230 protein-coding genes, 2 pseudogenes and 1 riboswitch (2 of these 233 only partly in view) are annotated in these 224,567 nt (G+C 61.3%); of the genes and pseudogenes, 137 read left to right on the top strand and 95 right to left on the bottom strand.

Annotated features, from left to right (window positions below):
* Positions 1 to 274 carry the beginning of an XRE family transcriptional regulator gene (locus JNB71_RS03625; RefSeq protein ID WP_220370456.1) on the bottom strand. 413 nt of this gene lie to the left of the window's left edge, so 274 of the gene's 687 nt are visible here — the first part of the coding sequence; its start codon is at positions 272 to 274; the stop codon falls past the left edge of the window.
* Between the two features lie 144 nt (positions 275 to 418).
* Between JNB71_RS03625 and JNB71_RS03620 the strand changes: the two genes are divergently transcribed.
* From JNB71_RS03620 to JNB71_RS03565, 13 genes are all read left to right on the top strand, one after another.
* A complete protein-coding gene (locus JNB71_RS03620; RefSeq protein ID WP_223215739.1) occupies positions 419 to 655 on the top strand; it encodes a hypothetical protein in 237 nt (78 codons plus the stop codon).
* Between the two features lie 264 nt (positions 656 to 919).
* Positions 920 to 1,429, top strand: a complete 510-nt coding sequence (locus tag JNB71_RS03615) for a phage regulatory CII family protein (protein ID WP_220370454.1) — start codon at positions 920 to 922, stop codon at positions 1,427 to 1,429.
* Positions 1,429 to 1,662 (top strand): hypothetical protein, encoded by a 234-nt coding sequence (locus tag JNB71_RS03610; protein WP_220370453.1) that lies wholly within the window; start codon positions 1,429 to 1,431, stop codon positions 1,660 to 1,662. The genes JNB71_RS03615 and JNB71_RS03610 overlap by 1 nt, the downstream gene beginning before the upstream one ends.
* Positions 1,662 to 2,711, top strand: coding sequence for an SAM-dependent methyltransferase (locus tag JNB71_RS24365; protein ID WP_223215738.1), 1,050 nt, complete (start codon positions 1,662 to 1,664; stop codon positions 2,709 to 2,711). The genes JNB71_RS03610 and JNB71_RS24365 overlap by 1 nt, the downstream gene beginning before the upstream one ends.
* On the top strand, positions 2,708 to 3,055 hold the full coding sequence (locus JNB71_RS24360; protein WP_223215737.1) for a hypothetical protein: 348 nt from the start codon (positions 2,708 to 2,710) through the stop codon (positions 3,053 to 3,055). The genes JNB71_RS24365 and JNB71_RS24360 overlap by 4 nt, the downstream gene beginning before the upstream one ends.
* The gene (locus JNB71_RS03600) at positions 3,052 to 3,834 is read left to right on the top strand and encodes a DUF7221 family queuine tRNA-ribosyltransferase-like protein (RefSeq protein WP_220370452.1); all 783 of its coding nucleotides are present in this window, start codon (positions 3,052 to 3,054) and stop codon (positions 3,832 to 3,834) included. The genes JNB71_RS24360 and JNB71_RS03600 overlap by 4 nt, the downstream gene beginning before the upstream one ends.
* A complete protein-coding gene (locus JNB71_RS03595; RefSeq protein ID WP_220370451.1) occupies positions 3,831 to 4,415 on the top strand; it encodes a hypothetical protein in 585 nt (194 codons plus the stop codon). The genes JNB71_RS03600 and JNB71_RS03595 overlap by 4 nt, the downstream gene beginning before the upstream one ends.
* On the top strand, positions 4,412 to 5,032 hold the full coding sequence (locus JNB71_RS03590; protein WP_220370450.1) for a hypothetical protein: 621 nt from the start codon (positions 4,412 to 4,414) through the stop codon (positions 5,030 to 5,032). Before JNB71_RS03595 ends, JNB71_RS03590 begins: the two co-directional genes overlap by 4 nt.
* Entirely contained in the window at positions 5,029 to 5,328 is a 300-nt protein-coding gene (locus JNB71_RS03585) for a hypothetical protein (RefSeq protein WP_220370449.1), read from the top strand. The genes JNB71_RS03590 and JNB71_RS03585 overlap by 4 nt, the downstream gene beginning before the upstream one ends.
* 3 nt (positions 5,329 to 5,331) lie before the next feature.
* A complete protein-coding gene (locus JNB71_RS03580; protein ID WP_220370448.1) occupies positions 5,332 to 5,976 on the top strand; it encodes a hypothetical protein in 645 nt (214 codons plus the stop codon).
* A complete protein-coding gene (locus JNB71_RS03575) occupies positions 5,973 to 7,214 on the top strand; it encodes a helix-turn-helix domain-containing protein (RefSeq protein WP_220370447.1) in 1,242 nt (413 codons plus the stop codon). The genes JNB71_RS03580 and JNB71_RS03575 overlap by 4 nt, the downstream gene beginning before the upstream one ends.
* Complete coding sequence (nusG, locus tag JNB71_RS03570) at positions 7,198 to 7,866, top strand: transcription termination/antitermination protein NusG (protein ID WP_220370446.1); 669 nt, start codon at positions 7,198 to 7,200, stop codon at positions 7,864 to 7,866. Before JNB71_RS03575 ends, nusG begins: the two co-directional genes overlap by 17 nt.
* 286 nt (positions 7,867 to 8,152) lie before the next feature.
* Entirely contained in the window at positions 8,153 to 8,461 is a 309-nt protein-coding gene (locus JNB71_RS03565) for an HNH endonuclease (RefSeq protein WP_223215735.1), read from the top strand.
* Between the two features lie 15 nt (positions 8,462 to 8,476).
* Here JNB71_RS03565 and JNB71_RS03560 read toward each other — a convergent pair whose 3' ends face one another.
* Positions 8,477 to 8,689, bottom strand: a complete 213-nt coding sequence (locus tag JNB71_RS03560) for a hypothetical protein (RefSeq protein WP_220370444.1) — start codon at positions 8,687 to 8,689, stop codon at positions 8,477 to 8,479.
* Positions 8,690 to 8,814: 125 nt separating this feature from the next.
* On the opposite strand from JNB71_RS03560, the gene JNB71_RS03555 reads away from it, so the two are divergent.
* From JNB71_RS03555 to JNB71_RS03425, 27 genes are all read left to right on the top strand, one after another.
* Positions 8,815 to 9,306 (top strand): helix-turn-helix domain-containing protein, encoded by a 492-nt coding sequence (locus JNB71_RS03555; RefSeq protein ID WP_220370443.1) that lies wholly within the window; start codon positions 8,815 to 8,817, stop codon positions 9,304 to 9,306.
* Entirely contained in the window at positions 9,306 to 11,015 is a 1,710-nt protein-coding gene (locus JNB71_RS03550; RefSeq protein ID WP_220370442.1) for a terminase large subunit, read from the top strand. Before JNB71_RS03555 ends, JNB71_RS03550 begins: the two co-directional genes overlap by 1 nt.
* Positions 11,012 to 12,256 carry a phage portal protein gene (locus JNB71_RS03545; protein ID WP_220370441.1) on the top strand — a complete coding sequence of 415 codons (1,245 nt, stop codon included), beginning with the start codon at positions 11,012 to 11,014 and terminating at the stop codon, positions 12,254 to 12,256. The genes JNB71_RS03550 and JNB71_RS03545 overlap by 4 nt, the downstream gene beginning before the upstream one ends.
* The gene (locus JNB71_RS03540) at positions 12,253 to 12,972 is read left to right on the top strand and encodes an HK97 family phage prohead protease (RefSeq protein WP_220370440.1); all 720 of its coding nucleotides are present in this window, start codon (positions 12,253 to 12,255) and stop codon (positions 12,970 to 12,972) included. The genes JNB71_RS03545 and JNB71_RS03540 overlap by 4 nt, the downstream gene beginning before the upstream one ends.
* Positions 12,973 to 13,007: 35 nt before the next feature.
* Positions 13,008 to 14,330: a phage major capsid protein gene (locus tag JNB71_RS03535; protein ID WP_220370439.1), complete on the top strand. Its 1,323-nt coding sequence runs from the start codon at positions 13,008 to 13,010 to the stop codon at positions 14,328 to 14,330.
* Positions 14,331 to 14,395: 65 nt separating this feature from the next.
* Entirely contained in the window at positions 14,396 to 14,620 is a 225-nt protein-coding gene (locus JNB71_RS03530) for a hypothetical protein (RefSeq protein WP_220370438.1), read from the top strand.
* A gap of 30 nt (positions 14,621 to 14,650) precedes the next feature.
* Positions 14,651 to 15,025 (top strand): hypothetical protein, encoded by a 375-nt coding sequence (locus JNB71_RS03525; RefSeq protein WP_220370437.1) that lies wholly within the window; start codon positions 14,651 to 14,653, stop codon positions 15,023 to 15,025.
* A gap of 11 nt (positions 15,026 to 15,036) precedes the next feature.
* Entirely contained in the window at positions 15,037 to 15,639 is a 603-nt protein-coding gene (locus JNB71_RS03520) for a hypothetical protein (RefSeq protein ID WP_220370436.1), read from the top strand.
* Positions 15,636 to 15,962: a hypothetical protein gene (locus tag JNB71_RS03515; protein WP_220370435.1), complete on the top strand. Its 327-nt coding sequence runs from the start codon at positions 15,636 to 15,638 to the stop codon at positions 15,960 to 15,962. Before JNB71_RS03520 ends, JNB71_RS03515 begins: the two co-directional genes overlap by 4 nt.
* The gene (locus JNB71_RS03510) at positions 15,962 to 16,576 is read left to right on the top strand and encodes a hypothetical protein (RefSeq protein ID WP_220370434.1); all 615 of its coding nucleotides are present in this window, start codon (positions 15,962 to 15,964) and stop codon (positions 16,574 to 16,576) included. The genes JNB71_RS03515 and JNB71_RS03510 overlap by 1 nt, the downstream gene beginning before the upstream one ends.
* Complete coding sequence (locus JNB71_RS03505; protein ID WP_220370433.1) at positions 16,576 to 17,031, top strand: hypothetical protein; 456 nt, start codon at positions 16,576 to 16,578, stop codon at positions 17,029 to 17,031. The genes JNB71_RS03510 and JNB71_RS03505 overlap by 1 nt, the downstream gene beginning before the upstream one ends.
* Before the next feature lie 58 nt (positions 17,032 to 17,089).
* Positions 17,090 to 18,319, top strand: a complete 1,230-nt coding sequence (locus JNB71_RS03500; RefSeq protein WP_220370432.1) for a phage tail tube protein — start codon at positions 17,090 to 17,092, stop codon at positions 18,317 to 18,319.
* A 20-nt stretch (positions 18,320 to 18,339) separates the two neighbouring features.
* Entirely contained in the window at positions 18,340 to 18,609 is a 270-nt protein-coding gene (locus JNB71_RS03495) for a hypothetical protein (RefSeq protein WP_220370431.1), read from the top strand.
* 93 nt (positions 18,610 to 18,702) lie between these two features.
* Entirely contained in the window at positions 18,703 to 19,164 is a 462-nt protein-coding gene (locus tag JNB71_RS03490; RefSeq protein ID WP_220370430.1) for a hypothetical protein, read from the top strand.
* 80 nt (positions 19,165 to 19,244) lie between these two features.
* A complete protein-coding gene (locus JNB71_RS03485) occupies positions 19,245 to 19,532 on the top strand; it encodes a phage tail assembly chaperone (RefSeq protein ID WP_220370429.1) in 288 nt (95 codons plus the stop codon).
* A gap of 51 nt (positions 19,533 to 19,583) precedes the next feature.
* Entirely contained in the window at positions 19,584 to 22,799 is a 3,216-nt protein-coding gene (locus tag JNB71_RS03480; RefSeq protein ID WP_220370428.1) for a phage tail tip lysozyme, read from the top strand.
* Entirely contained in the window at positions 22,796 to 23,449 is a 654-nt protein-coding gene (locus JNB71_RS03475; protein ID WP_220370427.1) for a hypothetical protein, read from the top strand. The genes JNB71_RS03480 and JNB71_RS03475 overlap by 4 nt, the downstream gene beginning before the upstream one ends.
* On the top strand, positions 23,446 to 24,084 hold the full coding sequence (locus JNB71_RS03470) for a hypothetical protein (protein ID WP_220370426.1): 639 nt from the start codon (positions 23,446 to 23,448) through the stop codon (positions 24,082 to 24,084). Before JNB71_RS03475 ends, JNB71_RS03470 begins: the two co-directional genes overlap by 4 nt.
* Positions 24,066 to 24,509, top strand: a complete 444-nt coding sequence (locus JNB71_RS03465; RefSeq protein ID WP_223215734.1) for a DUF6950 family protein — start codon at positions 24,066 to 24,068, stop codon at positions 24,507 to 24,509. Before JNB71_RS03470 ends, JNB71_RS03465 begins: the two co-directional genes overlap by 19 nt.
* A gap of 3 nt (positions 24,510 to 24,512) precedes the next feature.
* Positions 24,513 to 27,731, top strand: a complete 3,219-nt coding sequence (locus tag JNB71_RS03460; protein ID WP_220370425.1) for a phage tail protein — start codon at positions 24,513 to 24,515, stop codon at positions 27,729 to 27,731.
* Complete coding sequence (locus tag JNB71_RS03455; RefSeq protein WP_220370424.1) at positions 27,732 to 27,962, top strand: hypothetical protein; 231 nt, start codon at positions 27,732 to 27,734, stop codon at positions 27,960 to 27,962.
* Complete coding sequence (locus tag JNB71_RS03450; protein ID WP_220370423.1) at positions 27,952 to 29,073, top strand: pyocin knob domain-containing protein; 1,122 nt, start codon at positions 27,952 to 27,954, stop codon at positions 29,071 to 29,073. The genes JNB71_RS03455 and JNB71_RS03450 overlap by 11 nt, the downstream gene beginning before the upstream one ends.
* Positions 29,073 to 29,399 carry a hypothetical protein gene (locus JNB71_RS03445; protein ID WP_220370422.1) on the top strand — a complete coding sequence of 109 codons (327 nt, stop codon included), beginning with the start codon at positions 29,073 to 29,075 and terminating at the stop codon, positions 29,397 to 29,399. The genes JNB71_RS03450 and JNB71_RS03445 overlap by 1 nt, the downstream gene beginning before the upstream one ends.
* Positions 29,389 to 29,715: a hypothetical protein gene (locus JNB71_RS03440; RefSeq protein WP_220370421.1), complete on the top strand. Its 327-nt coding sequence runs from the start codon at positions 29,389 to 29,391 to the stop codon at positions 29,713 to 29,715. Before JNB71_RS03445 ends, JNB71_RS03440 begins: the two co-directional genes overlap by 11 nt.
* 117 nt (positions 29,716 to 29,832) lie before the next feature.
* Positions 29,833 to 30,525 (top strand): TIGR02594 family protein, encoded by a 693-nt coding sequence (locus JNB71_RS03435; protein WP_223215733.1) that lies wholly within the window; start codon positions 29,833 to 29,835, stop codon positions 30,523 to 30,525.
* Between the two features lie 13 nt (positions 30,526 to 30,538).
* Entirely contained in the window at positions 30,539 to 30,784 is a 246-nt protein-coding gene (locus JNB71_RS03430) for a hypothetical protein (RefSeq protein ID WP_220370420.1), read from the top strand.
* Between the two features lie 26 nt (positions 30,785 to 30,810).
* Positions 30,811 to 31,143, top strand: a complete 333-nt coding sequence (locus JNB71_RS03425) for a phage holin family protein (RefSeq protein ID WP_220370419.1) — start codon at positions 30,811 to 30,813, stop codon at positions 31,141 to 31,143.
* Positions 31,144 to 31,194: 51 nt separating this feature from the next.
* Here JNB71_RS03425 and JNB71_RS03420 read toward each other — a convergent pair whose 3' ends face one another.
* Positions 31,195 to 31,527, bottom strand: a complete 333-nt coding sequence (locus JNB71_RS03420; RefSeq protein ID WP_220370418.1) for a hypothetical protein — start codon at positions 31,525 to 31,527, stop codon at positions 31,195 to 31,197.
* A gap of 133 nt (positions 31,528 to 31,660) precedes the next feature.
* On the opposite strand from JNB71_RS03420, the gene JNB71_RS03415 reads away from it, so the two are divergent.
* The 5 genes from JNB71_RS03415 (at position 31,661) to JNB71_RS03395 (ending at position 34,070) form a co-directional block, all read left to right on the top strand.
* Positions 31,661 to 31,999, top strand: coding sequence for a hypothetical protein (locus JNB71_RS03415; RefSeq protein WP_220370417.1), 339 nt, complete (start codon positions 31,661 to 31,663; stop codon positions 31,997 to 31,999).
* A gap of 60 nt (positions 32,000 to 32,059) precedes the next feature.
* Complete coding sequence (locus JNB71_RS03410; protein WP_220370416.1) at positions 32,060 to 32,878, top strand: TIGR04255 family protein; 819 nt, start codon at positions 32,060 to 32,062, stop codon at positions 32,876 to 32,878.
* Positions 32,875 to 33,375, top strand: coding sequence for a hypothetical protein (locus tag JNB71_RS03405; protein ID WP_220370415.1), 501 nt, complete (start codon positions 32,875 to 32,877; stop codon positions 33,373 to 33,375). Before JNB71_RS03410 ends, JNB71_RS03405 begins: the two co-directional genes overlap by 4 nt.
* Positions 33,344 to 33,781 (top strand): hypothetical protein, encoded by a 438-nt coding sequence (locus JNB71_RS03400; protein WP_220370414.1) that lies wholly within the window; start codon positions 33,344 to 33,346, stop codon positions 33,779 to 33,781. The genes JNB71_RS03405 and JNB71_RS03400 overlap by 32 nt, the downstream gene beginning before the upstream one ends.
* A gap of 139 nt (positions 33,782 to 33,920) precedes the next feature.
* Positions 33,921 to 34,070, top strand: coding sequence for a hypothetical protein (locus JNB71_RS03395; protein WP_220370413.1), 150 nt, complete (start codon positions 33,921 to 33,923; stop codon positions 34,068 to 34,070).
* 67 nt (positions 34,071 to 34,137) lie between these two features.
* Here JNB71_RS03395 and JNB71_RS03390 read toward each other — a convergent pair whose 3' ends face one another.
* The 13 genes from JNB71_RS03390 to JNB71_RS03330 all read right to left on the bottom strand — a co-directional run bounded on the left by JNB71_RS03390 (position 34,138) and on the right by JNB71_RS03330 (position 46,063).
* On the bottom strand, positions 34,138 to 34,338 hold the full coding sequence (locus JNB71_RS03390; RefSeq protein WP_220370412.1) for a hypothetical protein: 201 nt from the start codon (positions 34,336 to 34,338) through the stop codon (positions 34,138 to 34,140).
* Between the two features lie 127 nt (positions 34,339 to 34,465).
* Complete coding sequence (gene ligD, locus JNB71_RS03385) at positions 34,466 to 35,392, bottom strand: non-homologous end-joining DNA ligase (RefSeq protein ID WP_346657233.1); 927 nt, start codon at positions 35,390 to 35,392, stop codon at positions 34,466 to 34,468.
* 127 nt (positions 35,393 to 35,519) lie between these two features.
* Positions 35,520 to 35,795, bottom strand: coding sequence for a hypothetical protein (locus JNB71_RS03380; RefSeq protein WP_220370410.1), 276 nt, complete (start codon positions 35,793 to 35,795; stop codon positions 35,520 to 35,522).
* Between the two features lie 338 nt (positions 35,796 to 36,133).
* Positions 36,134 to 36,976: a hypothetical protein gene (locus JNB71_RS03375; protein WP_220370409.1), complete on the bottom strand. Its 843-nt coding sequence runs from the start codon at positions 36,974 to 36,976 to the stop codon at positions 36,134 to 36,136.
* 104 nt (positions 36,977 to 37,080) lie between these two features.
* Positions 37,081 to 37,575: a hypothetical protein gene (locus JNB71_RS03370; protein ID WP_220370408.1), complete on the bottom strand. Its 495-nt coding sequence runs from the start codon at positions 37,573 to 37,575 to the stop codon at positions 37,081 to 37,083.
* A 338-nt stretch (positions 37,576 to 37,913) separates the two neighbouring features.
* Entirely contained in the window at positions 37,914 to 38,621 is a 708-nt protein-coding gene (locus JNB71_RS03365; RefSeq protein ID WP_220370407.1) for a hypothetical protein, read from the bottom strand.
* Positions 38,622 to 40,258: 1,637 nt separating this feature from the next.
* Positions 40,259 to 41,614, bottom strand: a complete 1,356-nt coding sequence (locus JNB71_RS03360; RefSeq protein WP_220370406.1) for an adenylate/guanylate cyclase domain-containing protein — start codon at positions 41,612 to 41,614, stop codon at positions 40,259 to 40,261.
* Between the two features lie 127 nt (positions 41,615 to 41,741).
* Positions 41,742 to 42,026 (bottom strand): copper-binding protein, encoded by a 285-nt coding sequence (locus JNB71_RS03355; RefSeq protein WP_220370405.1) that lies wholly within the window; start codon positions 42,024 to 42,026, stop codon positions 41,742 to 41,744.
* Positions 42,027 to 42,049: 23 nt separating this feature from the next.
* Positions 42,050 to 42,529 carry a cupredoxin domain-containing protein gene (locus tag JNB71_RS03350; protein ID WP_220370404.1) on the bottom strand — a complete coding sequence of 160 codons (480 nt, stop codon included), beginning with the start codon at positions 42,527 to 42,529 and terminating at the stop codon, positions 42,050 to 42,052.
* A gap of 40 nt (positions 42,530 to 42,569) precedes the next feature.
* Complete coding sequence (locus JNB71_RS03345; protein ID WP_220370403.1) at positions 42,570 to 43,919, bottom strand: multicopper oxidase family protein; 1,350 nt, start codon at positions 43,917 to 43,919, stop codon at positions 42,570 to 42,572.
* A 14-nt stretch (positions 43,920 to 43,933) separates the two neighbouring features.
* Positions 43,934 to 45,397, bottom strand: coding sequence for a TolC family protein (locus JNB71_RS03340; RefSeq protein ID WP_220370402.1), 1,464 nt, complete (start codon positions 45,395 to 45,397; stop codon positions 43,934 to 43,936).
* A complete protein-coding gene (locus JNB71_RS03335; RefSeq protein WP_220370401.1) occupies positions 45,394 to 45,621 on the bottom strand; it encodes a hypothetical protein in 228 nt (75 codons plus the stop codon). The genes JNB71_RS03340 and JNB71_RS03335 overlap by 4 nt, the downstream gene beginning before the upstream one ends.
* 91 nt (positions 45,622 to 45,712) lie before the next feature.
* The gene (locus JNB71_RS03330) at positions 45,713 to 46,063 is read right to left on the bottom strand and encodes a hypothetical protein (protein ID WP_431028010.1); all 351 of its coding nucleotides are present in this window, start codon (positions 46,061 to 46,063) and stop codon (positions 45,713 to 45,715) included.
* Between the two features lie 622 nt (positions 46,064 to 46,685).
* Here JNB71_RS03330 and copM point away from each other — a divergent pair.
* Both copM and JNB71_RS03320 read left to right on the top strand, forming a co-directional pair.
* Positions 46,686 to 47,108, top strand: a complete 423-nt coding sequence (gene copM, locus JNB71_RS03325) for a CopM family metallochaperone (protein WP_220370399.1) — start codon at positions 46,686 to 46,688, stop codon at positions 47,106 to 47,108.
* 30 nt (positions 47,109 to 47,138) lie between these two features.
* Positions 47,139 to 47,474, top strand: a complete 336-nt coding sequence (locus JNB71_RS03320; RefSeq protein ID WP_220370398.1) for a four-helix bundle copper-binding protein — start codon at positions 47,139 to 47,141, stop codon at positions 47,472 to 47,474.
* A gap of 56 nt (positions 47,475 to 47,530) precedes the next feature.
* Here the strand turns inward: JNB71_RS03320 and JNB71_RS03315 are convergent, their stop codons facing one another.
* Genes JNB71_RS03315 through JNB71_RS03305 form a run of 3 tightly spaced genes read right to left on the bottom strand, consistent with a single transcriptional unit; the run spans position 47,531 to position 50,444 of the window.
* Positions 47,531 to 48,022: an SRPBCC family protein gene (locus JNB71_RS03315; protein WP_220370397.1), complete on the bottom strand. Its 492-nt coding sequence runs from the start codon at positions 48,020 to 48,022 to the stop codon at positions 47,531 to 47,533.
* Positions 48,019 to 48,228, bottom strand: a complete 210-nt coding sequence (locus JNB71_RS03310) for a DUF2933 domain-containing protein (RefSeq protein ID WP_220370396.1) — start codon at positions 48,226 to 48,228, stop codon at positions 48,019 to 48,021. The genes JNB71_RS03315 and JNB71_RS03310 overlap by 4 nt, the downstream gene beginning before the upstream one ends.
* The gene (locus JNB71_RS03305) at positions 48,225 to 50,444 is read right to left on the bottom strand and encodes a copper-transporting P-type ATPase (protein WP_220370395.1); all 2,220 of its coding nucleotides are present in this window, start codon (positions 50,442 to 50,444) and stop codon (positions 48,225 to 48,227) included. The genes JNB71_RS03310 and JNB71_RS03305 overlap by 4 nt, the downstream gene beginning before the upstream one ends.
* Before the next feature lie 83 nt (positions 50,445 to 50,527).
* Here JNB71_RS03305 and JNB71_RS03300 point away from each other — a divergent pair, with 83 nt between their 5' ends.
* Both JNB71_RS03300 and JNB71_RS03295 read left to right on the top strand, forming a co-directional pair.
* Positions 50,528 to 50,809, top strand: a complete 282-nt coding sequence (locus tag JNB71_RS03300) for a hypothetical protein (RefSeq protein ID WP_220370394.1) — start codon at positions 50,528 to 50,530, stop codon at positions 50,807 to 50,809.
* Positions 50,810 to 51,134: 325 nt separating this feature from the next.
* Complete coding sequence (locus tag JNB71_RS03295; RefSeq protein ID WP_220370393.1) at positions 51,135 to 51,707, top strand: c-type cytochrome; 573 nt, start codon at positions 51,135 to 51,137, stop codon at positions 51,705 to 51,707.
* A 224-nt stretch (positions 51,708 to 51,931) separates the two neighbouring features.
* Here the strand turns inward: JNB71_RS03295 and JNB71_RS03290 are convergent, their stop codons facing one another.
* From JNB71_RS03290 to JNB71_RS03265, 6 genes are all read right to left on the bottom strand, one after another.
* Positions 51,932 to 52,210: a hypothetical protein gene (locus JNB71_RS03290; protein ID WP_220371184.1), complete on the bottom strand. Its 279-nt coding sequence runs from the start codon at positions 52,208 to 52,210 to the stop codon at positions 51,932 to 51,934.
* Positions 52,211 to 52,488: 278 nt separating this feature from the next.
* Positions 52,489 to 53,034 carry a GNAT family N-acetyltransferase gene (locus JNB71_RS03285; RefSeq protein ID WP_220370392.1) on the bottom strand — a complete coding sequence of 182 codons (546 nt, stop codon included), beginning with the start codon at positions 53,032 to 53,034 and terminating at the stop codon, positions 52,489 to 52,491.
* Between the two features lie 223 nt (positions 53,035 to 53,257).
* Positions 53,258 to 54,241: a zinc-dependent alcohol dehydrogenase family protein gene (locus JNB71_RS03280; RefSeq protein ID WP_220371135.1), complete on the bottom strand. Its 984-nt coding sequence runs from the start codon at positions 54,239 to 54,241 to the stop codon at positions 53,258 to 53,260.
* A gap of 123 nt (positions 54,242 to 54,364) precedes the next feature.
* Positions 54,365 to 54,703, bottom strand: a complete 339-nt coding sequence (locus JNB71_RS03275) for a TraR/DksA family transcriptional regulator (protein ID WP_220370391.1) — start codon at positions 54,701 to 54,703, stop codon at positions 54,365 to 54,367.
* Complete coding sequence (locus JNB71_RS24780) at positions 54,651 to 54,815, bottom strand: DUF2931 family protein (RefSeq protein ID WP_220370390.1); 165 nt, start codon at positions 54,813 to 54,815, stop codon at positions 54,651 to 54,653. The genes JNB71_RS03275 and JNB71_RS24780 overlap by 53 nt, the downstream gene beginning before the upstream one ends.
* Before the next feature lie 114 nt (positions 54,816 to 54,929).
* Positions 54,930 to 56,516, bottom strand: a complete 1,587-nt coding sequence (locus tag JNB71_RS03265) for an MBL fold metallo-hydrolase (RefSeq protein WP_220370389.1) — start codon at positions 56,514 to 56,516, stop codon at positions 54,930 to 54,932.
* A gap of 206 nt (positions 56,517 to 56,722) precedes the next feature.
* On the opposite strand from JNB71_RS03265, the gene JNB71_RS03260 reads away from it, so the two are divergent.
* The gene (locus tag JNB71_RS03260; protein ID WP_220370388.1) at positions 56,723 to 57,265 is read left to right on the top strand and encodes a hypothetical protein; all 543 of its coding nucleotides are present in this window, start codon (positions 56,723 to 56,725) and stop codon (positions 57,263 to 57,265) included.
* A gap of 317 nt (positions 57,266 to 57,582) precedes the next feature.
* Positions 57,583 to 58,050, top strand: a complete 468-nt coding sequence (locus tag JNB71_RS03255; protein ID WP_220370387.1) for a hypothetical protein — start codon at positions 57,583 to 57,585, stop codon at positions 58,048 to 58,050.
* Between the two features lie 16 nt (positions 58,051 to 58,066).
* Here the strand turns inward: JNB71_RS03255 and JNB71_RS03250 are convergent, their stop codons facing one another.
* Positions 58,067 to 58,801, bottom strand: a complete 735-nt coding sequence (locus JNB71_RS03250; RefSeq protein WP_220370386.1) for a response regulator — start codon at positions 58,799 to 58,801, stop codon at positions 58,067 to 58,069.
* 131 nt (positions 58,802 to 58,932) lie between these two features.
* Here JNB71_RS03250 and JNB71_RS03245 point away from each other — a divergent pair, with 131 nt between their 5' ends.
* The 3 genes from JNB71_RS03245 (at position 58,933) to JNB71_RS03235 (ending at position 62,674) form a co-directional block, all read left to right on the top strand.
* Positions 58,933 to 59,679, top strand: coding sequence for a helix-turn-helix domain-containing protein (locus JNB71_RS03245; protein ID WP_223215732.1), 747 nt, complete (start codon positions 58,933 to 58,935; stop codon positions 59,677 to 59,679).
* 33 nt (positions 59,680 to 59,712) lie between these two features.
* The gene (locus tag JNB71_RS03240; RefSeq protein WP_220370385.1) at positions 59,713 to 61,635 is read left to right on the top strand and encodes a hybrid sensor histidine kinase/response regulator; all 1,923 of its coding nucleotides are present in this window, start codon (positions 59,713 to 59,715) and stop codon (positions 61,633 to 61,635) included.
* 202 nt (positions 61,636 to 61,837) lie between these two features.
* A complete protein-coding gene (locus JNB71_RS03235) occupies positions 61,838 to 62,674 on the top strand; it encodes a universal stress protein (protein ID WP_220370384.1) in 837 nt (278 codons plus the stop codon).
* Positions 62,675 to 62,758: 84 nt separating this feature from the next.
* Here the strand turns inward: JNB71_RS03235 and JNB71_RS03230 are convergent, their stop codons facing one another.
* The 3 genes from JNB71_RS03230 to JNB71_RS03220 all read right to left on the bottom strand — a co-directional run bounded on the left by JNB71_RS03230 (position 62,759) and on the right by JNB71_RS03220 (position 65,905).
* The gene (locus JNB71_RS03230) at positions 62,759 to 63,214 is read right to left on the bottom strand and encodes a pyridoxamine 5'-phosphate oxidase family protein (protein WP_220370383.1); all 456 of its coding nucleotides are present in this window, start codon (positions 63,212 to 63,214) and stop codon (positions 62,759 to 62,761) included.
* A 136-nt stretch (positions 63,215 to 63,350) separates the two neighbouring features.
* Complete coding sequence (locus JNB71_RS03225; RefSeq protein WP_223215779.1) at positions 63,351 to 65,096, bottom strand: heavy metal translocating P-type ATPase; 1,746 nt, start codon at positions 65,094 to 65,096, stop codon at positions 63,351 to 63,353.
* Between the two features lie 278 nt (positions 65,097 to 65,374).
* Positions 65,375 to 65,905 (bottom strand): Hsp20/alpha crystallin family protein, encoded by a 531-nt coding sequence (locus tag JNB71_RS03220; RefSeq protein ID WP_220371132.1) that lies wholly within the window; start codon positions 65,903 to 65,905, stop codon positions 65,375 to 65,377.
* A gap of 346 nt (positions 65,906 to 66,251) precedes the next feature.
* Between JNB71_RS03220 and JNB71_RS03215 the strand changes: the two genes are divergently transcribed.
* The 5 genes from JNB71_RS03215 to JNB71_RS03195 all read left to right on the top strand — a co-directional run bounded on the left by JNB71_RS03215 (position 66,252) and on the right by JNB71_RS03195 (position 71,882).
* Positions 66,252 to 68,939, top strand: a complete 2,688-nt coding sequence (locus JNB71_RS03215) for a cation-translocating P-type ATPase (protein ID WP_220370382.1) — start codon at positions 66,252 to 66,254, stop codon at positions 68,937 to 68,939.
* 200 nt (positions 68,940 to 69,139) lie between these two features.
* On the top strand, positions 69,140 to 69,961 hold the full coding sequence (locus JNB71_RS03210) for a universal stress protein (RefSeq protein ID WP_220370381.1): 822 nt from the start codon (positions 69,140 to 69,142) through the stop codon (positions 69,959 to 69,961).
* A gap of 191 nt (positions 69,962 to 70,152) precedes the next feature.
* The gene (locus JNB71_RS03205; protein ID WP_220370380.1) at positions 70,153 to 70,575 is read left to right on the top strand and encodes an EF-hand domain-containing protein; all 423 of its coding nucleotides are present in this window, start codon (positions 70,153 to 70,155) and stop codon (positions 70,573 to 70,575) included.
* A gap of 441 nt (positions 70,576 to 71,016) precedes the next feature.
* Positions 71,017 to 71,622 carry a DUF1236 domain-containing protein gene (locus JNB71_RS03200; RefSeq protein WP_220370379.1) on the top strand — a complete coding sequence of 202 codons (606 nt, stop codon included), beginning with the start codon at positions 71,017 to 71,019 and terminating at the stop codon, positions 71,620 to 71,622.
* Between the two features lie 95 nt (positions 71,623 to 71,717).
* Positions 71,718 to 71,882, top strand: a complete 165-nt coding sequence (locus JNB71_RS03195) for a hypothetical protein (RefSeq protein WP_220370378.1) — start codon at positions 71,718 to 71,720, stop codon at positions 71,880 to 71,882.
* 16 nt (positions 71,883 to 71,898) lie between these two features.
* Here JNB71_RS03195 and JNB71_RS03190 read toward each other — a convergent pair whose 3' ends face one another.
* The 7 genes from JNB71_RS03190 to JNB71_RS03160 form a co-directional block, all read right to left on the bottom strand.
* On the bottom strand, positions 71,899 to 72,129 hold the full coding sequence (locus tag JNB71_RS03190) for a hypothetical protein (protein ID WP_220370377.1): 231 nt from the start codon (positions 72,127 to 72,129) through the stop codon (positions 71,899 to 71,901).
* 159 nt (positions 72,130 to 72,288) lie between these two features.
* On the bottom strand, positions 72,289 to 74,337 hold the full coding sequence (locus JNB71_RS03185; RefSeq protein WP_220370376.1) for an acyltransferase family protein: 2,049 nt from the start codon (positions 74,335 to 74,337) through the stop codon (positions 72,289 to 72,291).
* A 194-nt stretch (positions 74,338 to 74,531) separates the two neighbouring features.
* Positions 74,532 to 75,566, bottom strand: coding sequence for a sulfate/molybdate ABC transporter ATP-binding protein (locus JNB71_RS03180; protein WP_220370375.1), 1,035 nt, complete (start codon positions 75,564 to 75,566; stop codon positions 74,532 to 74,534).
* Between the two features lie 14 nt (positions 75,567 to 75,580).
* On the bottom strand, positions 75,581 to 76,471 hold the full coding sequence (gene cysW / locus JNB71_RS03175; protein WP_220370374.1) for a sulfate ABC transporter permease subunit CysW: 891 nt from the start codon (positions 76,469 to 76,471) through the stop codon (positions 75,581 to 75,583).
* Complete coding sequence (gene cysT, locus JNB71_RS03170; protein ID WP_220370373.1) at positions 76,461 to 77,318, bottom strand: sulfate ABC transporter permease subunit CysT; 858 nt, start codon at positions 77,316 to 77,318, stop codon at positions 76,461 to 76,463. The genes cysW and cysT overlap by 11 nt, the downstream gene beginning before the upstream one ends.
* A gap of 6 nt (positions 77,319 to 77,324) precedes the next feature.
* Complete coding sequence (locus tag JNB71_RS03165) at positions 77,325 to 78,350, bottom strand: sulfate ABC transporter substrate-binding protein (RefSeq protein ID WP_220370372.1); 1,026 nt, start codon at positions 78,348 to 78,350, stop codon at positions 77,325 to 77,327.
* A 235-nt stretch (positions 78,351 to 78,585) separates the two neighbouring features.
* On the bottom strand, positions 78,586 to 78,870 hold the full coding sequence (locus JNB71_RS03160; protein WP_112858981.1) for a lipoprotein: 285 nt from the start codon (positions 78,868 to 78,870) through the stop codon (positions 78,586 to 78,588).
* A gap of 263 nt (positions 78,871 to 79,133) precedes the next feature.
* Between JNB71_RS03160 and JNB71_RS03155 the strand changes: the two genes are divergently transcribed.
* From JNB71_RS03155 to JNB71_RS03130, 6 genes are all read left to right on the top strand, one after another.
* A complete protein-coding gene (locus tag JNB71_RS03155) occupies positions 79,134 to 79,694 on the top strand; it encodes a DUF924 family protein (protein WP_220370371.1) in 561 nt (186 codons plus the stop codon).
* Positions 79,695 to 79,841: 147 nt separating this feature from the next.
* A complete protein-coding gene (locus JNB71_RS03150; protein WP_220370370.1) occupies positions 79,842 to 82,382 on the top strand; it encodes a mechanosensitive ion channel family protein in 2,541 nt (846 codons plus the stop codon).
* Positions 82,383 to 82,554: 172 nt separating this feature from the next.
* The gene (locus JNB71_RS03145) at positions 82,555 to 85,116 is read left to right on the top strand and encodes a GcvT family protein (RefSeq protein WP_220370369.1); all 2,562 of its coding nucleotides are present in this window, start codon (positions 82,555 to 82,557) and stop codon (positions 85,114 to 85,116) included.
* Positions 85,117 to 85,393: 277 nt separating this feature from the next.
* Entirely contained in the window at positions 85,394 to 85,657 is a 264-nt protein-coding gene (locus JNB71_RS03140) for a hypothetical protein (RefSeq protein ID WP_220370368.1), read from the top strand.
* 218 nt (positions 85,658 to 85,875) lie between these two features.
* A complete protein-coding gene (locus JNB71_RS03135; protein ID WP_220370367.1) occupies positions 85,876 to 86,709 on the top strand; it encodes a response regulator in 834 nt (277 codons plus the stop codon).
* A gap of 257 nt (positions 86,710 to 86,966) precedes the next feature.
* Positions 86,967 to 88,259, top strand: coding sequence for a GGDEF domain-containing response regulator (locus JNB71_RS03130; RefSeq protein ID WP_220370366.1), 1,293 nt, complete (start codon positions 86,967 to 86,969; stop codon positions 88,257 to 88,259).
* Between the two features lie 53 nt (positions 88,260 to 88,312).
* Here the strand turns inward: JNB71_RS03130 and JNB71_RS03125 are convergent, their stop codons facing one another.
* On the bottom strand, positions 88,313 to 89,317 hold the full coding sequence (locus JNB71_RS03125; RefSeq protein WP_026203100.1) for a GlxA family transcriptional regulator: 1,005 nt from the start codon (positions 89,315 to 89,317) through the stop codon (positions 88,313 to 88,315).
* Between the two features lie 444 nt (positions 89,318 to 89,761).
* The gene (locus tag JNB71_RS03120) at positions 89,762 to 89,965 is read right to left on the bottom strand and encodes a hypothetical protein (RefSeq protein WP_220371131.1); all 204 of its coding nucleotides are present in this window, start codon (positions 89,963 to 89,965) and stop codon (positions 89,762 to 89,764) included.
* A gap of 382 nt (positions 89,966 to 90,347) precedes the next feature.
* On the opposite strand from JNB71_RS03120, the gene JNB71_RS03115 reads away from it, so the two are divergent.
* Both JNB71_RS03115 and JNB71_RS03110 read left to right on the top strand, forming a co-directional pair.
* Positions 90,348 to 90,545 (top strand): hypothetical protein, encoded by a 198-nt coding sequence (locus tag JNB71_RS03115; RefSeq protein ID WP_220370365.1) that lies wholly within the window; start codon positions 90,348 to 90,350, stop codon positions 90,543 to 90,545.
* Between the two features lie 217 nt (positions 90,546 to 90,762).
* Complete coding sequence (locus JNB71_RS03110) at positions 90,763 to 90,927, top strand: hypothetical protein (protein WP_220370364.1); 165 nt, start codon at positions 90,763 to 90,765, stop codon at positions 90,925 to 90,927.
* A gap of 87 nt (positions 90,928 to 91,014) precedes the next feature.
* On the opposite strand, the gene JNB71_RS03105 is transcribed toward JNB71_RS03110, so the two are convergent.
* The 6 genes from JNB71_RS03105 to JNB71_RS03080 all read right to left on the bottom strand — a co-directional run bounded on the left by JNB71_RS03105 (position 91,015) and on the right by JNB71_RS03080 (position 97,861).
* Complete coding sequence (locus JNB71_RS03105) at positions 91,015 to 92,520, bottom strand: tripartite tricarboxylate transporter permease (RefSeq protein ID WP_220370363.1); 1,506 nt, start codon at positions 92,518 to 92,520, stop codon at positions 91,015 to 91,017.
* A gap of 9 nt (positions 92,521 to 92,529) precedes the next feature.
* A complete protein-coding gene (locus JNB71_RS03100) occupies positions 92,530 to 92,991 on the bottom strand; it encodes a tripartite tricarboxylate transporter TctB family protein (RefSeq protein ID WP_220370362.1) in 462 nt (153 codons plus the stop codon).
* 146 nt (positions 92,992 to 93,137) lie between these two features.
* Complete coding sequence (locus JNB71_RS03095) at positions 93,138 to 94,121, bottom strand: tripartite tricarboxylate transporter substrate-binding protein (protein ID WP_220370361.1); 984 nt, start codon at positions 94,119 to 94,121, stop codon at positions 93,138 to 93,140.
* Between the two features lie 203 nt (positions 94,122 to 94,324).
* On the bottom strand, positions 94,325 to 95,680 hold the full coding sequence (locus JNB71_RS03090; protein ID WP_220370360.1) for a sigma-54-dependent transcriptional regulator: 1,356 nt from the start codon (positions 95,678 to 95,680) through the stop codon (positions 94,325 to 94,327).
* Entirely contained in the window at positions 95,677 to 97,503 is a 1,827-nt protein-coding gene (locus tag JNB71_RS03085; RefSeq protein ID WP_262927089.1) for a sensor histidine kinase, read from the bottom strand. The genes JNB71_RS03090 and JNB71_RS03085 overlap by 4 nt, the downstream gene beginning before the upstream one ends.
* A 112-nt stretch (positions 97,504 to 97,615) precedes the next feature.
* Positions 97,616 to 97,861, bottom strand: a complete 246-nt coding sequence (locus JNB71_RS03080) for a hypothetical protein (protein ID WP_220370359.1) — start codon at positions 97,859 to 97,861, stop codon at positions 97,616 to 97,618.
* A gap of 123 nt (positions 97,862 to 97,984) precedes the next feature.
* On the opposite strand from JNB71_RS03080, the gene JNB71_RS03075 reads away from it, so the two are divergent.
* Positions 97,985 to 98,869 carry a LysR substrate-binding domain-containing protein gene (locus tag JNB71_RS03075; protein WP_220370358.1) on the top strand — a complete coding sequence of 295 codons (885 nt, stop codon included), beginning with the start codon at positions 97,985 to 97,987 and terminating at the stop codon, positions 98,867 to 98,869.
* Between the two features lie 19 nt (positions 98,870 to 98,888).
* On the opposite strand, the gene JNB71_RS03070 is transcribed toward JNB71_RS03075, so the two are convergent.
* The 10 genes from JNB71_RS03070 to JNB71_RS03025 all read right to left on the bottom strand — a co-directional run bounded on the left by JNB71_RS03070 (position 98,889) and on the right by JNB71_RS03025 (position 107,734).
* Positions 98,889 to 99,968 (bottom strand): DNA topoisomerase IB, encoded by a 1,080-nt coding sequence (locus JNB71_RS03070; protein WP_220370357.1) that lies wholly within the window; start codon positions 99,966 to 99,968, stop codon positions 98,889 to 98,891.
* A 47-nt stretch (positions 99,969 to 100,015) separates the two neighbouring features.
* Positions 100,016 to 102,019: an ASKHA domain-containing protein gene (locus tag JNB71_RS03065; RefSeq protein ID WP_223215777.1), complete on the bottom strand. Its 2,004-nt coding sequence runs from the start codon at positions 102,017 to 102,019 to the stop codon at positions 100,016 to 100,018.
* A 55-nt stretch (positions 102,020 to 102,074) separates the two neighbouring features.
* The gene (locus tag JNB71_RS03060) at positions 102,075 to 102,401 is read right to left on the bottom strand and encodes a hypothetical protein (RefSeq protein WP_220370355.1); all 327 of its coding nucleotides are present in this window, start codon (positions 102,399 to 102,401) and stop codon (positions 102,075 to 102,077) included.
* 21 nt (positions 102,402 to 102,422) lie between these two features.
* Positions 102,423 to 103,388, bottom strand: coding sequence for a methyltetrahydrofolate cobalamin methyltransferase (locus JNB71_RS03055; RefSeq protein WP_220370354.1), 966 nt, complete (start codon positions 103,386 to 103,388; stop codon positions 102,423 to 102,425).
* A 100-nt stretch (positions 103,389 to 103,488) separates the two neighbouring features.
* Entirely contained in the window at positions 103,489 to 104,583 is a 1,095-nt protein-coding gene (locus JNB71_RS03050) for a methylenetetrahydrofolate reductase (protein WP_220370353.1), read from the bottom strand.
* Positions 104,584 to 104,586: 3 nt separating this feature from the next.
* The gene (locus JNB71_RS03045) at positions 104,587 to 105,168 is read right to left on the bottom strand and encodes a methylenetetrahydrofolate reductase C-terminal domain-containing protein (RefSeq protein WP_220370352.1); all 582 of its coding nucleotides are present in this window, start codon (positions 105,166 to 105,168) and stop codon (positions 104,587 to 104,589) included.
* Entirely contained in the window at positions 105,161 to 105,463 is a 303-nt protein-coding gene (locus tag JNB71_RS03040; RefSeq protein ID WP_220370351.1) for a virulence factor, read from the bottom strand. Before JNB71_RS03040 ends, JNB71_RS03045 begins: the two co-directional genes overlap by 8 nt.
* 112 nt (positions 105,464 to 105,575) lie before the next feature.
* Positions 105,576 to 106,352, bottom strand: a complete 777-nt coding sequence (locus JNB71_RS03035) for a formyl transferase (protein ID WP_220370350.1) — start codon at positions 106,350 to 106,352, stop codon at positions 105,576 to 105,578.
* An 11-nt stretch (positions 106,353 to 106,363) separates the two neighbouring features.
* Complete coding sequence (locus tag JNB71_RS03030) at positions 106,364 to 107,005, bottom strand: exopolysaccharide biosynthesis protein (RefSeq protein ID WP_220370349.1); 642 nt, start codon at positions 107,003 to 107,005, stop codon at positions 106,364 to 106,366.
* Between the two features lie 129 nt (positions 107,006 to 107,134).
* On the bottom strand, positions 107,135 to 107,734 hold the full coding sequence (locus tag JNB71_RS03025) for a DUF1638 domain-containing protein (protein WP_223215731.1): 600 nt from the start codon (positions 107,732 to 107,734) through the stop codon (positions 107,135 to 107,137).
* A 55-nt stretch (positions 107,735 to 107,789) separates the two neighbouring features.
* Between JNB71_RS03025 and JNB71_RS03020 the strand changes: the two genes are divergently transcribed.
* Positions 107,790 to 107,948 (top strand): entericidin, encoded by a 159-nt coding sequence (locus tag JNB71_RS03020; protein ID WP_220370347.1) that lies wholly within the window; start codon positions 107,790 to 107,792, stop codon positions 107,946 to 107,948.
* Between the two features lie 78 nt (positions 107,949 to 108,026).
* Here JNB71_RS03020 and JNB71_RS03015 read toward each other — a convergent pair whose 3' ends face one another.
* Positions 108,027 to 108,725 carry a corrinoid protein gene (locus JNB71_RS03015; RefSeq protein ID WP_220370346.1) on the bottom strand — a complete coding sequence of 233 codons (699 nt, stop codon included), beginning with the start codon at positions 108,723 to 108,725 and terminating at the stop codon, positions 108,027 to 108,029.
* A gap of 389 nt (positions 108,726 to 109,114) precedes the next feature.
* Here JNB71_RS03015 and JNB71_RS03010 point away from each other — a divergent pair, with 389 nt between their 5' ends.
* The 5 genes from JNB71_RS03010 (at position 109,115) to JNB71_RS02990 (ending at position 114,969) form a co-directional block, all read left to right on the top strand.
* Positions 109,115 to 110,689: a trimethylamine methyltransferase family protein gene (locus JNB71_RS03010; RefSeq protein ID WP_220370345.1), complete on the top strand. Its 1,575-nt coding sequence runs from the start codon at positions 109,115 to 109,117 to the stop codon at positions 110,687 to 110,689.
* Positions 110,690 to 110,796: 107 nt separating this feature from the next.
* On the top strand, positions 110,797 to 111,501 hold the full coding sequence (locus JNB71_RS03005; protein ID WP_220370344.1) for a ferredoxin: 705 nt from the start codon (positions 110,797 to 110,799) through the stop codon (positions 111,499 to 111,501).
* A gap of 96 nt (positions 111,502 to 111,597) precedes the next feature.
* Positions 111,598 to 112,323 (top strand): phosphodiester glycosidase family protein, encoded by a 726-nt coding sequence (locus JNB71_RS03000; RefSeq protein ID WP_223215730.1) that lies wholly within the window; start codon positions 111,598 to 111,600, stop codon positions 112,321 to 112,323.
* 73 nt (positions 112,324 to 112,396) lie between these two features.
* Positions 112,397 to 112,918: an RNA polymerase sigma factor gene (locus JNB71_RS02995; protein WP_220370342.1), complete on the top strand. Its 522-nt coding sequence runs from the start codon at positions 112,397 to 112,399 to the stop codon at positions 112,916 to 112,918.
* The gene (locus JNB71_RS02990) at positions 112,915 to 114,969 is read left to right on the top strand and encodes a vWA domain-containing protein (protein ID WP_220370341.1); all 2,055 of its coding nucleotides are present in this window, start codon (positions 112,915 to 112,917) and stop codon (positions 114,967 to 114,969) included. The genes JNB71_RS02995 and JNB71_RS02990 overlap by 4 nt, the downstream gene beginning before the upstream one ends.
* 13 nt (positions 114,970 to 114,982) lie before the next feature.
* Here JNB71_RS02990 and JNB71_RS02985 read toward each other — a convergent pair whose 3' ends face one another.
* The 7 genes from JNB71_RS02985 to JNB71_RS02955 form a co-directional block, all read right to left on the bottom strand.
* Positions 114,983 to 115,327 carry a hypothetical protein gene (locus tag JNB71_RS02985; RefSeq protein WP_220370340.1) on the bottom strand — a complete coding sequence of 115 codons (345 nt, stop codon included), beginning with the start codon at positions 115,325 to 115,327 and terminating at the stop codon, positions 114,983 to 114,985.
* 162 nt (positions 115,328 to 115,489) lie between these two features.
* On the bottom strand, positions 115,490 to 116,509 hold the full coding sequence (gene bmt, locus JNB71_RS02980; protein ID WP_220370339.1) for a betaine--homocysteine S-methyltransferase: 1,020 nt from the start codon (positions 116,507 to 116,509) through the stop codon (positions 115,490 to 115,492).
* A 74-nt stretch (positions 116,510 to 116,583) separates the two neighbouring features.
* Positions 116,584 to 117,834 (bottom strand): O-antigen ligase family protein, encoded by a 1,251-nt coding sequence (locus JNB71_RS24705; protein ID WP_220370338.1) that lies wholly within the window; start codon positions 117,832 to 117,834, stop codon positions 116,584 to 116,586.
* 259 nt (positions 117,835 to 118,093) lie between these two features.
* Complete coding sequence (locus JNB71_RS02970; RefSeq protein ID WP_220370337.1) at positions 118,094 to 119,146, bottom strand: quaternary amine ABC transporter ATP-binding protein; 1,053 nt, start codon at positions 119,144 to 119,146, stop codon at positions 118,094 to 118,096.
* Positions 119,139 to 120,047 (bottom strand): ABC transporter permease, encoded by a 909-nt coding sequence (locus JNB71_RS02965; protein ID WP_220370336.1) that lies wholly within the window; start codon positions 120,045 to 120,047, stop codon positions 119,139 to 119,141. Before JNB71_RS02965 ends, JNB71_RS02970 begins: the two co-directional genes overlap by 8 nt.
* Positions 120,048 to 120,360: 313 nt before the next feature.
* On the bottom strand, positions 120,361 to 121,359 hold the full coding sequence (locus JNB71_RS02960) for an ABC transporter substrate-binding protein (RefSeq protein ID WP_220370335.1): 999 nt from the start codon (positions 121,357 to 121,359) through the stop codon (positions 120,361 to 120,363).
* 742 nt (positions 121,360 to 122,101) lie between these two features.
* Complete coding sequence (locus tag JNB71_RS02955) at positions 122,102 to 122,452, bottom strand: hypothetical protein (RefSeq protein WP_220371183.1); 351 nt, start codon at positions 122,450 to 122,452, stop codon at positions 122,102 to 122,104.
* A gap of 39 nt (positions 122,453 to 122,491) precedes the next feature.
* Between JNB71_RS02955 and JNB71_RS02950 the strand changes: the two genes are divergently transcribed.
* From JNB71_RS02950 to cobO, 6 genes are all read left to right on the top strand, one after another.
* Positions 122,492 to 123,946, top strand: a complete 1,455-nt coding sequence (locus tag JNB71_RS02950; protein WP_220370334.1) for a cobyric acid synthase — start codon at positions 122,492 to 122,494, stop codon at positions 123,944 to 123,946.
* Between the two features lie 47 nt (positions 123,947 to 123,993).
* A riboswitch (cobalamin riboswitch) is annotated at positions 123,994 to 124,392 on the top strand.
* A 158-nt stretch (positions 124,393 to 124,550) separates the two neighbouring features.
* Complete coding sequence (gene cobU, locus JNB71_RS02945; protein ID WP_220370333.1) at positions 124,551 to 125,075, top strand: bifunctional adenosylcobinamide kinase/adenosylcobinamide-phosphate guanylyltransferase; 525 nt, start codon at positions 124,551 to 124,553, stop codon at positions 125,073 to 125,075.
* A 3-nt stretch (positions 125,076 to 125,078) separates the two neighbouring features.
* Positions 125,079 to 126,143, top strand: coding sequence for a cobalamin biosynthesis protein CobW (gene cobW / locus JNB71_RS02940; RefSeq protein ID WP_220370332.1), 1,065 nt, complete (start codon positions 125,079 to 125,081; stop codon positions 126,141 to 126,143).
* Positions 126,144 to 126,334: 191 nt separating this feature from the next.
* Positions 126,335 to 130,498: a cobaltochelatase subunit CobN gene (gene cobN, locus JNB71_RS02935; RefSeq protein ID WP_220370331.1), complete on the top strand. Its 4,164-nt coding sequence runs from the start codon at positions 126,335 to 126,337 to the stop codon at positions 130,496 to 130,498.
* Positions 130,498 to 130,884 (top strand): GFA family protein, encoded by a 387-nt coding sequence (locus tag JNB71_RS02930; protein ID WP_223215774.1) that lies wholly within the window; start codon positions 130,498 to 130,500, stop codon positions 130,882 to 130,884. Before cobN ends, JNB71_RS02930 begins: the two co-directional genes overlap by 1 nt.
* 1 nt (position 130,885) lies before the next feature.
* Positions 130,886 to 131,524, top strand: a complete 639-nt coding sequence (gene cobO / locus JNB71_RS02925) for a cob(I)yrinic acid a,c-diamide adenosyltransferase (RefSeq protein ID WP_220370329.1) — start codon at positions 130,886 to 130,888, stop codon at positions 131,522 to 131,524.
* 12 nt (positions 131,525 to 131,536) lie between these two features.
* On the opposite strand, the gene JNB71_RS02920 is transcribed toward cobO, so the two are convergent.
* Positions 131,537 to 132,322 (bottom strand): TSUP family transporter, encoded by a 786-nt coding sequence (locus JNB71_RS02920; RefSeq protein WP_220370328.1) that lies wholly within the window; start codon positions 132,320 to 132,322, stop codon positions 131,537 to 131,539.
* A gap of 332 nt (positions 132,323 to 132,654) precedes the next feature.
* Between JNB71_RS02920 and JNB71_RS02915 the strand changes: the two are divergent.
* From JNB71_RS02915 to JNB71_RS02860, 12 genes and pseudogenes are all read left to right on the top strand, one after another.
* Positions 132,655 to 133,059, top strand: a pseudogene (locus tag JNB71_RS02915) (cobalamin biosynthesis protein); the annotation flags it as partial.
* Between the two features lie 113 nt (positions 133,060 to 133,172).
* Positions 133,173 to 134,015 carry a uroporphyrinogen-III C-methyltransferase gene (gene cobA, locus JNB71_RS02910; protein ID WP_220370326.1) on the top strand — a complete coding sequence of 281 codons (843 nt, stop codon included), beginning with the start codon at positions 133,173 to 133,175 and terminating at the stop codon, positions 134,013 to 134,015.
* Entirely contained in the window at positions 134,012 to 135,316 is a 1,305-nt protein-coding gene (locus JNB71_RS02905; RefSeq protein ID WP_220370325.1) for a cobyrinate a,c-diamide synthase, read from the top strand. The genes cobA and JNB71_RS02905 overlap by 4 nt, the downstream gene beginning before the upstream one ends.
* Positions 135,313 to 136,317 carry a threonine-phosphate decarboxylase CobD gene (gene cobD, locus JNB71_RS02900; RefSeq protein WP_220370324.1) on the top strand — a complete coding sequence of 335 codons (1,005 nt, stop codon included), beginning with the start codon at positions 135,313 to 135,315 and terminating at the stop codon, positions 136,315 to 136,317. The genes JNB71_RS02905 and cobD overlap by 4 nt, the downstream gene beginning before the upstream one ends.
* A gap of 12 nt (positions 136,318 to 136,329) precedes the next feature.
* Positions 136,330 to 137,313, top strand: coding sequence for an adenosylcobinamide-phosphate synthase CbiB (gene cbiB / locus JNB71_RS02895; RefSeq protein ID WP_220370323.1), 984 nt, complete (start codon positions 136,330 to 136,332; stop codon positions 137,311 to 137,313).
* 179 nt (positions 137,314 to 137,492) lie between these two features.
* Entirely contained in the window at positions 137,493 to 137,771 is a 279-nt protein-coding gene (locus JNB71_RS02890) for an acyl carrier protein (protein WP_003502893.1), read from the top strand.
* Positions 137,772 to 138,008: 237 nt separating this feature from the next.
* Entirely contained in the window at positions 138,009 to 138,494 is a 486-nt protein-coding gene (locus JNB71_RS02885) for a 3-hydroxyacyl-ACP dehydratase FabZ family protein (protein WP_220370322.1), read from the top strand.
* Between the two features lie 2 nt (positions 138,495 to 138,496).
* Positions 138,497 to 139,702 (top strand): beta-ketoacyl-ACP synthase, encoded by a 1,206-nt coding sequence (locus JNB71_RS02880; protein WP_220371129.1) that lies wholly within the window; start codon positions 138,497 to 138,499, stop codon positions 139,700 to 139,702.
* 13 nt (positions 139,703 to 139,715) lie between these two features.
* Positions 139,716 to 141,002, top strand: coding sequence for a beta-ketoacyl-ACP synthase (locus tag JNB71_RS02875; RefSeq protein WP_220370321.1), 1,287 nt, complete (start codon positions 139,716 to 139,718; stop codon positions 141,000 to 141,002).
* Between the two features lie 54 nt (positions 141,003 to 141,056).
* Entirely contained in the window at positions 141,057 to 142,085 is a 1,029-nt protein-coding gene (locus JNB71_RS02870; RefSeq protein WP_220370320.1) for a zinc-binding dehydrogenase, read from the top strand.
* Positions 142,086 to 142,096: 11 nt separating this feature from the next.
* Entirely contained in the window at positions 142,097 to 143,029 is a 933-nt protein-coding gene (locus tag JNB71_RS02865) for a lipid A biosynthesis lauroyl acyltransferase (protein WP_220371128.1), read from the top strand.
* 281 nt (positions 143,030 to 143,310) lie between these two features.
* Positions 143,311 to 144,021: a PAS domain-containing protein gene (locus JNB71_RS02860; RefSeq protein ID WP_220370319.1), complete on the top strand. Its 711-nt coding sequence runs from the start codon at positions 143,311 to 143,313 to the stop codon at positions 144,019 to 144,021.
* Between the two features lie 48 nt (positions 144,022 to 144,069).
* On the opposite strand, the gene JNB71_RS02855 is transcribed toward JNB71_RS02860, so the two are convergent.
* Both JNB71_RS02855 and JNB71_RS02850 read right to left on the bottom strand, forming a co-directional pair.
* Entirely contained in the window at positions 144,070 to 144,420 is a 351-nt protein-coding gene (locus tag JNB71_RS02855) for a VOC family protein (RefSeq protein WP_220370318.1), read from the bottom strand.
* The gene (locus JNB71_RS02850) at positions 144,401 to 144,832 is read right to left on the bottom strand and encodes an SRPBCC family protein (RefSeq protein ID WP_220370317.1); all 432 of its coding nucleotides are present in this window, start codon (positions 144,830 to 144,832) and stop codon (positions 144,401 to 144,403) included. Before JNB71_RS02850 ends, JNB71_RS02855 begins: the two co-directional genes overlap by 20 nt.
* 306 nt (positions 144,833 to 145,138) lie before the next feature.
* On the opposite strand from JNB71_RS02850, the gene gndA reads away from it, so the two are divergent.
* Entirely contained in the window at positions 145,139 to 146,569 is a 1,431-nt protein-coding gene (gene gndA / locus JNB71_RS02845; protein ID WP_220370316.1) for an NADP-dependent phosphogluconate dehydrogenase, read from the top strand.
* A gap of 79 nt (positions 146,570 to 146,648) precedes the next feature.
* Here the strand turns inward: gndA and JNB71_RS02840 are convergent, their stop codons facing one another.
* Positions 146,649 to 147,677, bottom strand: coding sequence for a LacI family transcriptional regulator (locus JNB71_RS02840; protein ID WP_220370315.1), 1,029 nt, complete (start codon positions 147,675 to 147,677; stop codon positions 146,649 to 146,651).
* A gap of 479 nt (positions 147,678 to 148,156) precedes the next feature.
* Here JNB71_RS02840 and JNB71_RS02835 point away from each other — a divergent pair, with 479 nt between their 5' ends.
* From JNB71_RS02835 to JNB71_RS02805, 7 genes are all read left to right on the top strand, one after another.
* Positions 148,157 to 149,392, top strand: coding sequence for an ABC transporter substrate-binding protein (locus tag JNB71_RS02835; protein WP_220370314.1), 1,236 nt, complete (start codon positions 148,157 to 148,159; stop codon positions 149,390 to 149,392).
* 180 nt (positions 149,393 to 149,572) lie between these two features.
* Positions 149,573 to 150,475 carry a carbohydrate ABC transporter permease gene (locus tag JNB71_RS02830; RefSeq protein WP_220370313.1) on the top strand — a complete coding sequence of 301 codons (903 nt, stop codon included), beginning with the start codon at positions 149,573 to 149,575 and terminating at the stop codon, positions 150,473 to 150,475.
* 79 nt (positions 150,476 to 150,554) lie between these two features.
* Entirely contained in the window at positions 150,555 to 151,403 is an 849-nt protein-coding gene (locus tag JNB71_RS02825; protein WP_223215729.1) for a carbohydrate ABC transporter permease, read from the top strand.
* 4 nt (positions 151,404 to 151,407) lie between these two features.
* Positions 151,408 to 152,499 (top strand): ABC transporter ATP-binding protein, encoded by a 1,092-nt coding sequence (locus tag JNB71_RS02820; RefSeq protein ID WP_220370311.1) that lies wholly within the window; start codon positions 151,408 to 151,410, stop codon positions 152,497 to 152,499.
* A 91-nt stretch (positions 152,500 to 152,590) separates the two neighbouring features.
* Positions 152,591 to 155,065: a beta-mannosidase gene (locus JNB71_RS02815; protein ID WP_220370310.1), complete on the top strand. Its 2,475-nt coding sequence runs from the start codon at positions 152,591 to 152,593 to the stop codon at positions 155,063 to 155,065.
* A 121-nt stretch (positions 155,066 to 155,186) separates the two neighbouring features.
* On the top strand, positions 155,187 to 155,948 hold the full coding sequence (locus tag JNB71_RS02810) for a sugar phosphate isomerase/epimerase family protein (protein WP_220370309.1): 762 nt from the start codon (positions 155,187 to 155,189) through the stop codon (positions 155,946 to 155,948).
* A gap of 15 nt (positions 155,949 to 155,963) precedes the next feature.
* Positions 155,964 to 157,097 (top strand): Gfo/Idh/MocA family protein, encoded by a 1,134-nt coding sequence (locus JNB71_RS02805; RefSeq protein WP_220370308.1) that lies wholly within the window; start codon positions 155,964 to 155,966, stop codon positions 157,095 to 157,097.
* 51 nt (positions 157,098 to 157,148) lie between these two features.
* Here JNB71_RS02805 and JNB71_RS24700 read toward each other — a convergent pair whose 3' ends face one another.
* On the bottom strand, positions 157,149 to 158,954 hold the full coding sequence (locus tag JNB71_RS24700) for a calcium-binding protein (RefSeq protein ID WP_220370307.1): 1,806 nt from the start codon (positions 158,952 to 158,954) through the stop codon (positions 157,149 to 157,151).
* A gap of 208 nt (positions 158,955 to 159,162) precedes the next feature.
* Here JNB71_RS24700 and mgrA point away from each other — a divergent pair, with 208 nt between their 5' ends.
* Positions 159,163 to 160,194 (top strand): L-glyceraldehyde 3-phosphate reductase, encoded by a 1,032-nt coding sequence (mgrA, locus tag JNB71_RS02795; RefSeq protein ID WP_220370306.1) that lies wholly within the window; start codon positions 159,163 to 159,165, stop codon positions 160,192 to 160,194.
* A 404-nt stretch (positions 160,195 to 160,598) separates the two neighbouring features.
* Entirely contained in the window at positions 160,599 to 161,705 is a 1,107-nt protein-coding gene (locus JNB71_RS02790; RefSeq protein ID WP_220370305.1) for a TRAP transporter substrate-binding protein, read from the top strand.
* A 108-nt stretch (positions 161,706 to 161,813) separates the two neighbouring features.
* Here the strand turns inward: JNB71_RS02790 and JNB71_RS02785 are convergent, their stop codons facing one another.
* Both JNB71_RS02785 and JNB71_RS02780 read right to left on the bottom strand, forming a co-directional pair.
* On the bottom strand, positions 161,814 to 163,613 hold the full coding sequence (locus tag JNB71_RS02785) for a TRAP transporter large permease (protein ID WP_220370304.1): 1,800 nt from the start codon (positions 163,611 to 163,613) through the stop codon (positions 161,814 to 161,816).
* Entirely contained in the window at positions 163,610 to 164,185 is a 576-nt protein-coding gene (locus JNB71_RS02780; RefSeq protein WP_220370303.1) for a TRAP transporter small permease subunit, read from the bottom strand. Before JNB71_RS02780 ends, JNB71_RS02785 begins: the two co-directional genes overlap by 4 nt.
* A gap of 355 nt (positions 164,186 to 164,540) precedes the next feature.
* Here JNB71_RS02780 and JNB71_RS02775 point away from each other — a divergent pair, with 355 nt between their 5' ends.
* Entirely contained in the window at positions 164,541 to 166,166 is a 1,626-nt protein-coding gene (locus JNB71_RS02775; RefSeq protein WP_220371127.1) for a glycoside hydrolase family 43 protein, read from the top strand.
* Between the two features lie 227 nt (positions 166,167 to 166,393).
* Here the strand turns inward: JNB71_RS02775 and znuA are convergent, their stop codons facing one another.
* Positions 166,394 to 167,368, bottom strand: coding sequence for a zinc ABC transporter substrate-binding protein ZnuA (gene znuA, locus JNB71_RS02770; protein WP_220370302.1), 975 nt, complete (start codon positions 167,366 to 167,368; stop codon positions 166,394 to 166,396).
* A gap of 106 nt (positions 167,369 to 167,474) precedes the next feature.
* Here znuA and JNB71_RS02765 point away from each other — a divergent pair, with 106 nt between their 5' ends.
* The 4 genes from JNB71_RS02765 to JNB71_RS02750 all read left to right on the top strand — a co-directional run bounded on the left by JNB71_RS02765 (position 167,475) and on the right by JNB71_RS02750 (position 172,080).
* Positions 167,475 to 168,407, top strand: coding sequence for an ATP-binding cassette domain-containing protein (locus tag JNB71_RS02765; protein WP_220370301.1), 933 nt, complete (start codon positions 167,475 to 167,477; stop codon positions 168,405 to 168,407).
* A complete protein-coding gene (znuB, locus tag JNB71_RS02760) occupies positions 168,400 to 169,233 on the top strand; it encodes a zinc ABC transporter permease subunit ZnuB (protein ID WP_112852238.1) in 834 nt (277 codons plus the stop codon). The genes JNB71_RS02765 and znuB overlap by 8 nt, the downstream gene beginning before the upstream one ends.
* The gene (locus JNB71_RS02755) at positions 169,230 to 169,631 is read left to right on the top strand and encodes a Fur family transcriptional regulator (protein WP_220371126.1); all 402 of its coding nucleotides are present in this window, start codon (positions 169,230 to 169,232) and stop codon (positions 169,629 to 169,631) included. The genes znuB and JNB71_RS02755 overlap by 4 nt, the downstream gene beginning before the upstream one ends.
* 88 nt (positions 169,632 to 169,719) lie before the next feature.
* The gene (locus tag JNB71_RS02750) at positions 169,720 to 172,080 is read left to right on the top strand and encodes a heavy metal translocating P-type ATPase (protein ID WP_222857183.1); all 2,361 of its coding nucleotides are present in this window, start codon (positions 169,720 to 169,722) and stop codon (positions 172,078 to 172,080) included.
* A 6-nt stretch (positions 172,081 to 172,086) separates the two neighbouring features.
* Here the strand turns inward: JNB71_RS02750 and JNB71_RS02745 are convergent, their stop codons facing one another.
* The 3 genes from JNB71_RS02745 to JNB71_RS02735 form a co-directional block, all read right to left on the bottom strand.
* Positions 172,087 to 172,617, bottom strand: a complete 531-nt coding sequence (locus tag JNB71_RS02745) for a gamma carbonic anhydrase family protein (protein ID WP_220370299.1) — start codon at positions 172,615 to 172,617, stop codon at positions 172,087 to 172,089.
* A gap of 19 nt (positions 172,618 to 172,636) precedes the next feature.
* A complete protein-coding gene (locus tag JNB71_RS02740) occupies positions 172,637 to 173,320 on the bottom strand; it encodes a fumarylacetoacetate hydrolase family protein (RefSeq protein WP_220370298.1) in 684 nt (227 codons plus the stop codon).
* A gap of 68 nt (positions 173,321 to 173,388) precedes the next feature.
* Positions 173,389 to 173,592 carry a hypothetical protein gene (locus JNB71_RS02735; RefSeq protein ID WP_220370297.1) on the bottom strand — a complete coding sequence of 68 codons (204 nt, stop codon included), beginning with the start codon at positions 173,590 to 173,592 and terminating at the stop codon, positions 173,389 to 173,391.
* A gap of 290 nt (positions 173,593 to 173,882) precedes the next feature.
* On the opposite strand from JNB71_RS02735, the gene JNB71_RS02730 reads away from it, so the two are divergent.
* From JNB71_RS02730 to dusA, 3 genes are all read left to right on the top strand, one after another.
* Positions 173,883 to 174,131, top strand: coding sequence for a hypothetical protein (locus tag JNB71_RS02730; RefSeq protein ID WP_220370296.1), 249 nt, complete (start codon positions 173,883 to 173,885; stop codon positions 174,129 to 174,131).
* Between the two features lie 251 nt (positions 174,132 to 174,382).
* Positions 174,383 to 174,625, top strand: coding sequence for a DUF982 domain-containing protein (locus JNB71_RS02725; protein ID WP_220370295.1), 243 nt, complete (start codon positions 174,383 to 174,385; stop codon positions 174,623 to 174,625).
* Between the two features lie 399 nt (positions 174,626 to 175,024).
* A complete protein-coding gene (dusA, locus tag JNB71_RS02720; protein ID WP_220370294.1) occupies positions 175,025 to 176,122 on the top strand; it encodes a tRNA dihydrouridine(20/20a) synthase DusA in 1,098 nt (365 codons plus the stop codon).
* Positions 176,123 to 176,298: 176 nt separating this feature from the next.
* Here the strand turns inward: dusA and JNB71_RS02715 are convergent, their stop codons facing one another.
* A complete protein-coding gene (locus JNB71_RS02715; protein WP_018324555.1) occupies positions 176,299 to 176,511 on the bottom strand; it encodes a cold-shock protein in 213 nt (70 codons plus the stop codon).
* 484 nt (positions 176,512 to 176,995) lie between these two features.
* Here JNB71_RS02715 and JNB71_RS02710 point away from each other — a divergent pair, with 484 nt between their 5' ends.
* Positions 176,996 to 177,580 carry a J domain-containing protein gene (locus tag JNB71_RS02710; RefSeq protein ID WP_220370293.1) on the top strand — a complete coding sequence of 195 codons (585 nt, stop codon included), beginning with the start codon at positions 176,996 to 176,998 and terminating at the stop codon, positions 177,578 to 177,580.
* Positions 177,581 to 177,594: 14 nt separating this feature from the next.
* Here JNB71_RS02710 and JNB71_RS02705 read toward each other — a convergent pair whose 3' ends face one another.
* From JNB71_RS02705 to uvrB, 4 genes are all read right to left on the bottom strand, one after another.
* On the bottom strand, positions 177,595 to 178,017 hold the full coding sequence (locus JNB71_RS02705; protein WP_220370292.1) for a hypothetical protein: 423 nt from the start codon (positions 178,015 to 178,017) through the stop codon (positions 177,595 to 177,597).
* 802 nt (positions 178,018 to 178,819) lie between these two features.
* Positions 178,820 to 179,410: a hypothetical protein gene (locus tag JNB71_RS02700; protein ID WP_220370291.1), complete on the bottom strand. Its 591-nt coding sequence runs from the start codon at positions 179,408 to 179,410 to the stop codon at positions 178,820 to 178,822.
* A 113-nt stretch (positions 179,411 to 179,523) separates the two neighbouring features.
* Positions 179,524 to 181,107, bottom strand: a complete 1,584-nt coding sequence (locus tag JNB71_RS02695; protein WP_220370290.1) for an RNA-directed DNA polymerase — start codon at positions 181,105 to 181,107, stop codon at positions 179,524 to 179,526.
* Between the two features lie 84 nt (positions 181,108 to 181,191).
* Positions 181,192 to 184,398 (bottom strand): excinuclease ABC subunit UvrB, encoded by a 3,207-nt coding sequence (uvrB, locus tag JNB71_RS02690; RefSeq protein WP_220370289.1) that lies wholly within the window; start codon positions 184,396 to 184,398, stop codon positions 181,192 to 181,194.
* Between the two features lie 211 nt (positions 184,399 to 184,609).
* Here uvrB and JNB71_RS02685 point away from each other — a divergent pair, with 211 nt between their 5' ends.
* From JNB71_RS02685 to JNB71_RS02675, 3 genes are all read left to right on the top strand, one after another.
* Positions 184,610 to 184,963, top strand: coding sequence for a DMT family protein (locus JNB71_RS02685; RefSeq protein ID WP_220370288.1), 354 nt, complete (start codon positions 184,610 to 184,612; stop codon positions 184,961 to 184,963).
* Between the two features lie 83 nt (positions 184,964 to 185,046).
* The gene (locus tag JNB71_RS02680; RefSeq protein WP_220370287.1) at positions 185,047 to 186,528 is read left to right on the top strand and encodes a DUF1800 domain-containing protein; all 1,482 of its coding nucleotides are present in this window, start codon (positions 185,047 to 185,049) and stop codon (positions 186,526 to 186,528) included.
* Positions 186,529 to 186,535: 7 nt separating this feature from the next.
* On the top strand, positions 186,536 to 187,711 hold the full coding sequence (locus JNB71_RS02675; protein WP_220370286.1) for a DUF1501 domain-containing protein: 1,176 nt from the start codon (positions 186,536 to 186,538) through the stop codon (positions 187,709 to 187,711).
* Positions 187,712 to 187,858: 147 nt separating this feature from the next.
* Here the strand turns inward: JNB71_RS02675 and JNB71_RS02670 are convergent, their stop codons facing one another.
* Positions 187,859 to 188,746 carry a LysR family transcriptional regulator gene (locus JNB71_RS02670; protein WP_220370285.1) on the bottom strand — a complete coding sequence of 296 codons (888 nt, stop codon included), beginning with the start codon at positions 188,744 to 188,746 and terminating at the stop codon, positions 187,859 to 187,861.
* Positions 188,747 to 188,899: 153 nt separating this feature from the next.
* On the opposite strand from JNB71_RS02670, the gene JNB71_RS02665 reads away from it, so the two are divergent.
* A complete protein-coding gene (locus tag JNB71_RS02665) occupies positions 188,900 to 189,796 on the top strand; it encodes a DMT family transporter (RefSeq protein ID WP_220370284.1) in 897 nt (298 codons plus the stop codon).
* Positions 189,797 to 189,928: 132 nt separating this feature from the next.
* On the opposite strand, the gene JNB71_RS02660 is transcribed toward JNB71_RS02665, so the two are convergent.
* From JNB71_RS02660 to JNB71_RS02645, 4 genes are all read right to left on the bottom strand, one after another.
* The gene (locus tag JNB71_RS02660) at positions 189,929 to 190,804 is read right to left on the bottom strand and encodes an ATP-binding cassette domain-containing protein (protein ID WP_220370283.1); all 876 of its coding nucleotides are present in this window, start codon (positions 190,802 to 190,804) and stop codon (positions 189,929 to 189,931) included.
* A gap of 32 nt (positions 190,805 to 190,836) precedes the next feature.
* Complete coding sequence (locus JNB71_RS02655) at positions 190,837 to 191,616, bottom strand: ABC transporter permease subunit (RefSeq protein ID WP_220370282.1); 780 nt, start codon at positions 191,614 to 191,616, stop codon at positions 190,837 to 190,839.
* A 74-nt stretch (positions 191,617 to 191,690) separates the two neighbouring features.
* The gene (locus JNB71_RS02650) at positions 191,691 to 192,644 is read right to left on the bottom strand and encodes a sulfonate ABC transporter substrate-binding protein (RefSeq protein WP_220370281.1); all 954 of its coding nucleotides are present in this window, start codon (positions 192,642 to 192,644) and stop codon (positions 191,691 to 191,693) included.
* 200 nt (positions 192,645 to 192,844) lie between these two features.
* Positions 192,845 to 193,225 carry an acyl-CoA thioesterase gene (locus JNB71_RS02645; RefSeq protein WP_220370280.1) on the bottom strand — a complete coding sequence of 127 codons (381 nt, stop codon included), beginning with the start codon at positions 193,223 to 193,225 and terminating at the stop codon, positions 192,845 to 192,847.
* Positions 193,226 to 193,439: 214 nt separating this feature from the next.
* Between JNB71_RS02645 and JNB71_RS02640 the strand changes: the two genes are divergently transcribed.
* On the top strand, positions 193,440 to 195,254 hold the full coding sequence (locus JNB71_RS02640) for a methyl-accepting chemotaxis protein (protein ID WP_220370279.1): 1,815 nt from the start codon (positions 193,440 to 193,442) through the stop codon (positions 195,252 to 195,254).
* Between the two features lie 140 nt (positions 195,255 to 195,394).
* On the opposite strand, the gene JNB71_RS02635 is transcribed toward JNB71_RS02640, so the two are convergent.
* Positions 195,395 to 196,522: an alpha/beta hydrolase gene (locus JNB71_RS02635; RefSeq protein WP_223215727.1), complete on the bottom strand. Its 1,128-nt coding sequence runs from the start codon at positions 196,520 to 196,522 to the stop codon at positions 195,395 to 195,397.
* Between the two features lie 208 nt (positions 196,523 to 196,730).
* Here JNB71_RS02635 and JNB71_RS02630 point away from each other — a divergent pair, with 208 nt between their 5' ends.
* From JNB71_RS02630 to JNB71_RS02585, 10 genes and pseudogenes are all read left to right on the top strand, one after another.
* A complete protein-coding gene (locus JNB71_RS02630; RefSeq protein WP_431027960.1) occupies positions 196,731 to 197,309 on the top strand; it encodes a Kazal-type serine protease inhibitor domain-containing protein in 579 nt (192 codons plus the stop codon).
* Positions 197,310 to 197,389: 80 nt separating this feature from the next.
* The gene (locus JNB71_RS02625; RefSeq protein WP_220370278.1) at positions 197,390 to 198,199 is read left to right on the top strand and encodes an endonuclease/exonuclease/phosphatase family protein; all 810 of its coding nucleotides are present in this window, start codon (positions 197,390 to 197,392) and stop codon (positions 198,197 to 198,199) included.
* A gap of 98 nt (positions 198,200 to 198,297) precedes the next feature.
* Entirely contained in the window at positions 198,298 to 198,741 is a 444-nt protein-coding gene (locus JNB71_RS02620) for a DUF488 family protein (protein WP_220370277.1), read from the top strand.
* Positions 198,742 to 199,004: 263 nt separating this feature from the next.
* Positions 199,005 to 200,300: an extensin family protein gene (locus JNB71_RS02615; RefSeq protein ID WP_220370276.1), complete on the top strand. Its 1,296-nt coding sequence runs from the start codon at positions 199,005 to 199,007 to the stop codon at positions 200,298 to 200,300.
* Between the two features lie 193 nt (positions 200,301 to 200,493).
* Positions 200,494 to 201,372 (top strand): annotated as a pseudogene (locus JNB71_RS02610) (MBL fold metallo-hydrolase); the annotation flags it as partial.
* A 4-nt stretch (positions 201,373 to 201,376) separates the two neighbouring features.
* On the top strand, positions 201,377 to 201,712 hold the full coding sequence (locus JNB71_RS02605) for an ArsR/SmtB family transcription factor (RefSeq protein ID WP_220370274.1): 336 nt from the start codon (positions 201,377 to 201,379) through the stop codon (positions 201,710 to 201,712).
* Positions 201,709 to 202,116, top strand: a complete 408-nt coding sequence (locus JNB71_RS02600; RefSeq protein ID WP_220370273.1) for a YeeE/YedE family protein — start codon at positions 201,709 to 201,711, stop codon at positions 202,114 to 202,116. The genes JNB71_RS02605 and JNB71_RS02600 overlap by 4 nt, the downstream gene beginning before the upstream one ends.
* Positions 202,113 to 202,547, top strand: a complete 435-nt coding sequence (locus JNB71_RS02595) for a YeeE/YedE family protein (RefSeq protein ID WP_220370272.1) — start codon at positions 202,113 to 202,115, stop codon at positions 202,545 to 202,547. Before JNB71_RS02600 ends, JNB71_RS02595 begins: the two co-directional genes overlap by 4 nt.
* Before the next feature lie 200 nt (positions 202,548 to 202,747).
* Complete coding sequence (locus JNB71_RS02590) at positions 202,748 to 203,674, top strand: ABC transporter ATP-binding protein (RefSeq protein WP_220370271.1); 927 nt, start codon at positions 202,748 to 202,750, stop codon at positions 203,672 to 203,674.
* Entirely contained in the window at positions 203,671 to 204,432 is a 762-nt protein-coding gene (locus JNB71_RS02585) for an ABC transporter permease (protein ID WP_220370270.1), read from the top strand. Before JNB71_RS02590 ends, JNB71_RS02585 begins: the two co-directional genes overlap by 4 nt.
* Positions 204,433 to 204,522: 90 nt before the next feature.
* On the opposite strand, the gene JNB71_RS02580 is transcribed toward JNB71_RS02585, so the two are convergent.
* Genes JNB71_RS02580 through JNB71_RS02570 form a run of 3 tightly spaced genes read right to left on the bottom strand, consistent with a single transcriptional unit; the run spans position 204,523 to position 206,279 of the window.
* Positions 204,523 to 205,224, bottom strand: coding sequence for a retropepsin-like aspartic protease family protein (locus JNB71_RS02580; RefSeq protein WP_220370269.1), 702 nt, complete (start codon positions 205,222 to 205,224; stop codon positions 204,523 to 204,525).
* Positions 205,221 to 205,445 (bottom strand): DUF1289 domain-containing protein, encoded by a 225-nt coding sequence (locus JNB71_RS02575; protein WP_220370268.1) that lies wholly within the window; start codon positions 205,443 to 205,445, stop codon positions 205,221 to 205,223. Before JNB71_RS02575 ends, JNB71_RS02580 begins: the two co-directional genes overlap by 4 nt.
* Before the next feature lie 45 nt (positions 205,446 to 205,490).
* A complete protein-coding gene (locus tag JNB71_RS02570) occupies positions 205,491 to 206,279 on the bottom strand; it encodes an adenosylcobinamide-GDP ribazoletransferase (protein WP_220370267.1) in 789 nt (262 codons plus the stop codon).
* A 267-nt stretch (positions 206,280 to 206,546) separates the two neighbouring features.
* Here JNB71_RS02570 and cobT point away from each other — a divergent pair, with 267 nt between their 5' ends.
* From cobT to JNB71_RS02545, 5 genes are all read left to right on the top strand, one after another.
* Positions 206,547 to 207,563 (top strand): nicotinate-nucleotide--dimethylbenzimidazole phosphoribosyltransferase, encoded by a 1,017-nt coding sequence (gene cobT / locus JNB71_RS02565; protein ID WP_220370266.1) that lies wholly within the window; start codon positions 206,547 to 206,549, stop codon positions 207,561 to 207,563.
* A gap of 269 nt (positions 207,564 to 207,832) precedes the next feature.
* A complete protein-coding gene (locus tag JNB71_RS02560; RefSeq protein ID WP_220370265.1) occupies positions 207,833 to 208,243 on the top strand; it encodes a diacylglycerol kinase in 411 nt (136 codons plus the stop codon).
* A gap of 256 nt (positions 208,244 to 208,499) precedes the next feature.
* Positions 208,500 to 209,510: an iron ABC transporter substrate-binding protein gene (locus JNB71_RS02555; RefSeq protein WP_220370264.1), complete on the top strand. Its 1,011-nt coding sequence runs from the start codon at positions 208,500 to 208,502 to the stop codon at positions 209,508 to 209,510.
* 256 nt (positions 209,511 to 209,766) lie between these two features.
* Positions 209,767 to 211,320, top strand: coding sequence for an ABC transporter permease (locus JNB71_RS02550; protein WP_220371123.1), 1,554 nt, complete (start codon positions 209,767 to 209,769; stop codon positions 211,318 to 211,320).
* Positions 211,317 to 212,375: an ABC transporter ATP-binding protein gene (locus JNB71_RS02545; protein WP_220370263.1), complete on the top strand. Its 1,059-nt coding sequence runs from the start codon at positions 211,317 to 211,319 to the stop codon at positions 212,373 to 212,375. Before JNB71_RS02550 ends, JNB71_RS02545 begins: the two co-directional genes overlap by 4 nt.
* Positions 212,376 to 212,454: 79 nt before the next feature.
* Here JNB71_RS02545 and JNB71_RS02540 read toward each other — a convergent pair whose 3' ends face one another.
* Positions 212,455 to 213,990, bottom strand: coding sequence for a sensor histidine kinase (locus JNB71_RS02540; protein ID WP_220370262.1), 1,536 nt, complete (start codon positions 213,988 to 213,990; stop codon positions 212,455 to 212,457).
* Positions 213,991 to 214,117: 127 nt separating this feature from the next.
* Between JNB71_RS02540 and JNB71_RS02535 the strand changes: the two genes are divergently transcribed.
* The 3 genes from JNB71_RS02535 to JNB71_RS02525 all read left to right on the top strand — a co-directional run bounded on the left by JNB71_RS02535 (position 214,118) and on the right by JNB71_RS02525 (position 215,961).
* Positions 214,118 to 214,693: a thermonuclease family protein gene (locus tag JNB71_RS02535; RefSeq protein ID WP_220370261.1), complete on the top strand. Its 576-nt coding sequence runs from the start codon at positions 214,118 to 214,120 to the stop codon at positions 214,691 to 214,693.
* A 76-nt stretch (positions 214,694 to 214,769) separates the two neighbouring features.
* Positions 214,770 to 215,408 (top strand): uracil-DNA glycosylase family protein, encoded by a 639-nt coding sequence (locus JNB71_RS02530; protein WP_220370260.1) that lies wholly within the window; start codon positions 214,770 to 214,772, stop codon positions 215,406 to 215,408.
* A 64-nt stretch (positions 215,409 to 215,472) separates the two neighbouring features.
* Complete coding sequence (locus tag JNB71_RS02525; RefSeq protein ID WP_220370259.1) at positions 215,473 to 215,961, top strand: Lrp/AsnC family transcriptional regulator; 489 nt, start codon at positions 215,473 to 215,475, stop codon at positions 215,959 to 215,961.
* Between the two features lie 10 nt (positions 215,962 to 215,971).
* Here JNB71_RS02525 and JNB71_RS02520 read toward each other — a convergent pair whose 3' ends face one another.
* The 3 genes from JNB71_RS02520 to JNB71_RS02510 form a co-directional block, all read right to left on the bottom strand.
* Positions 215,972 to 216,664, bottom strand: coding sequence for a DNA alkylation repair protein (locus JNB71_RS02520; RefSeq protein ID WP_220370258.1), 693 nt, complete (start codon positions 216,662 to 216,664; stop codon positions 215,972 to 215,974).
* Positions 216,661 to 217,530 (bottom strand): NAD(P)-dependent oxidoreductase, encoded by an 870-nt coding sequence (locus tag JNB71_RS02515; protein ID WP_220370257.1) that lies wholly within the window; start codon positions 217,528 to 217,530, stop codon positions 216,661 to 216,663. The genes JNB71_RS02520 and JNB71_RS02515 overlap by 4 nt, the downstream gene beginning before the upstream one ends.
* Positions 217,531 to 217,632: 102 nt before the next feature.
* A complete protein-coding gene (locus JNB71_RS02510; RefSeq protein WP_220370256.1) occupies positions 217,633 to 218,910 on the bottom strand; it encodes an MgtC/SapB family protein in 1,278 nt (425 codons plus the stop codon).
* A 241-nt stretch (positions 218,911 to 219,151) separates the two neighbouring features.
* Here JNB71_RS02510 and JNB71_RS02505 point away from each other — a divergent pair, with 241 nt between their 5' ends.
* Positions 219,152 to 220,120 carry an aliphatic sulfonate ABC transporter substrate-binding protein gene (locus JNB71_RS02505; protein ID WP_220370255.1) on the top strand — a complete coding sequence of 323 codons (969 nt, stop codon included), beginning with the start codon at positions 219,152 to 219,154 and terminating at the stop codon, positions 220,118 to 220,120.
* A gap of 108 nt (positions 220,121 to 220,228) precedes the next feature.
* Here the strand turns inward: JNB71_RS02505 and JNB71_RS02500 are convergent, their stop codons facing one another.
* Positions 220,229 to 221,044, bottom strand: a complete 816-nt coding sequence (locus JNB71_RS02500) for a class I SAM-dependent DNA methyltransferase (protein WP_220370254.1) — start codon at positions 221,042 to 221,044, stop codon at positions 220,229 to 220,231.
* Between the two features lie 142 nt (positions 221,045 to 221,186).
* Here JNB71_RS02500 and JNB71_RS02495 point away from each other — a divergent pair, with 142 nt between their 5' ends.
* Both JNB71_RS02495 and JNB71_RS02490 read left to right on the top strand, forming a co-directional pair.
* A complete protein-coding gene (locus JNB71_RS02495) occupies positions 221,187 to 221,912 on the top strand; it encodes a DUF2270 domain-containing protein (protein WP_220370253.1) in 726 nt (241 codons plus the stop codon).
* Between the two features lie 102 nt (positions 221,913 to 222,014).
* Positions 222,015 to 222,719: an SDR family oxidoreductase gene (locus JNB71_RS02490; protein WP_220370252.1), complete on the top strand. Its 705-nt coding sequence runs from the start codon at positions 222,015 to 222,017 to the stop codon at positions 222,717 to 222,719.
* Between the two features lie 128 nt (positions 222,720 to 222,847).
* Here JNB71_RS02490 and JNB71_RS02485 read toward each other — a convergent pair whose 3' ends face one another.
* The 3 genes from JNB71_RS02485 to JNB71_RS02475 all read right to left on the bottom strand — a co-directional run.
* Complete coding sequence (locus JNB71_RS02485; RefSeq protein ID WP_018324606.1) at positions 222,848 to 223,114, bottom strand: usg protein; 267 nt, start codon at positions 223,112 to 223,114, stop codon at positions 222,848 to 222,850.
* A 154-nt stretch (positions 223,115 to 223,268) separates the two neighbouring features.
* Positions 223,269 to 224,099 (bottom strand): ABC transporter permease, encoded by an 831-nt coding sequence (locus tag JNB71_RS02480; RefSeq protein WP_220370251.1) that lies wholly within the window; start codon positions 224,097 to 224,099, stop codon positions 223,269 to 223,271.
* A protein-coding gene (locus JNB71_RS02475; protein WP_220370250.1) for an ABC transporter permease crosses the window boundary here: on the bottom strand, positions 224,096 to 224,567 show its 3' portion. Its footprint extends 332 nt past the window's final position; the window shows 472 of its 804 coding nt (coding positions 333–804); its start codon lies off the right edge, out of view — the gene reads right to left on this strand; the stop codon is at positions 224,096 to 224,098. The genes JNB71_RS02480 and JNB71_RS02475 overlap by 4 nt, the downstream gene beginning before the upstream one ends.

Genomic DNA, 224,567 nt, shown 5'->3' with positions numbered 1-224,567 from the left:
AGCCCGGTGCGGCTGCCCTCCGCGTTCCCGTCGATACCGTCGAGCGCAGCTCGCGGGGCGGCTCAAGCGTCGTTCCCGGTTGCGCGAGAATTTCATCGGCGGTGACGCCGAGCGCGGCAGAAAGCGCTTGAAGCCGCTGGGCGTTCAGTTTGGTGATGCCCTTTTCCAGCTTGTTGATGGTTGATGCATCCGTGTTGATGAGATCGCCAAGCGCCTGCATCGTCAATCCGCGGCTTTCGCGAATTCTGGACAGGCTATTCGGGTTGTTTTTCATCGTCTTTCTCATCGTGCGGGCAATCTGGCGATATTCGCCATAAAATACCATGGTTAAATAAGCCACGCCATGGCTTGACGGTTTATGGCCAAATGAGCCATAAATGCAGCCATGGATCTCAAATCGTGGCGAACGGAACGCAAATTGTCTCAGAGCGCGTGCGCTGGCCTGTTGTCGCTGGCAGGCGGGGCGCGCTCATTCCAGCGGATCGAAACCGGCGAGAACGGCTGCGACGCCGACCTGACGGCGCGCGTGCTCGACATGACCGATGGGGCGGTAACGCTGCAGGCCATGCACGAAACGCGGCTTCGCTGGCTGAAGGCGAACCGGCCGGAGAAGTTTGACGCTCCGGTTCACCGTTACCCGGAGGCCGCCGAATGACGCTGCCTCTTTCCATCCCTGCCGGCTCCTCCTCCCAGCGGCGGGCCAGCCATGCCGGGGCACTCCCTGGCTCAGGCATGGCGATCCGGCATCCCGATGCGCTGCGTTCGACGCGGATGTATCGGGATGCCGCTTTTTCTTTTGTCGTTCCATTGGGTCAAGGCCCTCCGTGATCTGAGGTCGTCCTATCCGTAGCGGCCCGGCCGCGCGGTTTCAGTGAATCCTTATCCCTTTTTCTTTCCTTGCAATTCGCGGGGTGTTTTCGTGCGCCTTATTTCCGAACAATCCATTCTTGCCCTGAAGGGCGTGACGGATGCCTGCTACCGGCTCGGCGGCGGGGTGACGTCCTTTGCGCTTCTCACCCGCGTCGGAGTCTCGACACTGGTCAAATATGCGACGCTCGGGGAGCGACGCAACGATGGCAGCCACGAACACGGCCAGACCATCATTCCGATCGACATCGCCATCGAGGCGGACATGCGCGCCGGCTCGCCGATCATCATCGGCCAGGCGGCGGCCGAGCTTGGCTATGAGCTGACGCCGAAAAGCGAGGCGCTGAAGGCGCGGACGATCACGGCTCATGACGCGCATTCGGTGCTCGCCGAGGCCATGGATGTTTCGCGGGCGATCCTCGAAGCCGGCGCCGATGGCCAATACGACGCGCTGGAAAAGCGGACGATCTGCGCGGAGGCGCGCGAGGCGATCCGGGCGCTGCAGAATGTCATCAACGGTTTCGAGGCTGGGCGCGTCGCTATCGTCGGGGAGGGCGCGTGATGCGGGGAAGCCTTGCGATTACTACCCCTCTCAAACCGATCGAGCGGCGTTTCCTGCGCCAGCTTGGCGAACGCGACGGCGAATTTCTTCTCGCGCGCGGCCTTGCCGAAAAGCTGGCGGGCGCGGCGCTTGTGCAGGCGGCCTATGCCAAGCGCCATCCCGTCTTTCCGCATCACTTCGCGATCAATCCGGCAGGGGAATATTACCTCGACCGCCTGGCGAGGGCGCACTGATGGTTGATATTCTTACCCTGCTTTCTCCCGAGCAGAAGGCCGTGCTGCAGGCGGCCGTCGTCGACGGCGAATTCCGCACTGACGCCACCGGCGGCAAGATTCGCATCAAGAAACTGCATGAACACGGGCTGGTGCGGCGGCATGAGACTGATCCCGGCCTGTGCTTTCCGACCGATGCCGGCCGCGCGGCGGCTGCGGCGCTGGGGTTGATCGAGGGGCCGCGGGCGGTCTCGACGGCCGCGCAGCCGCCGGTTCCCGCCGTTTCGGTGGTGCGCGGTGCGGGCATGCCGGAGATCGTCTCAATGCTGGAGACGGCGGCGCGGCTGTTCGACGAGGGCGACATCCAGCGAGCGCGGGTGATCGCGGACGGGGCCTATGACCTTTCCCAGGCCGAGGCTCGGTTTGCGGCGAAATATGCGGCGACGCGCGCGCTCGTGCCGAAATTCCGGCAGCTGCAGGGCGACGCGCTCCTGATGGAAACCCGCTGCAAGATCAGCCTCGCCAAGGCCTATGACGCGGCGCAACAGGCGGGCGAAGCGGCCAAGATGGGGCGGCCGAAAAAGGTCGCAGGTGACGACCTTTTCAAGCTCGCCGAAGCGGGCCTCACCAAACAGGAAATCCACGACGCGCGAAAACTGGCGGCGGCGGAAGAGAAGACGCCGGGCATCGCCGAGCGCGCAATTGCAGCGCGTGTTGCGGCTGGCCTTGCACCCACCCGTGCAAACCTGAAGCATGCGATCGGCGCGAAGACGGCGACGAAGGAAGAGCGCGGCAACAATCTCTACGAGACGGCGCCGGAAGGGACATGGGCGATCCTTGCGCTCGAACAGTTTTCGGCGACCGTGAGCGAGCCTTTTTGCGGGCGCGGCGCGATTGCGCGCGTTTTGGAGGCGGTGGGCTACGATGTGGTGCTGTCCGACCTCGTCGATTACAGCACGGCAACGAAGGACGGCGAGTGCCAAGCGGTGATCGATTTTCGCGAGACGCGGCCGGAACCGGAGGGCCGTCTTACGACATCGTTTCGAACCCGCCCTATGGCGACGAGATGAACTCCTGCATTGCGCATGCGCTGCGCGTCATTCGGCCACGCAAGATGGCGCTGCTGCTCAACCTCAATGTGCTGGCCGGCTTCGAGGACCCTGACCGGACCTTCTACATGGAGGAATGCCCGCCGGCGCGGATTTACGTGATGAAGCGCCGGCTGCCGATGATGCACCGCGACGGTTGGGAGGGGAACAAGGCTTCCTCCCAGATGAACACGATGTGGTGCGTCTGGGAGTGGCAGGAAGACGGCACCTATGGCAGCCAGACGGTGGTTCACCGGATGGATTGGGCCGCCGATGAATTCGCTCGTTTTCGCGCCGCGCACGAGGCGGAAAGCGAGGCGGCGTGATCGGCCACGTCAAGTTCTATGTTGGCCTGCACCAGCCGGCCGATGCCAAGCATGTCGATCTGGCGTGCATCAGCATCAAGCGCCTGTGGCGGCGGAAAAAGCCAGTGAATTGCGGCGACGTCTTGGTGGATAGCGGTGCTTTTACCGAACTGTTCCTCCATGGAAAATATCGTCACGGTGTCGAAGAATATGCCGCCGAACTTCATCGGTTACACACGTCCGGCGTGGTCAAAATCGCTGCGGCGGTCGCACAAGATTACATGTGCGAACCTTTCATTCTGTCGAAGACCGGTCTTACGATCGCCGACCACCAGCGTCTGACGATTGAACGCTACGACGCGCTTGTCGCGGAATTGAAGCGCTTGTTTGGCGGGCCGATTCCTTTCCACGTCATGCCCGTTCTTCAGGGGTTTGCGCCGCAGGATTACGCCAATCACGTTCGGATGTATGGCGATCGGCTCAAGGCCGGCATGTGGGTCGGCGTCGGTTCGGTCTGTAAGCGTGAGGGCGACCCGCGTGCGATCATCGCTGTTTTACAGGCGATTTCGGCGGTACGCCCCGATCTTCTGCTTCACGGCTTTGGCGTTAAGAAAACATCTCTGCTTCATCCCGGCGTTCGGGAGTTGCTGGCCACAGCCGACAGTATGGCGTGGAGTTACGCAGCTCGCAAGCAAGGCCGAGATGGAAACGACCCTCAGGAAGCCGTGAGATTCGCTGCCACGGTGAATGCAGCAACGAACCTTTCGCGTCAGCCATGGCAGATGGAGATGTTCGCATGAGCCCCTCTGGTCACGGCAAAGCTCTCCCCTTCAGGGATGACATAGAACGCGAAAAACAGCGCGAGGCTGAGAAGGCGCGACTCACCCAGTTTCGCGGCATCGCGGCGCAGCTCGTCGGCGACAAGTGGACGCTGGAAGCCTCGGACGGCCGCACGCGGATCGTCACGCGCCGTTCGACCGGCGAACGGGAACTGCTTTGCACTGTGCATGCCGACGTGTTGCCGCATGAATACGAGCTGATCACCGGCGCCTTCGATCTCCTCGTGTTGTTCCTCGCTCTGCAGGACCGCGCGGCGGCGAAGGTCCGCGACCTGGTGGCTGCGCTCGACGACAGGGGCAAGGCCGAGCGGCGTAAGGATTTCGCGGCGCAGGCGGCTATGCTCTGCCAGAGCGGCAGCTTCCAGCGGTTCCTGGGCACCAAGGGCGGGCCGGTGGCGGACAAGCAGGCCGCCGATACCCGGCTGAAGGGGTTGCTCTCGATCACCTCGAAAAAGCAGCTGAACGACGACGAGGCGGCGCGCAAGCGGTTCCTGTCGCTGCGGGGCGATTATGATTTCTGGATGAAAGGCGGCGGACAATGAGCCTCGGTCGCCTCTTCGACGAAGTCACGATCCCCTACGGCGACAGCCAGACGAGGGCGATGAAGATCACCTGCGGATGCGGCGCTGTCGCCTATTTCCCGCACGAGCGCGGCCAGAGCCGCAAACCGCCCATCGCGGCGGCCCAGCATTTCCAGAACAAAGGTTGGCAGGTTGGCAGCGTCCCGAAAAAGGATGTCTGCCCACAGTGCCTTCGCAAACCGAAACGGAAGGAAGGCACGACCATGGCGACGCTTAAGCCCGTGGCAGCGGAACCGCCGCGCGAAATGACGCGAGAGGACCGCCGTATCATCAACGACAAACTAGATTCGGTCTATTCGAAAGACGCCTACAAGGCCCCCTGGACCGATAGCGCCGTTGCCAAGGATCTCGGCGTGCCGCGCGACTGGGTGGCGCAGGTGCGCGACCAGTTCTTCGGCCCGGCCGGCTCGAACCCGCTGTTTGACGACTATCTGGCGCAGCGCGACAGCCTGCAGCTGGAATTCGCGACGATCACTGCCGAACAGAAAAGCCTTGCGGATCGCTTCGTTTCCTTTTGCGGCAAGATCGACGAGCTGGAACGGATCGGCAAGCGGATCGAACGGGAGATCGGGCGATGAATGCGCTGCGACCAGAGATCGCGCGCATTGCGGATGCGGCGAACGACGCCGAGCGGGCCGCGGCGCTGCTGGAGTGCTCGCTCTCGACGCTGATGACCTGCGAATCGACCATCCGCAACCGGTTGATGCATGCGGGTTTTGCCGAAGGACTGACCTATCTCGACGCGGAACTCTTGCAACTGCGCAGTACGCGCAGGGCGAGCGATGCCGGCTTACAGAGCATGGCAGTCATCGTCGCGCGCGGGCGGATGTACCGCATCGTGCTCGGCCTTCCTGCGGACGGGCAGGAGGAGTAGCCGATGCGCGTTCTCATCGGTTGCGAAACCTCCGGCCGCGTGCGTCGCGCCTTCTCGGATCTGGGGCATGACGCCTGGTCGTGTGACCTGTTGCCTGCCGACGATGGCAGTAACCGGCATATCGTCTGTGACGTGCGCGAGCTGCTCGGTGAGGGCTGGGATCTGCTCGCTGTCATGCATCCTCCCTGCACCCGCCTTTGCAATTCCGGCGTTCGGTGGCTGACGAAGCCGCCGGCGGGAAAAACCCGCGCACAGATGTGGGCTGATCTCGACGAGGGCGCCGCGCTGTTTTCCGATTGCTGGAATGCGCCGATCGAGCGTGTTGCGGTGGAAAATCCCGTCATGCACCGGCATGCCAAAGAGCGAATTCGGAACTACCAGAAGCCGGCGCAGACCGTGCAGCCGTGGTGGTTCGGCGACGAGGCATTCAAGGCGACGTCGTTGTATCTGCGCGGATTGCCGTTACTCGTCGCCACGGACCGTCTGACGCCTCCCGCTATCGGCACGGATGAGCACAAGCGCTGGTCGGCCGTTCATCGGGCGCCGCCTTCAGCCGACCGATGGAAAATCCGCTCGGAGACCTATCCGGGGATTGCTGCGGCCATGGCGGCGCAATGGGGCGGGCATGCAATGGAGGTGGCGGCGTGAGCAACGCAAGATTCTCCATTATTCCCGCATGGATCGTCACCGACACCCGCCTAAAGGGCGGCGACCTGAGGGTGCTTTGCCTGCTCGGCAGCTTTACCAACAAGGAAGGTTGGTGCCGGCGCAGCCAGGTGAAAATGGCCGAGGAACTGGGCTGCGGTCGCTCGACCGTGCAGGCCTCGCTCAACCGACTCTATCAGGTCGGCGTCGTGGAGAAACGCGAGGTCGACAGCATCGATGGGCGGGATTCGGCGCATTATTACCGCGTCATCCTCGACCGGAAAGTGTCGGATGCAATGCTTGCGGCATTCGGAGACGAGGCCGAGGAATTTCATCCTAATTCAACGGGTTCGGACGAGACCCCCCCTGCCACTATAGTGGCACCCCCTGCCACGTCAGGGATGGCACCCCCTGCCATCCCTGGAGTGGCACCTATTAACGATACATCTCTAACGACCCCTTCTAACGAGGAGAGAGAGCCCGCGGGAGAGGATCTGAAAAAGATTGAGGCGGCAGGCTGGAAGTTGCTCAAGGACTGGCCGGGCTTTGACGGCATGCCGAAGAAGCCGGCGTTGGGGTTCTGGATGCGGCTCTCAGTCGAGGAAAGGCAGATGGCGACGGATCGCTTTCCCGCCTGGCTGGCGCTGTTGAAGGCGCAGAAGAAAAGCCATGTGCCGGCGCCATCGACCTATTTCGCCGAACGGCTGTGGCAGAACGTACCGTCCATGCAGGAGGCGACCAAGCCAAAGAACGTCATGGCCGGACCTTATGGCAAGCTGTGGCAGGCCACGCGCCTTTCTGACCTCCTTGCCGGTGCCACGGGACCGATCAGCGCTCTGACCGCAACAGAGCGAATGATGATCGCTGACGGCAAGCTTTCGATGGACGGCGTGATTGCCGAGAAGCGCCGCAAGATGGGCTGGCCTACTGTGAACACGATGCACGAGCGGGCGCGCAACGCGCAGGGCTGGCTCTGCCCGCTGGCGCTGGAAGATGCGGCGCATGGTTTCCACCAGGTGCATCGCGACGGGGAACTCTTCAAAGCATGGAAGCGCGAGCACGAGCGTCGCAACTGGCCTTTCCTCGACGAGGGACGGCTGCCCGAATGGATATACTTCCCGGCGATCGACGAGGATCATCAGCAAGATCTCGACACAGCGGTGCGCGACGCACTCGACCGCTTCTCCCAGATAACAGGCACCTTCCAGCAGCGAGGCAAAGGCCATGACGATGCAGCGTAAGATCATTTTGAGTGACCGGGTCGACCTGATGCGCGCCCTTCCGGCGCTGGAAAAGGCGGCAAATCTGCGGCAGATGAAGGCCTCGATGTTGTCGATGGCGGGAGCGAATCAGAAGGGCACGCCGTTCTGGTTCGTCGTCCAGACGGCAGAACGGCGGGAAAAGTCTGTGGAAGAACGCTTGGCCAAAGAAAATATTCGCTGCTTTTTGCCGTTGATCGACGGCGGAAAGGCGGTGCGCCGGCACAGGGTTGTGAAGCTTCTCGACCGGCCGGCTCTGCCCGGTTACCTGCTGGTAAACCTCGTTCCCTCTGCTGCAGCCTTCTGCGGTCTGAGGCGGGTGGATGGTGTGACGGGCATAGTCGGCGGCCTTGAGAATCCGCATCGTGTTGCGGATGAAGATCTGAACAGATTCAAGATCAAGCTTGGAACATGGGATGCAAAGGCGGTGCATGCCGAGGCGTTCCATGTGGGGGATTGGGTTCGCTTCGACGAGGGGCCGTTCATCGGCTTTTCGGGCCGGATCGGGAAGATTCACACGGCCTACGCGGTGCGTGGAATGCCGAAGATCGCCATCGCCGGAACGGTTGAGTTGACCATCGGCGAGCAGCGCCACGTGATCAAAGCCCCTCTTGCGTTGCTCGTGAAATTGTGAGTTTCTGTCTGCGGATGATCTGCTGATCCAGTGCAAGCGTTTGACTCGCCCCGACGTACACGGGGCCAGGAGTGAGGGAAACCTCCGCGTAGGTATGCCGGGCAGACCCTGCCTTGAACGCCTCGAATGAGAGGCATCGATTCAAGGCCAGTGCGCAAGCTATGAGCTATATCCCCTCTGTTGTTGAATTGGGCGGCCTTCGGGTCGCCTTTTGTTTGTCTAGAGTATGGGTAGGCTCGCAACACTTAAGCCCAGGCTTTCCACTCTCGCACCACGATTGGGACGCATGCCAGGCGACGAGGCGGCGCGTCTTCGCGAACGTGACCAGACGGTCAATTGGCGCGCCTGGTACAAGACGGAACGATGGCGGAAGCTGAGACTGCAGGTGCTGGTGCGTGACGCGTATACATGCAAGCAGACCGGTGTCCTATGCGTCGGCAAGTATCCGGCGCCGAACAGTCCGGTGGTTGACCACAAGATCCAGCATCACGGTGATGAGCAGCTTTTCTGGGACGAGAACAACCTGCAGACCGTGAGCAAGGCCTACCACGACAGCGAGAAGCAGAAGCAAGAGCGAGCGCAGGCCGGTTGGTGAGTTACCCACCGCCAGTCATAGAGCACCCATTCCCAGGCCGGTGCAAAGGTATCCAATCGCAAAGGGCGCGCCGAAAGCATACGTCTGAAGGCACAGCCCGACCACGTCGATACCGTTGCCGTGGCCCAGTGCGCTGGGGTTCCCATAAACTATGATGAGCAACGTAAGAAAGCCGATTGAGAAGCCGGTTGCCATTCGAACTGCGACTTTGAAAATCAAGGTATCCATCGCGGAACCTCCTCCGCGACAGCAACTCAAAACACGAATCATTGTTCCCGCGGGGGGCGGGTCGAAAGTCTGCAGGCCTGCCCCCTTCCGGACCCGCGCCCCTCTCACGCAGAGATTTTTTTCTGATGGAACAGGTTTTAGACCTCTTCGGACAGCCTATTCCGGATTGGAAGGGCAAGCGTGGACGGCCGCCATATGAGCCGACCGAGAAGGACCGGAACAAAATCAAGTTGTTGCTGGCGCTTGGTTGGTCGATCGGGCGGATGGCCAATGCTCTCGGCATCTCTCCGGCGACCGTGAAGAGGTATTTTAGAGCCGAGTTGAAGGATCGCGACGCGATGCGCGATAAGCTCGATGCCCGCCGTTTCGAGATTGCCATGGAGCAGGCGAACGCCGGCAACGTCGCGGCGCTCAAGGAACTCGGCAAGATGATCGAGCGGTCCGACGTGATGCTGGTCGATCACCGGCTTCGGGACGCGCAGGAGAAAGCCGAGGAGAAGAGCGCGGAAAAGCTCGGCAAGAAGGAGGCGGCCCGCGCTGCAGCGAAGACGGCCGGCGAGGGTAGCGGCTGGGGCAGCGATCTTCTGCCGGGTATCCAGAAAGGCGGGCACTGCTAATGGACACGGCGTGGGTTCCGGCTTCGACCTGGTCGACAGCGGTACCGGACTGGAAGGATCGCATTCGCGAAAAGCGGCCGCTGATCCCTGATCTGCCGCTGTTCGACGCCGTCGCCGAGAAGGCGCTGCGGATCTTCAAGCGCCTGCGGGTGCCGGACATCATCGGCAATCCGACCTATGGCGAGGTCTGCGACGAATGGGTGTTCGGTTTCGTCCGCGTCATCTTCGGCAGTTACGATCCGGAGACGAAGCGCCGGGCGCTGCGGGAATTCTTCCTGCTGGTGCCGAAGAAAAACGGCAAGTCGTCGATCGCGGCCGCGATCATCGTGACGGCGGCTATCCTGAACGAGAGGCCAGAAGCGGAATTGCTGCTGATCGCGCCGACGAAGCAGATCGCCGACATTTCGTTCAAGCAGGCTGCGGGTATCATCCGGTTGGACGAGGAGCTGACGAAGCTCTTCCAGCCGCAAGACCACCTGAAGAAAATTACGAACCTGCGGACGCTCGCAGTCATCATCGTCAAGGCTGCGGCTGCCGACGTCATCACCGGTTCAAAGGCGACCTATATCCTCATCGACGAGACGCATGTCTTCTCGACGGTATCGAAGGCCGCTGACATCTTCGTCGAAATCCGCGGATCGCTTGCGGCGCGGCCGGATGGGTTCCTGTTGCAGATCACGACGCAATCGAAATCGCCGCCATCGGGCGTGTTCAAGGCGGAGTTGCAGAAGGCGCGGGATGTTCGCGACGGGAACTTCGTGTTTCCCATGCTGGCGGTTCTCTACGAGCTGCCACCGGAAGACGCAGTCGATGGCGGCTGGATGCGGCGGGAAACATGGGGGCTCGTTAATCCGAACCTCAACCGCTCGGTGAATGAGGATTATCTCGCCGGTGAGATCGCTACGGCCCAGCGCGAAGGTCCGGAAAAGCTGGCGCTCATCGCCTCGCAGCACTTCAACGTCGAGATCGGTCTCGGCTTGCACGCTGATCGTTGGGCCGGGGCTACCTACTGGGAGGCGGCAGTTCAGCCTGGTCTAACGCTCGATCGGATTATGGCGGAATGCGATGTGTGCGTAGCCGGCATCGATGGCGGAGGCCTCGACGACCTGATGGCGCTTTCAGTGATCGGCCGGCATGCCAAGACCCGGAACTGGTTGCAGTGGGGCCGCGCATGGGCCTACCCGGATGTTTTCGAGCGGCGCAAAGAAATCGCGCCACGACTGCGCGACTTTCAGAAGCAGGGTGACCTGATTGTTTGCGAAGAGGCTGATCAGGACGTCGTCGAGATCACAGATATCTGTGAGCGCCTTTTTTTGTCGCGGCTGTTGCCAGAGAAGGCGGGTATTGGTCTCGATGCTTTCGGGATTGCTAGCTTGCTCGACGCTCTTGCCGAGCGGGGGATGGCAGGTGATCTGACGATGGCCGTAGGGCAGGGGTGGAAGCTTCAGTCTGCCGTCACAACGCTGCCTCGAAAGCTAAAGGACAAAACCTTGCGACACTGTGGTCAGCCATTGATGGCGTGGGCGGTTGGCAACGCAAAGACAGAGCTGAAGGGCTCTAACTACATCGTCACCAAGCAGGCGGCCGGTGCGTCGAAAATCGATCCGCTAATGGCATTGTTCAACGCAGCAATGCTGATGTTCCTCAATCCGGAGGCAGTGGGCGACGGCATGGATGGTTTCTTCAAAAGCCTGGCAGGTGCGGCGTGAAGATAATTCGGAAAATGGCCGATGCGGCGGTCCGTATGTTGTCGTTGCGCGATCCGAAAGGTTGGCATCAGGACGGCGAGCGCGGAGATGCTGGCGAGATTGTCAGCGCCGAAAGCGTTCTCAGCCTATCTGCGGTGTGGGCTTGCGTGAACCTCTTGTCCGGCACCATCGCAAGCTTGCCGGTCGTGGTCTATCGCTTGAACGCCGCCGGTGAACGGGAGATTGCCAAGAAGCACCCACTTTACCGCGTTCTGCATGACAGTCCCAACTACGATCAGACGGCGGTCGATTTCTGGGAGTTCATCAGTGCTTCGATCGAGCTTCGCGGCAATGCCTATGCCCGGATTGAGCGCAGCGTCGGCAAGGTCGTCGGTCTTCATCCGATCATTCCCGAGCTGGTTTCGGTCAGGCGGCTGACAAACGGCTCGATTGAGTATCGGTGGACGCAGGAGGGGAAGTCCTACCGGGAAACCGACCAGTCGATCCTTCATATCCGCGGATTCGGAGGTAACCCGCTCGGCGGACTGTCGACGCTGCACTTTGGCCGCCACGCGTTCAGCCTGGCGCGCGCCGTCGACCGTTCGGCGGCGAGCACATTCAAGAACGGGCTGCGCCCATCCGGCGTGCTGACATTTGAAAAGTGGCTGACCGATGAGCAGCGCGACATCGCTGAGAAGAAGCTGACCGAGAAATACTTCGGCGCCATGAACTCCGGCCGGCCACTCATCCTCGAAGGCGGCACCAAGTGGGAACAACTGACGATTTCGCCGGAAGACGCGCAAATGCTGGAGTCTCGCGGCTTTTCCGTCGAAGAAATCTGCCGGTTCTTCGGTGTGCCGCCTTTCATGGTCGGCCACACGGAGAAAACGACGAGCTGGGGCACCGGTATCGAGCAGCAAACCCTCGGTTTCCAGAAATTCACGCTGCGCCGACGCCTGAAAAGGATTGAGCAGGCTCTCGAAAAGCAGCTGCTGACCCCTGCAGATCGCGCCAACGGAGTGTCGATCGAATTCAATCTCGACGGTTTGCTGCGCGGTGACAGCGTTGGGAGGGCACGGTTCTATCAGCAGATGACCTCGATCGGCGCCATGACCATCAATGAGGTTCGCGCGCTCGAAAATCTGCCACCGCTCGAGGGTGGCGACGTGCCGCGCATGCAAATGCAGAACGTGCCGATCACCGAAATCGACGAAGAGGCCGTCCGTCGATTGATCGCCGAAGGAAAGGGAGCATCCGCATGACTGTGACTGCAGCACGTCCGCTTATCAAGTCGGCGGGCGCCGATCAGCTTGCCAAAACCGGCCCTTGCGTCGAGATCAAGGCAGATTCCCTGAAGGAAACCGGCGAATTCGAGGGCTACGGTTCGACCTTCGGCGGCAAGCCCGACAGTTACGGCGATGTCATCGCCGAGGGCGCATTTGCCGAGTCTCTGGCCGCTCACAAGGCCGCCGGCACCATGCCAAAGCTCTTTTGGCAGCATGACGCGAGCAAACCGATCGGCAAATGGTTGGATGCAAAGGAAGACGGCAGGGGTCTTTTCCTCCTAGGCAAGCTGAATATGGATGTTCAGCAGGCCCGCGAAGCGTACTCGCACCTCAAAAACGGCGATATTGACGGTCTCTCGATCGGCTATCGCATCAAGGAATATTCGGTCGACACGGATACCGGCGTTTGGACGCTGGAAAAGCTCGACCTGAAGGAAGTTTCGATTGTGTCGATCGGCGCGAATGAAGACGCGACGATTTCGAGCGTGAAGGCAGCCAAGCAGCTGCATCAGCTTACCGAGAAACTGAAAGCCGGGGACCGGCTGACAGAGCGCGAGTTTGAGATGTGGCTCAAGGGATTGGGATTCTCAAACTCACAGGCGGAGCGTGCCGCGCGCCTCCACTTGAAAGGGCAGAGGGAATCTGCCGATGCGGACGAAGCGCTTGCCTTTCTGCAAGCAATGCGCGGCTGAGCCTCGCAATCCTCAACCAAATTCAGGAGATTCCCATGTCGGGACGTAGACTCGCCGTTTTCGCGGCTATGTCGAGCATCACCATGCTCGGTGCAATGACCCCGTTGGAACGCGCCGCCGGCCGCTATCTTCGCGCTCCGGATCACGGCACGGAAACGAAAACGGCGTCTGAACTTGCGGCCGAAATCAAGGCCGACCACCAGAAGGCGATCGACGGCGTCAAGGCCGTCGCCGAAGAAGCTCTCGGCAAGGCCAAGGCGGGCGAAACGCTTTCCGCCTCCTTGAAGGAGAAGGCCGACGAGGCTCTCGTCAAGATGAACGAGCTGACCGAGCATGTCGCGCAGATGGAACAGAAGCTTGCCCGGTCGGGTGGTCCTGGCGAGGAAGGCCAGAAGTCCCTCGGCGAGCAGTTCGTCGAGAGCGACGGGTTCAAGGAATGGAAGGAATCCGGGTTCTCGAAGAACGCGCGTGGCGCCGATCTGAAGGTCAAGGCCACGCTCACCTCTGCAACCACTGATGCGGCAGGCTCGGTCGGCGATGCTATCGCGCCGACGCGTTTGCCCGGCATTCAGGAGCTGCCGCAGCGCCGCCTGACGGTTCGTGGTCTTCTGACGCCGGGGCAGATGGGCGGAAACACCCTCGAATACGTCAAGGAAACCGGTTTCACGAACAACGCCGGCATGGTCGCTGAAGGCGCCGAAAAGCCTTCATCGGACATGAAGCTTGAACTTGTCACGACGTCCGCAAAGGTCATTGCGCACTGGATGAAGGCGTCGAAGCAGGTGCTCGACGACATCCCGCAGCTCCGCTCGATGATTGACCAGCGTCTCGACTATGGTCTGGCACTGAAGGAAGAGCAGCAGCTGTTGAACGGCGACGGCACGGGGCAGAATCTCCTTGGTATCATCCCGCAGGCGTCTGCCTTCGCTGCACCGATCGCGATCGCCGATATCAACATGATCGACGTCCTGCGTCTTGCGATGCTGCAGGCGGCATTGGCGGAATATCCGGCGACCGGTCATGTACTCAACCCGATTGACTGGGCCTACATCGAGATGATGAAGGACGAAATCGGCCGTTACATTATCGGCAATCCGCAGGGCTCGATCGCTCCGACGCTCTGGCGCCTTCCCGTCGTCGAAACGCAGGCGATTTCCCCGCGCAAGTTCCTGACCGGCGCCTATCGCCAGGGCGCACAGGTATTCGATCGCTGGGAATCGCGCATTGAGGTCGGCTACGTCGACAAGGACTTCATCCAGAACCTTGTCACCGTCCTCGGCGAGGAGCGTCTCGCCCTGGCCGTCTATCGTCCGGAAGCGTTCATCTACGGCGATTTCGACACCGCTCTCGCTGCCTAAGTCCGCTCGGCTCAGTAAGGCGGGCGGTGCGATGCCGCCCGCTCTCTGAACCGAAGGAGACGATGATGGCTGAAAATCTCAGATGGAAAGTCCTGCGTCGCCACGACGGCGACCGCATGTACGAGGAAGGCGAGATCCGTACCGGCACAAAAGCCGAGCTCGGCCACCTTTCTCCGCGCACTCTCGAATTGATCCCTGCCGAACTCGCGGCCAAGGCCGAGCGCGCTGTCCTCAATAAGGCTGAACGCCCCACGGCGAACAAGGCCGCAACCGGCCCAAAGGCCAAATAACGGCCATTTGGCCATCCAAAGGAGACCGAAATGAAACGCTTCAAGGTGACGGTAACGACGGCAGCGGACGGAACGGCGACGGCCTACACGCCGCGCTTTTCCGGCAAAATCTGCCAGATCGAATATGTGAAGGATGCCGCCAACGCATTCGCGGCTGGTGTCGATTTCACGCTGACCGGCGAAGCCACCGGCATCAATCTCTGGACCGAGAGCAATGTCGATGCTTCGGCGGTTCGAGCGCCGCGTCAGGCCACCCATTCGCAGGCCGGCGCGGCAGTTCTCTATGCTGCCGGCGGGACCGGCGTCATGGACAAGATAGCCGCTGCGAATGACCGCGTTAAGATCGCCATTGCTCAAGGGGGTAACGGCAAGGTTGGCGTGTTCCACGTCCTGGTCGAAGGCTAGGGAACGCAACCATGACGACGCGCGTCATCGTAGTGCCTGAAGCGATTGCAACGCCGGCCGACGTGCCCGGCGTGCATTCAAGTAATGACGCGGTCGTAATACGCGCCATCGCGGCGGCCCAAGGGATCATCGACGGACCGAACGGGAACCTTGGCCGCGCGATCGGCAAGCAAACTCTTGAGCTGTGGTTGGCTGGCTTTCCCTGCAGCCGCCGGGCGGCGATCTATGGGCCGCTGAATGGCGACCTTTCGGTCAAATACCTCGATGCCGACGAGACGGAACAGACCATCAGCTCGGATAACTACCGAGTGGTCGGCAACGAGGTTTTATTCCGCACTGGCTTTGCGTTTCCGGAAGTCGCGACTGCACCCGATGCGGTGCGGATTCGATATGGCGCCGGGTATAATACGGCGGATGTTCCGCCGCAGGCGAAACAGGCCGTCATTATGATGGCTCTGCACGCCATCACCGTGGGCAGCGAGAAAGCCTTCTATCGATCTGAAGAGGTCGAAGGGGTTGGAAAAACCGAATATACGCTGCTCGACCAAGCCGGTTCCAACATCAACAAGATTGTCGATGACCTGCTGCGGGGCTTGAGGGTGGTGCGGATATGACACCGGAACAGGCCATTGCCTCGCTCGATCGCCATATCGCCAAGCATGGCCAGGCTGTCAAGATCCGCAAGACGAACTCTGCGGTGGATGAGGTTGAGACCCGCGCCTTCGTGCGTGGGATGAAGCCAGACGAGATCGCCGGCGCCATAACGCAGTCTGATCGCAAGGTGGTTCTTTCGCCGACCGGGATCGAAATCGCTGCTCTGCCGAAGGCGAGCGGCTATCTCGTCATCGACAATGCGCCTGCCGCAATCATCGGAAAGCCGGAGTTCGTGAAGATGAACGACGTGATCGTTCGCATCAATGTTTCGGTGAAGGGCTGATGGCTACAGTTGGCGAGACGATCCGCATCATCAGGCAGGAAACGCTTGAAGCGACGAAAGAGCTGCTGGTGCGAACGGCAAAAGCGGAGCATGCCGCCATCATGCGGAGCCAGCCAGCGCCGCAAGGCTTCACCCGTATCGTCGACGGCAGGGTTGGCGCAGCCGAGGAAAGCGTCCGCGCCGACGGTGTCATTGTTTACCAGTACCGTCGCCTCGACGAGATCGTGCAGTTTGCAATGGAAACGCTTTTCGACCTGTCGCCGGTTCTCTCCGGCGAGTATCGGCGCAGCCATATCATCCTGATCGACGGTATCGCGCAGCCGGACCTGAAGAGCTGGGCGCCGGGTTCGGAAATCTCGATCTCAAATCCGCTTCCGTACAGCCGGAAGATCGAGGTTGGAAGAATGACGATGCGGGTTCCGGGAACCTCGAAGGTCTATCAACAAGCGCAACGGATCGTCGCCGGTCGCTTCGGAAACGTCGTGGCGGTGCGCTTCACCTATCGATCTTTCCTTGGCGGCGGCGAAGGCAAAATCCGGGCGGCAACCGCCAAGGCTCGCGAACAGGAGCGGGCAAGCCTCCGCTTCCCGGCTCTTCTTATCAGGGAACGCTGATGGCTGACTATGCAGGCGCCGAAGAGGCCATCCGCCAGAGGCTTGCCGCCAATTGGCAGGCAACCCGCATTACTGATCAGAACGCGCAGCCGGATGATCCATGGCCGCCGGTCGACGGTGATGGGGTGTTGCAGCCGTGGGTCAATCTCGAAATCGAGTGCAGCGGAAGCAAGATCGTTGGTCAAGGCCGGCCTGGCAATCATGTCTATCGCTATGACGGGCTGATCATCGTGCACGTCTTCACGCCGGTAAACACCGGCGCATCGCAGGGCAAGCAGCTCGCGGTGGCGATCGGGGAAATCTTCCGGCGCCAGAAGTTTTATGACGACGTTTCGCCGGGCTGCTGCGTCCGGACAGAAGATCCCTATCCGGCGGAGGGTAATGCCAAGTCGGATGATGGAAACTGGTTCGGCACGACGATGATGTGCCCTTTTGTCTACTGGCATCGCGGCTGATCGCGACAATCACCTTCATCAACCCGCCTCGATGCGGATAGGCTAAGGGAGCGTCACCATGACGTATTCAGAGAATTGGAATGGCTATGTCGCCCTCAAGGCGCAGTCTGGGAAAGGCGTACAGGCGTCCGGCGCTGGCGGCTTGCTGCTGCCGACCTCGGGCGGCGCCGGCGGCTTGCTGACAAAGCAGGCGGTCAAGTCGAACATCGTCCGCACCGATGGGCAGCAGCTGCGCGGCCGTCACGGGAGCCGCCGCACCGCCGGCACCTATACCAGCGAACTGGGTATCGGACGCGCCGATCCGGTTTGGGAGGCGCTGATGCGAGGCGCCTGGTCGGCGGCTGACCTCACTGCTACGCAGGCCGACGTGACCAGTGTCACGACGTCGACGAGCGCCATCATTGGCACTTCCGGCAGCTGGATCACCAAAGGCTTTCGTGTTGGGGATGTTGTCCGCGCCACCGGCCTCCCGGACGCTGCAAACAATGGTGTCAATCTGCGCATCGTCGGCCTGACAGCGACGGTGATGACGGTCGCCGAGACGCTGGTTGCCAACGCCGCGGCCGATACTGCTTTCAGCATCGTCCGGGTGGGTCGTGTCCTCATCAACGGTGCGGCGGGTGCGTTGCCGAGAACATACTTCACGATCGAGGAATATGAGTTCGATCTCGATTCCTCCGAAGTGTTTACCGATTGCCGCTGGTCGCGCGGCATGATCCGCATGAATGCGGACGGTCAGCTCGACACGGAATTCGGCTGGACTGGAACCGGCGCTGTTGAGGCGTTGACGGGCGGCTCGTCGCCCTTGCTGACCTCGCCGACCGAACCGGTTTCCCTGTCGCTCGCTGCAAGTGAATCGGTGATCCGTTTCGGCTCCAGCGATGTGGCGGATCTGACATCGTTCGATTTCACCCTTGACCTGCAGCCGGCCGCTCCCTCGGTCGTCAACAAGACGGGCATCGCGCCCGATGTGTTCCTCGGCACTATGCAGGTGTCGATGAACATGACGCTGCTGCGCAAGGATCTGCAGGCGCTTGCCGACTTCAATGCTGAGACGCAGCTGTCCGTGCATCTGCTCGCGCAGGAGAACGAAGCTTCGCCGACTGATTTCTTCTCGCTGTTCGTGCCCAATTTCACGCTCGGCGGTGTCGCCAAATCGGCTCTGGCACAGACCGGCGGCGCGCGCACCGTGACGCTGAGCATCCCGGCCGACCTGGTCGGCAAGGATACCCGCGGCGGCGCTTTCGATCCGACCACCGTGAAAATGCAGGTCAGCAACGCTGCCTGATACCCTCGAAAGGACCTGCCATGGCAAATGCTGAACAGGCTGTACGGGACGCCGCAGAGCGTCTTCATGCAGCCATCCAAGATGCGAAAGCCTCCGGCCTGGCGGTCGTCTGGCCGCATCGCCCCGGCGATCTCCTGTCGATCTCGATCAGCGAGACCGGCAAATTCGGTCAGCCGCTCGATCTTTCCGACAAGGAGCGGGCCGTGATACCGGCGCTCGATCCCAGCGCATCAAACGATCCCTCCGGCTTCATCTCCAGTGAGGGCAGACCCCCGCGCCCGAGGAGATAAAACCCATCAGTCCCGACAGGCTGACCAGCGTTGCGCGCAATGGGCGGCGGGTTGTCGGACCCGCCGCTTACCCTTCCGACAAAGGACAGAACGATGACGACCGAAACATTCAAATCAGACACCGTTGCTGTCGATCTCAGCGGCTTCCTGCCGGTGGACGAAAGCACACTGGAAATTTTGGCGCCCGATGGCCGCAAAACCGGTTGGAACATCCGGCTTGCCGGCCCGTCGCACCCGAAGACGATCGCGCTCAATGACGCTGCGGCCCGGAAGGAATTGTTCCGGCAGAAGCAGATCGAGCAGGCGCAGGTGAACGGCAAGAAATACAAATCCGAGGAAAAGACCCCGGACGACGCCCGCCGCGAAACCGTGCAGAGCATCGTTGGCCGCATCATCGGCTGGAACCCGATCAACATCGGTACCGGCCCGATCGAATTTTCCGAAAAAGCGGCGGAAGATCTGCTGATCAAGCCGGAGATGGGCTGGGCCTATGTGCAGATCGCCGAAGCCTTCGGTGATGAGAAGCGTTTTACGCCGCGCTCCGGGACGAAATAGTCACGTTCGCGGAGCGTTCATTCGCCCTCTCGATGGTGGGCGAGGATGGCTCGACGCACCGGGAGCTCATCGAAGGTCTATTGAAGCGTGCGCGGAAGCCGGAAAAGATCGCCCGATATGAGGCCGAATTGGCTCTGCCGCCTTTCCCCTACGCGCTTCAGTATCTTTGGGACGCTTTCAATAGGATACGCCGCCGAAAGGGCAGCGATTTCGCGGGGCCTGCGCCGATCAGCTGGCCTGATATCGATGCGTTCTGCCGTCACAGCCGCCTTTACCTCCATCCCTGGGAGATCGCGATCATCGAGCAGCTCGACGATCTCTATCTCAAGGTAACGGACAAGGCGGACGCCCAGGGCTTCGAAGCCTAGCGGCGTCCAGCTTCCCTTCATCCTCCATCTCCCAAAGCGCAGGTAGTTCCCGTGGCGAATGAACAGAGAGTCGTCGAGCTGGTGATTGATGCCTCTGGTGTCGAGGCCGGCGCGCGCCGCGCCGAGGCGGCCTATGAGCACCTCGGCGATCGGGCCGCGGCTGCCACGGCCAAGGCGCAGGCGGCTTTTGACCGCCAGGTGCAGATCTTCGAGCGCAAGGTGCCTCAGTCGATCGATGCCGTCGCCTCCGCCTACGACCGGGTTCGCGCCAGTGTCGATCCAGTGATTGCCGTCCAGATCAAGGCGGAGCGCCAGATGACGCAGTCGCTGCAGGCGGTCAATCGGGCAGTGCTGCTCGGCGTTACGACACAAGAGCAGGCGAATGCCGATATCGCCCGTCTTCGCGCCCAGCAGGTCGTACAGATCAATGAGGTGCGCGAGGCTCAGGAGCGGCTGAACCAGTCCCATAAGCAGGGGCTGGTGGCCGCCAACCAGAATGTGCGCCACGACAGCGGCTTTCAGACCGCCAATGTCGCTGCGCAGTTTCAGGACATCGCCGTCACGGCGGCGATGGGGATGTCGCCGCTGCAGATCGCCCTTCAGCAGGGCACGCAGCTTTCGGCGGTGCTTGGCCCGATGGGGGCCGCCGGCGCCGTGAAGGGGCTTGGCGCCGCGTTTCTGTCGCTCGTTAATCCCGTGTCGCTGGTGACGATCGGCCTCGTCGCTGGCACGGCGGCGCTTATCCAGTATTTTGCAACGGCAGAGGGCGGCGGAGAGAAGGCCAGCAAGCTGTTCGAGGAGCAGAATGACCTGATCCGGCAAGCGGCGAAGCTGTGGGGCGACGCGACCCCGTCGCTGAAGTCCTACGTCGACGAGCTGGACCGCGCAAAGAACCTGCAGGACGGCGCCGCCGCTGTCGATGTTCTCGCCGGTCGCCAGTTGGACGGGCTGGCGGATGGGATCGAGGGGATTAATCGTGCCTTTATCGACGCCCGCCGGGAGTTTCAGAGTTTTGCGGCCGACCCTGCTTTCATCCGTGATTTCTCCGGTGCGTTCGGCGATCTCAGGCAAAAGCTCGCCGACGGTACCGCTACGCTTGCCGATTTGAACAACGCACAGCAACAGTTGGCGATCGGCGTCGAGCAGTACGGAACACCGAAGGTCCTGCAGTTTCGCGATGCGTTCGACGTGGTTACGGCGTCGATTTATCGCGGCATCGAGGCGGCCCGAAAGGTCCGGGAAGAATGGATCACGGCAATTGCCGGTGGCGCGGACGTTCAGACCATCCTATCAGGCGCGACCTTCACCGAAGGCGGCAAGACCTATCAGTCGGACGCGTTCCGGCCGATCAACGCGCCGACGCCGACGCGCCGGCCGACCAATGAATTGAGCGGCGATCCGGGGCCGACCACCATTCTCAATTCCGATGGTCACCTGACCACGGTACCGACGCCCGGCGAAAAACCGATCCAGTTGGGCGACGAGCCGAGCAGGGCTGCAACGCAGACGGCGAATGCCTACCGCGACCTGGTGAAGTCGGCAAACGATCGCATCGAACAGATGAAGCTCGAAGGGCAGGTTTCCGGTTTGACCGGGATTGCCGCGCAGACGCTTCGCCTCGAGCTCGATCTTCTGCAAAAGGCGCAGGAGAAGGGCCGCATCGCGACGCCGGAGCAGCGCGCGGAAATCAAGGCGCTTGCCGATGCCTACCGGAACGCGGCGCAGGAAGCGGCCAAACTGAAACTTGCCAGCGAGCTGCAGTTCGAACGCGACCAAATGTATCGGTCGACAATCGATCAGCAGATTGCACTGTCGCAGCGCGTGGCCGGCCTCGAAGTCGACCTGAAGAGCGGTTATGCGGACGCGGTTCGGGAGCTAGACCGGGTCCGCGAGCTGCGCAAGGATGTTGGCGGCTTCTTCTCCGATTTCCGCGACGGCCTTCTTCAGGGTGACAGCATCGGGCAGGCATTCGGCAACGCCCTTCTGAATGCGCTCAACAAGGTCACGACCCGGCTCACGGATTCGCTGATCAACGATCTGGTCAATGCCATCACTGGCGCAGGCAATGGAACGGGCGGTGGTCTGCTCTCGATCCTGACCGGCGCCGCCGCCAACGACAATGTTGCTGCCACCGTGGGAGCGGCTCCGGTTATCGGGGTTGCGCGCTCGGCGCTTCCGGCCGTTGGTTCGGCCGTCGCCGGCACTGGCGAGCAGCTCGCATGGAATTTCTGGAAGTTCAAGGGGCTTGCTGATCATCAGGTTGCCGGCGTGCTTGGCAATATCAGTGCCGAGAGTGCGTTCAATCCGGCCGCGATCGGCGACGGCGGCAAGGCGCGCGGTCTGTTCCAGTGGAACGATCGCAGCCCGCAAATGCTGGCGGCGGTTGGTGCGAACTGGAAGACCAATCCGCTCGCGCAGCATGAATTCGCTTATCGCGAGCTGATGGGACCGGAAAGCCGCGCATGGAGCGCCCTGACCGGCGCGAAGGATGTGCGTGGCGCCACGGCTGCTTTTGCCGGCTTCGAGCGTCCGCAGGGCTTCTCGTGGGGAAACCCGGAAGCGGCGCATAATTTCTCCGGCCGGCTGGAGGCTGCGGAAGCGTCGTTGACGAAATTTGCCGGCGCGTCGTCGTCTGCCTCAGGAAGTCTGAACGGCATGGTGAGCGCGACCGGCGAGGCGTCAAGCGGGCTCGGCGCACTCGGAAAGGGGTTCGGCAGCTTTGGTCAGCAGCTCTCCGGCCTGCAGGGCGGCGGCGCCGGCAGCCTGGTTGGCGGCTTCAACTGGAGTTCGCTATTCAGCCCTTCATTCACGCCCAATACGACGCTCCTCGGCTTCCTGACGAACGGTTTCGACGCTGGCGGCTGGACCGGTCCCGGCGCCCGCAACAAGCCGGCAGGTATTGTGCATGCCGGCGAAATCGTCTGGAGCCAGGACGATATCCGGCGCCACGGCGGCGTGGCTGCCGTCGAGGCGAATCGGCTCGGCTATCCCGGCTATGCGGATGGCGGGATCGTTGGGCGGAGATCGCCGAGTATTCCACCGGCGCGGGTTGCCGCAAACGACACAGGATCGCGTGGTTCAGGTGGATCGCGTGACGTGATGGATGTCCGGATATCCTTTGACGAGGACGGCAACCCACATGCCCGCCTTCGACAGATCGCGAGGGAGGAGTCCGAAAGAACCACCGCTGAAGGCATACGCGAAAACAATCGAAAGCTGCCGGATATGGTCCAGCAGATCAATAAAAACCCGAGGAAGCGAGCATGACGGTCTCCTATCCCTACCCGCTAGCCGTGCTGTCCGACCGACTGAATGTGCAAACGATCGTTTGGAGCATTCAGCGCAATGACGAGCTTTCCGGATTGGGAAGCGGTCAGATCATCCAGGCGGAATTGGCGCCGCCCCTCTGGACCGGGGAAGTTGTGCTCGACCTGGCTTATCATGACGAGGCAAAGCAGATTGCCGCCATCATCCGCAAGCTGCATGGGGCGCAGGAAGCGTTTTTCTTGTGCGATCCGTTGTCGGTGTATCCGCAGAGTGATCCGAGTGGTGTGCTGCTCGGTAGCTCGGTTGTGCAGGTCGATTCGATCCCATCGCATCGCGCGTCGATCGCCCTCAAGGGACTTCCTGCCGGCTATCATCTTTTGCCAGGAGACAAAATGCAGATCGCCTACGGCGCCGATCCAACGCGCTACGCGTTCCTCGAAATCTCTGAGAGCGCGACAGCGGGGGGCGACGGAAGCACCGGTTTCATCGGGGTTTTTCCGCATGTCCCTGTCGGCATCGGTATCAACGACGTCGTCACGCTGGCAAAGCCAGCCTGTCGCTGCGTCATCGTGCCGGGCTCGCACAATCCGGGAACCGGCAACGGCATGTTTACCGAAGGTGCCGGCTTCAAGGTGATCCAGAAAAAATGAGGGATGTCGATTCTGCTTTCCTCACCGCGCTGCAGAATGCCCGCGAGCGCGGGATCGTGCCGCGAAAGCTGATCAGCATCACCGGCCGTGATTTTGAGACGGGCGATCCCGCGCTGGTGAGCTTCTGGAGCGGCCATGAAGACGTGACGATGACCGTCGTGTCGGGAATCAGCGGGGCAACGTCGAGCCGGCTGTTTGTCGGCAGTGTCAATCTGACGGTGTCGCCGATCCCGCGCGTCGCCGATCTCACCATTCAGACCGTGACGGTTTCCGTCAGTCAGATCGCCGAACCGATACAGGCGCTTGTGCGCGGTCTGGATGTTCGCCTGGCGAAAGTCGAGATCTGGGAGGCTCTACTTGACCCAACGTCTCGCCAGCTCGTCTCGACGCCGCCGCTTGTGTTCCTCGGCGAGGTGGATGGGTCGCCCATCACGACGCCGGAAGTTGGCGGCGAGGGCAGTGTGGAAATCAGTGTCGTGTCCGATGCGATCTCGATGCTGACCCGCAAGAACCCGCAGAAGTCGTCTTACGAGGCGCAGAAGCTGAGGAGCCCGAACCCGGCAGATCCGGATCAGTTCGGCAAATATGCCGCGTCCATCCGGTCGTGGAGCATACCATGGGGGGTAAAGGATTGATCGAGCTGAAGCGAGTTCCTCTTTGGGTCGGGCCCTTCAACGATGTCCTCGACGACATGCGTCGGAAGCCGTTTGCCTGGGGCGACAATGATTGCGGCCCGGCCTTTGCGGGCCGGATCGTCCATGTTTTGACCGGCGTCGATTTCAGTGCGCCCTACCAAGGCAGGTATCATGATGCGGTGTCTGCCTATCGATTGATGCGCGATGAGGGCTTCGACGATCTGGCGGACCTGGTTGCGACGAAGGTGCCCGAATATGCGCATCCATCGGAGGCGCATGTCGGGGACATCATGACCCTGCCCGTCGACACGCCGTTTCGCCATGCGCTCGGCGTGTTGAATGGCGAACGGATCTTCGCCCTCACGGAAAATGGAATAGGCAGCGTCGACCGACGTATCGCCGACAGGGCCTTCAAGGTCGGATAATCGATGAAGCTGTTTGTCTTATTTCTAAACGTCGCATGGTGGGTGCTGGCGTCGGCGGAGCCTGCGCATGCCGGACCCGTCATCGCGGCGATCGGCGCCATCATCGCCAAGGGCGGCATTCTCGGCTTCCTGGTGAAGACCGCGCTGAGCGCTGCCCTCAGCTTCGCGTCGTCGCTGATCCAGAAGGCACTGCAGAAAAAGCAGAAGCAGGCGCCGCAAGGGGTGAAGCTCGATGTCGAGCTGGGCGACGATCTGCCGGTCTCGACCGTCATCGGGCGTTACGCGACGGCCGGCAAGCGCAAGTATATCGGCACCTTTGGCGAGTTGGAAAACACGCCAAATGCGTTCCTCGCCGATGTCATCGAAGTCGGCAATATTCCGTGCGGCGATATCACGACCCTCGGCCTGTGGATCGGTGACCAGAAGTGCACGATCCTGCTCGACAAGGTCAATGCTGTTCGCGGCTATCCGATCAAGGAATTCCTGAAGGACCCGGATAACGAAAACTCTGATCCCTTCGCCTGGATCAAGTTCAAGGACGGCACACAGACTGTTGCCGATCCGTATCTCGTCGCGATGTTTGGCGATGATGAGGATCGGCCGTGGACCGAAGACATGATCGGCCGGGGCTGCCCCTACGCCATCATGACCTACCGGTTTAACCAGAAGTATTTCGGCAATGGGGTGCCGGCCTGCATCTTCGAGCCCGGCCCGCCGAAGCTCTACGATATCCGCAAGGACTCGACGAATGGCGGTTCTGGCTCGCACCGCTGGAACAATCCGTCGACCTGGGAGCCGTCCTACAATCTCGCCGTGATGATCTACAACGTCATCCGGGGGATGTACTACGGCGACGAATGGTTTTTCGGTGGCCAGAACCTGCATGCGTCTCGCTTGCCGGCATCCTCATGGATCGCGGCGGCGCAGGAAGCTGCGCGCCTGATCGAGGTGACGGGCCAGCCTTCCGAGCCGCAGTTTCGCGGCGGCTATGAAATCACCGGCGATATGGAGCCGCTCGATGTCATCGACGACTTGCGGGCCGGCTGCAACGGCCGGCTGGCTGAGGTGGGCGGTTCGTTCAAGCTGCAGCTCGGCGCCTTCGGTGCTGCCACCTTCTTCTTTACCGATGCCGACATCATCGTCACCAAAGGCCAGAGCTTCCAGCCGTTTCCCGGTCTGGACGAAACGTTCAATGCGATCGAGGCAACGTTTCCGGACCCGGCGGAAAAGTGGGCGAGCAAGGACGCTCCGAGGCTCGGCGCAAAGACGCTCATCGATCCCGCTACCGGCAAGACGCTGTTTGAAATAGACGGCAACAGAGAACTGCCGGTCAGCGGCCTGCAGTTTACGGCGGTTCCCTATAAGCGCCAGGTGCAGCGCCTTATGAGGGCGATGATCAAGGAAGAGCGCCGCTTCCGCACGCATCAATTCTACCTGCCGCCGGATGCGTGGGTTCTTGAGCCGAACGATGTCGTCGCCTGGTCGTCGGAGCGGAACGGCTACACCAACAAGAAATTCCTCGTCCTCGCCATCGAAGGCGAGATGACGATGAATCAGCTCGTCACGATTAGAGAGATTGATCCGACCGATTATGACTGGTCGAGCGATTTCGAGCTGCCGACCTCGGAAGGCTGGGTCGGGCGGATCTATGCGCCCATCCAGCCAATGCAAGGGTGGAGCGTTTCTGCGACGACCATCAACGACAGCACCGGGCTAGCCCGGCGTCCGGCCATCCGCGTGAGCTGCGCAGCCAATCTGGACAATGTCAGGAACGTTCTCGTCTTCGTTCGCAACAAGGCGACGGGCGATGTCGTTTTCAGTTCGGAGGCGACACCATACGACGCGCCTTATGCCTGGACGTTATCAGGCAATTGGTGTCTGCCCGCGACAGAGTATGAGGTGGCAGGAAAGCTTGTCCCGCTCAGATGGCGCGAAACCGCATTGTCGGCCTGGCTGTCGGTGACGACGCCCGACGTTCGTTTTTCCGTCGCCGACCTGCATCTCCTCGAAGTCACCGAGGCGGTCAAGGCCGACATTGTCCAGCTCAGCGAATGGATTTGGCAGGACAACAACATCCGGCAGCTGATTGACGACAGCAAGGCGCTGGCCCGCAGCATTGCCGAGCAGGATCTCGCCAACTTCGCCGACAAGCAGCAGCTGCGCCGCGAGATCGCCACGACCACAGGCGAATTTGCGAGTTACATCGAGCAGATCACCGTCGCCTCCAGCACCACGGCGGCGCTCGCATCGCAAGTCACACAGCTTACGGCAGGCCTGGCCGGCAAGGCCGATGTCTCGACGCTCAATTCCACCGTTGCCCAGGTCAGCGCGCAGGGCGACCTCATCACGGCCCACGGCGCGTCGATCAACGCGATCAATGCCAGCCTCAACGACAAGGCAACAGTCTCGGCGCTCAATGCGCTGTCTGGCACGGTGACATCGCAGGGCAACACGATCACGGCGCAGGGGACGTCGATCAGTTCGCTGTCGGCGCAGGTCGGCGAAGCGACGGCCGATGCGCGGTTGCGGTTCGAAGTCGTCAACACCGGCATCAGCGGCTACTCGAAAGTCGGCCTGCAGGCGCGGTTCGGGACGGCCGAAGATTATCGGACCGCCGGTTTTTACGCCTACGTTCCCTCCGATCCGGGCCAGCTTCCGCGCGTCGTCGTCAATGCCGGCCGGTTTGCCGTTGCCGCCGGTGACGACGAGCTGGGCTCGCAAATCTTTGCGGTCGATGGCAGCGGCGTCTACATCGACACCGCCTACATCCGCAATATCTCCACCAGCAAGATCACCTTCGAAGACGGTTCGGTCCAGACCTCGGCACTTGCCCAGGGCGCCGCCACCAAGCTGTTTGACGTCGCCAGCATCGACAACGTGACGATGACGACCGTCTTCCAGGGCGTCGCCGATACGAACGTCTCGAAAACCGTCAATGACGGCATCGTCATCAATGCCGACATCATTGCCCGCGCCACCACGCTGGTCGGCGGCAAAGCCTCGTTGCTGATCGAACTGCGCGAAGACAACGTGATGATCAAGGAATCGACACTCGAATTCAACGCGCTCGGCGCTTCGCAGACGGCGACCTTCTATCACATGCGGACCGCTGGCGCCGGGGTCTTCAACTACAAAATCGTCGTCAAGAAATCCGCGGCCGGAGAAGACTTCTTCATCGGCCGGCGCACCATCGCCCCCGTCGTCTATAAGAAAGCCAACTGAATGACCGACAGCCCCATGGCGGCAGAAACGCCCTTTCCCATCAGCCTCAGCGCCCGGCTCAATGAGCTGGCGAACCTTGCCGACTATCTGCGTGAACGAAACCTCGCCCTGGCGCAGCATCTGATCAACCGCAACGAGACGATCGCCGCGCTGCTGGCGGAAAATCAAACCCTGCGCGACCGGATTGGCACCATGCCGGCAGCATCGGAGGAGCTAGCCAATGGCGAATGACGATCTGATCCGCTCCGGCACGGCCTCTGTTACCAATGGCCAGGTGTCGGTGACCGGGCAATCGGTCAGCTGGGCCAATGTGCGCGAAGGCGATTTCTTCGGCGCCCATGTTGGGCTGGCTATCCCGATCGCCGCTATTGCCGGCTCAGCGATTACGCTCGCCTATCCCTGGCCGGGACCGACCCAAAATACGGCCACCTATGCGATCCAGCCGAAGGGTGACGTGACGCGGTTCCAGGATCGTGTCCGTGTGCTGCTCGAAACGCTGACCGATGGCGACCTCGCCGCGATCGCCGGTTTGATCAGCGCGGCCGACAAGCTTCCCTATTTCAGCGGGCCGGGCGCGGCGGCACTTGCCGACTTCAAGGCCAAGGGGCGCGACATTGTGGCCGCGGACACCATGACGGCTTTGCTCGCCAAGCTTGGCCCGGTGCATGGCGGCGTCGCGCCGTTGCCGAGTAACGCCGGCGTAGGACTGATTGACGGCGATTTCAACACCATCACCTATCCCGGCATCTACACGATTGGTGGCAGCTGGTTGAATGGCCCGACGTCTGCGGCAGCGACGACGTACACGGGTATTCTGGTTGTCATGCGCCGCGTTGACGCCGATGGCTATACCCAGATCATGCACAGCACAGCATCCGGCTCGGCGTGGAAGCGCTACACATCGACGGTCAACGCGGCGAGCTGGCCGAACGCATGGCAGCGCATCGAGCATCCCGTGCAGGGCCCGGTTTCTCAGTCGGGCGGTATTGCCACGGGCGCACTGATCGAAAAGGGCAACAACGGCAACGGCGAGTACGTCAAATTCGCCGATGGCACGCTGATTTGCACGATCGGGCAAGACCTGGCGTCCCAGGCGATCACGACAGCGCGCGGTTCTCTGTTCGGCAGCAATTCGTTTCTCTGGACGTTCCCGGCCGCGTTCGCAATTTTCACGCCGAAAATTACCTACGATTTCGAACGCAATGACGCCGGCTATGTCGGCGGAGGAAGCTCGCTTTCCAAGACTCTGACGAGCGTGAACTACGTTGCGTGGAACTCGTCTTCAAATCCGGCCGGAAACGCCAAGCTGATGAATATGGCGGCAGTCGGGAGGTGGTTCTGATGCGCATTAATCTTTCCCCGCAACGGCGTGATGAGAGCCTGACGGTTTCGGTGGCCGGCGACGTCCTGACGGTCAATGGCGTCGCCTTCGACTTATCGCCATTGCCGGACGGAGCAACGCTTCCCTACGGCTCGATCGATAGCGAATGGTTCGCCGGCCCTGTCCATCGTCAAGGTGGTCAACTGGAAGTGACGCTGCTCTTTCCGCACCGCTCGAACCCGTCGCAGAACGTCTCGTTCCCCGAGCCCATTGTGACGACCAGCGACGGGCCGGTGTCGCTGCCTGTCGATCTCAACAATCAGGAGGCTCCGGCCGATGACAATTGATTTTTCCAAGGTCGTCACGGCCGAGCAGCGCGCGGCCGAAGCCTTGGCGGCAGCGATGGCCGAATATTCCGGCGCTATCCAGGCGCACCTGGAAGCCAAGGCGCACGAGCGCAACTACGACAGCATCCAGTCGGCCGTCAGCTATCGCGATGATCCCAATCCGCAATTCGCAGCCGAGGCCGAGGCGCTGTTTGCCTGGCGATCGGCCGTCTGGACCTACGCCACGGCGGAACTGGGCAGGGTGACGGCCGGCGAGCGAACACAGCCGACCGTCGCGGAATTGATCGCCGAGCTGCCGGCATTCGCTTGGCCATAGCCGGTACAAATTGGGCTCGGCTGCGGCGGGTACGCGGAGCTGGGCATCAGCCGTCCTCGCCGGACGGCGCCACGTAGCAATCGTCCTGATCTTACTTCCACATCAAAGGACATCGTTATGAAAACCATTCTGGACATCCAGAAGCGGCTGCTTGCGCTTGGCTATTCGGTCGGTCCGGCGGGCGCCGACGGCATCATGGGGCCATCAACCGAAAAGGCGATCATCGCTTTCAAGGTCGCCAAGGGGCTGCAGGCGCGGCCCTATGTTGGTCCGGTCACACTCGAAAAGCTGTTTGGCTATGCGGTCGCTGGGCAGAAGCCGCTCGGAACCGGCGAGCCGCGCTGGTTGACGTTTGCGCGGCGATATTCTGGCCTTCGCGAGATCAAGGGCAAAAACCATGCGCCGGAAATCCTCGCTATGTGGAAGGTTCTCGGCCTACCGTTCGCGGACGACGAAACACCCTGGTGCGCCGGCTTCGTTGGTTTCGTTCTCGAATCCGTCGGCATCGCCTCGACGCGGTCCGGCATGGCCCGTTCCTATGAGCGATGGGGTGTGAAGCTCGAAAAGCCAGCCGTCGGCGCGCTCGTCACCTTCAAACGCAACGGCGGCGGCCATGTCGGCTTCGTCACCGGTCGGGATGTGGCCGGCAACATCATGGTGCTCGGTGGCAACCAAGCCGACGCCGTCAACATCAAGCCCTTCGCCGTCTCGCGCGTCACTGGCTACTGGTGGCCGAAAGGCGAGCCGTTGCCCGAAGGAGCACTTCCGACCGTCCAGAGCGACGGGAAACTTTCCACCAACGAAGCTTGAAAGGAGCATCGTCGTGAACAGCAATCTCTTTCACAACATTCTCAATGTCGTCATCGCCCTCCTGGGCTTTGTGACGGCGATCCTGCTCGCCACCGGCTGCACGACGCTTCCCGGTGGCGCAATTGAATGCTCGAAGTCGTTTGTCGACCCGACCTATACCACGATCGCGATTGCCGTACTGGGCGCGATGAAGACCGCGGTCAACATCTTGCGCGACGGATTTATAGGCTTGTTCAAGCCGCAGCCGCCGATTCGCTGACAGACAATGACGGGGAGACGCGGCATATGCCCGAAAAGTATCAATCGCTCGTCGAGATGCTCATCGCGCAGCTCGGCGGCGGGCTGACGACGATCATAGCCGCCGTGATGGGGAGGTTGATGTGGCACACCACCGAAGTTCGCCGGTCCCACCGGAAGAAGTTCTTCGGTAAGGAACTTGCCTGGGAGTGCCCGCTGGCGCTCGGCATGGCAATAATCGGGGAAGGGGTGGCAATCTGGATCGACGCGGGGCCGCTGCTCCGGCCGACTATCGTCGGTAGCCTCGCCTATCTTGGGCCGCGCGGGTCTGAAGTTTTGTTTCTGCGTTGGTTTGGCGCTAAGATCGAGAAGGACAACTGATCAAAAAAAGAGGAGGCGGCGAGGCATTCGCCGCCCTTTCTTTATTGGCCGCTATTTGCAGCCCTTGCTCATGATAGCCGAATTGATGGCGTTGACCTTGCCCTTGGAAACAGCGACCTGACCCTCCTTGTCGCCGCCAAACGTGCTCGACGTTGGAACACCAATGAGGAAGACGCCAACCGCATCTCCCGTGGCTGCCTGGTTTTGTTGCTTGGAGAGGGCCGCCAGATTGTTCTGCTCTTTCAGCAATTCTTGCACCAAGGCCGGACAGCCGAGATTCGTGTAAGCGGCCATCGGAATATCAACAGGAACGATAGCGTCCGGACGCTTTGCACAGCCAACAACTGCCAGCGCGAAGGCCAGCGCAACAATACGAATTTTCATGAAGTATCCCCTGAAGTACCTGCAGACGCCCCCGCGTCCTAAGCGCGTAAGCTGACAGAATGCACGTATCAGTCAAGCCCTGTCACGCCTTGAAGGTACAAAGGGCTGATCAGCCCTCCAATAGGAGGACGTGATGGCAACTGAAATTGTTCCTACAGCCAACACGGCGGCTAATTCCGCTGACCTGGTCGTCGAGGCTAGTATTCGCCATCGCGCACTGCTGGCATCGGACAACACGACGGGCGCCTTCGATGCATGGGATGGTGACGCAGTCGGGGCGGTGCCAGATGCTGCGGCCTACGATATGGTGCTGTCGATCGATCCCCTTACGGTCCCGGCCGGTGCGGCCAAAGTCAGGTTGGGGGTTGCTTTTGCCAGTTCAGCGTTCACCGCCGAGGATCTGGAAATCGCGTCGTGTCCATCACCCCTTCATCATTTCAATTATGATGGTCGTGTGACCCTATCACAATGACCACGTTGCAATCTCGGCGAAAGTGCCATATCGATCGAGCGATACAATAATGGACGTAAAATGGCGACTTCGACGCGACCTAAAGACCTTCCAGATTATAAGAACCCACCTTTGAACGAAGTGGTTCTGGGTGTTCAGTTCCCCCCTGCGGAAGGCTACCAGCACATTTTTGCGGGTGATGTCTGGAAGCTTTATAAGAACGCGTACCCTATTGTTACGGAAAATCCCCCGCTTCAGCCCACCTTTGAAACATTTGGGCCGCCCGGCACCCAGCAGCTGTCATTTAGTGTCGGAAACGGTACTCAGCACAGCCGATATTGGTTTTTGACGTCGGACCAGCATGAACTGATCCAATTCCAGAACGATAGACTACTGCACAATTGGAGGAAGATTGGGCCAAACGGCGAGTACCCGCGCTTTGACACGCTCCTAGCTAAGTTCCAGACCGAGTTGATGCAACTGTCGGATTATTTCCGCACGTTATCACCATCGGGTAAAAGCCTCGTATGCAACCAAGTTGAAGTGACTTACACTAACCATGTTGCGGCTGGGACAGGGTCAAAATTTGATCCTTCGGGCTCTTTGCGAATATTTGATTTCGGAGGGCAACCTCCGGCGGATATGAATGCAGTGTATCGAAGAATACTCACGAAACCAGATGGATCACCTTACGCAAGATTGATTTGCGAGGTTATATCTGCAATCGACTATAAAGGTGACCGCATTGCGATTCTTCAATTTACGGTTCGCGGTAGCCCTAGCGTCGGGACCCCCGGAAATGTGATGGAGTTCATGCGTGCGGCCAGGGTTACAATTGTAAACGAATTTACCCATATAACATCGGAAGCCGCACACAATACTTGGGAGAGAATTTTGTGATAGCCGCCGCATCGGTATCGACAGCACCCGACGAAAAATTCCCACCAACCAGTACCACTACAGACCTTGGTGGCGCTACGATTGAGCGTATTCCTGCGAAGCGCGTTCTGAATGTATCGAGCCTACCCTGGCATGATCGCTTCGTGAGCCGCGTTGAAAAACTGATTCGCTTGCCGAGAGGCTGGAACGGCTATGGTGCGGGACCCGTGTCATTTCATTGTGCGAACTTCGCGATGTCACTGATCTCATCAGCATGTCCGCATGATGTCCACGAGCCACAAGTCGTTCCTGGAATCAACGGCGACCTCCAGATTGAGTGGCATTCTCTCGAATATGATATCGAGATTCATATCCGAGCTCCCTTCGACGTCGTTGCCACCCGATATGGTCCTAATGACCTTTGCGAAGAGATGGCTTTGTCTAATGAATTCACCGTTGTTGCCGAATGGCTGAACGAGCTGGAGAATGCAGTTGCCGCTCGCGCCACCGCCGCTTGATGAAAATGGGAATGTCAAAATTCACGATCACGACGAAATCCTGGGGTCCCACGGGGTCCTTAGACGGATTTCGCCTTACCACCTAGTGGATGACGAGAAGGCTCCGCAGGGTCGGCGGGTCTCTTCCGCCGCCTTCCAAGCCTCCAGTGGTGAAAATGGTGGGATGTCTGTCGACCTAGAAAACTCGATTATTGAAAGCGGTCATAATCCTCAGGTTTACGTGCTTCAGCCGCCATTCATCGGGGCGGTCAGATTCACCGCGGCGTTCTTGAGGGGGGTCGGTTTTTCCGTAGGCTACGATCCGCTGCCCGCCAACCCACACCACGGTGAGGTTTGGGGCGCGTTCACGGGATCACAAAAAAAGCAGCTGGTTGCCAATGCCGTTATCTACGTTGAGCCTCGCTAGCTAAACGGTCACGCGCCGGCACTTAGCGCCGCAGAATGTGATCATTTGATCGGTTACACCCTCTCGTCTGCTCTTGCGACTGTTTGAAGTTGAGTTATCGTCTCTTGATTTCAACTATTGATATTGGGGCGGGGAGACAATGGACGATTTGGTGAGGGTGGTTGAGATGCTCAAGATAGCGCTCAAAACGGCCGAAGATCTAAAAGCTGCGGATATCTTGATCTATCTTATTGGTATGGCGGTCATCGAAGGCGAGTACCAGGTCGCGAAGAAGCGGAGCCGTAGTTGAACTAACCCCATCACCCCCAGATCATCTGCTGCCCACCACTACCCAGCCCGCTGCCCTAACCGGACGCTCAGTCAACCAGATTGCGCACGAGACAGGACAGTTCGCGTTCCTCGGTCATGCCGCCAATAAATGCATACATGATCACGCGCGCCAGTTCTTCACCCTCGATGCTGTCAGGTTTGATCTGCCGGCGAGTACATTCGTTGCAAAGCACGCGTCTCATCATAGCGATGGAGGCGTCACTGATCACTTCGCGGCATAGGGACATGGCTATCCCTCCACTTGGGCGAAAGCGCAATTATCTCTCAAACGTCGGGTTGCCCGTTAGACCGCCGGCGGCAGGTTATTGTGCGCTTTCGCCGTCAGGAGGGAAAGGGAATTCGTGGGGTAACGCACTACCCCTCGATCCGATAGATCGTCGCGACGTCATTGATTTCGTGTATGCCCTTGAACGACGGATGGCGCAGCTTGCCGTCTTCCGTCCATGCGCGATATTCAATCTCGGCGGCGAGGATCGGCCGGGTGAAGACGGCATTCTTGCGGGCTAGCTTGACCGCCGGCGTCGTCGTCGGGATCTGCTCCAGCAGCTCGCGCAGCCTGGCTGACGATTGCTGTGTGAAGCCCGTTCCGACGCCGCCGACATAGACGAGGCTGCTGCCCTGGCGGGCGGCCAGTAGCAGCCGGCCGATCGCGCCTGGCACCGTCGACGGCTCGAAACCGACGATCGCGAAATGGTCGCGGCGGACGCATTTGATCTTCAACCATTCCGGCCGTTTGCCGGAGCGATAGGGCTTTGCCCGATGCTTGGCGATGATGCCTTCAAGGCCGAGCTCGCAGGCGACGCGAAAGAACGCCTCGCCATCCGCCTCCACCTCCTCGGATAGACGGATGGCGCCCGTGCGGCCTTCCAGCAGCGGCTCGAGCAGCCGCCTGCGTTCGCGCTGCGGCAGCCGACGCAGATCGCGGCCGTCGAGATAGAGGATATCGAAGGCGTAGAGCATGATTTCGCCGGGTTCATGCGATGCCGGCCGGTGGCCGAGCGCGCGCTGCAGCAAGCCGAAATCGGAGCGGCCCTGCCCATCGAGCACGACGGCTTCGCCATCGAGGATGGCCGTCTTCAGGGGCAGGCGGGGCGCCTCGGCGACGATCGAGGGGAAGCGGCCCGTCCAGTCATGGCCACCACGCGTCAGGATCTTCACGCCGCCATTCTCGATGTGGACGGCGAGGCGGTATCCATCCCATTTCACCTCCAACGCCCAATCGCTGCCCTTCGGCGGCTTTGCAACGAGCGTCGCTAGGCAGGGGTCTATGCGCGCCGGCATCGGATGATCTGGTTGTGGCTGCTTCGGACGCATGGCGCTACGGCTGCGGCGGGGCAGGGGGCCGGCAGCCGGTGGAACTCCGATCGGCGCTGACTTCGGAGGCTTTGTCATGCCGCCATTGTACGGCTTATGGCGCCGGCTGGCTATTTCCTTGGGCAGCCAGCGCCTCGGCAATGACGCGCTCGCGATAGCCGCCCACGGCCACCTCCCGCCGAATGACGCGACCGCGCTGTCTCAGCAGGAGGATTTCACCGGGATTGAAATGAAAGAGCAGTTCGTCGAAGGCGCGATTGGCGGCGCAGATGTTGTTCGCGCCGGCCAGCTTTTCCTTGCGCTTGCCATCGGCGTCGACCGCATCGATCGCGAAGGTGAATGCGTCATCGTACAGGTTTGTGCGGCTCATGGTCGTTGCCTTTCAGGTTAGTGAAAAGGCGGCCGCATCACCTTGTTGGTTCGGAATATGTTGCCGAGACGGCGATCGTCAAGATCGCCAAAAGCCGTCTGGACACTTCTTCGAAAAGGATAAGGAAAGCAGCGGAAGGAAAAGTGTCCAGAAAATAGCCAGTCCGTTGAAAAGACCAACTTTCCCCATACCGGCATGGGACAGGCTCTCCGCCGCGATTTCGGCGATCTGGGATTGATCCGAGATCCTCATACTGATGGCATTGAAACTGATGGCATTGAAAGGCATCCGCCCCAGCGGACTTTATTGAGCGCGCAAGGACATTTGGATTCGCGCCCTCAGCGGTCTAGGAGCGGTGCCTGGAACGTAACGACGGCCGTCTTAATCTTAAATTTCCTTTCGAAATCCTTTGCCGCGTTGGTGACCTGAGGCATTTCCTTCGAGGCGGACCCCGGGATCACCAACACCAGAATAAGCACGAGGTCCAACGACGGAGGATATGTGAGCGACCTTGCTCTCTCTAACATCGTATCGAAGATATGGTACGCCTCCCAACCGCGCATATCTGACTCGGCGGTCCTAACATCGAAGATCACAAACTTGTTTCCGTCTTGAACCGCCCCGTCGATTATGCCCCGATCGCTAGCAATTCCGCGCGATATAGGCTGCGAATATTGTTTTTGCAGCCTATCAAACACTTGATCTTCAATTTCGCTGGCGATTCTGACTCTGGCCCAAGTTTTGAAACGGGAAAAAGCGCTCTCCGCGGAATGTTCCCTCGGACTTTCAGAGGCCGTTGGCTCAAGAATACCTTCGGATTGTCTTTCCTCCTCGATAGCAGGAGGTTCGCCATTCCACCCTTCAGTAGGGTCAATCGCGATGTGTGGGGCCTCCTCTTCAAGCTTCTTCACTTGGTCGTATATTGACGCCTTCGGCAGCAAGGCAACGAAGTGATCTTCATTCTTGAAATCAGATGGGGCGTAAAGAACTCTATAATTCATGAGCAGGATGCAGAAAAATGCGCCTACGAGGAGCATGGGGAACGCCATCACGAACCACATAAAGTAAAACTGATTTTCAGCAGCGATTAACGGCAAAACCACAGTACCGCTGATCTCGGACAGTCCCGCAAAAATAGCGATAATCGTGAGTGGATTCTTGATGTGTCCCGGACTTTGCACGATGTCTTATCCCCGCTTAAGTTGCTGCTCTAGCATCTTCGCGCTTGCCAGTCGATGGATCTTTAAGACATGCCCTCGGGGCAGGGCGGGAGGCTCCAATGCCCCTAGTACGAATTGTACTCTCGGTTGGAACGGTACTCGGTGCGGCCAAATGTGTAGAGGTGATCGTGATTCACCTGACACCGCTTATAATCACCTTCGCCCTGGATGAAGACAATCAGCCTATCTTTCTTGAGACATGCCGGGCAGACGAAGTGCATGGGGTCCCCGTTCGCCATGTCTTCGCGTAGCTTATAGACCATGTCCCCTTGAGACGTGGTAACGAGCTGATAGCGCGCCTTCTCCTGTTCGAACTCGTCTTGAGCCTTCAATTCCTGGCTAAGCTGTTTCAGGGAGCCGCTCAGATCGAGATTCATCACGTTAGCGGCTGTCAGCTCCACCGCGAGCTTATTCACAAGGCTCATGGCCTCGCTAGCGTCCGGTGCTTTGTCGGAAGAGAAGAGCTTCTTAATCGCTTCGGCCGTGCTGGCGGCCTTACCCGTCGTACTGATTGCCGTGCCCGCAAGAGCCAGTGCATTTTCGAGAATACTCAGATCCATGCGAGCAAGTCCTTTAGGGTCAACAATATTGAGCTGAATGTATTGCTCTGCCAGCAATCTCAGCAAGCGCCTGCCGGGCGCATCCCCAGACATCTTCGTAAATGGTAACGGGCTGGTGATGTTCGCCCCGGCTCTACAGCGGCTTCAAGTTTTACATTGTCCGTCTAAGTGATTGAAACATCTATGGCCCATTTCAGCCTGTTTTACAGCCAACCATATGAAATCGCCTATTTAAGCCTAGCTTCCCAAGCTGACGGGCATCCTAGCCGCGCCGTTCGGACGCACTCGTGGTTTTAGTTGCGAAAAGCTCGTCGCGTTGCAGTAGGTCAATATCTGCACTAGCCATTTACTGTTGGTGTGGCATGCCCAAAAATAGCCCGGCTAACAACCATCAAAAAGACCTCGAGGCTAGGCACCAAGAATACAAAGGCACCGGCTGTCAAAAGTAGGAACGCAAGGCCAGCTAATATCGGTTGCGATCTATCGAGAATGAGAAAGTGGGCCTTGAGGGGTGCACGTGCGTGACTCTGTCGGGTCCCGGCCAGCATCAATGTGCTTCTTCGATGATCGTCGTCTTGAATCATTTCAAGACCCTTCTTGATATGCCTCACGTCAACGGCCCCGAGAAAGGGTGGCGACGCTTCCTGATCGACAGAAGTGAATAGCGGCGCAAGGCGGGCATGTACCAATTCGAGTTCGTGAATATTCAGGGCCTTAAACACTCCCTCCATATAATCGGTTGCACTCTCGAAGGTTCTCACTTGCCTTGGGCAAAACAAATAAAGTAGCAGCAAACCAGCGAGCACCAAAACGCTACCGAAATAGAGAAGTTCAATGCGCTCTATTGGGTCTAGCCAAAGCCCGGTTCCAAGTCCGTCGAACCTCATCAGTTGCTGCCGAAAGGAATCGCTCCACAGCACAGCATAGCCCAAGATTGGAATGAGGCTGACAACCTGGGGCAGCTTTGATCGCGAGAGCGCTGTGCTAAACGACCAACGTGGCGGCCAGTACGCATTGAAGTTACCTTGTTTGTAGAACTGCTGCATATTCCGCCAATAGCGCCCCAATAACATTGCCCCTAGATCATGCAACGCCTTTTCGTCGCCGAACAGTCTGTTTTATCTGCGCCGGTGTATCGATATGAATCTCCCGTACCAGCTACCTGAAACCGTTATTGGGGACTTCACATATTTTCCGGGAATTCTGAGTACGCCGATGGCTGCTGGCTTTTAGCGTTTTTCCACAGAGGCAGAAAACGGTGGATTTCATTTTACAGTTTGCGTTTGACGACGCTGGAAACGTTCGGTTTTATCGGGCGGCATTTTACAGGCGACCTCGCCGTACAGGACTGATTTTGCCTAACATGCGATGGGACTCTTAATCAGCGGGTCCACGGTTCGAGCCCGTGATCACCCACCAGTCATCCCCTTGGTTTAACAAGGGGATTGCTGAAAAGACAGGCTGTTTTTCCGATTGGTTTCGTGAATCCAAAGGCCCTGAATCGCCTGCAGCAGAGCGTAGATTCCCGAGAAAATCCCGACGAGAATTTGACGGCCATGGTACCGATATGTTGACATGCGTTCCCGTATAAGGGCGCATTTCAAAATGCGCGTCGCCAGCTTTAGAGCGGCCGAGTTGCAGGGCGGATTTAGTCTGAGCCCATAGTAGGCTTTGGCGGTTGCGCTTTGGGATGCTTCGGTTCCGCTCGTCAAAGAAGGAGAGACGTTTACCATTCCTTCGAGACAGCCCAGGGCGGGCTGCAGGGCATCGAGCCGTCTAATTGAAGGATATCGAACCGAATCTTCCGCACTAGAACCAATGCGAGCGCTCCTTGTCCCGACCAGCAATAAAACAGCGCGTACAACGTTCCCAAATGCTTCCTCTCGCCAAAAGCCGGTTGCTGTTCGTGTGCCGGACGTAGACGGATTTCACTCGGACGGTCGCAACGGGGACTAGCATATCGAAAAAAAGCAGCTCGGCATCTTCGAACGGCTGCTTTCCGACGACCCGCTCGGGTTGGGAGCGGACGCTATGACTGGTATCTCGTCCGACGCTCGGTGCCTGGACGAAAAGCTAATTATCACAATCGGGTGCGGTGCAAATCATTCCAGCAAATGAACTCGATAGGGGTATGAGCGGGATCGCCAGCCTGCCTTCCCCGTGGTGCAGGCCGGACGAGACCGTGAGAAACATGCCGGGCGTTGAGGAGCTTGCACCCATCGAGCGCTACTTGAGAGGTTCAGTCGCTTTTGCCGGAGAGCTGATGCGAACACCGCGTCCCGAAAACCTGCCTCGCTGATCTGGGCCACCCCTTCAATAAGAGCCCTGCAACAGCGCGCTTAGGAAAGCCGCTACGTACGTGATATGGTATTGGCTTCGCTGAACCATGGGAGGTGGGAATGCGTGCTTTTGTGCTCACGCTCGCCGTCGGAGTGCTTTCCGCCTTAAGCGCGGTGGCGGCAGAGCCTGTGATATTCCACACTGCGCATTTCGACGACGACACTGTTGTCAATCTTGGTCTCGTCAGCAATCGCGCGACAGAGCGAGCTGGATACGATTACGACGTCCTGATATCGCTTTCACAAGGTGACGCTACGAACGGTTCGGCCTACACTGACCCTGGAAAGCATCGAGCACTGGTGAAATGCAGCGATCCCGCCAAAGTGTCCGTCCGAGGCATCGACTATCCGGTGCGCACATTGGGCCCGAGAGGGGATGACTGGAAGGACGATCTCTGGAGGGCGGTCTGCATGACCCCTGTCTCGTAGCCCGAATTGTTCTCGGCGGGATTGAGACCTGCTTCACGGCGCAAATACCAAACATCTATCGGGAGCCTACGTCCCGGCAGCGGCACTGAACTTTGCGGTATCCAGAGGGCGGAGGGAACTGGATTATGCAGTCGAGCCATCAGTGCAGACGATACAACAAGTGGTGCGTCGAGTGATTTGGCCAAGGTCTCCAGTCGCTGCGCGACGTTTACAGCGTCTCCGATCACCGTGAACTCGCTGTGGCATCCGCTGTCCAGAACCCCGCCAACGACCGTGCCGTAGTGCAAGCCGATGCCCGCGTTGAGGGCAGGGCAGCCGTTAAGCATGCTGTGATTCTTCCAATCGTTCAGTGCATCGACAAGGTCGAGAGCGCATGCCAGGGCCCGATCTGCGTCGTCCTCTGTCGGGGCAGGTTGGCCGAAGACCGCCATTACTCCGTCCCCAATGAATTTGTCGACTGTCCCGCCGTGTTGGAAGATGGTCCCGGAAACAAGGTGGCGGTATTCCGCCAAAACCAATGCCAGTTCCCGCGCAGGCGCTGTCTCGGCAAAACTCGTAAAATCTCGCAGGTCGACGAACATGATTGCGGCGCTGCGACGTTCAAGATCAAGGTTTGAGCTGCCCTCCTGGAGGTCCGCGACAACAAGCGGCGAGAAAAAGCGCGAAAGGTTGAGACGACGCTTGTCGGCTCTTAGGGCTTCCTTCCGTGTCCGGTCATGATCCCTCGCGAGCAAATAGATGGCGAAGGCTGTAAAGCCGAAGCTTACCGTGAGGCCCAGGTCCTGGTTGAAGAATGCCGCAAGCAGCGACATTGCGTCGGCGGTATGATGTCTGGCGGCCGTGATCGCCAGCATGGCTATCCAGGAAACCAGGACGATGCCGGAGAAGACAATTACCAGCCGACGATCTTGTTTCAGTCCGACATGGTTGAGTAGAATGAACGCCACCACCAAACTGGTCGTCGTCAGGTTGTGGTTTTCGGTAACCGGTCCGCCAAGAATGTGCGCGTATAGAATCAGGGCGACCAGCAGCGCGTCGAGAACGACAAAGACTGTCTTAAGCCAGGAGAGGTTAGGCAGGAAGCGCGCGGTCGCCACCGACGCGACACTGATGATAAAGTAGCTGATGACGACGACAACGTGCATCCTTTCCGCTCCCTCGTTGCCGCCAAGTAGGAGGTTGGCAAGTAGGATGGCGAAAGCGACAAATCGCAAAAGGATTGAACGCATTTCCCGCGCTGCGTCCCACTGGGCGCTGAGTGAAGATGTCATTGCTCGTCGCTTGAAAGCGCGGGTTTTCGAGACCTTGTGGGTCGACCGAGTCCGCTTTCTCTCGGTAAAGCAGAGGTGTCGCACGCGGCCGCTTAAACAGCCGCGTGCATTATCCGGCGATATCGTACTATTTGATTTCCGTGACGGTCAGCTTGCCCTCGACGCGCTCGGCGACGAACTCGATGCTCGCGCCTTCTTTGAGTTTCTCAAGCAAGGCGTCGTCCTTGACGCGGAAAACCATCGTCATCGCGGGCATATCAAGCTCCTTCAGTTCCTCATGAATGAGAGTGACCTTCTTTGCCTTGGCATCGACTTTCTTGACGGTGCCTTTGGTGAATTCCGCCGCGAAAGCGCCGGAGGCGAGGGCGATTGCGACGATGGCGGTGGCTGCGAGTGTGAAAACTGATCTCATTGTCTTGTCTCCTTTGGGTCGGATCACTTCTTGGCAACGGTCACGTCGCCATGCATTCCAGCGTCGTAGTGCCCGGGAACGAGGCAGGCGATCTTGAACGTGCCGTCGTTGGTGAACTTCCAGATGATCTCGCCGGACTTTCCAGCGGCCAGACGGATCGCGTTCGGGTCGTCGTGTTCCATCTCCGGAAACTTCTCCATCACGGCCTTGTGCTCCATGATCTTGTCTTCCTGGTCGAGGACGAACTCGTGGTCCAGCTCGCCCGCGTTCCTGATGGAGAAGACGATGGTTTGGCCTTTGCGGACCTTGAAGGTGTTCGGCGTGAAGATCATCTTGCCGTCGTCCGTCTCCTTCATGGAAACGCGGATGGTCTGGGTGGCCTGCGCCTTCTTGCCAGGCTCACCGACAGCCATGGCTTCACCGTGACCACCAGCATGTGAGCCGGAGGCAAGGGCCGGAGACGCGAGCGCCGCGAGGAACAATGCCATAATTGCAGTCTTCATGATTCAGTCCTTTGGTTGTTTGATGGGATAGATTTCACGATCAACCGTGCTTCATGGGTTTCGGCGTGATCTTTGTCTTTGCGTCTTTCGCCTTGGTCGTGTCGGGAAGCTCACCCGTCCACTCCCAGGCCTGCGTACCGGGTGGATTTTCGTACCAGCCGGGATCGGTGTAATCGTCGGCTGCGATCCCCTCGCGGACCTTGACGACGGAGAACATGCCGCCCATCTCGATGGGGCCGTGCGGTCCCCACCCGGTCATCATCGGAACGGTGTTCTCCGGAATTTCCATTTCCATTTCGCCCATGTCGGCCATGCCAGCGGTTCCCATCGGCATGTATTCCGGGCGGAGCTTCCTGATCTTCTCGGTGACTTGCTTCTTGTCGACGCCGATGAAGGTCGGGACGTCGTGCCCCATGGCGTTCATCGTATGGTGCGACTTGTGGCAATGGATCGCCCAGTCGCCGACGTATTTGGCATCGAACTCGTAGGCCCGCATCGCGCCGACCGGGATGTCGATGCTGACTTCCGGCCAGCGGGCTTCCGGCCTTACCCAGCCCCCGTCCGTACAGGTGACCTCGAAGTCGTAGCCGTGCATGTGGATCGGATGGTTGGTCATGGTGAGATTGCCGACTCGCACCCGCACCCGGTCGTCCTTCGACACTACAAGCGGACTGATGCCTGGGAAGATGCGGCTGTTCCAGGCCCAGAGATTGAAGTCCGTCATTTCCATGATGCGCGGAACGTAGGTGCCCGGGTCGATGTCATAGGCGCTGAGCAGGAACACGAAGTCGCGGTCCACCGGCATGAACTTTTCGTCCTTCGGGTGGATGATGAACATCCCCATCATGCCCATGGCCATCTGGACCATCTCGTCGGAATGCGGGTGGTACATGAAGGTGCCCGATTTCACGAGGTCGAACTCGTAGACGAAGGTCTTGCCGACGGGTATGTGCGGTTGCGACAGCCCGCCGACGCCGTCCATGCCAGACGGCAGGATCATGCCGTGCCAGTGGATGGTCGTATGTTCCGGCAGCTTGTTCGTCACGAAGATGCGAACACGGTCGCCTTCGACCGCCTCGATGGTCGGACCCGGGGACTGGCCGTTGTAGCCCCAGAGGTGCGCGGTCATGCCCTCTGCCATCTCGCGCTCGACGGGTTCGGCGACGAGGTGGAACTCCTTGACGCCGTTGTTCATCCGGTGAGGTAGCGTCCAGCCGTTCAGGGTCACGACCGGGGTGTAATTCGGTCCCGATGAGGGGCGGACGGGCGTCTGCGTTTCGGCGGTCTCCATTACTGCAGCCTCAGGCAGTCCCATGTTGGAGGTCTTCGCCCAGGCGGCGGTCGACACCAGTGCGGCACTCGCGCCGAGTATCTGTCTTCTGTTGAACATGTCTGTGTCCTTTCCTAGTGACCGCCGCCGCCGCTTTCGGCAGCCGCTGCGACTTCCGTTTCGCCACCGGCTGCTCTCGCGCCGCCGCCATAAATGGCAGGTGCGAGATTGGCTTCGGCCAACCAGAAATCGCGTTTTGCGTTGACCGCCAGGAGTATCGAGTTGACCTTCTCCCGGCTGTCGGCGAGCAGTTCGAACGTATTGGTGATCATGCCATTGTAGGTGAGGAGGGATTCCTCCTCGATCTTTGTGCGCAGAGGTACGACGCTGTTGCGGTAGTGGCGAGCGATGTCGTAGTTCGAGCGGTAGGCCTGGTAGGCGGACCGCGCCTCGGAACGAACGTTCACCGCCTTTTCCGCAAGCAGGTTGGCAGCCCGCATATAGGCCAGCTCCGATTTGCGCATCCGGGCCTTGCCGCTGTCGAAGATCGGGATGACGAACTCCAGCGCGACGTTGCCGGTCGTCTCGACGTTCTTCTCGCCGTCCTCCAATTCACGTTCAGTCTCGAACCCCGTCAGGATTTCGAGATCGGTCACGTATCGCGTCGCTTCCGTTAGGTTGTACGACTTGGCCGTGGCTTCGAGATCGAGCTTGGCCATCTGCAGGTCAACGCGACGTTGCAGGGCTTCCGCCTCGATCAGGTCTCGTTTGATCAGACCCTTCGGGAGCTGTGCCAGGCGATTGGGAATCTGATAGTCGGTGTCCGATCCCCAAAGTCCCATCAGGCGCGTCAGTTCTTCTTTCGCGAGACGGGCCGCAAGCCGCGCCTTTGCGGTCTGGCCCGCCAATTCGGCATAGAACACGTGCTCGCGGGCCTGGCCGCCCTTGGTCAGCGCACCTGTTTCGCCGAGCTTTTGTGCAAGGTCCGAGGCCGCGTCTGCCGCCGCCTGCGCCTGGTTGAGCTGGGCGACCGTTTCCCAGGAGGCAACGGCGTTGATCCAAGCCCGCCGGGTATCGGCGGCGAGCTGTAAGGTCTGCAGGGCCGCATTGAGCTGGGCTTTGCGGAATTCGGTATCGGCAATGCCCACGTTCCGTTTGTGCGTGGCGAGGGCCAGGAGGTTGGTGGCGATCACGCCTTCGACGGTCTTGAATGCTTCAAGCCCTGGCGTGCCAATTCCGATCAACCCCACTTCGACTGTCGGGTTCACGAACATGGTCGATTGCCATGCTTCCGCAGCCGAGTCGCCAAGATCGGCATAGGCTGCCTGGAGGCCCTTGTTGTTGAGGAGGGCGACCTGCACCGCTGTCTCGACGTCGACGGTTTTCTTCGGCAGCAAGGTCTTGATCCGGACCGAGACGGCCTGGGCATCGTGGCGGTTTTGAATCCAGACGGTGTCCTTTCCGGCCGCTTCGGCGGTTTTGTTGGATACGGACGAGAAACCGGAGTTCGGAGCGGAGTATTCGGCCGCCGAGACGCATCCACCGAGAATGAGCGGGAGCGCGACAGTCGCCGCAAGTTTCAGCCTGATCACCGTCATGACGCGTCTCCTTCAGGAGCCCGCGCGTCGTTCTGGTTACGCCACGGTTTGGGATCGACCGGGACGCGGTGCGTATAGCCCGAAACGGGGCTTTGGTAGTGGACCGGGCGAACGTCGACCGGGAGGTCGGCAAGGTCGCCCGAAGCAATGACTTCAGGAGGCAACGTGGCAGCGCAACCGCTTGCGAAGAGCGGCAAGGCAACCACCAGAAAAACAGGTTTCATGGTGTAATCCGAATAGGAGATGGCAGCGGCGTACGCGGGCAATAACACCCGCCTACGCACGTTAAGACCCGCAAGGACGGGCGTGTCCTATTCAGATATTCGGGGGGCGATGCAGCGGCACGAGTTCGCCGACGACACGATTGTCGTCGATGAATTCGCGGATGGAAGCCGTCACCACGGGGCCGCCGCTCACTTCGGGGGTGGCGATAATCGCAAAACTGACGCAGAAGTCGTTGCAGCACTCCTGCTTGGCAATTTTCTGCGTGTCATCCGAAGAGGCGCTTTCGTCACCATGGACGTGGTCGCCGTTTGTCATCTCATGGTGGTCGTCAGATTGGACGGTTGTCGATGTCGCCATCGACCCATGCATCGCTGCCGAAGCGGTGGGCAAGGAGTATCCAGCCAGTGATGCGATGATCACCAGCCGAAGCAGAACCAGCATTCTTGCCAATGTGATTCGATACATACCCATGCCCGAGGACTACCATCAGCCCGGAAGTTGTCAATTACGAGCTTCATCTAGCCGATGATTCGCGACGATTATATGGCGTTGCACAAAGACCCCTGCCACCATCTCGTACTCGCGGCGGCTGCGCTCGGGACAACCACAGCCCTGGGGTTCTAAGTTTTCAGCACCAGCGGAGACCGGAACATTCTTCTGAAAGGCGCGTTTGAAGGCGAAAGGAATTGCGCCTCCGATGCCAGTGCTGAGAACATTTTACCGCTTGGTCCGAATTGCGGCTCTGTGCCTCATGGTGGTGAACCTCCACGGCACGGCGGTGGCTGGCCAATTCAGCGCCAATCACAATTGTCTGTCGATCACCGAGCTGGGCCATCGCTATCCAATCTCCGTCCATCATGTCGGTTGCTGCGCCAATTTGCACTGTTGCCTGATTCTCACAGAGCCGCCGTGTGCGGATGCGCATGCAGTCGCTCCTCGACCTGTTAGGCCAATGCTGAACGAACCTACTCCGTTCCTGCTCGTGCGTGCATTCCATCATCCGCCCAAGCCACAGTTCTTCTGAATTCGAACACGCGCATTCTCACTCAAACAGGAGAGTAAAATGAAAACCGTTCTCAAAAGCGCGGTCGCGGCCGTAGCCGTACCGGCGATCCTTCTATCCGTATCGGTCAACGCTTCCGCGCAAACGGCGATGCCAGAGGCCTGTAAATCGGAGATGTCCGCCAGCGGCGATATGAAGATGCCGGAAATGCAGATGGGGCAAATGGCCGAGCACCAGAAGGCGATGATGGAGGGCATGCAGCAGATGCATCCCGCCATGATGCAAGGGATGATGGCCAAAGACCCTGACGTCTCCTTCGTCTGCGGAATGATCGCCCATCACATGGGCGCGATCAGCATGTCGGAGGTCGAGCTGAAATATGGTGACGACCAACAGGCCAAGGCCATGGCTGAGAAGATCATCGACGCGCAGAAGAAGGAGATCGAGGAGATGACCGCCTGGGTGAACGAACACGCCAAGTAACCTCTCAATTCCTGCGAAAGGACCAAGATCATGCATCATCATCAATCACCGGAGATGAAGACCTGCATCGACAACTGCCTGGCCTGCTATCGGGAATGCCTGTCGACTGCGATGAACCACTGCCTGGAGATGGGTGGCAAGCACACCGAGCCACAGCATTTCAGGCTCATGATGGCCTGCGCGGAAATCTGCCGAACCTCGGCTCATTTCATGCTCATCGGTTCGGAGCACCACAAGCACGTCTGCCGCGAGTGCGCCGAAATCTGCAGTCAGTGCGCCGACGACTGCGAGCGTATCGGTGACATGCAGAGCTGCGTCGATGCCTGCCGCCGCTGCGCGGAGAGCTGCCAGAAAATGGCGGCTTAGAACCAGCCAGGGAGGGTTTCGGTGAACGGCGTCCTCCCTGGCCTTTCTGCCTGTTATTAGGACTCGTGAAACGCGCTGATCACGTCTTTTATCATCCGGTTGATGCACCAACGTGCATAGATCGGCCCGAACATCGCGCCGACGATCCTTCCTGCCGCCGAACTCGGATAATCGTAGTCGATGAACACAAGCAGACGGGAGGACTTGCCCGAGGGAGCAATCTCGAAGCCCATTCGGTAAGCTCCGATGACAAGAAGGTTCGGCCGTCCCCGTGTCTCCCATACTTTCCGATGTGGAGGTTGCCGCTCGACAACGACTTCTTCCACCGACAGACCTCCGCCGAGGATTGTTCCCACCATCCTGATGACCGAGCCCACGGCACGGCCTTGTGCCTCGTCGAACCCGTAGGTCATCCGCCCCCCGAGCATCATCGCCGACGGCTTCTGCATGTGCGCCCCGAGGCGGGCCGGGTCGTCCAGGTAATCGAACAGCGCCTCGGCGGACGCCGCAACCTCGATCTCCGTTTGCGCCGAACGGGTGTAGGTCACCGTAGATCATCCTTTCCCGCCCGATGTTCGTGTTGATCGTGGCGATGACCACCGTGCCCGTGGAAAAGGTGCATCACGGGACACGCCAAAAGCAGCAGGTAGGGGGCCAGACCCAGGGCGTGCGCCCAGTGTTCCCGCAGCACAAAGAACGCCACGATCACACCGAGGGATGCCACGAGCAACGTCCATTTGCGTTCCCACTTCATATCCGCACACCTCTCAACCTGAGTGCATTCCCGATCACGCTGACGGAGGACAGCGCCATGGCCGCTGCGGCAATGATCGGGGACAGCAGAAGCCCGAAAGCCGGGTAGAGAACGCCAGCAGCAACCGGTACGCCAGCAGCGTTGTAGATGAAGGCGAAGAACAGGTTCTGCCGGATGTTCTTCATCGTGGCATGGCTCAGCTGCCGTGCCCGGACGATGCCCTGAAGATCGCCCTGGAGCAGAGTGACCCCGGCACTTTCGATGGCCACGTCCGTTCCCGTTCCCATGGCAATGCCGACATCGGCGGCAGCAAGGGCTGGCGCGTCGTTCACGCCGTCTCCGGCCATTGCAACGATCCGACCTTCCTTGCGCAGGCGTGCGACGATCTCGCTCTTGTGGTCCGGCAGGATTTCCGCCTCGACTTCCGTGATCCCCAGCTTCCGTGCGACAGCATTGGCGGTAGTCTTGTTGTCTCCGGTGAGCATGACGACCCGGACACTTTCCTTCAGCAACGCTTGGACAGCGGCGGGTGTCGTTGCCTTGATGGGATCGGAGATGGCGAAAAGACCGGCGACGCGGCCGTCGAGGGCGGTAAAGATCACGGTCGCCCCCTCACCACGAAGAGCTTCCGCCTTGTCGGCGAGGGACGAAACGTCCACGTTCTCGTCCGCCATTATGCGGTGGCTTCCGATGATTACCTTGCGGCCCTCGACCGCCCCTGTAACCCCCTTGCCGACGGGGCTGTCGAAGTCTTCCGCAGTGCCGAGTGCCACACCGCGTTCATTGGCGGCATCGACGATTGCGGCCGCGAGCGGATGTTCGCTCGCCCGTTCCAAGGTCGCGGCAACCCACAATAAGTCGGATTCGGTCACCCCCTCCGTCGTCGCAATCGATGTGACCTTGGGCTTGCCTTCAGTGAGCGTGCCCGTCTTGTCGACCACCAGCGTGTCGATTTTCTCGAAGCGTTCCAACGCTTCGGCGTTCTTGATCAACACGCCAAGCTGTGCGCCCCGTCCTACACCAACCATGATCGACATCGGAGTGGCGAGACCAAGGGCGCACGGGCAGGCGATGATGAGCACCGCGACTGCGGCAACAAGCCCATGGGCGAAACGTGGCTCCGGTCCAAACGCCATCCATGTAGCGAATGCGATGACAGCTATTATGATGACGACGGGGACAAACCAGCCCGAGACTTCGTCCGCCAGTCGCTGGATAGGGGCCCGTGAGCGCTGGGCGTCCGCGACCATGCGCACGATCTGCGACAGCATGGTATCGCGTCCCACTTTTCCGGCCTGCATGACGAAACCGCCGGTCTGGTTCATCGTGCCGCCTATCAGGTTGGCACCGACCTCCTTGGTGACGGGCATCGACTCTCCTGTGATCATCGATTCATCGACCGAGCTGCGACCTTCGACGAGCGTGCCATCGACCGGCACCTTCTCGCCAGGCCGAACGCGGAGCCGGTCACCGACGGCGACGGCTTCGAGCGCGATGTCCTCGTCAGTTCCATCGCTGCGGATGCGGCGGGCCGTCTTCGGTGCAAGGTCCAACAATGCGCGAATTGCGCCTCCCGTTTGTTCGCGGGCTTGCAATTCCAGGACCTGTCCGAGCAGAACAAGCACCGTGATGACGGCGGCGGCCTCGAAATAGACGGCCACCGATCCGCCGGACCGGAATGTGGCCGGGAAAAGGCCGGGTGCCAATGTCGCCACGACGCTGTAGACCCACGCAACGCCCGTGCCCATCGCTATCAAGGTGAACATGTTGAGGTGACGCGTGACGATTGACCGCCACGCCCGTTCGAAGAACGGAGCGCCTGCCCACAAGACCCCAGGCGTTGCGAAGACAAGCTGCAGCCAGTTCGATGTTTGCGCGTCGAGCAACATATGGAGGTTGGTAAGGTGACCACCCATTTCCAGGGCAAGCACTGGCACCGTCAGAGCCAGGCCGATCCAGAACCTGCGTCTCATGTCGAGCAACTCGGGGCTCGGTCCGGTTTCGGCTGTAATAACTTCCGGTTCGAGCGCCATCCCGCAGATCGGGCAGTTCCCCGGTCCAATCTGCCTCACCTGCGGGTGCATTGGGCAGGTATATATTACGCCGTCGGGCTGATCGGTGACCGCGCTTTTATCGGCTGCCCGCGCGGCCTGAACATTGTGCCCGTGATGATGATGGTGATGGTCATGACCTTTATGGTCCTTTTGATCGTCCATTGGATTACCTCCGGGATAATTCGTCTCTTGTCCGGGGCGTTTCCCTTGGCTAGCGCAAGAGTTCAAAGGAGACGCGTACGGCGATGTCGGCAATCACCGAAAAGGTCGCCCTGCGGGTAGCGCAGGCAACCGAGCATCATTCCGCCGTTGAGCGGAAGTGTTCAAAGAATGGATCGGGGAGGGCCGAGAGCAGGTCGAGAGCTGAGGCCGGTGATCGACCGCTGAGGATCAAGGTATCGCTGAGCGTCGGAATCCAGGTGAAAAACAACAGCGTTCGAAGCCGGGAGAATGACGTTGCACAGGCTACATACGCTTTTACAGCAAGCCTTGTGCTCGACAGGGTGGAGATCACCCGGTCGAGCTAAGTCGCTTTTGGACGTGTCAGTTTGCACAACTTGAGCGAAGTCGTTATCGCATATAACGGGAGCAGCCTCGGCCATCGGGCCGACTAGGAACATAATTGCGACCAAAACGGCCAGCAACTCTCTTCCGCATCTTCGAATGGTCTGGCTTAAGGCGATCATGTTTTCGCTCGATCCTTATTCCTATAATCAAGCATAGTGCCGTGTGGTTGCAAGAGTTGCGTTGACCTTAATCAAACGTACGGCCTTTCCGGGCAGCAAAGTCGAAGCTCCGGCTGCTGCGGTGGCTAACACTGGGAGGACTAGCCCCGGGAGAATGGAGTGAAGCATGCAGGTGAATGAGAGCGCGATGAAACTAGCGGTTCTTGTGTTTCCGATAGCGGTTTTCGCCACGGTGATCTCAGTAGCAACCGCACAAACTGCCGCGCCCGGCAACGTTATCCAACGACAAGACGGCATGAAGGCGATGGCAAGCGCCGCCAAGTCCATCAACGCCATGTTCAAGGACGTGTCGCCCTACGACGCAAGAGCGTTCAAAGCGGCCGCCGAGACCATTCGGGCTCACTCGGGAGCTACCCTGTCAGCGCTGTTCGACGGTTCCGGCACCACGGCTGGCTCACAAGCCAGCCCAAGCATTGAAACCGACCGTCAACAGTTCGACAAGCTGGCAAAAGACCTTGGCACCTACGCATCCGCGTTGTCTGTCGCAGCTGACCGAAATCCCGACAGGCTTGGACCCGGAACGCGGATGCAAACGGGAGATGCTTTGGGAGGCGGACCGCTCGCAAGAAAGGTCGATGCAACGAGAGATGCAGCGTCAATGCCCGCAGAACACGCTTTCCACATGATGCTTCAAACTTGCACGTCGTGCCACGCGAAGTTCCGGATCGAGGCCAAGTAGCGAGAACTCGGACGCGTCCGCCTGATGCCGTGCCAGGACCGTCCAAGGGATGACGGGCTATTTTATAGCCACAGCGGCTTGGCCTTTAGCAGAAGCGCCTCTGACCACCTCCGACCAATTACATGGCACCACATCTTCTGTTAACGTTTCCCGCAGTCAGTCACACTCGCTCCTTGACCCGCTAGTCTGCTGCCAAATGCGGTGACGCATCCTGTGGCGGATTTTCAATCGAAGTCAAAAAAGTCCCACCGGCGATCGCGATGGATAAGCGTGAGTGAGCGGTCCGGCTCTATCCTGTAAGTCTCAATGGCTGGAACGCCGTACTCGTCGATGACCTGGTGAGTGAACGTGCTGCCAATTGGCGCTTTCGTCAATTTCGTGCGCGGTTGATGGCCACCATAGGTGATGCTTCCGGGTATGGGTCGAACCGGCCCGGCGTCGTATGCTGCTACACAAGCCGTCAGGGTGAACAAGATGGCGCAGGCTGAAATTGACTTTTTCATATTACTTGCCCTCCGGTTCATCCGTTCTGGCGACCTTTCTCCAAAATCCTCGAAAGACACCCGTGCGAAGGAATGCGATTTTCTCGAGGAGTGACCGGTGCCGATTACGAGCGAGCGTAAGGCCACGATCACAACCTTAACCAAGTTCTGGGATGAATGTTCCGAGAGCCTGCCGACAGCGGAAGGTCGGGCTTTCCGTTTCCCGTCGATCAGCCATTCTTTTGCGGCACGACGCCGTCGAACACAGGCCTCCGGCGCGCAGCGCACCTTGCGCGCCGTCACCCTCTGACCATGTCGGCAACATCAGCGGTGTCGAGCTCTCGCCGCAGCAGAACAAGCGTCGGATCGTCGTCGTAGTCGAGGGCCTTGAAACCCATATCGCGCTCCAACTCGATCGCTGAATGGTTTTCGCGGCTTTCGATGGACTCGATGCTCGTAATTTTGTGCCGTTGCGCATAGCGACAAATATGCGCGAGCACCTCCCAGCTTATTCCTTGATGTTTGAAGTCATCACGGATTGTAAGTGCGACCTCGCCTCGTTGATCGTCTTCGTCAGTCGCCAGCATTGCCACTGCAAGCAGCGTTTCATTGGGAGAGAGGGCGAGAAAATTGACGATATGAGGATCGTCAATGCGCGTCATTTCGGCGAGCCTTTCATGGGAGACTGCCTTCATGCCGGAAAGAAATCGAAATCGGAGATCCTCCGGCGTCACGTGCTTGAAGAATTCCGCAACCATTGCACCGTCCTGTGGCGTAGCGTGCCGGACATGGAAACGAAATCCCGTGCGTGTGGTCAGGTCGTCGTCGGTGTCATTAACGTTCATTTCGCATCTCCTTTGGCCGGTCCGAGCCGGACGGCCGGGCCATCGGCTAGCGAGATTAGCGCCGCGCTTTGTATCGACCTTGATTTAGCTCAAGGAACGAACAGATCCGTAACGTGGAAACCAATATAAGCTGCGAGATAGACGCCACAGCCCGACTGACCGCAGCCGCACTCGGCTCGAACGCCGACGAGTTGTTCGGCGCGCCCCGCGTGACTGCGTCCCGTCACGGAACAAGGACTGCTGCGCCACTCACCTTGCCCGCCCGCAAATCGGCAAGCGCGAGGTTGGCGTCCTCAAGGCGATAAACGGCCGTGTGGGTGCTCACGCCCGCTTCGTTCGCGATCGGGATAAATTCCCGGGCATCCTGACGCGTCAGGTTCGCCACGGAAACGAGTTCACGCTCACCCCAGAGCACGGCGTAAGGCATGGCGGGGATGTCGCTCATGTGGATGCCTCCGCAGACCACGCGCCCGCCTTTGCGCACCGCCTTGAGCGCCGCCGGCACGAGGCTGCCGACCGGCGCGAAGATGATCGCGGCGTCGAGCGGTTCCGGCGCCGGCTCATCCGAACCGCCGGCCCAGGTAACGCCCAGGTCGAGGGCGAAGCGCCTGGCCGTCGCATCGTCGGGGCGCGTAAATGCATAAACCTTCCGCCCCTGCCAGATGCAGAGCTGGGCGATGATGTGTGCGGCGGCTCCGAAGCCGTAAATGCCGATCAATCGGCCGTCACCGGCCCGCTTCAGCGAGCGCCAGCCGATCAGGCCGGCGCACAGCAGGGGCGCCAGGGACACGGGATCGGCTGTGGGGTCGAGATCGAACGCATAGCCTGCGTCCGCAACGGCATGGGTGGCGAAGCCGCCATCACGGGTGTAGCCGGTGAACAAGGGGGCATCACAGAGATTTTCTGCATTGGATCGGCAGTAGGGGCATGTCCCGCAGGTATGGCCGAGCCAGGGCACCCCGACGCGGCGGCCGATTTTTGCTGTATCGACATTGTCGCCCACCGCTTCGACGATGCCGACGATCTCGTGACCTGGGATGAGCGGCAGCTTAGGCTGCGGCAGATCGCCATCGATGACGTGAAGGTCCGTGCGACAGATGGCGCAGGCTTCGATCCTGATGCGGATTTCACCCGCACGCGGCAATGGAAGCGGCCGCTCGACAGCGATCAGCGCCCTGCCAATTGCTTCAATGACCATCGCTCGCATTGGCTTGGGCCTTTCGCTGACGTCGGTGGAGCCTGCCTGGAAGGCGCGAATTGTCTTCCATCCCATATTGACGTCCTTTTACGCCGTTCTTTTGCTCCAAGCGAGACTTCCGGATTCGGTCCGTCAGGTTCGGCTGCTGTCGGCTGCGCCACGTGCGCATTCGACGCAATACGGCGTAAAGGGCAGAGCTTCGAGCCTCTGTTCACCAATTTCGGCCCCGCAAAGGACGCATCGGCCGTAGGTTCCACTGTCGATGCGATCAAGCGCAGATGAAATCGCCTTCAATTCTTCGCGACCGCTGCGTTCCATGCCCATGAGAACCTCGTCGTTCTCCGTTTCGATTGCCCGGTCGGCGCTGTCGGCATCCAGTTGTTTGCCAAGGTCCCGTTCGATCGCTGCGAGCCGCCGCTCAATGCCGCGACGGCGATCTTCGAGATCTCGTTTTATCTCTGCAGTTTTCATTTTTGTTCTCACTCAATTGCGGTCGACTTGAAGCGGGCAACGCCGCCTGCATTCGGTAGCTTACGACCTCTCCATAACTGCTCCAGCATATGCGATTACGGGCTTTGCTCATTGACCAGAATCAAGAAGTGGGAATCGGGGTGCGGCCGGGCTTATGGTCACGGCAAAAATTCCACGGCGCCTGCGCCCGACGACCTATCTCATCCTCGCATCGTTGCGGGGGAAATTACTCTGCGAGCGCCCGCCGAAGCTTGCGGATAATTACGCGTTTCGCCTTGTCGTCGGCAGTCTTTGCCAGTTTATCCTGCAGATCAAGGACAAGCGATTGAACGTCGTTGTGCCAGTCCATGCTGCCGACCCGAACAGGGTCGATCCGTGGCGGCTGCGCCGCATCAGTTATATCGACCGGCCCCTCCGGTGTCAGCCGGAACGTTGCGTCCAAATGCGGGGACGTGATCCGTTGCTCCGGCAGGAAAGCCAATAGGCGCTGCCGCAGACCTGAAATTCCGGCGTCTTCTCCATGGACGAGAAAGACACCGGCCCTAACGGGTTGACGCGCGCGGACCCACTCCGCCAGTTCCGGCCCATCGGCATGTCCGCTGTAGATATCGAGCCTGCGAATGCGCGCGCGGACTTTTATGTCGTCTCCCTGGATGCGTACCATTGAGGCGCCATCCTCGAGAATACGCCCCAGTGTGCCCGCTGCCTGATATCCGACAAGCAGGACTGTGGCTTCGTCCCGCCAAAGCCAGTTCTTCAGCCGATGGCGGATGCGCCCTGCCTCGCACATGCCGCTTGCGGCGATTACGATGTGAAATCCCTTGATGAAATCGACGCCCTTGGATTGTTCGACCGTCTCGGTGAACCGCACGTTTCTGGCCTGCATGGCCCTGGCCAGCAATGCCCCGTTTTCCATGTCCCGCGCATGCTTGCGAAAGATCGCGCTGGCTCGCGTCGCCAGCGGCGAATCGATAATAATCGGGCATGTCGCAATCTCGCCAGCTTGCATCAAATACACCAGATCGGCGAGCAACTCCTGCGTGCGTTCGACGGCGAAGGACGGGACGAGAAGCGCCCCGTCGGGATGGGTTGCCGCCACGACCTCCGCGCGCAACACCTCGCGGCGAGTCTGGTCGGTGGCTTCGATGCGGTCCGTGTCGCCATATGTGCTCTCGCAAACGACATAGTCCCAGCCCGCGGGCGCTTCCGGGTCGAATTGCAGAAGTTTGTGGCTGGGCCCGATGTCGCCGGAAAAGAGCATCCTGACCGGGGGGGAACCGGCGATTTCCATTTCCACCGAAGCGGAGCCGAGCAGGTGGCCGGCGTTCCAGAACCTGAAACGGATGCCCTCCGCCGCGGTCTGCCATGTTTCAAGCTCCACCGCGCGCAGCAGCGTCACTGCAACGGCCGCGTCCTCGGCGGTATAGATCGGCGCAACGGTCAGGCGGCCCCGGCGCTGGTTGCGTCGGTTCAGGTGCTCGACTTCGCTTTCCTGGATATGGGCGGAGTCCGGCAGCATCACGGAGCAGAGATCGATCGTGCCGGGCGTCGCAAAGATCGGCCCATCGAATCCGGTTTTGACAAGCTTCGGCAGCAACCCGGAATGGTCGATATGCGCGTGGGTCAAGATGACCGCATCGATCATCCGAGGATCAAAGGGAAAGACCCGATAGTTGAGTTCCTTTTCCGTCTTGGACCCCTGGAACAGACCGCAATCGACAAGGATGCGCGTTTCGCGAAATTCGATAAGATAGCAGGATCCGGTGACCGTGCCGGCGGCGCCATGGAAACGGATAGTTGGCTGGTCAGGCATGGGTTCTCGGATCCTTTGGCGGGACGTCCAGTCGTTGGCCAGCATAGCCGTCAAAGGCGGGACGCAACTTGATGTGCGTCAAACTCGAGCCGTGCCCGTTGACGAATGGGGCGAGGCGGAGGGGAGTACAGTCATAGTCACTATGGGCCGAATAGATCGCCCCGCCACTCTGATCCCACCGAGGGCAAATAACGGCAGTGAGCTTCATGCGAGCAGATGGCAGCCATTATACAATCCTCATCCGGGTCGACCGGATGGCTCGTCTTTTCAACTCGCTCGACCCCACACCGTTCAGGGAACGCGACCTCGACGACGATGCCGAGCGATTTATCGTCGAGTGGGCACAGGAAGCACCTGCTAACGTACCGATTGAAATTGTTATCCAATTGCCGAAGGAAGAAGCGAATACTGAATCCGAGCAGACTGTGACGCATGCCGTGCAACACAACTTCGAGGGTCGTGCTGCCCAGGCAAACCGGGAACTGAGAGAGCTGCTGCGGGAGGGACGGCGGGCCTTGATCATCGGTATCCCGATTTTGGCTTTCAGCCTCATCGCAAGCCAGATGGTCAACAATCTGTCAGGGGCGGCGGCATTTTCCCGCGTGATCAGCGAAAGCCTGCTGATATTTGGCTGGGTTGCAAACTGGCGCGCTCTGGAAATCTTTCTTTATGGCTGGTGGCCTATTGCGCGCCGTCGCGCGCTTTATCGGCGACTGGCCTCATCATCCGTGACGGTTTTGTGGAACTGAAACATCATAAAACGCCAGGCGAGAGAAGCGGCACGCGCCGGCTCTATGCCCATGTCTTAACGGTGCGCTCGCGCGTTGCAGCGTCAATCTCCTGAAATCTGCTGGACGCGAAAGGATCCAGTGATTTGACCGGGATCAATGCTTGCCGCCCATGAAGTGCCGAAAGTGGCATCGGCAAGCGGATGAATAAGTTGCCCTTGGAGGCAGGGAAGAGGGTGCAGTGAACGACAATGAGGCAGCGCGCTGCTTCAGTCCGAAACGGGGCGAGCGATGACCGGCGCAACGGGAAAGAGCGCTTGAAGACAAGGAGCTACCTGATGCCTGCCGCCTACACCATCGCTCAGATCTCCGCTGAACAGATCGACGTAACCTATCCGCTCGTGCGAAATGTGGAACAGGCGCTGCAACAGGCCGAGTGGCGCGAAATCTGCGAGGCCATAATTCGGCGACGTGTCAATCTGGCCGGCGCCAACCAGATAATCATCGCGACAAATAGGGCAGGATATATCCGAGGCATCTGTATGTTCCGCGTCAGAAGCCATCCGCGATACGGTCAATTGCTCGACGTGCCGATATTCGTCGCGATCAGCGCCGGCGACGTCGCGGGCGTCTCCGAGGCGCTGCTCGATCACCTCAGGACATTGGCGCACAATCATAAATGCCGAATGATGCGGGTCTGGGGGCTGGGTGCTGACAACTTGAGCAGAACCCTGCGGAAAGGTGAGTTCGATCGCTGCGATCACGGCCTGCTGGTGTCGGTTGACGTTGATACCGGCGATCTCTGACGGTCCCGTCGACGGTTCATTCCTGCGTCGGCTTCGCACTGAAGACATAGCCCACATTGCGAACAGATTGGATCAGCGTCGGGTTCTTTGGGTCGCGCTCGATCTTCTTGCGCAGGCGCGCCACCTGGGCATCGATAGTGCGGTCGTAAGCCTCCATGTTGCGACTTCGCGTCAAGTCCATCAGCAATTCGCGGGTGAGCACACGCCCGGCATGCTTTACAAGCACGCAAAGCATGTCGAATTCGCCCGTTGTCAAGGCTACGTCGCTGCCGTCGGACGCAAGCAATCGGCGGCGGCCAACATTAAGCCGCCAGCCGTCGAAGCAGAAATTTCCCGTTGTCTCGTCATCGCCTTTTGCGACCGGGGCCTGGTGGCGACGCAGCACACTGCGCACGCGCGCCAGAACTTCCCGCAGGTGAAAGGGCTTGGCGATATAGTCGTCGGCGCCGACTTCCAACCCCACGATCCTGTCGATCACGTCATCTCGCCCCGTCAACATGATGATCGGGATATTCGATCGGGAGCGGATATCTCGTGCCAAACTCAAACCATCTTCACCACCGGGAAGAACGAGATCGAGAAGGATGATGTCCATCGCGGCCTTTGCCAGACAATCTCGCATCGTGGGGCCGTCCGCCGCCGCGCTGACGCGAAATCCCTCACCCTCGAAGTAGCGGATAAGCATCTGGCGAATTCTGGCATCGTCATCAACGACCAGTATGTGCTCTCTCCGTGTTGCAGTGTCTGACATAGCGCCCCCGGACAGCGGCCACGCTGTTACAAGCTGTTACACACTTGCACAAAACCTTACATCCTCATCGTCACGCCGTCACCGTGCCAACTCAACTTGTCGGAACCACATCGATCGGACAGGAGGGCACGATGCTTGCGCGACCACAATCCTTGCATGCTGTTATGTCGAATGCAATTTTGCGTGCCGTTGATACCGGGACCCCGAGTTTGCGCGATATTTTCTCCAAGCAGGCGATGGATCGTTTCGAGGCTGGATCGACATTGTTCTGGGAGGGGGACCCCGCCGCCAATGTCTTTGAGGTCGTCGCCGGCGTGTTTCGTATCGTCAGGGTGTTAAACGATGGCCGGCGGGTGATTACGGGATTCATCTATGCAGGCGAGCTGCTGGGCGCGTCTCTTCGCGACCGGTACCTCTACAGCGCCGAGGCCGTCACGCAGGTCACGGTGCGGCGTTTCGGGCGCAACCGCTTCCAGGAGGAAATATCGCGTCAACCGGAGCTTCGCGAGCAGCTATTTTCGCGCCTGAGCGATGAACTGGCGGCGGCGCAGGACCAGATGGTGCTCTTGTCGCGCAAGAACGCTGAAGAGAGAGTCTGTAATTTTCTGCTCTCGACGGCGCGCCGCGTCACGCAGACCTGCCCAGCCATGCCGATCGTGGAACTGCCGATGACCCGCCTCGATATCGCTGACTATCTGGGACTAACGATTGAAACGGTTTCGCGGACAATGACAAAGCTTACAAATCGTGGTGTGATCGTAGCCGCCGGCCGCCATTCCGTCGTTATCGTGAAACCAGTGACACTCGCGTCGCTTGCCGGTGAGAGCTATGCTGATCCCTACGCAGCCCCGACAGAACGTTGTCTAGGGGCTGCTTGAACTTCGCTAACGGCCGGCCGAGGTGGAAACCGCATGGACGACATGACAGACGGCGGAATCGCGTCAGAATTGCGTTTGGATGACGTCATCCGATTCCTCGACGACGCCAATATCATCATACATAGTTTTGACGGCCGGATTCGTTACTGGAGCAGGGGCTGCGAGAGGCTCTACGGGTTTGCTCGCCCCGAGGCTATTGGCCAGATTGTCCATCATCTGCTTGCTACCGAGTTTCCGGAACCGATCGAACAGGTGCGTGCGCAACTCACCGAGAGGGGGACTTGGGAAGGCGAACTGGTCCACCACCACAAGGACGGTCGTGCCATTTCAACTGTCAGCCGATGGGTTCAATCGCAGGGCAGGGAAGCAACCGTCCCATTGATCGTTCAAACCGACAACGACATTTCCGAGCTGAAGCAAAGCCAAGCCGGTCTCGCCGAACGGGAAGCGCATTTGCGGTCGATTCTCGACACTGTGCCGGATGCCATGGTCGTCATCGACGACACCGGGGTGATAGGATCGTTCAGCGCTGCGGCGGGGCGACTCTTCGGTTATACCGCGAACGAGGTGGTTGGAAAAAACGTTCGCATGCTGATGCCGCAACCGGATCGGGACGCCCATGACGGTTACCTGTCACACTACATTCGCACCGGCGAGCGACGCATTATCGGCTACGGCCGTGTCGTTACGGGTATACGCAAGGACGGAACGACTTTTCCGATGGAGCTTTCGGTTGGTGAAGCGACAGCTAACGGAAAGCGCATCTTCACCGGGTTCATCCGTGACCTGACGAGTAGGCAGCGGGTTGAAGAGGAACTGAGGCAGTCTCAGAAGATGGAGGCGGTGGGACAGCTAACCGGCGGTATCGCTCACGACTTCAACAATCTCCTGACCGTCATCAGCGGCAATCTGGAAATGATGGAGCCGCTGCTCAACGACGAGACACTCCGGGGATTGCTGCGGGAGGCACAGGCGGCGACGGATGACGGCGCCAAATTGACGAGCCAGCTTTTGGCTTTCGGCAGGCGGCAGCCGCTCAATCCGAAACCGGTCGACGTGGCCCAGCACGTTTCCACTTTCTCCGAGCTGCTGCGCCGGACACTGGGGGAGACGATCGAGTTGCGAAGCGTCATAAACGGGACACCGGGTCAGGCAATGGTAGATGCGTCCCAGCTTCAAAACGCGCTTCTCAATCTGGCGCTCAATGCACGGGATGCGATGTCGCGCGGAGGTCGGCTGACCGTCGAGATATCGCGCACATCTCTCGATCGCGACTACGCGCAAATGTATCCCGAAGTCAGGACCGGAACTTACGTTCTGATCTCGGTGACAGATACGGGCTGCGGGATGTCGAGTGAAGTGAGGCGTCACGCCTTTGAACCCTTCTTCACCACCAAAAGTGTTGGTTCTGGCACCGGCCTTGGACTGAGCATGGTCTACGGGTTTGTGAGACAATCGGGAGGCCATGTTCAACTCTACAGTGAGCCCGGCCAGGGTACCAGCGTTCGTCTATTCCTTCCTGCCTTTGTCGAAGGGGATAATGCCGCCATAGCCGAGGGAGCGGCATCTTCGGCCGACCACGAAATCCCAAAGGGGCGTGAGACAATTCTCGTCGTGGAAGATGACGCGCGGGTTCGTCGGGTGGCGATCATGCGGCTGAGCAATGCGGGTTACACGATCCTGGAAGCCGCAAATGGAAGCGACGCCCTGGAGATGCTTTCCGCTCACCCCGAAATAGAGCTGTTGTTCACCGACATCGTCATGCCCGGTGGCATGACCGGTGACGAGCTGGCCAAGCATGCGCGTGCGTTAAGACCCGATATCAAGGTGCTCTTCACCTCGGGCTATGCCGAACCGAGCATCGCCGGAAGGGAACTCACGGAACGGGGGAGCTGGCTGAAGAAGCCCTATTCCGCACGCGAGCTTGCAACGCGGCTTCGCGAACTCCTCGATTGATATTGCGAATCGAGGTCTTTGTCGGTTTCTATGAAGTCATCGAGCGCCGCAAGCGGGATCTCCATCCGTTCCTGACGAGTCTGGATCCGAAGCGCTCGTCACGGCAAAACGCGCGGCCATCCTTGACGGAGATCAATGTGGACGCTGCGGGAAGGTCTAAGCTCAGAGTTCACAGTTCGACGATCTTCGAAGGGAACATTCAATGAGCTACAAGACCATTCTCAGCGTGACCGGGATCAATCAGTCCGACAGTGATCTGCGCGTAGCGGCCGAGCTATGTGCTTCCGCCGGCGCGCATCTTTCCGCCTTGGTTGTCGCTTTGTCGGCATCGCCGCCGATCGGCGAATATGCTGCCGCCGTGTCGATCGACTGGCTCGAAGAGCGCAACCGCGAAATTGCGAAACTTGACGAACGGGCGGAAGAGGCCAAGGCATTGCTTGCCCAGACCGGCATCTCGTTCGATGTCGACACGATGTACACGGAGATGGCATGGTCCGACGAGGAAATCGGCGAGCGTGCCTCCTATGCCGACATCTCGCTCCTTGGACCCGGCCTCAAACTGGACCCGGAACTGCGGGCCCGTGCCATAGACGGTTGCCTTTTCAAGTCCGCGCGACCCGTTCTTCTCGTTCCAAAGCGCGGCAAGCCAACCCTTTCTCCAAGGACAGTCATACTTGCCTGGGATTCCCGTCTGGAAGCCGCCAGGGCAGCGCGCGAAGCAATCGACGTCATGAAGGACGCTGACTCGGTTCATGTGACCATGGTTGACCCTCGGGCAGCGTCCGCGAGAAACGGAGAGGAACCCGGCGCCGATGTTGCCGCCTATCTTGCGCGGCATGGGATCGAGGTCACGGTCGACCGGTTGCCGAGCGGCGGGCGTCCCGTTGACGAAGTCCTCAATCAGCATGCGCTTGATGTTTCGGCCGATCTGATCGTGATGGGGGGGTATGGTCATTCTCGCCTGAGGCAGCGCATCTTCGGCGGCGTCACGAAGTCGATCATCGAGGAACCGAGCGTCTGCGTCTTGATGACCCACTGATCCGGTCCTGCCCCGTGCCGATCCGGTTGCGCGACCGGGTCGGCATCCTTGTCTGTATTGGCTGCAAGACATCCCGCTCTGCGGCTAGTTGTCCCCGCTCACCGCCATTCTTCCGGTCACCTCGACGATATCAATCCCGTAAAACAGGTGAGGCGAAGCGCTTGCCATCGGTTGCGGCATCGGCTTCAATGCTCCTGGTTCCCACCAATCTACATGCCGTTCGAGAATTGACCAGGCATGCAGCCGCTGGTGATGCCATTGATCGGTGTCCGGAAATTCCTGATATTTCCCGTAAACGACGACGCTTCTCCAGCCGAAACCACCCTGGAACTCGTCGACCTCGACGCAGACGTGAGGATTTTCGCGCATCCAGTCGACTTTCTGTCCCGGCATGGAAAAGCTGTAAAGGCAATTGCCGTCAAGGGCGTAGTAAACCGGGATGATATAAGGCCGGTCATCTTTGGAGCAGGCCAACCGTCCCAGGCGGTTAGCGGAAATCAGGCCGATGCACTCCGAGCGCGTCATCTCCTTGACCATCATGGCATTGGGCTCCTTTTCGGCACCAGGTTTCGCAACGGCAATAGTGACACCAAAAACGTCACTTCATTTTGATCCGGCGCAAAGACCTTCGGCATCGGTCGCCTGAAAATAGCAGAACACCGACGGCGCGGCCAACTTACCGCAGCGCCCGCATTGCATTGAGGATGACGGCGAGGTCGATGATCTCCTGCAGGAGTGCACCCTGGACCGGCGGCAGATAGCCGAAAGCCGCCAGAGACATTGCGGCTAAAGACAGGCCGAGACCGGCAATTACACTTTGCCGCGCGATTGCAAGCGTCCGGTGCGAAATCGCGAGCGCCTGTGCGAGAGGTGTAAGCCTGTCGACGAGCAGGACCACACCGGCGGCCTCCGAGGATGCCGCCGCGCCGCGCGCGCCCATCGCCACGCCGACATCCGCAGATGCCAGGGCTGGCGCGTCATTCACGCCATCACCGACCATCATCACAGGACCGGATCGACGCGCGGCGAAAACGGCCCCCACTTTCTGCTCCGGCGTAAGGTCTGCGAGGACCTGATCGATTTCCAGCCCGTCGCTGATCACAGACGCGACGTCGAGACGGTCCCCCGTGGCAAGAATGATTTTTGTGATTCCTGCTTCCCGGAAGCGGGCCACGGCAGTGGAGGCGTCCGTTCTGACTTGATCGGCCATGATGATTGTGCCGGCAACGATGCCATCAATTGCTACCGCCACGACCATTTGGCCCGGCTTTCCATCCGAGCGGAACGATCTCGGATCGCCTTTTCTGCTGTTGGCGGCAACATAACCGCTTCCTCCAATGACGACCTTTCTTCCATCGACGAGGCCCTCCAACCCTGCCCCAGCTTCTTCTCGGACATTGGCGGGCGAGGAGAGCGGCAGTCCGCGCTTGGCGGCAGCGGCGACGAGCGCTGCCGCCATCACGTGGTTCGAAGCCTGGTCCAGCGACGCTGCGAGCCGAAGAAGCTCGACCTTCGAGATCCAGGCAGCCGCATGGATTTCCACGATTTCCGCTGCGCCGAAAGTCAGGGTGCCGGTCTTGTCGAACACAGCCACACGCACGCGGCTGAGCGTCTCAAGCACATCACCGCCCTTTATCAGTACCCCGATTTTCGCGGAGCGGGAGAGGCCGGAAACGAGCGCAATCGGTACGGCCAGGATCAAGGGGCAGGGGGTGGCGACAACAAGGACCGCCAGTGCGCGGCGAGGCTCGCCGGACAGAAGCCATGCTGCAACGGACAACCCGATCGTCACAAAAAGAAACACGACGGCATAGCGATCGGCCAGGCGCGCCATGGGCGCTTTGCTTTTCTGTGCGGCCTCCACCAGTCGCACGATGCCTGCATAGGTGCTCTCGGCTGCCGGACGAAGGACGTGCATGTCAAAGGCGTGACCGAGCGAGGTACTGCCGCTCAGGACCTCATCCCGCGGCCCGCGCGCGACGGGGAGGGACTCACCGGTCAGGGCAGACTGATCCAAGAGGGCGGACCCCGATACGATCGAACCATCGACAGGGATAACCTCACCCTGCCGAACCAGAAGTCGGTCACCAGGAACGAGCGAGGAGATGGGCACTTCCTCGAGCCGGTCACCGCTGTAACGGATCGCCCGTTTCGGGACCCTTCCGAGCAATGCCGTCATTTCTTTCGCCGCACGGCCGGACGCGAACGCTTCGAGCATCTGTCCGCCGGCATACATAAGTGCAACGACGTTTGCGGCCAGCGTTTCCCCGAACGCCAAGGCCACGGTCATGGAGAGAGCGGCAATCAGGTCGAGGCCGAAGTCGCCGCGAAAAAGGGAGTTGCCGGCAGTAACAAGGAGTGCGGCCAATATGGGAACCGTCGCGCATCCCCAAAGAAGTCGTGATGACGAGGGCATGTTCATGACGTGAAGTGCGAATCCGCCAACAAGCCCGATCAGCGCGACCGCGACCAACAGCGGTTGCCTATGATCTGATAGCCAGCGCACGAGGGCGTGACGGCGGAAATGGAGTTGCATCGGTGCCTCTCGTGACCTGTCGAGCCTTCCGCAAACGCTAGTTTTCAGGACCGGTTGGCAGATGTTACCGTTCTTGGTCGGTCAGCGGCAAACGCTTCTCAACAGTTCGTGAGGCAGGCGCGCCGTTTCTTCACCGACGCGCCAATTGATGGTCAGAACGGGAATCAGGCCGATTTGACGGGGATTTTCTTTTCCTTCTTCTGGGCATCGGCTGATTTCGGCAGCTTGATTGTAAGCAGCCCTTTCGCAAAGGACGCCTCTATCTTGTTGGCGTCGACTACATCGGGGATGGGAAAGCTGCGCTGGAACGAGCCGTAGCTGCGTTCGGAGAGGTAGTAGTCCTTTTCCTTCTCTTCCTTCTCTTCCGTCTTTTCGCCTTTGAGCGTCAGCATGCCGTTCGAGACGCTGACTTCGATATTGCTTTCATCCATTCCTGGCAGTTCGGCGGTAATCTCGTATTCCTGGTTTCGTTCGACCACGTCGACAGCCGGAGCGATCTCCCAGCGGGTGTCGCCCGCGGTCGCGCCGCCTCTGCGTCCACGACTGAAGGGGGAGCGCCACGAGAGGGGATGGAAGTCATCGAACAAGCGATCGATGTCCTGGCGCAGGTTATCCAACAGGCTCCAGGATTGGCCGGTCGCCACCGGTGTCGTGCCCTCGGTCTTGACTTGCAATTTCGTGGGCGACGTCTTCATGATTGATCTCCTTTTCAGGCTTTGTGTTTCGTGGTGGTTCGCAGCGGCGCCCATCGATCTCGAACACCTCGCGACGACAGCCTTGCCGGACCCACCGAACCACCCGCGGCAGCATCGATGAGAGCCCTTTCGGCTTTGAAGTTCATTGATTGGGATCAAAACACCGCCAATTTCCCTTCGGCAGCGATCGCGGCGGCGTATTGCAGACCACGGATGGCATTTTCTCGGCGTGTTCGAATCGATTGACGCACGTCAAAGGATACTCGCGCACGCCGGCTATATAGTTCGACCGGGAACTCTCTTCCTTGCCTGCCGCGAAGGGGGACATTTATCGGACGGAGCAACAATGCATTCCGACGTTTCGACTGTTGAAAATGCCGCCCCGACCGGTGCTTCCATTGACAGCGGGCTGAGCGGCCGAGAAGCAAAAGCGAGGCTGGCGCGATTTGGCCGGAACGTCCTGCCGGAACCGCGATCTCCTTCTTTCCTGGCGACATTTCTGCGTCAGTTTCGCAGCCCGCTGATCTATGTCCTTCTTGCGGCGGCTCTTGTTTCGCTGGCCCTGGGTGACGTGAAGGACGCTCTCTTCATTGGCGCCGTCTTGCTGATCAACGGGATTATCGGTGGCTTCCAGGAGCATTCGGCCGGACAAGCCGCCGCGGCCCTTCGGAAGCTTGAGCAGCCGCATGCGACGGTTATGCGTGACGGCCAGCCCCAGGAGATCGATGCGCAACTGCTCGTGCCGGGTGACGTCGTCTCTCTTGATGCGGGCGGGCGGGTACCTGCTGATATCAGCCTCAGCGCCGTGAACGATCTGCTTTGCGACGAATCGCTGCTGACCGGCGAGTCCGCTCCGGTCCGCAAGAAGGCTTCGGCCGGCCCGGAGTTGGAGGACGGAAGCGACTGCGCCGCCTTTGCGGGCGCGCTCATCACGCGCGGCCGGGGAAGAGGCGTCGTGATCGCGACAGGCGCGGCGACGCAGATCGGCAGAATCGCCGCCGCACTCGACAAGCCGGACGTCTCGCGTCCGCCGCTGATGATCCGGCTCGAGAGATTCTCGCATATGATTGCCTGGATGGTCGGGCTCGCCGTGGCACTGCTCATCATCGTGGGGCTCGCACGCGGGATGGCCTTGCAGGATCTGTTCATGATGTCGGTCGGCTTGGCCGTCAGCGCAATCCCGGAAGGCCTGCCCGTTGCGATCTCCGTGGCACTGGCCATCAGCATGCGCCGCATGGCGAAAGCGAATGTCATCGTGCGGCAAATGCCGGCCGTCGAATCGCTTGGGTCGTGTACCATGATCGCAACCGACAAGACCGGCACGCTGACCCGCAACGAGTTGACGGTGACGGATATTCTCCTGCCGGACGGAACGGAGCTGTCATGCGAGGCGGGAGCGGATCTCGATGCCTGCCGCATTCATGGCTCGGGAACAACGCCCGATCAGGCGCGTGATATGGCGCTTGCCCTCCTCAAGGCTGCGGCCCTGCCGAATGAAGGCAGGCTGACGAAAGAAAGCGACGGCTGGAAGGGCGTTGGTGACACCGTCGATGTCGCTCTGCTTGCCGCCGCGCGCAAGGCAGGGATCGTGCAGCATGCGATTGAAGAAGACTATCCCCTGCTTGTTCGGATCCCCTATGAGCCGGATCTAAAATACGCAGCGTCCTTTCATCGTCGGGGAAAGAGCGTCCGAATCTTCGTCAAAGGGGCAGCCGAGACACTGATCGGCATGGCCGATCGTATGGATATTGGCGGTCGCGCCGTGCCAGTCGACCGCGCAATCCTGATCCGGCAGAAGGAGGAGATGGCCGCGCGGGGCCTACGCGTCCTCGCCTTCGCAGAGGGTGAGATCGAAGACGAAATCGACGAAGGCTACGGTCATCATCACCTTGTCGATCTGGTGTTCCTCGGTTTGGTCGGCATGCAGGATCCGCTGCGGCCGGAAGTGCCTGAAGCCATGAGGGACTGCCATGCCGCCGGAATAGAGGTTGCGATGGTGACGGGCGACGATCCCCGCACCGCGGCCGCGATTGCCTCACAGGCAGGATTGGTCTTCGGTCCGGATCAGGTGGTGGCCGGCGCGGACGTCCGAAACGCCGAAGAGAGCGGCTCGGAGATCCTTGATGAACTCACGCGGCGCGCGAGGATCTATGCACGCGTATCGCCGGCCCAAAAACTGTCGATCGTGCTGTCGTTGGCGCGCAATGGGCACTTTGTCGCCGTCACCGGTGACGGCGTCAACGACGCGCCGGCCCTGAGGCAGGCTCATGTCGGGGTAGCGATGGGACGCAGGGGCACCGAGGTCGCCAAGGAGAGCGCCGACATCGTTATCACCGACGACAATTTCGCATCGATCGTCAGCGGCGTTCGCGAAGGGCGGGTAGCCTACGCCAATATCCGCAAGGTGATTTTCATGCTGATGTCGACCGGTGCTGCCGAGGTGGTGCTGTTTCTGCTCGCGATCCCGCTCGGCCTGCCTATGCCTTTGCTGCCTGTGCAACTGCTCTGGCTCAACCTCGTGACCAACGGCATCCAGGATGTGGCGTTGGCCGGTGAAAGAGCCGAGGGCGACGAGCTTTCCCGTCCGCCGCGTCGGCCAAGCGAGCCGATCTTCGACCGACTGATGATCCAGCGCATCTGGCAATCCGCGCTCGTGATGGGATTTGGCGGTTTCGCAACATTCTACTGGTTGCTACAGCAGGGTTACAGCGAGGCGCAGGCGCGCAATATGCTGCTTCTGCTTCTGGTTCTGTTTGAAAATTTCCAGACCTTCAACAGTCGCTCGGAGCGCAGGTCCGTCTTTGCGCTCGGTGTCTTTGCCAATCCATTTTTGGTCGTGAGCGTTGCAGCGGCGCAGGCGCTGCATATTTCTGCCATGTATATTCCCTGGCTGCGAGATACCTTGCAACTGGCGCCGATATCGCCCCGGGAATGGGTAGCGTTGCCTCTGGTCGCTTCGTCGGTGCTGGTCGTGATGGAAATCGATAAATGGCGCTGGCGCCGCAGTGGGGCGCAAACCGGATCATCGGCATGACGACAGAGGGGGGCAGGTGGACGGCGCTTGATCCGTTCCACCTCGCCGGCGTACGGCTGCGCGCCGACCCTCTCGTCAACATCGAGACCGACCAGCATCTGCGTCGCTTCACTTGACCGGCATCAATGACGGAAGGCTTCGCGTGAATTATTCTTCAATAAAGTGCATCTTCGATGCGCTCGGTTTGGGAGGACGGGTTCATGAAAGCGCAATTTCATCTGCCGCTGATCACCTATCCGGATACCTGCTCCGACTGGATCATTGAAAACGCACTTGAATTGTCGCGCCACCAGGGGGCCACGCTGAGTGCCAGTGTCCTGCAGGTGAGAATACCCAGGATATCCCACCCGTTTCCCACAATTGTTGATGTTGAGAAAATGGTCCATGATGCAGACCAACTTAGCCGCCGACGCGCTAAGGCTTTGACGGAAAAGCTCCGAACGCTAGCGAACACTGCTCAGCAGGACGTGACAGTGGCGCCATTTGAGGCAAAGCAACCCCTGGTCGGCGAACGGGTCGCCCAATTGTCACGGGCGTATGATTTTTCGATACTGGAATTGGTTCCGACAGCCAGGTCGTTGATTGAGAGCGTTCTTTTCGACGGTGGTCGCCCGGCGGTCATCTTCCCCGCCGCAAGCTGCCCTGGACGTATCGAGACAATCGCGATCGCGTGGGATGGCAGCGCGACGGCTGCAAGAGCAGTGACCGGGGCGCGATATTTCCTGGAAAAGTGTTCAAGCGTCGTACTCGTGTCCGTCACGGACGACAAATTGATCGACGAAGACATCCGCGACCGTTTGGCAGAAACGCTCAGCAAGAGCGGTCTGAGGGTCGAAGTCATCACCCTCCACGTAAATGGCGACAGTGCCGCTGCCGCCATTCAATCGGTCGCAACGGAAAAACATGCCGACTTGTTGGTGGCCGGTGCCTTTGGGCACTCAAGGCTGCGTGAATTCATTCTCGGCGGCGTCACGCGTTCATTCCTGACAGATCTCTCAATGCCCATTCTCATGTCACACTAGGCTGTCGGGAAGGAGCGTCGTGCCGTTTGCCAGATGCCTCGCGGGGCGATGCCGTGGATCGCTTGATCTGGCGCAATGCGCAGTTTCGCAGCTAGCGTATCATTGAAGCAAGTGGCAGCGGAGGAGAACACGACCGAGCCAAAGCCAGGACCATCGATGACGTAGACAATCACCTTGAGAAGGAGAACGAAATGACATCGGCCAAGTTGACGCGCGGAGTTATCGTGTTCGCGCTGATTGCCATCGGTTCGACATCCGTTGTCGGTGCGCAGACAGACGACGCAGATCCACATCATCCTGAGGCAAACTCCGGCCAGGCTACGCAAACGCCTGATGCCAGCGGTGACGCGGGACAGGACCAGGGAACACAGTCTGGTCAGTTCGGCATGATGGGCCGCAACATGATGCATCCCGGTATGATGGGCGGAATGCCCATGCGCGCGATGCGCGGGCACATGATGAAGATCATGTTCGCAATCGCGGATGCCGATGGGGACGGGGCTCTCTCGTTCGAGGAAGTGTCCACCATTCATAAGCGAATCTTCGACAGGGTGGATGCCGACAAGAACGCCAAGGTCACACAGGAGGAAATGCAGACGTTTATGCGCGAGTGAGCGTTACCCGTCCCATCGCCAGAAATTTTCGATGCGCCCGCAGTACGCTGTCAATCTCAAGGCGCCGATGCATCTGACCTGCCCGGGCGGGTGCAGACAGACCTTTACCCAACCGCCATGGCTGGCAATCAAGCCCGGGAGTTCTACGACGGCTGCCGTCCCATACAGCCGGCAAACATCGCTTCAATCATCGCGCACGCCATAGAGCTGCCGGTGTTCGTCGACGTTCGCGGATTGAGGTTTTTCCCACCGATCAGGCGGCGGTGGGACGATGGTCAAGTTCGAGGAACAGTAGGCGAGCACCTGTCGAACCGAAGAATCTCGACGCTGCGGCGGGGTTCGAAAAAAGGCGGCCAGCCAGGCTCCGAATGAACCGCTTTAGGGAACCTTGCGGGCTGGTCAGGCGTTTGGGACTCACCGTTCAATTTAGGATCAAGAACAATGCGGTGGATTTCAAACTCCTTGCTTGCCGGTGCCTTGCTGCTCGCAGGCGCAGGGCTCGCGAAAGCTGCCATGCTGGCGACGACGGCAACCGACCTTACGGTCTATTCCGGCCCCGGTACGGAATATCCGTCCGTTGGGATCGCGACGCGCGGCAGCTCGGCAGTGCTTGACGGCTGCCTCGACGGCGAGAATTGGTGCCGCATCGATGTCAACGGCATGCGTGGCTGGGTTTTCGCCCAGGAACTGACTGTGGACTACAATGGTGCGCCGGTCGTCGTTCGGGAACACCGCGTTGATCTGGGTGTGCCGGTCGTCACCTACGAGCAGACGGGCAGCATTGCCGGACCTGCCGATCCTGCGCCGGGCGATGAAATGATCGGCAGGGTTGGCACCATCGTGCCGCCGCCGGAAGTGATTACCTATATCGAGCGCACGCCGGTGGATCCGGCTGCCTATGACGGAGACATCGTAGTCGGCGCCACCTTGCCGAGTGACGTGGTGATCTCCGCGGTTCCGAACTACCGGTACAGCTATGTCCGGATCAATGACCGGCCGATACTGGTCGATCCGCAGAGCCGCCGGATCGTCTATATCTATGAATAGGCGCCGGTTCTAGAAAAGTCCGGCCCGCGCCCGGGAAACGCGGTCCGGCAGGGCATCAAAGCCCGGTCGTCGAGGGTTCGTCTGGAGGAACGGACATGTCCTCTCGCGCACTCATGATCGCCGTGATCGGCTTTATCGTCGGCTCGATTCTCAGTGTGCTGGTCGTGCGACATTATGCGCCGGACGAAATCACCAAAAAGACGACGCCCCCGGATCCTCTTGTCGTCGCGCCGGAAGATGCCGCCGAGCAGACCCGGTAGCGGAACTCCCATTCATTCAAGCCCTTATGGCAATGTCGCGACGCAGGGCGTTTTCGCAGGCGGTCGTCAAAGCCGCAAGGTCCCGTTCGCCGCTCTGGTAGAGCCGGACCAGGATATTGGCGCAAATCTCCATCTCAGTGTCCGAGCGTGCTCTCTGATGGGTCTCACAAAACCGGTCGAAAACGAGCCGCAGCGTGTCGATATCCTTGGCACAGAGAACGTTCATATGCGCGCTGGTGTTCGTCATGGCGCTTCCTCCTGAGGGTGGGGGTGCATGCCCCGATTGCGTGACGGTCGGCTGCAGTTTAGCGCCTTTTCAAGACGTCGCCATTCACTAAGACATGTTCGGTGAACGCGGCGAAGTTTTCCCGCCGCCTAGTGCGCACGCACAGGCAGGTATCGCGGTCTACTGCTTGACGAGCGTCGGCCCCACCTCTCGCTCCCCGATCTTTTGCACAGCTTCCAACAGAGCCGGAACGACCAGTGCGGCGCCGGCATCCGACAGGTGATCATCATCGAAGTAGAAAACCTTGTCGGCGTCGACGCTGTTGATGCAGCGTTCCTCAACGAATGTGCCGCAAAGGAAATCGGCCGGTTTCACGCGAAAGAGATTGGGATGGGAAATGCCGTCGAAGGCGGCGATGACCGCGTGGTTTCGCTGCAGATAGCGTTCAAAGCTGGTGCTGAGTTGCAGGTCCGTGCGGCCGGTCATCGCGCTTTTCGCCACGAGTTCCGGCACGTTCCAGCCGGCCTCGGGTATCGGATAGACGAGCACCACATTGTGGCCGCCATCGAGATGGCTCCGGATATCCTCCACGTATTGTTTCAATACCCGGGCCTTGCGCGACGGATCGTCCTGGCTCGTCTGCTCGCCCAACCGGTCGAAGAGGTCGACATAGGTCGGTTTCAGTAGCTCGACGCCGCCCTCGCCATTGTCGAATGGCGTCCCGTCGACATAAAGGCTCCAGCGGCTCGCCATGACAATCGTCGTCGTATCGCTCTTTCGAATATAGTCCTCTATGCCGGTGAAAAAGGAATTGCAGCGCAACCGGTATTTTGGACTGGAAACGTAGAATCCGGAAAACCCGACGCACGCCGAATGGGTCATCACATAGAGGTCGAGGTTCTTGGCTTCGAAGGCGCGGAGCGCTTCTCCGGCGAGCGCGGCAGCATGAGAATCGCCGATCAGGATTGTCTTGCTGGCGGCCGAATTCTTGGTCAGGCAGTCTCGAACCGGGTGGGGCAGGGACGCCTCGCCCTTGTCGAACAGGCATGTGTCCATGATAGGGTCATGGCGTTCCTGGGCAAGGGCGATCTGTGCCTCACGGGGCAAGCGGAACTGCAGGCCGCCATTGGAAAGGCCGTAAAAGCCCAGTCCGATGAACAGGCAGGCCGTGACGGCGGCGGCGGCCAGAATATGGACCGGTTTCGGCAAGAGAACTGTCTTGGCGCCCTTGCGGAACGGCGTCTCGACGAAACGCCAGGAAAGATAGGCGAGGGGAAAGCAGCCAAGTGCAAGCAGGCCCATCATCAGCGCCGAAGGCTCGGTCAGGCTGCGGATGCGCGCGAAGGCGAACACCGGCTGATGCCAGAGGTAGAGGCTGTAGCTGATCAGGCCGATGCCGACCATGGGGCGCATCGAGAGCAGGCGCGCCGCTATCGTCTCCTCCGACCCGAACAGGATGACCAGGGCGGCGCCAAGAACGGGGACGAGCGCATAAAGGGACGGAAAGGGGGTCGTCTGATCGTAGGCGAAGACCGAGAAGAGGATGATCGCCAGTCCCGTCACGGCGAGAATGTTGCTTTTGTATTGCCGACCGCCACTCAGCGCGAACGCGCAGAGCGATCCCGCCAGCAGTTCCCAGGCGCGCGTGTGCGGCAGGTAGAAATTCGCGGTCGCAAAATTCTGCGAACCGTATTGGGCAAGCAGCAGGCTGGCGACGGCGATCACGGAAATGGCACCGATCAGCGCCCGGCGGCCGAACCGCCAGATCAGTATCACCAACAATGGGAACAGCATGTAGTACTGCTCTTCCACCGCCAGGCTCCAGGTGTGCAGCAGCGGCTGCTCTTCCGAAGCCGCGGCGAAATAGCCGCCGCTCTCGCCCCAGAAAAAGAAATTCGAAGCGAACAGGCAAACGGAGATGATGCTTGTGGCGAAGCTCGTCATCTGGTCAGGCAGCATCCAGGCCCAGGCAAACGGCAGGCAGCACGACAGGACGAAGAAGAGCACGGGAAGGATGCGGCGCGCCCGACGCTCGTAGAATTTCAGCAGCGAGAAACTGTCTCTTTCTCGTTCCGCGATGATAATGGAGGTTATCAGATAGCCGCTGATGACAAAGAAGATATCGACACCGACAAAGCCGCCGCTGAACTGCTGGAAGCCGGCGTGGAACAACACCACCGGAATGACCGCAATCGATCTCAGCCCGTCGATTTCGCGTCTATAGTTCATCCCGCGCCCCACAGAGATCAACATGATAGCCGAGAGGATGCGACGGCTCGGCCCCACGGATCAAGCTATTCTTGTGAGGGCACGCGTCAAAGTAACAGCTATTTGTCGTGGGCGAGGAAATGCGGTGATCTGCGGCTGCGGCAAACGTCACGGTCACCGGGGCTTTCCCCGGTGTGTCACGGCTTACACTTTCGTCAGTCGCGAAACAGCTTCCACCGGGTCGGCCTGAAGGCGAGGCGGGACCGGTCGGAAGTTGCCTTTTCCGGAGGCAGTTCGATTTCGACCGTTGTATTGGCGCCGCCAACGTCGAGCTCGACGTGGCGCGTTCCGGCAACGCGCCGGGTCTGAACGACGATGCCGGCGATGCAGCCGCCGCCGTCGAGCAGTTCAACGTCGTGCGGGCGGAAATAGAGTTGCGCGGGGCCGTCCGCTTCTCCAGGTGCGCTGACGCCGATCGAGCGGTCTTCGAGCCAGAGCTGGCCGTTTTCGACACGAACCGGAAGAATGTTCGACTGGCCGATGAAGCCGAAGACGAAGGGTGAGTTCGGCGTGTCGTAGATTTCGTCAGGCGTTCCGATCTGCTCGATCTTGCCCTTGCTCATGACGACGACGCGGTCGGCGAGTTCCAGCGCCTCGTCCTGGTCGTGCGTCACGAAGACCGTGGTGTGGCCGGTGCGATCATGGATTTCGCGTAGCCAGCGGCGCAGTTCCTTGCGCACCTGCGCGTCGAGCGCGCCGAAGGGTTCGTCGAGAAGCAGGACATTCGGCTCCACCGCCATGGCACGGGCAAGCGCCACGCGCTGGCGCTGACCGCCGGAAAGCTGCGCCGGGTAGCGCTTTTCCAGGCCGCTCAGTTGCACGAGATCGAGCAGTTCCAGAGCCCGCTTGCGGATATCGGCCTTGGAAGGACGGCGGTTTGCCGGCCGGATCGTCAGGCCGAAAGAAACATTGTCGAGCACCGTCATGTGTCGGAACAGCGCATAATGCTGGAACACGAAGCCGATATTGCGCTCCTGCACGGTCTTGCGCGAAGCGTCCTCGTTGCCGAAATAGACGGTCCCCTCGGTTGGGCTCTCAAGGCCTGCGATCAGTCGCAACAACGTCGTCTTGCCGGAGCCGGAGGGGCCGAGCAACGCGATCAGTTCGCCCGAGCGGATATCGAGCGACACGTCGTTGAGTGCAGGAAAGCGGCTGAATTCCTTGCGTATGTTTTGAACGCGAACTTCCATGTAGACTTGACCTTTCAGTGCCGGCGGCTGGCAGCGATCTGGGCACTGTATTTCATTTCGAGCAGCGACTTCAGAACGAGGGTGACGAGGGCTAGCAGGGCGAGGAGCGTTGCGACCGCAAAGGCGGCAACGAAATTATACTCATTGTAGAGGATTTCCACCTGAAGCGGCATGGTGTTCGTCAGGCCACGGATGTGGCCGGAAACGACGGAAACTGCGCCGAACTCGCCCATAGCGCGGGCGTTGCACAGCAGCACACCGTAAAGCAGGCCCCATTTGATGTTGGGCAGCGTGACATGCCAGAAGGTCTGCCAGCCACTTGCCCCCAGGGACAATGCCGCTTCCTCATCGCTCGTCCCCTGTTCCTGCATCAGCGGGATCAGCTCGCGGGCGACGAAGGGGAAGGTGACGAAGACCGTCGCAAGCACGATGCCCGGCACGGCAAACAGGATCTGGATGCCATGGCTTTGCAGCCAGGGACCGAGCAGGCTGTGCGAGCCGAACAAAAGAACGAACACGAGACCCGAAATAACGGGGGAGACCGAGAAGGGCAGGTCGATCAGCGTGGTTAGAAACGCCTTGCCCTTGAACTCGAACTTTGCGATCGCCCATGCGGCGGCGATGCCGAAAACCAGATTGAGCGGCACGGCGATGCCGGCGACAAGCAGTGTCAGCTTGATCGCAGCAAAGGTCTCGGGATCCGACAGAACGGTCAGGAACTCGCCGGGACCGTTGCGCAAGGCTTCGGTGAATACCGCCGCCAGTGGCAGAACGAGGAAGAGCCCGACGAAGGTGAGCGCCGTAGCGATCAGCCCGTAGCGTGCCAGCCGATGCTCGGATGTGGCGATGCGGACGAGTTCGGTGTTGGTGGTGCCGGTCGGTGAAGCTGTGCCATCATGCGCCATAGCCGTACCTCCGTCTGCTCCAGGCCTGAATCATGTTGATGATCAACAGCATTGCGAAGGAAATGACAAGCATGACGGCGGCAATTGCGGTTGCGGCCGGATAGGCGAATTCCTCCAGGCGAATCACGATCAGCAACGGGGCAATTTCGGAAACGTAGGGAAGATTGCCGGCAATGAAGATGACCGAGCCGTATTCCCCGACGCCGCGGGCGAAGGCCAGCGCAAAACCGGTAAGGACCGCAGGGGCGAGTCCCGGCAGCAGGACGCGCCTGATCGTCTGGAGCCGGTTTGCACCGAGCGTCGCTGCGGCTTCCTCCACTTCCTTGTCTATTTCTTCCATGATCGGCTGCACGGTCCTGACGACGAAGGGCAGGCCGACGAAGACGAGCGCGAAAACGATGCCGAGCGGCGTGAAGGCGATCTTGATCCCGAGTGGCGTCAAAAGACTGCCGATCCAGCCGTTCGGCGCGTAAAGCGTCGTCAGAGCAATGCCGGCAACGGCGGTCGGCAGAGCAAACGGCAGGTCGACCATGGCGTCGATCACGCGTTTACCCGGAAAGCGGTAGCGCACCAGGACCCAGGCGAGGACGACGCCGAAGAACACATTGATCAGCGCGGCTAGAAAGGCCGTGCCGAAGCTGATGCGAAGGGCGTTGACAGTGCGTTGGTCGGTGGCCAGTTCCCAGAAGGTTGCCCAGCCCAAGGCGCTGGAGCGCCACACCAGGCCGGAAAGAGGAATGAGAATGATGAGAGTGAGCCATGACAAAGTAACGCCGAGCGCCAATCCGAATCCCGGAATGACGCTCGGCTGCCTGATTTGCCACAGCGAAGCTGTGCGTGCGGTCATACAGTCTTATTGTCCTGGCTTGTAAATCTGGTCAAAGAGCCCACCGTCCCCAAAATATTTTGGCTGAGCTTCCTTCCATCCGCCGAATTCGTCAATAGTGACGAGCTTCACATCCGCAAAACGTTTGATGTCCTCGGGGTCAGCGGCCTCCGGTTTGAAGGGACGATAGTAGTGTTTTGCGACAAGCTTCTGGCCGACATCCGAATAGAGATACTGCAGATAGGCTTCCGCCACCTTGCGGGTCCCCTTGGCATCGACATTGCCGTCTACCAGCGCGACCGGCGGCTCAGCCTTGATCGAGATGGACGGCGTGACGATGTCGAAATTGTCCGGGCCGAGTTCCTCGAGCGAGAGGTACGCTTCGTTTTCCCAGGCGAGCAGAACGTCGCCGAGGCCACGTTGCACGAAGGTGGTCGTCGCGCCGCGCGCGCCGGTGTCGAGCACTGGCACGTGCTTGAAGAGCTGGGTTACGTATTCCTGCGCCTTGGCGTCATCGCCGCCATTGGCGGCGCGTGCCCATGCCCAGGCCGCAAGGAAGTTCCAGCGTGCGCCACCCGAGGTCTTCGGGTTCGGCGTGATCACCTGGACATCGTCCTTCACCAGGTCGCCCCAGTCCTTGATGCCCTTCGGATTGCCCTTGCGCACCAGGAACACGATGGTCGAGGTATAAGGAGAACTGTTGTTCTCGAGTTTCGTCTTCCAGTCCGCCGGAATCTTCCCGGTTCCCTTGGCAATTGCGTCGATGTCGGCCTCGAGCGCCAATGTCACCACGTCCGCTTCCAGCCCATCGATGACGGCACGTGCCTGTTTGCCGGAGCCGCCGTGTGACGCCTGGATCGTCACCGTCTCGCCCGTGTCCGCTTTCCACTTTTCAGCGAAGGCTGCGTTGAAATCCTTGTAGAGTTCGCGCGTCGGGTCGTAGGAGACATTGAGAAGCGTCGTATCGGCAAATGCGAAACCCAATCCTCCGATCTGAATGCTGCTGGCGAGAAGCGCCATTGTGAAAAATTTCGTGAGTTGTTTCGCTCGCATGTCTACCTCCGTGTTAGCAGGCATACTCTATTCATTAGGTGGGATATTATAACGCAGAACTTTTCCTTTCCCGGATCACCGGGAGAAAGTCCTGCCTTCGCATGGGCCAATGCCGAAATCATTTGCCTCAGGGTCGCACCGGGCTCCTGATCCATTGCTAATGGACTTTACCACGCAGCAGTGCCGCACGGAACGTCCATTCTGCCGCGACCCGTGTCCGTGTGGCCGGACGGCCTTACACTCGGCCGCCGGCATCCAGCGTGAAATCGGTGGTTCTGCGCCGCGCAATGAGTGCGAGCGAACGATCGGGTTGGATACGATAGGTCTCGATCCAGCGATTGCCGTATTGATCGAGGAACGAGTGATTGAACGTACTGCCGATCGGCGACTTGGTCAGCTTGGTCCGGGGCTGCCCGCCATAGGTGATGCTGCCTCGTATCGGTTCGAGTTCGCTGGATTGCGTTTCGGCACAGGACGTCACAAGCAGTGCGGCAACAGCCGCAGCAATCATCTTTTTCATTGCTGAACTCCCCAGGCGAATGATCCCCGCCTTTTCGCGAAAATAGTGTATATGCCGATTTTTTCCAGACCCTCGGCGAGGTATGGCGCGACCCAGGATTTTCTTGAGGCAAGATGCATTGCAAGGCGGGTCGATCGGGATTTCGATGCTATGGAAACACGCAGACGCGTTCCTATGTCTCGCCTTAGCTTGATCGTCGGTTTGACGGCCAGGAATGGTGCTGTGCGGTTTTGAGCATAGAGAACGTGGAATAGGAGAAGGAGATGGCGGCAGCCACCGGCATATGCACACCAGATGAGGTCCTGTCATTCTGGTTCGACGAGTTGCGCCCGGAACATTGGTTTGATCCCCCTCCGGGGCTGGACCAGCAATGCGATCGGCGGTTTCGCACGACCCATCTGGCGCTTTCGCGGGGCGTGGACGCCGAATGGCGGGAGACGCCGATGAACCGGCTTGCTGCCGTGATCGTTCTCGACCAGCTTCCACGCAACATGTACCGGGGCTCGCCGCTGGCGTTTGCGACAGACGGTCTGGCACTGAGGGAAGCAAGCCTTGCCATCGATGCCGGCGCCGATCGCGAGATGTCGGTCGATCAGCGCTCCTTCCTGTATCTGCCCTTCGAACATTCGGAAAACCTCGTCGATCAGGCGCGTTCCGTGAAGCTGTTCACTGAGCTTGGCGATGCCGACTACCTCAATTTTGCCATTCGACACTGCGAGATCATCCGGAAATTTGGTCGATTTCCGCATCGCAATGCGATTTTGGGCCGCGTTTCCACGGCAGCGGAGATCGACTTCCTGTCTCAACCGGATTCCAAATTCTGATGCCGGCACAGGATATGGCCGCTGCGATGGAGAAATCGGATTTTGCATCTGGTGCCGCGGCGGCCTATGCAGGGCGCCGAACCGTCTAAGCCGCGCTTCGATTCTGTTTTGCAGCGGTGCCGCCGGAAAGGGATTATGTGATTGCCGATGACGTCGAAACTCTTTGCCGTTTTCTTGTCTTTGTGGATGGTTGCAGCCCCTGTGCCGGTGATGGCACAGCAGCCGGCCGCAAATGCCAATCCGCAGCAGCAGTTGCAGCAGCAGGAGGCTGCGGCAACCCCGCAGGCTCAGGCGGCCGCGCAACTCGAGACGGCGCGCAAGAACCTTGAGCGGCTTGCCGAGGTCATCACGAAGGCAAAGGATGACGACAACCGTCTCGCCGAACTCAAGGTCGAGATCGATGCTGCCGCCAAGCAGATTATCGCGACCTCGGTTGCTATCCGGCCGCGGCTCGATGAAATCAAAGCGCGGTTGGCAGAACTCGGCGACCCGCCGGCAGAGGGGGCACCACCCGAGGCCGATGTCGTGGCGCAGGAGCGCAAACGCCTTCTTGCCGAACGGGGAGCGATCAACGCGCTGACGGGAACTGCCGAGGATCTGTCGGTCCAGGCGACCAAGCTGTCAAACGGCATCACCGCGACACGGCGTGTCCTGTTCAGCAATACGCTGCTGAAGCATACCGATATCAACCGGACAATGGTGATGGACGCGATCGCCGCCATCAGCCTTGAACGCCAGACATTCATGCGCACCGTTGGCAGTTGGTTGACCTTCGCCTGGAACTTCAAGCGTTTGCAATTGCTGTCGGCGCTGTTCCTGTCGCTTTGCGCCGCGCTCGTCCTGCTCGCCGGCACGCGCCGGCTGTTTTCTCCGTTCATCCACCGCGGCGTCCTGAACGAGGAACCGGGTTACATCACCCGCCTGTCAGTGGCGTTCTGGTCGACGATGATACCGACCATGGCGGCGGCAGCTTTTGCCACGACCAGCTACTTTTTCCTGCAGGTCTTCAATGTCTTGCGGCCTGACATTGCACCGATCGTTTCGGTCACCTTGGCCGTTTGCGTGGCCGTGCTGTTCGTCTCGACCTTGGCGAACGCCGTTCTTGCGCCCGGCCAGAGCGCTTGGCGCCTTGTGCGCGTTTCCGATCGCGGAGCGCGCCTGCTGGCATGGTCGATCTTTGCCATGACGGTGGTCAATGGGCTGGATTATCTGGCCAGCACCATCAGCGAAGTGATGGGGTCGCCGATCGTCCTCACCGTCGTCAAAAGCCTGATCGCCTCGATCATCATCGGCCTGATCCTGATGGCGATGTCGTTGATCAAGCCTCTCGTTGCGGCCGGCCAAACGCTGGATAGTCAGGGCAAGCCCTGGCCGCGTCCCGTCTGGCTGTTGTTTGTCTTGACGGGCGCCGCGCTGATCATGGCCGCGCTGTCGGGCTACGTCGGCCTTGCCCGGTTCGTCGCCACCCAGATCGTCATGACCGGTGCAATCCTGGTGACGATGTATCTCGGCATCCTGACCGGCAAGGCCGTCGCCAAACAGAATGCGCTCGCCGACACCGTCGTCGGTCGCTATCTCGAAAGGCGTTTCGGGATGGAGCAGATCGGCCTCGATCAGGCGGGTCTCGTTGCCGGGCTTGGCATCTACGCGCTGGTCGTCCTGCTGTTCATTCCGCTGATCCTTCTGCAATGGGGCTTCCAGATTGCCGATATCCAGGCCTGGGCTTATCGCCTCTTTACCGAGATCAGGATCGGCAGCATCACCATTTCCATTACCGGCATCCTCGCAGGGATCTTGCTGTTTGCTGCCGGTTTTGTGGTCACCCGCTGGTTCCAGCGCTGGCTCGACAGCAATGTCATGGCCCGCAGCCGCATCGATCCCGGCGTCCGCAACTCGGTGAAGACCGGGGTCGGTTACCTCGGCCTGGCGCTGGCAGGCCTGATCGGCATCTCGGCGGCGGGGCTCGATCTTTCGAACCTGGCGCTGGTTGCCGGTGCCCTTTCGCTCGGCGTCGGCTTCGGCCTGCAGAACATCGTCTCGAATTTCGTCTCCGGGCTCATTCTGCTCGTCGAGCGGCCGTTCAAGGTCGGCGACTGGGTGGTGACGGGCACGACGGAGGGCTTCGTCCGGCGCATCTCGGTTCGTGCGACGGAAATCGAGACGTTCCAGCGCCAGACGATCATGGTGCCGAATTCGCTGTTCATCAACGCCTCCGTCGGCAACTGGACGCATCGCAACAAGCTCGGCCGATCGGATATTCCGGTGACGGTCGGCTATGATGCGGCGCCGCGGCAGGTCATGGATACGCTGCTGCAGATTGCTAATGCTCACCCGCTGGTGTTGAAGAACCCCGAGCCGCAGGCCGTTTTCAGCGCCTTCGGCGAAGCGACGATGACGTTCGAATTGCGGATCTATCTTGCCGACATCGTCAACGGCAACGGCGTGCGCAACGATCTCAGGCTGGCGATCTACGAGCGTTTCCGGGAAGAAGGGCTTGGCGCGCCGTTTCCAAAGGAGACCCTGGAACCCGAAGTGTCGCTCCCTCAGCCCGAACCGGAGATCGTGGCAGCCAGGAAAACGCCTGACGAAGCCGTCGAACAGCCGGTTGTGGACGAGCCGGTCAGGCGCAGCGGCACCCAGCGGCGGCCCCGCAGGGTCAGCGTCGAAGCGGTGGGCGACAAGGATTGACGGTGCGGGGATCAACAACGACGAGGCGCTATCCGGCTTATCGTTGATCGTTCGCATCTGTGGACCGCCCGGCGCTGGTCGTGCAGCATGATGATTATGTCGTAGACAGGCTCTACTCCGGCGGGGCCAAGCCCTAAAGTCCGCTTCCAGTATTCAATCAGGGTCATACGCAATGGCAGAATTTCCTCAAAAGGCGAAGGTCGTAATCATCGGGCTCGGCGGTATCGTCGGCGCGTCGATCGCTCATCATCTGATCGAGCGGGGATGGGATGACATCGTCGGCATCGACAAGTCCGGCATCCCGACCGACATCGGCTCGACGGCGCATGCGTCCGACTTCTGCTACACGACCAGCCACGACTATCTCTCGGTGTGGACGACGCAATATTCGATCGATTTCTACGAGAAGATGGGCCACTACGCCCGCATCGGCGGCCTGGAAGTGGCGCGCACAGGCGACGACACCTGGATGGAAGAGATCAAGCGCAAGCTGTCTTCCGCCAAGGCCTTCGGCACCCGCGCCCACTATGTTTCGCCTTCCGAGATCAAGGCAATGTTCCCGCTGATCGAGGAGGATCAGGTCATGGGCGGCATGTTCGATCCCGATGCCGGTCTCGTCATTCCGCGCTCGCAGACGGTCGCCGGCAAGCTGGTCGATGCTGCCGAGAAATCGGGCAAGCTGCAGATGTTCGGCAATACGCCGGCAAAGTCGCTGATCGTCGAGAATGGCCGCATCAAGGGCGTCGTCACCCATCGCGGCACGATCATGGCCGATCACGTCATCGTCTGCGCCGGTCTTTGGGGCCGCCTGATCGCCGAGATGGTCGGCGAAGACCTGCCGGTCATGCCGGTCGATCATCCGCTGACCTTCTTCGGTCCGTATAACGAATTCGAAGGCACCGGCAAGGAAATCGGTTTCCCGCTGCTGCGCGACCAGGGCAACTCCGCCTATATGCGCGACACCGGCGACCCGAAGACCACGGAGGGCGGCCAGATCGAATGGGGTTACTACGAGAAGGACAACCCGCGCATGTGCCATCCGCGCGAGTTGCTCGAAAAGCACGAGGCGCGCCTGTCGCCCTCTCAGCGCGACCTCGACATGGAGCAGATCATCGAGCCGCTCGAGCGCGCCATGGAACTGACGCCGATCCTCGGCGAGCTCGGGTACAATGAAGGCCACTCCTTCAACGGCCTGCTGCAGGTGTCTGCCGCCGGCGGCCCGTCCTGCGGCGAGAGCCAGAAGGTGCGCGGTCTCTGGTACTGCGTCGCGATCTGGGTCAAGGACGGTCCGGGCTACGGCAAACTGATTGCCGACTGGATGACGGACGGCCGTACCGAGATCGACCACAACAGCATCGACTATGCGCGCTTCTATCCGCACCAACTGACGGAAGAGTTCATCGCCAACCGCTGCTACGAGGCTGCCCAGAAGATCTATTTCCCGGCAGTTCATACCCGCGAGCCCTATGCCACCAGCCGTAATGTCAAGCGCTCGCCCTTCTACGAGCGCGAGAAGGAACTCGGCGGCTACTTCATGGAACTGGGCGGCTGGGAGCGTGCGCATGGTTATGCCGCCAACGAGCACCTGCTCGAGAAGTACGGCGACCGCGTGCCGGCTCGCGAGAACGAGTGGGACAACCGCCACTTCTGGCGCGTCTCCAATGCCGAGCACCTGGCGATGAGCGAGGATTGCGGCATCGTCAATCTCTCGCATTTTCACATGGTGGACATCGAGGGACCCGACCATGTCGAGCTGCTGGAATGGCTGTGCGCTGCCAAGATCGGCGGTGACGGCAATATCGGCAAGGGCATCTACACTCACTTCCTCGATGACGAGGGGATGGTCCGCGCCGACTTCACGGTCTTCCGTATGGCTGACCGCTGCCGCCTCGTTAACGGCGCTGATGCCGGCCCGCGCGACTTCCACTACATGAAGCGCGTTGCCGAAGACCGTGGCCTCGACGTCACGATCACCGACGTCTCGGAAAAATTCATCACCATCGGCATCTGGGGCCCGAATGCCCGCGAGACGCTGAAGAAGGTGGTCGCCGATCCGGCCGGTCTCGATCTCGAAAACTTCGCCTTCGCCGCGATCAAGCAGATCGAAATCGCCGGAAAGCCGGTCACCGCCTTCCGCATCTCCTATGTCGGCGAGCAGGGCTGGGAACTGCACATGAAATACGAGGATGGCCTCGCTGTCTGGGATGCGCTGCGCGCCACCGGCGTCATGGCATTCGGCGTCGAGACCTATGCGAACTCGCGCCGCATGGAAAAGAGCCTGCGACTGCAGAACGCCGACCTGCTCACCCAATACAACCTCATTGAAGCGGACCTTGCCCGCCCGAAGGTGAAGGAAGCCGATTTCCGCGGCAAGGCCAAGCATCTGGAATACAAGGCCCGTGACCATCAGCCGGCCATGCTCTGCACGCTGGTGATGACCGAGAACACCGATGCCAAGGGCGTGAAACGCTACCCGGTCGGCTCGCTGCCGGTCATGGATCCGGATAGCGGCGAAGTTTTGATCGATAGCCTCGGCCGCCGTTCCTACACGACGTCGATCGCCTATGGCCCGACGATCGGCAGGAACATCGCGCTCGCCTATCTGCCCTGGGAATATTGCCAGGTCGGCCGCAAGCTCAACGTCGAATATTTCGCCGAGACCTACCCGGTCGAGGTCGCCGGCGTCGGATACAAGCCGCTCTACGATCCGGAAAACCTCAAGCCGCGGACCTGATCCCAACAGCGTTCCAATCTGCTAACGACAGAGCGCGCCTGCCCGGAAACCGGGCGGCGCGCTTTTTTTGCTGGGCCGAACCGCGAGACGATGCCCAAGCGCTCGTTGCTCCTCCCTTTGTCATTCAGACCCTATTCAGCCGACCTGCAATATTTATCATGCAATTCTTCCGGCGTGCGTTACGCTGACGTCGGGCAGAAGGGTGTCTCGCCTCGTCCGGGCATGTCGCCTGGAAGCGCGAGCTGCCAAGAGGGCGGCGCCATGGCGCTGAGGGGCAATGAAGGCATTCGTAAGTGCATTTGTTTTGACTGTCATCGCGGCCTTTCCGGCCTGGTCCGCCACTGTGACGAACAAGGATGGCGAGCCTGCCGTGCTTGTTGTCGTGGAAGGCGAAAGCCGCATGGAAGTGGCAATCAGTGCCGGCAGCACGGAATCGATCTGCCCCAGCGGCTGTTTCATCACGACGCCGAGCGGCGACCGCCTCGGCCTGCAGGGCGACGAAACCATCGAGATCGTCAACGGGTCGGCCGTCGTGAAGTAATAGCGGGGAGCGCCGCGAACAGTATCGCGGGTCAAGCTGCCTTCGGCAATGGCGATGCTGAAAATTGGGATATGCGGGAGGTTCTCGAACAGCGCCGCCGTCTGAGCTGGCTTTCCCTTGCTTCAAGTTGATCCCATATTTCAGCAGGCAATTAACGACTGCGAAAACCTTTCTGCGTAGCTTGGGCCCCGGGGACAATCTTTTCAGATAGGCGATCTATGTCATTTTTCGGCGTGTCCGGAATGTACTATTCCGGCGAATCCTTGCAGCAGCACCGTATTGTTCTTGCAGAGGACTCCAATCTCTTCTCCGCCATGGTCTCCAAGCGGCTCAAGGAGCTTCTCGACATCGACGTGATCGTCTGCCGCGACTACGAGGATCTGCAGTTTTCGGTCGAGAACGCATCCTTCCCTGCGGCGCTTGCCATCTCCAACATCAACCTTCCCGGTGCCGAGAACGGCGAGGCGCTGTCCTACCTCATCGACATGAGCGTGCCGACGATCGTCTTCACCGGCACCTTCCAGGAAAGCACGCGCGAAACAATCCTCTCCAAAGACATCGTCGATTACGTCATCAAGGACAGTGTTTTCGCGGTCGACATGCTGGCCGAATCCGTATGCCGGTTCCTGACGAACCACCGGCACCACGTATTGATCGTCGATGACAGCCCGACGGCGCGCGCGCTGCTGACGACGCAGCTGAAGCGCTACAACTTCCGTACCAGTTCAGCCGAAAGCGGCGCCGCAGCGCTGGAGCTTTTGAAAAAGCATCCGGATATCGGCTTGATGATCACCGATTACAACATGCCCGATATCGACGGCTTCGAGTTGACGCGCCGCATTCGCGCAGCCCACGGGCCGCATCAACTGCGGATCATTGGCGTTTCCTCCTCGGACAACCGGTTGCTGTCGGCACGGTTCCTGAAGGCTGGCGGCAACGATTTCATGTTGCGCCCGTTCGTCAACGAAGAGTTCTACTGCCGCGTGAACCAGAATCTCGACACCTTGACGAAAATCCAGACCTTGGGTGCAAAAAACGTTCGCAAAGCCTGAGAGCTCGCTTCTGAGGACACCACCTTCGGGGCGCTGCTGGAGATTTTTGTCGTTGGACCTAAGGGGTTAACGATATTGCAATCAAAAGTGGATTTGCTGGCGTGACGCGATGAGGGGTGGGGTGTCGGTCCGCGTGTAGATTCTGTTATCGGGAAAATGACATTCGAGAGCCAGCGTTCAGCGAAAGCGGCGCCTGCGGCTCATAAGAGGCTGGCAGGAACGTGAGCTTTCGCAAGATGTCGAGGCGGGGAAACAGCGTGCAGAAGCATTCGGGTAGCCGCATGCTCCTGATCGAGGATTCCCGCATGTTCTCGACCGTGCTCAAATACGGATTGGAAACCGTCCACGGGGTTTCCGTCACCCATTGCTCATCGCTTGCCGCCCTGCACGCTGCCTTGGAAAATGGCGCGGACGAATTTTCTCTTGCGGTTCTCGATCTCAATCTTCCCGATGCGCCGAATTGCGAGGCGCTGGACTATGTGATTTCCAGAAACATCGCCGCGATCGTATTTACCGGCTCGTTCAATGACGGAACGCGCGATACCGTCCTTTCGCGAAAAGTCGTGGATTGCGTCATCAAGAATCAACCCGATTCCATCACTCATCTCATTTCGGTCGTCGACCGGGCGCTGACCAATGCGCGCACCCATGTGCTGTTGGCCGATTCCGGGGAGTCCTCGCGCGCCGAGCTTCTGGCGCTTCTGAAGAAGCAGCAGTTCAACGTGACCGAGGCAGGCAGCGGTGCGGAGGCCCTGCGCCTGCTCGATACCGGCAACGGCATCGACATGGTGCTCAGCGATATCGCGCTTTGCGACATGACGGCTTACGGCTTGCTCAAGGAAATTCGCCAGAGGCATGGCGAGGATGCACTCAGCGTCGTCGCCGTCGCTTCCGGCGGCGACCGCACCCATGCCGCCAGGTTCCTGCAGAGCGGTGGCACGGAGTTCATCCAGAAGCCGATGCTCGTCGAGGAATTCAACAGCCGCCTGTTTCAGGTCGCCAACATCCAGAAGCGCATCCAGGCCCTGCACTCCATCGCCGCCCGCGACTACCTGACCGATATCTACAATCGGCGCTATTTCTTCCAGTACGGTTCAAGGATGGTCGATCAATGCTTGCGGCGGGGCGGGACCACGTCGATCGCGATTATCGACATCGACCATTTCAAGCGGTTGAACGACACCTACGGCCATGAGGTCGGCGATCTCGTCCTCACGGCGGTCGCAAAACGCCTTCGCGCGCTGATTGGAGAGGAGCACCTGCTTGCCCGCCTTGGCGGCGAGGAGTTCGGGATCCTTTTCAACGAGCTCGGGATCTGCGCCGCCCATGAATTCTGTGAAACGGTGCGCCGCGATATCGCAGCGGCGAAGGTAGTGGCGGACGATGAGGAACTGTCGATCACGATATCGATGGGGCTCGCCACGATCGAGGGGCCGGAAACCTTCGACAACTACCTTCACGCCGCCGACCAATTCCTCTACATGGCGAAATATGGCGGCCGCAACCGGATCGTTTCCGATCTGACCCTTCTCAAGGCCATGGTGTCCTGACCGGCGGCCGGGTTCAGCCGCCACGCCGGATCTGAAAATCGAGCCAGGTGTTTCTAGCGCGCGGCCTGCAGGGTGAGTTTGCGGTCGGCACGCTCCTGCTGGGGCGAGCGGTTGTAGAGTTCGCGATAACACTTCGAAAAATGCGAGGCCGAGACGAAGCCGCAGGCGACGGCCACTTCGACCACGGGCATGGCCGACTGGACCAGCAGATGCCGGGCACGGTCGAGCCGGATTTCCAGGTAGTAGCGGGCGGGGGAACGCCCCATTTCCTGCCGGAACAGTCGCTCGATCTGGCGCCGCGACAGGCCGGCGCTGTCGGCGATTTCGAGAAGCGACAGCGGCTCAGAGAGATTGCCCTCCATCAGTTCGATAATCGACAGGACTTTGGCGTTCTGGACGCCGAGGCGGGCGCGCAGCGGCAGCCGCTGGCGGTCGTGCGGGCCGCGCACACGGTCGGTCAGCGCCTGTTCGCAGACGCGGTTGACGAGATTCTCGCCGAAATCCTGGTCGATCAGGTTCAGCATCATGTCGAGCGAGGCGGTGCCGCCGGCGCAGGTGTAGATGTTGCTGTCGATTTCGTAGAGGTCGGCATAGACATCGACCTGCGGGAAGCTTTCGGCAAAGCCGGGCAGGTTTTCCCAGTGGATCGCACAGCGCTTGCCCGTCAGCAGGCCCGCCGACGCCAGCACATGCGCGCCGGTACAGAGGCTGCCGACCGAGACGCCGCGATTATAGACTTCGCGCAGCCAGGCATTGACGGACTTGTTGTTGAAGTCCTCGACATAGATGCCCGAACAGACGAGCACCATCGATGGCCGGTTCTCTCCGCCGAGGAACTTGCGCTCATCGGCAAGCGAGGTGTTCACCTCAAGCCCGATACCGCTGGACGACAGGACCTGGGTCCCATCGGTGGAGGCGAGGCGCCAGGTGTAGGCCTCGTAGCCGAGCATGCGGTTGGCGATACGGAGTGTCTCGATTGCCGCGGAAAACGGCAGCATGGAAAAGTTCGGTACCAGGAAGAAGACGAGAGAACGTTTTTTGGTCAATGGCTTGTTCATTGAGAGGGTCCCATGCGTCGCGGATGTCGCATTTGTCTCGTGGAAAAGCGTCAGCTGGCTTTTCTAAAAGCGACATTGGCATGGACGCGAGCGACTGCAAAGAAATAAATATCTGCGACATGCATCAAGCTGGCGTAAAAATCGTCCGAAGGCCCAAAAAATACTCACTATTTCCACTCAGAACGACAAAAATGTCGCATTTTGTCTTTTCTCCGGCAGGTTGTAGAGGCTACGGCCACCGCGTACTGGGATGGTGATTTGCCATTTGCGACACGCCCGGCTCGTCAATTGGTGTCGGAAACAGGCCATGGCTCGGGGGCCGGCGGTAGGAACGGAAAACAGAAAAGGGCATTTCGCCATCATGGTCGAAATGCCCTTTTCACGCGTCATTCACATTCGTTCGACACGGAGGATCGTCACCTGCCGCTGCGGGCATCTGATCCGTCATTTTTCCTGCGTATCCTTGCGGGCCATGTCCACGGACGGAAAGCCGATGTCCTTCAGAGTGTCATAGGAAAGGCTTTCGAGCACCCGTTCTGCGCGGTGACGCTGCCATGATGCGATGGCGCGTGCGCGCAAGCCAGCGAGGGATGATGCAAGCGACGAATGCCTTGGATCGGAGGCATGTTCTAGACTGAAGAATGCCATGTTTTGGTTTCCTTTTGATTGGGAGGCTTCAAAAGGTCGCGACCATGGGAGAGTAATGCCGCAAGGCCATTCATCATTCAAGCGAATATAATTGATCCCATGCATCAAATATCATGATGCTTTCAGAGGCACGAAACACCCTTGTTACGGCGTCAAACATGGTGCGGGGCCTTGCGATGCTGAATCCAGCAGAAAGACTTTTTCGACCCAACATCGAGTGAATCCGAGGATCGAAATCCAGCGCCCTGGCGCCTGTCAAAAACGGGTACGTACCTCACCCGAAACGCCACATTTACGCCTACTACTTTCGACTAAAGTCCGGGCTGGAGGCTGCGAGGAGGCAGCTTCCTACAAAAAAATACCAATTTCTGGGAGGAAAATGATGCAGAAATCCGGTATCGCAATACCGCCAAAAGGCCTTGACTTGCTCCAGACGGTTCTTGACGCTTGGTGCACACAGCATCGCATTCCGCGCAAGGAGGCGACTGCCGAAGCGAAGATATTGATCAACGAGTACAAGCGCGGCACTCGTTCGCAGATCAAACTCATCGACGCGCTTTTGGACGGCACCAAGCACTAGCGGGCTCAACGGCCGCTTTTAGTCGAGACCCGGCCTAGAGCCGGGTTTTTCATGCATGAATAGCCGATGCATCTTGCTGCCCCGCGAGAGAGGCTCGCTTGAGATGAGATTGTCGCGCCGTTCGAGCGGTGTTGCCGGCGAATGCGATGCTGTCGAGGCGAGGGCGCCGTTGCATGAGATGTGCTATGGATTTCGAGGATGTGAGACAGGGACCGACATGAGCGACGACAACATCATCAAATTTCAGCGGCCGAAGCCCAAGAGGGAACTGCGGGCCATCACGCGCGCAACGCGCAAGGTTCTCACTTGGCTGGCGATCATCGTCGCTGTGGGGCTGGTATGGGCATACTTCCAGTTTATTTCGCCCCCGAGCCTGACCTGAGCAGGGTTCCAACAGTGTCAGCCGGCTCCGCTGTTCGCATGACCGGTATACACGGACACCGGTCATGCCTTGCAGGCGATAGGTGGATCAATCCTCCTCTTGGAAAACCGCCTCGCGCTTGGCCTTGACGGCCGGCAGGAAGACGACGACGAGGACGGCGAACGCGATCAAGAGCAGGAAGGCGCTGATCGGCCGCGTGACGAACGTCGTCGGATCGCCGCGCGACAGGATCATCGCGCGCCGCAGGTTCTCCTCCAGCAGCGGCCCGAGCACGAAGCCGAGCAGCAGCGGCGCGGGCTCGCAGCGCAGCTTGACCAGCAGGTAGCCTGCGATGCCGAAGAAAGCCACGGCATAGAGGTCGTAGACATTTGAATTGACGCTGTAGACCCCGATCGAGCAGAAGGCCATGATGATCGGGAAGAGCACGTAGTAGGGGATGGTGAGCAGCTTCACCCAGAGCCCGATCAGCGGCAGGTTGAGCACGACCAGCATCAGGTTGCCGATCCACATTGAGGCGATAATGCCCCAGAACAGCGCCGGCTGTTCGAGAGCCACGTTCGGGCCGGGAACGATGCCTTGAATGATCATTGCCCCGACCATCAGCGCCATGACCGGGTTGGCCGGGATGCCGAGTGTCAGCAGCGGAATGAACGACGTCTGCGCACCGGCATTGTTGGCTGATTCCGGACCGGCAACGCCTGCGACGGCACCTTGGCCGAATTCTTGCGGCGTATCCGAAAGCCGCTTCTCGACGGTGTAGGAGGCAAAGGCCGCCAGGATGGCGCCGCCGCCCGGCAGGATCCCGAGGGCCGAGCCGATGACGGTTCCACGGACGACCGGTGCGAACATCTTCCTGAAATCGTCGCGCGTCGGCAACAGGCCACTGACCTTGGCCATCAGCACGGTGCGGGTCTTTTCACCTTCCAGATTGCGCAGGATTTCGGCGACGCCGAAGACACCGACTGCAACCGCGACGAAGTTCAGCCCATCGGCGTATTCGCGGATGCCGAGGGTGAAGCGCGGCGTCCCGGTGTAGATATCCGTGCCGACGAGACCGAGGAGCAGCCCGAGCGCGACCATGGCCAGAGCCTTGACGATGGAGCCGTGGGCAAGCGCGATCGAGGAGACGAGGCCGACGATCATCAGCGAGAAATATTCGGCAGCGCCGAACTGAAGGGCGATGCCGGTCAGCGGAATGGCGAAGATCGCCACCAGGAAGGTGGAAACGGTGCCGGCGAAGAACGAGCCGAGGGCGGCGATCGACAATGCAGCGCCGGCCCGGCCTTTGCGGGCCATCTGATAGCCGTCGATGGCGGTCACGGCGGAGGAGGATTCGCCCGGCATGTTGATCAGGATTGCCGTGGTCGAGCCGCCATATTGCGCGCCGTAGTAAATGCCGGCGAGCATGATCAGCGAGGAGACGGGCTCCAGCTGGAAGGTGATCGGCAGAAGCATGGCGATCGTCGCCGTGGCGCCGATGCCGGGCAGAACGCCGATCAGCGTACCGAGCAGCACGCCGATCAGGCAGAAGAGGAGGTTTTCGGGCGAGCCTGCGGTGTAGAAGCCGAGTGCGAGATTGCTGAAAAGGTCCATGATGATGTCCTAGAATCTGACCCAGGGGCCGAAACGCTCGAAAGGCAGCCCAAGCGCGTAACTGAAGACGGCGACCGAAAAGGCGGTCAGCGCGATTGACAGCGCAATCGCGGTCAGCGGCTTCATCCGGTGCGAGGCGAAGCAGGCGATCAGGGCGGTGAAAAACAGCGACGGCACGAAGCCGAGCCCGCGCACCGTCAATCCGAAGAAGATCGGTGCCGGCAGGATGAACAGCATCCCGCGCCAGGCGACAGGTCCAAGCTGCTCGCCGTGCACGCGCGCCGCCTGGATCAGGACGACGAAGCCGAGCAGGGTCAGGATGATGGCAAGCAGTAGCGGAAAATAGCCTGGCCCCATCCTGAACGCCGTGCCGAGCTCGAGGTTAAGGCACTGGTAGATGAAGAAGCCGCCGAGGCCGATAAAGATTGCTCCGCAGAGCGCGTTGGTGGTGTCGAGAGATAAGGATTTCATGATGCCTCCTTGAAACGGGCCCGGTCATCCGCGTCCATCATCTCTTCAAAGGATAGCCAGGGAAAGAGAGATAAACGAATGCCTCCCTCCCAAGAGAGGAGGAAGGCGAAAGACGCGTCAGGCCCTTGCCATGACGGTGGGTCCGATCAGTCGGCGTATTGGCCGGCCGCTTCAATGACCGGCTTCCAGCGGGCGATCTCGGCTTCCAGCTTGGCCTTCAGCGCAGCCGGCGTAGCGTCGGCTTCGGCAGAGGGCACCGTGCCGAGCTCGGCGAAGCGGGCACCGACGTTCGGGTCCTTCAACGCCACCTGTAGCGCCTTCGACAGGCGGTCGACCGCTTCCGCCGGCGTGCCCTTCGGCGCGTAGACGCCGTGCCAGATGCCGACCTGGAAGTCTGGCAGGCCGGCTTCGGCGGCGGTCGGAACGTCGGGCAAGACAGGAATGCGCGCTGGCGAGGTCACGGCATAGGCCTTGATCGTGCCGCCGAGAATCTGCTTGGTGGTGTTGGTGGTCTGGTCGCACATTATATCGACCTGGCCGCCGAGAAGATCGGTCATCGCAGGGCCGGTGCCCTTGTAGGGAACCGTGACAAGCGGAGTCTGAATGGCGCTCATGAACATCATGCCGCAGAGATGCGAGGCTGCACCGATGCCGGCATTGGCGACGGTCACCGTGTCCTTGTTGGCCTTGACGTAGTCGATCAGGCCCTTGAGGTCCGTCGGCTCGAAATCCTTGCGCGCGACGATGGTCATCGGCACCTCTGTGACGAGGCCGACATATTCGAAGGCGTTCAGCGTGTCATAGGCGAGCTTGCGGTAGAGCGTGGCGCTGGTCGCCATGCCGATATGGTGCAGGAGTATCGTGTAGCCGTCCGGATCGGCCTGCGCGACGCGTCCGGCGCCAAGCGTTCCGCCGGCGCCGCCGACGTTTTCGACGATGATCTGCTGGCCGAGATCCTTCGACATTGATTCAGCGACGAGACGGGCGACGGTGTCGGTTGGGCCACCAGCCGAGAAGGGCACGACCATGGTGATCGTCCGCTCGGGATAGGTCTGCGCGTTTGCAGAAACCGAAATGAGCGAAACGGCGGCAAGCGCGGTCATACCAAACAAAGTTTTAAGGATTTTCATCGAAGTCCCTCCCTGATGAATTCTGGCCAGCCGGCGCAGCTCCTCCCGCACCGATTCTGGATGGCCCATTTGGGACCCGCGCGGCTATGGGAGCAACCGTCGCGCGGAGGCTTTCGCGTCTTTTCGCAGAGGGTGCAGTGCACCATGGGTGAGATTGGAAACAATTGCCGTCTGCAATGGGTGGATTTCCACCCATTTCATAATCATGCAGCGTAATCGCCGTCTGTCACCGGCAATTTTTTGTCGAGGCCGTATCGTTGCATCTTCTCGTAAAGCGTCTTTCGCGAGATGCCGAGTTGCTCGTAAACGGGCCGCAGACTGCCGCCATGGGCAGCGAGCGCGCTGGCGATAATGCCCCGCTCGTAAGCTGCCACCTTGTCTGCCAAACGCTGTCGTTCCGCCGGGGCTGAGGTCTCCTCGGGTTTCGGATCGAGGCCAAGCACGAGCCGGTCTGCAGCGTTGCGCAATTCGCGAACATTGCCTGGCCAGGTGCGCTCGGCGATCTCGGTCATCAGTTCCGGCGGCACTTCAATGTCGTTGCGCATGTAACGGGCGGCGGCCTCCCGGACGAGCTGGAGAAAGAGGAGGGGGATGTCGGCCTTGCGCTGCGCCAGCGACGGGACGTGCAGCGTCGCTACGTTCAGCCGGTACAGCAAGTCGGCCCGAAAGCGGCCGACGGCGACTTCCGCCTCGAGATCAACCTTGCTGGTGGCGATGAAACGGACATCGAGCGGCACAGGCTCGTTCGACCCGAGCCGGGTGATCACCCGTTCCTGCAATACGCGCAGAAACTTTGCCTGCAGGTCAAAGGGCATTGAGCCGATCTCATCAAGCAGGATGGTGCCGCCGCGGCCGTGCTCGAACTTGCCGTAGCGGGGGCGGAGCGCACCGGGAAAGGCGCCAGCCTCATGGCCGAAGAGTTCGCTTTCGATCAGGTTTTCCGGAAGTGCTGCGCAGTTGATGGCGATCAGCGGGCGGTCGGCACGAGCACTGATATCGTGCAAGGCGCGCGCGACCACTTCCTTGCCCACGCCCGTTTCGCCGATGATCAGCGTATCGGCGTCAGTCGCGCCAATGGCACGCAGCCGGTAGCGCAGATCGACCATGGCCTGGGTCCGGCCGGGGAGCCGCGCCTCGATATCGTCCCTCTTGCCGGCCACAGCCCGCAGGCGCCTGTTTTCCAGCACGAGGCTGCGCCGGTCCATGGCACGGCGGGCGACGGCTGCGAGATGCTGCGCGGTGAACGGCTTTTCGAGGAAATCGTAGACGCCTTCGCGCATCGCCTTGACGGCGAGCTGGACGTCGCCGTGGCCGGTAACCAGGATCACCGGGATTTCCGCATCCACCTCGCGGATACGCTGGAGCAGGGTCATGCCGTCCATCCCGGGCATGCGGATATCGCTGACCACGACCCCGGAGAAGCTGTAGCCGATCAGTTCCAGCACAAGTTCGGCGCTGGAAAACGTATCGACTTCAAGCCCGAAAAGACCGAGTGCCTGCGCGGTGGAATGGCGCATTTCCTCCTCGTCGTCGACCAGCAGGACGCGTGGTTCACTCATTCGGCAGCCTCCTGCGCCGCCGTGGCGGCTTCCAGTTCGATGCGAAACACGGCGCCGCCCTCGGCATGGTTGGTGACAGACAGGCTGCCGCCGAAATCCTTGACGATGTTGTAGGAAATGGAGAGGCCAAGGCCAAGTCCCTTGCCGACGCCCTTGGTGGTGAAGAACGGATCAAAGATGCGCTCGGCGATCGCCGCGGGCACGCCGGGGCCGTGGTCCCTGATCGTCAGGATCACCTTGCCGTCCAGGTGCTCGGCGGAAACGTGAATGTGCCGGTTGGCGAGGCCTTCGACTGCGTCTGCCGCATTCGTGATGATGTTGACGAGAACCTGCTGCAGCCGAACGGAGCCGGCCTTGACCATCGGCGTGTCCGACAGATCGATCTCAAGATCGGCGTCGGCTGCTTTCAGGCGGGCAGCGACGATTTCCAGCGTGTCGGCCATCGCCGCATCGAGTGCGACGGGCCGTAGTTTCTCGTTCGGCTTGCGGGCAAAATTGCGCAGGTGCCGGCTGATCGATGCCATGCGATCGATCAGGCCGGAAATGCGCCGGACATTGTCGCGGGCTTCGCCGACGCGCTCGAGGTCGATCAGCATTGCGGCGCTGTCGGCGTAGGTCTTGGCAGCGGCCAGCGGCTGGTTGAGTTCATGACTCAGCGCAGCCGACATCTGGCCAAGTCCGGCGAGCTTGCCCGCCTGGATGAGATCGGCTTGCGTCTTGCGCAATTCCTGCTCGGTCAGCCGCCGCTCGGCAATTTCCTCCTCGATGCGCTGGTTGACGAGGGCGAGATCTGCCGTTCGCTCCTCGACGCGGCGCTCCAGTTCGTTGCGGGCTTCAAGCTGCATGCGCATGCGTTCCTCCAACCGTGCGCGCCGCTGCAGGAAAATGGCGAGCGCCAGGCCGGCGAGGCAGAGGAAGAGGACGACGGCGATGATGGTGGTGCGCGCCTGGGCGCGAACGGACGCCGTTTCCATCAGCACGTTCACCGTCCAGTCGGCCTCCGGCATATATTGCGACAACACCAGATATTCCCGTCCGGCGGCCGTGCTTATCGTCATCAACTGGTGTTCTTCCAGCCTGTCGCGCTTGACCTCAAGGGGTTTCAGAACGGCCTCGGCATAGCGCCGCGACGCCTGCGTCCTTTGCAGGCGTTCGGCATTCAGAGGCAGGATACTGGAATAGAGCCATTCCGGGCTGCCGGTCATGAAGATGATGCCTTCAGGGTCGGAGACGAAGATCTTGTATTCGCCGCCGCGCCAGGAGGTCTCGATCGAATCGATATCGACCTTGAAGACGATGACGCCGGTGATGTTGTTCTCGACGATGATGGGCGAGGCGAAATAATAGCCGCGCTTCAGCGAGGTGGTGCCGAGCGCATAGAACCGCGACTGATTTCCCTTGGCCGCTTCCTGGAAATAAGGCCGATAGCTGAAATTCTGGCCGACGAAGCTTGTCGGCTCTTCGTAGTTGCTGGCTGCGATGGTGCTTCCATCCATCGTCATCACGTAGATATCGGAGGATTCCAGCAGAGTGTTGATCTCTTTCAGGTAAAGATTCGCAGCCTCACGCAGAGAGTTGTCGTTCGGATGCGCAACCAGGTCCTTGATGCCGTCATGATCGGCGATCAGCGCCGGCAGCGGCTCATAGCGGCTGAGATGTCCGCTCAGTGCCGAAACCGCCAGACGCAAGGCCGAGCTTGCCTGAAGCGATGCTTCATTCATGTAGCTGCGCGTCGCCAGTGCTCCGCCTTGGAAAATCACGACGTAGAGGAGGGCGGGAACCAGGCAAATCGCCAGGACAAGGCGGTATTTAACGGATTGCAAGGCTCCTCCCTCATTCCTCCCGGCGGCCTTTGCGCAGCCGAGAGGAAGAGTTTAGAGGGCAACGTTGCCGTTTCCAAGAGCCGTCGTGAGAGAGGTACTCTCCACCGCTTGATCAGGACCGTTCGCGCTCGATCACGGCCGTGTCGGTCAGGCCGAGATCCCGCCGCAGGTTGGCTGGCAAAGTGGCGATCTCGCGCTCTGTTGCCCTGCGCGCTTGTGCAATCTTGCGAGCGTGGTGTCCCTCGCTGACCTGGTGAACGAGGGGCGCAAACATTTGGCGCATTGCGAATGTAAAGCCGGCTGGGCGCAGGCTGACGGCATTCTTGCGGCTCGTCGTGGTGTCGTGTTGCAGGGACATGGGAAGCTCCTTTCATCACGTCTTCGATGTTTGCAACTTGACTATCGCTCCCACATGAGGTTCAATCAAACGAAATGAAGTAATGGTATCATTCAGAAAATCTGATCCGAAAGGTTTCGACCCATGAACATGATGCTGCGGCATGTCCTTCCGCTTCTCGAACTGGACATTCTGAAAACCTTCGTCGCCATCGCCGAGACCGGAAACTTCACCACGGCGGCCGAGACCGTCTACCGCACACCGTCGGCCGTTTCCATGCAGATCAAGAAACTCGAGGAAATGCTTGGCTGCGTTCTGTTCTTGCGTGATGCGCGGTCCGTGTCGCTGACGCCGAAGGGTGAGGTGCTGCTCGGCTTTGCGCGGCGCATGCTGGCGCTCAACAACGAGGCCGTCTCGCGCTTCCTGCTGCCGGACATGAACGGCGTCGTGCGCGTCGGCGCGCCCGAGGACATCGGCGAGCGCATCCTGCCCGAAGTGCTGAAGCGCTTTTCCGAATCCTATCCGAATGTCACCGTCGACGTGACCATCGGCAACAGCAGCACCTTGCGCAAGCGTGTCGACGAACACCGGATGGATATCGCCATTTTCAACAGCATGGCCGGAGAAAATACCGGCGGCGGCGAAATCCTCCTGTCGGAAAAGCTGGTCTGGGCCGGGACGAAATGCGGCACGGCGCATACGCGCGATCCGTTGCCGATCTCCATGTGGGAAGATGGCTGCGTCTGGCGTGCCGATGCGGTGGAGCAACTGACCAAAGCGGGGCGCAAATTTCGCATCGCTTTTCTCAGCGCCCATACGACCGGTCAGCGTGCCGCCATCCAGGCGGATCTCGCGATCGCGCCGCTGCCGCGCTACCTGGTTCAGGGCGACCTGGTGGCGCTCGGCGATGCCGAGGGCCTGCCGGAACTCGGCCACTACAATATCGGCCTGCAGGTGATCGACAATGCCTCGGCCCCGATCCTGGCTGTCGCGGAAGACGTCCGCACCGCCTTCGTCGGCCTGCAATAGGCCGGATGAGGGCGGGCTTTCAGGTGCCGCCCTTCTTCAGCCAGCGCTGCACCCGGATCTCGTCGTCGTCCATCCAGCGCGTCAGCGTTTCGCTTCGGCTGGGCCGCATTTTCCGGAGCGCGGCGAGTTCGCCGCTCTCGAAATCCTCGAAGACCTGCGGATGAATATAGGATGACCGGCAGACCGCGCGGGTATTGACCAGGCGTGCCGCGATGGCATCGACGACATCGTTCACCTGCTGTTTTCGCTGCCGCTGGCTGGGAGCCGGATCGATGGCCGCCAATGCCGTCGCTGCCATACGCGTCGCGCCCCAGGTGCGGAACTGGCGGGAGGAGAAATCTGCGCCGCAGGCGTCGCGGATATAGGCGTTGACGTCCTGCGAGCGGATCGGACGGCGGCAACCATCTTCGTCGAGGTACTGGAAGAGTTGTTGGCCAGGGAGTTCCTGCAGCGTCCGGATCGCCTTGGTGATCCGCCGGTCGCGGTAGCTGAGGCGCCATTCCTTGCCGGACTTGCCCGTGAAATTGAAATGAACGCTGGAGCCCTCGATCTTCACGTGACGGCTGCGTAGCGTCGTCAACCCGTAGGAGCCGTTTTCCTCTGCATAACTGGTGTTGCCGACGCGGATATAAAGATTGTCCAGGAGCCAGACGACCGTCGCCAAAGCCTTGTCCAAGCCCGGTTTTCTCAGGCGCAGGTCGGTATCGACCTTTTCGCGGATATTCGGCAGCGTAGCGGCGAAATCCGGCAGCAGGGCGAATTTGACCTTGTCGCGCTCGGCCGACCAGTCGGGATGATAACGATACTGCTTGCGACCCTTGGCGTCTCGCCCGGTTGCCTGCACGTGCGAGTTCGGATCGGGGGAGATCAGCACATCGGAATAGGCGGGCGGGATCGCAAGGGCTGCGATCCGGTCAAGTTCGGCCCGGTCGGTAATGCGCCGGCCGGCGGCATCGTAATAGAGGAAAGCGCGCTTGCCCGGCTTGCGGGTTATGCCGCCTTCGAGATCGGCCCGATAGACGAGTTCCTTCCCTCGCGAGCTTGCCGCATCGGCTTGCTGCGCGCTTCGTTTTCCGGTGTGAAAGGGCGTCTGGTCCACAGTGACGCAACAACGTCACCGCGGTCATTTGGTTCCCCCCGGCGGCGTTACTCGCGGCTGCGGCGCCGGCGTCTGCCGCCACCTTCACCACCGCCATCGTCGGTCAGCACCTTGCGCTCCGGCAATGTGACCACCTCAGCCAGTTTCGGGAAGGCATCCACCTTGTTGGGCAGTGCCATCGCGTAGACGAAATGCTCCTGAAATTTCGATTCGAGCGCCGTCTCTATCTTTTCGATTTTGCTGACAGTTTGCTCGATCTCGCGGCGATGGCCGCGGTTGAGAAGGGCCATCAGCGCGCCGGTCCCGGCGGCGTTGCCTACGGCCTTCACTTCGGCGAGCTCGCAGTCGGGAATGAGCCCGAGAACCATCGCGTATTTCGGATCGATGAAGGAGCCGAAGGCGCCGGCGAAGCGGATCGTATCGACATGGTTGATCTCGAGCTTTTCCATCAAAAGCTTGATGCCGGCATAAAGCGCTGCCTTGGCGAGCTGGATGGCACGCACGTCGTTCTGCGTCACCGTGATGCGCTGCTCGCCGTCATGAAGCAGATAGGAGAAGGTACGGCCGTTCCGGATGATGCGCGGGCTTTTTTCCGCCATCGTGCCATCGATCACGCCGTCTTCCGAGATAATGCCGGAGAGATACATCTCCGCGACGACCTCGATGATCGCCGATCCGCAGATGCCGGTGACGCCGACCGCGGCGGCGGCTTCCGCGAAGCCATCCTCATCCGACCATTTGTCGACGCCGATGACACGGAATTTCGGCTCCAGCGTTTGCGGGTCGATGCGCACGCGTTCGATCGCGCCCGGTGCCGCCCGCTGGCCCGACGAAATCTCGGCACCCTCGAAGGCTGGGCCGGTGGGCGAGGAGGCGGCGACGACACGGTTCCTGTTGCCAAGCACGATTTCGGCGTTGGTGCCGACGTCGACCAGCAGCATCATCCGGTCCTGCCGATACGGACCTTCGGCAAGCGTCGCGCCGGCGGCGTCGGCGCCGACATGGCCGGCGATGCAGGGCAGCATATAGAGGCGCGCGCCGCGGTTGACGTCGATGTCGATCTCGTGCGCCCAGTATTGCAGCGCGCCCGAGACGGCGAGTGCAAACGGCGCCTGGCCAAGTTCCGTCGGATCGATGCCGAGGAAGAGATGGTGCATGATCGGGTTGCCGACGAAGACCATGTCGAGAATGTCGTGGCGGTCGACCTCGCCCTCGTCGCAGACCTTGCCGATCAGCGAATTGACGGCGCCGCGCACCGCCTTGGTCATCGCCTCGCGCCCATCCGGGTTCATCATCACATAGGAGACCCGGCTCATCAGGTCCTCGCCGAAGCGTATCTGCGGGTTGGACGTGCCCGACGAGGCGACGATCCGGCCGGAGAGCAGCGAGACCAGATGCATGGCGATCGTCGTCGAGCCGATGTCGCAGGCGATGCCATAGGCCTCGTTCTTCAAGCCGGGCCAAAGGCCAACAATGAAGGGGCGAGACGAATCCATGTCGCGGTGGATCGCAGCGGTGACACCCCAATTGCCCTTGCGGAGAATCCCTTGAATCTGCGGAATGAGATGCGGCGCGATCAGCAGATCCTTCCAGCCCCAGTCCTTTTCCAGCATGACCTTCAGGCGGTCGAGATCGCCGAGCGGCTTGTGCATGTCGGGCTCGTCGACCTCGACATAGCAGAGCTGGACGGCGGCATTGCGCTCGATCACGCGGTCGGTCGCGGCCTTGCGCACGACTTGCGCATTGATGACGGTGTCTTGGGGCACGTCGATGACGAGATCGCCGAGAATCTGCGAGGAGCAGGAAAGGCGGCGGCCATCCGGCAGGCCGCGAATGCTCTCGTAGCGCTCTTCCTTCGGTCCCTTGACGGAGATGTTTTCGAGCGAGGAGACGATCTTGTGCTTGGCGAAATTGCCTTCCTGCACCGACACCTGACAACGGCCGCAGGTGGCGCGGCCGCCGCAGACGCTTTCGACATAGACGCCGAGCGAGCGTGCAGCATCGAGGATCGGCGTGCCGACGGGAAACCGCCCGCGCTTGCCGGAGGGCATGAACAGGACAAGGGGATCGGTTCTGTTTTCCTGTGCCGACACGATCAGGTCATTCCTATCTGGTGAGACGCCGTACATTGGCCCGGACCCTCTTGCCGTATGGTATGAGCGCGGCCACCGCCACGCGATCGGATGCACCCGGCATGCCCGCGAAAGTGCCGGTGGCGAATGCGGCAGCCGTGGCAATGCTTTCCTTGACGAGCGCGACATTCACGTCCGAGACGCTTTCAAATGCGGCAGCGACCTTTTCCGTCACCATTCGGCCCATTTCGTTCGAGCCGCCGAGAACGCCGGCCCAGGCGAAATCCTGCATGCGGCTCGACATGACCAGCGGTGCCTGGAACCAGAGGACGGCGAATTCATCGATAAGGTCGGCATTCACGGGCTGTCTCTTTCCGGGCGGTCATTCCGCCCTTGCGTTTGCGCCGGCACGGCCGGCGCGTCCGCCGCGGCGGCCACCGCCGGCGCCTGCCGGGGATGCTGCTGCGGCAACAGCGCCGCCTTCGGCCGGCTTGTGATCACGATAGGTCATGATCCAGTTGCCGCAGTTGGGATCGGTGCCGTTCAGCACGTTGGCTGCACGCACCGCTTCCATTTCCTGCGGGCGGCAGGGGTTCATGATCGCCGACGTCATGCCCGCACCGATAACCATGGGGATGAAGCCGGCATTGATGCCGTGGCGATGCGGCAGGCCGAACGAGATGTTCGACAGGCCGCAGGTGGTGTTGACCTTCAGTTCGTTGCGCAGCCGGTGCAGCAGCGCGAAGACCTGACGGCCGGCATCGCCCAGGGCGCCGATCGGCATCACGAGCGGATCGACAACGATGTCATGCGGCTTGATACCATGATCCATCGCCCGCTCGACAATTTTTTTCGCAACGGCGAAACGAACGTCGGGATCCATGGAAATACCGGTCTCGTCGTTGGAGATGGCAACGACCGGAACATCGTACTTCTTGACGAGCGGCAGGATGGCCTCGAGCTTTTCTTCTTCACCGGTGACGGAGTTGACCAGCGGCCGGCCCTTGGCGACCCGCAGGCCGGCTTCGATTGCGGCGGTGACCGAGCTGTCGATGGACAGCGGCACGTCGACGAGGCCCTGGACGATTTCCAGCGTCTGGACGAGCAAGCCCGGTTCGGTCTCGTTCGGATTGACGGAGGTGACGCCGGCATTGACGTCGAGCATCGTGGCGCCTGCTGCCACCTGTTCCAGCGCATCCTTGATGACCGTCTCGAAATTGCCTTCGATCATCTCGGCGGCGAGCTTCTTGCGGCCGGTGGGGTTGATGCGTTCACCGATGACGCAGAAGGGCTGGTCGAAGCCGATGATGATTTCGCGAGTGGCGGAGGCAACGATGGTGCGGGTCATACTGATCCTCTGGGTCGGTGGGGCGCGTTCTTGTGTACTGCGCCGGAATGGTTTGCGATAGGCGCGGATGTGGCGACGCCCTGGTTGTTCACTGGCATTGTCAATGCGGATGGTGAGCTGCGATCTCGGCCATCTCTTCCTGATTTTCCGGCTTGCCTTCCTTGAGATGCTCCAGCCGCTCGGCCACCATGCTGTCGCCCGGATTTTCTTCGCGCTTCCAGGGCGTGCGGCCCTTCAGCACGCCCGACTCGTGGACGATCTCGGCAACATATTCCTCCTGCCGGTAGGCCATCACGTGGACACCGGAGACGCCCTTGATGTCCTTCACCTCGTTGATGATGTCGATGCAGAGCTGCTTGCCTTCCTTCTTCTGGTCCTGCGCGCCTTCCAGCCGCTTGATCACGGCGTCGGGGATGTGGATGCCCGGCACGTTGTTGCGGATCCAGTTGGCGGTTCTGGCCGATGCCATGGGACCGACCCCGACGAGGATGAAGCATTTTTCGTCGAGCCCGAGATCGCGGACCTTCTTCATGTATTCCTTAAACATCGGAACATCGAAGCAATACTGGCTCTGGACGAATTGCGCGCCGGCCTCGATCTTCTTGGCAAGACGGTGGGGGCGGAAGTCGTAGGGCGGTGCAAACGGGTTGATCGCCGCGCCGAGGAAGACCTGCGGCGGCGACGTCAGCTTGCGGCCCGACAGGAATTTCGAATTGTCGCGCATGATGCGCACGGTTTCGAGCAGCGACATGCAGTCGAGGTCGAAAACCGGTTTCGCGCCAGGCTGGTCGCCGGCCTGCACGCCGTCGCCGGTCAGGCACATGATATTGGTGACGCCCATGGCGGCGGCCCCGAGCACGTCGCCCTGGATGGCGATGCGGTTCTTGTCGCGGCAGGCGATCTGCATGATCGGCGCATAGCCCATGCGGGTCAGCAGCGCGCAGATCCCCACCGACGACATATGGCAATTGGCGCCGGATGCATCGACCGCATTGATGCCGTCGACCCAGCCTTCGAAGATCGCGGCGCGTTCGTAGACGTCTTCCGGATTGGCGCTGTCGGGCGGGTTCAGTTCGGCCGTGACGGCAAATTCGCCGCGGCGCAACACGCGCTCCAGCCGGCCGCGCGAGGAGTGGCCGGGCAGGGGGTCGAGCGGCAGATGGCGGCCGAGCGGATTTTCATCGATATGGGCCATGCGTCATGCGTCCTTGCGTGCTGCCGCGGCTGCTTCGCGGGCTTCGGCGGCCTGCGCGGTGACGCGCAGCCAGGAGGAGGTTTCCCTGAGCGACTGATTGACGGGCTTCTGCACGTTCATGATCGCATCGCCCCTCACCATGTTGCGCGAGCCTTCCCAGGCCTTGACCCAGACGCAGGGCATGTCCGGCTCCACTTCGCAGTTGCCATTGGCGCGCACGCCGCCGCAGGGGCCGTTGCGCAGTTGCTTCGGGCAGTTCATCGGACATGACATGCCGGTCGACGACAACACGCATTGGCCGCACATGCGACAGTCGAACAGCAGGCCCTTGACGTTGCGCTCGACGAAGGTGATCGGCGTTTCCACCCGGTTATAGCCGAGCGCCTTCCACAGAGGATGAAGCAGCAGGAACATGTCGGCGAAGCGGCTGTAGAACCATTCGAGGAAACGCGAATGTCGCACCGCCCAAAGGCGGATCGTGTAGCTGCGGCGCGCGCGGCGATTGGGCGAGACGCCGGAGGGTGTATAGGCGCCGGTCGCGGCCTTCTTGGCGGGAGCGGCATTGCCGGGTTTTGGATCAGCCATTGTCTTTACCACCGGATTTGACGAGGGCGACGAGACGCTCCCTGTCGTAGGCTGCTTCGAGCTCTGAGGCCGCCTTCTCGGCTTCCGCCTCCAGGTCGTCGGATACCGGGACCGGATCGGCCTTGCGCCATTCGGCGAGATAATCGCCGCTGTCGGCGGCGCCGGTGCGCATGGCGCACATGTCGATCGCCTCGGTAAAACGCAGGCTGAGTTCGCGCTTGGCGCTCTTGCGGCCCTGCTTGATGATGACCTGCGCGGGAATGTCACGCCAGTAAACGATAATGCGGTCTGCCATATGCCCGAATTCTCCTCTTGGCCGACAATGCGCATCTATGCGCCTCATGGCTCACCTTGGCACGACGCGCGTCATGCTCAAAAGCGACCCATTGTCCATGCTGAGGGTATAACTACCAGATGCCGCGCGTGAAGCCGTTCCACAGCCATGTCCAGATCGGCGGGTGGTACCATTGGCGGGAAGTCCCGTTTGCGGGCAAGGGCTTGAGGGTACCGGAAAGGACGTCTTCGACGGCGCGAATCACGATGTCGGTCGAGGCTGCGGTCTGCAGCAGCGGGTAGGTGTGCAACGTGTCGCTTTTCGACGGCGTCATGCGCGACTGATAGAGAATGTCGCCGGTATCGACACCCGCATCGACGAGATGCACGGTCGCGCCGAAATTCGCCTCGTCGTTCTCGACACGCGCCCAGTAGCCGCCCATCAGGCCGCGATATTGCGGGTTGATGCCGGCATGAAAATTGATAACCGGGCAGGGCATGGCAGCCAGCGTCGAAGCCGAGAGCATGCGGCAGCTGACCAGGAACACGACAGCGGGCCCGATTCGGCGGATGTGCCCGATCGCGGACGTGCTGTTGATCGACTCGATTTCAATGACCGGGACTGCTGTGTCGACCGCATCACTAACGCCATAATCGCGCAGGATGTCTTGGGCACGCTGCTCGGTGAACCGTTTTCCGAACTTCGACACCGCCATCGTCGCGAACTGGCCGGCAGCGATTATCCAGCCGAGTTTGCGGGCGCGGCGCTTCAGGAAGAGCGCCTTTGATTCCTGCTGTTCGATGAGAACCGTGATCTTGGCAAAACGGGCATTGAGCGCATTGATCAGCACCTGCGGATTTCGCCCACCCGCCGTCACGATCACAATGGTTTGGTCTCGTACCGCTTCCATCGCTGCAATCTTCAGACGACGAACGTCAGGACCGCCGCCGCAGCGGCAATGATGGTGCCGGCCAGGATCAGTGACACGACGCCGATCAGCGCGCCGGCCACAAGCCCGAGGCCATCCCGCTCCATATGGGCAAAGCCGATGACGGCGAGAGCGAAGGCGGGAAGCCAGTTGCCGAAGGGAATAGGCAGGAAGATCACGATCGCGAGGATCAGGGCCAAGAGGCCGATCACCCGTTCGGCCAGTCGTCCACCGAGAAACCAGCCGCGCGGCTTGATCAGCGTCTCGGCGCGCTGCAGCCAGGGCGAGATGCGGTTGACGAAGACGAAGAAAGTGGCGTTTTCGAAGGCGTAGTCACCCATGCGCTTCGGCAGCCAGATACGGGCGTGCCGCGATGCGAGCATCTGCCAGGCGACGAAGATCAGCGGCAGGCCGAGAATGAAGGTGGAGCCAGGCGGCAGCGGGATGAGGTTGGGAAGGGCAAAGACGACGAGAAATGCACCGAACGATCGATCTTCCATGGCAACGGCGAGATCGCGCAGCGTGATCTTCGGTCCGGCGGTGAGCGACAGGTTACGCAGAAGCTGGGAAAGCTGTTGCGGGTGGCTGCGCGCGTCAGTCCGTGGCAGTGCCGCCGTTGCGAAAGTGTCCGTCATCCCCGTCCCCGTTTGTTGTGTTTGTCCAGGGAGTGTCGCGGGCAGCCGTTACGATGCACTTAAATCAAATGTGATCAGCGCGGCAAAATTCGACGCAGGGCTAACAGATGGTTTCCGGACTGGGAAATGTCAGGCGTGAAGCAGAGCCGGAGTCAGGTCGCCAAAACCGGTAAAGCGGTATTCATAAGCGAGACCGAGCGCTTCTGCCGCAGCTCTCGCTTTTTGCTGCAGCTTCTCATCCTCGACCTGCGACAGGTAGACGAGCTTCTTGTAGTGGCCGAAATAGACGTCGCGCAGCTCCGGATGGCGGTCCAGTCCCAAGGGCTCGATCACGAACGCTTCGAACTGGCGGGCGAGGAAATCCGTCAGAAAAAACGACGTGAAATCGTCCTCCCAGCGGGAAGCGAAGGCGGCATTGCCGGCAAAGAAGGAATAACAGTGCGGCCCGGCAATGCGCTCGACCTTTTCCTCTTCGCAGAGCCTGTCCAAGAGGCCGCCGGTGCCGCAATCGGCATAGGCGATGAAGATGCGGCTGAACCCTTCGGCGCGCGCCTTGTGGATCGCCGCTTTGATGCCGGGGGTGATCTTTTCCGGGGTGTTGTGCCAGATCGCGGGCAAGCATATGAGGTCGACGTGGTCGAGCCCGTTTGCTTCGCACACGGCGAGGATTTCGCGGGCAATCGCACCACAACCGATGACGTGAACTTTTTCCGCTTTCGCGCGTTGCATAGCAGGAAATGATTCTGCCATCTTGCCCACCTGTTCAGTTCAAGGAACCCAAGCCATGACAGCCAAGACACTCGCCACCATCGGCATCGTGCTTTTTTCGATCACCACGCTCGCCTCATGCGGCAACACGATCCGCGGCATGGGCGCGGATACGGCCAACGCGGTGGATGCAACCCAGGATGCCGGCCGTAAGGTCAATCGCGCTGCCAACTAACGTTAGCCCGATATATAGGAAAACCGGCCGCTCTTTTCATCAGCGCGGCCGGTTTCACATGGTCAAATCGGGTTTTGATCAGGCGCCGGACAGCTGATTGTGCTTGCGCTTCATGAAGTCCTTCGCGGTTTCGACGGCAACGGCGGCATCGCGGCAATAGGCGTCGGCGCCAACGGCCTTGCCGAATTCCTCGTTGAGCGGCGCGCCGCCGACGAGAACGACGTAGTCGTCGCGCACGCCCTTTTCCTTCATCGTGTCGATCACGACCTTCATATAAGGCATGGTTGTCGTCAACAGCGCCGACATCCCGAGAATGTCCGGCTTTTCGCGCTCGATGGCGTCGAGATAGTTTTCGACGGGGTTGTTGATGCCGAGGTCGACCACGTCGAAGCCCGCACCTTCCATCATCATGCCTACGAGGTTCTTGCCGATATCGTGGATGTCACCCTTGACGGTGCCGATGACCACCTTGCCCTGCTTCGGCGCGCCGGTGGCGGCAAGCAGCGGGCGCAGGATGGCCATGCCGGCCTTCATCGCGTTGGCGGACAAGAGAACTTCGGGAACGAACAGGATGCCGTCGCGGAAATCGATGCCGACAATGCGCATGCCTTCGACCAGTGCCTGGGTGAGGATGTCGTAAGGCTCCCAACCGCGCTTCAGAAGGATGTTGGTGCCATCCTCGATCTCTTCCTTCAACCCGTCATAGAGGTCGTCATGCATCTGCTGCACGAGTTCGTCGTCGGAGAGATCCTCGAGAATGATTTCGTCGTCTGCCATGATAGGTTTCCTCGGTTCCTGGCGCTGCCCGGCTCAACCTCCCGGACGGACGCACTATACTTAGCTTTGTCGGTTCCAAAAGCTCTTTTCGAATGCGACGTCGCAAGCGACGAAAAACGACGGCGCCTGGGTGATGCAGCAGCGCAGCTCTCTGTACTCAACAAAAACAAGGTTTTATATGACAGCCCGGCGACGATTCTGCCAGATATTGCACCTTCGGTTCATCAGGATGGGTGAAAATGCGGCGCGCTCTGTCTTCGGGCAGGGCGCTCTGTTAAGACCGTGTCCGAGTTGCGCCACTTGTTGGCGCACAGAGAACCGTTCCGATGCCGAGGCTTGGTAGCATAGGCTCGACAAGTGCGCAGGATACGCGCGGGAGAGGATGGCACATGAGCGAAGTAACGGAACACACGGAAGAAAGTGGTGGCGGACGCCGCTCGCGCGGCGAAGGACGGGGTGCGGCCGCAAGGCGCGCCTCGCGCACCGGCGGCGGCGCTGGTCCGTCGCTTCCCTATATCACCCGCAAGATCCGTGAATACGAGGTTCTCGATGAAGAAGGCCTGCAGCTGATCGAGCGCAACGCCGACACGGTTCTCGAAGAAATCGGCATCGAATTCCGCGAGGACGCCGAAGCATTGGCGCTGTGGAAGGAAGCAGGGGCCGACGTCAAGGGCGAGCGGGTGCATTTCCCGAAGGGCCTGTGCCGCGAGCTTCTGAAGTCCGCGCCGCCGGTGTTCACCTGGCATGCCCGCAATCCTCAACGCAGCGTGCAGATCGGCGGTAAGGCGACCGTCTTTGCGCCGGTCTACGGACCTCCCTTCGTGCGCGATCTCGAAGGTGTGCGGCGCTATGCGACGATCGAAGACTTCCGCAATTTCGTGAAGCTCGCCTATATGGCGCCGTCCATGCATTCCTCGGGTGGGACGGTCTGCGAACCGGTCGATATTCCGGTCAACAAGCGCCATCTCGACATGGTCTACAGCCATATCAAATATTCCGACAAGCCGTTCATGGGCTCCGTGACCGCGCCCGAGCGCGCCGAGGACACGATCGCCATGGCCAAGATGGTGTTTGGTGACGACTTCGTCGAAAACAACTGCGTCACGCTCAACCTGATCAATGCCAATTCGCCGATGGTGTTCGACGAGACCATGGTCGGCGCGTTGAAGGTCTACGCGCGTCACAACCAGGCGACCGTGATCTCCCCGTTCATTCTTTCGGGCGCCATGAGCCCGGTGACGGTGGCCGGGACGCTGACGCAGATCCTCGCCGAGGTGCTGGCGGGCGCTTCCTTCACCCAGTTGATCCGCAAGGGTGCGCCGGTGCTGTTCGGCACCTTCGCAGCCTCGATTTCGATGCAGTCCGGTGCGCCGACATTCGGTACGCCGGAGCCGTCGCTGGTCTCCTACGGCGCCGCCCAGCTTGCGCGACGGCTCGGTCTGCCGTTCCGCACCGGCGGCTCGCTTTGTGCCTCCAAGGTTCCGGATGCGCAGGCGGCGCATGAGTCGGCCAACACGCTCAACATGACGCTGCTTGCCGGCACGAATTTCTCGCTGCACGCCGCCGGCTGGCTGGAAGGCGGTCTGGTGTCGTCCTACGAGAAGTTCATGATCGACCAGGACCAGCTCGGCATGATGCAGAAGATGGCCGAAGGCGTCGATCTCTCCGAAAACGCACAGGCGCTCGACGCCATCCGTGAGGTCGGTCCGGGCAGCCACTATCTCGGCTGCGCCCATACGCAGGCCAACTTCCAGACGGCATTCTATCGCTCGGCGCTTGCTGACAACAACTCGTTCGAGCAGTGGGAAATCGAGGGCGAGAAGCGAATCGAGCAGCGCGCCAATGCCTTGGCCCGCAATTGGCTGGAGCACTACGAGGCACCGCATCTCGATCCGGCGATCGACGACGCGCTCAAGGACTATATCGCTCGCAAGAAAGACTCGATGCCGGACGCCTTCACCTGAAGCGAGCCCGAGAACGCCAGGGAGCAAGGCGGCGCGGCACAGGTGGCCGACCTCATCCAGAAGGAGGTCTGGCGTCCGCATTACGACCGACAGGGGCCGAAGCCGAAATGAGCGGCCCGCTGACATCGTCGAATGACGTTTTGACGAAACTCCGTGCGGTCCTTGAGCCGCACGGAGTTTTTTTGCGCGGCGTCGTCAATTTTGCCGATGGCGACAGGGCACCGGTCCTGAAAGAGGGGGCGGCCGCTGCAAGCGTCGTCCTGCTTGGGAATATCGGCAGTTCCATCTGGCCGGCATTCGAACGCTGGCGCGATGCGCCGGCAAACAAGGACGCGCGCAACCCGCTCGACACCTGGTCGAAAGCTGTGATCGAGCCGGTCGCGCAAGATTTCGGCGCAACGGCGTATTTCCCTTCGGATCCGCCGTGGCAGCCTTTCCAGCAATGGGCAATGCGCGCGGAGGGCCTGCGGCCTTCTCCTCTCGGCATCCTCATCCATCCGCAATACGGCCTGTGGCATGGCTACCGCGGTGCGCTCGGCTTTGGCGGTGCTCTTGTCGCTGCACCGCCGGTGCGCCATGAGCATCCCTGCGACGACTGTTCCGGCAAGGCCTGCCTCTCGGCCTGTCCGGCGGCTGCCGTCCTGACGACCGGATTTCAGATCTCGCCCTGTCGCGCGCATCTGGCAACAGGGGAAGGGCAAGCCGGCTGCATGGTGAGCGGATGTCTCGCCCGCAATGCCTGTCCGGTCGGGGTGCAGTACCGTTATCAGCCGGAACAGCTGCAGTTTCATATGGCCGCCCTGAATGTGTAGCATGTCGGCCGGCATTTTGCTTTTGTCGCGGAGCAGACTCGGATGCTCTCATGAAAAGGGATTTGGATGTTCCGCTACTGGAGTATCGGGTTGGCCATGACTGCTTTTGCTCCTTCCGCTGACGACGCTGCTGCTGCATGCCGTAAGGTGATGCATCTAACGCAACCGTATGCGGTGTGCAGCTTCGACCCCGCCGCAAGTGACATCCGCATTTTCCATCGCGGCCACGACGGTCGGCCCTATGGCGGTTTTGAAAACCTCGTCCGCGACCGGCGGCAGGAGGGCGAGTATCTCGAATTTGCGATGAACGGCGGCATGTACGAGGCGGACCTCAGCTCTGTCGGATTGCTGATCACCGACGGCGTCGAGCGCAAGCCAATCGATCGCGGCAAAAGCTGGGGCAATTTCTATCTGAAGCCGAACGGGGTGTTTTTCCTGCAGGGAGACCGGGCCGGCGTGATGGAGACCGAGGCTTATGTCGCGGCAGGGATCAAACCGGATTTCGCGACGCAGTCCGGGCCGATGCTCGTTATCGAGGGGACGCTGCATCCTGCGTTCCTGCCGCAAAGCGACAGCCTGCAGATTCGCAACGGCGTCGGTGTCGCGCGCGACGGTAAAGCGGTTTTCGCCATTTCGCTGGAACCGGTGCGCTTCCATGATTTCGCGACGCTGTTTCGCGATCAGCTCGATTGCGCCAACGCGCTGTTCCTGGATGGCTCGATCTCCAGCCTGTTCGCGCCCAGTATGAATCGCTACGACAATACCCATCCGATGGGGCCGATCATCGCCGTGACGAAAAAAAGCGCCCGGCCAATAGAATAATTCGCCTGTCGCCCAAAGGATTCGTCGTCGCCGAACGTCTCAATACCAGTTGCAACAAATCCCGGCTGATAACTTGGACGAAGAACTGATCGAAAGGGCGCAGAGGGGCGACCGCAACGCTTTCGCTCTGATTGTGGAACGGCACTATGATTTTGTGCATGCCGTTGCGTGGCGCTGGTCCGGCAATGTCAGCGATGCCGAGGATATTGCCCAGACTGTTTGCCTGAAGCTGGCGAACGGCATCCGGGCCTTTCGCGGTGCGAGCCGGTTTCGCACCTGGCTCTATGCGTTGACGCTGAACGCGGCACGCGACCATCAGCGCAGCCGATCGCGTGAACAGCGCAATGCGGCGAGATTTCTCGCCGATCCGACCAGCGCTTGCGCCAATGACAATCAGGATCAGGTCGAGGCGCTGTGGGAGGCCGTGCGGCAATTGCCCGACAAACAAGGCGACGCGGTGCTCCTCGTCTATGGCGAGGGGCTCAGCCATTCCGCGGCGGCCGAGGTCATGGGATGCTCGCAGGCGACGGTATCCTGGCATGTGCACGAGGCGCGCAAACGCCTGAAGATCCTGCTTGGCAGGGAGACGGTATGATGAACGACGAACTGAAGAATCTTGGCCACATGACGCCGCCGGCGCCGTCGTCCGAATCGCGCGCGCGTGCGCTGTCGCTTGCGATGCAGGCGTTCGACGAGGCCGAAAATAATTTGGGCGCACCCCAAGGAACCGCCGGACACCGGCGTCAAAGCTCCATATTCAACCGGCTATGGAGCCCCATCATGAACAGGAAATTCCTCGCGGGCTCGGCACTCGCCACGCTGCTCGTCCTGCCTGCCGCTGCTTTCCTCTCGCTGGAGCTGGCGCGCAATGGATTGCCGGTCGCTACGGGCGAGCAGCAAATCGAGGTGGTGGGCAAAGATGCATCGAACGGCTCAGAGACAAAGGGCGCAATTGCCGCAAAGCCCGCGACCGACGTCGCAGCGGAAAAACAGGTAACGCCGGAAGCCTCAAGCACAGTGGCAGAAGCTGAGGCGGAAATTGCCGTGAAAAGAGAAACCGGCATGGTCACTGACGACGCTTATGGAATCGTCCGCGAACGGCATGCTGCTCCGTCTCCGGCGGGTGGGATCGAAATGTTGGCTGGAGGCTCTGCCATACGCAGCATGCCCGCGCCGTCCATCGTCCCAAGTGACGTAATGCCTCCGCCGGAAGAAAACCGCGATCGCTTTACCTCAGGCGAAACCAACCCCGTCAAGAGCGTCGCCACCGATCCGGTATCGACCTTCTCGGCGGATGTCGACACGGCTTCCTATTCCTTCGTGCGCAAGGCGCTGATGGCGGGCGAGATGCCGGACCCGGACAGCGTGCGCGTCGAGGAGATGATCAATTATTTCCCCTACGACTGGCCGGGCCCGGAAAGCGAATCCGAACCGTTCAGGGCAACGGTCACCGTCCTGCCGACGCCGTGGAATGCCAATACGCGGCTGATGCATGTGGGGATCAAGGGGTATGACGTGGTGGCTGCAACGGCGCCGCGCGCGAACCTGGTGTTCCTGATTGATGTTTCCGGGTCCATGGATGAACCCGACAAGCTGCCGCTCCTGAAGAGCGCGTTCCGCCTTATGGTCGACAAGCTGAAGCCGGAGGATACGGTTTCGATCGTCACTTATGCCGGCAATGCCGGCACGGTGCTCGAGCCGACCGCGATCAGGGACAAGGCTAAAATCCTGGCCGCGATCGACACGCTTCAGCCGGGCGGTTCGACGGCCGGAGCGCAGGGGCTGGAGGCGGCCTACGATCTGGCGGAGCGGGCCTTTGTCAAGGGCGGCGTCAACCGGATCATGCTGGCGACCGACGGCGACTTCAATGTCGGCCCTTCCAGCGACGAGGAACTGAAAGCGACGATCGAACAGAAGCGCAAGAGCGGCATCTTCCTCTCGGTGCTTGGCTTTGGCCGCGGCAATTACAACGATGCCTTGATGCAGACGCTGGCGCAGAACGGTAACGGCACGGCGAGCTATATCGACACGCTGGCCGAAGCGCAGAAGTCACTGGTCGAGGAGGCGGGGTCGTCGCTCTTCCCGATCGCCAAGGACGTCAAGTTCCAGGTCGAGTTCAATCCGCGCGAGATCGCCGAATACCGGCTGATCGGCTATGAGACCCGCGCCCTGAAGCGTGAGGACTTCAACAACGACAGGGTCGACGCCGGCGACATCGGCTCCGGCCACCGTGTTACAGCGATCTACGAGATCACGCCGAAGGGCAGCCCCGCGGTCCTCAACGACGATCTGCGCTACGGCGTCGCGCCGGCAACCCAACAGGCCGATCCGGTGGAGAAGTCGGGCGAACTGGCTTTCCTGAAAATCCGCTACAAGAAGCCGGACGGCAACACCAGCAGCCTGATCACGACGCCCGTGACGGAAGACAATGCCGTGCCGTCTTTGCAGCAGGCAGGGCAGGATGTGCGGTTCTCCGTTGCGGTCGCGGCCTTTGGCCAGAAGCTGCGGGGAACGGATGCCGTGTCGGCCTATCCCTACGGTTCGATCCTCAATCTGGCTGCGAGCGCCAAGGGGGAGGACACCTATGGCTACCGCGCCGAGTTCCTCAACCTCGTCCGTTTGGCAAAGAGCCTCGGTGCCGAATGAGGCCAGCGAAGGGTCAGGCTTTCGGGTAGGCCCTTTCGAGGCCTCCCGATCTGACGAGGCCAGTCCTGAAGGCCTGGTAGGCAGCGTGCTGACTGGAGCGCGCCGTTTCCATAAGGCGGATCTGCAGACGGGCAGGGGCGTTCGAGCCCAACCATTCGCCCAGCCTTTCGAGCTTGAGCGAATTCAACAGCCGGGCTTCCGCCGCAAGACTCAAGTGGCGGTAGAGACCCTCGACCACATTTTCGTCCTGTGCGGCATTCTCCATCAGCAGCTTCAGGTAGGACTGGTCGCTCTCGCCAAGGGCTGAAAGTTTTTCTGCAACGGAATCGCGGTCCGGAAAAGTCGCTGCTGCCTGCATCGTCGGTCGTCTCTCGTCCTGTTCGTCTTGTGACAGTTCAGCGTCTAGCCGATCAGGCTGGGGCAAAACTGGATTCGACGGGGTGAAATTGGCAGGACCGAAACAGAAAGGCTCGGAACCGTCCGGTCCCGAGCCTCCGTCACATTCCGCTTGGCGCGTGTATCACCCCCGGCGGCGGCCGGCGCGTTCACGTGCAGGAGCCGCAGGTGCTTCATTGGCGGTCTTGTTGCGCAACGGGCCGATGCGTTCGACGATGGTTTCGACCGTCGGCCGCTCGCCCGGCACGTAGGTGTCGAGCGCGACGCGCATCGCCGCCAGGTGCTCGCAGGAGGTGCCGCAGCAGCCGCCGATGATCCTTGCGCCGGCATCGCGGGCAAGGCGGGCATAGTCCGCCATCAGCGGTGGGGTGCCGGAATAGTAGATTTCCGAGCCGCGGAACTCCGGGATACCGCAATTGCCCTTGACGATAATCGCTGCGGCCGGGTTGGACTCAGTCATGTCCAGCAGCGAAGAGAGGATGTCCGAGGCGCCGACGCCGCAATTGGCGCCGGTGGCGACCGGGCCATCGCCGATATCCCCGGCTACCGCGTGGATATCCTTCGGATGCAGACCCATCATCGTCTTGCCGGCCGTATCGAACGAGCCGGTGTAGACATAGGGAAGGCCGACCTTCACCGCTGCTTCAGCGGCCGCACGGATCTCGTCCGGAGAGGACATCGTCTCGATCCAGGCGACTTCGGCGCCGCCGGCCTTCAGGCCCTCGATCTGCTCGACGAAAGCGTCGACCGCATCCTCATAGGTCATGGCACCGAGCGGGACCAGCAACTCGCCGGTCGGGCCAACGGAACCGGCGGTGATCACCTTGCGCGGTGCCTTGTCGGCGACCGCGCGGGCGATTTCCGCGGCCCGCCTGTTGAGCTCGTGGACGCGGTCCTGGGCATGGTGCAGCTTGAGTCGGTGGCGCGTGCCGCCAAACGAATTGGTTAGGATGATATCCGCGCCGGCGTCGACGAAGTCCTGGTGCAGCTTGGTGATGTTTTCAGGCCTGGCCTCGTTCCAGAGCTCCGGCGCTTCGCCTGCCTCCAGACCCATCGCAAACAGCGAGGTGCCGGTCGCGCCGTCGGCGAGCAGCACGCCCTTGGCGTTGAGAAGGTCGGAAAGCGGATTGGCGTGCGCGGTCATGGCGGATTCCTGATTTAATCGAGACACAAGCATATAAAGATATCTTTATGTGATTGCAATGGTCTCGACGTCGGTCAGTGCGGCATGCGCACGCCCATTCGCGCCGCAATTCCCAAGCCGAAAACGGCAAGGGCCGTCATCAGCCACATTGGATCGGCGCGGTTGAGCAGGAAGCTTTCCATCATGCCGTTATAGGTCATGAAGATGATGACCATGATGCAGAAGTCCGCGAAATGGCGGCTGGCGGGCCGCCCGGTGGCGCGCATATAGTCGTAGAAGGGTTTGACGAAGAGCAGCAGGATCATCAGCAGCCCGCCCGGCTGGCCGAAGGTGAGAACGGCATCGAGATAGCTGTTGTGACCCGAGACGATACCCCGCACGTCCCAATTCGCCTCGAAATTTGCTTCAAGGCCGCGAATGATCGGCGACTGCCAGAAGCTCGCATACCCGTGGCCAACCCACAGGTGGTCGGGAATGCTTGTGCTCGCAAACTTCCAGATGTCGTCGCGGCCGGTGAAGGTCGGGTCTTCCAGCAGTACAGTGGTGATCGACAGGAACAGGTTCGAATAGATGGTGCCGAGCGTCAGGCAGAAAATCAGGGTCGCGAAGATGAAGTGGGTAAAGACCATCAGGCCCGGCTTGCCGACCGCACGGCCGCCGAGCACCAGCATGATCGCCAGGGGCAGGAAGCCGATAGTCGTCTTCGAGCCCGTGTGAAGCACGAAATTGGCTGCGAGAAGGGCGATCAGGAGGCCCCGCACGGTGGCGCCCGCCCGCAGGCAGTAGATGCCGAACATGCACAGCACGGAAAACACCGGCGCCGTGACGTTCTTGTGGATCAGGTGGCCTTTCCAGAATCCGGCATGCCACGGTTCAGCACCGCTGGCGGTGTGAATGGCAAGGCCGGGTGCGAGGACGAGCGCCGCGTAGTCGATGAGGATCAGAAAGAGAACGGCGTTTGCGCCGGCCTTGACGAAATCCTTCTCGCTGCGCGGCAGGACGAGCACGCCGGCGACCAGGATCATCGCCACCAGGCTCAACATCAAGCCGCGGGCCGATGACGCCGGATCATAGGATTGCAGGCAGGAAACGAAGGCGATGGCGAAGACCACGCCCCATGTCGGCGATGCGATGCGCTTCAACACGCGCGCGTCGACGATCAGGAGCATGGCGAAAAGATATACGCCGCCGAGAGCGAGATAGCCGAGCTGATTGACGATGTTGCCGTCCTTCACCGCCGTGGGGTCGGGGTCGTAGGTGCCCTGGAACGGAGCAAGCGTGAAGGTCATCAGGAACAGCCCGGCGCCGGACAGGAATGCGGCCACTTTTCGCGTGACCTGCGCCGCAAGAAGGCTGTCGCTCCCCCGAAGAGGGACGGCAAGGCGGTGAAAATCCCGCGACGCTGTCGAAGCATGATCCTGCATCTGATCGGGCCGGATAGAGGAAGGCGCCCTGGCGCCACCGCCCCGGTGGATGAGGCGTTTCCGTTAGCATGACGGTTTATGGTTAAGCCAAGGTGAACGACGGCTTCAACGGGAAGCGCCCGTTTCCGGGCGCTTCACGGTGCTTCAAATCAGCGTGTGATCACTCCGCTGCCTGGGCCACCTTTTCGTGGCTGATCGGCGTCACCATGGCGGAGATGATTGTGCCGAGGTCGATCGATCCGACGGGCTTGCCATTGGCGTCCACCACATGGGCAATAGTCTGGTTGGCGAGGGTCATCATCCGGGCAGCGCTTTCGAGCACGGTTCCGACCACGACGGGCATGCCTTCCGGATTTCCCGACAGCGGCCTCATGATCGTTTCGACATTGATCACGCGGCCGCGGTTCACTTCCTTGACGAAGGCGGTGATATATTCGTCGGCCGGTTTCAGGACGATGTCCTGGCCAGTGCCCTGCTGGATCACCTTGCCGTCGCGCAGGATGGCGATCTTGTCGCCTAGCCTCAGCGCCTCGTCGAGGTCATGGGTGATGAAAACCACCGTCTTCTTCAATTCCTTCTGCAGGTCGAGCAGGACGGTCTGCATGTCGACGCGGATGAGCGGGTCGAGCGCCGAATAGGCTTCGTCCATCAGCAGGATGTCGGCATCGTTGGTCAGCGCGCGGGCAAGGCCGACGCGCTGCTGCATGCCGCCCGAAAGCTGGTTCGGATAGTGGTTCTCGAAGCCCTTGAGGCCCACCCGCTCAATCCAGCCCTGCGCCCGCTTGCGGCATTCCGCATCCGGCACACCCTGGATTTCCAACCCGTATATGGTGTTTTCGATGACCGTGCGGTGCGGCAGCAGCGCAAACTTCTGGAACACCATCGCCGTCTTGTGGCGGCGGAATTCGCGAAGGTCGGTTTCGTTCATCTTGCAGACGTCGACGCCGTCATAGAGCACTTCGCCGGCCGTCGGATCGATCAGCCGGTTGATGTGGCGGATGAGGGTCGACTTGCCGGAACCCGACAGGCCCATGACCACCATGACACCGCCGGCGGGCATGGAGATGTTGATGTCCTGAAGTCCGAGCACATGGCCGTGCTTCTCGTTCAGTTCGCCCTTGGTCATCCCGGCCTTCACCTGATCGACGAAGTCGCCGCCGCGAGGGCCGAAGATCTTGTAGAGGTTCTTGACCTCGATTGCGTGACTAGCCATGGATCACCTCCGAATGCTTCTGCAGCCGCTTTCCGTAAGCCTGGCTGGTACGATCAAAAATGATGGCGATCGCGACGAGCGCGAAGCCATTGAAAAAGCCGACGGTGAAAAACTGGTTGTTGATCGCCTGCAGCACGTTGCGGCCAAGACCGCCGACGCCGACCATCGATGCGACGACGACCATCGCCAGCGACATCATGATCGTCTGGTTGATGCCGGCCATGATGGTCGGCAGGGCGAGCGGCATCTGGACGTTCTTCAGCCGCTGCCACGGCGAGGAGCCGAAGGCGTCCGCGGCTTCCAGCACCTCCTTGTCGACAAGCCGGATTCCGAGATTGGTCAGCCGGATCATCGGAGGCACGGCATAGATGACCACGGCGATCAGGCCGGGAACCTTGCCGATACCGAAGATCATGACGACCGGAATGAGGTAGACGAAGCTCGGCATCGTCTGCATGACATCGAGGATCGGGTTGATGATCGACTGGGCTCGCTCGGAGCGAGCCATGACGATACCGATCGGAATCCCGACCAGGATGGCGATCAGCGTACAGACCGTGACCATCGCCAGCGTGATCATCGTGTCGTTCCACAGCCCGACAAGGCCGATCGCGAACATGGACACGATGGTGCCGAACGTGATGCGTATGTTGCGGCTGCCGTAATAGACGATCGCAACCATCGCGGCCAGAATGACGATCCAGGGCGAACTGACGAACAGCCTTTCAAGGTAGTTCAGGAACCACTGAAGTGGCTGGACAAGCGCATCGATGGCATTCACATAGCTGCGGACGAGACCTTTGAAGCCTTCGTCCACGCTCTTGCGAGCCATGCGGATTGTCGTCTCGTCGATCGCCGGAAATTTACAAAGCAGATCTGGCAAGTAACTGCATATTGCCATTGTGTTCCCCTTTTTTGCCGGAAATTTTATAGGGCCGGCTGCGTCATCGGGCTTGTTCAAGGCTCGTGCGCAGACTTGGGTGGTCTCTGTGGACCCCGGCATTTCGTGAATATGACAAGTTCCGCCGCGGGCGACTATGCCGTTTGCGACGATCTTCGTTTTCATATTCGCATGTGGTGAAGCAGCGGCGGCATCTTGCGCCGCCGGACACTGGCCCATTGTCTTGCGGTCGTCGCGACTTGCTACGTTGCCGGCTCATTCAGAAAGTGAGACGGCAGAGCGTGAAGCTCCGCCGCCCGTCGGCAGGCGCTGATTAGAGAGCCGCCTTGACCTTCTCTGCGACGTCCGGTGCGACCCACTTGGTCCACATGTCTGGATAGGTTTCCAGGAAGTGCTTTGCGGCGTCCTCGTTCGTGCCCTGGTTTTCATCCATCCAGGCGAGCACCTTGTTGACCGTGCCGTTATCCCACTTGCGGGTCTTGACGTAGTCCATGGCAACGCCGGCCTTCTCGGCGAAGGCCTTGGTCACGACGGTGTAGACATCCGAGGTCGGATAGGAGTTGACCTTGGGATTCGGGCAATCCGGAACTGCGGTGCAGGAGTCCCACTCAGCCTTGTCGTTCTCCACGCCGAAGCTGAGACGAGTCATCTCGTATTTGCCGAGAATGGCGGTTGGAGCCCAGTAGTAGCCGAGCCAGCCGGTCTTCTTTTCAAAGGCGTTGGAGATCGAGCCGTCGAGGCCGGCCGCCGAACCGGTGTCGATCAGCTCGAAGCCGAGCTTTTCTGCGCCGAGCGCCTTGTAGAGGTTGGCGGAGGACACCTGGCAGTTCCAGCCCGACGGGCAGTTGTAGATCGCGGCCTTGGACGGATCCTCAGGCGCCGGGAACAGTTCAGGATGCTTCAGCGCGTCCTGGACGGTCTTGATGTCCGGATTAGCATCGGCGATGAATTTCGGAATCCACCAGCCTTCGACGCCACCTTCGCTGAGCAGCGGAGCGGCTTCGATCAGGCGGCCTTCCTTGATGGCGGCGTCGAGCGGCGTGCGCACGGCATTGACCCACAATTCGGGCGCCATGTCGGGCTGGGCCTTCTCGTTCATCGAGGTGAATGTCGGCATGGTGTCGCCGGTGACGAGCGTCACCGTGCAGCCGTAGCCGTTTTCAAGGATGAACTTGTCGACATGCGCAGCTACGCCAGCCGATGCCCAGTTCATTTCTGCGATGCTGACTTCGCCGCATTCTGCGGCCTGTGCGGAGCCGGCCATGGCGTAAAGGCCGGCAGCGAGAATCGTGGAAGCGAGGAGCTTCTTCATTTTTAAGACCTCCCAGTCTTAGTGCAGCCAAAAATCTTTGGGGCGAGCCAGAATACTGCAGTCCTGGGCGCCCAATTGTTCAGGTTGAAGCAGGCAGGTGCTTTTTTGAGCCAGTCTTTTATCCCCGCTGCAACGGTGTTCGAGTTTCTCGCCTGACCGCAGACCGTAGTCTCCGGTCATCTCTCTTTTACCGTTGCGGGCAGCGTAAGTATTCCTCCTGAGAAATCAACCTCCGCGATCGCCCGGCAAAGTTTTTGACGTGCGAGAATGTGAGGCGCAAGCTGTTGAATTTTAACCGGATGGGCAAGATTTTGTGCAAAATGCCGCCGTACTTGGCAGAAAATTAGTACTGCTTCACAAAGCGTCCTCGGACCGCGTTTTATTGCAGACAAATAGTGTTCCGTATGCGCCTTCCAAACGGATTTTTCCGAAGGCGAAAAAAAATCAAAAAAAACCGGAATTCATCTTTGGTTAATCTCTCGCTAACCATCCGGTAACACTGTGGGGCTAATTGTTTGCCTGCGGCGGAGGAGACTTGCCGCCCGGCCGGATCAGGTATTGCGTCCCGGGCCGGAGCGTTCTGCGGGATGTTTGTCGCAGAAGCCATGCGTATCTTGGCAGGCCGCACAGTTCCGAGAGGGACGGGTGCGGTTTTCGCGTTTTGGGCCGCGAGTGAATAGTCGTGGAAAAGAAAAAGCCGCGCCCTGGCTGAGGCGCGGCGAGGTGGTCCTGGGAGAAAGGATCAGCCGACGCTGCGCGTGCGAATGAAACCGAGCGGGCCAAACGGTGCCGGCATCACGGCGTTGCGAACGCGCGACTGGCTTTCCGGTGCCTTGGAGTTCCAGGCGATCTGCACGAAATTGGGCTTTGAGAAGATAAACAGCATCGGCGTTAGGACCTCGGGTGCGGAGCGCCAATCGCTCCGTGACTGATGACGCGGATATACGCCGGATTTGGCGCGGGGCAACAATCGTTTTCGCCGTGTGGTGTCGTTTTCTGGATAGTGCTGGAGCAAGGCCGCGCAAGACTTGCAGCGGTCTGTAACAACGTGTGAACGGGCGGCAGAAATGACGGCAAAAATGCGGCAAAACATGGCTTTGCTTGTGGCGCCGGCAGTGCTAGACGAGACGCCATGACAAAGACGATCATGCTTCAGGGAACCGGCTCCGATGTCGGAAAAACGGTACTCGTGGCGGGCCTGTGCCGCCTCATGGCCAATCGCGGCGTAAAGGTCGCCCCATTCAAGCCGCAGAACATGTCCAACAACGCCGCGGTTTCGGATGACGGCGGCGAGATCGGTCGCGCCCAGTGGCTGCAGTCGATGGCGGCCCGCATTCCCTCCTCGGTGCACATGAACCCGGTTCTTCTCAAACCCCAGTCGGAAACGGGCAGCCAGATCATCGTGCAGGGCAGGGTGGCAGGACAGGCGAGAGGACGAGACTATCAGGCGCTGAAGCCGAAGCTGATGACCGCAGTCCTTGAGAGCTTCGAAACGGTCAGCGCCGGGCGTGATCTTGTCATCGTGGAAGGGGCGGGGTCACCCGCCGAGATCAATCTGCGCGCCGGCGACATCGCCAATATGGGCTTTGCCACCCGCGCCAACGTTCCCGTCGTGCTTGTCGGAGATATCGACCGTGGTGGCGTGATCGCATCGTTGGTCGGCACCCATACGATCCTGCCGGATGAGGACAGGCGGATGATTGCCGGTTACCTCATCAACAAGTTCCGGGGCGATGTGTCGCTCTTCGATGATGGGATCAAGGCCGTCTTGGGGTTTACCGGGTGGAGCTGTTTCGGTGTCGTGCCCTGGTTGAAAAGTGCAGGCCGCCTGCCGGCCGAGGACTCGGTCGTCTTGGAAAGACTGGCGCGAGGCGGCGGCAAGGCGCTGAAGGTCGCCGTTCCCGTGCTGTCGCGCATCGCCAATTTCGATGACCTCGACCCGCTGGCCGCCGAGCCGGACGTGGATCTCGTTTTTGTCCGGCCTGGTGAGCGCATGCCGGCCGACGCAGGCCTTGTGGTCATTCCAGGCTCGAAGGCGACGATCGCCGACCTCGCCGATTTTCGCGCTCAGGGATGGGACCGCGACCTTCGGGCGCATGTGCGGCGCGGCGGCCGCGTCATTGGCATTTGCGGCGGCTTCCAGATGCTCGGAGACCGCGTTACCGATCCGCACGGTATCGAGGGACATGTCCGCGAGATCGAGGGGCTTGGCCTTCTGTCCGTCGAAACCGAAATGGCGCCGGAAAAGACGGTGCGCAACAGCGCTGCCCGTTCGGCCGTCTATGATGTGGCGCTGGAGGGCTACGAAATCCACCTGGGCCGGACGACCGGACCGGACTGTGCTCGCCCGGCCGTGATCATCGACGACCGGGCGGATGGCGCCGTCTCGGCGGACGGCAGGGTTAGCGGTACCTACCTGCATGGCCTGTTTACCAGCGACGCCTATCGCGCTGCCCTTCTCAAGAGTTTCGGCATCGAAGGTGGCGGCGAAAACTATCGTCAATCCGTCGACCGGGCGCTCGACGATGTCGCGTCGGAACTCGCGGCGGTACTTGATCCGCGCTGGCTGGATTCGCTGATGCCGTGAGCAACTGTCAGGCGGCGTTTCAATTGACAGGGTACGGCGGAGCGCCTAATCATCAGCCATTGGATGGTTCCCGCACCGGCGTTTTGGTTCGGGAGTAAATGGGAATGTGAAGGGATGGACCCAATCCGGGCATTCTTATCGCAGCCGACCCCGCGACTGTAGAACGGTCAGGGTTCGCCATCCGGGAAAACCGACTTCCGGAAAGGCCGCGTGGTGCGGCTTGCGGAATGGTCGGTCCAACCGGAAAAGCCACTGGAGTGGCATCATGATCAGCCGGGGCCGGACGCCTCTATGTCTACGAATCGTCCACCTCTTCGTGATGCCCGCCGATTGCGCGTCGCGCAATTGGCGAAAAAACTTCGGGAAGGCAAGGCGAACCCGTTCGGGCCTTTGATGAGGTCCGTGACGCCGTGAGCCAGGAGACCTGCCATTCTCAAGGGCCCCCATCTTGGACAGGGGGTTCGCCCGATCCAGGGAGACACGCTCCCGATGCCAGCACGGAGGTTGTCATGGCTTTCTCGTCCCGCTCTCGCAGCGGCAATTCTTGCGTTTCTCGCCTGAGCGCCTGCGTATTTCCCGGCGAACATTAAGGCTGGGTCGTTCCATGACATCGACGACAGCAGGACCCGTGCTGGTCCTCGGCGGCGCCCGTTCCGGCAAATCGACGTTCGCTGAAAAACTCGTCACCACGTCGGGTCTCGGCATGCATTACGTCGCGACCGGAAGGGCCTGGGATGGCGAGATGCAGGCAAGGATTGCCGAGCATCGCATCCGGCGGGGTCCGGAATGGCAGACGCATGAGGAGCCGCTCGAACTTGCCGCCCGCCTGAAAGCGATCGACGCGGCCGACCGTGTCATCCTGATCGATTGCCTGACCCTCTGGGTCACCAATCTGATGATGGAGAATCGCGACCTGCCGGCAGAGTTTCAAGACCTGGCCGTATGGCTGCCGCAGGCTAAGGCGCGGCTGGTGTTCGTCTCGAACGAGGTCGGCCTCGGCATCGTGCCGGAAAACCGCATGGCGCGCGACTTTCGCGACCATGCCGGCCGGTTGCACCAGCTCATTGCGGAGAAATCCGCGCAAGTCTATTTTATCGCGGCCGGATTGCCGCTGAAAATGAAGGGTTGATCCATGACACTCGCAAAAGCCGCCCACGGCAAGATCCCGGCAACCGTCATTACCGGCTTTCTCGGCGCCGGCAAGACGACGATGATCCGCAATATCCTGGAGAATGCCGACGGCCGGCGCATCGCGCTGATCATCAACGAGTTCGGCGACCTCGGCGTCGACGGCGACGTGCTGAAGGGCTGCGGCGCCGAAGCGTGCAGCGAGGACGACATCATCGAGCTCACCAATGGCTGCATCTGCTGCACCGTCGCCGATGATTTCATCCCGACGATGACGAAGCTGCTCGAGCGCGATAACCGCCCGGACCACATCGTCATCGAAACGTCGGGTCTTGCCCTGCCGCAGCCGCTGATCGCGGCTTTCAACTGGCCGGACATCCGCAGTGAAGTCACCGTCGATGGCGTCATCACCGTCGTCGACAGTGCCGCCGTTGCCGCTGGCCGCTTCGCCGATGACCACGACAAGGTTGATGCCCTGCGCGTCGAGGACGACAATCTCGATCATGAAAGCCCGATCGAGGAACTGTTCGAGGATCAGCTAACTGCCGCCGACCTCGTCGTTCTCAACAAGACCGACCTGCTCGATTCGACCGGCCTTGCCTTCGTCCGCAAGGAAGTTGCTGCCCGCACCAGCCGCAAGCCGTCGATGATCGAGGCGAAGAACGGCGAGGTTTCGGCCGCCGTGCTGCTCGGCCTCGGCGTGGGTAGCGAAAGCGACATCGCCAACCGCAAGTCCCATCACGAGATGGAACACGAGAATGGCGAAGCGCACGATCACGACGAGTTCAAAAGCTTCGTGGTGGAACTCGGTGCGATCGAGAACCCCGTCGCTTTCGTCGAGAAGCTGAAGACCGTCATCGCCGAACACGACGTCCTGCGTCTGAAGGGTTTCGCCGACGTGCCCGGCAAGCCGATGCGCCTCTTGATCCAGGCCGTCGGCGCCCGCATCGACCAGTATTTCGACCGCGCCTGGGCGCCGGGCGAGACCCGCGGCACCCGCCTCGTCGTCATCGGCCTGCACGAGATGGACGAGGCAGCCGTCCGCGCCGCAATCGCAGCGGCGGTTTAGAGAATGGTGATTGCGGCATACCCCCCTCTGTCCTGCGTGACATCTCCCCCTCAAGGGGGGAGATTGGGCGAGGTGGCCCAACGCTTCTCCGCTGAGTGGAGACGTGGGCAACGCTTGCTCCCAATCTCCCCCCTTGAGGGGGAGATGTCACGCAGTGACAGAGGGGGGTACTTCGCCCCCCGGAGAATGTCATGCATCTCCTCCTAGCCCAGAAAGGCACCATCTCGGACGGCGAGGAAGCGATCGACCTCGGTCAGTCGCCCGCCGATATCCTGTTCCTGTCCGCCGCCGACACCGAGCTTTCGGCGATCGCGGCCGCGCACCGCATGCGGCAAGACAAATCCAGCCTGCGGGTCGCAAGTCTTCTGGCGTTGAAGCACCCGATGTCGGTCGATACCTATGTCCAACGCACGGCACGGCATGCGCGGCTGATCATCGTTCGCCCGCTCGGCGGCGCCAGCTACTTCCAATATGTGCTGGAGGCGTTGCATGCCGCTGCCATCACGCAGAAGTTCCAGATCGCCGTCCTGCCGGGTCATGACAAGCCGGATCCCGGCCTTGAGCCGTTTTCGACGGTTGCCGCCGAGGACCGCAACCGGATGTGGGCCTATTTTACCGAGGGCGGCGCCGACAATATGATGCGGCTGCTCGCCTATGCCGAGGCGCTGGTCGGCGGCACCGAGAAGCCTGAGCCGGCCGCGCCGTTGCTCAAGGCCGGCATCTGGTGGCCCGGCGAAGGTGTCATCGGTGTCGAGGCATGGAAGAAGACGGTTGGTTTTCGTGCAAATGGTGAGATACCCCCCTCTGTCCTGCCGGACATCTCCCCCACAAGGGGGGAGATTGACCCGCGGCAACTGGGCCAGCCCAAAGAGGACATCGCACTCAGTTCGGAAGGGTTTGAAAGGCGGGAGCGTCCCCCAGCGATCTCCACCCTTGAGGGGGAGATGCCCGGCAGGGCAGAGGGGGGTAACACGAAGGCGCATGCACCCGTCGTCGCGCTCTGCTTCTACCGCGCCCTCGTCCAGAGCGGCGAAACCAAACCCGTCGAAGCCCTGATAGAGGCGCTCGCGGCCGAGGGAATGACCGTTCTGCCGGTCTTCGTCTCAAGCCTCAAGGACGCCGTGTCGATCGGCACGCTGGAAGCGATCTTCGGCGAGGCGCCGCCGGACGTGGTGATGAACGCCACCGGCTTTGCGGTATCTGCGCCGGGTGCGGATCGTCAGCCGACGGTGCTGGAGTTCACCGACGCGCCGGTCCTGCAGGTCATTTTCTCGGGCTCGACCCGCAAGGCTTGGGAGGCCTCGCCTCAGGGTCTCATGGCGCGCGATCTGGCGATGAACGTCGCGCTGCCCGAGGTGGATGGTCGGATCCTGTCACGCGCGGTCTCGTTCAAGGCGGCCACCGTCTATGATCCGGATGTCGAGGCGAATATCGTCGGCCACGAGCCGCTCGCCGACCGTATCGCCTTCGCCGCGAAACTGGCCGCCAATTGGGCGGAGCTGCGCAAGACCGCGCCGCGCATGCGGCGGGTGGCAATCATCATGGCGAACTATCCGAATCGTGACGGACGGCTCGGCAACGGTGTCGGATTGGATACGCCGGCCGGCACGATCGAAGTGATGAACGCGATGGCCGCCGCTGGCTACGAAATCGACAATATCCCCGATGACGGCGACGCGTTGATCCGCCATCTGATGGCAGGGCCAACCAACGCGGCGCGGGCGGATTGCGAAATCCGCGAGACGATTTCGCTCAATCAATACAAAGCCTTCTTCGCGTCTCTTCCGGTTCAGATTCAGAATCATGTCGTTGAAAGATGGGGCAAGCCCGAGGCCGATCCGTTCGTCCGCGACGGCCGGTTCGCCCTGCCGCTCGCCCGCTTCGGCGCGACCGTCGTCGGCATCCAGCCGGCGCGCGGCTACAACATCGATCCGAAGGAAACCTATCACTCGCCGGACCTCGTGCCGCCGCACGGCTATCTCGCCTTCTATGCCTTCCTGCGGCAGGAATTCGGCGCCCACGCGATCATCCACATGGGCAAGCACGGCAATCTCGAATGGCTGCCCGGCAAGTCGCTCGCGCTGTCCGAGACCTGCTATCCCGAGGCCGTCTTCGGGCCGCTGCCGCATCTCTATCCGTTCATCGTCAACGATCCGGGCGAGGGCACGCAGGCCAAGCGCCGCACCAGTGCCGTGATTATCGACCATCTGACGCCGCCGCTGACCCGGGCCGAATCCTACGGGCCGCTCAAGGATCTCGAGGCGCTGGTCGACGAATATTACGACGCGGCTGGCGGCGATCCCCGCCGCCTGCGGTTCCTGAGCAAGCAGATCCTCGACCTCGTGCGCGACATCGGCCTCGATCAGGACGCCGGCATCGCGCGCACGGACGCCGAGGACAAGGCTTTGGAGAAGCTTGACGCCTATCTCTGCGACCTCAAGGAACTGCAGATCCGCGACGGCCTGCACGTGTTCGGCGTCGCACCGGAAGGTCGCCTTCTCACCGATCTGACGTTGGCTTTGGCACGCGTGCCGCGCGGTCAGGGCGAGGGCGGCGATCAGAGCCTGCAACGGGCGATAGCCAAGGATGCGGGGCTGGTCAATGTCGCTGCACCCCCCTCTGTCCTGCCGGACATCTCCCCCTCAAGGGGGGAGATTGGTCCCGAGCGATCGCACTCGCCATATACGGTTGTCGAGATTGCTCCAGAGGAAGCTTCAAACGGAAGCCAATGCCGCTCTCCAGCGATCTCCCCCCTTGAGGGGGAGATGCCCGGCAGGGCAGAGGGGGGTATTTCTTCCTCAACGACAAGAATAAATGAAAGACATTTCGACCCTCTCGACAGTGTCCTCTCCGATCCCTGGACCGGTCCGAAACCTGCCATCCTTGCTGGGCTCAGCGAGGCCCCCTGGCGCACCGCTGGCGACAGCGTCGAGCGTATCGAACTTCTGGCTGCCAAACTCGTTGGGGGAGAACTCCCTTGTCCGGAAAACTGGATCGCAACGCAAGCGGTCCTGCAGGACATCGAAACGCGCTTGAAACCGTCGATCGTTCAATCCGGCCCAGCCGAGATCACGGCGCTGATGAGAGGCCTCGACGGCCGCTTCGTTGCGCCCGGTCCTTCCGGCGCGCCAACGCGCGGGCGACCGGACGTGTTGCCGACGGGGCGCAATTTCTATTCCGTCGACAGCCGCGCCGTGCCGACTCCGGCGGCATTCGAGCTCGGCAAGAAGTCCGCGGAGCTATTGATCCGCCGCTACCTGCAGGATCACGGCGAATGGCCAACCTCTTTCGGGTTGACGGCCTGGGGCACCTCGAACATGCGGACCGGCGGCGACGATATTGCGCAAGGCTTGGCGCTGATCGGTGCCAGGCCGACCTGGGATATGATGTCGCGGCGGGTGACGGGTTACGAGATCGTGCCGCTTGCCGTGCTGGGGCGGCCGCGTGTCGACGTGACCCTGCGCATCTCCGGCTTTTTCCGCGATGCGTTCCCGGATCAGATCGCGCTTTTCGACAATGCGATCCGGGCTATCGGGGCGCTTGAGGAGGACGATGCCGACAATATGATCGCCGCACGGATGCGGGCCGAAACCAGCCGCCTCGAAGCGGCCGGCATTGCGCCGAAGGAGGCCGCGCGGCGCGCCTCCTACCGCGTGTTCGGCGCAAAGCCCGGTGCCTATGGCGCAGGGCTGCAGGCCTTGATGGATGAAAGGGGCTGGGAAAGCCGCGCCGATCTCGCCGATGCCTATCTCACCTGGGGAAGCTACGCCTATGGTGCCGGTGAGGACGGCAAGGCCGAGCGCGGGTTGCTCGAAGCGCGGCTGAAGACGGTCGAGGCCGTCGTCCAGAATCAGGACAATCGCGAGCACGACCTGCTCGACAGCGACGACTATTACCAGTTCGAAGGCGGCATGAGCCTTGCGGTGGAACAGATATCGGGCACGCGCCCGTCGATCTACCACAACGACCATTCCCGCCCGGAAAAACCGGTGATCCGCTCGCTGGAGGAAGAGATCGGCCGGGTGGTGCGTGGCCGCGTCGTCAATCCGAAATGGATTGAGGGCGTCATGCGGCACGGCTACAAGGGCGCGTTCGAGATAGCCGCTACGGTCGACTACATGTTCGCCTTCGCGGCAACGACCGGGGCAGTGCGAAGCCACCATTTCGAGGCGGTCTACCAAGCCTATGTCGTGGATGATCGCGTACGCCAGTTCATGGAAGACAAGAACCCGGCGGCGCTACGCGAGATGACCGACAAGCTGCTGGAGGCCATCGACCGCGGCCTGTGGTCGCCGCGTTCCAATTCGGCGCGTTTCGAACTCGACGGGTTTAGCGGAAGACGGAGGGCTTCGTGATGGAATTGACCGGCCGTTGCCTCTGCAGGTCTCTTGTGTTCAAGATTTCCGGCGACGTGATCCGCACCGGGCACTGCCACTGCGAGAGTTGCAGGCGCGCGACGTCCTCGCCGGTGACGACGTTCCTCTGCGTTGCGACGTCCAGTGTGGCGTTCCGGGGTGAGACGCTGTGCCACTACGCGTCGTCGCCCGGCGTCAGCCGCGGCTTCTGCGGCAATTGCGGCTCGCCGATGAGTTTCGCGACGCGGAAGCGCCCGGGAGAAATCGATCTTTATGTGGCAACGCTCGATGACGCGTCGGGCGTCGAAATCACTCGACACTGGTATTGGAATGAGCGCGTCTCCTGGCTGCACTGCGAGGATGATCTGCCGAAGGAGGAAGACTGACATGAACGAGATCACCGACGAGACCGCCGGCAGCGAAGCCGATCTTGCCCGCCATGCCATGAAAATGGCGAAGAAGAAGACCGCACGCGAAAAGATCATGGCGACCAAAACGGATCAGAAGGGCCTGATCATCGTCAATACCGGCAAGGGCAAGGGCAAGTCGACGGCCGGTTTCGGCATGATTTTCCGCCATATCGCCCACGGCATGCCGTCTGCCGTCGTCCAGTTCATCAAGGGTGCCTGGGAGACCGGCGAGCGCGATCTAATCGAAAAGCACTTCGGCGATCTCTGCCAGTTCTACACCCTTGGCGAGGGCTTCACCTGGGAAACGCAGGACCGCGCCCGCGACATCGCCATGGCTGAGAAGGCCTGGGAGAAGGCCAAGGAACTGATCCGCGACGAGCGCAATTCCATGGTGCTGCTCGACGAGATCAATATCGCCCTGCGCTACGACTATATCGATGTCGCGGAGGTCGTACGGTTTCTGAAGGAAGAAAAGCCGCACATGACCCATGTCGTCCTGACCGGCCGCAATGCCAAGGAAGAGTTGATCGATGCGGCGGATCTCGTCACCGAGATGGAACTGATCAAGCACCCCTTCCGCTCCGGCATCAAGGCGCAGGTCGGGGTGGAATACTGAGCGTCTCTGCGGCTACCAACCAAGCCAGACCCGCAGCGGATGCGCCGGGTCTGCCAGCAGCCTGATCGCCAGCGCGATGCAGGTGACGACCAGCAGGGGCTTGATGATCTTCGCGCCGTTCTTCATGGCGAAGCGCGAACCGACCTGCGCGCCGGCGAACTGGCCGGCGCCCATCAAAAGGCCGACTTTCCACAGGACTGCGCCGTAGAGCACGAAGACGACGAAGGCGCCGACATTGGAGCCGAAGTTGAGGAATTTCGTGTGGGCGGTCGCCTTGAGGACGCCGAACCCGGCAATGGCTATGAAAGCGAGCATGAAGAACGATCCCGTACCCGGGCCGAAAACGCCGTCGTAAAAGCCGATGGCCGGGACCAACGTCAGCGAGAACAGGAAGGGCGTCATCCGCTGCGCCCTGTCGGCGTCGCCAAGACTGGGCTTGACGGCGAAATAAAGCGCGATCGCCACAAGCAGGAAGGGCAGGACGGTTTTCAGCACATCGCCCGGCACCACCGTCGCCAGTATGGCACCGAGCGCAGCCCCCAGGGCCGACATGGCCGCCATCGGCAGTTGCTCGCGAAGGCTCACATGGCCATGCCGGGCATAGGCAAGGCTTGCCGATCCCGAGCCGAACAGTGACTGCAGCTTGTTGGTACCCAGCGTTTCGAGTGGCGGAATGCCTGCGATCAGCATGGCGGGTATGGTGATCATGCCGCCGCCGCCGGCGATCGAATCGATGAACCCGGCAAGAAATGCAGCAGCAAACAGCAGGGCGAAGAGGTGGGGGGCAAGATCGTGCAAGGGACACTCGCTGAAAGCGGGGAATTCGCCCCTGTTTGTCAGAGGTTGCCCGGAAATGCAAAGCCTCGCGTGGTTGATCCCCATCGACGTTGGAACATTCCGCATCGTGGCGTTGGCCGCATGCCGAATGACGCAATCCGGTTTGACCCGTCAGGTGCTGTTCGGTAAAAAGAATGGCGTGCGACGGTGCCCATCATGGTGGGCTGAAAGAGCGTCCGGTGCGGCCGACCCATCCAGGGGGCTTCATCCGGTGCTGTCCAGACCGCTTCGAAGCTTTTTGCGTCGAAGGCCCGCGTATCGTGACCATACGGCGTGGGGAGGCCTTTTTTCTGATGCATGTGAATACCGGCAAACCGTCGGAAGGAGCGCTGTTCGCTCTCGGCCTCGGCTGCGAGCGCGGTACGCCGTCCGACGAGGTGATCCGGCTTGCCGAAGAGGCGATGGCGGCCGCCAGGATCGATCGCCATGCCCTTGCCTGTGTGGCGTCGCTCGATGCGCGCGCCCAGGAGCCGGCGATGATCGCCGCTGCCGCCCACTTCTCCGTTCCTTTCCGTGTCTTCGATGCAGGCACCCTCGAGGCCGAAACCGCACGGCTGAAAAGCCCTTCTGACATCGTTTTTGCGCTGACTGGCTGCCATGGCGTAGCGGAGGCCGCGGCGCTGGCTGCGGCCGGCAAGGCAAGTTCGCTGATCGTGCCGAAAATCAAGTCTGCAAACGCGACCGCGGCGGTGGCCGGCGGCGGGTTTGTCGAAAAAAGTCAGGGTGTTGGCGCAGATTGTCAGCAAAACGATTCGTCATCGTCAAAATCTGATTCTGCTCTGATGTCGCGAACTGCGCCGGGGATGAAGCCATGACGGAAGCGCTGTTTTCCGGTCTGCCCGAACTCGCGCCCGGCTCCGTATGGCTCGTCGGCGCAGGTCCGGGCGATCCCGGCCTCCTGACATTGCATGCGCTCAATGCGCTGCGCCAGGCCGATGTCATCGTTCACGACGCCCTGGTCAATTCCGATTGCCTGGCAATGGCGAAAGCCGGCGCGGTGCTGGAGTTTGCCGGAAAGCGCGGCGGCAAGCCTTCGCCCAAGCAGCGGGACATTTCGCTCCGACTGGTCGAACTGGCGCGCCAGGGCAAGCGGGTGCTGCGGCTGAAGGGCGGCGACCCCTTCGTTTTCGGCCGCGGCGGCGAGGAGGCTCTGACGCTGGTCGAGCACGGCATCCCGTTTCGCATCGTACCGGGCATCACGGCCGGCATCGGCGGGCTTGCCTATGCCGGCATTCCGGTGACGCATCGCGAGGTCAACCACGCCGTGACCTTTCTCACCGGCCACGATTCGTCCGGCGTCGTTCCCGACCGCATCAACTGGGAGGGCATCGCCAAGGGCTCGCCGGTCATCGTCATGTACATGGCGATGAAGCATATCGGCCAGATCGCCGCCAAGTTGATCGCCGCCGGCCGCTCGCCGGAGGAGCCCGTCGCCTTCGTCTGCAACGCCGCGACGCTTGAGCAGTCGGTCTTGGAAACGACGCTGGAGCGCGCCGAGGCAGATGTCGCCACCGCTGGGCTCGAACCGCCGGCCATCGTCGTGGTTGGCGAAGTCGTTCGCCTGCGCTCGGCACTCGATTGGCTTGGCGCCCTCGAAGGTCGGGTTCTGAATGCCGATCCGCTGTCGAGCCGCGCCTTCAAGGACCCGGCATGACAGGCCTGTTGATTGCGGCACCGTCTTCCGGTTCCGGGAAGACGACGGTGACCCTCGGATTGATGCGCGCCCTGCGCAATCGGGGCATTGCCTCGGCGCCGGGCAAGGCGGGGCCGGACTATATCGACCCGGCTTTTCATACGGCGGCGAGTGGCAAGGCCTGCCTCAACTACGACCCGTGGGCGATGCGGCCGGACCTGCTGCGCGCCAACGCGGCCGAGGCTGCCGCCGACGGCGCGGCGCTGATCATCGAGGCGATGATGGGGCTTTACGATGCGGCCGCCGACGGGACCGGTTCGCCGGCTGATCTGGCTGCCTTGCTCGAACTGCCGGTCATCCTCGTTGTCGATTGCGCCCGCATGGCCCATTCCGTGGCGGCCTTGGTGCGCGGTTTTGCGGGCCATCGCGCCGACGTTCATGTCGCGGGCGTGATCCTCAACAAGGTTGGTAGCGATCGCCACGAAAGCATGTTGCGCGAGGCGCTCGAGACGACCGGCATGCCGGTTGTCGGCGTGCTTCGGCAGAATGCTTGCCTGCAGCTGCCTGAACGCCATCTGGGGCTCGTGCAGGCGGGTGAACATGGCGAACTGAATGCGTTTATCGAGCGGGCGGCGATGCATGTCGAACAGGGCTGCGATCTGGATGCGATCCTGTCGGCGGCACGGTCGGCGTTCCCCCGCCGTTCAAACACGGATGTGCTGCAACTGAAGCCGCTTGGCCAGAAAATTGCGATCGCTCGCGATATCGCTTTCGCATTCTGCTACGAGCACCTTTTGTCCGGCTGGCGCAAGGCGGGTGCCGAACTATCGTTCTTTTCGCCGCTCGCCAACGAGGCGCCCGCCAAGGACGCCGACGCGGTCTATCTGCCGGGCGGCTATCCCGAGCTTCACGCCGGGATATTGGCGAATGCCGCGCAGTTCAAGTCGGGCATGACGGTGGCACGCGACAGTGGCGCCTTAATTTTCGGCGAGTGCGGCGGTTACATGGTGCTTGGCGAGACGCTTGTCGCAGCCGATGGCGCAAGCTACGACATGCTGGGCTTCCTGCCGCTCGCCACCAGCTTTGCCGAGCGCAAGCGGCATCTCGGCTACCGGCGGGTGGAGCCGCTCGACACCAGTTTTTTTGACGGTCCCCTGATGGCGCATGAATTTCACTATGCTTCGATCCTGTCGGAGGGCGATGCCGCGCGTCTGTTCGACACCACCGATGCCGTCGGCACGCCGCTCGGGCCTGCCGGGTTGCGGCGGGGGCGGGTGGCCGGCTCGTTCATGCATATCGTCGATATGGCCCTGGTCCCATGAGCGCGCCGATTATCCATGGCGGCGGCATCACCGAAGCCGCAGCCGTCTTCGGCGGCGAGCCGAAAGACTGGCTCGACCTGTCGACAGGCATCAATCCCAATCCTGTTGCCCTGCCGGATATTCCGCTCGACGCCTGGCACCGGCTGCCGGACCGTCACCTAGTCGACGCCGCGCGCAACGCCGCCGCCCGCTACTATCGCAGCGGGGATATCCTGCCGCTTCCGGTTCCCGGCACGCAGTCGGCGATCCAGCTTCTGCCACGTCTGGTTGAAGCCGGTCGGCGTGTCGCCGTGTTCGCCCCGACATACGGCGAATATGCCCGGGTATTGCTGGCCGAAGGCTTTGCCGTCGATGAGATAACGGGGCCTGACCAACTGGTGGGCGAGCACGCGCTGGCGATCCTGGTCAATCCCAACAATCCGACGGGCCGCGCCCGTTTTCCGGGCGAGATCACTGACATGGCGCGGCGGATGAAGGCGAATGGCGGCATGCTGCTGGTCGACGAAGCCTTCGGTGACACGCGGCCTGATCTGAGCGTCGCGCCCTCGGCGGCCGAGCACGGCAATCTGATCGTCTTTCGCTCGTTCGGCAAGTTTTTCGGTCTCGCCGGTCTGCGGCTCGGCTTCGTCATTGCCGGCGAGCCGGTGCTTTCAGCCTTCCGCGAGTGGCTTGGGCCATGGCCTGTATCGGGGCCGGCGCTGGTGATCGCGCAGGCGCTGATGAACGGCGATACGAAGGCCGTTCAATCGGCGATCATGGAGCGCCACGCCGCGCTTGACGCCGTTCTACGCAATGCTGGGCTGAGAATCATCGGCGGTACGCCGCTTTTCATCCTGGTGGAACTTGAGCGGGCCGCCCAACTCCACGCGCATCTGTGCCAGGCTCAGATCCTGACGAGAAAATTCGACTATGCGCCGTCCTGGCTGAGGATTGGACTTGCGCCGGACGTTGCAGGCGATACACGCTTGGCGGATGCCCTGCGCCGGGCAGACCTCGCCTGAACGGATCCCTGCATGTCGACTGAAACCCTCGTTGTCCTCTTTGCCGCCTTGCTGCTCGACCGCATGGTCGGTGATCCGGACTGGCTTTGGCGCCGTCTGCCGCATCCGGTCGTTCTGTTCGGCGCGATGATCGGCTGGTGTGACCGGACCTTCAATCGCAAGCGTCTGGGCGACGAGACGCTGAAATTCAGCGGTGCCCTCGTCATCGCCGCGCTTTTGGCGTGGAGCCTCGTCTGCGGCTGGCTGCTGCATCGGCTGTTTTCTGCCTTGGGTCCCGTCGGCATGGCGCTCGAAGCGATCCTCGTCGCCATCTTCCTCGCCCAGAAAAGTCTTGCCGATCACGTTTCGCGCGTCGCCTCCGGGTTTCGCACCGGCGGGCTGGAAGGCGGGCGCAAGGCGGTGTCGATGATCGTCGGCCGGGATCCGGAAACCCTTGACGAGCCTGCGGTCTGCCGTGCGGCGATCGAAAGCCTGGCCGAAAACTTTTCCGACGGCGTCGTCGCACCTGCCTTCTGGTATGCCGTTCTCGGTCTGCCCGGGCTCCTCGCTTACAAGATGCTCAACACCGCTGATTCGATGATCGGTCACAGGAGCCCGAAATATCTGCATTTCGGTTGGGCTTCCGCCCGTCTCGACGATCTCGCCAACCTGCCCGCAGCACGGCTGTCGATCTTCCTCATCGCCGCGGGTGCCGCGTTCACGGACGGCCGCCGTGCCGCCCGCAACGCCGTCGGCACGGCGTTGCGCGATCATGGTCTGCACCGTTCGCCCAATTCCGGCTGGCCGGAGGCGGCAATGGCCGGTGCCCTCGGCGTGCAACTCGCAGGCCCGCGAATCTATGCGGGCTCTCTTGTCAACGAACCGATGATCAATGGCTCCGGCCGGGCTGTCGCAACGGTCGGCGACGTGGAAACCGGCGTTTCGGTATTCTACCGCGCCTGTGCAACGCTTGTTGTATCGGTCGGGCTCGCCGCTGTCGCTGCGAGTATATTCTAGCTTCGTTATTCTTAGCACCTGCCTTGCGCCGACGCGGCTTGACGAGGCCCGGTGGCCAGCAATCTGATGTTTGCGCAACACCATCGCCATAATTGCAACTCTCGGGCTCAGGCCCATTGGCTTTTCAGCCGCAATTACCTATAGGTTCGCCAAAACATGCATTCGAAAGAGGTAAGCGCGTGACAGCTACATTCGACAAGGTTGCGGACATTATCGCGGAGACAAGCGAAATCGACCGCGAGACGATTACACCGGAAAGCCACACGATCGACGATCTCGGCATCGACAGCCTGGACTTCCTCGACATCGTCTTTGCGATCGACAAGGAATTCGGCATCAAGATTCCGCTCGAGCAGTGGACCCAGGAAGTCAACGAAGGCAAAGTCTCGACGGAGGAATATTTCGTCCTCAAGAACCTTTGCGCCAAGATCGACGAACTGAGGGCCGCCAAGGGCTGACGAATGTTCCGCGTTCAACCACGCGGGAACACGAACAACCATATCAATGCCGCCTGTCGCGTGGACTGCGCTTGACAGGCGGCATTTGCGTTTTTACTTGACGGTCGCATGATCGCGCCGCCGCACCGTTTTCGGGCGGGCCATACCAGGCGAGGTCCGTGCGGATTTGAAATCCGGAGCATCAAAGGCGCTCTATCGCGAGGCGCCGCGCTCCGGGCCAGCTGGATTTTGCTCCTGATGCTCCTTGAATATTTTCAGATGATCGACCGGGTCGAGACCCTCGATCTTACCGCCAAGACGCTGACGGCGCGCTCGGTCGTCCCTGCCAAGAGCCCCGTCTTCGAGGGCCACTTTCCCGGCTATCCGCTGGTGCCCGGCGTTCTCCTGATCGAGACGATGGCGCAGGCTTCGGGTTTTCTCGTCCTGGCGGCGACCGATTTTGCGGCCATGCCGTTCCTGATGTCGGTCGATGGCGCCAAGATGCGCACCTTCGTCGAACCGGAAGCCGTGCTCGACATCGAGGCCTTTCTGGAGCATGACGGCTCCGGCTTTGCCGTTACCAAGGCAAAAATCACGTCGCAGGGCAAGAAGGTCTGCGACGCGCAATTGAAACTGCGCACCATGCCGTTCGATCAGGTGCCGCTTGGCACGATCGTAAGGAAGCGTGCCGAAGAAGTGGGGCTGATGGCCGCGATGGCAGCCACGCAAGCGACGGGGGAATGACGATGGGCAAATCGGCCAATGATGTTGTGATCACCGGTGTCGGCATCGTCACCAGCCAGGGCGTCGGCACGGAGGTTCATGCTGCGCTTCTTGCTGCCGCCCAGACGCCTGTCGTGCGCGTCGAGACCGAGCGCTTCGCCCCCTATCCGGTGCACCCGCTGCCGGAGATCGACTGGTCGCAACAGATTCCAAAACGCGGCGACCAGCGGCAGATGGAAAACTGGCAGCGCCTCGGCGTCTTCGCGGCAGGGCTCGCACTGGATGACGCCGGCTTCAAGGATGACGTCGAGGCCTGCAGCAGCATGGACATGATCGTGGCGGCCGGGGGCGGGGAACGCGACATCACCGTCGATTCGCTGATCGTCGACGAGGGCCTGAAGCGCAACGACCGCGAACGGCTGCTCAACGAGAAGCTGACGACGGAGCTGCGTCCGACGCTGTTCCTCGCTCAGCTTTCGAACCTGATGGCCGGCAACATCTCCATCGTGCACAAGGTGACCGGGTCGTCCCGTACCTTCATGGGCGAAGAGGGAGCGGGCATTTCGGCCGTGGAAACCGCTTTCGCCCGCATCAAGGCGGGCCAGTCCAGTCATACGCTCGTCGGCGGCGCCTTCGTGGCCGAAAGAAAGGACGTCCTGCTGCTGATCGAGGCGATCCAGGGCCACGCCCGTGGTGAATGGCAGCCGCTCTGGGCGCGCAGGGGCGAAGACGGCGGCGGCATGATCCTCGGTTCGGTCGGCGCTTTCCTCGTCCTGGAATCGCGCGCTCATGCGGAGGCGCGCGGCGCCCATATCTATGCGACCATCGACACGATCGAGGGCGACCGCGGCAGCCGCGAGGCTGGCCGGCTGGAAGCGCGGCTCGAACGGCTGCTGGAGCCGGCGAAGGCGCTGGCGGGCGAGGGGACGGTTGTCTTCTGCGGCACGACCGGCTTTCAGGATCTGGCCGCGCGCGAGCAGGCGGTACTCGAGACAGCAGTTCCGGGTGCCGCGCTTCGCGCCTATGGCGGCCTGACCGGCCATGCGCTCGAGACCCAGTTCCCGCTCGGCCTGGCGCTCGCTGCACTGACGCTTGACGGCGCAGCGAAGGTTCCGCCGTTCGACGCCGGTCACGAAAAGGCGATGACCGCCAGGGCAACGGCGGCCGTGGTCACAACTGTCGGCCATGTTCGCGGCGAGGGCGTTGCCCTCCTGTCGGCCAATGCGTGAGGAGCGAGCCATCATGACGCAATCGAAATTCACCGATCATCTCGGCCGGCCGATCATCGCGGTGACCGGCATGGGTGTCATCACCTCGCTCGGCCAGGGGCTGAAGGACAATTGGGCGGCGCTGACCGCCGGCGTCTCCGGCATCCACGCGATCAAGCGCTTTCCGACGGAAGGACTGTCGACTCGCATTTCCGGCACCGTCGATTTCATCGATGTGCCGGCGGAAAACTCTGTCGAGCGGTCCTATGCCTTCGCCCGTGCGACGACGGAGGAGGCGCTGGCGCAGGCCGGGCTGTCCGGCGATTTCAACGGGCCGCTGTTCCTTGCCGCGCCGCCGATCGAGCCGGAATGGAGCGACCGCTTTTCGCTCGCCGACCGCGCACCGGCCTCCGAACGCCCCGGCGATGCCTATGACCGGTTCATGGCGGTGCTGCGCAACAACGCCGATCCCGTCTTCCACGAAGCCATGCTGTTCGGCGCCATTTCCGAGCGCCTCGCCGATCGCTTCGGCACGCGCGGCCTGCCGGTCACACTTTCGACCGCCTGCGCTTCCGGCGCGACCGCGATCCAGCTCGGCGTCGAGGCGATCCGCCAGGGCCGTACCACCCGCGCGCTGACGGTTGCGACCGACGGTTCGGTCAGCGCCGAAGCGCTGATCCGCTTCTCGCTGCTGTCGGCGCTTTCCACCCAGAACGATCCGCCGGAGAAGGCGTCCAAGCCCTTCAGCAAGGATCGCGACGGTTTCGTCATCGCCGAAGGTGCGGCAACGCTGGTGCTCGAGAGCCTGGAGGCGGCGCTTGCCCGCGGCGCCCGCGTACTCGGCATCATGAAGGGCTGCGGCGAGAAGGCGGACCTCTTCCATCGCACCCGCTCGTCGCCTGACGGCGGCCCGGCGATCGCGACGATCCGCGCGGCACTGGACGATGCCGGGCTTGCCGAAAGCGACATCGGCTACATCAACGCCCATGGCACCTCGACACCGGAAAACGACAAGATGGAATATGGCGCCATGTCGGCGGTGTTCGGCGAGGCACTCGCCAGCATCCCGGTGTCGTCGAACAAGTCGATGATCGGCCACACGCTGACCGCGGCCGGTGCAGTCGAGGCGGTCTTCTCGTTGCAGACGATGCTGACCGGCACACTGCCGCCGACGATCAACTACACCAATCCTGACTCGTCGATCGTGCTCGACGTCGTGCCGAACGTGAAGCGGGATGCAAGCGTCTCTGCAGTCCTGTCGAATTCCTTCGGCTTCGGTGGCCAGAACGCCAGCCTTGTGATGACGGCGGAACCCGCCTAATCCGGCACGCGACATTTTTGATGAAGACGCCCTTGGGTGAAGGACTAGAATATCATGCGCGCTTTGCAACTGATCGACGACCGGAAGCTGGAAATCACCGACCTTCCCGAGCCGGAGGCGCCGGGGCCCGGTGAGGTCACGCTGCGTGTCAAGGCCGTCGCGCTCAACCATATCGATGTCTGGGGCTGGCGCGGCATGGCCTTTGCCAAGCGCAAGATGCCGCTGGTGATCGGCGCGGAAGCGTCTGGCGTGGTCGACCAGATCGGCCCTGGCGTCGCCAATGTGCTGCCGGGCCAGCTCGTCTCGATTTATGGCGCGCGCACCTGCGGCCTCTGCCGCCCCTGCAGCGAAGGCCGGGACAATCTCTGCGAGCATGTCGGCGGCGTGCATGGCTTCCATCTCGACGGATTTGCCCAGGAGAAGGTCAACCTGCCGGCGCGCCTGCTCGTGCCGGCTCCTCCCGGTGTCGATGCGGTGGCTGCGGCTGTCGCACCTGTGACCTTCGGAACGGTCGAGCACATGCTTTTCGACAATGCCAAGCTTGAGCCCGGCGAAACCATCCTCATACATGCAGGCGGCTCGGGCATCGGCTCGGCGGCGATCCAGCTTGCCAAGAAGATCGGCTGCACCGTCATCACCACCGTCGGTTCCGACGACAAGATCGAGAAGGCGAAGGCGCTTGGCGCCGATCATGTCATCAACTACCGCACGGATCGCTTCGAGGGTGTCGTGCGCAAGCTGACCAAGAAGAAGGGCGTCGACGTCGTCTTCGAACATGTCGGCAAGGACACGTGGGCAGCCTCGATGTTCAGCCTGAAGCGTGGCGGGCGTCTGGTCACCTGCGGCTCGACCTCCGGCGTTTCCACCGAGATCAACCTGATGATGCTGTTCCAGCAGCAGTTGAAGCTGCTCGGCTCCTTCGGCTGCCGCATGGAGAACATGGCCAACGCCATGCAGAAGATGGCGCGCGGCCTCGTCCATCCGGTCATCGACACCGAAGTCGGTTTCAACGAAATCGACAAGGCGCTGGAGCGCATGGAAACGCGGCAGGTCTTCGGCAAAATCATCCTGCGAATGGACTGACAATCGTGCGCATGCTGATCACACGGCTGGTTCTTTCGGTGGAGCATTTCCGCCAATGGGCGATTGCGCAGTTCGTCTTCCTGCTGCTCGGTACGCTCAAGCTGTTTCCGGCCAATGGCGCCATCGAATTTGCCGATCGTTTCACCCGCTGGCTCGGGCCGAGGCTGAAGCGCCGGCACAGGTTGACGATGACCAATCTGCGCAATGCCTTTCCCGAAAAGAGCGAGGCGGAGATCGAGGCGATCGCGCTCGAGAGCTGGGGGAGTATCGGCAGGCTGGCGGCGGAATACGTCTTCCTCGACGAACTCTTCGATTTCGATCCGGCAAACCCGGAGCCGGGCCGCATCGAGGTTTCCGGCATCCCGCTGTTTGTCGAGTTGCGCGACAATCCGCGTCCGTTCATCGTCTTTACCGCCCATAGCGGCAATTTCGAGCTGCTGCCGGTCGCCGGTGCGGCCTTCGGTCTGGACGTGACGGTGCTTTTCCGCCCACCGAACAACCCTTACGTCGCCGACAAGGTGTTCAATTTCCGCAAGCAGCGGATGGGCAGTCTCGTGCCGTCACATGCCGGCTCCTCGTTCACGCTCGCGCGCAAGCTGGAGGCGGGCGGCGCCGTCGGCGTGCTCGTCGACCAGAAGTTCCGCAAGGGACTGACGACCAAGTTCTTCGGCCGGGACGTCCGCACCAATCCATTGCTTGCCAAGCTGGTGCGGCAGTTCAATTGCGAGGTCTATCCGGCGCGCTCGATCCGGCTGCCGAACGGACGCTTCCGGCTCGAGCTCGAACCGGCCATTGCCATTCCGCGCAGGGCTGACGGCAGCGTTGACGTCAACGCGACGGCGCAGCTTCTCAACGACAAGGTCGAGAGCTGGGTGAGGGAGTATCCGGGGCAGTGGCTCTGGTATCACGACCGCTGGAACATCAAGCGCAGCCTGAAGGACTGATCGGCAGCGGCGCGGGGAAGGCCCGCCCCGTTCGTCGGCGGCTCCCTACCAGCCATCGCCGGACGAATGTCGCTCAAATCGGCAAGTGCCTGAAATAATTTCAACTGTAACGTTTCCGGCCCGTGCTCGGGTGTTGAATACGGTTTGCACGAGTGTAAGTTGACTTCCTAAGGCAAGCCGATTGCAGGCGCTCCGGACGACGGACGATGCGCCGCGCCAATCGATCTATATTGCGATCGCGTATCGGGGCATGACGGGTTGCGTAGCGGTGGGGTGGAAAATTGAAGGCACTGATCGACCTTTTCTGGTTCAAATATTCCCAGCTGCAATATGCAGTCAAATCCGGCGATGACCTTTTGATAAATATTCTCGACCGCGAAATTGAACCGCTTCTGGAAGCCATCTATCACGAAGAGGCACGGGATTCGGTGGACGCCCGCCTGCAATTCCAGTTCGTTCTCGATCTGCTGCAGAAGGAAGCCGCCGACGTTTCCAGCGTGCTGCGCCAGCGCGACGTCCTCCAGACCCTGGCGGACCGTTATCTGCAGGCGGGAAGTGGTGACGGCTTCGAGAAATCCTTTGCGCCGCGAACGTCCGGCAGCCTCCGGAAGGGCCACGTCGACGAGGGCTTCCTGAACGAGGCGATCCTCGACTGCATGCCCGATCGCATCGCCGTCATCACCCCCGACTACCGTTACCTCTACACGAATTCCGTCAATGCCGCGCAACTGGACGCGCGTCCGATGGACCTCGTCGGCAGACACATCGTCGAGTTCGTCGGTATTCAGCGCTTCGAGCAACGGGTCAAGCCGAACCTCGACAGATGTTTTACCGGCGAACTCCTGGATTACACCTACGCCAAGGAGCTTGAGAGCCGCACGATAACCGTGCGCTGCCGGATGACGCCCTGCATGTCGAGCACCGGCAAGATCATCGGCGCAATCCTGATCCTCCAGGAGATCGCCGACCGCCGTCGTTCGATCGCCGCGTGAGACGACGGGCGACGGGGAGCACCGCCCGTGCGCCGAGTTGCATGCCGGCTATTTGTCGGACCAGACCGCGAGTTCGTAGCCGTCCGGATCCTCAAAATGGAAGCGCCTGCCGCCCGGAAAGGAGAAGGTGTCCTTGACGATGCGGGCGCCGGCCGCTTCCAGCCGGGCCTGGGTGGCTGCAAGATCGTCTGCATACAGGATGACCAGCGGTCCGCCCGGTTTGACCGTTCCGGTCGTCAGGCCGCCCGTCAGGCGACCGTCGCTGAATTCACAATATTGCGGACCGTAGTCGGTGAACGACCAGCCGAATGCAGCGCCGTAAAACGCTTTTGAACGGGCGATATCCGATACCACGAATTCGATATTGTCGATCTGGCGATCAACGCCCTTCTGTCCCATGGTTGTTGTCCTCGCTATGTTCCAAACGTTTTTTCAATGTGTTGAGGTCTTTCAGAACCCATCTGAAATCGGCCTCGAACTGTTCATCGCTGACATCGGGCAGCCGCAGCAGCGTAAACATAACCTCGGCGCCGTCGCCATTGGGCACGACACGCAGCGCATTGTGGACTTCCAGTCCCGATTCCATCGTCACGATATGGTCCATCACGCCGAAATCGTTCTCCGGCGCAAATTTCACGCGGACGCTTCCGAGCGGGCCATGCGCCACCCAGTTCTCACCATCGGCCTCCAGGCCGCTGCCGAGGCCGGAGGCCCAGAGCACCATGTTTTCCGGCTTGGCTGCGAAGTCGTAAACGTCACGCCAATGTCTCTCGATGCTGATGTGAACGATCCTGGCTTGCCTGGGGCTCATCGGTACTTTCCTTCCACATGTCTGCGAGTTCGTTGGGAAAGCGGCGCAGGGCAAGACGGAAAATCGCCGTGCCGCGGGAGCGTTCGGGGCGTTCGTCCACGCTTACCCGCGCTACCCGGAAATGTCTCGCGTTCGACAACAATCGCTTGTCGTTAATGGATTTGAATGCCAAAACTCCGTCAGCATGCAAGGCGCTTTGAGGCATCCCTGCCGAACGAAACCGCCCTGCATAAGTCAATCTGGTGTAGTTATGGCGGATGTCCAGCCGGGCATCGGCCGCTTCACTGTCTAACGGAGGCACATACGGTGGCACAGGCGGAAATCGGCCTTATCGGTCTTGGCGTTATGGGATCGAATCTGGCGCTCAACATTGCCGAGAAGGGCAATAGGATCGCAGTATTCAACCGCACGGTGGAAGCGACCCGGAAGTTTTATGCCGATGCCGGCGAACTGCAGAGCCAGATCGTGCCTTGTGAGACCATCGAGGAGTTCGTTGCCGCCATCCGCCCCCCACGGCCGATCATCATCATGATCAAGGCCGGCGAGGCCGTCGATCAGCAGATGGAACTGCTCAAGCCCTATCTTGAGACGAACGACATCATGATCGATGCGGGCAATGCTAATTTCCGCGATACGATGCGTCGCTTCGACAATCTCAAGGACAGCGGCCTGACCTTCATCGGCATGGGCGTTTCGGGCGGCGAGGAGGGCGCGCGCCACGGCCCGTCCATCATGGTCGGCGGCAGGCAGGAGTCCTGGAAACGCGTCGAAAAGGTGCTGACCTCGATCGCCGCGAAATTTGACGGCGTCCCGTGCGTCGATTGGCTCGGCGAAAACGGCGCCGGTCACTTCGTCAAGACCATCCACAACGGCATCGAATATGCCGACATGCAGATGATTGCCGAGATCTACGGCATCCTGCGTGATGGCCTGAAGATGGGCGCCACCGAAATCGGCGAAGTCTTTGGCGAGTGGAACAGGGGCCGGCTGAATTCCTATCTGATTGAAATCACCGAGAAGGTGCTGAAGGCGGCAGACCCCATCACCGGCAGGCCGATCGTCGATCTGATCCTCGACAAGGCCGGCCAGAAGGGCACGGGCAAATGGTCGGTAATCGAGGCGCAAAACATGGGCGTTCCGGCGACCGGCATCGAAGCTGCCGTCGCCGCACGCAGCATCTCCTCGATGAAGGATGAGCGCGAAGCAGCCGAAAAGGTGCTGGGCCTTCCGAATGTCGGCGAGTTCAGGGTGGCCGACAAGGCTGCTTTCCTCAAGGACCTCGAGAGCGCACTGCTAGCATCGAAGATTGGCGCCTATGCTCAAGGGTTTGCCGTCATGTCGGCGGCGTCCAGGGAATTCAACTGGAATCTGCCGATGCCGACCATCGCCAAGATCTGGCGCGCCGGCTGCATCATCCGCTCGCAGTTCCTCGATGAAATCACCACGGCGTTCACCAAGGATCCGGATGTCGCCAACCTGATCGTCACGCCAGCCTTCGCCAGGATGGTCAAGGAGAGCGACGGGGCGCTTCGCCGCGTCGTGTCCGCGGCCGCCCTCGGCGGCCTGCCCGTGCCGGCACTCGCATCTGCGCTCGGCTATTTCGACAGCTACCGTCGCGGACGCGGTACGGCGAACCTCATCCAGGCGCAGCGCGATTTCTTCGGCGCCCATGGCTTTGATCGCATCGACGGCGAAGATGCGCACCATGGACCCTGGGGCAGCGGCCTGAGCGCCTGATCCCGGCACGCGTCGGGCCCCTCTACAAAAGAGCCGCGCGGATTGCTTCGCGCGGCTTTTTGCTTCGATGAAAAGCGCGTCAGATCGCCCGGCTCAGGCTCTGCAATTCTTCTGCCGGCAAACCGGCAATGCGGCCGATCACGGCTTTGGCCAGCTCCCGGCCGGCGTGGCGGATATCCTCGTTCATGGTGATGACTTCGGGACGCAGCCAGCTCAGGAAGTCGCTCGGCACCTTGGACACCATATCGACATGCTGCGTGAGCTTCTTGCCGACGGCTTCGAGGCCGGCGATTAACGCGATCGAACCGGCGCCCGAACCCGAAACTATGCCGTCGGGTGCGTCGTCGGAGCGCATCAGCGTCTCGAACGCTGCGCGGATTTCCGTCAGGCTGTTGTCGAGATCGACCGCGCCGAAGGCGACGGCCTCGACGCCGAAATCGCGGATGCCTTGGTCGAAGCCCTTGCGCATGTGGCGGTGGAAGGTCAGATGCGGCGGCGGCTGCAGGAGGACGATTCGCTTGCGCCCGAGCTCCGCCAACCGCCGGACGGCTTCATAGGCAAATCCTTCATTGTCAAAATCATGATAGGGGTGGATCAGTCCCATATCGGTGCGGCCATGGGTGGCGAAGGGAAAATTTCGCTCCATCATCAGTGCGACGCGCGGATCCTTCGGTTCCGTGCGCGAGATGATCACGCCGTCGGCCGCACCCGTGTCGAGCACGTAGCGGACCGGGGCGAGGGCGTCCTTGGAGAATCTGTACGGCGTGATGACGAGGTGGTACGGCGTCGAGGCGAGCACCTCGGAGATGCCGACGACGATCGGGCTCGTCAGTCCCATCACCTCCTCTTCGAGAGACAGTACCAGGCTGATGACGTTGGTCTTGCCGGTTCGAAGGCGCACACCGGCGCGGTTCGGCTGGTAGCCCACCTGTTTGGCGACAAGCCGGACACGCTCCTTGGTTTCGGCGCCGATATCGGGCGCATCCTTCAAGGCGCGCGAGACCGTCGTGATGCCAAGGCCCGTCATGAAGGCGATTGTCTTCAGGGTCGGGCGCTCCTGCAATGAGGGGGACGCCGAGGCCTGGTTGCTCTTGGTCTTTTCGTCCATTCCCGCCTATCGCCTTTTCATGTTCGGCCGCATCGTTTCCTGCGGCAGACCCTCTGGTCATTCATGCCTTATATACGATTTACGGCATATGGGCACCCGTCGCCGAAGGGCACTCAATTTGTCAAAAATCTGTAACGATACAGTTTGCTTGTCGAGCGCTTTTTTTATCGATACCACTGCGGTCTCTTCGTAGAGTTGTATCTCGCAATGCATCATGAAGTAGTTGCACTTGCGAAAAGAAGATATGGTTTCAAAAGTTACGCTTCTTAAGAAGCAGGCTGAAATTACCGGAAAAAATGAATTTTCGCCCAAGCTGCACGGCAACATGAATGACGCAGGCTGATCTCTCATTCGCCCGCGAGATGCACGTAGTAGTAGCGATGAAAAATTTCTCAGGAATTTCGCGTTGTGGCTGTTGCGCATGCAAAACGATTGAACTAAGTTTTTTACGGTAACGTTACAGTGAGGGAGGAAAACTCATGAAATTGCGTTTGTTGGCGGCTGCTTTGGCGGCGACTGTCGTGCTTCCATGGAGCGTAGCCAGCGCTACCGATCTGGAAGTAACTCATTGGTGGACGTCCGGTGGCGAAGCCGCGGCGGTCGCCGAACTGGCAAAAGCGTTCGATGCCACCGGCAATCACTGGGTTGACGGTGCCATTGCCGGTTCGGGTGGTACCGCCCGGCCGATCATGATCAGCCGCATCACCGGCGGCGATCCGATGGGCGCCACGCAGTTCAATCACGGCCGGCAAGCTGAGGAGCTGGTCGAGGCGGGCCTGATGCGCGACCTGACCGACGTGGCCACCAGGGAGAACTGGAAGGATATCGTCAAGCCGTCGAGCCTGCTCGACAGCTGCACCATCGAAGGCAAGATCTACTGCGCGCCGGTCAACATCCACTCCTGGCAGTGGTTGTGGCTCTCGAATGCGGCCTTCAAGAAGGCCGGCGTCGAGGTGCCGAAGAACTGGGACGAATTCGTTGCCGCGGCACCGGCCCTGGAGAAGGCTGGCATCATACCGCTTGCCGTCGGTGGCCAGCCCTGGCAGTCGGCCGGTGCGTTTGACGTGCTGATGGTCGCAATTGCCGGCAAGGACGTGTTCAACAAGGTGTTCGGCGAGAAGGATGCGGAAGTGGCCGCGGGTCCCGATATCGCCAAGGTCTTCAAGGCTGCTGATGATGCTCGCAAGATGTCCAAGGGCAGCAACGTGCAGGATTGGAACCAGGCCACCAATCTGGTCATCACCGGCAAGGCCGGCGGCCAGATCATGGGCGACTGGGCGCAAGGCGAGTTCCAGGTTGCTGGCCAGAAAGCTGGCACGGACTATACCTGCCTTCCGGGTCTCGGCGTCAACGAGATCATCTCTACCGGCGGCGATGCTTTCTACTTCCCGCTGCTGAAGGACGAGGAAAAGTCGAAGGCACAGGAAGTGCTCGCCTCGACGCTGCTCGATCCGAAGACGCAGGTCGCGTTCAACCTGAAGAAGGGGTCGCTACCGGTGCGCGGTGACGTCGACCTCAACGCAGCCAATGACTGCATGAAGAAGGGTCTCGAGATCCTTGCCAAGGGCAATGTGATCCAGGGCACCGACCAGCTTTTGTCTGCAGACAGCCAGAAGCAGAAGGAAGACCTCTTCTCGGAGTTCTTCGCCAACCCCTCGATGACGCCGGAAGATGCGCAGAAGCGCTTCACCGAAATCATCGCGTCGGCCGATTGATCACGGCTACTCTATCGAAAGCCGGCTCCGCCTCGCGCGGGGCCGGTTCGAAACTCAAACCCGCAGGTTCAATGCCGGCTCACGGGCCGGCGATCCTTCGGACTTGACGATGGAGCGAAATGCTGCGGTGTGCGCCGCCGCTTTCAACGGGATGAACCTGATCCAGGGGAGGAGTGAGACATGACGGGCCAAGCGCATGCCGGCCGGCCAAACCAGTTGTTGCGCAATCTGCATTCCAAGATTGCCTCAATTCCCATGATACTGACCGCCGTCGTGATCTTTCTCGGCGGCACGCTTTGGACGGTGTTTTATTCCTTCACCAATTCGAAGCTCCTGCCGCGCATGTCGTTTGTCGGGCTTGATCAGTATGAGCGCCTGTGGGCAGCCCCGCGCTGGCTGATGTCCATCCAGAACCTTGCCATCTACGGCTTCTTCTCGCTGATTTTCAGCCTGGTGATCGGTTTCGTGCTCGCTGCGCTGATGGACCAGAAAATCCGCTTCGAGAACACGTTTCGGACGATCTTCCTCTATCCATTCGCGCTCTCCTTCATCGTCACCGGCCTGGTCTGGCAATGGGTGCTCAATCCGGAATTCGGGGTGCAGTCGGTGGTCCGGTCGCTCGGCTGGTCGAGCTTCACCTTCGATCCGCTCTACAATCAAAGCATCGTCATCTACGGCATCCTGATCGCCGCCCTCTGGCAGGGAACGGGCCTCGTCATGTGCCTGATGCTCGCCGGCCTGCGCGGCATCGACGAGGACATCTGGAAGGCCTCACGCGTCGACGGCATTCCGATGTGGAAGACCTACCTCTTCATCATCATTCCGATGATGCGCGCCGTCTTCATCACCACGCTGGTGATCATCGCGAGCGGCATCGTCCGGGTCTACGACCTGGTCGTGGCGCAGACCAGCGGCGGTCCCGGCATCGCCTCCGAAGTGCCCGCCAAATATGTCTACGACTACATGTTCCTGGCGCAGAACCTCGGTCAGGGCTTCGCTGCCTCAACCATGATGCTGATAACCGTCGCCATCATCATCGTGCCCTGGGCCTATCTGGAATTCGGAGGACGCAAGCGTGGCTGACACAATACCTCTCAAAGGGCAGGCCGCCCATGGCGCCTCGAGACTGGCGCCCGGCCCACAGGGTAGGAAGCCGCGCCCGATGTTTTCGTCCAGAAACATCATGATCTATGGCGCGCTGATCTTCGCCGCCGCTTACTACCTGCTGCCGCTTTACGTCATGATAGTCACGTCGCTGAAGGGCATGCCGGAAATCCGGCTGGGCAACATCTTCTCGCCGCCCGTCGAGATCACCTTCGAGCCCTGGGTGAAAGCCTGGGCCACCGCCTGCACGGGGCTGAATTGCGATGGCCTGTCCCGAGGGTTCTGGAACTCCGTTCGCATCACCATTCCCTCGACAATCATGTCGATCGCAATCGCCTCGATCAATGGCTATGCGCTGGCGAACTGGCGGTTCAAGGGGGCTGACCTGTTCTTCACGATCCTCATCGTCGGCGCCTTCATCCCTTATCAGGTGATGATCTATCCGATCGTCATCGTTCTGCGCGAAATGGGTCTCTATGGCTCGCTGACGGGCCTGATCATCGTCCACACCATCTTCGGCATGCCAATCCTGACGCTTCTCTTCCGCAACTACTTCTCGTCGCTTCCGGAAGAGCTGTTCAAGGCGGCGCGCATCGACGGTGCCGGGTTCTGGACGATCTATTTCAAGATCATGCTGCCGATGTCGCTGCCGATCTTCGTCGTCGCCATGATCCTGCAGATCACCGGCATCTGGAACGACTTCCTGTTCGGCGTCGTATTCACCCGACCGGAATATTATCCAATGACCGTCCAGCTCAACAACATCGTCAACTCGGTCCAGGGCGTGAAGGAATACAACGTCAACATGGCGGCGACCATTCTGACCGGGGCCGTTCCATTGATCGTCTATTTCGTTTCCGGACGGCTTTTTGTCCGCGGTATCGCCGCCGGCGCAGTGAAAGGGTGAGTGCATGAACAACGTCAGCGTATCGGTCAGGGATCTGTCGTTGAGCTTCGGTGCCGTCACCGTGCTCGACACGCTTAACCTCGACATCCAGAACGGCGAATTCCTCGTCCTGCTCGGCGCGTCCGGCTGCGGCAAATCCACGCTCTTGAACTGCATTGCCGGTCTTCTCGACGTCACCGACGGCCAGATCTTCATCAAGGACAGGAACGTCACCTGGGAGGAGCCCAAGGACCGCGGCATCGGCATGGTGTTCCAGTCCTACGCGCTCTATCCGCAGATGACGGTCGAGCGGAACCTTTCCTTCGGCCTGCGCGTCGCCAAGCTGCCGGCTGCTGAAATCGACAAGCGTGTTGCGCGCGCCGCCGAAATCCTGCAGATCCAGCCGCTGCTCAAGCGCAAACCCTCGGAACTGTCGGGCGGCCAGCGCCAGCGCGTCGCGATCGGCCGCGCCCTTGTCCGCGACGTCGACGTCTTCCTGTTCGACGAGCCGCTGTCCAACCTCGACGCCAAGTTGCGCTCGGAGCTGCGCGTCGAAATCAAGCGGCTTCACCAGTCGCTGAACAATACGATGATCTACGTCACCCACGATCAAATCGAAGCCCTGACCTTGGCGGATCGTATTGCCGTCATGAAGAGCGGCGTCATCCAGCAGCTTGCCGATCCGATGACGATCTACAATTTCCCGGAAAACCTCTTCGTCGCCGGCTTCATCGGCTCGCCGTCGATGAATTTCTTCCGCGGCGAGATCAAGGACCGGGGAGGGCGCAAGGTGATCGAAGTCAATGGCGTCGATTTCGGCATGGAGGCTTATCCGGCCCGCGGACCACTCGAGACTGGCCGCAAGGTCGTGCTCGGTGTGCGGCCGGAACATGTGAAGGTCGATGAAAACGTGCCTGGCCAGGAAGTTCACGATGCGATCGTCGATATCGAGGAGCCAATGGGCGCCGACAATCTCCTGTGGCTGAAACATGCAGGGCAGACCATGTCGGTGCGCATTGCGGGTGCGCGGCGCTATGCGCCCGGGACTGCGCTGAAAATCAGTTTCGACATGTCGATGGCCTCGGTTTTCGACGCCGCCACCGAAAACAGGATCTGATCAACCGCAACATCAAGCGGCCGCGTCCCGCGGCCACTTCGAAGATGATGGCGCCCATCCCTGCGTTTGGGCCGCAAATGGATTTTTGACAATGTCTGCTGATGTCTTCCCCTCCGAAACCGTGGCTCTCGACCTGTCGGGCGAGTGGCTGCTTGCCTCGTCGGACAACAGTCATGCGCTGACGATGGCCATTCCGGGCGACGTGCACAGCGCTTTGCAGGCGGCCGGCGCGATCGCCGATCCCTATGCCGGCCGCAACGAGGATGACGTCCAGTGGGTGGCACACAAGGACTGGGTGCTTGAGCGCACGTTCGACATCGACGCGGCCGATCTCCCCGGATACTGGTATCTCGATATTGAAAGCCTGGACACCGTCGCCTCGGTCTATGTCAACGACGAGCTGGTTCTCGATGCCAGGAACTGCTTTCTACGCTATCGCCCGGCCGTAAGCTCGCTCTTGAAAGCGGGCCAGAACCGGTTGCGCATCGTCATCCATTCAGCGATCGCTGCCGGGGCGCAGGCGCAGGCCGCCCAGCCCTTCTATATTCCCTATTCGACCACCAATTGCCCGATCCCGAACGGGAACATGCTGCGCAAGCCGCAATGCCATTTCGGCTGGGACTGGAACATTGCCGTCGCGCCGCTTGGCATCTACGGCGCAATCGCCCTCAAGAAACTCGCAGCTGCCCGCATCGAACACGTCACGACCCGCCAGGTGCCGCAGGCCGGCGGCGCAATCGACCTTCAGGTGACGGTGACCCTCTTTGCACAGGATCCGAGCGTCGTCGGCATCGACTTTTCGCTCGACGGCGCAAGGGAGCACCTGGATTGCGCCGTCAATGCCGGCGAGACACAGGTCACGCACGTCTTTACCGTCTACAATCCGAGGCTCTGGTGGCCGGCAGGCAGCGGTAAACAGGCGTTGTCCGAACTCATCGTCTCGCTTCCGGGTGAAACCGTGAGCCGCCAGATCGGCTTGCGGACGATCGAGCTTCTAACGGACAAGGACGAGGCCGGCAGCCGTTTTGCCTTCCGCGTCAACGGACGCGAGATCTTCTGCCGCGGTGCCAACTGGATCCCGGCCGATGCGCTCGCCTCGCGGGTGACGCCGGAGGGCGTCGAGGATCTGCTGCGCTCGGCGGTTGATGCCAACATGAACATGATCCGCGTCTGGGGCGGCGGCTTTTACGAGACGGACTGGTTCTATGACCTCTGCGACCGGCTGGGCCTGATGGTCTGGCAGGATTTCATGTTTGCCTGCAATCTTTATCCCTCGACCCCGGATTTCCTCGAAAACGTCGCGGCGGAGGTGGATTACCAGGTCAAGCGGCTGTCATCGCATCCATCGATCGCGCTCTGGTGCGGCGACAACGAGCTCGTCGGCGCGCTTACCTGGTTTGAAGAGAGCCGCAAGGATCGCGACCGCTATCTCGTTTCCTACGACCGCCTCAACCGCACCATCGAGACCGGCATCAAGGCGGCTGCGCCCGATGCAATCTGGTGGCCGTCAAGCCCGTCTGTCGGGCCGCTCAACTTCGGCGACGCCTGGCACGCGGATGGCTCCGGCGACATGCACTATTGGTCCGTCTGGCACGAGAACAAGTCGTTCGACAATTACCGCACGGTCCGACCACGCTTCTGCTCCGAGTTCGGCTTCCAGTCCTATACCTCGATGCCGATCGTGCGGCAGTTCGCGGAACAGAAGGACCTGAACATCGCCTCGCCGGTGATGGAATCGCACCAGAAGAATGCAGGCGGCAATGAGCGTATCGCGGCGACCATGTTCCGCTACTTCCGCTTTCCGAAGGATTTTTCCAACTTCGTCTATCTCAGCCAGATTCAGCAGGGGCTGGCGATCCGCACTGCCGTCGAATTCTGGCGGTCGCTGAAGCCGCATTGCATGGGAACGCTGTACTGGCAGCTAAACGACACCTGGCCGGTCGCCTCCTGGGCGAGCCTCGACTATGGCGGCAACTGGAAGGCCATGCACTACATGGTACGCCGGTTCTTCCAGCCGGTGGCTGTCGCCGCCATTCCCTCCGACGATGGAACGACCATCGCCTTCTCGATGGTCAACGACACCTCCGACCCCGTTACGATCGAACTGCAGACCTTTCTCGTTTCGCTGTCGGGCGAGAAGCAGCCCCTGGCGGCTGCCGCCGGCACCTGCAGCCCGGATGGTGCCGCAACACTGCTGTCGATCGCCGCCGCGGATATCCCGAAGAACATGCTGCTGTTCTGGTCCTTCGAAGCCTCGAACGGCATGCGCGGCGAGGGGCATCATGTTCAGGGCACCTACAAGGCGCTCGATCTGGTCCCGTCCGATCTCCTGATCTCGACGACCCCGGGCGTCGACGGCACTTACGAGATCACCGTTGCGGCGAGTGGCCTTGCCCTGCACGTGATGATCGAAACCGACATTGAGGGCCGCTACTCCGACAACGCCTTCGACCTGACGGCCGGCGAACGCCGTGTCATCCGTTTCACACCCAAGCAGCCGCAGGCCGCAGATTGGAAGCCGGTCTTTATCGGCTACGACCTGCAGTCCTGCCAGGGCACCGGTTAGCGAGATCTTGATGCTGCGAAGTGCCCACCGCTTTCCGTCACCCAAGAAGACACCCGCCCGAGCCCTCTGACGACCTCGGAGACGACACCTTGCTCCCCTAACTCCCAAGGAGAACTTGCCCATGCAGACCGTCAGCTTCCAGCTTTACAGCGCCCGAAATTTCCCGCCGCTCTCCGACGTCCTCAAGACGGTCGGTGCCGTCGGCTACAAACATGTCGAGGGTTACGGCGCACTATACGCCTCGCTCGACGACGCAGCACTTGCCGCCCTGAAGGCCGACCTGGACGAAAGCGGCGTCACGATGCCGACCGCCCATTTCGGCCTCGACATGCTCGAATCCGATCCGGCCGGCGTTCTGAAGATCGCCAGCACCCTCGGGATCAGGGCCGTTTATTGCCCCTATCTGCTTCCCGATCAGCGGCCGACGGACGCGGCCGGCTGGAGGGCGTTCGGCGAACGCCTGGAAAAGGCAGGAAAGCCAATCCGTGACGCCGGCCTGGACTTCGGTTGGCACAATCATGACTTTGAATTTCTCGCACTGCCTGACGGCTCGATCCCGCAGGAACATATCTTTGCCGGCGGACCGAACCTCTCCTGGGAAGCAGACATCGCCTGGGTCATCCGCGGCGGTGCCGATCCCTTTGCCTGGATCGAAAAACATGGCCGCCGCATCAGGGCCGTCCACGTGAAGGACATCGCCGCAGCCGGCCAAAATGCCGATGAGGACGGCTGGGCCGATGTCGGCCATGGCACCGTTGACTGGAAGAGGCTGTTCAAGGTGCTCGCCGCGACACCTGCCCGATACTACATCGTCGAGCACGACAACCCCAAGGATTTCAAGGCGACGGCGGAGCGCTCGATCGCATCGATCAAGACCTACTGAAGGAAAGAGCAGATCATGACACGAGAACTCGGCGTCGGCATCATCGGATGCGGCAACATCTCCACCACCTATTTCAAGCTTTCGCCGCTCTTCAGGGGCATCAGGGTCGTCGCCTGCGCCGACATCAATCCGGCTGCCGCCGAAACGCGCGCATCCGAATATGACGTCAAGGCGCAGACCATCGAGGCGTTGCTTGCCAATCCGGAGATCGACATCGTCGTCAACCTGACGATCCCGGAAGCGCATTTCCCCGTCTCGAAGATGATCCTGGAGGCCGGCAAGCACGTGTATTCCGAAAAGCCGCTCGTGCTTTCGCTGGAGCAGGGCGAGCAGCTGCGCGGCATCGCCACCGCCAACAACCTGAAGGTAGGCTGCGCACCGGACACCTTCCTTGGCGGCGCGCACCAGCTGGCGCGAGACTATATCGACCAGGGCAAGATCGGCCGTGTCACGTCCGGCACGTGCCACGTGATGGGCCCGGGCATGGAGATGTGGCATCCAAACCCGGACTTTTTCTTCCTGCCCGGCGGCGGTCCCATCCTTGACATGGGGCCGTACTACATCGCCAACCTCGTCAACCTGATCGGTCCGGTCAGGCGCGTGGCGGCGCTGACCTCGATGGCCAACCCGACCCGCACCATCACCAGCGAGCCGCGCAAGGGCGAGGTCATTCCGGTGAAGACGCCGACGAATATCCATGCGCTGCTCGAATTCCAGAACGGCGCGACGGTGACGCTGTCGGCCAGCTGGGATGTCTGGTCGCACCGCCACGGCAATATGGAACTCTATGGCACGGAAGGCTCGCTCTTCGTGCCCGATCCGAATTTCTTCGGCGGTACTGTCTCGGCCAGCGGCCGCGACAAGGACATCCAGCCGGTCGAGATGTGGGATCATCCCTTCGCCGTCGACAATCAGGAGCATCCGCAGGGGCCGATGGCCAACTACCGTACGGCCGGCCTTGCCGACCTGGCGCTCGCCATTCTCGAAGGTCGCGACGCCCGCTGCTCGCTGGAGCGCGCGCTGCACGGCGTCGATGTCATGGTGTCGATCCTCAAGTCGGGCGAGACGGGCCAGTTCGTCGAACTGACGACGACCTGCACGCAGCCGGCGGCGCTCGGCATCGAGGAAGCCAACGCGCTTCTGCGGTAAGGGGTTTGCTGGCCCGCTGTATCCCCTGCGGCGGGCCAGTGCCTCACCCGATCACACGAGAAACATGGCCTCCGACATCGGCATGGTGGAGCAGATCGTGATGGCATTGTTGAGAGTGACGGTGCCGCCGCCGCCGTCTGATGCATACCAGATTGCCATGGTGCTGACGCCCGACTGGCTCTCAAGCTTGCAATAGTAGTTGCCGATCTCGTCCGCCTTGCCTTCGAAAGCGTCAAGAGAAAGGGCGCTGAAAACAGAGATGTCGAAGCGATCCGTACTTGCTGCGTCTTCCACGGCGATCGTCGTGGTGCCGGTTGCGGGGTTTTCCCGGCCGGTGAGGGTGATCTTGTCGTTGCCGTTGCCGGTCTTGAAATGGACGAGCATGGTGTCGTCGGTCAGTGACAAGCGGTAGGCATCGTTGCCGCTGCTGCCTTCGAAAGTGATGGTGTCGCCGTCGGGGTCGGCAGGCAGCTTGTCGGCATCAAGCGTCAGGCTGTGCGTCAGTCCGGCTTTGAGGTTGACATAGGTGTCGATATTCTGCGTCAGGGCCTTGAGCGAGACTTCGGTCCTGATCTTCCCCCTGTCGACATCGACAACACGATCCGAAACGCTTTCGATTAAATAGATGTCGTATCCCGCACCACCCTTCATGATGTCCCCACCGCCGCCGCCGTTTATGACGTCGTTACCGGCACCGGCGGATACGTGGTCATCGCCATCGCCAAGATCGATGTTGTCCTTTCCTTTGCCGGAATAGACCCAATCGTCGCCGCCTCCGGTCCTTATCCTGTTGTCGCCATCGCCGGCGATGACGAGATCGTTGGTGTTCGTCTCGTTTCGCATCGTTGCGGCATCGAGCCGCGCATAGCTCGCGACACCCGGCGCAAATGTGTCGTTGCCCGCGCCGCCCGCCTGGACGAAGTGCAACTGGTCGCCAAAGGCGTATTTGTCCGACAGTGTTTTCAGGTAGGAGGCGATTTGTGCCTCGAACGACTGGGTTTTGGCATTGACCTGATCCGCCTCGTTGATCACCTTATCGCGGGCGGCGATCTTCTCGTAGACGCTCGATACCCCGCCTTCGCGATCGAAGAGGAAGTCCATCGCCTTGAGCACGGCGCCGGCATCCTTTCGATCGGCCGGCGCAAGGATGCCCACCTTGTTCGATTCGTCCTCGCGCCGGTTCTGCAGGCCCTTGATGTCGAAATTGGCGTGGTTGTAACGGACTTCGTACCAGAACCGGGCATGGTTGTCGGTCTTGATGGCAGTCGAGATGCCGGGACCGATCAGGGTTGGCGCATTATAGTACAGCGAATAGAGGACGAGGCGTTCCTGCGATTCCTCCGGCAGCGAGGCGCCGAAGCCGTTAAGCCTTGCGGCCAGGTCCGCCTCAGTCGAGGAGGCGAACAACCCCGCCTTACCCTTGAGCCTTGCCTCCAGCAGAACGGTCGCCTGTGCATCGGTGAGCCAGAGCGACTGGAGTGCCTTCTTTTCCGCCGCCGTGCCGGCTTTGCCTTGCGACTTGTTGATCAGCGCGACATCGTCTGCGGCCGTCGGCGTCGTGTCGGCTTTCCATTTCGCAATGATTTTCAGGCCGCTTTCCTGCAAGGCGGACAGCTTGCCCTCGATCTTGCCCGTCAGCGCCAGCTTGTAGGCCGCCGAGATGGCGCTGTAACTCATCGCCTTGAGGTTCAGACCGTAGCCGATGGTCGGAATTTGCTTCCCGTCGTCATGGATGGCGCCATGTGCGCTCGGCGCGGTCTTGCCGATGAGGGCAGCATTTTCCCACGTCTTCAGAAAGGCTGCGGTCTTCGATAGAAAGTCCGCCTTTTCGATGCTGGTAATGTTGGTGAGCGGCACGGTTCACCCGTCGACAATTGAATTCCCCTATCCGATAATGAAATCAATGCGGTTACCGTCCGGTTATCGGCGCCGATATTTGCCCGTTTGTTGACGACCATAACTGCTCGAGGAATTGAACTTCGATTGCGGCGCCCTTGTTTCAGTTGGTGGCTCCGTGGCATATCGCTGTCTCGCTTCTGCGGACACAATGGGAAGGATCACTGACATGGCATGGCAACCCGCTGACAATCGCTACGAGATGATGAAATACAATCGCTGCGGCAAGAGTGGGCTGAAGCTGCCGGCGGTGTCGCTCGGCCTGTGGCACAATTTTGGCCACGATACGCCGCATGAGCGCAAGCTCGACATGTGCCGCACGGCGTTTGATCTCGGCATTACCCATTTCGACCTGGCCAACAATTACGGTCCGCCTCCGGGCTCGGCCGAAACCGCTTTCGGCGAAATCCTGCGCACCGAGTTTTCCGGCCTGCGCGACGAACTGATCATCTCGTCCAAGGCCGGCTATGACATGTGGCCGGGGCCTTATGGCGAGTGGGGCAGCCGCAAGTACCTGATCGCCTCCTGCGACCAGAGCCTGAAGCGCATGGGCCTCGACTATGTCGACATCTTCTATTCGCACCGCTTCGACCCCCAGACGCCGCTCGAGGAAACCTGTGCGGCGCTCGATCACATCGTGCGGTCGGGCAGGGCGCTCTATGTCGGCATCTCCTCCTACAATTCGCAGCGCACCCGCGAGGCGGCCGCGATCCTCAAGAACCTCGGCACGCCGCTGCTCATCCACCAGCCGAGCTATTCGATGCTCAACCGCTGGGTCGAGGATGACGGCCTCGTCGATACGCTTGAAGGCCTCGGCGTCGGCTCGATCGTGTTCTCGCCGCTGGCGCAGGGCATGCTGACGACGAAATATCTCGGCGGCATTCCGGCAGACAGCCGCGCGGCGCAGAATCACTTCCTCAAGAAGGATTTCATCCGCCCGTCGATCATCGACAACATCAGGAAGCTTAACGAGATCGCCGAGAAGCGCGGCCAGACGCTGGCGCAGATGGCGATCGCCTGGGTGCTGCGCGGCGGCCATATCACCTCGGCGCTGATCGGCGCCAGCCGCGCGTCGCAAATCGTCGATTGTGTCGCCGCGCTGAAGAACGACACGTTTACGGCCGATGAACTGGCGGAAATCGATGTTTATGCCAAAGAGGCCGACATCAACCTCTGGGCTTCGTCGGCCGAGCGCGCGTAAGCGGCACCAGCATTGGGGTTTCTAATGGGGGCATCGGATCGCCTGGTCCGGTGCCCCCTCCCATCTCCTGAGGCTTGGATCAACGGCCTGTCTGCCCGGATTTTCCCCTCAGGCTGCTGCGCGAGCAAATTTAACCACGGTTCCGTAAGTCGCTGCAAACATTGAAAGTTGTATTAGACAAAAGTCGAAGATAGTGCATTATTTGCGCGGCTGGACATGAGGGGGCGAGCGTGTAATCTGCCAGCGGGGCACGCGACGCCATTGGCAAAAGGCGCGCCCGAATGTCGTGAATTCAGAAGCGCGCAGGTCCGTTTGAACTAGTCGAAACCGGCTGGTGCGGTCTGCACCCCGCGGGGAGGAACAGTATCGGCAAGGCCGGCTGTCCGCGAAACAGAGGAGAGAACATGGATCGCCGTTCATTCATCAAGCGTGCAGGTTTCGGCGGCGTTGGCGCCGTGGCGGCAACGACGCTCGCAGCGCCCGCCATCGCCCAGAGCAGCCCCAAGGTCAATTGGCGCCTGGCATCGTCTTTCCCGAAATCGCTCGATACGATCTATGGCGGCGCCGAAGTGCTGTCGAAGTACGTTTCGGAGGCGACGGACGGTAATTTCCAGATACAGGTCTTCGCCGCCGGCGAAATCGTCCCGGGCCTGCAGGCGGCCGACGCCACCGCGGCCGGCACGGTCGAAGCCTGCCACACGGTTTCCTACTATTATTGGGGCAAGGATCCGGTCTGGGCGCTCGGCGCTGCCGTTCCCTTCGCGCTCAACGCCCGCGGCATGAACGCCTGGCACTACCATGGCGGCGGCATCGACATGTTCAACGAGTTCCTCGCCACGCAAGGCCTCGTCGGCTATCCCGGTGGCAATACCGGTGTGCAGATGGGCGGCTGGTTCCGCAAGGAGATCAAGACCGTCGCCGACATGCAGGGCCTGAAGATGCGCATCGGGGGCTTTGCCGGCAAGGTTGTCGAGAAGCTCGGCGTCGTGCCGCAGCAGATCGCCGGCGGCGACATCTATCCGTCGCTCGAAAAGGGCACCATCGACGCTGCCGAATGGGTCGGTCCCTATGACGATGAGAAGCTTGGCTTCTACAAGGTTGCGCCGTACTACTACTATCCCGGCTGGTGGGAAGGTGGCCCGACCGTGCATGCCATGTTCAACAAGGCGGCTTTCGACGGTCTGCCGAAGAACTACCAGTCGTTGCTGCGCACGGCCTGCCAGGCAACCGATGCGAACATGCTGCAGAAGTACGATTACCTCAATCCTGCGGCGATCAAGCGTCTCGTCGGCGCTGGTGCAAAGCTCAGCCCGTACAGCCCGGAAATCCTGTCGGCCTGCTTCGATGCGGCCAATGAGGTTTATGCCGGCATGGAAGCCTCGAACCCGACCTTCAAGAAGATCTGGGAATCGATCAAGGCATTCCGCGGCGAGTATTACCTGAACGCCCAGATCGCCGAATACAACTACGACACGTTCATGATGATCCAGCAGCGGGGCGGCAAGCTCTAACCGCTGGTTTTATCGCCGAAACGAGAAACCCCGGAGCGCTGCTCCGGGGTTTTTCTTTGCCATCGGTTTGGAGCAAGGCCGGTGCGAACACCGGCCCGTCTGTTTTGATCAGTCGAAGGACGGCGGGGCGCTCAGGTCGTTTGCTGGCTTCTTCTGCTCGCCGCTGGCACCGTTCTGATCGGACGGTGGCTGAGCAGCACCGTCGAGCGGATTGCCGCCCGGCAGTTGCAGGCCACCTGGCAGGCCAAGCCCACCGCCGTTGTCCGGCAGGGTCAGGCCGCCTCCGCCGGTTCCAAACCCCGGAACCTCGATCTTGATCGTGGCCGGATCGACTACGGCGGCGTCGCCCTTGTAGTGCATGACCATCTGCGGGAACATGATCGTCAGCGCGACCATCAGGATCTGGATGCCGACGAATGGCACTGCTCCCCAATAGATCTGCCCCGTGGTCACAGGTTGCGTGAGCTTGCCCGTCACCCGGTCGAGATAGGGCACCTTGGCCGCGACCGAGCGCAGATAGAACAGCGCGAAGCCGAAGGGCGGATGCATGAAGCTCGTCTGCATGTTGATGCCGAGCAGGACGCCGAACCAGATGAGATCGATGCCGAGCGCGTTGGCCGCCGGCGCAAGCAGCGGCACGATGATGAAGGCGAGTTCGAAGAAGTCGAGGAAGAACGCCAGGAAGAAGACGAGCAGATTGACCGTAATCAGGAAGCCCGTTTCACCGCCCGGCATTCCGACCAGCAGATGCTCAACCCATATGTGACCGTTGACGCCGTAGAAGGTGAGTGAGAACACCCGTGCGCCGATCAGGATGAACAGCACGAAGGCCGACAACCGCGTCGTGGCGGCCAGCGCGGAGCGGATTACATCAAGCGTCAGTCGTCCCTTTGCTGCCGCCATGATCAGAGCGCCGACAGCACCCATGGCGCCGCCTTCCGTCGGTGTGGCGATGCCGAGGAAGATCGTGCCGAGAACGAGGAAGATCAGCGCCAGCGGCGGGATCAGCACGATGATGACCTGCTGGGCAAGCTTGGACATCGCATTGATCTTCACTCCCCTGTCGATGAGCGCAACGAGGTAGATGAACGCCACACCGACAGTCGCGCCGAGAATATCGGCGTTCTCGCCTTGTGTCGGCGCGAGGTAGACATGAGCCGCATAAGCGATACCAGCCGCAACGGCGAGCGCAACGAGGAGCGAACCAACGCCCGAGCCAAGCGTGCGGGCTTCGAGTGGAAGAGCCGGCATCGAGTCACGCCGAACGATGGTCATGATCAGGATGTAGCACATGTAGAGCCCGGTGAGCACCAGGCCGGGGATCAGGGCGCCGGCATACATGTCGCCGACGGAACGGCCGAGCTGGTCGGCAAGAACGATCAGGACGAGGGACGGCGGAATGATCTGGGCAAGCGTGCCGGACGCCGCGATGACGCCGGAGGCGACGCGCCGGTCATAGCCGTAGCGCAGCATGATCGGCAGCGAGATCAGGCCCATGGCGATAACCGAAGCCGCAACCACGCCGGTGGTGGCTGCAAGCAATGCTCCGACGAAGATGACCGCATAGGCGAGACCGCCGCGGATCGGTCCGAACAACTGGCCGATCGTGTCGAGCAGATCCTCGGCCATGCCGGACCGTTCGAGCACGATGCCCATGAAGGTGAAGAAGGGGATGGCGAGCAAGGTGTCGTTCGACATCACCCCCCAGAATCGTTCCGGCAGTGCATTGAGCAGCGGCCAGGAGAGATTGATGGAACCGGCAGACAAAGGAGCAAGCTCCACACCGATGATGAAGAACAGCAGGCCGTTGGCGGCGAGCGAAAAGGCGACCGGATAGCCCAGGAGCAGGAACACGATCAGCGAAACGAACATGATCGGTGCCAGGTTTTCAGCGATGAATGCCATCATGGGCGCGCCTCCGGAATGACGGCTTCGTCAAGCGGTGCATGGGTCGGCACATAGGGCGTCGGATCGTCCATGTTGCCGGTCATGATCGCGATTTTCTTGATGATCTCCGAAACGCCCTGCAGCACGAGCAGGATGAAGCCGCAAAGGAGGATTGCCTTGGCTGGCCAGACGATCAGGCCACCGGCGCTGGATGAGCCTTCCTGCGAGCGGTAGGACATGAGGAAGTAGGGGACGAGGTAGTATGTCATCAGCAATACGAACGGCATCAGGAAGAACACGTGACCGAACAGGTCGATCCAGTGCTGCACACGGCGCGAGAACTTGCCGTAGACGACGTCGATGCGGATATGCTCGTTCTGGCTGAGCGTATAGGCGGCAGCCAACATGAAGGCCGCACCGAAAAGATACCATTGCGCCTCGAGCCAGGCGTTGGACGACATATTGAATATTTTTCGGATGATAGCATTGCCGGCGCTGACCAGAACGGCCACCAGGATCAGCCATGAGACTGATTTGCCGATGATTTCCGTAATGCGGTCAATGAGCCTGCTGATACCGAGCAGTGCGGCCATAAAGGTTCCTCCCCCGCTAAGCTGATTTCGATATTTGTTGCCAAGCACAGCCACAGTGCCGATTTCAAGCCCTGTTTCAAGCCTGAGACGGGATTTTCCCGTGTCGTCTGGCAAGGTTATACCAAAGTTGTATCCAGGCTTTACGGCAATGCTCAAAGGTTGGGCAGAAACCCGAGGGAAATCGCGCTGTTGTGCCGACGAGCTGGCGAGGCACAGTGTGCTTGGAAGCAGGTCCGCCAGTCGGATGGTCAAGGCGAATTTCACCGCCGATTGTCCGCCAGGGACTTGAATTGGCAACCCGTTTGGGGATGGATAATCGCCTGAGAATCCATGAGGTAAGTCCGTTATGCCCACGATGATCCGTAACCCCATTCTGCCCGGCTTCAATCCGGACCCTTCGATTTGCCGCGTGGGCGAGAACTACTATATCGCCACGTCCACCTTCGAATGGTATCCGGGCGTGCAGATCCATCATTCGCGTGATCTGGTGAACTGGCGCCTCGTCCGGCGGCCGCTGGAGCGGGCAAGCCAGCTCGACATGCGCGGCAATCCCGACAGCTGCGGCGTCTGGGCGCCGTGCCTTTCCCATGCCGACGGCCTGTTCTGGCTCGTCTATACCGACGTCAAGCGCTTCGACGGCAACTTCAAGGACGCGCACAACTACATCGTCACGTCCCCCTCGATCGAAGGCGAGTGGTCGGACCCGGTCTATGTCAATTCTTCCGGCTTCGATCCATCACTTTTCCACGATGACGATGGTCGCAAGTGGTTCGTCAACATGCAATGGAACCACCGCACCGAAAGCTTCGGCGGGGCGCCGAAGTCGCCGGCCTTCGACGGTATCCTGCTGCAGGAGTGGGATCCGGCCGCGAAAAGGCTCGTCGGGCCGATCAGGAATATCTTCGCCGGCAGCGCGCAAGGGCTCGTCGAAGGCCCGCATCTCTTCAAGCGCAACGGCTGGTACTATCTGACGACGGCCGAGGGCGGCACCGGATATGATCACGTCGTGACGATGGCGCGTTCGCGAGCCATCGAAGGTCCCTACGAGATCCATCCGCAGACGCATCTGATCACCTCGAAGGACGCGCCGGACGCGGTGCTGCAAAGGGCAGGGCATGGGCAATATGTCGAGACGCCCGACGGGCAGGCCTATCATACGCATCTCACCGGCCGGCCTTTGCCGCCGTTGCGCCGTTGCACGCTCGGCCGCGAGACGGCGCTGCAGAAATGCGTCTGGCGCGATGACGGATGGCTCTACCTGGAACAGGGTGGTGTCGTGCCCGCCATTGAGGTTGCGGCGCCGGGCGAGACCTCCGTCATCGAAAAACCGGCAAGGGTCGAAACCGATTTCGACGGCCCCGCCTTGCCCGAGGAATTCCAGTGGCTGCGCACGCCACGGCCCGAGCGGATTTTTTCGCTGACGGACAAGCCTGGCCATCTGCGGCTGTTCGGCCGAGAGAGCATCGGCAGCTGGTTCGAACAGGCGCTGGTGGCGCGCCGCCAGGAGCACCATTCCTTCCGCGCCGAGACGGTCGTCGAATTCGAGCCGGATACCTATCAGCAGGCCGCCGGTCTGACCCACTACTATAACCGCCACAAGTTTCACGCGCTTGCCGTCACGCTGCATGAAAAGCTCGGCCGGGTCGTGACGATCTTCTCCTGCGCCGGAGATTTTCCGCATGGCCGCATGACGTTTCCCGCCGAAAGTGGTGTCACCGTTCCATTCGGACGGGTCCATCTGGCCATGGAAGTCCGGGGCAACGAGTTGCAGTTCTTCTGGCACCCTGACGGCTACCGTGCCTGGCGCAAGATCGGACCGTTGCTCGATGCCGGCGTCGTATCCGACGAGGGCGGGCGCGGCGAACACGGCTCGTTCACCGGCGCATTCGCAGGCGTGTTCGCTTTCGATACGTCCGGCCGGGCGCAGGTCGCCGATTTCGATCGGTTCACTTACGAGGCGCTGCCATTCACTGTCGAATGAGAATGTAATGCATGAGATAAGTCTTGTAACTGGCTGATGTCATTACAAGATGCCGGGCATTATTCTGTTCCCTTTTGTTAAACCTGCAGTGACCTGAAGAGGCGGCCTGAGGGGTCCGACTCAGCTCGTTGGATGGTCGGGTCAGGCCCGACCATGACGAAAGGGAGGTTTGCGGCACTTGTCGGCAGCCTGAGACGAGCCGGGAGCCGCCTTCTCGGGCAACCTGCTTAGCTGCCGTTGGAAAGGCAGGTTTTCAGCGATGTGCCGATACCTTGCATCAGCTGGAAGTAGAGGTCGGGCCCGGCTTCGATGGTGGCCGCTTCGGGGTCGAGCGTGCCGGGTTTCGCCGGCGTGCCTTCGAGCACGACATTGACGAGCTTCGGCTCGAATTGCGGTTCGGCAAAGACGCAGGTCGCGCCCAGTTCGACGATCTTGGCGTGGATCTCGGACAGGCGCTCGGCGCCGGGCAGGACCTCGGGGCTGACGGTGATCGAACCTGCCACCTTCACATCATAGCGATGTTCGAAATACTGGTAGGCGTCGTGAAAGACGATGAATGGCTTGTCCTTGATCGGCGCGACGGCTTCCTCCAGTGTCCTGTCGAGCGCGTCGAGCCGCATGTTGAGCGCATTGAGATTGCTCTTGTAGGTCGCCGCGTTGTCGGGATCGGCAGCAGTCAGCGTCTTTTCGATCTCGGCTGCCATCGCCTTGGCATTGGCCGGATCGAGCCACAGGTGCATGTCGAATTCACCCTCATCGTGATGGTGGCCCTCTTCGTGGGCGTGATCCTCTGCGCCCTCTGTGCCTGCTTCGTGCTCGTCGCCGTCGTCATGCGCCTCAAAGGCGCCGCCTTCGCGGAATTTCAGCTTTTCGAGTCCTGGCGCATCATCCAGCTCGACGATCGTTGCGCCGCTGCCGAGCGCCTCCAGCGGCTTTTCCAGGAAGGCTTCCAGCCCGTGCCCGACCCAGAAGACGATGTCGGCGTTCTCCAGCGCCGAGGCGTTGGAGGGCTTCATGCTGTAGGTATGGGGGGAGGCGGCGCCTTCGACGATCAGCGCCGGCTCGCCAAGTCCTTGCATGATTGAGGCGACCAGGGAGTGGATAGGCTTGATCGAAACGACGACGTTCGGGACTTCGGCATGCACGGCGCCAGCGGTAAAAAGCAGGGAAGATGTCAAAAGCAGGGATTTTTTCAGGCTCATGCGGGGGGACTCCTGTCTTGTAAATCAATGTAATGTTATTACATCAATTGCGTTATGCTATAACGTGTGGCATAGCGGCTGGCAACACCTCACCCGGATTTTTTTGATGCTGAATTTCCGCGACCCCGACCAGAAGCCTCTCGTCCTCTTGAACAATGCCGGCGTGCGCCGCGGCGGCCGCTGGCTGGTGCGCGGCGTCGAGTTTTCGATCAGCCGCGGCGAGATCGTCACGCTGATCGGCCCGAACGGCTCGGGCAAATCGACGACGGCGAAAGCCGCGATCGGTGTTTTGAAGCCGGACGAAGGCTGGGTCGAGCGCAAGCCGGGCCTCAGGGTCGGCTATGTGCCGCAGAAACTCGCGATCGACTGGACTCTGCCCCTGACGGTCGAGCGCCTGATGACGCTGACCGGCCCGCTGAAGGGCCGCGAGATCGAGGAAGCGCTGCACTCCACCGGCATCGCGCATCTCGCCCGCGCCGAGGTCCAGCACCTGTCCGGCGGCGAATTCCAGCGGGCGCTGCTTGCCCGCGCCATTGCCCGCAAACCCGACCTGCTGGTACTCGACGAACCGGTGCAGGGCGTCGACTTCTCCGGCGAGATCGCGCTCTACGACCTGATCAAGTCCATCCGCAACCAGACCGGCTGCGGCATCCTCCTGATCTCGCACGACCTGCATGTGGTGATGGCCGAGACCGATACGGTGATCTGCCTCAACGGCCATGTCTGCTGCCGCGGCACGCCGCAAGTGGTCAGCCAGAGCCCGGAATATCTGAAACTGTTCGGCAGCCGGGCGGCCAAAACGCTTGCCGTCTACAGCCACGACCACGACCATACCCATCTGCCCGACGGTCGCGTGCTGCATGCCGATGGCAGCATCACCGAACATTGCCATCCGGATGACGGCCACCACCATGGCGCCCACGCCGAGCATGGGCATGCCGATCACGACCATGCCGATCATGTCCACGATCCGGATTGCGGCTGCGGCCATCAAAGCCGCCTGCAGGGCCTGGGCAACAAGGAGACGCGCCGTGTTTGACGATTTCTTCACCCGCGCGCTCGTTGCCGGCATCGGCCTTGCCATCACGGTCGGTCCGCTCGGCTGCTTCGTCATCTGGCGGCGCATGGCCTATTTCGGCGACACCATGGCCCATTCGGCGCTGCTCGGCGTGGCGCTGTCGCTGCTGTTCAACCTCAATCTGATGCTCAGCGTCTTTATCGTCGCCGCCGTCGTTTCGCTGCTGTTGCTGCTGCTGCAGAAGCGCGGCGCGCTGTCGACAGATGCGCTGCTCGGCATTCTCTCCCACTCGGCGCTGTCGATCGGCCTCGTCATGGTCGCCTTCATGACATGGGTGCGCATCGATCTCGTCGGCTTCCTGTTCGGTGACATTCTCGCAGTTTCCGAGGCCGATATCGATCTCGTCTGGGGCGGTGGCATTCTCGTTTTGTTTGCCATCGTCTATCTCTGGCGGCCGCTGCTTGCCTCCACCGTCAATCCGGAACTGGCCGAGGCCGAGGGCCTGCAGCCGGAGCGGGCGCGCCTTTATTTCATGCTGCTCATGGCCCTGGTGATCGCCATTGCCATGAAGATCGTCGGCATCCTGCTGATCACCTCGCTGTTGATCATTCCGGCGGCCACCGCCCGGCGCTTTGCCACGTCGCCCGAAATCATGGCCGTGCTCGCCTCGGTCATCGGCGCGCTCGCCGTCACCGGCGGCCTTTTCGGCTCGCTGCATTTCGATACGCCGTCCGGTCCGTCGATCGTGGTTGCGGCAATGGGGCTTTTCGTCCTCAGCCTGCTGCCCTTCGGCCGCAAGGGAGAAATCGAGACGGCCATTCATTCGACGCATGGAGGACACCACTGATGGCACAGCAACTCACCAGGAACCAGTCGCTGGTGCTCGATGTGCTGACCCATGCGGAAGGTCCGCTCAGCGCCTACACGATCCTCGACAAGCTGCGTGATCACGGCTTTCGTGCGCCGCTGCAGGTTTATCGCGCGCTGGATAAGCTTCTCGAGTTCGGCATGATCCACCGGCTTGAAAGCATGAACTCCTTTGTCGCCTGCTCGCATCCGGACCATCATCACCATGATCACGGCGTCACCGCGTTTGCGATCTGCGAGGATTGCGGCCAGGTCACCGAAATGCATGATGCCGGCATCGAGGAGCGGCTTTCCGTCCTGGCCGGAAGGGAGCATTTCAAGACCGAAAAGACGACGATCGAGATTCGCGGCCACTGCCAGAACTGCACCAGCGGATAGTTCTGCCCGGTCTGTCAAAGTCTTTCCCACTGCCAGCGGATGTGTGACCATCCAGGCCCGAGGTTCAGCTGTGAACAATCACGATTCGATGTCCGATTTCCTGTTTTCCGCCCAGGCGCGTGATCAAATCCATGCCCCTCCGGCAACGGACAAGGCCGAAACGGCCATTGATCCGGTCTGCGGCATGACCGTCAAGCTCAATGCCGGAAAGCCGAGCCTCGACTATCAGGGAACCACCTATCATTTCTGCAGTCAACGCTGCCACGGGCGCTTCGGCGCTGATCCCTGGTTCTACCTGTCGGGCCATGCCGGAAACAAGCCGAAGGCTGTGAAGAAGGCGACGCTCTATACCTGCCCGATGGATCCGGAAATCGTCCGTGACGCGCCCGGAACCTGCCCGATCTGCGGCATGGCGCTCGAGCCGATGGGCGCCCCTGTCGAAGGCCCCAATCCCGAACTGGTCGATTTTACCCGTCGCTTCTGGGTAAGCCTTGCCTGCGCCGTGCCGCTGGTGATTTTCTCGATGGGACCGATGGTCGGGCTTCCGATCCGCGAGTGGATCGGTGCCCGCGTCGCCACCTATCTCGAACTCCTCCTTGCAACGCCGGTCGTGCTGTGGGCGGCCAGGCCTTTCTTCGAGCGGGGGTGGGTGTCGCTGCGCACCGGCCACTACAACATGTGGACGCTGATCATGCTCGGCGTTGGCGCGGCCTATCTTTACAGCGTCGTTGCGACGCTGTTGCCCGGCCTGTTCCCGATGGAGTTCGGCGGCCATCACGGGGAGGTTGCCGTCTATTTCGAGGCTGCGGCCGTCATCGTGACGCTGGTCTTCGTCGGCCAGATCCTCGAGCTTCGCGCCCGCGAGCGCACCGGCGATGCGATCCGCGCCCTGATGAACCTCGCACCGAAGACGGCGCGCCGCATACAGCCGGACGGAACCGAACAGGACGCGCCGCTTGAAAACATCCTGGTCGGCGATCATCTGCGCATACGGCCCGGCGAAGCCGTGCCGGTCGATGGCATCGTCACCGAAGGCCACTCCAGCGTCGACGAGAGCCTGATCAGCGGCGAGCCTTTGCCGGTGGAAAAGATCGCGGGCGCCGAGGTCACCGGCGGCACCATCAACCGCAACGGCACGCTGGTCGTCAGGGCACAAAAGGTCGGCAGCGATACTGTCCTGTCGCAGATCGTCGAGATGGTCGCGTCGGCCCAGCGGTCGCGCGCGCCGATCCAGAAGCTTGCCGACCGGGTGTCCGGCTGGTTCGTGCCTGCAGTCGTCCTTGTCGCGGCGGCGGCTTTCGTCGGCTGGCTGGTGCTTGGTCCACAGCCGTCCTTCATCTACGGGCTGGTCGCTGCCGTCTCCGTCCTCATCATTGCCTGTCCCTGTGCGCTCGGTCTCGCCACGCCGATCTCGATCATGACGGCGACCGGCAGGGGCGCCCGGTCCGGCGTGCTCGTCCGTGAAGCCGCAGCGCTGGAGCGTCTCGCGGCCATCGATACGCTGATCGTCGACAAGACCGGTACGCTGACGGAAGGCAAGCCGCGCCTGACGGACGTGCTTGTGGGGCCAACCTTTCCGGAAAACCGGCTGCTGATGCTCGCCGCCTCCCTGGAAAAGGCCTCGGAACACCCCCTGGCCGAGGCCATCGTCGCAGGGGCCAGGGCGCGGGACGTGCCGCTGGTTTCCGTTACCGACTTCGAGGCGGTGAACGGCAAGGGCGTCTCCGGCCGAGTGGATGGCGATCTCGTGCTCGCAGGCAATGCCGCCATGCTGGCGGATGTGGGTGTCGATACGTCAGCCTTTGCCGGTCACGCCGAAGGGCTGCGCCAGAATGGCCGCACCGCACTCTATGTCGCGGTCAATGGCGAACTGGCTGGTCTTCTGGCGCTGGCCGACGAGATCAAGGTCAATGCGGCCGAGGCGATCCGCGTGCTGCATGCCGATGGCATCCGCGTCGTCATGGCGACGGGCGACAGTGCCGTTACAGCCGACGCGGTGGCGAAGGCGCTCGGCATCGACGATGTCGCGGCCGACCAGTTGCCGGAAGACAAGAAAGCACTGGTCCAGCGCCTGAAGGCCGAGGGGCGCGTCGTCGCCATGGCGGGCGATGGCATCAATGATGCCCCGGCTCTGGCAGCAGCCGATGTCGGCATCGCCATGGGCACCGGCGCCGATGTGGCGCTGGAAAGCGCCGGCATCACCCTGTTGAAGGGTGACCTGTCCGGCATCGTGCGGGCGCGAACCCTGTCCAGGGCGACGCTGTCGAACATTCGCCAGAACCTGTTCTTCGCCTTTGTCTATAACGCCGTGGGCGTACCCATCGCAGCCGGTCTGCTTTACCCGCTGACCGGCTCGCTGCTGTCGCCGATGATCGCCGCCGCCGCCATGAGCCTGTCCTCGGTTTCCGTCGTCGTCAATGCACTCCGGCTGAGGCGATTGAAGCTCTGAGGGCAACTATCCGATGACCGACAGGCTTGTCGCGAAAAGCTGCCATTTCTTGACATAGCCGATCGCCGACTTTTTCAAGCCGTCGACGGCCGCGTCATCAAGCAGCCGGATCGCCTTTGCCGGTGCGCCGACGATCAGCGAATTGTCGGGAAAGACCTTGCCTTCCGTCACCAGGGCATTGGCCCCGATAAGACAGTTGCTGCCGATCACCGCGCCGTTCAGCACCGTCGCGCCCATGCCGACCAGCGAATTGTCGCCAATGGTGCAGCCATGCACGATGGCGTGATGGCCGATGGTGCAGCCTTCTCCGATCGTCACAGGAAAGCCGGGATCGACATGGATGACGACGCCTTCCTGAATATTGGTGCGGGCGCCGACCCTGATCGGCTCGTTGTCGCCGCGCAGCACCGCTCCGAACCAGATGCCGACATCCTCGCCCAGTTCGACCTTGCCGATGACATGTGCGTCCGGCGCCACCCAATAGCTGCCTTCCGCCGGAACGGAAGGGCGTGTCGGGCCAAGTGCATAAAGCGGCATGGATTCTACCTTCTTGTGCTTAGACGACCGTGACGGTCAGCGTGGCAACGCCATCGATGCCGCAGGAAACCACGTCGCCGCGCGACACCGGTCCGACGCCGGAGGGGGTCCCGGTCATGATGGCGTCTCCGGCAGCGAGCGTGAACAGTTTCGACAATTCGGCGATGACTTCGGGAACCTTCCAGATCATCTGGTTGAGGTCGCCCTGCTGCTTGCGGTCGCCGTTGACCGCCAGCCAGATATTGCCAGCCTCGGGGTGGCCGATTGTCTCGGCCGGAACGATCTGTGAAACCGGCGCCGAGTGCTCGAAGGCTTTCGCTGCCGCCCATGGCTTGCCCGCCGCCTTGGCCTCGGCCTGCAGATCGCGGCGCGTGAAGTCGATGCCCACCGCATAGCCGTAGACGCAATCGAGAGCATCGCCGCTGTCGATAGTGTCGCCGCCGCTTTTCAAAAAGACGACGAGTTCGACCTCGTGGTGCACGTCGCTCGACAGCGGTGGATAGGGAAACTCCGCGCGCACCGACAGATTGTCCGGATTTTTCTGGAAGAAGAAGGGCGGCTCCCGGTCGGGATCGTGGCCCATCTCGATTGCGTGGGCCGCATAGTTACGGCCCACGCAATAAACGCGGCGAACGGGAAAGGCCCGATCGGAATTCGCAACCGGCAGCAGCACCGGGGCGGGAAGGGGAATTAGGGTAGTCATCAAATATCCAGGCATTCGATTGCGAATGCCTGACGATAGCACCCCTTCAAGGGGTGGCGAAAGATGCTTCAGCTGCAGGCATAGGCTTCGAGCTGGTCCCGCGTCAGGAACCGGCCGCCGGCTCGGGAATTGAGGTCCGGATGGGTGTATTCAAGGCTGGGGACGTCTGGAAGCTCAAGCGCCTGGCGCACGGTCATAATGCCGACGTCACGGCGATCGGTTCCGCGATTCAAGCTGACTTCGACTATGCGATACAGATTTTCCTCTGCCATGTTTTCTCTCCCGTCGCGTATTTTTTTGATTCTGGGCCGCAGTTGTTACTCCGAAATTGGTTTTTGTGAGGCGCCTTCCCCTAATAACATGCCACAGGTAAACGAATCACAACAGTCATTTTTAGCAAAAGCTTGGATTTCGTGACGTAACGATACGTGATTTTCCAGCAAAGACTCTGCTTGGAGGTATTTTTCGAGCATACGCCCAGAATGCGGGCATCCTCTCCGGTTTTTCGATGGAACAATATTACTTTTGAGATGTTTCGTTGCTGGAGAAGAGGAGTCCCGAGATGGCCGATAACAAAAATTTGCGAACTGGTTTCACAGGTGAACTGGATGAGGCAAGCGGCGTGGCGGCAAAAGCAAAACAGGCGGCCACCTATGTCAAGGACGAGGCGAGTGCAGTGGCATTGACGGCCCGCGACCACCCGTCTGCGACCAGCACAGCGCTCCTGGTGGTCGGTGCGGTGGCCTTTCTTGCCGGCTACCTGGTCGGCAGCGCCGCCAGCCCACCCCCGCAGCGCCACCGTTACTGGTAAATATTGCGTTGCATGAAGAATTGCCTTGATTTTGCTGCAATGCAATAATAAAGTCATATTTATCGCAGCGATTCACCTCCTCCCGGAAAGCTGCGATCGACCAGCGGTCTCCTCCTCCCGACCGTGGGTCATTTTCAGAAGCCTGCCGCACCTCCTCCCGCGGCAGGCTTTTTTCATTTTGCTGTTTGCCCAACGGGAACCAAATGAGTTATCCTTCTTCTCTGGTGGCAAGAAAATCGGAGGAGACGCTCATGCCATTTGCCAAGTGGTCCAGTCCCGTAGAGGTCGGGTTTGGACAAAAAGGCTCTCAGCTTGTTCAGGGACCCTTTGATGCCCTGATCTGCCTGATGGACACCTGGCCGGATTTGCGCGGCCCGCGCTATGTCGCTGCCAGAAGTCTGTGCCGCGCCGCGCTCGACGGCCGCAAGTCGCCCGAGGAAGCGAGGGAGGTCTTCATCTCCGCCGCCAAAGAGGCAAGACTACAGGCGCATTGACGGATTGACCGGGCAGACTTGAGAAGCTGCCGCCTGCAACCGGGCGTGAAAAACGCCCCTCTCGATCCGCCAGCCTGCTGGCGGTCCAGTGACTTTTTTAGCAATCTCGTATTTCTTTCCTTTACTGCCCTACGTTGACTTACCCTGCACAACTGCCCCTTGATGGCTGGCGCCGACGCCGGCCCGGCGGCGAGCGGCCAGTGGGCTGAGCGTTTCAGGCGTCCAGCATGTGGAAGCCCGTGGCGGCGAACGCTGCCGACGATGAGCCGCCTGTATGAAAACGGTGCAGGTAGATTTACTGGGCGCCTCGCGATATAAGGCGGCACCATATCGGCCGCGGGTTTGAGCGGATGCTGCTTCTGCCGATTTGCGGCAGGCATCGAACTGAGAACAAGTTTCATGAGTGACGACATCAAAATGCCGGCGGGGCCGGGCGGCGGACGCTATTTCAACGCTCCCGTCTTTGCGGTTGCCCCGATGATCGACTGGACCGATCGTCACTACCGGTTCCTGGCGCGGCAGCTTTCCAGGCATGCGCTGCTCTATACAGAGATGATCGTCGCCGAGGCGATCCTGCGCGGCGACCGGGAGCGGCTTCTGGGGCTCGACGACACCGAGCAGCCGGTGGCGCTGCAGCTCGGCGGCAACGATCAGGGCAGGATGGCGCAAGCCGCGCGGATCGGCGAGGACTTCGGCTATGCCGAGATCAACATGAATGTCGGCTGTCCGTCTGACCGGGTGCAGTCGGGCACGTTCGGCGCCTGCCTGATGCGCGAGCCTGCGCTTGTCGCCGACTGCGTAGCCGCGATGAAGGCGGCGGTGTCGATCCCCGTGACGGTCAAATGCCGGATCGGCGTCGACGACCAGGAGCCGGAGGTGGCGCTGCGCGATCTCGTTTCCTGCGTCACAAAGGCCGGCACCGATGCCGTCTGGGTACATGCGCGAAAGGCCTGGCTGCAGGGGCTGTCGCCGAAGGAGAACCGCGAGGTTCCGCCGCTGGATTATGGTCTGGTGCATCGGCTTAAGGGCGAAAATCCTTCTCTTTTCATAGGCCTGAACGGCGGTCTTGGCACTTTGAATCAAGCCCTTGACGAGCTTGAGCATGTGGACGGCGTCATGCTCGGCCGGACCGCCTATCATGATAGCGCCATGCTGACGGCCGTGGATCAATATTTTTCGCATCCGCTGACGGGGGCGCCGCCGGTCGATCTCGGCGCCGAGGCCTTCACCGCCAATGGCCACCGCCAGTCGCTGGAATTCTGGGCCGGGGTGCGCGACGCGATGATGGGGCATGCGGCCCGGCATATCGCGTCCGGCGGGCGGCTCATCCATGTGACGCGCCACATGGTCGGCCTGTTCCAGGGCTGGCCGGGGGCGCGGCGGTTCCGGCAGATCCTGTCGGCCGATGCGACGCGGGCCGGCGCCGGGCCGGAGGTGATCGCCGCCGCCTTTGACGCGATCTTTGCCGCGGCAGAGGCGCGGCAGGCGGCGGAATGAAAGGGCCAATAGTGAGTAGCGAATAGCGAATAGTGAATAGTGAATAGTGAGTGGAGTTCGAGGCTTGTCGAGTGGCGATCTTCGGGTATCAACCATTCGCTATTCGCTATTCCATAAAAAACGGCGCCCCGAGGGACGCCGTTCAAGTCGGTCATCGCAAAGCGATCAGATCCGGCTCAGGCAGCCTGGATGTTGACGGCCTTCGGGCCCTTGCCCATGCGGTCCGGCTCGGTGTCGAAGGTGACCTGCTGGCCGTCCTTCAGGGTCTGGAGACCAGCGGCCTGCAGTGCCGAGATGTGAACGAAAACGTCCTTGGCGCCGCCTTCCGGCGTGATGAAACCAAAACCCTTGTCCTGGTTGAAGAATTTTACGGTGCCCTTGGTGGCCATGGGAGAAGTCCTTATTTCCCTTGATGATGTGCCTTCACCCCTGCCAGGGTGGAGGCCTTTTTTCTTCCCGGTTTTGTCTTTATTCCGGAAAGCCAGTCGGTGAAGTCGATAACGGGGAAAGAACGCCTACAGTGCCTTTTCGGCACGCCCGGATTGCTCCGGGACCATACAGCCAGTCCAGTCTCCGGGATGCAAACGCCCGAACGCTGTAACAATTGGCAGCAAATCGTGAAAATAGCAAGCGATTAATGCCCCGAATTTCAACCCCATGCTGTTCTTTTTCCCGGGCAATCTGCGCAGGTTGCGGTACGTGCCGCAATGGCACAGCCAGCCTCAGAAAACCGTCCGTTGGCCGCCATGTCTCCACAATTTCGTCCCGGCGATGGCGGAAGAAGGGGCCGACCGCCCTCCGGTTCCGGCTTGATGCGGCCGGCGCGACGGGGTAGGGCGGGGACGAACGGATGCTGGAAGACGAGGTGGCCTGGTGATCGATCCCTATGAAACGCTTGGACTTGCGCGCGATGCCGACGAGCAGGCGATCAAGGCGGCCTGGCGCAAGGCGGCGAAGACGGCCCATCCCGACCAGGGGGGCGATATCGAGGCCTTCGGCCGGCTGCAGGCCTGCTACGACCTGTTGAAGGACCCGGTGCGGCGCAAGGTCTATGACAATACCGGCTACGACCCGCAGCTCGCCGACCCGCGCGACCTCAAGGGCATCCTGATGCTGGAGACGCTGGTCAACGAGTTCATCCTCGACGAGCGCGAGCCCGGCAGCTTCGACCCGCTCGCCGCCATGCGCCGCAAACTGTCGGACGACATCGTCAAGAGCCGCTTCCACATCCTCGAGCTCGAACGCCACCGCGCACGCGTCCGCCAGCACATCGACCGGCTCGGCCGTCGCCCCGCCGCCGACGTGCTCGGCTCGATGCTGCGCACCCGCTCGCAATCGATCGCCGACGCCATCCGCAGCGCCGAAGCACAGATCGAGGCGATCGAGCAGGCCTATGGAATGCTCGAGGGCTATTCCTACGAGCTGGAGCTCTTGCCGGAGGTGAAGGCGGCGGAGTAGGGCGGGCGCGCGCATCAATAGTATCGCCTCGGCGCCTTCATGGCGGCCTGCAGCGACAGGACGGGGCGAGGCCTGCCGGTGGCGTGCCTGTACCACAAGGGCAGGGAACGGTGCAGCCAGTGGCCGCGCGGCCGGGCACGGCGGACGACCTCACCGACGAGCATGAGGAAGGGGTCGTCGGCAAAACGGCAATAGCTGGTGACGAGCGAGGGCAGCTCGCGATCGAAGTCCTGCGCGAAAATCAGCAGCCGTTTGTAGAAGGCCCGCTCTTCGGGGCCGAGAAGAGCAAGGCAAGCCGGCCCCTGCGGCGCGCAGGACCGGCACCGGCCGTTGCGCCGGCAGACCGCGTCGGGGCAAATGTCACCGGGCAAGCCGAACATTTCGATGGCGCGCTGGGGAAGTGCCGCTCGGTGCTGGTCAAGGGAAGAGGCGGGCATGGGCTGTCTCCGTGGCGGATGCGGGCGGGACGCACGGCTGTGCCTTCACGCGACCGGCCGGCCCGCGGTTTCGTTTCTTCCTCCTGCATAATTCCTTAAATCGGAATCGATCTAAGGGTATGCAGCAGATCAAAGCGTTACAGCGACCTTTGCGCGTCATTGACGCGCGGCGCTGTAATGTCCTTGGCCGGCCTTTCGGGCCTGCTTCGGACGGGGCGCTCGCAAGAGCCTCATGGAGTATTGGGTAGGTGGCTCTCGCCAGCGCCCCGTTCGGCGGTTTCTGCCCGCAAACTCGTTCCGCTACGGCCTCATCGGCCCTCAGTGCATCGCACGCCCGCAGCAGCAACAGCCTGCGGAGGGGAACCTTCTTGCAAACCCCGGCCCCGGGGACTTCCGTCCTTTCCCCGAACCCGGCGCCGGCCCCGCCTCGCTGCCACGGCTGGCAGGGTATCCGTGGCGGGACGGGAGGAGTATGGCATGGGGGTGCGGGGCGGGGATGAACGGGGATGTGCGCGACAGCCGCTCAGCGGCAAAATCTGGGGCGTGGGCTTTGGCTAAGGTGTTGATTTTGTGGACTATCCCCACAGGGGAAGAGGGAGGGGTGGCGGGGCTTTGCGGGGCGAGAACGTCCCCGTCTTAGGCAGGGAGAGTGTTGCTGGTTACCTCTCCCTTTGAAAAGGAGGGTGACGGGTTCGCACCGGGCTTCGAAGAGCAGCTCCGTCAGGCTGTCTGGCAAGGATGTTAGAAAGAGAGGCCAATTTGTAGCATGTCATCTGGTAGACAACTGTTCCAACAGAACTTCTCACCTGGATACGTCTCCAGAGCAGACGTAGTAGGAAAATCTATAAGCAAATTCATCGAAGGATACCCCTCCGCATGCATTTACTAACTCATCTGTTCTAACTTCCAATATTGCTCCGCGAAATGGATTTACTAATATTATTCTTTCAAAACTATTTTTGTCTTCAAAAAAATTTAAACAACAATATACTAATGTTTGCTTTAGGTCTGAGCTCCTAAAATTTCTAGAAACATATTTGAACTCGACTATCTCTCGATCTGTCCGCAAATCGCCTTCGCACAAATGAATGAAGCCGTGTCCGCTAAATGTCGGCTTAAATATTAAGTTATTATTATGATTTATTTTCAGCCCGAACTCGTAAATACGATTTTGCGCTCGATCCACCTCTTCGATCTCCGTGGTATTCAACGGCGAAATTTTCTCCTTAGCATAGCGATTTCGTAACGCCTCGAGTTGAACTGTTGCGACTGATTCGGCTGTTTCTAATATTTCAGAATACGCCATACCTGTGGCTAGGAAACGCAAGGTGGCGACATTGAAAGCAGTCTCAGCGATAATGTCTCGTCTAGTGGGATCGTTAATCTCCGCCATAGGAAGCCACTCCGTGACCGTTGCCAGATTTAGTGACCTTGTCACTGCCTCTAGATTCGGAAGACTATCTCGCCAGAATGAGCCGTAGTGGACGGAAAACTCTCGCTCCGAAATCATAGGGGCAGTACCGGCGATTGCTGAGCGCGCTTGCTCCGCCACTCAGCAGTTAGCTTCTCTAGATGATCAAAGCGTTGCTTTGCGTGCTGCCGCCAGTGACGCCCCTCATCGCCCATGGAATATGAGGCAACTATGAATGCGCGTCTCTCCCAAGCGCCGGCTGTTTCAAATCTGCGACGAAACAGGGAGAGCCAAGGAAAATTTTGCCAGTTCGAGAATACGATAATCACGTCTCGTCTGACTAGCGGGCTGGTTTCTCCCTCATAGCATCTAACAAGCCATTGTTGATTTGTAACAGTTTTCCTTCTGCCAATTATGCGAACGATGTAAGAAATGTAACAATCTATCCCGGCAACCTCATGACCGGCATCGTACATATCCCTCAATCTAGCGCATATTTCATCCTTTTGGTCGTCATCAAAGTTATCGAATACCGCCAATATCGCTATAAATATATTTGAACTTATTGGAAATAGATTCTCCATGTTGTCAAGTATTGATAGTATAGCTCCATACTGCGCAAATTTCTCGATCCCCACCAAAGCGGAAACAATTCTCCGTGCGGCTGCAATGTGAATTTTTGTTTGGGATAATTGCTCATTCAGCAAGCCGACAATATCTATCTCTTTAAGTTTCTCTTTTAGCTCTTCATATTTCTGCTCCGCGTTCGGCGCGTAGGGATCATATCGAAGATTCAGAGACATAAGCTTTTGGATTGGTGTTTTTACATCCTCATCATCGCCAAAAATAGATGACGAAATATTTTTGTATTCGCTGCTGGATATGATCCTTGTTTTTGATTTTTGAAGGCTAAGTCCTTCATTGTCCAGAACCTCAGATATAATGAAAAGAAATTCGTACGCTTCTTTCTTTGTTCGCGCAAAAATATGATAGTCGTCAGCGTATCGGACAAATTTTATATTCTTTCCCTGCAAATATTGGTCCACGTTATTGAGTGACAGCTCTGCCAATATTCTGGATGCAGGCCCGCCAATCGGTAGACCGGATGAGCGTTTGTCCGTTAAAAACCCTACGTAACTAAGTATCGATTTTTGCGCAATGTGATCTGCGTCAATCAACTTTAGGCAATTTTCAAGTTTGTGATGACTTATTCTTGAGTAACAATCCGCAACGTCGCATGTAACTATATATTCGTATTCGTCGCTCAATTGTATAGTTTTCTTCATGAAGTCTGACCAGGATATTTCTGTTTTAAAAAGCTTTCCATCGAGATACGTTTCTTTGTCTAATCTATATGAATATACGATGCTTTCCGCAATCCTTGCATCTTCTATCTTTTCTGCGAGGGATATAACGATTCCGAGTAAAAACGCATTCCAAAACGGATCTAGTTGAGCCGCCCACCGAAAGCCAGTGTGGTTAATAGGTACCATTGAACGAATGTCATCGGGGGAGTTCTGAGCAAAATATTCTTCAATGTTACTGTGAGCTTCAATAAGTTTACGTAAAAAATCTTCTTTTTCATCGTATATAATTTTATTCTCAAATGGAAAAGGAAATATATCTGTATCGCCAAATTTAAATATATTGTCGATTGAAGCTCTGAAGAATTTTTCCATTAAGCTGAGTCCTGCGAACAGCGATTACGCGATGAGCAAGGTTTAGCACATCTTATGGATGTGGCCATCGAAATTTCCGGTCTTTCACTGCCCCGGCCGCCCCGTTTTCCCCTTCGTCTTCTTCTGCCGCTTCACATCCCCGGCATCCTCATAGGAGCCGACGCCGGGTTTGGCGCGGAGGAGGGGTTTGGCGTCGTCGGCGCTGGATCCTCGGGTCAAGCCCGAGGATGACGGGGAGGAGGCGGGGTCGCGTTTTTCCGGTTGGCCGGGCAGCACCGGTTTTTCCGGCAGCTTGCCGCGGGTGTTGAGCGGTTTTTCGGTGCGGCCGACGGTCATTTCGTCGAGGGTGTTCTTGCGGAACAGCGACTGCCCCTCATCCGCCCTTCGGGCACCTTCTCCGCGCTGGCGGGGAGAGGCCACGTCGCGGCCCATGTCGTCGAGGCCGGGTTTGGCGAAGAGGCCGGCGGGTGATCTCCCCCCTTGAGGGGGAGATGCCCCGAGAGGGGCAGAGGGGGGTATCGCGGCGGACTCGGCGGTTGAGGGGGGACCCCCCTCTGTCCTGCCGGACATCTCCCCCTCAAGGGGGGAGATCGACTCGCGGTTGGCCTTCCCCTTCGTCGCAGACCCTTCCATTGCCCGCGCCACATTGTTTTCTGTCCCTGTCCGGCGTTCGGCCGTCCGCGCTTCCTGCCGTGCCATCGGGTCGTCCATGACGGCGAGTTCGGCGGCCTTCAGGCGCTTGATCTCGTCGCGCAGGCGGGCGGCGGTTTCGAAGTCGAGGTCGGCGGCGGCGTTGCGCATCTGTTTTTCCAGCGCCTCCAGATGGGCGGCGAGGTTGTTGCCGACCAGTTCGGTGATGCCGCCCTTGACGCCCTTGATGCCGATATCGGCGCGGACATGGTCTCTCTCGTAGACCGAATCGAGGATGTCGGAGATCTTCGCCTTGACCGATTCCGGGGTGATGCCGTTGGCCTCGTTATAGGCCATCTGCTTTTCGCGGCGGCGCGCGGTCTCCTCCATGGCGCGTTGCATCGAGCCGGTGATCGTGTCGGCATAGAGGATGACCTTGCCGTCGACGTTGCGGGCGGCGCGGCCGATGGTCTGGACCAGCGAGGTTTCGGAGCGCAGAAAACCTTCCTTGTCGGCGTCGAGGATGGCGACGAAGCCGCATTCGGGGATGTCGAGGCCCTCGCGCAAAAGGTTGATGCCGACCAGCACGTCGAAGGCGCCGAGCCGCAGGTCGCGGATGATCTCGATGCGCTCCAGCGTGTCGATGTCGGAATGCATGTAGCGGACGCGCACGCCCTGCTCGTGCAGGTATTCGGTGAGGTCCTCGGCCATCCGCTTGGTGAGCACGGTGACGAGGGTGCGGTAGCCGGCGGCGGCGGTCTCGCGGATCTCGCCGAGCACGTCGTCGACCTGGGTCTTGGCCGAGCGGACCTCGACCGGCGGATCGATCAGGCCGGTGGGGCGGATGACCTGTTCGGCAAAGACGCCGCCGGACTGTTCCAGCTCCCAGGCCGCCGGGGTGGCCGAGACGGCGATGGTGTCGGGGCGCATGGCGTCCCATTCCTCGAAGCGCAGCGGCCGGTTGTCCATGCAGGACGGCAGGCGGAAGCCGTATTCGGCCAGCGTCGCCTTGCGGCGGAAGTCGCCGCGATACATGCCGCCGATCTGCGGCACGGTGACGTGGCTCTCGTCGATGAAGATCAGCGCGTTGTCGGGGATGTATTCGAACAGGGTCGGCGGCGGCTCGCCGGGCTTGCGGCCGGTGAGGTAGCGCGAATAGTTCTCGATGCCGGCGCAGGAGCCGGTCGCCTCGAGCATCTCGACGTCGTAGCGGGTGCGCTGCTCCAGCCGCTGGGCTTCCAGGAGGCGGCCGGCCTTTTCCAGCTCGGCGAGGCGCAGTTTCAGCTCCTCCTTGATCGACTTGATCGCCTGGTTGAGCGTCGGGCGCGGGGTGACGTAGTGCGAATTGGCGTAGATCTTCACCGACTTCAGGTCGTCGGTCTTCTGGCCGGTCAGCGGATCGAACTCGGTGATGGCGTCGATCTCGTCGCCGAACATCGAGATGCGCCACGCCGCGTCTTCCAGGTGGGCCGGGAAGATCTCGATGGTGTCGCCCCTCACGCGAAAACTGCCGCGCTGGAAATCCATGTCGCGGCGCTTGTATTGCTGGGCGACGAGATCGGCCAGGAGCTGGCGCTGGTCGAGCCGGTCGCCGACCGTCATCTGGAAGGTCATGGCGGTATAGGTCTCGACCGAGCCGATACCGTAGATGCAGGAGACCGAGGCGACGATGATGACGTCGTCGCGCTCGATCAGCGAGCGGGTGGCCGAGTGGCGCATGCGGTCGATCTGCTCGTTGATCGAACTCTCCTTCTCGATGAAGGTATCCGAGCGCGGCACATAGGCTTCCGGCTGGTAGTAGTCGTAATAGGAGACGAAATATTCCACCGCATTGTCGGGGAAGAAGTTCTTGAACTCGGAACAGAGCTGGGCGGCCAGCGTCTTGTTCGGCGCCAGGATGACGGCGGGGCGCTGGGTGGCCTCGATCACCTTGGCCATGGTGAAGGTCTTGCCCGAGCCGGTGACGCCGAGCAGCACCTGGGTGCGGTCGCCGTTTTCGAGGCCCTCGACGAGGTCCCGGATCGCGGTCGGCTGGTCGCCGGCGGGCTGGTAGTCGGATTTCATGACGATCCGCAGGCCGCCCTCGGACTTTTCCGGCCGCGCCGGCCGGTGCGGCGTCCACAGCTTGCCGTCCTTGAACAACGGATTGCCGGATTCGATCAGGGCCGACAGGGCTTCGACCGTGGCGGTGACGCCGGAGCCGGCGGTGAACTTGTCGGCATCCTCGAGCGAGACGTCGAGGCCGGCGACCGGATTGAGCCCCGCGGCGGCGCGGGTCTTCGGGTCGGTCGTGCCGCCCATCGAGGTGCCGCGCGCACTTCTGCTTGCGCTCACGGCCGTACCGCCCTTCGGGCTGGCCTCCGCCCCGTTTTTCTTTTGCGCGCCTGCGGCGCCGCGGGAGGGCGCCGAACGATCGGCGGCGGACGCTTGTCCGCTGCGCTTCGCTCTGGATGCTTCAATCTCGACCTTCTTGCGGTGTTTTCCCGCCTTCGAGGCGACGTCGTGGCGGGTCTCGATCGTCTCGGCCTCAGCCATGCGCTGCAGCTCTTCGGCCCAGTCTGACACGCTGGACGACAGCGGCGTGCCTTCGAACGCCGCCTGCGGGGCTTCCTCGAAGCCGCCAAGCTCGGGGCGGGGGGATTTTTTCGGTGCTTTCGACATGCCGGGGAATATGGAGAGAGTCCGGCGGAAAGGGAAGGGGGCGATGAGTACAAAAAGGCAACGGACAGGCCGGCTACTGCCAGTTTCTGACACATGGCGAGCGGCACTGCGGCGCCCGCACCGCAGGGTGAAAAGCGGCCGCGGGGTCTTGCCCGGATTGCGCTGTGCAGCTAGATGCGGACGGCTTTCCACCTCTCCCAGGATTCCTCCCATGCCCTTTGCCATCAATCCGGCCGCCGTCTGGCCGATCCTCTTGCTGCTTTTGTCGAACGTGTTCATGACCTTCGCCTGGTACGGCCACCTGAAACACGCCTCGTCGCCGCTCTATATGGCGATCATCGCCAGCTGGGGCATCGCCTTCTTCGAATACTGCCTGGCGGTTCCGGCCAACCGGATGGGCAACACGGTCTATTCCGCCGCCCAGCTGAAGACGATGCAGGAGGTGATCACCCTCGTCGTCTTCGCCGCCTTCTCGACCTTCTGGCTGAAGGAAACCCTGACCTGGAACCACGCAATCGGCTTCCTGCTGATCGCCGGCGGCGCGGCCTTCGTGTTCAAGGGCTGATCTCTTCGCCATCCTGCCGGTCCTTCGCAGAATCGCCACAAGCATGCCGTAGCGCTATTTGGAATGCGCGAGGGAAGGGTTTGATGAGCTTGGCGTTTTCGACCATGGCGGCGTTGCGGTTCGGCACGGGATTGCGGCCGGGCGAGGCGCCGCCGGCAAGTGTCGAGGAACTGCTGGCGCAACTGCCGGCGGGGCGGCGGGAAACGCTGTTGTTCCCGCATGGCGGGCTTGGCGCCGCCCGCCGGCGGATCGTCGAGGCGGCGGACAAGCAGGACGCGCTCAAGCGGGCCAACAAGACCGCCGATGAGGCGACGAAACGCGTCAACCGCAAGCGCCTGATGGTCGAAATCAACACGCATCTTAGCGAGGACGAGCATGCGCGGTTCATGCAGGCCGTGCTGTCGCCCAACGGCTTCAACGAGCGGCTGGCGACCTTCTGGCTGAACCACTTCAGCGTCAGCTCGGTCAAGGCGCAATTCATGCGGCTTCTGGTGCCCGTCTACGAGGCCGAGGCGATCCGGCCGAATATCGGCGGCCGGTTCGCCGACCTCGTCAAGGCGGCCGTCCTGCATCCGGCGATGCTGATCTATCTCGACCAGGTGAAATCCTTCGGGCCGAACTCGCCGCAGGGATTGAAGCGCAAGCTCGGGTTGAACGAGAATCTCGGCCGCGAACTCCTGGAGCTTCATACACTCGGCGCCGGCAGCGGCTACAGCCAGGCGGATGTGCGCAATGCGGCGTTCGTGCTCACCGGCATGACCATCGATCGGCGCAGCTACCGCGCCCGCTATGCCGTGAAGATCGCCGAACCGGGGGCGCGGGATGTGCTGGGCAGAACCTATGGCGGCCGCGGTCGCGGGCTGCCGGATATCCTCGCCCTGATCGAGGATCTGGCGGCAGCACCGGCGACACGCGATCACGTCTGCCGCAAGATCGCCGGCCATTTCCTGGCCGACACGCCGCCGCCGGAGGTGGTGCGGGCGATGACCTCCGCCTGGGAGGACGAGGACGGCGATCTGACCGCCGTCTATGCGGCGATGCTTCGTCATCGCAAAAGCTGGGAGGACGAAGGACAGAAAGCCAAGCCACCCTTCGATTACATCGTATCCGGCCTGCGCGCGCTGTTCGCCACGCAAGAGGACTTGCAGGACGGCGGCCTGGCCAAGCACAGGACGATGGCGCAGGCGGCTGATCGGGGCGCGATGGAGGCGAGGGCGACAATGCCCGCTGCCGCCGGCGATCTGGCGATGCCGACGCTGCGTGTCAACCCGCTGACGGTGCAGGCCGCGGCAAGGCTCGGCCAGCCGCTGTGGCGGCCGCCGAGCCCGGCCGGGTTCGAGGACAATTTTTCGACCTGGATCGCCGGCGGTCCTCTGGCGGACCGGATCGCCTGGGCGCGGCTTGCCGCGGCAAGGCTGGGCGGCGACCGCGACCCGCGGGATTTCCTGCAGGCCGCGTTGCGCGATGCCGCCCGCCAGGACACGATCGACATCGTCTCGCGGGCCCCCAGCCGGCAGATGGGGCTTTCGCTCGTTCTCGCATCCCCGGAATTCAACAGAAGGTAAGCCGCAGATGGTCAAGCTGTCGATGAGCCGCCGGGCGTTTCTCACTTCGGCCTGCTGCGCTGCCGCAGCGCCGCTGATGACGTCCCTGACGCTGGCGGCGGCGCCGGGCGACAAGCGACTGGTGACGATCATCCTGCGCGGCGCCATGGACGGGCTTTACCTCGTCCAGCCCTATGCCGACGGCGCATTCAGGCTTCATCGCCCGACGCTTGCCCTGACGCCGGAGAGCGGCCTGATCGATCTCGACGGTTTCTACGGCCTCAATGCCGACGCAAAGGATTTGCTGCCGCTGTGGCAACGCGGCGAGCTTGCCTTCGTGCACGCGGTCTCGACGCCCTACCGGGACGGGCGCAGCCATTTCGACGGGCAGGACGTTCTGGAAAGCGGCGGCTCGGCGGTCGGCGAGGAAAAGAGCGGCTGGCTGAACCGGGCGCTGTCGGCCATGCTGTCCGGACCGGCCCGCAAGGCGATCGACGTCAACACCTCGGCGGAACTGCTGCTGAGCGGTGACAACGATGTCGACGTCTGGTCGCCGCGCACGGATCTGGCGATGAAGAACGACGAGCGGAGCTTTTTCGAGCGGCTTTACCGCAATGACCCGGTCTTCGCAAAGGCGATGGCCGAAGCGTCGCTAACCGATTTTTCGGTCGACGAACTCTATGGCGACGGCAAGCGCGGGGTTAAGGCCGTCGATATTGCGCGCCTTGCCGCGGGCATGCTGATGCAGGACTACCGGATCGCCAGTTTCTCGCTCACCGGCTGGGACACGCATGCCGGCCAGAAGATGGCTTTCAGGGGACCCGCCGCGGAACTGGCGACGGCCATCCTGACCATTCGCAGCACGCTTTCGCCGGAGGTCTGGAAGGAGACGATCGTCGTCTGCATTACCGAGTTCGGCCGCACCGCGCGCGAGAACGGGTCGCTGGGGACGGATCACGGAACCGGCGGCCTGGCGCTGATTGCCGGCGGCGGCATCTCTGGCGGCAAGGTCATCGGGCAATGGCCGGGGCTGGGGGAAAAACAGCTGCTCAACGGGCGCGACCTGATGCCGACCGGCGACGTGCGCGAACTTGCGGCGGCGATGCTCTACCGGCAGTTCGATATTTCACCGGGCAGCCTGACGAACACCATCTTCCCGGGGCTCGATTTCAGCCCGTCGTCGATTTATCTCAAGGCCGTCTGACGGCTGAGCGCGGGCGACAAGCCCGAAAGGCCACACCTTTAGTGGTGAAAACCTGACGCTTGGTAGACTTCCGTTTTGGATAGAAAGGGGGCCGCAGTTAACCGGTCTGCGATGACACGTGTGCGCCACAAGCGGACATAACTATTATCAGCCAGCGAGGGCCAGACCTCCTTGGCGACCAATGTCCGTCTCAATTTCTCGAACCAGGCTGTCGAGAGCCGGATTTCTCGCCTTACGTGCACGTCTCACAACATAGGCCAAGGATGGCGGCGGCGGCAGACGGTCGGTCAATATCTGCATCTCGCCTCGGATATGGCGGTCACTCAGTAGCGCTACACCCATCGTCGCGTTAACGGCGGACACAATACCGGCGGCGCTTGAACACTCGAAGACGGTTTCGAGAACCGCATCGTCCTGGCCGATGTCGAGCGCCCACTGGCGGTAGAAACACTCGTCGTCGAACGACAGAAACGGAATCGGGCCGTCCTGCGGGAGCGCCAAATCTGGATGCTTCACCCAGTGAAGGTCTTCACGGTATAGGACGACATCGGCGGGGCGTACCTCGTGGCTGAAGACCTGGACAATTGCGGCATCGAGTTCGCCACGTTCGAGCATGGCGCGTAGGACAAGGCTCATACGGACCTTGGCACGGACCGAGACATTCGGATGCAGACGCCGAAACCGCCCGAGAATGCGGGCGAGGTCGGTACACGCCGTGTCTTCGGTGAGGCCGAGGGCAAGCCGTCCCGCGAGCGGGGTCTTCGATAGGCTGAGCAGAGCCTCGTCGTGCAATCCGAGGATACGGCTGGCGTAGTCGAGCAGGTCTTCTCCCGCAGCGGTGAACATCGGACCCGCCGACTTCCGGCCGAGCAGCTCGCAGTCGAGACTGATTTCGAGTCTCTTGATCTTATGGCTTACGGCGGACTGCGAGAGGCCCAGAGCGATAGCCGCGCGGGTAATGCCGCCATGTTGGCGGATCGCGGAAAGCGCCCGCAATGCGTCGATCTCGAGGCGGCGACTGTTGAGTTCGTTCATGGCCATCTCCGTTCCAATCTCACGAACTTATCACGAATTGCGCTATCCATGACGCTGATTTGCAAAAAGTCATAAGGCCATCGAAATTTGTCATGTGCGCGGTTTGTAGGATCCGCCTATTGGTTGATCGTATTCCTCCCACCAGAGCGCCTAATGACCGCCGTCTCTCTTCCTTCCGCCACCTCGAGCCGCCACCCTCTGCTATGGCCATTGCTCGCCACCCTCCTGATCATCGGATGGAGTTCAGGCTTCGTCGGTATCCGGTATGCAAACCAGGAGGCGAGCGTCATGCTTCTCCTGTTCTGGCGGACGCTGCTTTCGGGACTGATCCTTCTGCCTTTCGCGTTGGCCATCGGGCCGAGCATATCCATGCGTGCGGTCAGGGATCAGGCCCTGTTTGGCACCATGGCCGTGTTCCTGTATCTGGGAGGCTTCGCCCTGGCTATCGAGCAGAAAGTGCCCACGGGGCTGGTCGCGCTCATCGCCGACCTGTTGCCACTGGCGATCGCTGCTCTTTCACAGCCCGTCCTCGGCGAACGGCTGACCCCACGGCAGTGGCTCGGAACCGCGATTGCCGTCATCGGCGTTTTGATCGTGTCCTTCGACAGCCTCAGTTTCGGCACGGCCCCGGTCTGGGCATACGGGCTGACCGTCGGTTCGATGCTGATATTCGCCGTCGCCTCGGTCCTGCACAGGCGACGCAAGACGCAGCATATGCCTGTCCATCAGAGTCTTTGCATCCAGACCCTGATGGGTTCGCTTCTCTTCGGCATGTGCGCGTTGACGCAGGGCAGCCTTGCGCCACCGATGACCCGTGATTTCGCGGTCGGCATGATCTGGCTAGTCCTGATAGCAACGTTCCTTGCCTACGCCGTCTACTATACCAGTCTGCGGCTGTTCCCCGTGGCCAAGGTGAGCGCAGCGATCTACCTTAGTCCACCTGTGACGATGCTGTGGGCCTGGATGCTGTTTTCAGAGCCCCTGACTGTCGCGATGTTCGCTGGACTGGCGGTGACGTTGGTTGGCGTATGGATGACCTCACGCGGCTGAGCGATACCGCACTCGGTTTTGACCACGGGATTGGAAGTAGTCCGCTTAGGGCCATCAGTGAGAGTTCGACCGGATCAGATGGACTTCCGCTTTGGCTCAAAACCGTCTCAGGTACCAACCGCCAGATTTTCACTACTGGCCTGCCTTTTCACCAAACAGCGTGTCCAAAATCTCCCCCTCCAGCCGTGCCAGTTCCGGCGAGCCGTGGCGGCGGGGGCGCTCCAAGGGGATGTCGAGGTCGAGGGCGATTTTTCCCTTGTCGATGACGATGACGCGGTCGGCCAGCGCGACGGCTTCGGCAACGTCGTGGGTGACGAGCACGGCGGTGAACTTTTGCTGCAGCCAGATGCGCTCGAGCAGCTGCTGCATCTCGATGCGGGTGAGGGCGTCGAGCGCGCCGAGCGGTTCGTCGAGGGCAAGGATATAGGGGTGGGCGACGAGGGCGCGGGCGAGCGCGACACGCTGGCGCTGGCCGCCGGAAAGCACCGACGGCCACTCGCCGGCGCGGTCGGCAAGGCCGACTTCGCGCAGGATTGCGAGCGACTTTTCGCGGGATTCCTCGCCGCCGGCAATGCCGGTCAGGCCGACTTCGACGTTTTTGGCGATCCGTGCCCACGGCAGCAGGCGCGGCTCCTGGAACATGATGCGTGTGCGGTTTTCGCCGCTTTCCCCTTTGTTCACCGTCAGTGTGCCGGTGGTCGGCCTGTCGAGCCCGGTCAGGAGCCGCAGCAGGGTGCTCTTGCCGCAGCCGCTCTTACCGATGACGGCGAGGAACTGGCCGGCGGGAACATCCAGGTCGATATTGTCGAGGACGGTCTTGTCGCCGAATTTGCGACCGATATCGCGGAACGAAAAGGCGATATCCTGCGGATCGCGCCCGCGGGCCTGGGGCGCCGCGTAGGGAAACCACTCTCTCGGCGTAGTTTCGCGCAGCGCACGCGCTTCGGCCGTTTCCTTCGGCGTCTTGCCAAGGGGTTCGGATTTCGGATTAAGGGCAATGACAGACATTCAGGTCACTCCGAGGGTTGCGCTTCTTGTCTTCAGGCGGTCTGGAAGGCCGGGTGCCATTGCAGCGTCAGCCGCTCGAGCAGCCGGGCAAGACTGTCGGCGAGCTTGCCGAGGAGCGCGTAAATCAGGATCGACAGGACGACGACATCGATCAGCAGGAACTCGCGGGCCTGCATCGCCATGTAGCCGAGGCCGGAGGAGGCGGCGATGGTTTCGGCGACGATCAGCGTCAGCCACATGATGCCGAGCGCATAACGCAGGCCGACGAAGATGGCGGGCAGGGCGCCGGGCAGGATGACGCGGAAGAACAGTGTCGGGCGCGACATGCCATAGACGCGGCCCATCTCGACCAGCTGCGGATCGACGCTCTGGATGCCGAGCAGCGTGTTGACGTAGATCGGGAAGAACACGCCGAGCGCCACGAGAAACAGTTTTGCCTGCTCGTCGATGCCGAACCAGAGGATGACCAGCGGGATCAGCGCCAGATGCGGGATGTTGCGGACCATCTGCAGCGTGGTGTCGGTGAGGTTGCGCGACAGGCCGGAGAGGCCATTGGCGAGGCCGAAGACGAGGCCGATCGAGCCGCCGATGACGAATCCGGAAAGGGCGCGGGCGGTGCTGACGCCGATGTTGCGGATGAGTTCGCCCGACAGAAGCAGGCGCCAGAAGGCTTCGGCAACCGCCGAGGGGGCGGCCATGACGTTGGGCGAGATCAGGCCGGTGCGGGCCGCAATCTCCCAGAGAAGCAGGATAATGGCGGGCAAGGCCCAGCCCGAAGCGTTTTTCAGGATCGATCGACCGGTGGTTTTCATCGTCTGTCCTTTGTGTCCGTTGCCCGCGTGCCGGCCCGGCTCGACCGGCACGCCTGTATTTCCCGGGAGGAAATTTAGTTGGTCGGCGCCGTCCAGACGGCATCGCTGATGGTGATCGCCTTGGGGATCAGACCGAGCCTGAAGAAGCGGTCGGCGGTCTGCTGCTGGCTGGCGACGATCTCGGGCGTGACCGGTCCGATGCCGAAGGAGGCGCGGCCGGCGGCGAGCGTCTGCGCTTCCAGGGGTACGCCGGTCACCTCATGCAGCGCCTCGGCGACCTTGTCGCGGTTGGCGTCCGCCCAGACGGCGGCTTCCTTCAGCGCTGCGATCGTCGTCGAAACCGTCTCCGGGTGATTGGCGGCGAAATCGCGGTTGGCGAGGAAATAGGTATTGACCTTCAGCGTCTCGGCCGACGTCGTCAGGATACGCGGCTTGTAGCGCGTTTCGGCAATGGCGAAGAAGGGATCCCACACCGCCCAGGCGTCGACCTTGTCGCTGGCGAAGGCGGCGGCGGCATCGGCGGGGCTCAGATACACCGGCGTGACGTCCCTGAAGCCGACACCGGCCTGTTCAAGCGCTGCGACGACGAGATTGTGGGAGCTTGTGCCCTTGGCGACGCCGATCTTCCTGCCCTTGAGGTCGGCCACCGACCGGATCGGCGAGTCCGGCTTGACGAAGATCCCCTCGCCGGTGCCTTGCGACGGAAGGGCTGCGACATAGACGATGGCCGAGCCCGCCGCCTGGCCGAAGATCGGCGGCGCATCGCCGGTCCAGCCGACATCGATCGAACCGACATTCAGCGCTTCGACGAGCGGCGGGCCGGCGGTGAACTCGACCCAGGACACGCTGATGCCCTTCGGCTCCAGCGCCTCCTCGATGATCTTCTGCTGCCGGGCAATGACCGGCAGGCCGGTCTTCTGGTAGCCGATCCTGAATTCGGTGAGTTCGGCGGCGACGGCGCTGGAGGCTGCAAACAGGCCGGCAGCCAGCAGGCCGGCGCCGAAAATTCGTCTGGTGAGTGTGAGCATCGATCCCTCTTGTGGTTGGCGGAGGACGTGAGGTCTTCTCCGCAGAACATGGGATCATGCTAAATAAATCCACTTAGATCATAGAGTTTATTTATTTTGTAGATCAGGGGTGGCGGGAAATGGTTTTCCGCGATAGATGGTCAGGAGACCGGATTTTTGCTGGCCGGCAGGAGACGGGCGGTGCGACGTTCTCGTCGTTCTCAGGCTTCCGGCGGTACCGGTTTCGGATGACCGCTTTCATCGAGCGCCACCATCACGAACAGTGCGTCGGTGACCTTGTCCATGCGATCCGAAAGGTAGCGCTGCGCCCAGGCCTCGACCTTCAGCGTCATCGAGGTGCGGCCGACCTTGACGACATCGGTATAGATGCAGAGCGTGTCGCCGATCTTGACCGGCATCTCGAAGGCCATTTCCTTGACCGCGGCGGTGACGACGCGCCCGCGGGCCCGTTCGGCGGCGCGGATGCCGCAGGACAGGTCCATCTGCGCCATCACCCAGCCGCCGAAGATATCGCCGGCGGCATTGGCGTCCGCCGGCATCGCCAGCGTGCGCAAGGTCAGGTCGCCATTCGGTTTCGTCATGGTTCATCGTCTCCGTTTGGTCCGATGTAACCCAAGGAGGAGGCCTCGGAAAAGACCTGCGGGAAAATTCCGCTGGATCACCATCAGGGAAGTTTCGGGCCGAGGGTTAACAAAAGGTAGGTCGAATACCGTCAATTTTAGCCATCTATTGTTAGGGAGTTTGAAAATACGAGCGGTTATTGTGCAGTTCGACACTGCGGAGGGGTTTGCGTCCATGAAACATTTTCGAATTTCCGTGCGCCTTTATGCGCTGGTGGCGCTGGCGCTGCTGATAATGGCGGCCGTCATGGTGCTCGGCCTCGTCGAGGAGCAGGCAAAGCTGGTGACACAGCGCAAGGCGATGCTTGAAGCCATGAACGAGAACGCGATCGCCGTGTTCGACACCTATTACAAGCAGGAGCAGGCCGGCACGCTCAGCCAGGCGGATGCGCAGGCCCGCGCCGTCGAGGCGGTCGGCGCGATGCGCTATCAGGGCAACGGCTATTTCTGGATCAACGACATGCAGCCGAAGATGGTGATGCATCCGATCAAGCCTGCACTGAACGGTACGGACCTCACCGAAAACAAGGATCCGAACGGCAAGCATCTGTTCATCGAGTTCGTCAACACCGTCAAAGCCGACGGTAAGGGCTTCGTCGACTACTACTGGCCGAAGCCGGGCGCCGAGGAGCCGGTGCTGAAATATTCGCATGTCGCCGGTTTCAAGCCCTGGGGCTGGGTCGTCGGCACCGGCGTCTATGCCGACGACCTGGCTGCGATGTTCCGCGAAGGCCTGATGCATGTTGCCGTCATGTGTGGCGCGGCAGCCCTCATCATCCTGTTTGCCGCCTTCACGATCGTTCGCAGCGTCGTTCGCCCGGTCGAACGCCTGAAGGCCTCGATGCGGGCGATCGCCGACGAGGATGTCTCGGCCGAGGTGCCGGAAACCGACCGCAAGGACGAGGTCGGCCAGATGGCGCGGGTGCTGGTCGTTCTGCGCGACTCGGTCAAGGAGCGCATCGAGCTTCGAGAGCGTGAGGCCGAGCAGCAGAAACAGCTCGACGAAGAGCGCCGCAGCAACGAACACCGCCTGCAGTCCGGGGCGCAGGCGCAGGCCGATGCGATGGCAACGGTCGGCGCGGCGCTGGAAAAGCTGGCGAGCGGCGACCTGACGGCGGACATCGGCCGCATCGCGCCGGAATATTCCAAGCTGCGGCACGACTTCAACACGGCGGTGGCGGCGCTGCGCGGCGTCATCCAGTCGATCGCGCAATCGACCGAAGTGGTGCACGGCAGCGCCGGCGATATTTCGCAGGCCGCCAACAACCTGTCGCGCCGCACCGAGCAGCAGGCCGCAGCACTGGAGCAGACGGCCGCAGCGCTCGACGAGATCACCTCGACCGTCAAGAGCGCGTCGGACCGCGCCGCCGAAGCGCGCGAGATGGTCAACGAGACGAAGGGCAGTGCCGCCAGATCCGGCGAGATCGTCCGCAATGCGGTTGCCGCGATGAGCCGGATCGAGGGCGCGTCCAGCCGCATCAGCCAGATCATCGGCGTCATCGACGAGATCGCCTTCCAGACCAACCTGCTTGCTCTCAACGCCGGCGTCGAGGCGGCGCGGGCAGGCGAGGCAGGCCGCGGTTTTGCGGTCGTCGCCCAGGAAGTGCGCGAACTGGCGCAGCGTTCGGCCGGTGCCGCGAAGGAAATCAAGGAGCTGATCCGCAATTCGGCGAGCGAAGTCGAAACCGGCGTGACGCTGGTGCGCTCGACCGGCGATGCGCTGATGGAGATCGAGGCGCTGGTCAACCGCGTGAACGACCATGTGGCCTCGATCGCCACCGCCGCGCGCGAGCAGGCGACCGGTCTGGCCGAGGTCAACACGGCCGTCAACAGCATGGACCAGATGACCCAGCAGAACGCGGCGATGGTCGAGGAGACGACGGCGGCGAGCCAGACGCTGGCGCAGGAAAGCCGCGAGCTGAAGAGCCTGCTTGAGACCTTCCGCCTTTCCGCCACCACCAGCCAGACTGCCTACGGGCGGGCGGCCTGATCGCTTCAAAAAGACGGAAATGCCGATTGCCCGTGTCCGCAGGGACGCGGGCTTTTTCCGTTCCGGCGATAGCGCGAGGCGGCGGGTAGCGAGCGGCCAGCGCAGTCTTCGCCGCGATCGCCCGCGGCGATCGTCCGGCATCAGTTCCCCACGATGCGGATCGGCACGCCGTCGAGGATCCGGTCGAGGCCGGGAGTAGCACTTTCGCCGAAGCGCCTGCCGGCGGTGTTCAACCCGGCCCCGATGAGTCGGACGACTTCCGGAGAGCCAGCGAACTTCGAATGGCTACCCGAACTTGAATTGTCGATCTCGGAAAGGTCGATGACCGTGGGCCCGAGGCGTTCCAGCTCCTGCGCATCCGCCGCGCCGACACGCGGGACGCCCCCCGCGATACGACGCGAGAGACGAAGCGCGCTGTCGTCCCTGGAGATGAGGATATACATTTTCTCGCGCACGGCCTGCGGCAGCAGCCCGATCTGGGTGCGGAACAGGTCGATGTCGATGTCGGGAGCGGCCAGGATGAAGTGGTTGATGGTTTTGCGGCGACCGAGGTAGCCGGCCTGCTCGGCGTCGACGAGGCCCTCCATCATCAGAAACGCGCCCATGGAATGAGCGAAGAGGTCGGCACTCTCGGCCCGGGTCCGGACCAGGATGTCGGCCATCTCCTTGATCTTGACGCGCGCAACAAGCGCGCTGTTGAGGTCGTAGACGTAGCGGGGGGCCCTGGCCGCGGAGGCCCAGGTGAAAAGGACGGGCACGCCCTTAAAACCCGTGTCCTCGACGAACTGCGCCAGGCGAAGCAGGGCGTCACTCGTCGTGTTGTTGTAGCCGTGGATAAAGAGCAGCAGCTTGCGCTGGCCCGCCGGACGGGTGGCCAGTTCGCGGTTTATCTCCGAGATAAAGGCGTCGTCGCTCTTGTATATTACCGGATCGACGATCGTGAACTCGGTGCGCGGATCGGGAGGCAGGCGCTTTGCGCGTTCGAGCCGCCCCGGGGTGTGGATCGGCGGAACCGTGACTTCCACCGAGGCCAGGCCGAGCTCAGGCGCGCGGTTTGCCGAGTAGAATGCACCCACGACTTCGGTGGCTTCGCGCGTGGTGGTGATGAAGATGCGTTTGCGGCTGACGTCACGCACCGACGCGGCCGGGACTGCCGGATTGTCGATGCCTATGAGCTCCGGCGGGCGGCTGCAACCAGCAACCGCCAAGACCAGGAGTGCCGCTACAAAAGGCAGCGAGAGCGAGCGATTGCTGATGAATACCTCCAACGGCCGCTCTTGATCCGGCAGCCCGGTAACCTCGTCCCGGCACGAATGCTAGCAAGGATGTATTTTCGAGGCAAGCGTCGACACGATACGGGCATTTGCGGGCCCGGCCTTGACCATGGCGGGTTTGCAGCCAGAATGGCGCGGTGATTCAAGACGTTAAACGTCTGTTTGCAGCGCCACGAGGGCGCTGAAATCGGGAGGTCTGCCGGTGACGCCATTTCAAGGTGTGACGATCCGTATCGGGGCGCTGATGGCGCTGTCGCTCGGCGGGCTTTCGGCCTGCACCGTCGTCGACGAGCCGCGGCCGGAGCCCTCCTACCCGCAGATGTGCACGATGGAATACGACCCGGTCTGCGCCGATCGCGGCGACAACCGCAGGACCTTTGCCAATGCCTGCCAGGCACGGTCCAGCGGTTACCGCATCATCGGCCGCGGCGAATGCCGGCCGCAGCGGCCCGATTTCGGCGACGACCGGCCGCGGGTCTGCACGCGTGAATACTCTCCCGTCTGCGCCCGGCAGGGACGCCGCCAGCAGACGTTTTCCAATGGCTGCATGGCCGAGGCGGAAGGCTTCCGCGTGATCGGCCGCGGCGAATGCCGTCGCCCGGATCCGATCGACGATAGCGGCCTGCGTCCGGGCCGCGACCCCGATCGCCGGCCGCAGTCCTGCACCCGCGAATTCGCGCCGGTCTGCGCCCGCCAGGGACGCCAGCGGCAGACCTTTGCGAATGCCTGCACGGCAGAGGCCGAGGGGTTCCGGGTGATCGACAACGGCCCGTGCCAGTAAGGCGGGCACGCTGGTCTGACGATCGAACCGCCCCGTTGGGGGCGGTTTGCCATTGAAGACGGAAAACAGGAAGCTGGGGCATGTCTTTGCGCATTGTTTCATTAAACGCCTGGGGTGGCCGGGTTTATGCACCGCTGATGCGTTATCTCGTCGATGTGGACGCGGATGTGATCTGCCTACAGGAAGTGGTGCGCACGCCGGCTGCAACATCGGACTGGCTGGTCTATCGGGATCAGGACGTGGAACTGCCGCAGCGCGCCAATCTGTTCGACGAGATCCGCGCCGCGCTTCCTTCTCATGATGCGTTCTTCTGCCCGACGGCGCGCGGCACGCTGTTTGACGGTAACGAGGAAATTCCCTCCGAATTCGGGCTGGCGACCTTCGTGCGCCGAACGCTTGCCGTCATCGGCCAGGCCAGCGATTTCGTCCACGGCGAATTTTCACCGGATGGCTGGGGGCCGCATCCACGGGCCCGCAATGCCCATTGCGTCCGGCTGTTCAGCTATAAGGACGGCTTTCCGGTCACCATCGTCCAGATGCACGGCCTTCGCGATCTCAGCGGCAAGGGCGATACGCCGGCGCGCGAAAAGCAGACGGAGGCGCTGATCGAAATCATCCTCAATCTCTGGCGCCGCGATGAGCGGCTGGTGGTCTGCGGCGATTTCAATGTCCTGCCGGAAAGCGCGATGTTCGCCGCGCTCGCCGATCTCGGCCTCTCCGATCTCGTCATCTCGCGGGGGCACACGGATACGCGCACGTCCCATTACGAAAAACCGGGACGCTTTGCCGACTACATGCTGGTGACGCCGGATGTGGAGGTCGTCGGCTTCGACGTGGTAGCGCAGCCCGAAGTCTCCGACCATCGGGCGCTGCTTCTGGAGATGCGCTGATCTGTTTGGCATTTCTCGCAGGTTCTGATCGGAAATTCGTGGGACAGTTTTCCGAAACCTGCTTAGGATCGGCGCGCGCGCAGCCAGGGAGATGCCAGATGCCAATTGACGTGACCACGATCGGGTTCACCCAGAGCAGTGCCGCGGATTTCTTTGGCCGCCTGAGGCAGGCCGGCGTGAAGAGGGTCGTGGACATCAGGCTGCACAACACGTCGCAGCTCGCCGGCTTCGCCAAGGCCGGCGATCTGCCGTATTTTCTTAAAGAACTGTGTGGCGCGGATTACGTCCACCAGCCGCTGCTCGCACCCACCGAAGACATTCTCACCGCCTTCAAGAAGGAGAAGGGCGACTGGAACACGATGCGCCACCGGTTCATGGAACTGATGGCGGAGCGCCGCATCGAGAGCCGGCTTACGCCTGCCGCGTTCGCAGGGAGTTGCCTGCTCTGCTCGGAAGCCTTGCCGCACCAGTGCCACCGCCAGCTCGTCTGCGACTATCTCAACGGTAAATGGGGCGGGGCGCTCTCCGTCAGGCATTTGTGACGGAACTGCATGGCTTTTGTGCGCTTCGAGGCGGGCAGGGACCATATCCGCTAAGGGAACCGAAAGGCTTCGTTTACCCTGTTTGCATAAAATCTGCTGTCATCGCGACCTTTGCGAACCGGTGCCCGCCTTTCGACACAGGCTGACCTCAGGTTTCATGCGGGGCCGGGCGGATAGCGGATGGTGTGTTCCCGCACATCGTCAACAGGTGTAACTGCGTTGCGGCGTTCTTTCCGCTTCGACGCGCGGAGCAGTGGGCGGCGATGAGTATGGTTTCCCTTTTCCGGCGGCCCGCGCAGGTTTTCGTGCTGTCGCTTTCGCTGACGGCCTGTTCGACGGATGATTTGAGCCCGCCGGCCCGGATCGATTCGTCGGCCCGGGTCAACGCCATCCAACCGGTCCGTGATCAGGCACGGGGGAGGCGGGAGACGGCCTATCCCTCGGCGGCAACGCCGGTCAGCACGTTCTCCGAAAATTCCGACGGTGCCGTTCCCGTCGATCCGCGGATGCAGACCAGCGGGCGGCTGCCGATGATCGACAGCGAGCCGATGAACGAGGCGCAACAGCCGTCCGCGATGGCCAGCGTGCAGCCGATGACGGTCCCACCGGAAGGCGTCAACATGGACGCGATGCTGGGTGTCGAGCCGGCCTCGGCGCCGGTCGTCGGTCTTGCCGAGGAGCAGAACCGCGATCTGGCCGTGGGCAATGAAATCGCCGAGGGCAACACCAGCCAGCCGGTGGTCGGCGGCATCGGCGGCGATAACGTGCGGCAGCTCGGCGGACCGCAGAACGTTGTGGCTTCGGCAGAGGCCGATCCCGGCTATGACCCGGACCTGCCGCCCTTGAGCCCGGAGAAGATCGCCGCCGAGGAGGCGCGCAAGGCGCAGTTTCTCGAGCAGCAGCAGCGGGTGATGCTGCGCAGGCAAGAGGCGCAGGAAGAGCAGCAGGTGGCGTTCCTGCCACGGGCCGAAAACCCTTTGAGCGAACCGGATTTCACCGGTCGCATGCCAGCCTCCGAAGTCGCCTGCCGACAGCGGCTGAAGAAACTGCGGGTCGAGTTCAGGGACATTGCGCGCATCCATGACAGCAAGGCCTGCGGCATCGACTATCCGATCGAGCTCACCGGCCTTTCCGGCGGCATCGACGTCAAGCCCGCCGTCAAGCTGAATTGCGAGGTGACGGAAGCCTTTGCCCTATGGGTGAAGAACGAGCTCGCGCCGTCGGCCCGCTACCGCTACTTCTCCGGCGTCAAGACGATCAAGCCGCTCGGCGGCTATTCCTGCCGGACGATGAATTCGCGGCGCGGCAACCCGATGTCGGAACATGCCCGCGGCAATGCCATCGACGTCGGCAAGTTCGTGCTGAAGTCCGGCAAGGAGATCGATGTGCGCAAGCCGGGCTTCTTCGCCTTCCGCGAAAAGGGGCTGTTGAAGGCGGTGCGCAGCGACAGCTGCAAATATTTCAACACCGTGCTCGGCCCCGGCAGCGACCCGCAGCACAAGGATCACTTCCATTTCGACCTGCGGAACCGCAAGTCTGGTTACCGCCATTGCGATTGAGCCAAAGACGTCGGCGCAGCCGGCTTTCTCCTGAACTCCACGATGAGGGATTGCGGGGACTACTCGTCCGAGCGGGCCATGACGTTCTGCCGCAGTTCTTTTCTTGTAAGTTAACAATACATAATATATTTAATTGTTAATTGACTGAAGCTCAGGAGTTCGTCCCATGTCTTTGCAGGCCATCGCCCCGATTGCTGCGCAAAAACCGGATGTGCGGGGGTTTTACCATGCGCGGACCGGAAGCGTGCAATATGTGGTGTCCGATCCGCAGACAGGCGCTTGCGCGATCATCGATCCGGTCCTGGATTATGACGAGAAATCGGGGGCGACGGCCACCGTCGAGGCCGATGCCATTCTCGCCTATGTGGCGGAGCGGAAACTCAAGGTCACCTGGATCCTCGATACGCATCCCCATGCGGATCATTTTTCTGCCGCAGCCTATCTGAAAGAGAAAACCGGCGCGCCAACCGCGATCGGCGAACGCATCGTGGACGTGCAGCGGCTCTGGAGCGGGCTCTACAATCTGCCGGGCCTTGCCACGGACGGTTCGCAATGGGATCGGCTGTTTGCCGACGGCGATACGTTCAATGTCGGTCAGATCGAGGGAAGGGTGATGTTCTCGCCGGGGCATACGCTGGCCTCGGTCACCTATGTGATCGGCGATGCGGCCTTTGTGCACGATACGCTGTTCATGCCCGACAGCGGCACCGCCCGCGCCGATTTTCCCGGCGGGGACGCCCGGCGGCTGTGGGAAACGATCCAGGCGATCCTGTCGCTGCCGGAGGACACGCGCATCTTTACCGGACACGATTACCAGCCGGATGGCCGCCCGCCGCTGTGGGAAAGTACGGTCGGCGCCGAGAAGCGGGACAATTCGCATGTCGCCGGGCGCAGTGCCGAGGATTTCATCCGCCTGCGCAAGGCGCGCGATGCAACCTTGCCGATGCCGAAGCTCATCCTGCATGCGCTGCAGGTCAACATCCGCGGCGGCAGGCTGCCCGAGCCGGAGGACAATGGACGGCGTTATCTGAAAATTCCGCTTGATGCACTGAGCGGCGGCGCCTGGGAGTAAGCACATGAACACAGCACCGCCCACCCAGCCGCACCTGCGTGCCGACATGGCAGCCCGCGCCACGGACGCCGCCGAGTTTTTGCGCATCCTTGCCAATCCGAACCGGCTGATGATCGTCTGCACGCTGGTCGAAGGGGAGCGCTCGGTGAGTGAGCTCGAGGGACTGCTCGGCATTCATCAGCCGACGCTGTCGCAGCAACTGGGTGTTCTTCGCGATGGCGGTTTCGTCGAAACGAGGCGGGATGCCAAGCAGATCTTTTACCGCCTGACCGAAGATCGGGCCGCGCGCCTCGTCACCGCCCTCTACGACATCTTCTGCGCCGATGGAGGCCGCCTATGAGCGTATATCTGATCTCGCTTGCCGGCGGCATGCTGATCGGCCTTTCGGCGGCGATCCTGATGCTGGCGAACGGCCGCGTCGCCGGAATAAGCGGCATTGCCGGACGGCTTCTGCAGGGCCGGCAACCGGGCGTGGGCGCGGCGTTCGTGGCCGGCCTTATGCTTGGTCCCATAGCCTATCGGCTGATCGCCGGGGCATGGCCGGCCGTGACGATCCAGGCCTCGACGCCGCTGCTCATCATTGCCGGCCTGCTCGTCGGCTTCGGCTCGCGGATGGGTTCCGGCTGCACCAGCGGCCATGGCGTCGTCGGGCTGGCGCGGCTGTCGCCGCGGTCGCTCGCTGCCGTCGCGACATTCATCACAGCGGCGGTGTTGACCGTATTCCTGATGGGAGCGATTTCATGACAAAGCCTGCCGGACCACGGATGATCGCCGCCCTGGTTTCCGGGCTCGTTTTCGGCCTCGGCCTGTCTTTGTCCGGAATGCTCGATCCCGGCCGTGTGCGGGGTTTTCTCGACATCACCGGTGCCTGGGATCCGAGCCTTGCCTTCGTTCTCGGCGGCGCGGTGGCGGTCGCGGCTCTGGGCACGCTTCTCGCCAGACGCATGGCCGCGCCGTTGCTTGACGACCGGTTCCACCTGCCGGAGGGCCGGCTGATCGACCGTCGCCTGGTCGTCGGCTCGGCCATCTTCGGCATCGGCTGGGGCATTGGCGGGCTTTGCCCAGGACCGGCGCTGGCATCACTGTCGCTCGGGCTGCCGGCAACGGTCTGGTTTGTCGTTGCCATGCTGGCGGGCATGATCGTTCACGACCGTTTCGTGGTGCCAAGGACATGAGCGCCACCCTTGTCGCTACGTTCGGTTCGGGTGGCATGGTCGGCCCGGTCTCGTCAGTGGAGCAAGATCGATCCTCGCCGTGCCGCTGCCGCTCTACGCCGATGCATCTGCCTATTTTTTGCGATGCCGGGGTGAACATTGCCGCAGAAAGGTCCATATAGAGCGTCTCTTTCCGCACGTATCCCTCCGGAACACACTTCATGGCCCCCATCGTTTCCGTTTCCAATCTGGTGAAAACCTATGCGTCCGGCTTTCAGGCGCTCAAAGATGTCAGCCTCGAGATCGAGGAGGGCGAAATCCTTGCGCTGCTTGGCCCGAACGGCGCCGGCAAGACGACGCTGATCTCGATCATCTGCGGCATCGTCAATCCGACGAGCGGCGAGGTCAAGGTCGGCGGCTACGACGTCGTCAGGGATTTTCGCGAGACGCGCTCGATCATCGGCCTGGTGCCGCAGGAACTGACGACCGACCAGTTCGAGACCGTCTGGAACACGGTGTCCTTCTCGCGTGGCCTGCATGGCAAGAAGCCGGACCCGGCACATATCGAGAGGGTGCTGAAGGACCTGTCGCTCTACGACAAGAAGGACAACATGCTGCGCGAGCTTTCCGGCGGCATGAAGCGACGGGTGCTGATCGCCAAGGCGCTTTCCCACGAGCCGCGCATCCTGTTTCTCGACGAGCCGACGGCGGGTGTCGACGTCAACCTGCGCAAGGACATGTGGCAGGTGGTCGAGAAGCTGCGCGCCACCGGCGTGACGATCATCCTGACCACACACTATATCGAAGAGGCGGAAGAGATCGCCGATCGCGTCGGCGTCATCAATGGCGGCAAGATTCTGTTGATCGAGCAGAAGACGGAACTGATGAAGAAGCTCGGGCGCAAGGAACTGCGCGTCGACCTGCAGGAGCCGATCTCGACCATCCCCGAGACGCTCTCCGGCTACGAACTGACGATCGAGGATGAGGGGCACTCGCTGATCTACGATTACAACACGGCAAGCGAGCGCACCGGCATCACGACGCTTTTGACGGCCCTGGCCGAGGCCGGGATCAGGCTGAAGGACATCTCGACACGGCAAAGCTCGCTCGAGGATATTTTCGTGGAACTGGTGGGAGCACGCGCATGAACCTCGAAGCGGTCAAGTCGATCTATTTTTTCGAGATGGCGCGGACAAGGCGCACGCTGCTGCAGAGCGTCGTCTCGCCGGTCATCTCCACCTCGCTCTATTTCATCGTCTTCGGCGCGGCGATCGGCACACGCATCCAGCAGATCGACGGCGTCTCCTACGGCGCCTTCATCACGCCCGGGCTGATCATGCTGACGTTGCTCACCCAGTGCATCGGCAACGGTTCCTTCGGCATCTATTTTCCGAAATTCACCGGCACGATCTACGAGATCCTGTCGTCACCGGTTTCGATGACCGAGATCGTGCTCGGCTATGTCGGGGCGGCGGCGACCAAGGGGGTGATGATCGGCACGATCATTCTGGGAACGGCGGCGCTGTTCGTCGACCTGCATATCGCCCATCCCCTGGTGATGATCCTGTTCTTCGTGCTGACGGCCATCACCTTCAGCCTGTTCGGCTTCATCATCGGCATCTGGGCCAAGGATTTCGAGCAGTTGAACCTCATTCCGATGCTGGTGATCCCGCCACTCGTCTTCCTCGGCGGCAGCTTCTATTCGATCGACATGCTGCCGCCCTTCTGGCAGGCGGTCAGCCATTTCAACCCGGTGCTCTACCTGATCAGCGGCTTCCGCTGGAGCTTCTTCGAGATCGCCGACGTCAATCCGGCGGTGAGCTTCTCGATCATCGTCGTGTTCCTGGCGGTGCTGATGGGATTGCTGACGTGGATCTTCAGGACGGGGTATCGGTTGAGGAATTGAGGGGGAGTGAGCAGTGATTAGTGAGCAGTGGTTCGGTGATTAGGTGGAGGAATAAACCACTCACTACTCACTACTCACTACTCACTATCCCTAATCCCTCAACCTCAACTCATCCGTCTGCATCTGCAGGAAATCGAGCGTCGAGAGGAAGCTCATGCCGAGCAGGCTCTGGTCGAGCTTGCCTGCCTCGGCGACGGTCGCGCGGATGTTGTTGCGGACGATCGGGCCGATGGCGACCTCGGCAAGGGTGACGGGGGCGGCACGGGCCGTGCCGTTGGCGGTGAGAACGGTCTGGGAATAGGTGAGGCCGGCTGGGCTGAGACCCAGCCTTTCGGCATCCTCGTAGGATATCGCGACGGTGCTCGCGCCGGTATCGACCAGCATCTGGACACTGGTACCGTTGATCGTTACCGGCGTTTCGAAATGGCCGTTCAGGACCTTGTGCAGCACGACTTCCTGGCGGCCCTCATTGTCGGTGAAGACCGTGGCCCGGCCGGGGATGAGGCCACCCGCCAGCCGGTTGCCGAAGGATTGCAGGTCCTGGCGGTAGAGATAGACCGACACGAGAACCAGGATGATCAGCACCCAGATGGCGAACTGGCGAAGGCTCTGGCCGATATGGTGCCGGCTTCGGAGGATGCCGGTGCTGATCAGGGCGGCGATGGCGCCAAGGGAGACGAGGCGGCCGAAGTCGTCGTTCATGATGCCGAAGGTGCGGCCGCTGTCGTGGTTCAGGATGAGAAAGACGAGCCCGACCGCCAGTATGCCGAGAAGGATGGCCAGCCGGTTCATTGCTGGTCGACCCGTTCGCGCGCCATGCGGGCCCGGCGTGTTTCGCGGCGCGGCTTGCGTTCCACCGTTTCGAGACGGGCGGGCAGGAGCTTCATGATGTTGCGGCGCTGTTCGGACGTATAGAGCGTCCAGGCACCGATTTCGTCGCGCGTGCGGCCGCAGCCGAAGCAGTAGCCGGTTTTCATGTCGATCGAACAGACGAGGATGCAGGGCGATTCCATTGAGGCGTAACGTCCATCAAGAGCGGTTCGAAATATATCGGCGTTTCAAATCGCCAGCGCAAGGGCGGCGAGAACCGCGATTTCGCTCAGTTGTTGTGTTGCGCCGATTGTGTCGCCCGTGTGGCCGCCGATCTTGCCGGCGACGATCTGGCTGAAGGCAGGCACGGTTGCGGCAAAGGCGGCGATGGAAAGCACCGCGGCAAGCAGCGAGACGCCCGAGACAAGCAGAAGAAGCGCCGCCAAAACGACGCCGAGAAAGAGAGCGAAGGTTACCGCAGCCGCATCCGGTTCGCCCGCTGACGCGGCGACGCCATCCTTGCGGGCCGGCGGCAGTTTCGACCAGTGCCAGACCATCGCCGTGCGGCTGAGTGCGGCGGCGGCAAGGACGAGCAGGCCGGCGCCGCTCGGCGACACCAGCGGGATTACCGCGGCAAGCGCCGAAACGCGTAGGCCGAAGGACAGAATGAGCGCGACCGCCCCGTAGGAGCCGATTCGGCTGTCCTTCATGATGCCCAGCGCGGTTTCCTTGGACCGGCCGCCTCCCAGGCCGTCGGCGGTGTCGCTGAGGGCGTCCTCGTGCAGGGCGCCGGTGATCAGCGCCTGGATCGCCACTGCGACGAAGGCGGTAAACAGGGGAGCCGCCTGGATGGCGCTGAAGATGGAGACGATCGCTGCGGCCGGCAGCACGATCAGCAGCCCCGCGACCGGGAAGGCGCGCACAGCCCGGCTCAAGCGTCCGTCGAAATTGACGAAATGGCGCTGCGGCATGTGGATGCGGCTGAGAAAGGCGACCGAGCGCGCCACGTCGTCGATGAAATCGCGGATATCGAACATTGGCTCCCCCTGGCGCTTTCCCGCGTTCGAGCAGATGCGGAAAAACGCACTGCTTGCTTACTCCGGAGCATCTTACCCGCTTGCAAGCGCTTGAAGAGGCTGCTCCAGCGATCTGCCCCTCGCGAATCGGTGTTTTCCGGCTGATCATGCGACGGCGACACGAACAGGCGCAAATGCCGTTGCCGGATTTCTCATCGCGCTCTATGAGGAAGCACCTTTGCGGGCGAAGCATCCGCTGACGACGAGACGACAAGAGGATACCGATCCATGAGTGCCAGCGGCCTGCCGTTCGACGATTTCCGTGAGTTGCTGCGCAATCTGCCAGGCCCCGACAGTGCGGCGCTGGTGGCGGCGCGCGAGCGTGATGCGCAACTGACCAAGCCGCCGGGTGCGCTCGGCCGGCTGGAGGAGATCGCCTTCTGGCTCGCCGCCTGGACGGGCAGGGCGCCCGCTGTCAACCGGCCGCTGGTGGCGATCTTTGCCGGCAATCACGGCGTGACCAAACAGGGCGTGACGCCTTTCCCGCCCTCGGTAACGGCGCAGATGGTCGAGAATTTCGCCGCCGGCGGCGCTGCCATCAACCAGATCTGCGTCAGCCATGATCTTGGACTGAAGGTGTTTGACCTGGCGCTGGATTATCCGACCGCCGATATCACCGAAGAGGCCGCGTTGTCGGAGCGCGACTGCGCGGCCACCATGGCCTTCGGCATGGAGGCAGTTGCCGGCGGCACCGATCTCCTGTGCATCGGCGAAATGGGCATCGGCAACACAACGATCGCGGCTGCGATCAATCTGGCGCTTTATGGCGGCACGGCCGAGGACTGGGTTGGTCCCGGCACCGGATCGCAGGGCGAGGTGCTGGCCCGCAAGATCGCCGCCGTCGAAAAGGCGGTAGCGCTGCATGCCGACCATCTGGCCGATCCGCTGGAAGTGCTGCGACGCCTCGGCGGTCGCGAGATCGCCGCCATGGCCGGCGCTATCCTCGCCGCACGCATGCAGAAGATCCCCGTCATCATCGACGGTTATGTGGCAACGACGGCCGCTGCCATTCTGCGGGCCGTCAATCCGGCAGCGCTCGACCACTGCCTGATCGGTCACGTTTCGGCCGAACCGGGGCATATGAAGGCGATCGAGATGCTCGGCAAGACGCCGCTTCTGGCGCTCGGCATGCGGCTCGGCGAAGGCACCGGTGCCGCCCTTGCGGCCGGGATCGTCAAGGCCGCCGCTGCCTGCCATTCGGGCATGGCGACGTTTGCCCAGGCCGGCGTCAGCAACAAGAGCTGACGGGCGCGGGATATCGCCACCGGTTGCAATGCAGGATACGGGGCGATGCCGGGATTTGGTCTCCGGTCCGGCAGGAAAGCCCGCCAATACCGTTAATTGCCGTGTCTGCCGCCATCGTCCGGCCATGATGGGGCTTGATACGGCATGCCTTCTAACTTATGCGGAGGCGGTGATTTTGATGGCAACCTGCAGCCGTTCGACAACATTCAGGCCGGTGTCAGAATTGCATGCTCGATGCATTCGCTCCACGCGGCGCTAGGAGAGCGAACATGTATCTGGACAGGGACTTTCGTGGCATGGGCAAGCCGGTAAAAAAACTGACGGGCATCGCGCATTTCTTCGCCGCCGCCAGCTACTCGCTGGGCGGCGCCAAGCGCCTGTTGGGGGAGGCGGCATTTCGCCACGAACTCATGGCCTTCGGGGCCGCCATGGTCGCCTTCGTCATCAGTGGCGCGACCTTCTTCCAATATGTCGCGATGCTGGTGCTGTTCCTGCTGATGATCGCCTTTGAAGCCCTGAACACGGCGATCGAGGAAATCGTCGATCGCGTCTCTCCCGAAATTTCCGAGATGGGCAAGAATGCCAAGGATCTCGGCTCGCTGGCCTGCCTCTGCGTCATCGTCGCCAATGCCGGCTACGCGGCCTATGTGGTCTTCCTATCGAAACTTTTTGCGATCTAGGCAGACATTCGTTGGGCAAGCCAACGATTCGTCTGCCTGGCTTTTCCGGCTGTGTCGCAGGTTTTGACCGGCAAGCCGCGGGACACCTTTCCGAAAGCCGGCCAGGCCCGCCGCGGTTTATTCCCGCCGCGGCATTCAAATTAAATTGAGCGGCGGCGCGGCCTGCCGGTGCGGATCAAAGTTGACGCGCAAGATCATAATTATATACCGGAGCCGCCGGGCAGGATGGTCCGGCCAAACATTTCGAGAGGCTTCCATGAAAATATCGACCCCGGGTGCCGCAGCCACGCTGGCGCTGGCCGCTGCGCTGCTTGGCGCGGCTGCCGTCAAGGCCGACGACATCGGCATCGTCGTCTACAATGCCCAGCACGAGAGCCTTGGTGTCGAATGGGCCGAGGCCTTCACCAAGGAAACCGGCATTCCGGTGACCCTGCGCAAGGGCAGCGACATGGAGTTCGCCAACCAGATCGTCCAGGAAGGTGCCGCATCGCCGGCCGACGTGTTCCTGACGGAGAATTCACCGGCCATGTCGCTGGTCGATGGGGCAGGCCTATTCGAGCCGGTCGCCGCCGACACGCTGGCTCAGGTGCCGGAGAATTTCCGTCCGTCCAATGGCCACTGGACCGGTATTGCTGCCCGCTCGACCGTGTTTGCCTACGACAAGACCAAGCTCAGCGAAGACAAGCTGCCGAAGTCGCTGCTCGAGCTTGCCGATCCGAGCTGGAAGGGCCGCTGGGCAGCATCGCCCTCCGGCGCCGATTTCCAGGCGATCGTCAGCGCGCTCCTGTCGCTGAAGGGCGAGGAAGCGACCGCGTCGTGGCTTGCGTCGATGAAGGAGAACTTCACGGCCTACAAGGGCAACTCGACGGCGATGAAGGCGGTCAATGCCGGCGAAGTCGAAGGCGCGGTGATCTATCACTATTACTATTTCGGCGATCAGGCAAAGACCGGCGAGAACAGCAAGAATGTGGCGCTGCATTTCTTCAAGAATGAAGACCCGGGCGCATTCGTCAGCATCTCCGGCGGCGGCGTGCTTGCGGCCAGCCAGCACAAGGAAAACGCCCAGAAATTCCTGAAGTGGCTGACGGGCAAGGGCGGCCAGGCGATCCTTCGCGACGGCACCTCCTTTGAATATGCCGTCGGCAACGGCGAAGCGTCGAACGCAGCGCTGCCTGCGCTCTCCGGACTGCAATACCCGAAGGTCGATCCGGCGACGCTGAACAGCGCAAAAGTCACGGACCTGATGACGGCGGCCGGTCTGCTGTGATAGGCAAGGTCTAAACCTGAACGGAACTCTCCGCTTAGGGACCATCATCCAGACTGCTGCAGAATTCCTCAAGCCGCAATTGCCTCGAGGAATCAGGCAGCAGTTTAAACGTGTTACAGCGTTTTCTTCGCGTTATATCCGGCGCGCGGCGCTGTGGCGGAAACATTCGCAGCGGCGCGTAAAGGACTGCTGCGAATGCCTTTTGAGAGCAGAGATCTTGAGCGCCACCGCGTTTCATGCCACGTCCCCTTCCGCCCTGCGGCGGTTGCCCGCCACCGCAAGAGCTTGCTCTCGGGTTCCCTACTTATGGGTCACGATCTTTGCGGGCTTCGTTTCGCTCGTCAGTCTCGTACCGCTCGGCTTCATCGTCTGGGTCACCCTGCAGACCGGTTGGGAGACCGCATCAAAACTGATTTTTCGCGGTCGTGTCGGCGAGCTGCTGATCAATACGGCGCTGCTCGAGCTCTGCACCATCCCGCTGACGATCGTGCTGTCGTTGGCGCTTGCGTGGCTGACGGAGCGGACCGACCTGCCCGGCGCTCGGCTTTGGGCCTGGCTTGCGGTGGCGCCGCTTGCGGTTCCGGCCTTCGTGCACAGCTATGCCTGGATCAGCCTGTTTCCCAGCCTGCACGGCCTGGCCGGGGGCGTGCTCGTATCGGTGCTCGCCTATTTCCCGTTCCTCTATCTGCCGATTGCAGCCCAACTCAGGCGTCTTGATCCGGCGATCGAGGATGCCGCCGCCTCGCTCGGGCTCAACCCGTGGCAGGTCTTCTTCCGTGCCATCCTGCCGCAGCTCAGGCTGGCGATCTGCGGCGGCTCGCTGCTGGTGGGCCTCCATCTTCTCGCCGAATACGGCCTCTACGTGATGATCCGTTTCGACACGTTCTCGACGGCGATCGTCGACCAGTTCCAGTCGGCCTTCAACGGCCCGGCGGCGAACATGCTGGCCGGCGTCCTCGTCGCCTGCTGCCTGCTGCTTCTCGGTATCGAAGTGCTCCTGCGCGGCGGCGAGCGCTATGCCCGCGTCGGTTCCGGCGCTGCGCGTCCGACAGACACGCGGCGGCTTGGCTGGATGGTCGTTCCGGCCCTTGCCCTCAACACCGCGACGGCGGCTCTGGCGATCGGGGTGCCGTTCGTCACCCTGACGCGCTGGCTTTATATCGGCGGCGCCGAGATCTGGCGGATCGATCTCCTTGGCGGCGCGTTCGGCCAGACCGTCTTCCTGGCCATCGCCGGCGGCGTGCTGGCGACGATCGCTGCTGCGCCGATGGCCTGGCTGTCGGTTCGGGCGCCCGGCCGGCTGCAGCGGATCTTCGAGGCCTGCCACTATTATGTCGGCGCGCTTCCCGGCGTGGTGGTGGCCCTTTCGCTGGTGACAATCACCGTGCAGCTGTTCCTGCCGCTCTACCAGACATTCGCGACCCTTTTCCTTGCCTATGTGCTGCTGTTCCTGCCGCGCGCCATGGTCGGCCTGCGCACCAGCATCGCGCAGGCGCCCGTCGAACTCGAACGCGCCGCGATGGCGCTCGGGCGCACGCCGTTCCAGGCGATTCGCGAGACGACGATGCGGCTGGCGGCACCGGGCGTTGCGGCGAGTACCGCGCTGGTGGCGCTCGGCATCGCCAACGAACTGACGGCGACGCTGATGCTGTCACCCACCGGCGTCGAGACCCTGGCCACCAAATTCTGGTCGCTCACCAGCGAGATCGACTATGTCGCGGCGGCACCCTATGCGGTGATGATGGTGCTTCTGTCGCTACCTTTGACCTTCCTCCTTTACATCCAATCCAGACGGGCAGCCGGGCAATGACGTTTCTGACCATCGATGCCATCAGCAAATCCTACGGCCCGACCGTGGCGCTGGACAGGATCGACATGAGGATCGAGGCGGGCGGCCGCACCGCGATCGTCGGACCCTCCGGCTCCGGCAAGACGACGCTCCTGCGCATCATTGCCGGTTTCGAGACGCCCGACAGCGGAGCGCTGGTGCTGGACGGAAAGGCGCTTGCCGGCAATGGCGCGCTCGTGCCAGCGCACAAGCGCGGTATCGGCATCGTTTCGCAGGACGGCGCGCTCTTCCCGCATCTGACGGTGGCCGACAATATCGGCTTCGGGCTGGCGAAGAAGGCTGCGGATCGTAACCAGCGGATCGCCGAGCTGATGGAGATGGTCGAGCTCGACGGCATCATGGCGGCACGGCGTCCTCACCAGCTTTCCGGCGGACAGCAGCAGCGTGTCGCATTGGCGCGGGCACTGGCGCTAAAGCCGCGGCTGATGCTGCTCGACGAGCCCTTCTCGGCACTCGATACGGGCTTGCGCGATACGATGCGGCGGACGGTGGCGCGGGTGCTGCGGGCGGCGGGTGCGACGGCGATCCTGGTGACGCATGACCAGGCAGAAGCGCTGTCCTTTGCCGATCAGGTGGCCGTGCTGCGGCAGGGACGGCTCGTCCAATTCGGGCCGCCGCGGGCGCTTTACGGAAAGCCGCGCGACCGCGAAACAGCGACCTTCCTCGGCGAGGCCATCCTGCTCGACGCCGATATCGTGCCTGGCCGCGCGCAGTGCATTCTGGGTTCACTCGCGGTGGAGCCGGGGACGAAAACGGGGCAGGCGACGATCATGCTGCGCCCCGAACAGATCCGGCTGACGACGGCTGTTGCCGGGCGCGAGCCGGATGGCCCTTGCGGGCGCATCGACGACGTGGAGTTCGGCGGCGGCGACTGCACGGTTCTCGTCCGGATCGACCGCACCGATCGCGCCATGCCGGATTTCCTGTCGATCAAATGTGTCGGCTTCGAGATTCCCGGGCCGGGCGATCTGGTGCGGATCAGCGTCCACGGCCCGGCGCATGTGCTGGCCGATTGACGCGCAAATGTCGCTGCAGACTTTGCAGTCGGCCCCCCCGTTGTCGGTGACGCCGAACCGCTGCACGCGGTTGCAGGCCTCAGGCGAAGCTTTTCTTGCGTCGCTCGACCGCCGGCGCGTCCTCGACGGCGGGGATGCTCTGCAGCACCCGCTTTGAAGGCAGGATGGCAATGGCTTCCGTGCCTTCGCGCAGCTTGGATCGCAGGATGAACTGGCCGTTGTGCTTGGCAAGGATCGCCTGCACGATCGGCAGACCGAGGCCGGTTCCCTGTTCGGCGCTCTTGATGGCGATCGACCCCTGGCCGAAGGCCGAGAGCACCACCGGGATTTCGTCTTCGGGAATGCCGGGGCCATTGTCCTTGATGGAAAGATACTGACCGCCGCCGGCCGTCCAGCCGGCCTTCACCGAAATCTCGCCGCCGGACGGCGTGAACTTGACGGCGTTCGACAGGAGATTGAGCGTCACCTGACGAATCGACTTCTCATCGACCCAGATCGCCGGCATACCGTGTTCGAACTGCTCGGTGATGGTGATGTTCTTCGTGCGGGCGCGCAGCTGCACCATGCCGATGCAATCCTCGGCGATTTCGACCAGGTGGACGGCTTCCTCATTGAGGTCGTATTTACCGGCCTCGATGCGCGACAGATCGAGAATCTCGTTGATCAGGTCGAGCAGGTGCTGGCCGGAGCGATGGATGTCGCCGGTATATTCCTTGTAGATCGGATTGTTGAGCGGCCCGAGCACCTCGGTCGACATGACTTCGGAAAAGCCGAGGATGGCGTTGAGCGGCGTGCGCAGCTCGTGTGACATCGAGGCAAGGAAGCGGGATTTGGCAAGGTTTGCCTCCTCGGCGCGCCGGCGCGCTTCGTCCGACATCGACTTGGCGACTTCGAGTTCGGCGATCAGATCATCCTTTTCGGATTGCATCGACAGAATATGGATGTTTGCACGATGCATGCGGTTCGTCATGAAGACGAGGAAGATCAGCGACGTCGAAACGACCGCGGTCAGGGCCAGGTAACCGGGGCTGCCGGTCCTGATCGTCAGGCCGGCAAGCACAAGCATGACCGGAATGAAGGTGAAGAGCAGGGCATTGCGCAGCAGAAACGTGCCCATCGCCGTTGCTGCAAGCGCGATCAAGAGGACGGCGCCCTTGTAGAAGCCGAAATTGACCTCGCCGCAGCTGTTGCAGTCCTGAAGCATGAAGGCTGCCCAGCTGAGGCCGAGAACGATCTGCACGATCAGGAAGCGGCGGCGCCACTGGGACACTTTTTCCGCAGGGATTTCGCGGCCCTTGGCCCGGCGTGCCAGGAGGATGCCGATCGCATGAACACAGAGCGTCATCAGGCCCCAGGCGACGATGTCGAGGCTTTGCGAGAGATAGATACCGACGCCGGTCACCAGAGAGAGGAAGATCGGCATGGCGATGGCGCCCTGCAGCATCGAATCGATATGGAACCCGAGCATCTCCCTGGCAAAACCGGACGCATGTGACGGGCCGGCCTGGAGCCGTTCGCGGGTCGCGCGCACGGCTTTCGACACAGCCTTGTTGCGATGGCTGCGCGACTTGTCGACAATGATCTTGTCGGTCGAGGTGCTGACGCCCTTACTCATGATCTCAAACGCGCTCACGGAATCCGTTGAAGTTTAAGAGGAAATCCTTAAGAAGTTGCTGCGATTTCTTGTTTTTGGAGGCGCCTTGCGTAAGGTGCGCGGACGATTTTCTGCAGGAAGCGAGACCATGAAGCGCCGGGCGAGCGTCATCCGCGATCTTCTCCTGACGGTTTCGATCTTTCTTTTTCTCGGGCTGGTCGTGACGCGCCTCGACGCGAGCCGTCAGGAACTAAGCTCGGGCCGCGCCAAGGTTATCGATGGCGATACGCTTGTCCTTGGCGGCAAGCGTATCAGGCTCGTCGGTATCGATGCGCCGGAGCTTCGCCAGATCTGTCGGCGCGACGATCAGCCGTGGCCTTGCGGCCAGGCGGCCAGGGACCATCTGGCCACCCTGATCGGCGATGCGGGCACGATGTGCGAAGCAGGCGGCAGCGACCGCTACGGCCGGCTTCTCGCGACGTGCTCGTCGGGCGGCCGCGACCTCAATGCCGCGATGGTCGGTTCGGGCTATGCCGTTGCCTTCGGCGACTACGAGGCCGATGAGGACGCTGCGAGGACGAAGCGGCTCGGCATATGGGCAGGCACGTTCGATGCCCCGCGCACATGGCGTCAGACCCATGGCGGAATGGATGAGGCACCCCATATACCGGACGGCTGGCTGGACACTGCAATGTCGCGGCTCGGTGCATGGTGGAAGACCTGAGCGTCGCTTGGAATCGTTCGGACGGGTCGATTCGCCGCGTTTGCGGACGCACTCCAAGATTTCAAGGCTTGAGGGAATGGCAGACAAGCAAAGGGATGATCTGGCGGATCTGCGCGCGGCGATTGCCGCCTGCCGGATCTGCCGCGACACGCCGGCGCGCGGCCCTAATCATCGGCTGCCGCATGAACCGCGCCCGGTCGCGGTGATCTCGCCTGCGGCGCGCATCCTGATCTGCGGCCAGGCACCGGGCCTGCGTGTCCATGAAAGCGGGCTGCCGTTCAACGATGCGTCCGGCGACCGGCTCCGGCAATGGCTTCAGGTGACCCGGGATCAGTTCTATGATCCGCGCCTGTTTGCCATCGTGCCGATGGGCTTCTGTTTTCCAGGCTACGACGACAAGGGCAGCGATCTGCCGCCGCGCCGGGAATGCGCGCCGCGATGGCGGCAGGCGGCCATGGATGCCATGCCGCAGATCGAGCTCGTGCTCGCCATCGGCCAGTATGCGCAAGGCTGGCACCTCGGCGACCGCCGCAGCGCGACGATGACAGAGACGGTGCGCAACTGGCGCACCCATCTTGGCTCGAACAGCGGACCGGCGGTGCTGGCCCTGCCGCATCCGAGCTGGCGCAATACCGGTTGGCTGAAGAAAAATCCGTGGTTCGAGGCCGAGGTCCTGCCAGTCCTTCGCGAGCGGGTGAAAAAATTGATTGTCTGAAACAATTTTCTTCCATTTGGCGTTTTTCACGATATAGAGAGAAAAATATTCGAAAGGACCTTTCATGGATCGTCTTGACCGCAAAATCCTGCGCCTTTTGCAGGAGGATTCCACCCTCGCTGTTGCCGACCTCGCCAAGAAGGTCGGCCTCTCCACCACGCCGTGCTGGCGCCGGATCCAGAAGATGGAGGAGGATGGCGTCATTCGCGGTCGGGTCGCCTTGCTCGATCCGGTGAAGATCAACACCAAGGTGACGGTCTTCGTTTCCGTCCGCACGAACGCGCACTCGATCGAATGGCTGCGGCGCTTCTCGGAGGTTGTCGTCGAGTTTCCGGAGGTGGTGGAGTTCTACCGCATGAGCGGTGATGTCGACTATCTGCTGCGCGTCGTCGTGCCCGATATTGCCGCCTACGACGCCTTCTACAAGCGACTGATCGCGAAGATCGAAATCCGCGACGTGTCGTCGGCTTTTGCGATGGAGCAGATCAAGTACACGACGCAACTGCCGCTCGACTACATGCAGATCGAGCAGGCCAAATCCAGCGACGAGTAGCCCGGGGCGACTACGGCTTCAGGCGATCGAGCACGGCGGCGCTGGTCAGCTCGCGGACGGCATCCTTGCCAATCCACCGGGCGCTGCGGTCCTCTCCTGCAGCGAGGGCCTCGGCCAGCAACAGGGCAGGGCGATGGCAATAGGCGTTGCGCTTGCCGATCTGGCGTAGCGCCCAGTTCACGGCTTTCCTGACAAAGTTGCGCTCGTCGCCGGCATGGGCTTCGACGAGGGCAAGCCAGGCGAGGATCGTGTCGTCCGGCTCGTCCTTCAGGTGAACGGCGCTGACGGCGATCATTACAAAGGCAGACCGCCGGACGAATTCACGTTCGTCGGCGGCAAATTCCGGGATGAGGATGCCTTCCAGCCGGGCACCGACAAAGAGGTCGGCGACGCCGTCGACGATTTCCCAGGAGTTGAAATCGCCGGCCCAGTGTCTGGCCGTCTCCACGGTCAGCACCTTCGGTTCGGCCGTGAAAGAGGCAAGCAGCCGCGCCTCGCGGATGCCGCTCCCCCACAGCGCCAGCGCGCGGTCATGATCCCCCTTGATCACCCTTGCGATCCGTCGCAGTTCGGCATTGGAGATGCCGAGCGCGGTCGCAGTTTCGATGCCGAAACGTGCCATCCCGGCCCGGTTTTCCTCCCGCTGGAGCGATTTCAGATGGTCGATCACCGCGTCTGCCGGAGAGGAAGGCGACAGCGTCATTTTTCCAGCCGCGCCAGCAGCGAGGACGTGTCCCAGCGCTTGCCGCCGAGCGCCTGGACCTCGGCATAGAACTGATCGACGAGGGCCGTGACCGGCAATTTCGCGCCGTTGCGGCGGGCTTCGGCGAGCAGGATGTCGAGGTCCTTGCGCATCCAGTCGACGGCGAAGCCGAAATCATATTTGCCGGCGTTCATGGTCTTGTGGCGGTTTTCCATCTGCCAGGAGCCGGCAGCCCCCTTGGAGATGACGTCGACGACCTTCTCGATATCGAGACCGGCCTTCTTGCCGAAGTGGATGCCTTCGGCGAGCCCCTGGACGAGGCCGGCGATGCAGATCTGGTTGACCATCTTGGTCAACTGGCCGGAGCCTGCCGGACCCATCAGGCCGACCATGCGCGCATAGGCGTCGATGATCGGTTTGGCGCGTTCGAAGACATCGGGATCGCCGCCGCACATCACCGTCAGAACGCCGTTTTCTGCGCCGGCCTGGCCGCCCGACACCGGGGCGTCGATGAAGTGGAAGCCGCCGGCTGTTGCGGCGACGTCAAGCTCGCGGGCAACTTCGGCCGACGCGGTCGTGTTGTCGATGAAGACGGCGCCCTTCGCGATGGCTTCGAAGGCCCCGTCCTTGCCGGTCGTCACCGCGCGCAGGTCGTCGTCATTGCCGACGCAGCAGAAGACGAAATCGGCGCCAGCGGCTGCCTTAGCCGGTGTCGGCGCGGCGCGGCCGCCGAATTCCGCTGCCCATTTCTCGGCTTTCGCGATCGTGCGGTTGTAGACCGTCAATTCGTGGCCGCCCTTGACCTTCAGGTGACCGGCCATCGGATACCCCATGACGCCGAGACCGATGAATGCGACTTTAGCCATTCCATAACTCCTGTATCCCGTATCGCGAGAGACTTAGCGGAAATGGTCGAGAGGCGGAAGTGAGAACGCCGCCTGTGCTGCCGCAATTCATGGAAAGCAACATCAGGATGCCGGGACGAACGAACTCAGGGTGAAATAAGCGACTGCACCAGCCGCGATGGCCGCAAGCGTCGCCAAAGCGAGCGTTGTTGCATAGGGTCCTCTGCCGCCCGCCGTGAATGCCAGCACGACTTTCGTCATGAGATTGACCACCACCGCGATCAGGATCGCCGCGACCGCGGCGGCAACATCGACCGAGGTGCCCGTCATACGCGCCGCCGAAAGGGTGATGGCGTCGACATCCATCAGGCCCGATACGGCCGCGACTGCAAACAGCATGGCCTGGCCGATCCTGTCGACCAGAACCTTCGACACCACGATCACGGCGCCAAGCAGGGCGCCGAAACGCAGCACCTCGCCAAGCTCGAATGGATTTTCCAGTTGAAGATCGGGTGCACCATGCTTGCCGTTACCACGGCGGACGATCAAGAAGCTTGCGGCCAGCATGACAAGTACGGCTGGCACCAGCGCAGTCGCGAGCGGTATCAGCAGGACGGGCGCCATGACGGCGCCGATGACGAGGACGCGGATGAGCGACAGCGCCCCGGCAATGGTGGCGCCGGAGGCCAACTGCCGGGCACTCTCCGGCGCCTCGGCGGCGAAGCGGGCAAAGGACAGTGTCAGCGCCGTGGAGGAGGCCAGTCCGCCGGCGGCACCGGCAAACAGGATGCCGCGACTGGGTCCGGCGAAACGGATGGCGACATAACCGGTAAAGGAAATGGCGGCGATCGTGACCGTCAGCAGCCACAGTGCGAAGGGGTTCAAGGCGTCCCAGGGATCGATGGTTTCATTCGGCAGGAGCGGCAGGGCGACGAGCGTCATGGCCAGAAGAATGAGGGCTGCCCTGATCTCCAGCCAGGTCAATTGCTTCAAGAAACCATGGAGGCTGCGCTTGGCGGCGAGCAACGCGGTGGTTATCACCCCGCCGGCCGCCGCGGCCCGCACGTCGCCGAGCACCGCCGTCGCGCCCAGCGCAAAGACAACGAAGGCGGCGACGACGGTCGTGGCGCCATAATCCTCGTCTGCCTCGGCCTCCCGCAGTTTGAAGACGATGAAGGCAGCGCCGAAAAGGAGCAGCAACACCGCTGGCAGGATGGGGCCGGCGAGTGTCTGGATATAGCCGGCGAACCCGCCGAGAAGGCCCGAAAGGCCGAACGTGCGGATACCGGCGGTTCTGCCGCCCGAGGGCACGTCGCGGTCCTGCCAGCCCCTCTCGCAGCCCACGAGGAGGCCGATCGCGAGTGCCACGCCGAGACGCTGGAAGACTTCAACAATTTCCATCACAGAATAATAGGCCCAGGCGGTGTCAGGGCAAGAGCGGCATACCTGGCTTCCACCGGCGGTCGTTCGAGAGGCGGCATGGGAGAATGATTTTTTGTCTGAACGGAATTTGCAGACCGCCCTTTTCCGGGATGCCGGCCGTTTTTGATATTAATATTGTATATAGTTTCAGTAGATTGATCCAGTGTTGCTGACAGTGGCGCTGCCTGTGATGCGCCAGCCGAACCGAGAGGGATCCATCATGTTCACACGCAGACAGTCATTATCGCTTTTCGGGACCGCCGCGCTCGCGGCGGCGCTGCCAGGAACCGGCCGTGCCGCGTCCGAACCGTTGAAGCAATTGCGGTTCGGCTGGCAGAAGAACGGCGTCCTGGCGCTGGCCAAGGGAACCGGCGCACTGGAGAAACGTTTCGCTGATCGCGGCATTTCTATCACCTGGGCGGAATTTTCCTCCGGCCCGCCGTTGCTCGAGGCGCTTGGCGCCGGTGCTGTCGATTTCGGCCCGACCGGCGATGTTCCGCCGCTGTTTGCGCAGGCGGCCGGCGGAAACCTGCGCTATGCGGGGACTTACAAGGGCTCCGCCGCAGGTTCGGGGATCCTTGTGCACACCGATTCCCCGATCCAGTCGATCGGTGACCTGAAGGGCAAGCGCGTGGCGTTCAAGCGCGGATCGAGCGCCCATAACTTCACCGTCAAGGCGCTGCGCACGGCAGGCCTCGGCATCACCGACATCGAGGCGGCCGACCTTTCGCCTTCCGATGCGGCGGCAGCCTTTGCCAGCAAACAGATCGATGCCTGGGCGATCTGGGATCCTTACTACGCCGTCGCCGAAAAGACCCCGCAGACGCGGGTGCTGACGACGGCCGAGGGGATCGCCGAGAGCTGGAGCTATTTCCTCAGCAATGGCGATTTCACCGCCGCGCACGGCGATGTGCTGCTCGAGGTCCTCGACGAACTGGGAAAGGTCGGGGCCGCGGCGCAAAACGATCTCGATGGCACCGTCGCGGCGCTGTCGAAGATCACCGGCGTGCCGGAGGACATCCAGCGCGTGGTATTGACGCGCAAGGGCTTCAACCTTGCTGCGGTCTCGACCGTCGGCCCGGAGGCGGCGGCCTATCAGCAGGCACTGGCCGACGAGTTCTACGCATTGCAGATCATTCCGAAAAAGCTGACGGTCGGCGACATCATCTGGAACGGCCGGGCAAGCTGAGCGAGGGATGATGCACACCTGCGGACGGACGAACGAGGCATCCGTCCGCGGGTTGGCACCATCATCCGGTCGCGATTGGGCCGGCAAACAGCCGCGCTGTAAAGATAGTCAGCCCCGCAGCTTTGCAATCACCAGATGGCCGGTGATCGGTTCGCCTTCTTCCATGCGCACGATGATGTCGGTGAGTTCGACGATGTCGAAGCCGATGGCGTCGAGGCGTTCGCGGACATAGCTTTCGGCATGGGCGAAGCGCTGGTGCGGGCCGACCATGAAGGTGCGACCGGCGAAGGTTTCCGCGGGCAGGGTTTCGCTTGAGAAGATGAACAGGCCGCCCGGGTTCATGTTTTCGGCGGCACCGAAAAACAGCGCCTCGAGCGCGCCGAGATAGGGCAGCACGTCGGTCGCTGTGATCAGGTCGAAGGGTTCGTCGTCATTGTCCTCAAGGAAATCGACGACCTCGGCGACATAGAGCGTCTCGTAGAGGTCCTTCTCGTGGGCGATCTCGACCATGTTCTCCGACAGGTCGATGCCGGTGATATCGTCTGCCATGTCGCGCAGCGCGCCGCCGGTGAGACCCGTGCCGCAGCCGAGATCGAGCATGCGGGCAAACGGGCCGAGCTTCAGAGCCTGCAGCCGTTGGCGCACCATCATCGGCACGTGATAATCGAGCTGCTCGACGAGCACGTCCTCGAAGACATCGGCGTGCTGGTCGAAGAGGGTGGCTACATAGGCGTCCGGCGCCTTGTCGGGCGTTTCGCCACGACCCATCGAAGCGATGCGGACGGCCGCGCCGCCGTGATCGTCCGGATCGATCGCCAGCACTTCCTCATAGGCTTTCACCGCCGCATCGACATTGCCGGATTTCTCCAGGGCGAGGGCGCGGTTATAGGCTTCGGCGAGGGCTTCTTCATCGATCTTCTGCATGGCGGCGTCTTTACGGCGCCGTTGCCAATTTGGCAATGCGAAAACCCGCGCGCGCAGGCGTTTGCGGTTCGAAATGCGTTTATCGCCGCGAAATTTGGGCGCATGATGGGCAAAACCAACAAAATTCAGGAGGAAATGATCCATGGCTGCGGAATTCAGCCCCGTCGAGCTGCTGAAGGACGGCAGCGATGCCAAAAGCCCGCCCCTGCCGACAACGTCGCCGGAAGTCCTGACCGCGCTCGTCCATTACTATCGCGGCGAGATCGGCCGAATGGCGGGCTGGCGAGACCGCATCGATCGGACGTCGAACTGGGCCATCACCGTGGTGGCCGCACTGCTTTCGGTTTCCCTGTCGGCGCCGACGTCCCATCACGGCGTGTTGCTGTTTGCGATGCTTCTCGTCTCGCTGCTTTTGCTCATCGAAGCGCGGCGATACCGTTTCTTCGACGTCTATCGCGCGCGCGTTCGGCGGATGGAGCGCGGCTATTTTGCCCAGATTCTCTGTCCGCAGGCGCCCTTCAAGGTGAACTGGGCGGCGCCGATCGCCGACAGCCTGCGGCGGCCGGCCTTCCTGATGACCTATCGTGCGGCAGTCTGTCGACGGTTGCGGCGCAACTATTGCTGGATGTACCTGATTCTGCTTCTGGCCTGGGCCTTGAAGATCTCGTCCCCTGTTCTCCAGCCCGACGGCAGCGAGGCGCGGCATGTGCGCTCCCTCGCCGGTCTCGCCGCCAATGCCGCGCTCGGCCCTGTTTCCGGCTGGCTGGTGCTCGGCCTTGTCGTCCTGTTCTATGCTGCCATGACCTATGCGGCGCTTGCCAGGGAGCCCGGCGAGGGCGAACTGGCGCACGGCGAGGTTCATGTGTGATCGCGTGAAACAAGCAGGCTGATGGCATGTGCAGGATTTCTTGATTGCGATCCCGCACCGCTGCTGATTTTATCGCGCCTTCAGTGACATAAGGAGACGGCGATGACGGGGCAGAAGGTAGCAATCATCACGGCCGGCGGGTCCGGCATGGGGGCGGTATCGGCACGCCGGCTGGCGGCGGAAGGCTATCGGGTCGCTGTTCTTTCCTCCTCCGGCAAGGGCGAGGCGCTGGCAAACGAGCTCGGTGGCATCGGCGTCACGGGGTCCAACCAGTCGAACGACGACCTGAAGCGGCTGGTGGATGCGGCTTATGACAAATGGGGCAGGGTGGATGCGCTGATCAATTCGGCCGGCCATGGCCCGCGCGCGCCGGTGCTGGAACTGACGGACGAGGACTGGCACCAGGGCATGGAGGTCTATTTCCTCAACGTCGTGCGCCCGACACGGCTGGTGACGCCGATCATGCTTCAGCAGAAATCCGGCAGCATCGTCAACATCTCGACCTATGCGACCTTCGAGCCGGACCCGCTGTTTCCGACCTCCGGCGTCTTCCGATCGGGGCTTGCCGCCTTCACCAAGCTTTTCGCCGACAGATATGCAGCCGACAATATCCGCATGAACAACGTCCTGCCGGGCTTCATCGACAGCCTGCCGGAAACCGAGGAACGGCGCCAGCGTATTCCGATGGGGCGCTACGGCACATCGCAGGAAGTGGCCGAACTGGTGGCGCTTCTGGCGACCGACCGCGGCGGCTACATCACCGGCCAGAACATCCGCATCGATGGCGGCATCACCCGGTCGGTATAGATTCTTTCACGCCTACCGCATGTTTCCTTGAATCGTAGCCGATTTAAGAACAAAAACATGCAGCACTTCAAAGTGCCACAGCGGCCTTTGCGCGTCTGGCAAGACGCGCGGCGCTGTAGGGCGAAGCGTCAGTTGATGATGAACTCGCCCTTGAGCGCCCGCCAGTCCGAGGCCGAGATCAGCTTGCGGTGCACGTAGCGGACCGAATGCAAGGGGCCTTCCAGCGTTTCCTGCCAGAATTTCAGGAAGCTTTTCATTTCCGGAAAATCGGGCGCGATATCGTAGTGCTGCCAGATATAGGTCTGCAGGAAACTCGGATGATCAGGCATGCGATAAAGGATCTGGGCCGTCGTCAGGCCGTAACCCTTGAGCTGCAATTCCAGTTCATGTGTCATTTTGGACCTCATCCTATTCAATGATGGTCCCTGCAATTGAAGCACCGATTTGGTTAACGGGGAATTAACAAAATCGTCGCACCGAACAAATAAATGTGGAAAATCAGTATGTTGGCAGCCGGACGAGGCGAGTGCTGCCAAACGAACCTGACATTCAGCGTTTCAGGTGGCGGGTGATGCGGTCTTCCAGCCAGGCCCAGAGATTACGCAGGATCTCCACCATGATCAGATAGAGGATCGCCGCCCAGACGTACATCTGGTAGTCGAAGGTCCGGGAGAAGGCGCGGCGGGTTTCGCCCATCAGGTCGAAGACCGTCACGATCGCGACGATGGCCGAACCCTTGATCATCAGGATGATCTCGTTGCCATAGGGCCGCAGCGCCACGATCAGCGCCTGCGGCAGGATCACCTTGAAGAAGGCGACGCGCCCCGGCAGCCCGAGCGCTGCAGCCGCTTCCGTCTGGCCGCGCGGCACGCTCTGGATTGCTCCGCGCAGGATCTCCGCCTGATAGGCGGCGGTATTGAGCGTGAAGGTGAGGAGCGCGCAGTTCCAGGCGTCGCGGAAGAACCACCACAACCCGATCGCCTCCATCTGCGGCCGGAAGCTGCCGAGACCGTAATAGACGAGGAACAACTGGGCGATCAGCGGCGTGCCGCGGAAGAAATAGACATAGGCATAGGCGGCCCATCCGAGAATCTTGTTCTTCGACATGCGTGCGAAGGCGATCGGCAGGGACAGGAGCGCGCCGAGCGTGATGGAGGCGCCGACGAGCCCCAGGGTGACGCCGAGGCCGGAGATGAAACTCGGGCCGTATTTGGCGAATTTTTCCGGGTCCCATCCATCGACCATCAGCAGGAAGAGGCCGACGCTTGCAGCGAGCCAGACGCCGAGCGCGATATTTCCGATCAGACGCTGCGCCGTGAACGGACGGGCGATGCCCGGTGGTGCCGGTTGCGGCGGGATCATGGTTTCCGCGTGGCTCATCGGGCGGCCTCCGAACGTCTGGCCCAGCGTTCGAGCGCCGAAAAGACGATGGACGACAGCATCGCCAGGATGAGGAACAGAAGACAGGCGACGGCAAAGAACTCGAAGGCCTGCTTGCTGACGCGGGCGGCGACACCCGTCTGGCGCAGGATATCCGGCAGGCCGATCACCGAAACGAGAGCCGTATCCTTGAGCAAAGCCATCCAAAGATTGCCGAGGCCGGGAAGGGCGATACGCACCAGTTGCGGCAGGATGATCAGCCGCATCGTCCTGCCGCGGTGGAAGCCGAGCGCATCGCCGGCTTCGTACTGGCCGCGCGGTATGGCCTTGAAGGCCGACAGGAGCACTTCCGAGCAATAGGCGGAGAACACCACGCCAAGCGCGATCATGCCTGCGACGAAGGCGTTGATCTCCACCGGCCCCTCATAGCCGAGCGAGGCGAGGAACTGCTGCACGAGGATCTGCAGG

Source organism: Rhizobium herbae (genome assembly GCF_019511375.1).
Lineage (GTDB): Bacteria > Pseudomonadota > Alphaproteobacteria > Rhizobiales > Rhizobiaceae > Pararhizobium > Pararhizobium herbae_A.
The sequence above is the reverse complement of the archived record's forward strand: the minus strand, read 5'-3'. Positions and strand labels throughout refer to the sequence as shown.

Coding starts and splice junctions, on each gene's coding strand:
- JNB71_RS03610 (WP_220370453.1), top strand. CDS start 1,429: ATGCGGGGAAGCCTTGCGATTACTACCCCTCTCAAACCGATCGAGCGG.
- JNB71_RS24365 (WP_223215738.1), top strand. CDS start 1,662: ATGGTTGATATTCTTACCCTGCTTTCTCCCGAGCAGAAGGCCGTGCTG.
- JNB71_RS24360 (WP_223215737.1), top strand. CDS start 2,708: ATGAACTCCTGCATTGCGCATGCGCTGCGCGTCATTCGGCCACGCAAG.
- JNB71_RS03595 (WP_220370451.1), top strand. CDS start 3,831: ATGAGCCCCTCTGGTCACGGCAAAGCTCTCCCCTTCAGGGATGACATA.
- JNB71_RS03590 (WP_220370450.1), top strand. CDS start 4,412: ATGAGCCTCGGTCGCCTCTTCGACGAAGTCACGATCCCCTACGGCGAC.
- JNB71_RS03585 (WP_220370449.1), top strand. CDS start 5,029: ATGAATGCGCTGCGACCAGAGATCGCGCGCATTGCGGATGCGGCGAAC.
- JNB71_RS03580 (WP_220370448.1), top strand. CDS start 5,332: ATGCGCGTTCTCATCGGTTGCGAAACCTCCGGCCGCGTGCGTCGCGCC.
- nusG (WP_220370446.1), top strand. CDS start 7,198: ATGACGATGCAGCGTAAGATCATTTTGAGTGACCGGGTCGACCTGATG.
- JNB71_RS03565 (WP_223215735.1), top strand. CDS start 8,153: ATGCCAGGCGACGAGGCGGCGCGTCTTCGCGAACGTGACCAGACGGTC.
- JNB71_RS03560 (WP_220370444.1), bottom strand. CDS start 8,689: ATGGATACCTTGATTTTCAAAGTCGCAGTTCGAATGGCAACCGGCTTC.
- JNB71_RS03555 (WP_220370443.1), top strand. CDS start 8,815: ATGGAACAGGTTTTAGACCTCTTCGGACAGCCTATTCCGGATTGGAAG.
- JNB71_RS03550 (WP_220370442.1), top strand. CDS start 9,306: ATGGACACGGCGTGGGTTCCGGCTTCGACCTGGTCGACAGCGGTACCG.
- JNB71_RS03540 (WP_220370440.1), top strand. CDS start 12,253: ATGACTGTGACTGCAGCACGTCCGCTTATCAAGTCGGCGGGCGCCGAT.
- JNB71_RS03535 (WP_220370439.1), top strand. CDS start 13,008: ATGTCGGGACGTAGACTCGCCGTTTTCGCGGCTATGTCGAGCATCACC.
- JNB71_RS03530 (WP_220370438.1), top strand. CDS start 14,396: ATGGCTGAAAATCTCAGATGGAAAGTCCTGCGTCGCCACGACGGCGAC.
- JNB71_RS03525 (WP_220370437.1), top strand. CDS start 14,651: ATGAAACGCTTCAAGGTGACGGTAACGACGGCAGCGGACGGAACGGCG.
- JNB71_RS03520 (WP_220370436.1), top strand. CDS start 15,037: ATGACGACGCGCGTCATCGTAGTGCCTGAAGCGATTGCAACGCCGGCC.
- JNB71_RS03515 (WP_220370435.1), top strand. CDS start 15,636: ATGACACCGGAACAGGCCATTGCCTCGCTCGATCGCCATATCGCCAAG.
- JNB71_RS03510 (WP_220370434.1), top strand. CDS start 15,962: ATGGCTACAGTTGGCGAGACGATCCGCATCATCAGGCAGGAAACGCTT.
- JNB71_RS03505 (WP_220370433.1), top strand. CDS start 16,576: ATGGCTGACTATGCAGGCGCCGAAGAGGCCATCCGCCAGAGGCTTGCC.
- JNB71_RS03500 (WP_220370432.1), top strand. CDS start 17,090: ATGACGTATTCAGAGAATTGGAATGGCTATGTCGCCCTCAAGGCGCAG.
- JNB71_RS03495 (WP_220370431.1), top strand. CDS start 18,340: ATGGCAAATGCTGAACAGGCTGTACGGGACGCCGCAGAGCGTCTTCAT.
- JNB71_RS03490 (WP_220370430.1), top strand. CDS start 18,703: ATGACGACCGAAACATTCAAATCAGACACCGTTGCTGTCGATCTCAGC.
- JNB71_RS03475 (WP_220370427.1), top strand. CDS start 22,796: ATGACGGTCTCCTATCCCTACCCGCTAGCCGTGCTGTCCGACCGACTG.
- JNB71_RS03470 (WP_220370426.1), top strand. CDS start 23,446: ATGAGGGATGTCGATTCTGCTTTCCTCACCGCGCTGCAGAATGCCCGC.
- JNB71_RS03465 (WP_223215734.1), top strand. CDS start 24,066: ATGGGGGGTAAAGGATTGATCGAGCTGAAGCGAGTTCCTCTTTGGGTC.
- JNB71_RS03460 (WP_220370425.1), top strand. CDS start 24,513: ATGAAGCTGTTTGTCTTATTTCTAAACGTCGCATGGTGGGTGCTGGCG.
- JNB71_RS03455 (WP_220370424.1), top strand. CDS start 27,732: ATGACCGACAGCCCCATGGCGGCAGAAACGCCCTTTCCCATCAGCCTC.
- JNB71_RS03450 (WP_220370423.1), top strand. CDS start 27,952: ATGGCGAATGACGATCTGATCCGCTCCGGCACGGCCTCTGTTACCAAT.
- JNB71_RS03445 (WP_220370422.1), top strand. CDS start 29,073: ATGCGCATTAATCTTTCCCCGCAACGGCGTGATGAGAGCCTGACGGTT.
- JNB71_RS03440 (WP_220370421.1), top strand. CDS start 29,389: ATGACAATTGATTTTTCCAAGGTCGTCACGGCCGAGCAGCGCGCGGCC.
- JNB71_RS03435 (WP_223215733.1), top strand. CDS start 29,833: ATGAAAACCATTCTGGACATCCAGAAGCGGCTGCTTGCGCTTGGCTAT.
- JNB71_RS03425 (WP_220370419.1), top strand. CDS start 30,811: ATGCCCGAAAAGTATCAATCGCTCGTCGAGATGCTCATCGCGCAGCTC.
- JNB71_RS03420 (WP_220370418.1), bottom strand. CDS start 31,527: ATGAAAATTCGTATTGTTGCGCTGGCCTTCGCGCTGGCAGTTGTTGGC.
- JNB71_RS03415 (WP_220370417.1), top strand. CDS start 31,661: ATGGCAACTGAAATTGTTCCTACAGCCAACACGGCGGCTAATTCCGCT.
- JNB71_RS03410 (WP_220370416.1), top strand. CDS start 32,060: ATGGCGACTTCGACGCGACCTAAAGACCTTCCAGATTATAAGAACCCA.
- JNB71_RS03400 (WP_220370414.1), top strand. CDS start 33,344: ATGCAGTTGCCGCTCGCGCCACCGCCGCTTGATGAAAATGGGAATGTC.
- JNB71_RS03395 (WP_220370413.1), top strand. CDS start 33,921: ATGGACGATTTGGTGAGGGTGGTTGAGATGCTCAAGATAGCGCTCAAA.
- JNB71_RS03390 (WP_220370412.1), bottom strand. CDS start 34,338: ATGTCCCTATGCCGCGAAGTGATCAGTGACGCCTCCATCGCTATGATG.
- ligD (WP_346657233.1), bottom strand. CDS start 35,392: ATGCCGGCGCGCATAGACCCCTGCCTAGCGACGCTCGTTGCAAAGCCG.
- JNB71_RS03380 (WP_220370410.1), bottom strand. CDS start 35,795: ATGAGCCGCACAAACCTGTACGATGACGCATTCACCTTCGCGATCGAT.
- JNB71_RS03370 (WP_220370408.1), bottom strand. CDS start 37,575: ATGGATCTGAGTATTCTCGAAAATGCACTGGCTCTTGCGGGCACGGCA.
- JNB71_RS03365 (WP_220370407.1), bottom strand. CDS start 38,621: ATGCAGCAGTTCTACAAACAAGGTAACTTCAATGCGTACTGGCCGCCA.
- JNB71_RS03360 (WP_220370406.1), bottom strand. CDS start 41,614: ATGACATCTTCACTCAGCGCCCAGTGGGACGCAGCGCGGGAAATGCGT.
- JNB71_RS03355 (WP_220370405.1), bottom strand. CDS start 42,026: ATGAGATCAGTTTTCACACTCGCAGCCACCGCCATCGTCGCAATCGCC.
- JNB71_RS03350 (WP_220370404.1), bottom strand. CDS start 42,529: ATGAAGACTGCAATTATGGCATTGTTCCTCGCGGCGCTCGCGTCTCCG.
- JNB71_RS03345 (WP_220370403.1), bottom strand. CDS start 43,919: ATGTTCAACAGAAGACAGATACTCGGCGCGAGTGCCGCACTGGTGTCG.
- JNB71_RS03340 (WP_220370402.1), bottom strand. CDS start 45,397: ATGACGGTGATCAGGCTGAAACTTGCGGCGACTGTCGCGCTCCCGCTC.
- JNB71_RS03335 (WP_220370401.1), bottom strand. CDS start 45,621: ATGAAACCTGTTTTTCTGGTGGTTGCCTTGCCGCTCTTCGCAAGCGGT.
- JNB71_RS03330 (WP_431028010.1), bottom strand. CDS start 46,063: ATGCTGGTTCTGCTTCGGCTGGTGATCATCGCATCACTGGCTGGATAC.
- copM (WP_220370399.1), top strand. CDS start 46,686: ATGAAAACCGTTCTCAAAAGCGCGGTCGCGGCCGTAGCCGTACCGGCG.
- JNB71_RS03320 (WP_220370398.1), top strand. CDS start 47,139: ATGCATCATCATCAATCACCGGAGATGAAGACCTGCATCGACAACTGC.
- JNB71_RS03310 (WP_220370396.1), bottom strand. CDS start 48,228: ATGAAGTGGGAACGCAAATGGACGTTGCTCGTGGCATCCCTCGGTGTG.
- JNB71_RS03305 (WP_220370395.1), bottom strand. CDS start 50,444: ATGGACGATCAAAAGGACCATAAAGGTCATGACCATCACCATCATCAT.
- JNB71_RS03300 (WP_220370394.1), top strand. CDS start 50,528: ATGTCGGCAATCACCGAAAAGGTCGCCCTGCGGGTAGCGCAGGCAACC.
- JNB71_RS03295 (WP_220370393.1), top strand. CDS start 51,135: ATGCAGGTGAATGAGAGCGCGATGAAACTAGCGGTTCTTGTGTTTCCG.
- JNB71_RS03290 (WP_220371184.1), bottom strand. CDS start 52,210: ATGAAAAAGTCAATTTCAGCCTGCGCCATCTTGTTCACCCTGACGGCT.
- JNB71_RS03285 (WP_220370392.1), bottom strand. CDS start 53,034: ATGAACGTTAATGACACCGACGACGACCTGACCACACGCACGGGATTT.
- JNB71_RS03280 (WP_220371135.1), bottom strand. CDS start 54,241: ATGCGAGCGATGGTCATTGAAGCAATTGGCAGGGCGCTGATCGCTGTC.
- JNB71_RS03275 (WP_220370391.1), bottom strand. CDS start 54,703: ATGAAAACTGCAGAGATAAAACGAGATCTCGAAGATCGCCGTCGCGGC.
- JNB71_RS24780 (WP_220370390.1), bottom strand. CDS start 54,815: ATGAGCAAAGCCCGTAATCGCATATGCTGGAGCAGTTATGGAGAGGTC.
- JNB71_RS03265 (WP_220370389.1), bottom strand. CDS start 56,516: ATGCCTGACCAGCCAACTATCCGTTTCCATGGCGCCGCCGGCACGGTC.
- JNB71_RS03260 (WP_220370388.1), top strand. CDS start 56,723: ATGCGAGCAGATGGCAGCCATTATACAATCCTCATCCGGGTCGACCGG.
- JNB71_RS03255 (WP_220370387.1), top strand. CDS start 57,583: ATGCCTGCCGCCTACACCATCGCTCAGATCTCCGCTGAACAGATCGAC.
- JNB71_RS03250 (WP_220370386.1), bottom strand. CDS start 58,801: ATGTCAGACACTGCAACACGGAGAGAGCACATACTGGTCGTTGATGAC.
- JNB71_RS03245 (WP_223215732.1), top strand. CDS start 58,933: ATGCTTGCGCGACCACAATCCTTGCATGCTGTTATGTCGAATGCAATT.
- JNB71_RS03240 (WP_220370385.1), top strand. CDS start 59,713: ATGGACGACATGACAGACGGCGGAATCGCGTCAGAATTGCGTTTGGAT.
- JNB71_RS03235 (WP_220370384.1), top strand. CDS start 61,838: ATGAGCTACAAGACCATTCTCAGCGTGACCGGGATCAATCAGTCCGAC.
- JNB71_RS03230 (WP_220370383.1), bottom strand. CDS start 63,214: ATGATGGTCAAGGAGATGACGCGCTCGGAGTGCATCGGCCTGATTTCC.
- JNB71_RS03225 (WP_223215779.1), bottom strand. CDS start 65,096: ATGAACATGCCCTCGTCATCACGACTTCTTTGGGGATGCGCGACGGTT.
- JNB71_RS03220 (WP_220371132.1), bottom strand. CDS start 65,905: ATGAAGACGTCGCCCACGAAATTGCAAGTCAAGACCGAGGGCACGACA.
- JNB71_RS03215 (WP_220370382.1), top strand. CDS start 66,252: ATGCATTCCGACGTTTCGACTGTTGAAAATGCCGCCCCGACCGGTGCT.
- JNB71_RS03210 (WP_220370381.1), top strand. CDS start 69,140: ATGAAAGCGCAATTTCATCTGCCGCTGATCACCTATCCGGATACCTGC.
- JNB71_RS03205 (WP_220370380.1), top strand. CDS start 70,153: ATGACATCGGCCAAGTTGACGCGCGGAGTTATCGTGTTCGCGCTGATT.
- JNB71_RS03200 (WP_220370379.1), top strand. CDS start 71,017: ATGCGGTGGATTTCAAACTCCTTGCTTGCCGGTGCCTTGCTGCTCGCA.
- JNB71_RS03195 (WP_220370378.1), top strand. CDS start 71,718: ATGTCCTCTCGCGCACTCATGATCGCCGTGATCGGCTTTATCGTCGGC.
- JNB71_RS03190 (WP_220370377.1), bottom strand. CDS start 72,129: ATGACGAACACCAGCGCGCATATGAACGTTCTCTGTGCCAAGGATATC.
- JNB71_RS03185 (WP_220370376.1), bottom strand. CDS start 74,337: ATGAACTATAGACGCGAAATCGACGGGCTGAGATCGATTGCGGTCATT.
- JNB71_RS03180 (WP_220370375.1), bottom strand. CDS start 75,566: ATGGAAGTTCGCGTTCAAAACATACGCAAGGAATTCAGCCGCTTTCCT.
- cysW (WP_220370374.1), bottom strand. CDS start 76,471: ATGGCGCATGATGGCACAGCTTCACCGACCGGCACCACCAACACCGAA.
- cysT (WP_220370373.1), bottom strand. CDS start 77,318: ATGACCGCACGCACAGCTTCGCTGTGGCAAATCAGGCAGCCGAGCGTC.
- JNB71_RS03165 (WP_220370372.1), bottom strand. CDS start 78,350: ATGCGAGCGAAACAACTCACGAAATTTTTCACAATGGCGCTTCTCGCC.
- JNB71_RS03160 (WP_112858981.1), bottom strand. CDS start 78,870: ATGAAAAAGATGATTGCTGCGGCTGTTGCCGCACTGCTTGTGACGTCC.
- JNB71_RS03155 (WP_220370371.1), top strand. CDS start 79,134: ATGGCGGCAGCCACCGGCATATGCACACCAGATGAGGTCCTGTCATTC.
- JNB71_RS03150 (WP_220370370.1), top strand. CDS start 79,842: ATGACGTCGAAACTCTTTGCCGTTTTCTTGTCTTTGTGGATGGTTGCA.
- JNB71_RS03145 (WP_220370369.1), top strand. CDS start 82,555: ATGGCAGAATTTCCTCAAAAGGCGAAGGTCGTAATCATCGGGCTCGGC.
- JNB71_RS03140 (WP_220370368.1), top strand. CDS start 85,394: ATGAAGGCATTCGTAAGTGCATTTGTTTTGACTGTCATCGCGGCCTTT.
- JNB71_RS03135 (WP_220370367.1), top strand. CDS start 85,876: ATGTCATTTTTCGGCGTGTCCGGAATGTACTATTCCGGCGAATCCTTG.
- JNB71_RS03125 (WP_026203100.1), bottom strand. CDS start 89,317: ATGAACAAGCCATTGACCAAAAAACGTTCTCTCGTCTTCTTCCTGGTA.
- JNB71_RS03120 (WP_220371131.1), bottom strand. CDS start 89,965: ATGGCATTCTTCAGTCTAGAACATGCCTCCGATCCAAGGCATTCGTCG.
- JNB71_RS03115 (WP_220370365.1), top strand. CDS start 90,348: ATGCAGAAATCCGGTATCGCAATACCGCCAAAAGGCCTTGACTTGCTC.
- JNB71_RS03110 (WP_220370364.1), top strand. CDS start 90,763: ATGAGCGACGACAACATCATCAAATTTCAGCGGCCGAAGCCCAAGAGG.
- JNB71_RS03105 (WP_220370363.1), bottom strand. CDS start 92,520: ATGGACCTTTTCAGCAATCTCGCACTCGGCTTCTACACCGCAGGCTCG.
- JNB71_RS03100 (WP_220370362.1), bottom strand. CDS start 92,991: ATGAAATCCTTATCTCTCGACACCACCAACGCGCTCTGCGGAGCAATC.
- JNB71_RS03095 (WP_220370361.1), bottom strand. CDS start 94,121: ATGAAAATCCTTAAAACTTTGTTTGGTATGACCGCGCTTGCCGCCGTT.
- JNB71_RS03090 (WP_220370360.1), bottom strand. CDS start 95,680: ATGAGTGAACCACGCGTCCTGCTGGTCGACGACGAGGAGGAAATGCGC.
- JNB71_RS03080 (WP_220370359.1), bottom strand. CDS start 97,861: ATGTCCCTGCAACACGACACCACGACGAGCCGCAAGAATGCCGTCAGC.
- JNB71_RS03075 (WP_220370358.1), top strand. CDS start 97,985: ATGAACATGATGCTGCGGCATGTCCTTCCGCTTCTCGAACTGGACATT.
- JNB71_RS03065 (WP_223215777.1), bottom strand. CDS start 102,019: ATGCCCTCCGGCAAGCGCGGGCGGTTTCCCGTCGGCACGCCGATCCTC.
- JNB71_RS03055 (WP_220370354.1), bottom strand. CDS start 103,388: ATGACCCGCACCATCGTTGCCTCCGCCACTCGCGAAATCATCATCGGC.
- JNB71_RS03050 (WP_220370353.1), bottom strand. CDS start 104,583: ATGGCCCATATCGATGAAAATCCGCTCGGCCGCCATCTGCCGCTCGAC.
- JNB71_RS03045 (WP_220370352.1), bottom strand. CDS start 105,168: ATGGCTGATCCAAAACCCGGCAATGCCGCTCCCGCCAAGAAGGCCGCG.
- JNB71_RS03040 (WP_220370351.1), bottom strand. CDS start 105,463: ATGGCAGACCGCATTATCGTTTACTGGCGTGACATTCCCGCGCAGGTC.
- JNB71_RS03035 (WP_220370350.1), bottom strand. CDS start 106,352: ATGGAAGCGGTACGAGACCAAACCATTGTGATCGTGACGGCGGGTGGG.
- JNB71_RS03030 (WP_220370349.1), bottom strand. CDS start 107,005: ATGACGGACACTTTCGCAACGGCGGCACTGCCACGGACTGACGCGCGC.
- JNB71_RS03025 (WP_223215731.1), bottom strand. CDS start 107,734: ATGCAACGCGCGAAAGCGGAAAAAGTTCACGTCATCGGTTGTGGTGCG.
- JNB71_RS03020 (WP_220370347.1), top strand. CDS start 107,790: ATGACAGCCAAGACACTCGCCACCATCGGCATCGTGCTTTTTTCGATC.
- JNB71_RS03015 (WP_220370346.1), bottom strand. CDS start 108,725: ATGGCAGACGACGAAATCATTCTCGAGGATCTCTCCGACGACGAACTC.
- JNB71_RS03010 (WP_220370345.1), top strand. CDS start 109,115: ATGAGCGAAGTAACGGAACACACGGAAGAAAGTGGTGGCGGACGCCGC.
- JNB71_RS03005 (WP_220370344.1), top strand. CDS start 110,797: ATGAGCGGCCCGCTGACATCGTCGAATGACGTTTTGACGAAACTCCGT.
- JNB71_RS03000 (WP_223215730.1), top strand. CDS start 111,598: ATGACTGCTTTTGCTCCTTCCGCTGACGACGCTGCTGCTGCATGCCGT.
- JNB71_RS02990 (WP_220370341.1), top strand. CDS start 112,915: ATGATGAACGACGAACTGAAGAATCTTGGCCACATGACGCCGCCGGCG.
- JNB71_RS02985 (WP_220370340.1), bottom strand. CDS start 115,327: ATGCAGGCAGCAGCGACTTTTCCGGACCGCGATTCCGTTGCAGAAAAA.
- bmt (WP_220370339.1), bottom strand. CDS start 116,509: ATGACCGCGCACGCCAATCCGCTTTCCGACCTTCTCAACGCCAAGGGC.
- JNB71_RS02970 (WP_220370337.1), bottom strand. CDS start 119,146: ATGGCTAGTCACGCAATCGAGGTCAAGAACCTCTACAAGATCTTCGGC.
- JNB71_RS02965 (WP_220370336.1), bottom strand. CDS start 120,047: ATGGCAATATGCAGTTACTTGCCAGATCTGCTTTGTAAATTTCCGGCG.
- JNB71_RS02960 (WP_220370335.1), bottom strand. CDS start 121,359: ATGAAGAAGCTCCTCGCTTCCACGATTCTCGCTGCCGGCCTTTACGCC.
- JNB71_RS02955 (WP_220371183.1), bottom strand. CDS start 122,452: ATGTTTTGCCGCATTTTTGCCGTCATTTCTGCCGCCCGTTCACACGTT.
- JNB71_RS02950 (WP_220370334.1), top strand. CDS start 122,492: ATGACAAAGACGATCATGCTTCAGGGAACCGGCTCCGATGTCGGAAAA.
- cobU (WP_220370333.1), top strand. CDS start 124,551: ATGACATCGACGACAGCAGGACCCGTGCTGGTCCTCGGCGGCGCCCGT.
- cobW (WP_220370332.1), top strand. CDS start 125,079: ATGACACTCGCAAAAGCCGCCCACGGCAAGATCCCGGCAACCGTCATT.
- cobN (WP_220370331.1), top strand. CDS start 126,335: ATGCATCTCCTCCTAGCCCAGAAAGGCACCATCTCGGACGGCGAGGAA.
- JNB71_RS02930 (WP_223215774.1), top strand. CDS start 130,498: ATGGAATTGACCGGCCGTTGCCTCTGCAGGTCTCTTGTGTTCAAGATT.
- cobO (WP_220370329.1), top strand. CDS start 130,886: ATGAACGAGATCACCGACGAGACCGCCGGCAGCGAAGCCGATCTTGCC.
- cobA (WP_220370326.1), top strand. CDS start 133,173: ATGACGGAAGCGCTGTTTTCCGGTCTGCCCGAACTCGCGCCCGGCTCC.
- JNB71_RS02905 (WP_220370325.1), top strand. CDS start 134,012: ATGACAGGCCTGTTGATTGCGGCACCGTCTTCCGGTTCCGGGAAGACG.
- cobD (WP_220370324.1), top strand. CDS start 135,313: ATGAGCGCGCCGATTATCCATGGCGGCGGCATCACCGAAGCCGCAGCC.
- cbiB (WP_220370323.1), top strand. CDS start 136,330: ATGTCGACTGAAACCCTCGTTGTCCTCTTTGCCGCCTTGCTGCTCGAC.
- JNB71_RS02885 (WP_220370322.1), top strand. CDS start 138,009: ATGCTCCTTGAATATTTTCAGATGATCGACCGGGTCGAGACCCTCGAT.
- JNB71_RS02880 (WP_220371129.1), top strand. CDS start 138,497: ATGGGCAAATCGGCCAATGATGTTGTGATCACCGGTGTCGGCATCGTC.
- JNB71_RS02875 (WP_220370321.1), top strand. CDS start 139,716: ATGACGCAATCGAAATTCACCGATCATCTCGGCCGGCCGATCATCGCG.
- JNB71_RS02870 (WP_220370320.1), top strand. CDS start 141,057: ATGCGCGCTTTGCAACTGATCGACGACCGGAAGCTGGAAATCACCGAC.
- JNB71_RS02865 (WP_220371128.1), top strand. CDS start 142,097: ATGCTGATCACACGGCTGGTTCTTTCGGTGGAGCATTTCCGCCAATGG.
- JNB71_RS02855 (WP_220370318.1), bottom strand. CDS start 144,420: ATGGGACAGAAGGGCGTTGATCGCCAGATCGACAATATCGAATTCGTG.
- JNB71_RS02850 (WP_220370317.1), bottom strand. CDS start 144,832: ATGAGCCCCAGGCAAGCCAGGATCGTTCACATCAGCATCGAGAGACAT.
- JNB71_RS02840 (WP_220370315.1), bottom strand. CDS start 147,677: ATGGACGAAAAGACCAAGAGCAACCAGGCCTCGGCGTCCCCCTCATTG.
- JNB71_RS02835 (WP_220370314.1), top strand. CDS start 148,157: ATGAAATTGCGTTTGTTGGCGGCTGCTTTGGCGGCGACTGTCGTGCTT.
- JNB71_RS02830 (WP_220370313.1), top strand. CDS start 149,573: ATGACGGGCCAAGCGCATGCCGGCCGGCCAAACCAGTTGTTGCGCAAT.
- JNB71_RS02825 (WP_223215729.1), top strand. CDS start 150,555: ATGTTTTCGTCCAGAAACATCATGATCTATGGCGCGCTGATCTTCGCC.
- JNB71_RS02820 (WP_220370311.1), top strand. CDS start 151,408: ATGAACAACGTCAGCGTATCGGTCAGGGATCTGTCGTTGAGCTTCGGT.
- JNB71_RS02815 (WP_220370310.1), top strand. CDS start 152,591: ATGTCTGCTGATGTCTTCCCCTCCGAAACCGTGGCTCTCGACCTGTCG.
- JNB71_RS02810 (WP_220370309.1), top strand. CDS start 155,187: ATGCAGACCGTCAGCTTCCAGCTTTACAGCGCCCGAAATTTCCCGCCG.
- JNB71_RS02805 (WP_220370308.1), top strand. CDS start 155,964: ATGACACGAGAACTCGGCGTCGGCATCATCGGATGCGGCAACATCTCC.
- mgrA (WP_220370306.1), top strand. CDS start 159,163: ATGGCATGGCAACCCGCTGACAATCGCTACGAGATGATGAAATACAAT.
- JNB71_RS02790 (WP_220370305.1), top strand. CDS start 160,599: ATGGATCGCCGTTCATTCATCAAGCGTGCAGGTTTCGGCGGCGTTGGC.
- JNB71_RS02785 (WP_220370304.1), bottom strand. CDS start 163,613: ATGATGGCATTCATCGCTGAAAACCTGGCACCGATCATGTTCGTTTCG.
- JNB71_RS02780 (WP_220370303.1), bottom strand. CDS start 164,185: ATGGCCGCACTGCTCGGTATCAGCAGGCTCATTGACCGCATTACGGAA.
- JNB71_RS02775 (WP_220371127.1), top strand. CDS start 164,541: ATGATCCGTAACCCCATTCTGCCCGGCTTCAATCCGGACCCTTCGATT.
- znuA (WP_220370302.1), bottom strand. CDS start 167,368: ATGAGCCTGAAAAAATCCCTGCTTTTGACATCTTCCCTGCTTTTTACC.
- JNB71_RS02765 (WP_220370301.1), top strand. CDS start 167,475: ATGCTGAATTTCCGCGACCCCGACCAGAAGCCTCTCGTCCTCTTGAAC.
- JNB71_RS02750 (WP_222857183.1), top strand. CDS start 169,720: ATGTCCGATTTCCTGTTTTCCGCCCAGGCGCGTGATCAAATCCATGCC.
- JNB71_RS02745 (WP_220370299.1), bottom strand. CDS start 172,617: ATGCCGCTTTATGCACTTGGCCCGACACGCCCTTCCGTTCCGGCGGAA.
- JNB71_RS02740 (WP_220370298.1), bottom strand. CDS start 173,320: ATGACTACCCTAATTCCCCTTCCCGCCCCGGTGCTGCTGCCGGTTGCG.
- JNB71_RS02735 (WP_220370297.1), bottom strand. CDS start 173,592: ATGGCAGAGGAAAATCTGTATCGCATAGTCGAAGTCAGCTTGAATCGC.
- JNB71_RS02730 (WP_220370296.1), top strand. CDS start 173,883: ATGGCCGATAACAAAAATTTGCGAACTGGTTTCACAGGTGAACTGGAT.
- JNB71_RS02725 (WP_220370295.1), top strand. CDS start 174,383: ATGCCATTTGCCAAGTGGTCCAGTCCCGTAGAGGTCGGGTTTGGACAA.
- dusA (WP_220370294.1), top strand. CDS start 175,025: ATGAGTGACGACATCAAAATGCCGGCGGGGCCGGGCGGCGGACGCTAT.
- JNB71_RS02715 (WP_018324555.1), bottom strand. CDS start 176,511: ATGGCCACCAAGGGCACCGTAAAATTCTTCAACCAGGACAAGGGTTTT.
- JNB71_RS02705 (WP_220370292.1), bottom strand. CDS start 178,017: ATGCCCGCCTCTTCCCTTGACCAGCACCGAGCGGCACTTCCCCAGCGC.
- JNB71_RS02700 (WP_220370291.1), bottom strand. CDS start 179,410: ATGGCGGAGATTAACGATCCCACTAGACGAGACATTATCGCTGAGACT.
- JNB71_RS02695 (WP_220370290.1), bottom strand. CDS start 181,107: ATGGAAAAATTCTTCAGAGCTTCAATCGACAATATATTTAAATTTGGC.
- uvrB (WP_220370289.1), bottom strand. CDS start 184,398: ATGTCGAAAGCACCGAAAAAATCCCCCCGCCCCGAGCTTGGCGGCTTC.
- JNB71_RS02685 (WP_220370288.1), top strand. CDS start 184,610: ATGCCCTTTGCCATCAATCCGGCCGCCGTCTGGCCGATCCTCTTGCTG.
- JNB71_RS02680 (WP_220370287.1), top strand. CDS start 185,047: ATGAGCTTGGCGTTTTCGACCATGGCGGCGTTGCGGTTCGGCACGGGA.
- JNB71_RS02675 (WP_220370286.1), top strand. CDS start 186,536: ATGGTCAAGCTGTCGATGAGCCGCCGGGCGTTTCTCACTTCGGCCTGC.
- JNB71_RS02670 (WP_220370285.1), bottom strand. CDS start 188,746: ATGAACGAACTCAACAGTCGCCGCCTCGAGATCGACGCATTGCGGGCG.
- JNB71_RS02665 (WP_220370284.1), top strand. CDS start 188,900: ATGACCGCCGTCTCTCTTCCTTCCGCCACCTCGAGCCGCCACCCTCTG.
- JNB71_RS02660 (WP_220370283.1), bottom strand. CDS start 190,804: ATGTCTGTCATTGCCCTTAATCCGAAATCCGAACCCCTTGGCAAGACG.
- JNB71_RS02655 (WP_220370282.1), bottom strand. CDS start 191,616: ATGAAAACCACCGGTCGATCGATCCTGAAAAACGCTTCGGGCTGGGCC.
- JNB71_RS02650 (WP_220370281.1), bottom strand. CDS start 192,644: ATGCTCACACTCACCAGACGAATTTTCGGCGCCGGCCTGCTGGCTGCC.
- JNB71_RS02645 (WP_220370280.1), bottom strand. CDS start 193,225: ATGACGAAACCGAATGGCGACCTGACCTTGCGCACGCTGGCGATGCCG.
- JNB71_RS02640 (WP_220370279.1), top strand. CDS start 193,440: ATGAAACATTTTCGAATTTCCGTGCGCCTTTATGCGCTGGTGGCGCTG.
- JNB71_RS02625 (WP_220370278.1), top strand. CDS start 197,390: ATGTCTTTGCGCATTGTTTCATTAAACGCCTGGGGTGGCCGGGTTTAT.
- JNB71_RS02620 (WP_220370277.1), top strand. CDS start 198,298: ATGCCAATTGACGTGACCACGATCGGGTTCACCCAGAGCAGTGCCGCG.
- JNB71_RS02615 (WP_220370276.1), top strand. CDS start 199,005: ATGAGTATGGTTTCCCTTTTCCGGCGGCCCGCGCAGGTTTTCGTGCTG.
- JNB71_RS02605 (WP_220370274.1), top strand. CDS start 201,377: ATGAACACAGCACCGCCCACCCAGCCGCACCTGCGTGCCGACATGGCA.
- JNB71_RS02600 (WP_220370273.1), top strand. CDS start 201,709: ATGAGCGTATATCTGATCTCGCTTGCCGGCGGCATGCTGATCGGCCTT.
- JNB71_RS02595 (WP_220370272.1), top strand. CDS start 202,113: ATGACAAAGCCTGCCGGACCACGGATGATCGCCGCCCTGGTTTCCGGG.
- JNB71_RS02590 (WP_220370271.1), top strand. CDS start 202,748: ATGGCCCCCATCGTTTCCGTTTCCAATCTGGTGAAAACCTATGCGTCC.
- JNB71_RS02585 (WP_220370270.1), top strand. CDS start 203,671: ATGAACCTCGAAGCGGTCAAGTCGATCTATTTTTTCGAGATGGCGCGG.
- JNB71_RS02580 (WP_220370269.1), bottom strand. CDS start 205,224: ATGAACCGGCTGGCCATCCTTCTCGGCATACTGGCGGTCGGGCTCGTC.
- JNB71_RS02575 (WP_220370268.1), bottom strand. CDS start 205,445: ATGGAATCGCCCTGCATCCTCGTCTGTTCGATCGACATGAAAACCGGC.
- JNB71_RS02570 (WP_220370267.1), bottom strand. CDS start 206,279: ATGTTCGATATCCGCGATTTCATCGACGACGTGGCGCGCTCGGTCGCC.
- cobT (WP_220370266.1), top strand. CDS start 206,547: ATGAGTGCCAGCGGCCTGCCGTTCGACGATTTCCGTGAGTTGCTGCGC.
- JNB71_RS02560 (WP_220370265.1), top strand. CDS start 207,833: ATGTATCTGGACAGGGACTTTCGTGGCATGGGCAAGCCGGTAAAAAAA.
- JNB71_RS02555 (WP_220370264.1), top strand. CDS start 208,500: ATGAAAATATCGACCCCGGGTGCCGCAGCCACGCTGGCGCTGGCCGCT.
- JNB71_RS02545 (WP_220370263.1), top strand. CDS start 211,317: ATGACGTTTCTGACCATCGATGCCATCAGCAAATCCTACGGCCCGACC.
- JNB71_RS02540 (WP_220370262.1), bottom strand. CDS start 213,990: ATGAGTAAGGGCGTCAGCACCTCGACCGACAAGATCATTGTCGACAAG.
- JNB71_RS02535 (WP_220370261.1), top strand. CDS start 214,118: ATGAAGCGCCGGGCGAGCGTCATCCGCGATCTTCTCCTGACGGTTTCG.
- JNB71_RS02530 (WP_220370260.1), top strand. CDS start 214,770: ATGGCAGACAAGCAAAGGGATGATCTGGCGGATCTGCGCGCGGCGATT.
- JNB71_RS02525 (WP_220370259.1), top strand. CDS start 215,473: ATGGATCGTCTTGACCGCAAAATCCTGCGCCTTTTGCAGGAGGATTCC.
- JNB71_RS02520 (WP_220370258.1), bottom strand. CDS start 216,664: ATGACGCTGTCGCCTTCCTCTCCGGCAGACGCGGTGATCGACCATCTG.
- JNB71_RS02515 (WP_220370257.1), bottom strand. CDS start 217,530: ATGGCTAAAGTCGCATTCATCGGTCTCGGCGTCATGGGGTATCCGATG.
- JNB71_RS02510 (WP_220370256.1), bottom strand. CDS start 218,910: ATGGAAATTGTTGAAGTCTTCCAGCGTCTCGGCGTGGCACTCGCGATC.
- JNB71_RS02505 (WP_220370255.1), top strand. CDS start 219,152: ATGTTCACACGCAGACAGTCATTATCGCTTTTCGGGACCGCCGCGCTC.
- JNB71_RS02500 (WP_220370254.1), bottom strand. CDS start 221,044: ATGCAGAAGATCGATGAAGAAGCCCTCGCCGAAGCCTATAACCGCGCC.
- JNB71_RS02495 (WP_220370253.1), top strand. CDS start 221,187: ATGGCTGCGGAATTCAGCCCCGTCGAGCTGCTGAAGGACGGCAGCGAT.
- JNB71_RS02490 (WP_220370252.1), top strand. CDS start 222,015: ATGACGGGGCAGAAGGTAGCAATCATCACGGCCGGCGGGTCCGGCATG.
- JNB71_RS02485 (WP_018324606.1), bottom strand. CDS start 223,114: ATGACACATGAACTGGAATTGCAGCTCAAGGGTTACGGCCTGACGACG.
- JNB71_RS02480 (WP_220370251.1), bottom strand. CDS start 224,099: ATGAGCCACGCGGAAACCATGATCCCGCCGCAACCGGCACCACCGGGC.